Annotated in this window: 187 protein-coding genes, 1 tRNA gene and 4 pseudogenes (2 of these 192 only partly in view); 84 read left to right on the forward strand and 108 right to left on the reverse strand. The window is 34.4% G+C overall.

What is annotated here, in order from left to right; all coding sequences use genetic code 11:
• From OLM54_RS07575 to OLM54_RS07590, 4 genes are all read right to left on the reverse strand, one after another.
• Nucleotides 1–1,091, reverse strand: partial view of a SusC/RagA family TonB-linked outer membrane protein gene (locus OLM54_RS07575; RefSeq protein ID WP_264537986.1) — the start only. It extends 2,047 nt beyond the left edge of the window; only the first 1,091 of its 3,138 coding nucleotides appear in the window; the start codon lies at nucleotides 1,089–1,091; the stop codon falls past the left edge of the window.
• Between the two features lie 436 nt (nucleotides 1,092–1,527).
• A complete protein-coding gene (locus OLM54_RS07580) occupies nucleotides 1,528–3,378 on the reverse strand; it encodes a rhamnogalacturonan lyase (RefSeq protein ID WP_264537987.1) in 1,851 nt (616 codons plus the stop codon).
• A 136-nt stretch (nucleotides 3,379–3,514) separates the two neighbouring features.
• Nucleotides 3,515–5,632, reverse strand: coding sequence for a hypothetical protein (locus tag OLM54_RS07585; protein WP_264537988.1), 2,118 nt, complete (start codon nucleotides 5,630–5,632; stop codon nucleotides 3,515–3,517).
• Between the two features lie 246 nt (nucleotides 5,633–5,878).
• Nucleotides 5,879–9,511: a DUF4450 domain-containing protein gene (locus OLM54_RS07590; protein ID WP_264537989.1), complete on the reverse strand. Its 3,633-nt coding sequence runs from the start codon at nucleotides 9,509–9,511 to the stop codon at nucleotides 5,879–5,881.
• A gap of 389 nt (nucleotides 9,512–9,900) precedes the next feature.
• Here OLM54_RS07590 and OLM54_RS07595 point away from each other — a divergent pair, with 389 nt between their 5' ends.
• On the forward strand, nucleotides 9,901–11,379 hold the full coding sequence (locus OLM54_RS07595) for a rhamnogalacturonan acetylesterase (RefSeq protein WP_264537990.1): 1,479 nt from the start codon (nucleotides 9,901–9,903) through the stop codon (nucleotides 11,377–11,379).
• A gap of 170 nt (nucleotides 11,380–11,549) precedes the next feature.
• Here the strand turns inward: OLM54_RS07595 and OLM54_RS07600 are convergent, their stop codons facing one another.
• The 7 genes from OLM54_RS07600 to OLM54_RS07630 form a co-directional block, all read right to left on the reverse strand.
• Entirely contained in the window at nucleotides 11,550–11,726 is a 177-nt protein-coding gene (locus OLM54_RS07600) for a histone H1 (protein ID WP_042566514.1), read from the reverse strand.
• 287 nt (nucleotides 11,727–12,013) lie between these two features.
• On the reverse strand, nucleotides 12,014–13,342 hold the full coding sequence (locus OLM54_RS07605) for a glycoside hydrolase family 28 protein (RefSeq protein WP_264537991.1): 1,329 nt from the start codon (nucleotides 13,340–13,342) through the stop codon (nucleotides 12,014–12,016).
• A gap of 137 nt (nucleotides 13,343–13,479) precedes the next feature.
• Complete coding sequence (locus OLM54_RS07610; RefSeq protein ID WP_264537992.1) at nucleotides 13,480–14,763, reverse strand: DUF4861 domain-containing protein; 1,284 nt, start codon at nucleotides 14,761–14,763, stop codon at nucleotides 13,480–13,482.
• Between the two features lie 49 nt (nucleotides 14,764–14,812).
• Complete coding sequence (locus OLM54_RS07615) at nucleotides 14,813–15,883, reverse strand: glycoside hydrolase family protein (RefSeq protein ID WP_264537993.1); 1,071 nt, start codon at nucleotides 15,881–15,883, stop codon at nucleotides 14,813–14,815.
• 121 nt (nucleotides 15,884–16,004) lie between these two features.
• Nucleotides 16,005–17,537, reverse strand: coding sequence for a sialate O-acetylesterase (locus OLM54_RS07620; protein WP_264537994.1), 1,533 nt, complete (start codon nucleotides 17,535–17,537; stop codon nucleotides 16,005–16,007).
• 168 nt (nucleotides 17,538–17,705) lie between these two features.
• Nucleotides 17,706–19,241, reverse strand: coding sequence for a RagB/SusD family nutrient uptake outer membrane protein (locus OLM54_RS07625; protein WP_264537995.1), 1,536 nt, complete (start codon nucleotides 19,239–19,241; stop codon nucleotides 17,706–17,708).
• A 6-nt stretch (nucleotides 19,242–19,247) separates the two neighbouring features.
• Nucleotides 19,248–22,391, reverse strand: a complete 3,144-nt coding sequence (locus OLM54_RS07630) for a SusC/RagA family TonB-linked outer membrane protein (RefSeq protein WP_264537996.1) — start codon at nucleotides 22,389–22,391, stop codon at nucleotides 19,248–19,250.
• 358 nt (nucleotides 22,392–22,749) lie between these two features.
• Here OLM54_RS07630 and OLM54_RS07635 point away from each other — a divergent pair, with 358 nt between their 5' ends.
• Together OLM54_RS07635 and OLM54_RS07640 are read left to right on the forward strand one after the other, a co-directional pair.
• Nucleotides 22,750–25,551, forward strand: a complete 2,802-nt coding sequence (locus OLM54_RS07635) for a glycosyl hydrolase (RefSeq protein ID WP_264537997.1) — start codon at nucleotides 22,750–22,752, stop codon at nucleotides 25,549–25,551.
• Nucleotides 25,552–25,566: 15 nt separating this feature from the next.
• On the forward strand, nucleotides 25,567–26,691 hold the full coding sequence (locus OLM54_RS07640; RefSeq protein WP_264537998.1) for a glycoside hydrolase family 88 protein: 1,125 nt from the start codon (nucleotides 25,567–25,569) through the stop codon (nucleotides 26,689–26,691).
• A gap of 75 nt (nucleotides 26,692–26,766) precedes the next feature.
• Here the strand turns inward: OLM54_RS07640 and OLM54_RS07645 are convergent, their stop codons facing one another.
• Nucleotides 26,767–27,219, reverse strand: a complete 453-nt coding sequence (locus OLM54_RS07645) for a hypothetical protein (protein WP_264537999.1) — start codon at nucleotides 27,217–27,219, stop codon at nucleotides 26,767–26,769.
• A gap of 426 nt (nucleotides 27,220–27,645) precedes the next feature.
• Here OLM54_RS07645 and OLM54_RS07650 point away from each other — a divergent pair, with 426 nt between their 5' ends.
• Both OLM54_RS07650 and xth read left to right on the forward strand, forming a co-directional pair.
• A complete protein-coding gene (locus OLM54_RS07650) occupies nucleotides 27,646–27,864 on the forward strand; it encodes a hypothetical protein (RefSeq protein WP_264538000.1) in 219 nt (72 codons plus the stop codon).
• Nucleotides 27,865–27,900: 36 nt separating this feature from the next.
• Nucleotides 27,901–28,674, forward strand: a complete 774-nt coding sequence (gene xth / locus OLM54_RS07655; RefSeq protein ID WP_264538001.1) for an exodeoxyribonuclease III — start codon at nucleotides 27,901–27,903, stop codon at nucleotides 28,672–28,674.
• A gap of 10 nt (nucleotides 28,675–28,684) precedes the next feature.
• Here the strand turns inward: xth and OLM54_RS07660 are convergent, their stop codons facing one another.
• The 8 genes from OLM54_RS07660 to OLM54_RS07695 form a co-directional block, all read right to left on the reverse strand.
• Nucleotides 28,685–29,068, reverse strand: a complete 384-nt coding sequence (locus OLM54_RS07660; protein ID WP_264538002.1) for a response regulator — start codon at nucleotides 29,066–29,068, stop codon at nucleotides 28,685–28,687.
• A gap of 159 nt (nucleotides 29,069–29,227) precedes the next feature.
• The gene (locus tag OLM54_RS07665; RefSeq protein WP_264538003.1) at nucleotides 29,228–29,866 is read right to left on the reverse strand and encodes a ferritin-like domain-containing protein; all 639 of its coding nucleotides are present in this window, start codon (nucleotides 29,864–29,866) and stop codon (nucleotides 29,228–29,230) included.
• Between the two features lie 115 nt (nucleotides 29,867–29,981).
• Nucleotides 29,982–31,613 carry a sensor histidine kinase gene (locus OLM54_RS07670; protein WP_264538004.1) on the reverse strand — a complete coding sequence of 544 codons (1,632 nt, stop codon included), beginning with the start codon at nucleotides 31,611–31,613 and terminating at the stop codon, nucleotides 29,982–29,984.
• A 4-nt stretch (nucleotides 31,614–31,617) separates the two neighbouring features.
• Nucleotides 31,618–32,631, reverse strand: coding sequence for a SpoIIE family protein phosphatase (locus tag OLM54_RS07675; RefSeq protein WP_264538005.1), 1,014 nt, complete (start codon nucleotides 32,629–32,631; stop codon nucleotides 31,618–31,620).
• Nucleotides 32,624–33,037: an anti-sigma regulatory factor gene (locus tag OLM54_RS07680; RefSeq protein ID WP_264538006.1), complete on the reverse strand. Its 414-nt coding sequence runs from the start codon at nucleotides 33,035–33,037 to the stop codon at nucleotides 32,624–32,626. The genes OLM54_RS07675 and OLM54_RS07680 overlap by 8 nt, the downstream gene beginning before the upstream one ends.
• Nucleotides 33,018–33,413 (reverse strand): STAS domain-containing protein, encoded by a 396-nt coding sequence (locus OLM54_RS07685; protein ID WP_264538007.1) that lies wholly within the window; start codon nucleotides 33,411–33,413, stop codon nucleotides 33,018–33,020. Before OLM54_RS07685 ends, OLM54_RS07680 begins: the two co-directional genes overlap by 20 nt.
• 20 nt (nucleotides 33,414–33,433) lie before the next feature.
• On the reverse strand, nucleotides 33,434–34,258 hold the full coding sequence (locus OLM54_RS07690) for an STAS domain-containing protein (RefSeq protein ID WP_264538008.1): 825 nt from the start codon (nucleotides 34,256–34,258) through the stop codon (nucleotides 33,434–33,436).
• 278 nt (nucleotides 34,259–34,536) lie between these two features.
• Nucleotides 34,537–36,171, reverse strand: a complete 1,635-nt coding sequence (locus OLM54_RS07695; RefSeq protein WP_264538009.1) for an NADP-dependent glyceraldehyde-3-phosphate dehydrogenase — start codon at nucleotides 36,169–36,171, stop codon at nucleotides 34,537–34,539.
• 277 nt (nucleotides 36,172–36,448) lie between these two features.
• Here OLM54_RS07695 and OLM54_RS07700 point away from each other — a divergent pair, with 277 nt between their 5' ends.
• Nucleotides 36,449–36,829 (forward strand): hypothetical protein, encoded by a 381-nt coding sequence (locus OLM54_RS07700; protein WP_264538010.1) that lies wholly within the window; start codon nucleotides 36,449–36,451, stop codon nucleotides 36,827–36,829.
• Nucleotides 36,830–36,905: 76 nt separating this feature from the next.
• On the opposite strand, the gene OLM54_RS07705 is transcribed toward OLM54_RS07700, so the two are convergent.
• Nucleotides 36,906–40,271, reverse strand: coding sequence for a CheR family methyltransferase (locus OLM54_RS07705; RefSeq protein ID WP_264538011.1), 3,366 nt, complete (start codon nucleotides 40,269–40,271; stop codon nucleotides 36,906–36,908).
• A gap of 82 nt (nucleotides 40,272–40,353) precedes the next feature.
• On the reverse strand, nucleotides 40,354–40,806 hold the full coding sequence (locus tag OLM54_RS07710) for a response regulator (RefSeq protein ID WP_264538012.1): 453 nt from the start codon (nucleotides 40,804–40,806) through the stop codon (nucleotides 40,354–40,356).
• Between the two features lie 221 nt (nucleotides 40,807–41,027).
• On the opposite strand from OLM54_RS07710, the gene OLM54_RS07715 reads away from it, so the two are divergent.
• On the forward strand, nucleotides 41,028–41,543 hold the full coding sequence (locus OLM54_RS07715) for a GNAT family N-acetyltransferase (RefSeq protein WP_264538013.1): 516 nt from the start codon (nucleotides 41,028–41,030) through the stop codon (nucleotides 41,541–41,543).
• Nucleotides 41,544–41,612: 69 nt separating this feature from the next.
• On the opposite strand, the gene OLM54_RS07720 is transcribed toward OLM54_RS07715, so the two are convergent.
• From OLM54_RS07720 to OLM54_RS07765, 10 genes are all read right to left on the reverse strand, one after another.
• The gene (locus OLM54_RS07720) at nucleotides 41,613–42,215 is read right to left on the reverse strand and encodes a murein L,D-transpeptidase catalytic domain family protein (RefSeq protein ID WP_264538014.1); all 603 of its coding nucleotides are present in this window, start codon (nucleotides 42,213–42,215) and stop codon (nucleotides 41,613–41,615) included.
• 262 nt (nucleotides 42,216–42,477) lie between these two features.
• Nucleotides 42,478–43,224 (reverse strand): rhamnogalacturonan acetylesterase, encoded by a 747-nt coding sequence (locus OLM54_RS07725; RefSeq protein ID WP_264538015.1) that lies wholly within the window; start codon nucleotides 43,222–43,224, stop codon nucleotides 42,478–42,480.
• 245 nt (nucleotides 43,225–43,469) lie between these two features.
• On the reverse strand, nucleotides 43,470–44,819 hold the full coding sequence (locus OLM54_RS07730) for a glycoside hydrolase family 28 protein (protein WP_264538016.1): 1,350 nt from the start codon (nucleotides 44,817–44,819) through the stop codon (nucleotides 43,470–43,472).
• 23 nt (nucleotides 44,820–44,842) lie between these two features.
• Complete coding sequence (gene pelA / locus OLM54_RS07735; RefSeq protein WP_264538017.1) at nucleotides 44,843–46,852, reverse strand: pectate lyase; 2,010 nt, start codon at nucleotides 46,850–46,852, stop codon at nucleotides 44,843–44,845.
• 203 nt (nucleotides 46,853–47,055) lie between these two features.
• Nucleotides 47,056–48,654, reverse strand: a complete 1,599-nt coding sequence (locus OLM54_RS07740) for a glycoside hydrolase 43 family protein (protein ID WP_264538018.1) — start codon at nucleotides 48,652–48,654, stop codon at nucleotides 47,056–47,058.
• 69 nt (nucleotides 48,655–48,723) lie between these two features.
• Nucleotides 48,724–49,944: a glycoside hydrolase family 105 protein gene (locus OLM54_RS07745; RefSeq protein ID WP_264538019.1), complete on the reverse strand. Its 1,221-nt coding sequence runs from the start codon at nucleotides 49,942–49,944 to the stop codon at nucleotides 48,724–48,726.
• Nucleotides 49,945–49,966: 22 nt separating this feature from the next.
• Nucleotides 49,967–51,169, reverse strand: coding sequence for a glycoside hydrolase family 105 protein (locus tag OLM54_RS07750; RefSeq protein WP_264538020.1), 1,203 nt, complete (start codon nucleotides 51,167–51,169; stop codon nucleotides 49,967–49,969).
• 169 nt (nucleotides 51,170–51,338) lie between these two features.
• Nucleotides 51,339–52,304: a DUF4861 domain-containing protein gene (locus OLM54_RS07755; protein ID WP_264538021.1), complete on the reverse strand. Its 966-nt coding sequence runs from the start codon at nucleotides 52,302–52,304 to the stop codon at nucleotides 51,339–51,341.
• Between the two features lie 12 nt (nucleotides 52,305–52,316).
• Nucleotides 52,317–53,252, reverse strand: a complete 936-nt coding sequence (locus OLM54_RS07760; RefSeq protein WP_264538022.1) for an alpha/beta hydrolase — start codon at nucleotides 53,250–53,252, stop codon at nucleotides 52,317–52,319.
• Nucleotides 53,253–53,399: 147 nt separating this feature from the next.
• Nucleotides 53,400–54,788, reverse strand: a complete 1,389-nt coding sequence (locus OLM54_RS07765) for a glycoside hydrolase family 28 protein (protein ID WP_413614468.1) — start codon at nucleotides 54,786–54,788, stop codon at nucleotides 53,400–53,402.
• Nucleotides 54,789–55,127: 339 nt separating this feature from the next.
• Here OLM54_RS07765 and OLM54_RS07770 point away from each other — a divergent pair, with 339 nt between their 5' ends.
• A complete protein-coding gene (locus OLM54_RS07770; RefSeq protein ID WP_264538024.1) occupies nucleotides 55,128–56,156 on the forward strand; it encodes a LacI family DNA-binding transcriptional regulator in 1,029 nt (342 codons plus the stop codon).
• Between the two features lie 200 nt (nucleotides 56,157–56,356).
• On the opposite strand, the gene OLM54_RS07775 is transcribed toward OLM54_RS07770, so the two are convergent.
• The 9 genes from OLM54_RS07775 to OLM54_RS07815 all read right to left on the reverse strand — a co-directional run bounded on the left by OLM54_RS07775 (nucleotide 56,357) and on the right by OLM54_RS07815 (nucleotide 67,665).
• Nucleotides 56,357–57,973 carry a UxaA family hydrolase gene (locus OLM54_RS07775; protein WP_264538025.1) on the reverse strand — a complete coding sequence of 539 codons (1,617 nt, stop codon included), beginning with the start codon at nucleotides 57,971–57,973 and terminating at the stop codon, nucleotides 56,357–56,359.
• A 95-nt stretch (nucleotides 57,974–58,068) separates the two neighbouring features.
• On the reverse strand, nucleotides 58,069–59,511 hold the full coding sequence (locus tag OLM54_RS07780) for a tagaturonate reductase (protein ID WP_264538026.1): 1,443 nt from the start codon (nucleotides 59,509–59,511) through the stop codon (nucleotides 58,069–58,071).
• Nucleotides 59,512–59,730: 219 nt separating this feature from the next.
• A complete protein-coding gene (locus OLM54_RS07785) occupies nucleotides 59,731–60,402 on the reverse strand; it encodes a bifunctional 4-hydroxy-2-oxoglutarate aldolase/2-dehydro-3-deoxy-phosphogluconate aldolase (protein WP_264538027.1) in 672 nt (223 codons plus the stop codon).
• A 10-nt stretch (nucleotides 60,403–60,412) separates the two neighbouring features.
• A complete protein-coding gene (locus OLM54_RS07790) occupies nucleotides 60,413–61,435 on the reverse strand; it encodes a sugar kinase (protein WP_264538028.1) in 1,023 nt (340 codons plus the stop codon).
• 270 nt (nucleotides 61,436–61,705) lie between these two features.
• Nucleotides 61,706–63,109, reverse strand: a complete 1,404-nt coding sequence (gene uxaC, locus OLM54_RS07795) for a glucuronate isomerase (protein ID WP_264538029.1) — start codon at nucleotides 63,107–63,109, stop codon at nucleotides 61,706–61,708.
• Between the two features lie 23 nt (nucleotides 63,110–63,132).
• Nucleotides 63,133–63,924 (reverse strand): gluconate 5-dehydrogenase, encoded by a 792-nt coding sequence (locus OLM54_RS07800; RefSeq protein WP_264538030.1) that lies wholly within the window; start codon nucleotides 63,922–63,924, stop codon nucleotides 63,133–63,135.
• A 4-nt stretch (nucleotides 63,925–63,928) separates the two neighbouring features.
• Nucleotides 63,929–64,765 (reverse strand): 5-dehydro-4-deoxy-D-glucuronate isomerase, encoded by an 837-nt coding sequence (kduI, locus tag OLM54_RS07805; protein WP_264538031.1) that lies wholly within the window; start codon nucleotides 64,763–64,765, stop codon nucleotides 63,929–63,931.
• Between the two features lie 88 nt (nucleotides 64,766–64,853).
• Nucleotides 64,854–66,170, reverse strand: coding sequence for an MFS transporter (locus tag OLM54_RS07810; protein ID WP_264538032.1), 1,317 nt, complete (start codon nucleotides 66,168–66,170; stop codon nucleotides 64,854–64,856).
• A gap of 49 nt (nucleotides 66,171–66,219) precedes the next feature.
• Nucleotides 66,220–67,665 (reverse strand): MFS transporter, encoded by a 1,446-nt coding sequence (locus OLM54_RS07815; protein WP_264538033.1) that lies wholly within the window; start codon nucleotides 67,663–67,665, stop codon nucleotides 66,220–66,222.
• 454 nt (nucleotides 67,666–68,119) lie between these two features.
• Between OLM54_RS07815 and OLM54_RS07820 the strand changes: the two genes are divergently transcribed.
• From OLM54_RS07820 to OLM54_RS07860, 9 genes are all read left to right on the forward strand, one after another.
• A complete protein-coding gene (locus OLM54_RS07820; protein WP_264538034.1) occupies nucleotides 68,120–69,058 on the forward strand; it encodes an alpha/beta hydrolase in 939 nt (312 codons plus the stop codon).
• Nucleotides 69,059–69,868: 810 nt separating this feature from the next.
• Complete coding sequence (locus OLM54_RS07825) at nucleotides 69,869–70,183, forward strand: hypothetical protein (protein ID WP_264538035.1); 315 nt, start codon at nucleotides 69,869–69,871, stop codon at nucleotides 70,181–70,183.
• A gap of 228 nt (nucleotides 70,184–70,411) precedes the next feature.
• Nucleotides 70,412–71,101 (forward strand): isochorismatase family protein, encoded by a 690-nt coding sequence (locus OLM54_RS07830; protein WP_264538036.1) that lies wholly within the window; start codon nucleotides 70,412–70,414, stop codon nucleotides 71,099–71,101.
• Between the two features lie 230 nt (nucleotides 71,102–71,331).
• The gene (locus OLM54_RS07835) at nucleotides 71,332–73,116 is read left to right on the forward strand and encodes an amidohydrolase (protein WP_264538037.1); all 1,785 of its coding nucleotides are present in this window, start codon (nucleotides 71,332–71,334) and stop codon (nucleotides 73,114–73,116) included.
• Between the two features lie 4 nt (nucleotides 73,117–73,120).
• Complete coding sequence (locus tag OLM54_RS07840) at nucleotides 73,121–74,497, forward strand: alginate export family protein (protein ID WP_264538038.1); 1,377 nt, start codon at nucleotides 73,121–73,123, stop codon at nucleotides 74,495–74,497.
• Nucleotides 74,498–74,521: 24 nt separating this feature from the next.
• Entirely contained in the window at nucleotides 74,522–75,082 is a 561-nt protein-coding gene (locus OLM54_RS07845) for a 2'-5' RNA ligase family protein (protein ID WP_264538039.1), read from the forward strand.
• Between the two features lie 182 nt (nucleotides 75,083–75,264).
• Nucleotides 75,265–76,188 (forward strand): helix-turn-helix domain-containing protein, encoded by a 924-nt coding sequence (locus OLM54_RS07850; RefSeq protein ID WP_264538040.1) that lies wholly within the window; start codon nucleotides 75,265–75,267, stop codon nucleotides 76,186–76,188.
• Between the two features lie 321 nt (nucleotides 76,189–76,509).
• Complete coding sequence (locus tag OLM54_RS07855; RefSeq protein ID WP_264538041.1) at nucleotides 76,510–77,235, forward strand: SDR family oxidoreductase; 726 nt, start codon at nucleotides 76,510–76,512, stop codon at nucleotides 77,233–77,235.
• Nucleotides 77,236–77,578: 343 nt separating this feature from the next.
• Nucleotides 77,579–78,343: an SDR family oxidoreductase gene (locus tag OLM54_RS07860; protein ID WP_264538042.1), complete on the forward strand. Its 765-nt coding sequence runs from the start codon at nucleotides 77,579–77,581 to the stop codon at nucleotides 78,341–78,343.
• A 64-nt stretch (nucleotides 78,344–78,407) separates the two neighbouring features.
• On the opposite strand, the gene OLM54_RS07865 is transcribed toward OLM54_RS07860, so the two are convergent.
• From OLM54_RS07865 to OLM54_RS07880, 4 genes are all read right to left on the reverse strand, one after another.
• A complete protein-coding gene (locus OLM54_RS07865; RefSeq protein WP_264538043.1) occupies nucleotides 78,408–78,878 on the reverse strand; it encodes a hypothetical protein in 471 nt (156 codons plus the stop codon).
• A 193-nt stretch (nucleotides 78,879–79,071) separates the two neighbouring features.
• On the reverse strand, nucleotides 79,072–79,545 hold the full coding sequence (locus OLM54_RS07870; RefSeq protein WP_264538044.1) for a PepSY-like domain-containing protein: 474 nt from the start codon (nucleotides 79,543–79,545) through the stop codon (nucleotides 79,072–79,074).
• Nucleotides 79,546–79,682: 137 nt separating this feature from the next.
• The gene (locus tag OLM54_RS07875; protein WP_264538045.1) at nucleotides 79,683–80,381 is read right to left on the reverse strand and encodes a LytR/AlgR family response regulator transcription factor; all 699 of its coding nucleotides are present in this window, start codon (nucleotides 80,379–80,381) and stop codon (nucleotides 79,683–79,685) included.
• Nucleotides 80,381–81,418 (reverse strand): sensor histidine kinase, encoded by a 1,038-nt coding sequence (locus OLM54_RS07880; protein ID WP_264538046.1) that lies wholly within the window; start codon nucleotides 81,416–81,418, stop codon nucleotides 80,381–80,383. Before OLM54_RS07880 ends, OLM54_RS07875 begins: the two co-directional genes overlap by 1 nt.
• A gap of 165 nt (nucleotides 81,419–81,583) precedes the next feature.
• Here OLM54_RS07880 and OLM54_RS07885 point away from each other — a divergent pair, with 165 nt between their 5' ends.
• The 8 genes and pseudogenes from OLM54_RS07885 to OLM54_RS07920 all read left to right on the forward strand — a co-directional run bounded on the left by OLM54_RS07885 (nucleotide 81,584) and on the right by OLM54_RS07920 (nucleotide 92,015).
• The gene (locus OLM54_RS07885; protein ID WP_264538047.1) at nucleotides 81,584–82,969 is read left to right on the forward strand and encodes a TolC family protein; all 1,386 of its coding nucleotides are present in this window, start codon (nucleotides 81,584–81,586) and stop codon (nucleotides 82,967–82,969) included.
• 12 nt (nucleotides 82,970–82,981) lie between these two features.
• Nucleotides 82,982–86,265, forward strand: a pseudogene (locus OLM54_RS07890) (efflux RND transporter permease subunit).
• Nucleotides 86,255–87,340, forward strand: coding sequence for an efflux RND transporter periplasmic adaptor subunit (locus OLM54_RS07895; RefSeq protein WP_264538048.1), 1,086 nt, complete (start codon nucleotides 86,255–86,257; stop codon nucleotides 87,338–87,340). The pseudogene OLM54_RS07890 and the gene OLM54_RS07895 overlap by 11 nt, the downstream one beginning before the upstream one ends.
• A 333-nt stretch (nucleotides 87,341–87,673) precedes the next feature.
• The gene (locus tag OLM54_RS07900) at nucleotides 87,674–87,919 is read left to right on the forward strand and encodes a DUF4160 domain-containing protein (RefSeq protein WP_264538049.1); all 246 of its coding nucleotides are present in this window, start codon (nucleotides 87,674–87,676) and stop codon (nucleotides 87,917–87,919) included.
• Nucleotides 87,916–88,812: a helix-turn-helix domain-containing protein gene (locus tag OLM54_RS07905; RefSeq protein WP_264538050.1), complete on the forward strand. Its 897-nt coding sequence runs from the start codon at nucleotides 87,916–87,918 to the stop codon at nucleotides 88,810–88,812. Before OLM54_RS07900 ends, OLM54_RS07905 begins: the two co-directional genes overlap by 4 nt.
• Before the next feature lie 579 nt (nucleotides 88,813–89,391).
• The gene (locus OLM54_RS07910; RefSeq protein WP_264538051.1) at nucleotides 89,392–90,369 is read left to right on the forward strand and encodes a hypothetical protein; all 978 of its coding nucleotides are present in this window, start codon (nucleotides 89,392–89,394) and stop codon (nucleotides 90,367–90,369) included.
• Nucleotides 90,370–90,969 (forward strand): hypothetical protein, encoded by a 600-nt coding sequence (locus OLM54_RS07915; RefSeq protein WP_264538052.1) that lies wholly within the window; start codon nucleotides 90,370–90,372, stop codon nucleotides 90,967–90,969.
• Nucleotides 90,970–90,989: 20 nt separating this feature from the next.
• A complete protein-coding gene (locus OLM54_RS07920) occupies nucleotides 90,990–92,015 on the forward strand; it encodes a hypothetical protein (RefSeq protein ID WP_264538053.1) in 1,026 nt (341 codons plus the stop codon).
• Between the two features lie 133 nt (nucleotides 92,016–92,148).
• Here OLM54_RS07920 and OLM54_RS07925 read toward each other — a convergent pair whose 3' ends face one another.
• Nucleotides 92,149–92,382 (reverse strand): hypothetical protein, encoded by a 234-nt coding sequence (locus OLM54_RS07925; protein WP_264538054.1) that lies wholly within the window; start codon nucleotides 92,380–92,382, stop codon nucleotides 92,149–92,151.
• Nucleotides 92,383–92,996: 614 nt separating this feature from the next.
• Between OLM54_RS07925 and OLM54_RS07930 the strand changes: the two genes are divergently transcribed.
• The 5 genes and pseudogenes from OLM54_RS07930 to OLM54_RS07950 form a co-directional block, all read left to right on the forward strand.
• Nucleotides 92,997–93,674, forward strand: a complete 678-nt coding sequence (locus tag OLM54_RS07930; protein ID WP_264538055.1) for a response regulator transcription factor — start codon at nucleotides 92,997–92,999, stop codon at nucleotides 93,672–93,674.
• Nucleotides 93,671–95,029, forward strand: coding sequence for a sensor histidine kinase (locus OLM54_RS07935; RefSeq protein ID WP_264538056.1), 1,359 nt, complete (start codon nucleotides 93,671–93,673; stop codon nucleotides 95,027–95,029). Before OLM54_RS07930 ends, OLM54_RS07935 begins: the two co-directional genes overlap by 4 nt.
• Before the next feature lie 97 nt (nucleotides 95,030–95,126).
• Entirely contained in the window at nucleotides 95,127–96,410 is a 1,284-nt protein-coding gene (locus OLM54_RS07940) for a TolC family protein (protein ID WP_264538057.1), read from the forward strand.
• 38 nt (nucleotides 96,411–96,448) lie between these two features.
• A complete protein-coding gene (locus tag OLM54_RS07945; RefSeq protein WP_264538058.1) occupies nucleotides 96,449–97,537 on the forward strand; it encodes an efflux RND transporter periplasmic adaptor subunit in 1,089 nt (362 codons plus the stop codon).
• A gap of 34 nt (nucleotides 97,538–97,571) precedes the next feature.
• A pseudogene (locus tag OLM54_RS07950) lies at nucleotides 97,572–98,153 on the forward strand (efflux RND transporter permease subunit); the annotation flags it as partial.
• A 168-nt stretch (nucleotides 98,154–98,321) separates the two neighbouring features.
• On the opposite strand, the gene OLM54_RS07955 reads toward OLM54_RS07950, so the two are convergent.
• Nucleotides 98,322–98,555 carry a hypothetical protein gene (locus OLM54_RS07955; RefSeq protein WP_264538060.1) on the reverse strand — a complete coding sequence of 78 codons (234 nt, stop codon included), beginning with the start codon at nucleotides 98,553–98,555 and terminating at the stop codon, nucleotides 98,322–98,324.
• A 39-nt stretch (nucleotides 98,556–98,594) separates the two neighbouring features.
• Nucleotides 98,595–98,948, reverse strand: coding sequence for a hypothetical protein (locus tag OLM54_RS07960; protein ID WP_264538061.1), 354 nt, complete (start codon nucleotides 98,946–98,948; stop codon nucleotides 98,595–98,597).
• 216 nt (nucleotides 98,949–99,164) lie between these two features.
• On the opposite strand from OLM54_RS07960, the gene OLM54_RS07965 reads away from it, so the two are divergent.
• From OLM54_RS07965 to OLM54_RS07980, 4 genes are all read left to right on the forward strand, one after another.
• Nucleotides 99,165–100,403: an IS1595 family transposase gene (locus tag OLM54_RS07965; RefSeq protein ID WP_264538062.1), complete on the forward strand. Its 1,239-nt coding sequence runs from the start codon at nucleotides 99,165–99,167 to the stop codon at nucleotides 100,401–100,403.
• Nucleotides 100,404–100,423: 20 nt separating this feature from the next.
• Complete coding sequence (locus tag OLM54_RS07970; RefSeq protein WP_264538063.1) at nucleotides 100,424–100,594, forward strand: hypothetical protein; 171 nt, start codon at nucleotides 100,424–100,426, stop codon at nucleotides 100,592–100,594.
• 116 nt (nucleotides 100,595–100,710) lie between these two features.
• The gene (locus OLM54_RS07975) at nucleotides 100,711–101,877 is read left to right on the forward strand and encodes a hypothetical protein (RefSeq protein ID WP_264538064.1); all 1,167 of its coding nucleotides are present in this window, start codon (nucleotides 100,711–100,713) and stop codon (nucleotides 101,875–101,877) included.
• A gap of 2 nt (nucleotides 101,878–101,879) precedes the next feature.
• Complete coding sequence (locus OLM54_RS07980) at nucleotides 101,880–102,623, forward strand: DUF4145 domain-containing protein (protein WP_264538065.1); 744 nt, start codon at nucleotides 101,880–101,882, stop codon at nucleotides 102,621–102,623.
• 15 nt (nucleotides 102,624–102,638) lie between these two features.
• On the opposite strand, the gene OLM54_RS07985 is transcribed toward OLM54_RS07980, so the two are convergent.
• Together OLM54_RS07985 and OLM54_RS07990 are read right to left on the reverse strand one after the other, a co-directional pair.
• Nucleotides 102,639–102,989, reverse strand: a complete 351-nt coding sequence (locus tag OLM54_RS07985) for a hypothetical protein (RefSeq protein ID WP_264538066.1) — start codon at nucleotides 102,987–102,989, stop codon at nucleotides 102,639–102,641.
• A complete protein-coding gene (locus OLM54_RS07990; RefSeq protein ID WP_264538067.1) occupies nucleotides 102,989–103,561 on the reverse strand; it encodes a Panacea domain-containing protein in 573 nt (190 codons plus the stop codon). Before OLM54_RS07990 ends, OLM54_RS07985 begins: the two co-directional genes overlap by 1 nt.
• Before the next feature lie 395 nt (nucleotides 103,562–103,956).
• Here OLM54_RS07990 and OLM54_RS07995 point away from each other — a divergent pair, with 395 nt between their 5' ends.
• A complete protein-coding gene (locus tag OLM54_RS07995; protein ID WP_264538068.1) occupies nucleotides 103,957–104,742 on the forward strand; it encodes a hypothetical protein in 786 nt (261 codons plus the stop codon).
• 99 nt (nucleotides 104,743–104,841) lie between these two features.
• Complete coding sequence (locus OLM54_RS08000; RefSeq protein ID WP_264538069.1) at nucleotides 104,842–105,651, forward strand: hypothetical protein; 810 nt, start codon at nucleotides 104,842–104,844, stop codon at nucleotides 105,649–105,651.
• Between the two features lie 34 nt (nucleotides 105,652–105,685).
• On the opposite strand, the gene OLM54_RS08005 is transcribed toward OLM54_RS08000, so the two are convergent.
• A complete protein-coding gene (locus tag OLM54_RS08005; protein WP_264538070.1) occupies nucleotides 105,686–105,829 on the reverse strand; it encodes a hypothetical protein in 144 nt (47 codons plus the stop codon).
• A gap of 223 nt (nucleotides 105,830–106,052) precedes the next feature.
• On the opposite strand from OLM54_RS08005, the pseudogene OLM54_RS08010 reads away from it, so the two are divergent.
• A pseudogene (locus OLM54_RS08010) lies at nucleotides 106,053–108,578 on the forward strand (efflux RND transporter permease subunit); the annotation flags it as partial.
• Nucleotides 108,579–108,822: 244 nt separating this feature from the next.
• Nucleotides 108,823–109,407 (forward strand): SRPBCC domain-containing protein, encoded by a 585-nt coding sequence (locus OLM54_RS08015; RefSeq protein WP_319802319.1) that lies wholly within the window; start codon nucleotides 108,823–108,825, stop codon nucleotides 109,405–109,407.
• Between the two features lie 165 nt (nucleotides 109,408–109,572).
• Here OLM54_RS08015 and OLM54_RS08020 read toward each other — a convergent pair whose 3' ends face one another.
• From OLM54_RS08020 to OLM54_RS08035, 4 genes are all read right to left on the reverse strand, one after another.
• Nucleotides 109,573–110,013, reverse strand: a complete 441-nt coding sequence (locus OLM54_RS08020; protein ID WP_264538071.1) for a cupin domain-containing protein — start codon at nucleotides 110,011–110,013, stop codon at nucleotides 109,573–109,575.
• Nucleotides 110,014–110,065: 52 nt separating this feature from the next.
• The gene (locus OLM54_RS08025; protein ID WP_264538072.1) at nucleotides 110,066–110,461 is read right to left on the reverse strand and encodes a type II toxin-antitoxin system HicB family antitoxin; all 396 of its coding nucleotides are present in this window, start codon (nucleotides 110,459–110,461) and stop codon (nucleotides 110,066–110,068) included.
• Nucleotides 110,462–110,481: 20 nt separating this feature from the next.
• Complete coding sequence (locus tag OLM54_RS08030; RefSeq protein ID WP_264538073.1) at nucleotides 110,482–110,661, reverse strand: type II toxin-antitoxin system HicA family toxin; 180 nt, start codon at nucleotides 110,659–110,661, stop codon at nucleotides 110,482–110,484.
• A 237-nt stretch (nucleotides 110,662–110,898) separates the two neighbouring features.
• Nucleotides 110,899–111,912 carry a zinc-binding alcohol dehydrogenase family protein gene (locus OLM54_RS08035; RefSeq protein ID WP_264538074.1) on the reverse strand — a complete coding sequence of 338 codons (1,014 nt, stop codon included), beginning with the start codon at nucleotides 111,910–111,912 and terminating at the stop codon, nucleotides 110,899–110,901.
• Nucleotides 111,913–112,638: 726 nt separating this feature from the next.
• On the opposite strand from OLM54_RS08035, the gene OLM54_RS08040 reads away from it, so the two are divergent.
• The 9 genes from OLM54_RS08040 (at nucleotide 112,639) to OLM54_RS08080 (ending at nucleotide 122,192) form a co-directional block, all read left to right on the forward strand.
• Nucleotides 112,639–113,232: a TetR/AcrR family transcriptional regulator gene (locus OLM54_RS08040; RefSeq protein ID WP_264538075.1), complete on the forward strand. Its 594-nt coding sequence runs from the start codon at nucleotides 112,639–112,641 to the stop codon at nucleotides 113,230–113,232.
• A gap of 246 nt (nucleotides 113,233–113,478) precedes the next feature.
• Nucleotides 113,479–114,690, forward strand: coding sequence for an efflux RND transporter periplasmic adaptor subunit (locus OLM54_RS08045; protein ID WP_264538076.1), 1,212 nt, complete (start codon nucleotides 113,479–113,481; stop codon nucleotides 114,688–114,690).
• A gap of 11 nt (nucleotides 114,691–114,701) precedes the next feature.
• Nucleotides 114,702–117,872 carry an efflux RND transporter permease subunit gene (locus OLM54_RS08050; RefSeq protein ID WP_264538077.1) on the forward strand — a complete coding sequence of 1,057 codons (3,171 nt, stop codon included), beginning with the start codon at nucleotides 114,702–114,704 and terminating at the stop codon, nucleotides 117,870–117,872.
• A gap of 130 nt (nucleotides 117,873–118,002) precedes the next feature.
• Entirely contained in the window at nucleotides 118,003–119,421 is a 1,419-nt protein-coding gene (locus OLM54_RS08055; RefSeq protein ID WP_264538078.1) for a TolC family protein, read from the forward strand.
• 707 nt (nucleotides 119,422–120,128) lie between these two features.
• On the forward strand, nucleotides 120,129–120,509 hold the full coding sequence (locus tag OLM54_RS08060; RefSeq protein WP_264538079.1) for a DoxX family protein: 381 nt from the start codon (nucleotides 120,129–120,131) through the stop codon (nucleotides 120,507–120,509).
• Nucleotides 120,510–120,521: 12 nt separating this feature from the next.
• Entirely contained in the window at nucleotides 120,522–120,731 is a 210-nt protein-coding gene (locus OLM54_RS08065) for a hypothetical protein (RefSeq protein ID WP_264538080.1), read from the forward strand.
• An 80-nt stretch (nucleotides 120,732–120,811) separates the two neighbouring features.
• Nucleotides 120,812–121,198, forward strand: a complete 387-nt coding sequence (locus OLM54_RS08070; RefSeq protein ID WP_264538081.1) for a VOC family protein — start codon at nucleotides 120,812–120,814, stop codon at nucleotides 121,196–121,198.
• A gap of 10 nt (nucleotides 121,199–121,208) precedes the next feature.
• Nucleotides 121,209–121,718, forward strand: coding sequence for a DinB family protein (locus tag OLM54_RS08075; protein ID WP_264538082.1), 510 nt, complete (start codon nucleotides 121,209–121,211; stop codon nucleotides 121,716–121,718).
• 9 nt (nucleotides 121,719–121,727) lie between these two features.
• The gene (locus tag OLM54_RS08080) at nucleotides 121,728–122,192 is read left to right on the forward strand and encodes a DUF1440 domain-containing protein (protein ID WP_264538083.1); all 465 of its coding nucleotides are present in this window, start codon (nucleotides 121,728–121,730) and stop codon (nucleotides 122,190–122,192) included.
• Nucleotides 122,193–122,313: 121 nt separating this feature from the next.
• Here OLM54_RS08080 and OLM54_RS08085 read toward each other — a convergent pair whose 3' ends face one another.
• Nucleotides 122,314–122,475: a DUF1328 domain-containing protein gene (locus tag OLM54_RS08085; protein WP_042565425.1), complete on the reverse strand. Its 162-nt coding sequence runs from the start codon at nucleotides 122,473–122,475 to the stop codon at nucleotides 122,314–122,316.
• Between the two features lie 275 nt (nucleotides 122,476–122,750).
• Between OLM54_RS08085 and OLM54_RS08090 the strand changes: the two genes are divergently transcribed.
• The 10 genes from OLM54_RS08090 (at nucleotide 122,751) to OLM54_RS08135 (ending at nucleotide 135,257) form a co-directional block, all read left to right on the forward strand.
• Nucleotides 122,751–123,806 (forward strand): pesticidal protein Cry7Aa, encoded by a 1,056-nt coding sequence (locus OLM54_RS08090; RefSeq protein WP_264538084.1) that lies wholly within the window; start codon nucleotides 122,751–122,753, stop codon nucleotides 123,804–123,806.
• Nucleotides 123,790–126,060 carry a glycosyltransferase gene (locus tag OLM54_RS08095; RefSeq protein ID WP_264538085.1) on the forward strand — a complete coding sequence of 757 codons (2,271 nt, stop codon included), beginning with the start codon at nucleotides 123,790–123,792 and terminating at the stop codon, nucleotides 126,058–126,060. Before OLM54_RS08090 ends, OLM54_RS08095 begins: the two co-directional genes overlap by 17 nt.
• Nucleotides 126,061–126,258: 198 nt before the next feature.
• Entirely contained in the window at nucleotides 126,259–126,816 is a 558-nt protein-coding gene (locus tag OLM54_RS08100; RefSeq protein WP_264538086.1) for a TetR/AcrR family transcriptional regulator, read from the forward strand.
• Nucleotides 126,816–128,060, forward strand: coding sequence for a beta-ketoacyl-ACP synthase II (fabF, locus tag OLM54_RS08105; RefSeq protein ID WP_264538087.1), 1,245 nt, complete (start codon nucleotides 126,816–126,818; stop codon nucleotides 128,058–128,060). Before OLM54_RS08100 ends, fabF begins: the two co-directional genes overlap by 1 nt.
• Nucleotides 128,061–128,330: 270 nt before the next feature.
• Nucleotides 128,331–129,089: an MlaE family ABC transporter permease gene (locus OLM54_RS08110; protein WP_264538088.1), complete on the forward strand. Its 759-nt coding sequence runs from the start codon at nucleotides 128,331–128,333 to the stop codon at nucleotides 129,087–129,089.
• Nucleotides 129,090–129,091: 2 nt separating this feature from the next.
• Complete coding sequence (locus OLM54_RS08115) at nucleotides 129,092–129,871, forward strand: ABC transporter ATP-binding protein (RefSeq protein WP_264538089.1); 780 nt, start codon at nucleotides 129,092–129,094, stop codon at nucleotides 129,869–129,871.
• Between the two features lie 24 nt (nucleotides 129,872–129,895).
• Nucleotides 129,896–130,732 (forward strand): MlaD family protein, encoded by an 837-nt coding sequence (locus OLM54_RS08120; RefSeq protein WP_264538090.1) that lies wholly within the window; start codon nucleotides 129,896–129,898, stop codon nucleotides 130,730–130,732.
• Nucleotides 130,733–130,793: 61 nt separating this feature from the next.
• On the forward strand, nucleotides 130,794–133,571 hold the full coding sequence (locus tag OLM54_RS08125) for an AsmA-like C-terminal region-containing protein (protein ID WP_264538091.1): 2,778 nt from the start codon (nucleotides 130,794–130,796) through the stop codon (nucleotides 133,569–133,571).
• Between the two features lies 1 nt (nucleotide 133,572).
• Nucleotides 133,573–134,061: a low affinity iron permease family protein gene (locus OLM54_RS08130; RefSeq protein WP_264538092.1), complete on the forward strand. Its 489-nt coding sequence runs from the start codon at nucleotides 133,573–133,575 to the stop codon at nucleotides 134,059–134,061.
• Nucleotides 134,058–135,257, forward strand: coding sequence for an NAD(P)/FAD-dependent oxidoreductase (locus tag OLM54_RS08135; RefSeq protein WP_264538093.1), 1,200 nt, complete (start codon nucleotides 134,058–134,060; stop codon nucleotides 135,255–135,257). The genes OLM54_RS08130 and OLM54_RS08135 overlap by 4 nt, the downstream gene beginning before the upstream one ends.
• An 87-nt stretch (nucleotides 135,258–135,344) precedes the next feature.
• Here OLM54_RS08135 and OLM54_RS08140 read toward each other — a convergent pair whose 3' ends face one another.
• Nucleotides 135,345–136,301: a bifunctional helix-turn-helix transcriptional regulator/GNAT family N-acetyltransferase gene (locus OLM54_RS08140; RefSeq protein ID WP_264538094.1), complete on the reverse strand. Its 957-nt coding sequence runs from the start codon at nucleotides 136,299–136,301 to the stop codon at nucleotides 135,345–135,347.
• A 221-nt stretch (nucleotides 136,302–136,522) separates the two neighbouring features.
• Nucleotides 136,523–137,545, reverse strand: coding sequence for a helix-turn-helix domain-containing protein (locus OLM54_RS08145; RefSeq protein WP_264538095.1), 1,023 nt, complete (start codon nucleotides 137,543–137,545; stop codon nucleotides 136,523–136,525).
• Nucleotides 137,546–137,762: 217 nt separating this feature from the next.
• Between OLM54_RS08145 and OLM54_RS08150 the strand changes: the two genes are divergently transcribed.
• The 3 genes from OLM54_RS08150 (at nucleotide 137,763) to OLM54_RS08160 (ending at nucleotide 140,238) form a co-directional block, all read left to right on the forward strand.
• The gene (locus tag OLM54_RS08150) at nucleotides 137,763–138,248 is read left to right on the forward strand and encodes a DNA-deoxyinosine glycosylase (RefSeq protein ID WP_264538096.1); all 486 of its coding nucleotides are present in this window, start codon (nucleotides 137,763–137,765) and stop codon (nucleotides 138,246–138,248) included.
• 241 nt (nucleotides 138,249–138,489) lie between these two features.
• Complete coding sequence (locus tag OLM54_RS08155; RefSeq protein ID WP_264538097.1) at nucleotides 138,490–138,924, forward strand: DUF6526 family protein; 435 nt, start codon at nucleotides 138,490–138,492, stop codon at nucleotides 138,922–138,924.
• Nucleotides 138,925–139,308: 384 nt separating this feature from the next.
• Entirely contained in the window at nucleotides 139,309–140,238 is a 930-nt protein-coding gene (locus OLM54_RS08160; protein ID WP_264538098.1) for a hypothetical protein, read from the forward strand.
• A gap of 265 nt (nucleotides 140,239–140,503) precedes the next feature.
• Here OLM54_RS08160 and OLM54_RS08165 read toward each other — a convergent pair whose 3' ends face one another.
• The 6 genes from OLM54_RS08165 to OLM54_RS08190 all read right to left on the reverse strand — a co-directional run bounded on the left by OLM54_RS08165 (nucleotide 140,504) and on the right by OLM54_RS08190 (nucleotide 150,436).
• The gene (locus OLM54_RS08165) at nucleotides 140,504–142,528 is read right to left on the reverse strand and encodes a glycoside hydrolase family 97 protein (RefSeq protein ID WP_264538099.1); all 2,025 of its coding nucleotides are present in this window, start codon (nucleotides 142,526–142,528) and stop codon (nucleotides 140,504–140,506) included.
• Between the two features lie 26 nt (nucleotides 142,529–142,554).
• The gene (locus tag OLM54_RS08170; RefSeq protein WP_264538100.1) at nucleotides 142,555–143,799 is read right to left on the reverse strand and encodes a glycoside hydrolase family 71/99-like protein; all 1,245 of its coding nucleotides are present in this window, start codon (nucleotides 143,797–143,799) and stop codon (nucleotides 142,555–142,557) included.
• Nucleotides 143,800–144,236: 437 nt separating this feature from the next.
• Nucleotides 144,237–145,748, reverse strand: coding sequence for a RagB/SusD family nutrient uptake outer membrane protein (locus OLM54_RS08175; protein ID WP_264538101.1), 1,512 nt, complete (start codon nucleotides 145,746–145,748; stop codon nucleotides 144,237–144,239).
• 25 nt (nucleotides 145,749–145,773) lie between these two features.
• Nucleotides 145,774–148,794 carry a SusC/RagA family TonB-linked outer membrane protein gene (locus OLM54_RS08180; RefSeq protein ID WP_264538102.1) on the reverse strand — a complete coding sequence of 1,007 codons (3,021 nt, stop codon included), beginning with the start codon at nucleotides 148,792–148,794 and terminating at the stop codon, nucleotides 145,774–145,776.
• 27 nt (nucleotides 148,795–148,821) lie between these two features.
• On the reverse strand, nucleotides 148,822–149,904 hold the full coding sequence (locus tag OLM54_RS08185) for a hypothetical protein (protein ID WP_264538103.1): 1,083 nt from the start codon (nucleotides 149,902–149,904) through the stop codon (nucleotides 148,822–148,824).
• A gap of 7 nt (nucleotides 149,905–149,911) precedes the next feature.
• Nucleotides 149,912–150,436 (reverse strand): DUF5004 domain-containing protein, encoded by a 525-nt coding sequence (locus OLM54_RS08190; RefSeq protein ID WP_264538104.1) that lies wholly within the window; start codon nucleotides 150,434–150,436, stop codon nucleotides 149,912–149,914.
• Nucleotides 150,437–150,917: 481 nt separating this feature from the next.
• Between OLM54_RS08190 and OLM54_RS08195 the strand changes: the two genes are divergently transcribed.
• Nucleotides 150,918–152,516, forward strand: a complete 1,599-nt coding sequence (locus OLM54_RS08195) for a DUF6377 domain-containing protein (protein WP_264538105.1) — start codon at nucleotides 150,918–150,920, stop codon at nucleotides 152,514–152,516.
• A gap of 128 nt (nucleotides 152,517–152,644) precedes the next feature.
• Here OLM54_RS08195 and OLM54_RS08200 read toward each other — a convergent pair whose 3' ends face one another.
• The 10 genes from OLM54_RS08200 to OLM54_RS08245 all read right to left on the reverse strand — a co-directional run bounded on the left by OLM54_RS08200 (nucleotide 152,645) and on the right by OLM54_RS08245 (nucleotide 161,779).
• Nucleotides 152,645–153,868, reverse strand: a complete 1,224-nt coding sequence (locus OLM54_RS08200; RefSeq protein ID WP_264538106.1) for a sterol desaturase family protein — start codon at nucleotides 153,866–153,868, stop codon at nucleotides 152,645–152,647.
• Nucleotides 153,869–154,064: 196 nt separating this feature from the next.
• Nucleotides 154,065–155,351 carry a Glu/Leu/Phe/Val family dehydrogenase gene (locus OLM54_RS08205; protein WP_264538107.1) on the reverse strand — a complete coding sequence of 429 codons (1,287 nt, stop codon included), beginning with the start codon at nucleotides 155,349–155,351 and terminating at the stop codon, nucleotides 154,065–154,067.
• Nucleotides 155,352–155,805: 454 nt separating this feature from the next.
• On the reverse strand, nucleotides 155,806–156,660 hold the full coding sequence (locus tag OLM54_RS08210) for a DMT family transporter (RefSeq protein ID WP_264538108.1): 855 nt from the start codon (nucleotides 156,658–156,660) through the stop codon (nucleotides 155,806–155,808).
• A 61-nt stretch (nucleotides 156,661–156,721) separates the two neighbouring features.
• On the reverse strand, nucleotides 156,722–157,315 hold the full coding sequence (locus OLM54_RS08215) for a 2OG-Fe(II) oxygenase (protein WP_264538109.1): 594 nt from the start codon (nucleotides 157,313–157,315) through the stop codon (nucleotides 156,722–156,724).
• Between the two features lie 193 nt (nucleotides 157,316–157,508).
• The gene (locus OLM54_RS08220) at nucleotides 157,509–158,972 is read right to left on the reverse strand and encodes an AAA family ATPase (RefSeq protein WP_264538110.1); all 1,464 of its coding nucleotides are present in this window, start codon (nucleotides 158,970–158,972) and stop codon (nucleotides 157,509–157,511) included.
• Nucleotides 158,973–159,147: 175 nt separating this feature from the next.
• Complete coding sequence (locus OLM54_RS08225; protein WP_264538111.1) at nucleotides 159,148–160,266, reverse strand: vWA domain-containing protein; 1,119 nt, start codon at nucleotides 160,264–160,266, stop codon at nucleotides 159,148–159,150.
• A gap of 106 nt (nucleotides 160,267–160,372) precedes the next feature.
• Nucleotides 160,373–160,753 carry a YchJ family protein gene (locus OLM54_RS08230; protein ID WP_264538112.1) on the reverse strand — a complete coding sequence of 127 codons (381 nt, stop codon included), beginning with the start codon at nucleotides 160,751–160,753 and terminating at the stop codon, nucleotides 160,373–160,375.
• Nucleotides 160,743–160,970: a hypothetical protein gene (locus tag OLM54_RS08235; RefSeq protein WP_264538113.1), complete on the reverse strand. Its 228-nt coding sequence runs from the start codon at nucleotides 160,968–160,970 to the stop codon at nucleotides 160,743–160,745. The genes OLM54_RS08230 and OLM54_RS08235 overlap by 11 nt, the downstream gene beginning before the upstream one ends.
• A gap of 120 nt (nucleotides 160,971–161,090) precedes the next feature.
• Entirely contained in the window at nucleotides 161,091–161,237 is a 147-nt protein-coding gene (locus OLM54_RS08240) for a hypothetical protein (protein ID WP_089075917.1), read from the reverse strand.
• Nucleotides 161,237–161,779, reverse strand: coding sequence for a hypothetical protein (locus tag OLM54_RS08245; protein ID WP_264538114.1), 543 nt, complete (start codon nucleotides 161,777–161,779; stop codon nucleotides 161,237–161,239). The genes OLM54_RS08240 and OLM54_RS08245 overlap by 1 nt, the downstream gene beginning before the upstream one ends.
• Nucleotides 161,780–161,865: 86 nt before the next feature.
• Here OLM54_RS08245 and OLM54_RS08250 point away from each other — a divergent pair, with 86 nt between their 5' ends.
• The 7 genes and pseudogenes from OLM54_RS08250 to OLM54_RS08275 all read left to right on the forward strand — a co-directional run bounded on the left by OLM54_RS08250 (nucleotide 161,866) and on the right by OLM54_RS08275 (nucleotide 168,783).
• Nucleotides 161,866–162,117, forward strand: a complete 252-nt coding sequence (locus tag OLM54_RS08250; RefSeq protein ID WP_264538552.1) for a hypothetical protein — start codon at nucleotides 161,866–161,868, stop codon at nucleotides 162,115–162,117.
• A 335-nt stretch (nucleotides 162,118–162,452) separates the two neighbouring features.
• Nucleotides 162,453–162,893, forward strand: a complete 441-nt coding sequence (locus OLM54_RS08255) for a KTSC domain-containing protein (RefSeq protein ID WP_132036946.1) — start codon at nucleotides 162,453–162,455, stop codon at nucleotides 162,891–162,893.
• Between the two features lie 259 nt (nucleotides 162,894–163,152).
• On the forward strand, nucleotides 163,153–163,914 hold the full coding sequence (locus tag OLM54_RS08260; protein WP_264538115.1) for a DUF4369 domain-containing protein: 762 nt from the start codon (nucleotides 163,153–163,155) through the stop codon (nucleotides 163,912–163,914).
• A gap of 18 nt (nucleotides 163,915–163,932) precedes the next feature.
• Nucleotides 163,933–164,319, forward strand: a pseudogene (locus OLM54_RS21720) (peroxiredoxin family protein); the annotation flags it as partial.
• A 186-nt stretch (nucleotides 164,320–164,505) separates the two neighbouring features.
• Nucleotides 164,506–164,586, forward strand: a tRNA-Tyr gene (locus OLM54_RS08265).
• Nucleotides 164,587–164,927: 341 nt separating this feature from the next.
• Nucleotides 164,928–166,691: an Ig-like domain-containing protein gene (locus tag OLM54_RS08270; protein ID WP_264538116.1), complete on the forward strand. Its 1,764-nt coding sequence runs from the start codon at nucleotides 164,928–164,930 to the stop codon at nucleotides 166,689–166,691.
• A gap of 73 nt (nucleotides 166,692–166,764) precedes the next feature.
• A complete protein-coding gene (locus tag OLM54_RS08275; protein WP_264538117.1) occupies nucleotides 166,765–168,783 on the forward strand; it encodes an OmpA family protein in 2,019 nt (672 codons plus the stop codon).
• A 206-nt stretch (nucleotides 168,784–168,989) separates the two neighbouring features.
• On the opposite strand, the gene OLM54_RS08280 is transcribed toward OLM54_RS08275, so the two are convergent.
• Genes OLM54_RS08280 through OLM54_RS08290 form a run of 3 tightly spaced genes read right to left on the reverse strand, consistent with a single transcriptional unit; the run spans nucleotide 168,990 to nucleotide 176,138 of the window.
• Complete coding sequence (locus OLM54_RS08280) at nucleotides 168,990–169,397, reverse strand: hypothetical protein (RefSeq protein ID WP_264538118.1); 408 nt, start codon at nucleotides 169,395–169,397, stop codon at nucleotides 168,990–168,992.
• A gap of 22 nt (nucleotides 169,398–169,419) precedes the next feature.
• Complete coding sequence (locus OLM54_RS08285; protein ID WP_264538119.1) at nucleotides 169,420–175,635, reverse strand: FG-GAP-like repeat-containing protein; 6,216 nt, start codon at nucleotides 175,633–175,635, stop codon at nucleotides 169,420–169,422.
• Between the two features lie 5 nt (nucleotides 175,636–175,640).
• A complete protein-coding gene (locus tag OLM54_RS08290) occupies nucleotides 175,641–176,138 on the reverse strand; it encodes a T9SS type A sorting domain-containing protein (protein ID WP_264538120.1) in 498 nt (165 codons plus the stop codon).
• Nucleotides 176,139–176,493: 355 nt separating this feature from the next.
• Here OLM54_RS08290 and OLM54_RS08295 point away from each other — a divergent pair, with 355 nt between their 5' ends.
• Nucleotides 176,494–177,063 (forward strand): Crp/Fnr family transcriptional regulator, encoded by a 570-nt coding sequence (locus OLM54_RS08295; protein ID WP_264538121.1) that lies wholly within the window; start codon nucleotides 176,494–176,496, stop codon nucleotides 177,061–177,063.
• A gap of 77 nt (nucleotides 177,064–177,140) precedes the next feature.
• Entirely contained in the window at nucleotides 177,141–178,004 is an 864-nt protein-coding gene (locus OLM54_RS08300) for an SDR family oxidoreductase (protein WP_264538122.1), read from the forward strand.
• 136 nt (nucleotides 178,005–178,140) lie between these two features.
• On the opposite strand, the gene OLM54_RS08305 is transcribed toward OLM54_RS08300, so the two are convergent.
• From OLM54_RS08305 to OLM54_RS08350, 10 genes are all read right to left on the reverse strand, one after another.
• On the reverse strand, nucleotides 178,141–179,079 hold the full coding sequence (locus OLM54_RS08305) for a helix-turn-helix domain-containing protein (protein WP_264538123.1): 939 nt from the start codon (nucleotides 179,077–179,079) through the stop codon (nucleotides 178,141–178,143).
• A 125-nt stretch (nucleotides 179,080–179,204) separates the two neighbouring features.
• Nucleotides 179,205–180,191 (reverse strand): alpha/beta hydrolase, encoded by a 987-nt coding sequence (locus OLM54_RS08310; protein WP_264538124.1) that lies wholly within the window; start codon nucleotides 180,189–180,191, stop codon nucleotides 179,205–179,207.
• A gap of 99 nt (nucleotides 180,192–180,290) precedes the next feature.
• Nucleotides 180,291–182,324 carry a polyphosphate kinase 1 gene (gene ppk1, locus OLM54_RS08315; RefSeq protein WP_264538125.1) on the reverse strand — a complete coding sequence of 678 codons (2,034 nt, stop codon included), beginning with the start codon at nucleotides 182,322–182,324 and terminating at the stop codon, nucleotides 180,291–180,293.
• A 114-nt stretch (nucleotides 182,325–182,438) separates the two neighbouring features.
• The gene (locus OLM54_RS08320; protein ID WP_264538126.1) at nucleotides 182,439–182,999 is read right to left on the reverse strand and encodes a hypothetical protein; all 561 of its coding nucleotides are present in this window, start codon (nucleotides 182,997–182,999) and stop codon (nucleotides 182,439–182,441) included.
• Nucleotides 183,000–183,011: 12 nt separating this feature from the next.
• Nucleotides 183,012–185,288 carry a GH92 family glycosyl hydrolase gene (locus tag OLM54_RS08325; protein ID WP_264538127.1) on the reverse strand — a complete coding sequence of 759 codons (2,277 nt, stop codon included), beginning with the start codon at nucleotides 185,286–185,288 and terminating at the stop codon, nucleotides 183,012–183,014.
• A 33-nt stretch (nucleotides 185,289–185,321) separates the two neighbouring features.
• The gene (locus OLM54_RS08330) at nucleotides 185,322–187,112 is read right to left on the reverse strand and encodes an alkaline phosphatase (RefSeq protein ID WP_264538128.1); all 1,791 of its coding nucleotides are present in this window, start codon (nucleotides 187,110–187,112) and stop codon (nucleotides 185,322–185,324) included.
• Nucleotides 187,113–187,399: 287 nt separating this feature from the next.
• Entirely contained in the window at nucleotides 187,400–189,142 is a 1,743-nt protein-coding gene (locus OLM54_RS08335; RefSeq protein ID WP_264538129.1) for a RagB/SusD family nutrient uptake outer membrane protein, read from the reverse strand.
• A gap of 16 nt (nucleotides 189,143–189,158) precedes the next feature.
• On the reverse strand, nucleotides 189,159–192,128 hold the full coding sequence (locus OLM54_RS08340; protein ID WP_264538130.1) for a SusC/RagA family TonB-linked outer membrane protein: 2,970 nt from the start codon (nucleotides 192,126–192,128) through the stop codon (nucleotides 189,159–189,161).
• 175 nt (nucleotides 192,129–192,303) lie between these two features.
• Nucleotides 192,304–196,002 (reverse strand): two-component regulator propeller domain-containing protein, encoded by a 3,699-nt coding sequence (locus OLM54_RS08345; protein ID WP_264538131.1) that lies wholly within the window; start codon nucleotides 196,000–196,002, stop codon nucleotides 192,304–192,306.
• Nucleotides 196,003–196,090: 88 nt separating this feature from the next.
• On the reverse strand, nucleotides 196,091–196,720 hold the full coding sequence (locus OLM54_RS08350; protein WP_264538132.1) for an RNA polymerase sigma factor: 630 nt from the start codon (nucleotides 196,718–196,720) through the stop codon (nucleotides 196,091–196,093).
• Nucleotides 196,721–196,904: 184 nt separating this feature from the next.
• Here OLM54_RS08350 and OLM54_RS08355 point away from each other — a divergent pair, with 184 nt between their 5' ends.
• The 5 genes from OLM54_RS08355 to OLM54_RS08375 all read left to right on the forward strand — a co-directional run bounded on the left by OLM54_RS08355 (nucleotide 196,905) and on the right by OLM54_RS08375 (nucleotide 204,339).
• Nucleotides 196,905–197,933 (forward strand): FecR family protein, encoded by a 1,029-nt coding sequence (locus OLM54_RS08355; protein ID WP_264538133.1) that lies wholly within the window; start codon nucleotides 196,905–196,907, stop codon nucleotides 197,931–197,933.
• Between the two features lie 27 nt (nucleotides 197,934–197,960).
• Entirely contained in the window at nucleotides 197,961–201,251 is a 3,291-nt protein-coding gene (locus OLM54_RS08360; protein ID WP_264538134.1) for a TonB-dependent receptor, read from the forward strand.
• 34 nt (nucleotides 201,252–201,285) lie between these two features.
• Nucleotides 201,286–202,221, forward strand: a complete 936-nt coding sequence (locus OLM54_RS08365) for a T9SS-dependent choice-of-anchor J family protein (protein ID WP_264538135.1) — start codon at nucleotides 201,286–201,288, stop codon at nucleotides 202,219–202,221.
• Between the two features lie 66 nt (nucleotides 202,222–202,287).
• Nucleotides 202,288–203,052, forward strand: a complete 765-nt coding sequence (locus OLM54_RS08370) for a hypothetical protein (protein WP_264538136.1) — start codon at nucleotides 202,288–202,290, stop codon at nucleotides 203,050–203,052.
• Between the two features lie 192 nt (nucleotides 203,053–203,244).
• Nucleotides 203,245–204,339 carry a Fic family protein gene (locus OLM54_RS08375; protein WP_264538137.1) on the forward strand — a complete coding sequence of 365 codons (1,095 nt, stop codon included), beginning with the start codon at nucleotides 203,245–203,247 and terminating at the stop codon, nucleotides 204,337–204,339.
• Nucleotides 204,340–204,405: 66 nt separating this feature from the next.
• Here OLM54_RS08375 and OLM54_RS08380 read toward each other — a convergent pair whose 3' ends face one another.
• The 9 genes from OLM54_RS08380 to OLM54_RS08420 form a co-directional block, all read right to left on the reverse strand.
• Nucleotides 204,406–204,618, reverse strand: a complete 213-nt coding sequence (locus tag OLM54_RS08380; RefSeq protein ID WP_264538138.1) for a (4Fe-4S)-binding protein — start codon at nucleotides 204,616–204,618, stop codon at nucleotides 204,406–204,408.
• Nucleotides 204,619–204,628: 10 nt separating this feature from the next.
• Nucleotides 204,629–204,913 carry a GNAT family N-acetyltransferase gene (locus OLM54_RS08385; RefSeq protein ID WP_264538139.1) on the reverse strand — a complete coding sequence of 95 codons (285 nt, stop codon included), beginning with the start codon at nucleotides 204,911–204,913 and terminating at the stop codon, nucleotides 204,629–204,631.
• A gap of 76 nt (nucleotides 204,914–204,989) precedes the next feature.
• A complete protein-coding gene (locus OLM54_RS08390; RefSeq protein WP_264538140.1) occupies nucleotides 204,990–206,189 on the reverse strand; it encodes an amino acid ABC transporter substrate-binding protein in 1,200 nt (399 codons plus the stop codon).
• Nucleotides 206,190–206,236: 47 nt separating this feature from the next.
• Nucleotides 206,237–206,566 (reverse strand): MoaF-related domain-containing protein, encoded by a 330-nt coding sequence (locus OLM54_RS08395; protein WP_413614466.1) that lies wholly within the window; start codon nucleotides 206,564–206,566, stop codon nucleotides 206,237–206,239.
• Entirely contained in the window at nucleotides 206,567–206,935 is a 369-nt protein-coding gene (locus OLM54_RS08400) for a nuclear transport factor 2 family protein (RefSeq protein ID WP_264538142.1), read from the reverse strand.
• Nucleotides 206,936–206,955: 20 nt separating this feature from the next.
• Entirely contained in the window at nucleotides 206,956–207,834 is an 879-nt protein-coding gene (locus OLM54_RS08405; RefSeq protein ID WP_264538143.1) for a pirin family protein, read from the reverse strand.
• A gap of 13 nt (nucleotides 207,835–207,847) precedes the next feature.
• Nucleotides 207,848–208,204, reverse strand: coding sequence for a nuclear transport factor 2 family protein (locus OLM54_RS08410; RefSeq protein WP_264538144.1), 357 nt, complete (start codon nucleotides 208,202–208,204; stop codon nucleotides 207,848–207,850).
• Nucleotides 208,205–208,286: 82 nt separating this feature from the next.
• Nucleotides 208,287–208,943 carry a hydrolase gene (locus OLM54_RS08415; protein ID WP_264538145.1) on the reverse strand — a complete coding sequence of 219 codons (657 nt, stop codon included), beginning with the start codon at nucleotides 208,941–208,943 and terminating at the stop codon, nucleotides 208,287–208,289.
• A gap of 265 nt (nucleotides 208,944–209,208) precedes the next feature.
• Nucleotides 209,209–209,793, reverse strand: coding sequence for a Crp/Fnr family transcriptional regulator (locus OLM54_RS08420; protein ID WP_264538146.1), 585 nt, complete (start codon nucleotides 209,791–209,793; stop codon nucleotides 209,209–209,211).
• Nucleotides 209,794–210,025: 232 nt separating this feature from the next.
• Here OLM54_RS08420 and OLM54_RS08425 point away from each other — a divergent pair, with 232 nt between their 5' ends.
• Nucleotides 210,026–210,979: a retroviral-like aspartic protease family protein gene (locus OLM54_RS08425; RefSeq protein WP_264538147.1), complete on the forward strand. Its 954-nt coding sequence runs from the start codon at nucleotides 210,026–210,028 to the stop codon at nucleotides 210,977–210,979.
• A 136-nt stretch (nucleotides 210,980–211,115) separates the two neighbouring features.
• A complete protein-coding gene (locus tag OLM54_RS08430) occupies nucleotides 211,116–211,553 on the forward strand; it encodes a DoxX family protein (protein WP_264538148.1) in 438 nt (145 codons plus the stop codon).
• 66 nt (nucleotides 211,554–211,619) lie between these two features.
• Here OLM54_RS08430 and OLM54_RS08435 read toward each other — a convergent pair whose 3' ends face one another.
• The 3 genes from OLM54_RS08435 to OLM54_RS08445 all read right to left on the reverse strand — a co-directional run bounded on the left by OLM54_RS08435 (nucleotide 211,620) and on the right by OLM54_RS08445 (nucleotide 214,385).
• Nucleotides 211,620–212,261: an FMN-dependent NADH-azoreductase gene (locus OLM54_RS08435; protein WP_264538149.1), complete on the reverse strand. Its 642-nt coding sequence runs from the start codon at nucleotides 212,259–212,261 to the stop codon at nucleotides 211,620–211,622.
• Nucleotides 212,262–212,358: 97 nt separating this feature from the next.
• On the reverse strand, nucleotides 212,359–212,793 hold the full coding sequence (locus OLM54_RS08440; RefSeq protein ID WP_264538150.1) for a GNAT family N-acetyltransferase: 435 nt from the start codon (nucleotides 212,791–212,793) through the stop codon (nucleotides 212,359–212,361).
• A gap of 119 nt (nucleotides 212,794–212,912) precedes the next feature.
• A complete protein-coding gene (locus OLM54_RS08445) occupies nucleotides 212,913–214,385 on the reverse strand; it encodes a PLP-dependent aminotransferase family protein (protein WP_264538151.1) in 1,473 nt (490 codons plus the stop codon).
• A 193-nt stretch (nucleotides 214,386–214,578) separates the two neighbouring features.
• Here OLM54_RS08445 and OLM54_RS08450 point away from each other — a divergent pair, with 193 nt between their 5' ends.
• On the forward strand, nucleotides 214,579–215,046 hold the full coding sequence (locus OLM54_RS08450) for a carboxymuconolactone decarboxylase family protein (RefSeq protein WP_264538152.1): 468 nt from the start codon (nucleotides 214,579–214,581) through the stop codon (nucleotides 215,044–215,046).
• A gap of 130 nt (nucleotides 215,047–215,176) precedes the next feature.
• Here OLM54_RS08450 and OLM54_RS08455 read toward each other — a convergent pair whose 3' ends face one another.
• From OLM54_RS08455 to OLM54_RS08480, 6 genes are all read right to left on the reverse strand, one after another.
• Nucleotides 215,177–216,079, reverse strand: a complete 903-nt coding sequence (locus OLM54_RS08455) for a glycerophosphodiester phosphodiesterase family protein (RefSeq protein WP_264538153.1) — start codon at nucleotides 216,077–216,079, stop codon at nucleotides 215,177–215,179.
• A 6-nt stretch (nucleotides 216,080–216,085) separates the two neighbouring features.
• On the reverse strand, nucleotides 216,086–217,660 hold the full coding sequence (locus OLM54_RS08460) for a calcineurin-like phosphoesterase C-terminal domain-containing protein (protein WP_264538154.1): 1,575 nt from the start codon (nucleotides 217,658–217,660) through the stop codon (nucleotides 216,086–216,088).
• Nucleotides 217,661–217,669: 9 nt separating this feature from the next.
• The gene (locus OLM54_RS08465) at nucleotides 217,670–219,103 is read right to left on the reverse strand and encodes a SusD/RagB family nutrient-binding outer membrane lipoprotein (RefSeq protein ID WP_264538155.1); all 1,434 of its coding nucleotides are present in this window, start codon (nucleotides 219,101–219,103) and stop codon (nucleotides 217,670–217,672) included.
• A 7-nt stretch (nucleotides 219,104–219,110) separates the two neighbouring features.
• Nucleotides 219,111–222,509 (reverse strand): SusC/RagA family TonB-linked outer membrane protein, encoded by a 3,399-nt coding sequence (locus tag OLM54_RS08470; protein ID WP_264538156.1) that lies wholly within the window; start codon nucleotides 222,507–222,509, stop codon nucleotides 219,111–219,113.
• A gap of 129 nt (nucleotides 222,510–222,638) precedes the next feature.
• The gene (locus OLM54_RS08475) at nucleotides 222,639–223,574 is read right to left on the reverse strand and encodes a FecR family protein (protein ID WP_264538157.1); all 936 of its coding nucleotides are present in this window, start codon (nucleotides 223,572–223,574) and stop codon (nucleotides 222,639–222,641) included.
• 89 nt (nucleotides 223,575–223,663) lie between these two features.
• A complete protein-coding gene (locus OLM54_RS08480; RefSeq protein WP_264538158.1) occupies nucleotides 223,664–224,248 on the reverse strand; it encodes an RNA polymerase sigma factor in 585 nt (194 codons plus the stop codon).
• A 309-nt stretch (nucleotides 224,249–224,557) separates the two neighbouring features.
• Here OLM54_RS08480 and OLM54_RS08485 point away from each other — a divergent pair, with 309 nt between their 5' ends.
• Nucleotides 224,558–225,205 (forward strand): HD domain-containing protein, encoded by a 648-nt coding sequence (locus tag OLM54_RS08485; RefSeq protein ID WP_264538159.1) that lies wholly within the window; start codon nucleotides 224,558–224,560, stop codon nucleotides 225,203–225,205.
• Between the two features lie 121 nt (nucleotides 225,206–225,326).
• Here OLM54_RS08485 and OLM54_RS08490 read toward each other — a convergent pair whose 3' ends face one another.
• The gene (locus OLM54_RS08490) at nucleotides 225,327–225,779 is read right to left on the reverse strand and encodes a DoxX family protein (protein WP_264538160.1); all 453 of its coding nucleotides are present in this window, start codon (nucleotides 225,777–225,779) and stop codon (nucleotides 225,327–225,329) included.
• A gap of 212 nt (nucleotides 225,780–225,991) precedes the next feature.
• Here OLM54_RS08490 and OLM54_RS08495 point away from each other — a divergent pair, with 212 nt between their 5' ends.
• The 3 genes from OLM54_RS08495 (at nucleotide 225,992) to OLM54_RS08505 (ending at nucleotide 227,737) form a co-directional block, all read left to right on the forward strand.
• Nucleotides 225,992–226,291, forward strand: a complete 300-nt coding sequence (locus OLM54_RS08495; RefSeq protein ID WP_264538161.1) for an ester cyclase — start codon at nucleotides 225,992–225,994, stop codon at nucleotides 226,289–226,291.
• Nucleotides 226,292–226,391: 100 nt separating this feature from the next.
• Nucleotides 226,392–227,126 (forward strand): helix-turn-helix domain-containing protein, encoded by a 735-nt coding sequence (locus tag OLM54_RS08500; protein WP_264538162.1) that lies wholly within the window; start codon nucleotides 226,392–226,394, stop codon nucleotides 227,124–227,126.
• 65 nt (nucleotides 227,127–227,191) lie between these two features.
• A complete protein-coding gene (locus OLM54_RS08505; protein ID WP_264538163.1) occupies nucleotides 227,192–227,737 on the forward strand; it encodes a dihydrofolate reductase family protein in 546 nt (181 codons plus the stop codon).
• Between the two features lie 114 nt (nucleotides 227,738–227,851).
• On the opposite strand, the gene OLM54_RS08510 is transcribed toward OLM54_RS08505, so the two are convergent.
• Nucleotides 227,852–228,628, reverse strand: a complete 777-nt coding sequence (locus OLM54_RS08510; protein WP_264538164.1) for an SDR family oxidoreductase — start codon at nucleotides 228,626–228,628, stop codon at nucleotides 227,852–227,854.
• A gap of 236 nt (nucleotides 228,629–228,864) precedes the next feature.
• Between OLM54_RS08510 and OLM54_RS08515 the strand changes: the two genes are divergently transcribed.
• A complete protein-coding gene (locus tag OLM54_RS08515; RefSeq protein ID WP_264538165.1) occupies nucleotides 228,865–229,137 on the forward strand; it encodes a hypothetical protein in 273 nt (90 codons plus the stop codon).
• 81 nt (nucleotides 229,138–229,218) lie between these two features.
• On the opposite strand, the gene OLM54_RS08520 is transcribed toward OLM54_RS08515, so the two are convergent.
• The gene (locus tag OLM54_RS08520; protein WP_264538166.1) at nucleotides 229,219–229,410 is read right to left on the reverse strand and encodes a cold-shock protein; all 192 of its coding nucleotides are present in this window, start codon (nucleotides 229,408–229,410) and stop codon (nucleotides 229,219–229,221) included.
• 382 nt (nucleotides 229,411–229,792) lie between these two features.
• Between OLM54_RS08520 and OLM54_RS08525 the strand changes: the two genes are divergently transcribed.
• Nucleotides 229,793–230,686, forward strand: partial view of a SusC/RagA family TonB-linked outer membrane protein gene (locus OLM54_RS08525; protein ID WP_264538167.1) — the start only. The gene runs 2,502 nt beyond the window's last position; only the first 894 of its 3,396 coding nucleotides appear in the window; the start codon lies at nucleotides 229,793–229,795; its stop codon lies off the right edge, out of view.

The following is a 230,686-nucleotide window of genomic DNA, read 5'->3' on the forward strand; positions in this document are numbered from 1 at the left end:
CTTACGCCAATAGTATGCTGTTGCGTAATTCCGGTTCTGGTTACAAATTTTGTCCAGTCTGTGGTGGCTACTTTCGAGCCATCCCAGGTTGTGGTTAAATTTCCGCTTGCATCTTTCCATCCTTTTTCAATATTTGCCCACGCGGCAGGATCGGCAGAAGCCAGAAAAATTAAGCGGTCATTTTCGATTGTTGGTGCATCTCCTTTTGGAAAAGCACTTGGATTGGAATAATATCTTCCCCAACGACGAAATTCGATATACTCGGCAGAATTCATCATTGGCGCGTTTTCGTGTATGGTTTCAAACATGATCGAAGTATCATAATTTAAAGTGAATCTTCCGTTTTTACCCTTTTTTGTAGTAACGATAATAACTCCGTTTGCACCTCTGGAACCATAAATTGCTGTTGCCGATGCATCTTTTAAAACATCAATAGTTTCAATATCTGTAGGATTCAAAAAATCGATTCCGCCAGAATTCGCATCGACACTAATTTTTCCTGTTGTGGCATCGGTAATCAATCTTGAGTTTAACGGAATCCCGTCTACCACATAAAGCGGTGCATTGGATGCCGAAATAGAACGCGCACCACGAATGGTAACTGTTCCCACCGTTCCGGGGCGTTCATTTGTTGTAACGTCTACACCGGCAGCTTTACCCTGCATCGCCTGCACGGCATTTACAACTGGCCTTGATGCAATTTCATCTGCACCTACGCTTACAATCGAGCCCGTAAGGTCTTTTTTCTTTTTTACACCGTAACCTACAACGACTACCTCTTCGAGAGAATTATCGTCTTCTTTTAACACAACATCGTAAACGTTTGAATTTGTAACCGTGATTTCCTGTTTTTTAAAACCGATAAAACTGTAAACAAGAACAGTGCCTGTGGAAACACTAATAGAATAACTTCCATCCATATCCGTACTTACGCCGTTTTGGGTTCCTTTAATGAGGACATTAACGCCGGGAACTGGCAATCCGGTTCCGTCTGTAATTGTCCCTTTTACTACTTTGTTCTGTGCATAACCAGACGCATGAAGGAGTGCGATCATGGCTAAAGCAAGCAGAATACTCACTTTGTTTTTCATAAAAAGTTAATTTGGTTAATTAATAGTTAGCAACTCAAATTTATCCAGAAGTAAATTTCTTACCATCCTGTAGTATCCTGCTAATTTTCAGTATATTACAATAAACAATTAAGTTTTTTTTAACCAATAAAACCTTCAACTAATTGATTTTCAATAGTAAACAAATCACTCAGCCAGTAATTATGAATATAAAACAAAATCAATATTTTTTTTATACATATAATATTTTTATCAATAAATAATTATGAAATAAAAATAGTATTACACAATTTTATACAGATATTTAATTCGTAAAAAATTACATCGAAAACTGGTTTTATGATGCAGATTGCAAATCAAACACGGATAACGCAGATTCACTCCGTGAAAACGCAGATTAAAACGGATTTTATTATTTTAAAAAAAAGAGCCTGATTTTTAAGATCAGACTCTTTCTTTATTTCTTTACCGGCACTAAAACAATATTAGGTTTTGGCGCGGGTTTCATGTCTTTTCCCATATAAAAACTCGTGTGCGGCGGTTGATTATACCCTACATTTTGCCAGGCAACACTTAACCGGTATTGCGGATCGTGCATTAATGTATATTGCCTTACTTCTGTTGGAATTGTGGTCGAATAAATTCTCAATTCTTTATTATCTTCTGATCGAAGAATCAATTCTTCACGCCAATCGCCCAGAATATCTGCAGAAAGCGCCGGTGTTGATTTTGTACCGTTATTTGAAGTTGCGCCCGCTGCAGTAAATAATCGTCCAACATTATACTTATCGATATAATTCGCATTGAGAAGTTCTCTCGAAGTATCACCATCCCAATAAATTAAAAAGTTATTTGATGTTGGTGCTTTTCCAATCGCCTTGCCTTTTATGTCGTGCAAATCCGGCGAACCAGACCACCAGCATTGTGCGCCTTTTCTGGTTGGGTCAATATTATCTGCCACACCACGGCCTACATCTTCGTTAGGCGAATCGGTAAATAAAACTTTACCATCTGCCGCAGCAAATAAAGTTACGCCCGGACCTGTAGTTCCGTTTTCGATTTCATGAATTCCAAAAACTTCCAGACCCGGAATATCAGGATCAAGATCTGAAACGTGAATGGCGTCTCCGTGTCTAAAACCCGTTGTATATAATCCTTTACCGTTATCATCTACACACATTGAACCGTAGATAATTTCGTCTTTTCCGTCATTATCAACATCTGCAACCGTGAGATTATGATTTCCCATTCCTGAATACGGATTTTCGGCATCTTTGCTGTCAAAAACCCATCTCGAAGTCAGTTTATTATTTTTAAAATCCCAGGCTGCCAAAACCGTTCTTCCATAATAACCGCGACACATTACAACACTTGGATGAACGCCGTCTAAATACGCAACACAAGCCGTAAAACGATCAATTCTGTTTCCTTTTGTATCATTTCCTCCGCTGCCGCCTCTGCCGCCCCAAGCTGCAAGATCACCGCGTTCTGCAATATAATCTACAGTTGTAATGAGTTTTCCGTTTCTTCCGTTAAAAACCGAAAGATATTCTGGACCTTTTAAAATTTTTCCTAAAACAGGAGAATTTGGGTCACGATCAACCCAGTCTTTTGTGGCGTCGCCTACTACATTATTCTGACTGTCTGTTGTGCCGTCAGCCGTTTTACAGACAAATTCAGAAATTCCGTCGCCATCTAAATCATACACCAAAAACTGCGTATAATGTGCGCCTTCGCGAATGTTTTTGCCTAAATTAATTTGCCATAAAAATTTTCCTTCCAAAGTATACGCCTGAAATATAGGCGGATCCGTAATTCCGGTATGCGAATTATCATGCGCTTTTCCTGTCATGTGCACAATCAAATCGTATTTTCCGTCACCATCTAAATCACCCACTGAAAGATCATTCGGAATATATCCGTCAACAGGTTTTAATACAATCGCCATATAATCTTTATCCGGACTTTCAGCAGAAATTGTAAAGCTTCCTTTTGAATCGGTTTCTTTTCCTTTGAACACTGTTTTTACAAACCATGTATTTTCTTCTTTGGCATTTGCTTTTGTATCTACAAAATTTGTAGCACCCAAAATGGGTTTTTCATTTAATTTAACGGCGCTTTTTGTACCGCTTTTTCGGTATAAATTAAAAGCTAAATCTTCAGCGTCTGTTCCTAAAACACGCCATCCAATAAAAAACTGATTGTTGTTTTTTACTGCGATAATACCGCGATCAAGGTTTTCCATTTGTCGTTGTGCAAATATGGAATAAGAGAAAAATAATAGTATGAGTAGAATTGTATTTTTCATAATTTATATTTTTTATTCGCAATCTTGTCATCCTGACGGAGGAAGGATCTCCGTGTCGAGTTACTTACGGAGATCCTTCCTCCGTCAGGATGACAAACTATACTTGGTAAAAACCTAAAATTCAAAACCTTAAAAACTAAAACATCTTCGCAAACCCTTCACTTTTCACTTTCCATGTTCCGTCTTTTGGGAAACCCGGATTTTCTTCTGTCGATCCGTCCCAACCGGCGCACATCATGGCAACGGCGGTTAACAATCCACCGTTTCCGGGAAGATATAATGTTAGTCTTTCTGCCTGATAATTATGTCCGTTTTTTAAATATGTATTTGTGGTTACATTCATAAATAAGGCATCAATTGCTTTTTCCGGCATTTGCAAACGAGCTGCAGACATTGCCGTCATTGGGAAATCCCAACCCCAGGTTTTATCCCAGAACCATGTTTTCCAAACCAGATCAAAAGTGTTTTTCATGATTTTTTTATCCAAAAGAGACGTTTCAGGAAGCATCCCGAAAGTTCCTAAAACAGACGGATGATCTGTTTTAAACTCTGGATTTGTGTATGAATCCGTTGCACTTTCTGTAGCCAGATAAACCTGATCTGCAACCGGCAGCGGAGATAATTTTGCTAAAACTGTTTCCCATTTTTCAGGTACTTTTTGGTTGAGTTTTTTCTTCCAGCTAATGGCGATTTTCAAAGCCCAGTTCCAATAAGCTAATTCATACGTTGGGTTAAAAGTTTCCATCGCTTTAAAGCGTTCTTGTGCCGGAATCACGCCCGGACCTAAAACATAGCGATCGTTTTTTGCATCATAATTGGCAAACGAAGCCATAAAATTTGCTGTTTCAAAAACACGTTCGCTGTATAAATTCAAGGTTTTATTTGTTGGATTTGCGCGATACATTAATTCTGCGTACGTAATAAAATGCGGCTGCTGCCAAATTAAAAATGAACCTACCGATGACGGACTTTCATTACCATCCGGATCTGTCATTTTTTGCCATCTCGCACCTTCAAAACCTTGTCTTTTGGCTATGTTTTTTGCTTTGTCAAATACTTTTTGATACCACGGAAGACTTTTTTCTAATAATTCCGGTCTGTTCCAAAGTGCAAAATGAACACCGTGCCACCAATGCATTTCCAGATGCGGTTTTCCGTACCAGCTGTTATAAGTTAATCCTGTTTCTTGCGGCGGAACTTTTCCTGTACATTGCACTTTGGTTAAATATTGAGACAAAATAACTCTGCGTTCTAATTCAGGCGCACGTTTATCTGTACTTCCCGAAAAATCTACCGCTGCACCGCTTTTCCAGAATTGTTCCCAGCCTTTTATACTGCTGTTTTCAATTTCTGTAAACAATGAATTGGTTATTTTTTTATCTGCTAAAGCAAATAGACAGCTCAATTCTAAAGTATTGGTATTTGAGGCTTCAACTACAAAATAATGATCTGCTGTTTTTTTTATCTGCGCATTTCCTTTCCACATCAAATTGATATTATATGAAATACTGTCCATTACATGCGTGACAACCGCTTCCGTTTTTGACTTTTCGATCAATGTACTTTTGTAATCTTCTTTTCCCTCCCATTTTGTTCCCATATCTGCCCAATCGCCTGTTGGAAATGGAATTCTCAAACTAATTTTCAAACGTTTTTGCTGCAGTAAATCTGATTTTACTTTTACGCCAATCGCATCTTTTTCCTGATGAGAAGCCGTTAAAACCGTTACCGGAATTCCTTCTACTTCAAAATAACTTTCGATTTCTCCTGTCCATAAATTCAGTTTTTGAGAAATCGATTTAATGTCTTCCGGTTTTACGGCACTTCCGTCTTTTTTGGTGATTTCAAAACCTAAATTTCCCAACTGCAATAAATGCGGATTCTGACGAAACCAGTTTACCGCTTCGACTTTTCTCGCTGGTTCTTTTATTTGAACGGTGTAGGATATATCTCTGCCGTACTGTTTGTAATCGCGTAAAGTTTCTGAAAACTTATAGCCTTTTGTATTTTTATAACTGTCCCAACCCCACTCTGATTGCGTTCCTAACGGAATCCCGTTTTGATACTTTTTAGGAAATGTCTGCAATCCCGTGGCATCGACAGTAAAGGCAAAAGCGCCGTTACCAACCGTTAAAGAAGCTAAAGTATCTATTGCCGAAATTTGCACGTCGTGTCTTGTTACCAGTGCTTTTCGATCTATTTGCGCCGACAACGAAATTGAAAAGAGAAGTATAATTAATAAATGTTTTTTCATAATATAAGGTTAGTTTTGATAGTTTCAGGTTTTAGTTTTAGTATTCAGTCACAGTATTCTGTTTACAGTTGCTTTGCGGTTATATTTTAATTTATGTAGTCCCTACGGGACAATTATGCTGGGTAAATACTTTTTTCTACCAACATTTAGCTCCTAAAGGAGCATTTTTAAGCATTATTTAATTTTCTAATTGGCACATTTTCTAATTGACATATTTTCTCATTGACATATTTTCTCATTAACACATTATCTCATTAAAGTGACACTCATCAAACCAATAACAACATCATTTGCAATCGTCTTCAAAGTCAAACTCTTTAAATTTTTATTTTTATCCAAAGGCAAATCTAAAATCGTCGCAACGCCGCCATCAACTCCGTAATTTGAGAATCCTTTTATGGTTTTAAAAGCTGTAAAATCTCTTGAAATCTCTCCCGATTTTAGATACACTCTTGGTGGTTTTGGTGCATCGGTTGTAAAAGCTAAACCATCGATGAAATAATCCTGTTCTATTGGCCACCAGTTTTCGGGGTTTTTTAGAAGTAGAATTTCCGAAGTTCCGTCTGTATAATTTACTGTAATTTCTCCGTTTGTGATTCTGCTTTGCATTGGGTTTGTAGTTCCTGCCATCATAAAATAAGCGTGAGAAGCTTTCCCGTTAAGCGGAATATCTATACTTTGCGGAAAATTATCCCACATTGATGTGAAGATGATATTTTTCTGATTTTCATCTGAAGGTGTTGCAAACTCAATTCCTTCCGGCGTTGTAAAGTGGTTGTTTGTTTTGGCTTTTTCGCGTAATCCTTTGTCATCGATATTAACCGAAACATTTGGATAACACCAATTTCCAATTCCTTGTTTTGGGAGTTGTAACGTCGTGGTTTTAGGTCTTGGTGACAAATATTCGGTATTAAAAATATCGGTTACTTTTGAATTAAAAACCGACGAAAGCGAAATTGTTTCCAGTTTATTTTTACCATTTAATGGAATATCCCAATCTGTAATTGTTATTAATTCTGATTTTGAATCTGTTTTAAAAGTCAGTTTATTTGTTCCGGGAACTAAATCATGAAACGGAATCTGAATCGTTTTTTCTTCATTTATATCCAGATTTAGATTTTGCTGATTTCCTTTTTCTGAGCCTGAAATTAAAGTGCCATCGATTCTGTTTACCGTATTATTTTTAATAGAAATTTCTACATTATTATTTTTGGAAGACTTTATTTTGGTTTCAATTTTCGGTTTGAAATTAACTTCTACAGGTTCCCACCAAAAAAATTCTCCTTGTTTTAATTTTACAAAAAACACTTTATTTCCTTCTCCGTTTACTGTTGAATGAAGCATTTTTTCTTCTTTCGAAATCTCGCCTAAAATAGATTGCGGATCATAAACAGAAATAATCTTAGATTTAAAAATAAGCATATTAAGATTTTCTCCCGAAGTATAGAACGGTTTTGCATGCATTTGTTCGATAGTTCCTCCTCTCCAATTTACAACTATATCATATTTTTTATCATACGTTGTTTCTATGCTAATTTTTGGATTTCCAATGCTTTGAGAAATATTTCTATACTTTGCTATTTTACCATTTATCGTAATACTTTGTATGTTTTCGAAAGGTGCATTTAAAACCAAATTGAGGTTCATTTGGGTTGGAAAACGATTCTCGATATGATAAATCTCTTTTTTATTTTCTCTTTTGAACGAAAAAGAAATATCCGGAATCTCTAAGGAAGCGTTATCCCATTTTGCAGGAAAACCGGGTTCTATTTTTAAAACTTTTGCCAAAGCATCAGGCTGAATCCCAAAAAGACCTTCGACCAAAGTTCGTGACGCCATACCAATTGGATCGGCAAAATCGCGATACAATTCGCCACGTATCGCATCCTGATACAAAAGCTGCTCGAAACCTCCCGGTGAAGCGCCTAAATACATGCTTTCTATCAATACACTTTCCCACATTTTAAAGGCTTTTTCAGATTGTCCGCCTTGCCAAAAAGCCAGCGAAGTATGCAATTGTTCTGCCAGAGCCACATTATTTACAGACCATGTATAAGGCTGCCAGTTGGTTGTACTGATTACATACAAATCTTTTTTATCAAGTCCTTCTGCCGAAATCGGGATATGCGGAATTTGTTTGTCTACATAATTCAGCATTTGATAACTCTCAAAAGGGTTTGATAATTGGGAGTCAATCGTATGGTAAATACTCCAGATTCCGGGCGCATCGTGCAACAATCTATTTCCTAATGCATCTTTATATTCGGCAAAAATTCCTTTTTTTGAAAGCCAAAGCTGATCGTTTGAGGCTTTTAAGATTTTATCGGCTTCTTTAGAAAATGGCTGTACATCTTTGTTTATAATTTTTGCCACATCTGCAACCGTTTTATTGGCATAATAATTATACGCCGAAGAATGTATGACGCCGCCACCGCTGTATTGCAAAGCATCACTTGCCCAAATTGACGCGTAGGAATCGTAAAGTCCGTTATTATCTGCATCGAAGTTTCTTTTTTCCCAATTCAAATGTCTTTGAATTGTGGGCCACATTTCTTTCATAAAAGCAACATCGCCCGTCCATTTAAAATGGCGTAACATCTGGTCGAAAAACACCAAATTCATATCATAATGATGCGCTACAGTATTTTTATTTGGACTTCGGCTAATGTAACCGCTGCTAAACATCGAGGTTCCCATTTCTTCTTTTTGACGTGCAAGGTTTTTTTCTTCATCAAATACAACCGGACCACTTTCCGGCGTTGTAACCTGCGATTTGCTGTAACTTGTAAAATGTGTTTTTGCCCTGTCGTGCCATCCTAACGGATCTGCCGTATAAGCACCTCGCCACGCATTGAGGTACATTCTCCAGGCAATCGCTCCGTGAAGATAAGCGGGGCTTTCCCAAATACCATCGGCTGCAATTGCAAGCGCAGAACCCAGTGTATTTATGTATGGATCAGGAGTTTCGACCTTTACTCTGTTTGCCAGAGTTTGTGTTTCCTGAACGGATTTTTCGTAAAGTTCTGCTATTGATTTTTGAGTGTAATTTTCTTTAGAATCTTCTGCTAAAAACAACCAATATTTTGCTTTTTCATCGATTGCATTTGTTTTTCCCGAAATAACTGGCAAAGATTCTGTATTTGAATTAAATAATTCTAAAGGTGTTTTTTGATTATTGGCATTGGCTATATTTGTTTTGGACTCAGGAAAAAAGCCTGATACATTTTTATTATTTCCGGTTTTTTCTTTGTTGCTTTCTGAACCGTATTCTAATAAAAAAGAGTCGTTTTTTAAAGTGTATTTATTATTGGTACAATATTGCGGCTGTAAATAAAAAACCGATTCGGGATCTGCACCAATATCACCATCACGACTAAACTTTTTGCCTGTTGCACCGCCAAATACCCAAATTAAACTGGTATTTTTTGATGTATTATTACCGGAAACTTTTACAATAAAACCTTCTTTTTCTTTTAAGGCAACAACATCTATAAACCATTTTCCGTTTCCTAAAATCGGATCTTCAATGGTATATTTCATTATTCCTGAAACATATTTTGTGCTTATTTTTGAAGCTTCCGTAATCCATTTGCTCTCGGTTTCGTTCGCTAAACCTAATTTAAAATTTCCTCCCATTCCGGGCATGTACATGGCGAATTCCGGTAAATCTCCGGTTTCGACTCTAAAACCTGTATTTGAACCATAAAGTGCTCTGTTGAATTTTCGTGTACCGTTTTTTAGAATAAAACTATTTTCTTCAGGCGCGTAATGTATTTTGCGTATCGCTGGTTTTTCCTGACCAAATACAATCGCTGAACATAATAAAAATGTACAAACGTGAATTAGAAAATAATGTGTTTTTACTTGTATAAATTTCATGCACAAATGGGATTACTTTTTAGTATTAATCATCAAACAAATGGAAGATATTTGATAATTTAACTGCAATTTCTTTGTTTTTTTATGGTTTAGCATCCTGTACCTACCTGATTTTTGTAATTTAATAATTTATAATTCCATAATATTTTAACATCATAGTACAGGATAGTATATAAAAATGGAACTATTAGTTTTGAAAAGGTGTTTCAGGTTTCAGGTTTCAGGTTTCAGGTTTCAGGTTTCAGGTTTCAGGTTTCAGGTTTCAGGTTTCAGGTTTCAGGTTTCAGGTTTCGCCATTAGCTTTGTCAAAGTTTTACAACTTCGACAAAGCTTGATATGCATTATCTAATTTTCTAATTGACAAATTATCTAATTCTCTAATTCACTCTATGAATTCATTAAAACCACTTCTCACTTTCTGTTGGGCTTTCTTATTTTTCAACTTTTCGATTGCGCAAAACTCCAAACCAACTGTTTTTACGGTGGGAGATTCTACTGTAAAAAATGGTAAGGGCGACGGATCTGGCGGACTTTGGGGTTGGGGAGATTTTATTGGGCAGTTTTTGGATACTACAAAAGTTTCTGTCGAAAATCATGCGTTGGGCGGCACGAGCAGCAGAACTTTTCAGGATAAAGGTTTATGGACTGCTGTTTTGAACAAACTTAAAAAAGGAGATTATGTTTTAATTCAGTTTGGACATAATGATGACGGGCCAATAAACGATAGTCTTCGCGCTCGCGGAACGATAAAAGGTATTGGTAATGAAACGCAGGAAATCGATAATATCCTGACTAAAAAACATGAAATAGTTCATAGTTACGGCTGGTATATTGAGAAAATTGTCCGCGAAGCAAAATTAAAAGGAGCGATTCCGATTATTTGTTCTCCGATTCCGAGAAATGACTGGAAAAACGGAAAAGTGCCACGCAACGATACTTCATACGGATTATGGGCGAAGCAAATTGCAAATAAAGAGAAGGTCACTTTTATTGATTTGAATAATAAAATGGCTCTTGAAATGGAAAAATTGGGTGAAACGAATGTAACGGGAACGTATTTCTATAAAAAAGATCATACGCATACTTCTGCAAAAGGCGCTGTGCTTTCGGCTTCGGTGATTATTAGTGAAGTGAGAGAAAGCAAAAATTCGCTCAAAAAATATGTTTTAAAAGATCCGAAAATTGTGCTTCCGTCAAAGAAAAAAGTCTTTTTAGTGGGAGATTCTACAATGGCGAATAATAAAGATGAAAATGCTGTTGGCTGGGGTGTCACTTTTCCTATGTTTTGCGATACGACTAAAATTGAGGTAATTAACAAAGCCAGAGGCGGGAGAAGTACGAGAACTTTTGATCATGAAGGTCTTTGGGAGGAAGTTAAAAACCAATTACAACCCGGAAATTTTGTCCTGATTCAGTTTGGTCATAACGACGCCGGAGCTGTTGATAAGGAAAAATTCAGAGGTTCATTGAAAGGTAACGGAGATGAAATTCAAGAGGTTAAACTGTCCGACGGATCTAAAGAAACTGTTCATACTTTTGGCTGGTATATGAACAAATTTATCCGCGAAGCCAAAGAAAAAGGCGCGATTGTAATTGTGCTGAGTCAGACGCCAAGAAACGAATGGACAAACGACAAGGTTGAAAGAAGAACGGATACGTACGGAAAATGGTCTAAAGAAGCTGCTGAAAAAGAAGGCGTTTTTTATATTGATTTGAATGAAATTGTGGCATTAAAATATGAAGCTTTAGGAAAAGAAAAAGTAAAGGCGTTTTTCCCAAAAGATCATACGCATACGGGTTTTGAAGGTGCAAAACTAAACGCACAAACCGTAGCTGAAAGTATTAAAAAACTAGGAGTTCAATTGTGAATTGTGAATTGTGAGTTGTGAATTGTGAGTTATGGGTTAACTTCTAACTTCTAACATTTAACTTCTAACATTTAACATCTAACTTCTAACATTTAACATCTAACTTCTAACACAAAAAAAACCTCATCTAATTGCTTAAACGAGGTTTTATCTTTTTCATTCAAAAAAGATTATTTTTTTGATTCTTCGATAGAAACTTTTCTGAATTCTTTTAAAAGTTTTTCAATTTCTAAAGTCGCTTTACGAGCTCTAGGTCCAGCAGCTTTAACTCCTTTTTCAGTTAATGATTCAGCCTCTGCTTTGAATGTGTCGATTTCGGCGTTGATTTTTACTAATAGATCTTTCATGCTTATACTTGTTAAATTAAGGCGCAAAAATAAAAGTTTGCTTGATAGATAACGCAAGTTTAGTGTTAAAATTATCACTCTTTTTACCCCGAAAGTTAATATTTCATTAACCGATCTTCTTCATCATTCATTATCAAACCATTACAGAAATAACTTTTTTTATTTTTTTTTACGTTATCACTTAATAATCACGGGATAATAACAATTTTCAGACATTTTTTGTATTACAAAATCAACACTTAAAGACTTTACAACTGTAAACTCTTACAACTTTGTGGTTCTGCAACTTACTCTGTTAATTGTTTGTTTATATAGACATTTTTAAAGGTTACTCCGTTTATTAAGCTTTTATCTATATTGGTTTTGGTGGTTTCTATATTTAAATTTTCAAAAGTAAAATTTGACAAACGTACATTCGGGTCATTTTCAACTCCGTAAAAAGTATCACATTTCAACTCTATATTTTTCAAAGTGATATTGTCTCCGTAAGAAAGCGGAATATCAGGACGTCCTTTTAGATCAAAAAACTGTTTCCACGCAAATACAGCAAGTCCTGTTTTGGCTTCTCCTTTAATATCTTCGACTCTAATATATTCATATCGCTGTGGTGTATCGGGACGCATTTTAAGCCATAATAATCGTGATGCTCCATCTATTTTGCAGTTGCGCATAATGACATTTCTGTTATGGATGGATTCACTTCCGTTTGTTAAGGATGAATGACAAAAACCGAAATTACAGTCTTCTATGATAATATTGGCGTTTGGTCCGTTGTTTTTGTCCTGATCTGCATATGGGCCTTTTCCTCCTTTTAGGGCAATCGCATCATCGTTTACTGACATATAACAGCCTTTTACTAAAAAATTGGTGCAAATATCTATATCAATCGCATCTGTACTTGGTGCTTTTACGCCAATATGTGGGGAGAAAATGTACAAATCGAGCATTTTTACATTGTTGCATTTATAAAAATGGTTTGTCCAAAAACCTGAATTTATCAGTTTTACATCTTGTAATTGCACGTTGTTCGAATTCCACACAAAAATTAATCTTGGTCTAGAAACTTCGAGGTTGGTACATTTTGGGTTTTCTTTTCGTCTTTGCCAGAATGCTTCCCAATATTTTTTACCGTTTCCGTTGATGGTTCCTTTTCCGGAAATCGAAAAATGATCGACTCCGTAAGCATTTACCAAAGCCGGAAAATAATCCAGATTTTGTCCTTCCATTCGTGATGGCATAATTGGAAAATCGGCAATATTATCTGATCCTTTTAAAACTCCGCCTTCTGAAACGTATAAAGCTGTTTTTGGTTTAAAAAATAAGGCACCGCTTAAATAAACACCTTTGGGAATTACAATTACGCCGCCGCCATTTGCAGCAGCTTTATCGATTACTTTTTGGATGGCGACGGTTTGAATTTTAGTGCTGTCTTTGCTTACGCCAAAATCTGTAATGATATATTGTTTGCCTAAATCTTTTAATTGGAGTTTCGTATAATCTTTAAACCAGTCTGAAATTGGTGATCCGTCCGGGAAAGTGTCGTTTTTGTAGTTTTGAGATATTAGCACTTGCGTGAAAGCGAAAATGCATATTATCGAGGTTAGAATGTTTTTCATTTTTGGTTGGTGTTAGTGAGGTTGGTATTTGTCTTTGCGAGGAACGAAGCAATCACATTTGCTGAGTCACACTTTATGGTTTTGTTAGTGAGGTTGCTTCGTTCCTCGCAATGACGTGGTTTGTGGTTATTTTGTGCTTACTTTACCTCAACTTTAATTTTTGCTGAAAGCTGCTTCGCAATATTCGTCACGTAATTGGTAAAATAAGGGGAATCTTTAAAGTTTTTATCAGCGCTTAATTCCCATCCGGCAATTGGGTAATAACTAATTTGCTGTTTGTTTTTTACGTTTAATTTTATAAGATATGAATCTGTTAATTGTCCGGTTTTTGGTGCTTCGATATAGCCTTTATAGACATTTTTCGGAATTATTATAGCTGTTCCTAAAATCCATTGGCGTTCGTAGGTTAATTTATCGTGCTGAATAAAACATACAAAATCGCCTGAGTCAATTACTTGCAATGGGTTCTGGTTGTTTAGGTTAGAAAGTGCAATCAATAACATTTCGTTTCCTTTTAATCCGTTTAGAGATACGGTATTTTTATAACCGTACATTCCCGGCCAGATCGAAGCGGTTTCTTGTGCCTGATATTCGTTTCCGTCTATTTTCCAGTTATGGTAATTATAGCTTAAAACGGAGTTTACCGGACCTTCACTGACGATTTTGAACGTCGTTTTTTCGATATTATTTACGGTATCGCTGGCGATAATTCCGAGTCTGTTGATTTTATTGTCTTTCAATAAGGCAAAACCGCCTAATCCGGCAGAATTTCCAACAGGAAAAATATCTCTTCCCCAATCGTACATTACGTGATAATTATCTTCAACGGCGCCTTTGCTGTTTATACCCACATCTTCGGGCGTGATTCCGGGTATTTTTTTCCCGAAAACATCTTTAGAATTTCTTCCGTCTAAATAATGTCTAAAACCAACTTTATCATTTTCCCAGCTTGGTCCGTCGGTTTGATATTTTTGATAGCCTAATTTTTTATGTACCTGATTTGCCATTAAAACTTCTTGCGTGTCCGGATGAACCGGTTTGTCTTTGGCTTCTCTTTTTCCGAATCGAACGCTTGTTTTCATTGGAAATTTAGGATCTTTTTTTGACCATTTTAAGGCTAACGTTTTGGTTTCATTTGGAGAAAAATCGGCAACTAAAAATAATTCATCCCATTTTCCATCTCCGTCAAGGTCATTTACCTGCGCCGGAATTGTATCTGTTTTATAAATTAAAATTGGATATTGACTGGCTTCGTCTTTAATCGAAAGCTGATTTCTTTTTATTGAAATTGCTTTTTGAGACAGTTCTAATTTGGAAGAATTCTTTAAAACAATTTTGTTTCCGGTTGCTTTTTGCTGTGCATTTATATTTGCAAAAACCATTGCTGTTACTGCAATTGACAGATAGAATTTAGTTTTCATTTTTTTTGTTTTTTTTATGCTGTTTGTTTTTTGTAACAATTTAATCATTTTATACTATTCTAAAAATAAAAGCCGACGCAGTTTCGTATTTTCCTCCCTGAGATGCAGTAAATAAATAGGTGGCTTTTCCGTTTTGAAACAATAACTGCGGTCGTTCGGCACGTCCATATCTATTTAAATGTTTTGGTGCTTCGGGCTGTTTTATATATTTATCCAATGGCTGATATGCAATTGAAGGTTCGTTCCAATAAATACCGTCGTCAGAATCCATATAAAGCCCGTGATCGATTCCGAAAACGCCCATATCTCGGGCTAACATTTTAAATTTCTTGTTTTCGTACCACACAAAAGCGTCTTCGCATTGCTGGTTATTTCCCAGTTTAGAAAAATCAATTAATGGATTATTTTTATGTTTAATGTATGGTCCTTCAAGCGATTTTGAAATTGCCAATCCGTATTTTCTGTTTCCTTTTATGGGGAATTTTGGATGTACATAATTTTCTGTATCCAACGATTTATAATACAGCCAATATTCTCCGTTTGGATGTTTTAAAAAGGATGGATTTGTGGTTAAAAGATCATCCCATTCTCCTTTTTCTCCGGGTAATAATAAGGGTTTGTCGGGTCTTTTCCACGGACCGTAAAGTGAATCAGAAGTTGCTAAACCAATTCGTTTGGTGTCCATTTTTCCGTTGGAATTTCCCATAAAAAACAGGGCATATTTTCCATCCACAAAATGAATACTTGGATTATGACAGGTTGTTGCATCCCAAAATCCTTCGCCACGCGGTGCCAAAATAGTACTTATATATTCGTACGGTCCTTCGGGTTTATCGGCAACGGCGTGTGCAATTTCTGAAGAATTAATCCAGCCGCTCATTCCTTTTGATTTTTTCCATCTTGAAAAAAAAACATGAATTTTGCCATCAGGTCCTTCAATTGGACTGTTGCACCAAACATAATAATCTTCAAATTCAAGCGCACGACCAACGGGACGAAGTTTTTTTTCAAAATCTGAAAGCTTTGGTTCGTCTAAAAAATCTATGGCTTTCGCCGAAAACGGAAGACATAAAGCTAATAATGCAAGTGAATTTCCAACTATAAATTTTCTTCTGTTCATTTTTTAATTTCAGATTTTAGATTTTAGATTCATTATGTTGATTTTTTTCACGCAGATTTGGCAGATTAAGCAGATTTTTTTTATTTTTTAATCTTTTAATCTTTTTAATCTGTGGCTATATTTATTTTTTCTCTGTTTTATCAATCCAATCATCTGTTCTGAAAGGTGATGCGGGCAGGTTTTCAGTATTGAATAAATTGGGTTCCGGTACGGCTTTCCATGCAAAACGAACGGCTGCGGGATTTTTTACTTTTGAAGAGGAAACTACTATTGTTTTTCCTTCAATTTTGGCATTGGCAGGATAAAAAATCTGATCGTCTCCGGCAATTTCAAATTCTTTCAGCGTTTCTCCGTCTTTCTTCAAACCTGATTCGGCATAATCAAAAAACAATTGTGCTTTTTGATTTTTAATTTTCATGTGATTGTAAATGGGTCCTGAATACACTAATTTATTTTCGTTATACGTTTTGGCTCTTGCCAATAAAGCAAGGCGATGCCCAACGGTTTGTTTGTCTATTGGGTGAATATTGTTTGCGTCGCCAACATCTGTTGTAACAACCATTCCGCTATTGGTTATGGTTTTTAAGGACATTAATTGTGCTTCCCGAATGTCTGCATTTTGTCCTTTGTGAGGTGCAATTTGTACATAATAAAAAGGGAAATCACCTTGTTTCCAATCGTCTCTCCAATTTTTTACCATTGCCGGAAATAGTGTTCGGTACAAATTTGCTTGTCCGGAATTGCTTTCGCCCTGATACCAGATTACGCCTTTCATGGTGTAATTTATTAAAGGATAAAGCATCGCATTATACAAAACATAGGAGGTTTTATTGGCTTCTTTCTTTGGCTTTTTTATTTCTGATTTTGCTGCATTTGCCGCGCTTGCGATTCGTTCATTTATTAAGGCTAAATAATAGGCTTCTAGTTTTTCCTGATATATTTTTTCGTTTTTGGCATCTTGCTGCAATATTGGCAAAAAAGAAACATCGCTTTCTAAAACATTTTGAGATGTCCACGCTTCTGCTTTTGTACCGCCCCACGAACTCGAAATTAATCCGATTGGGACGTTTAATTTTTGATATAATTCTCTCCCGAAAAAATAAGCTACTGCCGAAAATGTATTGATACTTTCGGGCGAACATTTTTTCCATGAACCAATTACATCGTCAAGTGGCTTTGGTGATGCATTTGTTAAAACGGTAAACAATCTGATGTTTGGGTAGGAAGCATTTTTAACTTCTTCCTGATAGTTTTTAACTCCGGTTTTCCAGGTTCCTTCTTCTTTTCCTACAGGAAAATACATGTTTGATTGTCCGGAACAAATCCAGACTTCACCAATTAAAATATTATTGAGTATAATTTTATTGGTTGCGGTAATGGTTATTGTATATGTTTTTTCGCTTCCTGTTGGCGTATCAAGAGTTGTTTTCCATGTTCCGTCGGGATTTGCAACGGTTTCAATTGTGGTAGTTAACCATTCTGGATGAATGCTTATTTTTTCGTTTGGAGACGCCCATCCCCATACATTGACTTTTGCGTTTTGCTGTAAAACCATATTATCGCTTACCAATGCAGGCAATTTAACCTGAGCGGTAAGGGAAATTTTCACAAACAAAACAACTAAAAACAAGGGCAACTTTTTTAAGTAAATCATTGGCGTTGAAGTATTAAGTCCTGAACTTTAAATTTAAAATAGTTAAGTCCGAAAAGCATCCTGTGCTTTCCTGTTTCTTTTGAATTGGAAAATGCAAAAAAGCTGTCAAAAAAAGACAGCTTTTTCAAAAAAAACAAAATATAAAAAAAGATTGGGGGCAAAGTTTTTTTAGTCGTAACCAATATTTTGATCATAAAGTCCCGGAACTGCCAGTATTTCCTGTAACGGAATTGGATAAATCAAGGCGTTATTATCTATAGTTCTAATTTTTCCATCGGTATCTTCAACGGCTTTCCAGGCGTTCATTGTTTCAACTGCTTTTCCAGATCTGATTAGATCAAACCATCTTGTTCCTTCTGAGAAAAATTCTTTTCTTCTTTCGGCAAATAATTGATCTAAAGTAATATTTGCAGCATCTGGAGTTATTCCGGCTCTTGTTCTTACTTTATTTACAATGTCATCAACATCGGCCTGCGAGCCTCCGCCTCCGTGAAGTGTACATTCTGCCATCATCATTAATACATCTGTGTAGCGTATTACCATAAAATCTACGCCCCAGTCTTCACGACCGTTTCCGTATCTTGTTGGGTCTATATATTTTTTGAAAACCGGAAGTGTGTAACTTCCTTTATATGTTCCTGTTGCTACTGTATAACTTGTTGCAATACCAAAAGTTTTTCTAAGATCTGTTGCAGCAAACTTATTTACAAGGTCTGTCGATACGGGTTTTGCTTCTAAAGATCCTTGTGCCGATAAATTAACTGAGGCAAAATAAGGTTCGTAGCCTACTTCTACCATAAAATTGCCTCCAACAGAGCTTGGAAGACTTTGTGTATATGGAATCGTTAATACGTTTTCTTTATTTGTCAGTCCTTCAATTTTAAAAATATTCGCATAATCAGTACCAAAAGTATATAGTCCGCTTAGTTTGATATCGTTTAATTGCTGATAGGCTTTATCCCATTCGTTTAAGCCAAGTGTAGCGCCGTCAATTCCGTAAGTTGGGCTTGAGCGTGTCATATAAACAAGACCTAATAATGCTTTTGCTCCATATTTTGAAACTCTTCCGTAGTTTGCAGCATCGTATGCAGGAAGAAGATCCGGAATAGCTTGTTCAAGGTCGGAGATAATAAAATCGTAAACATCTTTAACGGGTGTTCTTTTAACATTTGCTACTTCTGCAGCTGTCATTGTTCTGTCGATTAACGGTACTCTTCCAAACCATCTGATTAAATCAAAGTAGCAAAATGCTCTAAGAAAACGAGCTTCGGCAACCATTGAAGTTTTATCGGCAGGATTTGTAAAAATAAGGTCTCCTTTTTCGGATAGTTTTTCGAGCAATTGATTTGCTTTATAAATCGCATTGTAATTACTTGTGTATGCTTCTTTTACATAGGTATTGGTGCTGATATTGGTATAAAAGCTGTTGATTCCCTCCCATTCTCTTGATGCTGTTGTGGTTGCATACAAATTATCTGATCTGGTTTCGCTTAAATTTAAAACTCTGTTGGCATAACCATACGTTCCCGCACCATGAAAGGCAACGGAATAGGTAGCATTTCTTGCCTGAACAAAATCAGACTGTGTAAGATAAAAATTCTCTATTGTTCGTTGTGAAAGTGGCAATTGAGTCAATTCATCTTCGCAGCATGTAAAGGCAAATAATGCCAAAACGCCTGCAGCTAAAGAGATATATTTTTTCATTTTATTTTAATTAAAATTAATGTTAAGACCTATAACAAGTGACTTTGCAAGTGGAGCGCCTCCGTAATCTACCGGCACAGAAAAATCACTATTAGAACTTGCCGAAGTATTTACAGCTTCGGGATTGTAACCTACCTTATATTTATTCCAGTAGAACCAGTTTTCTCCTGTAATGTAAAGTCTTGCATTGTCAATTCTTTTTACGCCTTTTAATGCCTGTCTCAAATTATAACCAATTGAAATACTTCTGATACTTACATAATCTGATTTATACAACCAATCTGAGTTTGCCTGATATCCAAAAGAAGTTCTCCAGTTTCCTCTTGTGGCAGGATCTACATCTAATGAATTTTCTACAGATCCCATTCCGGTACGGTCAATCGCTCTTCCTGTTAATCCGTAAACTGTTCCTCCGTTTTGACCCTGTACTAAAACGCTTAAATCAATATCTTTATATTTAAAATTATTGGTGATTCCCCACGTGTATTTTGGAGTAGGATTTCCTAAATCTACACGATCTTCTGAGTTTATTTTTTTGTCTCCGTTTTGATCAATATATCTTGGATCTCCTAAAACGAGTTTATTTCCCCCAATAGTAGTTCCGCCTTTATCAATATCAGCCTGACTTACAACGCCATTTTGCTGTAATCCGAAGATGGTATACATGGGTTTGCCAACTTCTAATTTTATAAACGGAACGCCTCCATCATAAGCATTACTAATTTCAATTTTAGACTGACCTGTTCCTAATGCCAAAACTTTATTTTCGTTATGACTGATATTTGCTGATGTTCTCCACTCGAAATTATTTGTTTTAACGTTTATGGAATTCAATTCAAATTCCCATCCTTTGTTTTCAACTTCTCCAATATTGGTTAAATAATTTTGAAATCCACTTGCGGCAAGAACCGGAACGCGCAATAATAATTCGCTGTTATTTTTTTTGTACACCTCAAATGTTCCTGTAATTCTGTTTTGAAGAAATCCGAAATCTACACCATAATCAATACTTTTTGATTCTTCCCAGTGCAAGTCAGGATTTGGTATTGTAGATGCTCCAAGTCCGCCGGCAGATGCACCGCCAATAGAATAATTAAATTGTCCCAAAAGTGCATACGGACCGTAAGAAGCAATGTTATTACTTCCGTTTGTACCTGCACTGGCTCTTAATTTTAAATCACTTAGCCAATTTACTTCTTTCAAAAATTCTTCTTGTTTTACTCTCCATCCTAACGAAAGTGAAGAGAATACGCCCCAACGTCTGTCAGTTCCAAATTTTGATGAACCGTCGCGTCTAACACTCGCTGCTAAAATGTATTTTTCTTTATAATTGTATTGCAATCTTGCAAAATAAGAAAGCAATGTATTTTTTTCGGCAGTTGTTGAACCTAATGATCCGGTTGGTAAAGTTTCGATACCGGTATCCTGATAAAGCGCTCCCGATGAAAGTGACGATTTTGTAATTTCATATTTATTAAAAGACTGTCCTAAAAGCACATTAAAATGATGATCTCCTAATGACAAATCGTAATTTAAAGTATTTTCATTTACTAAATTTTGTCTTCTGTACGTGTTATAAGCTCCTCTAATACTTGCAATAACATCGTTTGGCGTGTAACTTTCGTTAACGTTATCTGCGTTATCAAAATTAATTGTGCTTTTAAATGTTAATCCTTTAACAAATTCATAGCTCGCATAAGTAGAAATTAAAGTTCTGTTCATTGAATTTTTCCCTGTTCTGGCTAACGCATTCAACATATTGGTTGTACTGCTTCCCCATGCATACCTTGTGGTGTATTTTTCTCCGGCAGCATTTGATGTGCTTTCAAAAACAGGAGTTGCTGTTAAAGCTTTAAATAATGTATTATCTTTTCCTTCAACACCCGGATCATTTTTTACAGAATAAGAAGGCGCTAAATTGATTCCCATCTTGAATTTTTCTGATAATTTAACATCAACATTTGCTCTTGCAGAAAACAAAGTATAATCAGTTCCTACAATATATCCTGTATTTTTTTGATAATTGGCAGACACATAATAGTTAACCGTTTCTGTAGCTCCCGAAGCTGATAATTGATAATTGCTAAATTCTCCTGTACGGAAAACTTTATCCTGCCAATCGATATAATCCAGTCCCGGATGTCCCGGCATATCCCATCTGTCATCATACAAATAGGTAAAATATCTTGAATTTGCAGTTGTAAGCGGCGCTGTTGGATTTACTGCATTATAAGCCGCAATACGCTGCGCCGTATTTTGATTGGCAGATGCACCTGCAATTCCAGATCCAACCCATTGCGCATCAATCATGGTTTTAGCTCTTCCAATCCATTGTTCTGCCGATAACATATCAACTCTGTTGGCTTCTTTATTAACTCCTCCGTAAGTATTAAAAGTGAATGTTGGTTTCCCTAATTTTCCTTTTTTTGTTGTAATAAGAACTACTCCGTTTGATGCTCTTGATCCATAAATTGCAGCTGCTGCCGCATCTTTTAAAACTTCAATCGAAGCTACATCATTTGGGTTCATATTATCCAGCGGACTACCGTTTGAAAATCCTCCGTTTACATTTGATCCTTCGGTATTAATTGGAAATCCGTCTACTACATACAACGGTTCGTTTCCTGCCGTGATAGAACCTGCTCCACGAATTTCGATACTAAAAGGCTGTCCCGGTAAACCTGTAGTTTGTTTTACACGAACTCCGGCAACCTGCCCAATTAAACCCTGATCGATTCTTGAAATAGGTCTTTCAGTAAAATTTTCTGTTTTAATTCCCGAAATTGCTCCTGTGGTTAATTTTTTCTTTTGAGTTCCGTACCCAATAACTACAACTTCATTTAAGTTAGAACTTTCTGTTTCTAAAGTAACATTGTAGGTATTTGAAGCACCAACTTTTAGTTCTTTTGTCACAAATCCGATAAAAGAAAAAACAAGCGTTTCTCCTTCAGATACCTTGACACTGTACTTTCCATCAAAATCTGTACTGGAAGCTCTATTGGTTCCCTTAACAAATACATTTACTCCCGGTATCGATAGTTTCGCCGGATCAGTAACTGCTCCTGAAACTACTTTTTCTTGCGCATAACCCGTAGAATGGAATAATCCAAACAGAGCTATAATCAGCAAAAGTTTAATGTTATTTTTCATAAAAAGTTTGGTTTGGTTAATTAATTAGTTAAACCAAATTTATTTAGAACCAAACCCCACACCATCCTGTAGTATCCTGTTAAATATCAATATCTTATATTTTTACTTAACCTTTTTTTAACTAAAACCCAATATAAGTGACTGATTTACAATGCGAAAAATATAAATATCATATTAAAAATTTTATTGAATTATTTTTTCACTATACATATTTTTATAGTCTTTATAATAAGAAAATGTAAAAATATTAACCAATTTTAAGATTATTTAATATTTTAAAAACAGGACGCTACAGGATAGCAATTTCAGGAAGGACTTTTACTTTTACTATAACATACCAACCTTTTGACTATTTAAAATGAGACGAATCAAAACCGGTTTCTTTATTATATTTTGTGCTTTATATGCTTGCTGTGCTTTTGCGCAAAAAGAAGCCGTTTCTCCATGGCCAAAATCAATTAACATCAATCAGCCGTGGGCACGTTGGTGGTGGATGGGAAGTGCTGTAGACAAACCGAACTTAAAGAAAAGCCTTTTAGATTTTCATAATGCCGGAATTGGCGGTGTAGAAATTACGCCTATCTATGGCGTAAAAGGTGAAGAAAATAATTTTATTGATTATCTGTCTCCTAAATGGCTGGAAATGTTAGATTATACGATTCATGTTTCAGACAGTCTTAATATGCAGGTTGATATGGTTTTAGGAACGGGCTGGCCTTACGGCGGTTCTCATGTTACTTTGCCAAATGCAGCGACCAAGTTGATTGTAGAAAAATACCAGCTTAAAAAAAATGAAACAATCGACAAAAACATAGCGGTTGACAGTAATAAAGAAAAAATCCCTGCCGAACTTTTATATGTTGTGGCTTACGGAAATGACGGAACATTTGTAAACTTAACAGATCAGGTAAAAAATAAAAATATCAAATTAAATGATAAAGGAATTGAGGGAAATCATATCTCAATTCCAAATCAATTAGAGGCAAATAAATTAAAATGGAAGGCTCAAAAAGCAGATTATACTATTTATGCCGTTTTTAGCGGAAAAACCGGGCAACAGGTAAAAAGAGCCGCTCCGGGCGGAAGCGGATATACACTGGATCATTATTCTGAAAAAGCTTTAAATGCTTATGTCGTTCCTTTTAATACTGCTTTTAAAGGCAGGGAAGGTAAAATTAGAGCTATTTTTAATGATAGTTATGAGGTTTACGGAACTGATTTTACGCCTGACTTTTTTGAAGAATTTAAAAACCTGAGAGGTTACGATCTGAAAAAAGAAATGCCGCTTTTGCTGAATGAAACCGATAATGAAATTGGAAATCGAATAAGAAGTGATTACAAACAAACGATTGCCGATTTATTGCTGAATAAATTTGACAAACCCTGGACGGCGTGGGCAAATTCTAAAAACTTTAAAACTAAACTTCAGGCGCATGGTTCTCCCGGAAACCTGATTGATTTGTACGCTTCTGCGGATATTCCGGAATGCGAAACTTTTGGTTCTATGCCTTTTGATATTCCGGGTTTACGACGTGAGAAAGAAGATATTCGTGAAGGCGATGCTGATCCTGTTATGCTGAAATTTTCATCATCGGCAGCACATATTTCCGGAAAGAATCTGGTTTCATCAGAAACTTTTACCTGGTTACGCGAGCATTTTAAAACAGCTTTATCGCAATGCAAACCAGAAGTTGAAGATTTGATGCTAAATGGCGTAAATCATGTTTTTCTTCATGGTTCAACTTATTCGCCAACAAGAGCAGTTTGGCCGGGCTGGCAATTTTATGCTTCGGTAAATTTTAATGCCAATAATAGTATTTGGGAAGATGCTCCTGCCCTTTTCTCTTATATTGCAAACTGTCAATCGTTATTGCAACAAGGAAAACCAGACAATGAAATTTTGCTTTACTGGCCTATTTTTGATACTTGGGGTGAATACCAAAAAGGTAATTTATTCTTTCAGTTTAAAATACATTCTTTATCAGAATGGCTATATGGAACTTCATTTTATGATACCACCAAAAACCTGATGAAGAAAGGATATGGAGTTGATTTTATATCGGATAATTTTCTTGCTCAGGCAAAAGTAATCGACGGAAAAATTAGTTTAGGCAATGTAACTTTCAAATCCTTAATTATTCCTTCGTGCAAAAAAATGCCGCTTGCTACTTTACAAAAAATCATATCGTTACAAAAAAACGGTGCCACTATTATTTTTGAAGGATTGCCGGAATCTGTTCCGGGTTTTAATAATTATAAACAACAGGAAGAAGAACTTAAATCTATTTTAAATGCAAATAGTGAGTTGGTAAAACCGGTATCGGATATTTTTAAAGCCTTAGAAAACAAACAAATATATCCGGAAACACTTGTAAATACAGGTTTAAAATATATTAGAAGAAATATTGACGGAGAAAAAACTTATTATTTGGTAAACCACACTCCAAAAACCATTGATGAATTTATTCCGATAGAAATTGGCAATAAAGAAGTTATTATACTTGATCCTTTAACCAGAGAATCAGGAAATGCAATTGTAAAAAAATCAGCTAATAAAACTCTTGTAAAAATCAAAATAGAACCGGGACAATCTTATTTTTTAAAAACAGAAAATACGGCTTCACAAAAAAAATGGGTTTATTATGAATCAGGTTCTGAATCAATTCTGTTAAAAGGAAACTGGCAACTTACTTTTGATAAAGGCGGACCAAAATTACCGTCCAATGCGACGATTTCTACTTTAGAATCATGGACAAAACTAAGCCCGGAAGCAGTAGCTTTTTCAGGTTCTGCAACGTATACTTTGCAATTTGAAAATCCAAACAGTAAAATAATAAATTGGAGTTTAAATCTGGGAGATGTTCGCGAAAGTGCCAAAGTATGGGTTAATGATGAATTTGTTGGAACCGCATGGTCTGTTCCGTATAAACTGAATATCAAAAACTTAAAAAATGGCAAAAACACTTTAAAAATTCAGGTTACTAATCTTTCTGCAAACAGAATTCGGGATAAAGAATTAAAAGGTGAAGAATGGAAAATCTTTTACGAAATAAATATGGTGGACAAAGATTATAAAAAATTTGATGCCACAAAATGGAATCCGATGCCTTCAGGATTATTAGGACCAATTAGTATTACACCATTAAAACAACAAAATTAATTTAACCAAATTAAAATGAGAAAATTACTTTTATGCTTCATGATATACTTTTTGTATGCAAGTACAACAAGCGCACAACAGCCATTTGATAAAAAATTAGTGCTAAAACAAATGATATTGGCCAATGATTATTTCATGCAAAAATGGCCGGAAACAGGCAAAACGATCATTACTAATAAAGAACGCCCAAGCAATATATGGACACGCGGTGTTTATTATGAAGGATTAATGGCTTTGCATGAAATTTTCCCGAAAGAGGCCTATTATGATTATGCTTTTTCATGGTCTGAATTTCATAAATGGGGATTTAATGGCGGAAATACGACTCGTAATGCCGACAATTATTGCGCAGCTCAAACCTATATTGACTTATACAATTTAGAACCGGACGCCAAAAAATTAAAAAATACAATTGCGAATACGAATATGCTTTTAAACACGCCGCAACTGGATGACTGGTCGTGGATTGACGCTATACAAATGGGAATGCCGGTTTTTGCTAAAATGGGGGTTTTAGAAAAAGACAATCGTTATTTTGAAAAAATGTATGAAATGTATATGTACACCAGAAACAAACATGGCGATCATGGTTTATTTAACACAAAAGATGGTTTATGGTGGCGTGATGCCGATTTTGATCCTCCATATAAAGAACCAAATGGAGAAGATTGTTACTGGAGCCGAGGTAATGGCTGGGTAATTGCTGCACTTGCAAAAGTGCTTACTATAATTCCTGAAAATGCACCGCACAGGGAACAATATATAAAAGATTTAAAATTAATGGCTGCTGCTCTGGTTCCTATTCAAAGAGCGGACGGATTTTGGAATGCAAGTTTGCACGATCCAACTAATTATGGCGGAAAAGAACTTTCAGGAACAGCATTGTTTGTTTATGGAATGGCTTACGGCATTAACAGCGGAATTTTAAAAAAAGAGACTTATTTGCCTGTTATTCAAAAAGCATGGAATGCCATGACAACTGAAAGTTTACAATCTAACGGGTTTTTAGGGTATCTGCAATCAACAGGAAAAGAACCTAAAGACGGACAACCGGTAACAATAGATAAGATTCCGGATTTTGAAGATTATGGATTAGGCTGTTTTTTACTGGCTGGTTCAGAAATTTATAAAATGAAATAAATAAAAAACCAGGATATTCAGATAATATCCTGGTTTTTATTTTGAATCAATAAATAACTTAAAAAAAAAACATCGTCAAACGGCTGATATTATTAGCCTTTTTAATGATGTATACGATTGATTTTTCTGTGTGTGAAAATCAGAAAAAACAGTTTCAGAGACTTGCTGTCTAAATCCCAGCGTACTTTTAAAACCAGATCTCAAATCGGTCATGATTTCCTTTCTGGTTTTAGAACCATCTAGTAAAATCAAATCATTAAAATCTTCTAAAAAGGTTAAACCTGTGTATAAATTTTTATTAAATATGCACACTAAAATATTGGTTCCTTTTTTATATAGTTTTAAAAATTCTATCAATTCAAACTTATTGTATACCACAAAAACCACCTTGTCAAAACTTTCTATTTTATCTTCACTTTCATCCAAAGTTCCATTATCAGTAAATTCAAATTCATGACTGAACTTTCTTTTAAACATTTTTATGAAAACTTTTTTATTATCACATACTAAAATATTTTTCTTTCCCATTTGTATATTTTTTTACTATTTTTCAATAAAAAAACTGAATTAAATAAGGCTTATGGTTTGGTAGTTTTAGATTTTTGAAATGAAGCAATCGCAGGTATTACATCTTGATAACTTTAATTACATTTCTCTCTACGAATGCGATTAATTCGTTTATATTTCTATTCTCATCAAATTTATTCGATATAGATATAATATGCTGATCATCATCTTTAATATATAAAAAGAAAAAATCTTTTGTTAAAACTGCTTTTTCAATTTGACTCCATTTATGAGCAAATGCTCCCTGGACTGGTCTATTTATTGATTCTGAATTTAAATCTTAATTTTTATTTGTGTAAATTACATAACAAATCCCGATTTTTTTATAAGAGATTTTATTTGCAACGATCGTAATTTTAGACTTCTAATTAATTAAAAATTAATATCATGGAAAATATTATTACTTATAACGAATTACAAAAATGTCCGTATCACAGTCAGCACAAACATGCCAACCAATACAACAGTGATCGTGAAGATGCCAATACCGGAGATTGGGATGACGAACGTGATGATGCGCGCACAGATAAAGAAGGTTATAACACAGACAAAAACGACAATACAGGAGGTTCCGGAAGTTCTGGAAGCGCCGCTACAAACAGCTAAATTGGTGAAGAAAAAATTACTTTTATCTGATGCCAAATGAAAATAGCTACTTATAACGTAAACGGTGTTAACGGGCGTTTGCCTGTTTTGTTGCGATGGCTTGAAGAAGCTGCTCCTGACATTGTTTGCCTGCAGGAATTAAAGGCGCCTCAGGATAAATTTCCTGAAAAGGCAATTAACGATGCGGGCTACAAAGCTATTTGGCATGGGCAGAAACAATGGAATGGCGTAGCTATTTTGTCCCGCAATATGAACATAGAGGAAATTACTCATATTTTGCCCGGAGACGAATCTGATATGCATAGCCGTTATATTGAAGCGTTGATTGACGGAATTGTGATTGCATGCCTGTACCTGCCAAACGGAAATCCCGCTCCGGGACCTAAACTGGAGTATAAACTCAAGTGGTTTCAAAGATTAGCAGAACGTTCTGCAATACTTCTTACCTTAAAAACACCTGTAATTCTTGTTGGCGATTTTAATGTAATGCCTACTGAACTTGATGTTTATAAACCGGAACGCTGGATTGATGATGCTCTTTTCAGACCTGAGGTTCGAGAGGCTTTCTTCAATATTATTTCTCAGGGATGGACGGATGCCATTCGTACTTTGTATCCTAATAAGGTAATTTACACTTTTTGGGATTATTTTAGAAATGCCTACAGCCGTAACGCCGGACTTCGTATTGACCATTTTTTACTGAGTCCGCAAATAGCAAAAAAACTACATTCGGGTGCAGTTGATACTCACGTTCGCGGATGGGAAAAATCAAGCGATCATGCACCGGTATGGATCAAAATTGATAAATAAGCTGTTGCTGTTATTTGCTGAAAATTTCTGTAAGCAACGTTATTAAATCCTGATAATTTGTGGGTTTGGTAACATAATGCTCTATTTTAAAGGGTTTGGTTAATTCCTGCATAATTTCTTTTGTATGTGAAGAATATAAAACAATAGGAACCTGCTGCATAATTTCTGAACTTTTAATCTGCTCTAATAATTCAAAATGATTTACGCCAGGCATATTAAGATCCATAAAAATTAAATCGGGTACAATTTTACTATTCTCCAGCGCTTCAATTACTTTCGCGCGCTTGGTTGCGGCATAACATACTTTTTTTTCAAGTATAGACTCTATCGCTTCGGTAAGTATTTCAACATCTTCAAGATCATCATCAATTAATAAAATATTCTGGTACAACATAATGGGTTTGTATGATATAATTACTTGTTATATCTATTATATACGAATCATGGATTGGTGTGGTTTTAGAAAACAGGTCTTATATTATAAAAAAACCTGTATCATAAATAATACAGGTTTTTTTCAATATTAAAACTAATTTTTAATATAAAAATTCAATTATTCCTGATCCTGATCTTCTTCGTTAGCATCAAAATTAATTGTGTTGTAAGCAGCTTCTGTAAGCAAGATATCTGCTTCTTTTTCTTCTGCTAAAGTTTTCTCTAAAAGCAATACTGCGTCATCTTCTCCTAAAGTTGTTGCAAATGCGACTAATGTACCATAAGTAGCAATTTCATAATGCTCAATTTTTTGAGAGGCTGCAATGATTCCGGCATCACGTACGGCACCAACTTCGGTTTCTTCCATAATACCTTCTCCTTCTTTAATCAGTCCTTCCATAGCGTCGCATTTTTTGGCTACGGCTTTTTCACCCACAAGCGAAAACACTTTTTCAAGTCGTGCAACTTGTTCTTGTGTTACAGCTAAATGGTCGTTGATTGCAGAAATTAAATTTTCTGATGTTGCATTTTTTGCCATTTTTGGCAATGCTTTAGTCAAAGCTTTTTCTGCCCAATAGATATCTTTAAGAGAATCTACAAATAAATCTCTAAGACCTTCTGCCGCAGATGGTTTTGCTTTTACTGTTCCGTTAGAAGTGCTTTTAGATGCACTTGTTTTTGATGCAGTTGTTTTCGTTTTAGTATCAGCTGCGCTTTTACTTTTTGCAGTAGTTGTGTTTTTTGTCGCTGTTTTCATGATTTATATTTTTTAAAGTATAATTCAAATCTACAACTCTTGGTAATGAATGTTTTACAGGATATTTTTAATTAATTATAGTATTTCAATATAAAAGTATTGATATGTCTAAATTTTAATGCTTGGGAAGAAATATCCAAAATGTTGTTCCCTGATCTGGCTGGCTTGTAAAATTAATAAAGCCATTATGGTTCTCCACAATTCGTCTGCATAAAGCAAGTCCAATACCGTTTCCTCCAAATTGATCGCGCTCGTGAAGTCGTTGGAACATATCAAAGATTCGTCCTGAATATTGACTGTCCATACCAATACCATTATCTGTAATAGATATAATATGAAATTTTTCCGGAGAAAGGGTTTTATCAGTAAAACCAATAGTGTCCGGATATTTATCTGTTAAAGAAATAATTACAGAGGGTTCTGTTGTAGTAAATTTTAAGGCATTGCTTATCAAATTATAAAATAACTGGCGAAGCTGAGTATCGAGTCCCAAAACCTGAGGTAATGAATTTACCTGTATTTGGGCATTCTTCTCCTCGATTACCATGCTTAAATCGCCTAATGCTTCTTCGATAATATCGTTTAGATTGACTTCTGTAAATTGCGAAACCCTGTTATCAATTCTGGAATAATTCAAAACATCTGATATTAAATTAGACAATCTGCCCGCTGCAAGGGTTATTTTATCAAAATAATATTCTTTTTTTTGTTCTTCGGATAAGTGATTTCCTGCTCGTGAAAGCATTATCATGATTTTGCGAAGTGGTTCCTGCAAATCATGACTGGCAACAAAGGCAAATTGTTGAAGCTCTTTGTTTTTAAAAACTAATTTTGAGTTGGCTGTTTCCAGTTCACGCTGAATTTCTTTTAGTTCAGAATTGTCTTTTAGCGCTTCTACAACCTTTTTTTGTGCATTTATATCAACAAAATAAACAAGCCAGCTATTAAATGTATCATCTTCTGATTTATTTGGAATAATCGAAATAAGATGCCAAACATATTCTGTTCCTTTTTTAATTCGGGTTTCGCCTATAAAATCCGAACGGCTTTTTTTAGCTTTATTCCATCCTTCTGAAATAGTATCTAAATCATCGGGGTGAACAAAGGCGCTCATGTTTTTTTTATCAAATACGGTTAATGTTGTCTGCAAATAATCATTTAATGATTCATTGGCAAGCAATACATTATTACGCTCATTTACAATACAAATTAAAACCGGAATTGTATTGGCCAATTGCCTGTACCTGTTTTCACTTTCGCCAAGTTTTTCAGATAATGCTATTAGCTCTATATTTTTCTTTCTGATCTCATCATAAGGAGATAAAGGCGGTTCGTATTTGAAGTAATCAACAAGACTTTTTATTTTTACATCTGATAAAAGTCCTGGTGCTAATACGGGCTGACTTAGTTTTGTAATAAACTGATTACCTGAATAGCTATATTCAATGTTTCCGGAAATTTTTGCTGCATATTTAAAAGCCTCAGGGCTGCATTTTTGCAAATCGACAGCATCTGTAAGTATGGCCAATATTTCTTTCTGGTTGGCTCTGATAATGTTAATTCCTAAAACCAGTACAGAGTTTTTACCATTTGCAATAGAACATCTTGCAACTTCTGATACAGCTGTAGAGAATCTTGTTTGCGCAGAAGATGGCATGCCGCACATTTCGGCAATTTTCATAGAGCGCTTATGAGCCAATATCAGGTCCATTTCATTATCAAGATTAATCTTTACAATTTCCTTCATAGCGCTAAATTATTTTTCCAACAAACACAGTAGCGTCATCGGTTCCTCTAATATTATCTTTATACAATGCGGCTGCTATTACTCCTGAATTCTGCTTAATAATAGAAACTAAATCATTAAGATTCCATCTGGTTCGTAATCCGTCGCTGTGCATAACAATAATCTGATGTTTTTCATACGGAACAATAGTGCTATTTAAAGTACGTGGTATATTATGACCGATAATTCCGTTATAAGGCGTGTAGGTTTTATTCTCTAAACCCCGATATATGCGTGTGTTTATGTTTCCAATACCACAAATATTCCAGCTTTCGGTTTTATAGTTTACCGTCGCTATAGTCGCAACCAGTCCCCTGCTCTTTTTTACCTCATCATGAATATCTCTAAGTATAGCGGCAGGTTCTGTCTGTCGGGTTTGTTTAAAAGCTTTTATTGCCTGCTGCACAGCCTCATTTGCATTTGCCCCGTGTCCTAATCCGTCGCCAACAAAAATTTGAAAACCATCTTTTAAATATTTAATGTGATAACCATCGCCACAAATTCTTTCTCCTGGATAATTCACTCTGATTGTTGCGTAATTAAAACCATTAATTAATGCGGGTATAGGAATTTCTGCCTTATCAAAAATTTTTATGTATTGAATTGTACCCCAATTTTTCATGGAGTAAATTTGAAAATCGTTGCTTAATCTTTTGATTGCACCCAACCCCTGACCTAAGGTATTTGAGGAAGAATAACCATCGTTCATTATCTTTACGACATTATCAATTCCTACACCTTGATCTATACAATAAATTTCTATTTGATTTTGTCCTTCACTATGGTGGGCCCTGTATAAAAGTTCACCCTCCTTTGCATATTTAATAAGATTTGAAGTCAATTCAGCAATAATAATATCTGTTTCTGCTGCTCTGTGTGGAGTAAATCCTAATTGAAGTGCCAGATTATGTATTTCTCTTTTAATAAAAGGTATTAAACTTCGATCATCAATTTTATAACAGGAAAAAGTATTATCCATTTTTCCATTTTATTATAGTTACGGTTGTTCCGTTTCCTAATTCTGTTTGTATGTTAAATTCATTCACCAGTCTTTTTGTACCAGGTAAACCAAGTCCCAGGCTTTTTCCTGTGCTATATCCGTCTTTCATCGCCAAATCTATATCTATTATACCAGGACCATTATCTATAAAAGTCACTCTTACTCCATTTTCACGTCCGTTATTCACGGCTTCTATTATCACTTTTCCTCCGCCGCCATATTTTAAAAGGTTACGAACAAGCTCGCTGGTAGCTGTAATTAACTTGGTTTGATTTAGTATGCTCATTCCAATTTTTACACCATAATCCTTGACACGATTGCGCAAAGGAACTACGTCCTGTTCTTTTACAATTGCGATTTCTTCTTTATTCGTCGTCGTTATCATAAATCTGCTCATTATCGCCATTATACATCTTTGCGCGAAGCAGATCCATCCCTTTTTCAACATTAAGGGCACTTATAACCCCATTTAAGGATAATCCAAGTTCAACAAGAGTGATAGCAACAGCAGGCTGCATACCTACTACCACGGTTTGTGCATCCATAATTTTAGACATCACAGCAATATTGCCCAGAATTCTTCCCATAAAGGAGTCAATAATAGAAACGGCTGATATATCAATTAACACGCCTTTTGAGCTGTGTTTATTGATTGTATTTATTAAGTCAGATTCAAGATTTTCTGCTAATTGGTCGTACAAATCCACTTGTATCGTAACCAGCAGAAAATCTCCCATCTTTAGTATAGGAATTCTTTCCATATTGTTTAAATCTTATTCGATTATTTTCTCTTAACAACAGTTAGCTGCAGCATGTCAAAAGCTGTCTGCAAAGCACTTGCAAGTGACGCTTTTGTGATAATACCGGTAAGATCTATCCCTAAATGCACTACAGTTTGGGCGATTTCAGGTCGAATTCCGCTGATGATACATTCCGCTCCCATTAATCTGGTTGCACTTACTGTTTTAATAAGATGTTGTGCTACAAGAGAATCTACTGCCGGCACTCCTGATATATCAAGTATGGCAATAGAGCTTCCTGTGTCTACTATTTGCTGTAAAAGGTTTTCCATTACAACTTGTGTTCTTGAACTGTCTAAAGTTCCAATAATAGGCAGTGCTACAACGCCATCCCAAACCCTGATAACCGGTGTTGAAATTTCGCTTATTTCATCTACTTGTCTCGAAATAACATCTTCACGACCTTTCATATAAGACTCGAAAGTCATAATAGTCATGTTATCTAAAACAGCGTTTAATTGTAAATTTGCATTGTATAATTTGTCCTTATCAGTTTCTATTTCTGAAAGAATTTTTGAAGCAGCTTCTTTAAATGAAATAAGATACTGGGCATTTTCTCTTGGTGAAAAACCTCTTTTTGCTCTTGAGCTTGAAATCCCCATAAGCAAATCGTAAACTCGTTCGAATTCTTGCGAATCTTTATCATTTGTAAGAGCCAAAGCATTCAATAAAAGTGATGAGAATTCTTTTGATTCTTCTTCTTCTGTAGCCCCGTCAGTTGATCCGCTTTCTATAAGTAGTTGTGACCAGATTGTAAGTAATTTATTTTCGTGGTCTTTCAAGCCACCAAGAAGATTGTTTTGCATTTGTGGTAAATTTAAATTTTCGTAAACAAATATAACAAATTAATCGTTTTTATTATGTAAAAACGCATTAAAAGGTATGTCAAATTAAAAGCATTTTATTGTCATTATGTATAATAATTTCATTGATTTATTATAGAATTTCCACTTTAATTTTTTAAATTTTCTTAATAAATATTTCTCTGCTCAAAAGTGCTTATCCTGTTCTCTTCAAAATAAATCAAACAAAAAAACCTGCTTCTTTACAGAGCAGGTTTTTTATTAGCCTTACATTCAACTTATCAGAAGATATAATCCGTGCTTAAAAAATTAGAATCATGATCTCTTACGATTGAATTAAATAATTTTTTGTTTGCATCTGTAGATTTAGTCGCAACCAGTGAACGGATCGAAAAAGAACGAAGGGCATCTGATATGGATAAAGTTCCCTCGGCGCTGTCTTTTCTTCCTGTAAAAGGAAACACATCAGGTCCGCGCTGCGATTGACAATTAATATTGACACGGCTTACCAAATTAACAAACGGATCAATAAGGCTTGCTACTTCTTTTGCATCTTCACTAAATATACTTACCTGCATACCATGCGAAGCATTTATCTGATAATCAATTGGTTCATCTATAGAATCAAACGGAACAACCGGAATAATAGGTCCAAACTGCTCTTCGTGATACAATTTCATTTTGTCATTTACAGGATAAACCACAGCCGGAAAAACAAGTGAATTATTGGTATAACCTCCATTTTCATTTATTATTTTTGCACCGTTAGCCACTGCATCATCAAGACAGGTTTTAAGATATGCCGGTTTATCAAATTCAGGAAGAGGCGTAATTTTTACATCTTTATCCCAGGGAAGTCCGGGTTTTAGAGCAGCCACAGCATCGCTTAGTTTTTTCACAAATTCATCAGCTACTTCTTTCTGCACAAAAATTAATTTTAACGCCGTACAGCGTTGTCCATTAAAAGATAATGCCCCTAATAAACATTCATTTACAGCAACATTTAGGTCTGCATGTTTGGTTACAATAGCAGCATTTTTTGCATCAAGACTTAATATAGATCGTAGTCTGTTGGCTTTTGGATGCAGTTTTTTTAACCCATTAGCTACTTTACTTGAACCGATAAAAGCCAGCACATTCACTTTTCCGCTTTCCATAAGCGGCGAAATAATTTCTGCTCCCCTGCCGTAAAGTGTATTTACTGTTCCGGGAGGAAAAGCTTCTTTAAAAGCATTCAATAAAGGATAATGTGCTAAAACACCATGTTTAGGCAATTTAAATAAAATGGTATTTCCCATTATAAGTGCCGGAATCAAGGTCGTGAAAATTTCATTTAAAGGATAATTAAAAGGTCCCATACTAAGAACCACACCCAAAGAAGATCGTCTTATCTGTGCCAAAACTCCTTCAGCTTCTTCAAATCTTGAAGATTGTCTGTCTAAATCTTTTAAAGCGTCAATTGTTGCATTAATATATTCTACAGTTCTGTCAAACTCTTTGGTTGAATCCGGAAGACTTTTTCCGATTTCCCACATAAGAAGTTTTATAACCAGTTCGCGCTGCTGAATCATCAGGTAAACAAATTTCTGCATGCATTTTATTCTGCCCTCCACGCTCATTGTTGGCCATTCGCCCTGCCCGTCATTATATGCTGCAACGGCGGCATCCAGAGATTCCAGTGCTTCCTTTGATGATGTATGCGGTATTGTACCAACCAGTTTGCGTACAGGACCTTGAGCGCCCTGAACAAAAACCGGAGAAAAAACCTCTGTAATATCTCCATTCCAGGGAACGAGCTGACCGTTTAAAAGATATTCGCGTTGATGAATTTCTGCTATTTTGTACTCCTCCGGAATACTGTTTTCCTCCACAAACAGACTATCAATAGCCTTTAAGGATGCTTGTAAATTTTCCATATGTATGTTTTTAATTATAAAATAGAATTCAAAATTCTAACTTTATTCTTTGTAATTAATTGTAACAACAAATTACAACAATCCGTTTAATTGGCAATGAACATACCATAAATATAAGTTTTCCCGGTATTGTAATTATCTATTAATTATGCAACTACAATATGTTTTTCTATAATATAGAAACTACCAATCTAATATAAATTTGTAAAAACACTTTTGAAAGTAATTTCTGAAAAGTTAATTTCAATAATTAATCTAAAAATTTAAAAACAGCGTTATGGAAAATCAAAACCAAGAATACGGTAAAACAGACCCGGATTTTATTGATCAAAATACTCTTGTTGATGGTAATTACATTCAAGATAAAGATCAGTACAAGAAACAAGCTTCTGCTGAAGAAAAAAAAGAATTTGGAGAAAGCGATCCTGATTACATAGAACAAAATACTCTTGTCGATAATGATAATTACGCAAGAGACGAAGATCCTTACCAATATCAGGAAGAGTTCGTTGAAGATTTAAAACATCCAGAAAATGATTTTGAAATCAATAAAAACAACAACTCCGATAAAAATTTACAGACGGACAACATCATTAATAAGGAAGATATCCTAACGAATGATGAACAGAAAAGTAATCTAAACAAAGATCAGGATTAGATAAACTATCAAGATCAGAATAGAAAAAGGCATACTTAAACGTATGCCTTTTGTTTTTTAGACAATAAAATAAATTCTAAACTGCCAGTATGATATGAAATTCAGCACCGATATTTTCTTCTGCTTTCGAAAAAATAAGTCCTTTATGATTTTCTACAATTTTTTTTCCAATTGAAAGCCCTATACCCGTACCACTATAAACTTCGTTATTGTGGAGTCTCTGAAAAATAGTAAAAATTTTATCTTTATATTGTTTATTAAAACCAATACCATTGTCTTTAATCACTATTTTATAATACTCAATTTTTGGATCTAAGCTGGGATATTTTTTAATTTGCGGAATAGTAAGTTTGCGGGAACTAATATCTATTTTACAAATTGAATCGTCATTTTTGCAAAACTTGAGAGCATTACTAATCAGATTGTAAAAAAGCTGATTCATTTGCAAAGCAACAGCGGTAACAATTGGTAATTTCCCTAGTTTTATTTCAACCTTATTATCTTCTATAAGCAATTCAAAATCAATAAGAATATCAGCAACAATTACATTTAAATCTGTTTTTACAAAATGGTTGTCCGGATTATTGAGATAGGAATAAGTTAATAAATCTTTTATAAGCGTATTCATTCTTGTTGATGATTTACTGATTTTATCCAATAAAATAAGTGCTTCATCAGAAATTTTTTCGTCCATTCCCAAAAGCCTGCTGATAAACATTAATATCTTACGCAACGGTTCCTGCAAATCATGACTCGCCACATACGCATACTCCTGTAATTGAACATTGGCTCCATGCAAATTTTTAACAGAAAGTTCAAGCTCCGTATTAGCACTTAGTAAATCAGCAGTGCGTTCCTGAACATTGGCTTCAAAACCGTCTGAAAGAACCTGCAGTCTTTTTTCTGTAATTCTGCGTTCTGTTATATCTTCAATAGCCAGCAAAATTAATTGCTCTTTGCTGGTTTCATTAGTCACCTGTCGGGCATTAAGCAGCATAATACTTTCCCCATAAGGCAAAAGATTAACCGATATTTGATAATCGTCAAGCTGTATTTTTTCCGGAAGTACTTTTTCAAGCATGGAACGCATGGGTACATTATCAAAAAGATGATTCTGAATTTCATAAATCAATTTACCGGTAGCTTCATCCTTGTCAATATTGTATTTTTTAGAAAATGCCCTGTTAATATTTCTTATTCTTAAATTAGTATCCAGCACCACAATAGGTTCTCTAAGAGTCGCTACAATGGCTTCTGTATAATTTTTAGAAATATTAATCTCTTGTTGCTTATTTAAAAGTTCCTGATTAATTTGTAAAAGCTCTTCATTACTCGATTGCAATTCTTCTTTAGAAGTTTCCAGTTCCTCATTAAGACTTTGCAGTTCTTCACTCCCGCTCAATAATTCTTCATTGGCACTCTGCAATTCTTCGTTAGATGCCTCCTGTTCTTCACTAATCGAATTTACGTCATCATGTATTTTAGCCAGTTCTTTCTCAAGTTGCGCTATTCTTTTTAAATAAAGATTATCCTGTAATTCTTCAGAAGTAAATTTGCTTATCGACAAATTATCTCTGTCAATAATACTTTTATAAAACAATACCAAAAAGTAAGGTTCTGATGTATCCTCTAATCGCTGTAATTCTATAGTAATATCTTCTGTACTGCCTTTGCTTTTAACCTGAATTCCTTCTTTTTTTATGGGTAAATCTGTTTCCTTAACTTTATGCCATGCATTGCGAAGTTCAAAAGCCAATCCTTCTTTAGCCATTTTCAATAAGTTGAAAGTAGGTTTACCGGGAGACAGTTCAATAAATTCAGCTATTGATCCGTTAATGTGCACAATATCCATTTGTTCATTTACAATAACACTCGCCGGAGTATATTTGGAAAGCAATAAAGAGTCAGCGCTCTTTCTGAAATCTTCTTTGATCGTTTCTTTTCTTTGACTATCCGGTTTAAAACTTTTTAATTTATCATGCACTCCCAAACCCGAATGTACAAATCTTCCCGAAACCTGCTTGCGGATATAAATTTTACCTGTTTTATCAAATGACTGAAAAAGTTCAGCAGCCGGAACAGCCGTTTCTGATTTTCCCAAAAGCAAAAATCCGCTTTCTTTTAAGGCATAATGAAAAGTTGCAAGTGATTTTTTTTGTAAAAACGAATCCATATAAATAAAGACATTTCTACACGTAATTAAATCCATTTTGGCAAAAGGAGGATCACTCAAAAAGTTATGAACTGCAAAAATACACAGATCCCTGATTTGTCTTTTAATAGTATAACCATTGCTGCTTGCCGTGAAATATTTAGATAGAATATTTTCAGAAACATTCCGCATTTGAGATTTCCTGTAAAATCCAATTCTGGCTTTGGCAATAGCCACTTCTGAAATATCCGAAGCAAAAATCTGAATCTCTTTTCCCTGAATATTTTCACCTAAAAATTCATGAAGTGCAATAGCCAGCGTGTATGCTTCTTCTCCGGTAGAGCAGCCCGCAATCCAAATTCGAATTGCATTTTCCTCCGGTACTCTGCTGGTTAATATCGGGAAAACTTTTTCTTTTATAGTTTGAAATATTTTACTATCCCTAAAAAATTCAGTCACAGGTATAAGCATATCGTTAAACAAATCTTCTGATGCCAATTTATCGCCCCGTAAAACTTTAAGATAATCCTTTAGGGTAACAATTTTGTTTAATGCCATCCTTCTGGCAATACGACGGCGGATGGTGGTTTGTTTGTAATAGGTAAAATCAACACCGCTTTTTTGATGTAAAATTTTTATAATTTCCTGAAATACAGTTTCATCATTTGAATCATTATCTTGACTAATACTATCTTTCGATTTTACAATCTGTATTAATTTCTCGACTATTTTTGCCGGCGTCAGCACATAATCAACCACTCCGGCATTAATTGCATTTTGCGGCATTTCATTGTACAGCGCACCAATATCCTGAGCAAAAGTAGGGCCTCCGTGTTTTTTTATGGCTTTTAATCCTATTGTTCCATCAGATCCGTTTCCGGAAAGCAATACACCGTACGCCAAATCAAGATGCACTTCCGCCAATGAATTAAAAAAAATGTCTATCGCCTGATTTTTAGTGTCTTTTAAACGGGGACTCAACTTTAGGACTCCATCAAAAGAAGTAAGCATTTTATTTTCAGGAATTACATAAATATGATTGGGCGCTAAATGAATATCATCTGTTATTTCATTAATAGGAATTTTTGCCACACGGGAAAGAAGTTCCGTAAGCATACTGTCATGCATAGGATGCAAATGCTGTACAATCACATACGCCATTTCAGAATTATCCGGAATAGCATCAATAAACTGCGTAAAAGCCTCAAGACCTCCTGCAGAAGCCCCAATACCTACAATAGGAAAATCCTGGCGTGTAGCTTTGGGTAAATTATTTGTACGGACATCCATGATTTATAGTATTTAATTTCTACAGTGAACATTATGAATTATAAATCGAGCCCAAACAGCAGGTTTATATTTTTATAAAAACCTAAACAGTAATAATGAAAGAATCTATTTCTAAATGCTCTAATCTTTGCTTCCAATCCATTTCGATTACTTTTTTTAATAATTGCTTTAAAACATTAAAATCAGTTGGCTTTACAATATAAGCGTTGGCACCCAGCCCAAAAGTATTTTTAATACCATCTTCTGTTGCCGATGTTGAATAAATGGCTATTATGGGGATATCCTTAAATTTAGCATCATCTCGAATTTGTTTTAAACTCTCAAATCCTGACATGACTGGCATATTGAGATCCAGAAATATGATATCGGGTATACTAAGACTTTTATCATAAAGACGATCTAAAAGTTCCACCCCATTCTTGCAAAATTCAATCGGAAAATTAAGATGGACATCAATTATTGCATCCGAAAAAAAATCTCTGTCATCTGCATCATCATCAGTCAACAAGATTCTTAAATTCTTTTTGTCATCCATTAGTAGCTTATTTTTACTCAAATGTAAGCTTTAATAAACACTAAGGAATCAATTACAAGAATTACTTGCCAATTTTTAAAGAATTAAACGCATATTACAGCAAATGCTAAGATGATATACAATTTCTTTCCGGTTCAATGTATAATGCATAATGTTTTTTTACTGACAATTAATAATGTTATAAATTTGCAGCCTCAACCAATTCAATATACATACTCCAATTGATTACAATTAAAGAATGCCAAAAAAACCAGCTTGATTTATTATTTGAAGTTGCAATAGAAAGTTATAATGACACATATCAATATTTATGGTCAGATAATGGAAAAGCATATCTGGCCGAATTCTATAAAAAAGAAGATTTTAAAAAGGAACTTTCAGTGTCGGATATTTTTTATTTTTTAATCTATGATGCAGATAAAGCAATAGGATTTTTTAAATTAAAAAATAATGAGATTAAACCCTATTTAAAGGAACAATGTACAGAAATTGACAAATTGTACCTGCTTAAAGAAGCCTCTAACAAAGGAATTGGAAAGATTGTAATGAAATTTATAATCTCATTTTGTATAAAAAATAAACGTCCTGTTCTCTGGCTGAAAACCATGGAACGCAGCGATGCAAAATATTATTATGAAAAACAGGGATTTATAGAAAAGGAGAAAAATTATTTAGATTACCCAACAATGAAAGAAGAATACCGATGGATTCTCACAATGGTAAAAGAGATTGAATAATCTAAAGTCTATTTTTGATGAATTAAATCTGATATTGTCTAAAAGAAATTTATGCAACTAATCGATTGATTAGTAATACATATAAAGCATTATTTTAGAATCTGAACTGTCTATAATTTTTTCCAGTCTTTTAAAAAATACTTCACTAACCATTGGGCAGCCGTGGCTGTTGATAATATAGTATTCTTTTTCTTCATCAGGAACTTCCTTATACTTGTGCAATACAATAGCTCTTTTCCAGGCATTGTTATTCGTCTCATCAAGACCGTTTAACCTGAAAGCTTTTCCAAAAACACCATTATAAGATTTCTCAATAGTATAACGTCCAAGAGAAGTGCAGTTAGAATTTGGTGTATTGCTAAACTGTAAGATATCACCTTTTATTCCTGTTTCTGATCCTGAACCATGTGCAACAAGACCCTGATCAAGTATTTTTTCATTTTGAAGATCGTAAACGAAAAAACGGTTCTTTCCTGATTTGATTTTCATATCCACAAGAAAAGCGATTTTCTTACTGTAGCCAATATTTGACGAAGTAAAAGATTTAATCTCACTTACATGATCTGTTAGTCTTGCGAATTCAATTTCAGATAAAATTTCTTTTTTCTCAGTTACGTTGTAGGTAGTAAAAGAACTCAAAGAAAGAAGCAGTGCCATAAAAAATACTCTCATATGCAAACAGTAAAATTAAGTTAACAGCAGATTGGGATTGCCTTATCAAAAATCAATTTTCTTTACTTGTTTTTTGATGTTGTAAAATTATGCACAAATCTTACACAATTCCCATGTTTCAAGTGTTAAATATATTATAAATATTTGAAAACAAGAAATTTATGTAACTTTTTTTTCTCTGTCTGGTATTTTTTTTACTTACACTTTACGTACAGCCTTTGTATTGATGATATCAAGGTAAAAACGGGAACCTCAATATTTTTTACTTAATGCCTTTTTTAAGTTTTTCAAGCGAAGAATCTTCTAAAATTTTGATTTGATTAACAACAATTTGTGCAATTGCAGTTGCGCCTTTTAATGAAAGATGCGTATCATCAGCTTTATCTTTCTCATAATAAGCATTTTCACCGGCTTTAAAATGCAAATGCAATTGCTTCGATTTTTCCGGTCCGTAAGATTGTTCCAATAGTTCCGTGTAATATTCCAGATCAATAAAAGAAACTTTATATTCCTCAGCAACCAATCTCGTTTCTAACGGATAATCACCATGAGTTGGCACCAAAACCCCTTTTTCATTAAAATTACGTCTGGCAATAGAAGTCAATAAAATAGGCGTTGCCCCTTTTTCTCTGGTTTCTTTTACAAACCGAATTAAATTATGACGATACGCCGTATGCGGATTTGTATATCGGGTTGAATCTTCGATTTTTTCATCGTTATGTCCGAATTCAATAAAAACATAATCCCCTTTTTTAAGCTTTTTATAAATTGAATCCCAACGTTTTTCATTGATAAAACTTTTGGTACTTCTGCCATTTAACGCTTTATTTTCGACCACAATATTATCCTTAAAAAAAGACTGAAGAACCTGTGCCCAGCCGTGTTCAGGATTGCGGTCAGAATCTTTTTTGTTTGCCATTGTCGAATCGCCTATTGTATATAATGTCGTTTTTTGAGCGAAACAAGTCGAAGTTATTAGACAAATAATGATGATGATAAAATGTTTCATTTTTTTAGACTTACTTAGATTGTTAGACTTCTTAGATTATTGAATTTAAGCGTATAGTTTGTCTTTTCGACGAAGGAGAAATCACATCCAATAATCGACAAAGATTGGCTATACACTTTACAGAGTTACTTGAGAAGATTCTTCGTTCCTCAGAATGACAAGATTGCAGTAAAAGACTGCATTGCATCTCTACAAAAAACCTCTGAACCTCTGCCACTTTGAACCTTTGAACCTTCAAAAAAAACTTATTTCGCTGCAGAAGGTACCATTGCTCTCTTCCCAATAAAAACATCCGTCATTAAAACATTCTCTGCATTTTCGTTTGAAATTGCATTTTGCGCCGATTTAATTTCGATGTTGTTTAAAGAAATATTCCTGATTTTTTTCTCCGGAAATCCCTGAATTACAATTCCTGATTCTGTTGCTTTATTACACGTTATATTAGAAAAATGTACATTTGATATATCAGATTGATATCCTTTGCCCTCACCGTGATAATTCGCCGTGATGTAGATACAATCTTCAACTTCATCTAATTGAATGTTTCTAACGAAGATATTTTTTATAAAACCACCACGATCAGCATTCGTTTTAAGATAAATGCCTCTTTTTAAATACCCGACTGTTTTACAATTTTCTACAAAAACATTTTGAACTCCTGCCGACATTTCACTTCCTATAACTACACCGTGCAGTCCTTTAAAATTACAATTTCTGATAATAATATTCTCACTTGGCGTTGCTGTATTCGATCTTCCTTCGTGATCTCTACCTGCTTTTATCGCAACATTATCATCGCCGTTATCAAAAGTTACATTTTCAATTAAAACATCCTTCGCATATTCAGGATCAATACCGTCATTATTATAATTCAGCGATTTATAGCTTATTCCGCGAACGGTTATACTTTGTGATTTCAGCAAATGCAGACACCAAAAAGGCGAATTTTCGATACGTATGTTTTCGACCAAAATATTCCTGCAATTAAAAAACTGGATCATTTGCGGACGTAAAAAATAACCTTCTCCAAATTTTCTGTCCTGCAAAGGCGTATTGTTATGATTCATGTCACGGCTTCTGTTTTTACCGTCATTTTCTTTTGTTTTAAAACTTTTCCAGATTTTTCCTCCCTCTCCATCAATCGTTCCTTCTCCGGTTATCACAATATTCGAACATTCGTACCCATAAATAAGCGGACTGTAATTGTACAATATTGTACCTTCCCAACTTGTAAGAACCATTGGTAAATAATCTTGCGGATTATCACTAAACTTAATTTTTGAGCCTTTCTCGATTTTAAGATTCACATTGCTGACAAAATGAATTGGACCATTTATTTTATAAATCCCTTTAGGAACGATAATAGTTCCTCCGTTGTTCTTTTTGCACAATGCCATCGCTTTGTCAAATGCAGCTTTATTATTGAAAACAGAATCTCCTTTGGCTCCTAATTTCAAAACATTGATCTGATAAGAAGGAATTACCGGAAGCTGAATACTGCTCACAATTGAATCTACTTTTGCCGATGGAAATTCATTATTCTGGGCAAAAGAGAAACAGGAAATAAATAAAAAAATGAGAGACTTAAAATTCATAATTATTATTTTTTGAATCTAATTTATTTCGAAAACCAATTAGGAACCGAATCTTTCAGAATATTTTCTGTGGTATATTTTTCAGCTTCTTTTTTTGTAAGCTGATGTGACCACGCAACTCTTTTTGCAGGCTGAAATCCTTCGCCTTTGCAGTTATATTCAGCATAAAAAGCATTCTTTTCCGCATCCGGTTTCGACCAGTTTTCCCAGCCTTCCGGTTTAATATGTCTTCCCATTTCGCAATTGATATAAACCGTTTTAGCATAAATGCGCCACGGTCTTCCCAAATAAACCGCTGTTGCAGATGGTTCAGCCGTAAGCTTACAATTTTTAAAAACAAAACCAAAAGCTGTTCCCTCAGGAGTTGAAGCCGCTGTTACATACGAACTTTTAATACTATGAATGGTACAGTTTTCGAATAAAGCAGTAGCGCCTCCAAAAATAAAATCAGTTGTGCCTTCAATATAACAATCTGTAAAATATTGTTTCGCATTTTTTCCGGACAAATACAAAGTATCCTGATTTCCGAGAATATTACAATTTGAAATTTTAACACGATTCGCCACAACAGACAACGCAATCGCCTGACCTTTTTCTCCCGATGTATTTTTAATTGTTAAATTCGATGCTGAAAAATCATCGCCTTCAACCATAAGCGTATACGTATAAAAAGTGCTGTTTCTTCCTAAATTTATTTTCGAAAAATTATCATCAAAAGTAATAATGGTATTTTCTTTACTTTCTCCAACCAGAGCCAAATTCGTATTGCACTCCGGAATTCGCACTTTTTCATTGTAAATTCCATTCTTCACAAACACCGTAACTTTCTCATACGGAAACGCAGGACTTGCATATATCGCATCCTGAATTTTTGTAAAGTCGCCGGAACCGTCTTGTGCAACCGTTATAAAGTTAGTTTTTTTTTTATCCGAAGCTTCCGCTGATGAAACTTTTACTCCGTTTTTAACTGCCCATGCAGGATATTTTTTTAGCACTTCTTTTGGCGCATCAGAATACCAGGAATATCCATTTCGTCTTTCAGAACCTATTTGGTCCAAAGATTTTTTTCGGATTCCGTCACGATCACAAAAGAACGGTTCGTTGGTTTCAAGATCCATAAATCTTGCCCAAATTGGTGCGGCATTTGCGGTAGGAATCATTTTTTTATCGATGATTTTTCCGGCGTCATTCAGCACTCTTTTTTCTTCAAGATTCGTGATTTTTGTTTTCTCAAACCAAATGTTGACACTTTTTATTGAAGTTATAATTTCCGGTGAAGGTTTTTCGATCGACATTAAAAGCAATACAATTTTTGCCGATTCAAAGCCGCTTAAAGAAGCCAGTTCAAAAGCTCTTGCATTGGCGGGAGCCAAAGTAAATTCGTCGTGCTGAGCGCACCAGCCCGTTAAAACGCCATTTTGTTTGTATTGTGTTTTTAAAATGCAGTCGATTCCTTTATCAAAAGCTTTCTTCGCTTTTTCGACAATTTCTTTCGATGGTTTAATGCTGTAAAAATCAGTTTCTTCACCAATTTCTTTTAAAATCACCAAAATGTTTACCATCGAATTATCATTGTAGGTAATATGTGTATAATAGCCTTTTTTCAACGGAAAAAATTGCGGCCAGCCACCATTATCATATTGTGCTTCCAGCAAATAATTCAAACCTTTTAAGAAAGATTCTTTATATCGTTCATCCTTAACCTGAGCATACATTCTGGACATAAAAAGCATTTCCTGACACGTTGCTCCATTATCTGTAGTAATATCATGTAAGTCACTTTTTAAATCAACAAGCTTTTGTTTTTCTGTTTCAGAAAGCGCATTTTGCATCTGAATATTCTTTGGCCAGCCGCCAATGTTTCTTTGGTAAAGCAATACATTTTCGGCTATCTTTTTAGCTTCCTCCGTACCAAACCAGCTTGCATCGTTTTTACGAATAACATCCGGCCAGTTTTTATACGTATTTTGTGCATTTATACTAAAACAAATGCTAAAGAAAACTAACGCTATATATTTTTTAAACTGAATCATTGGTATATTTTTATTTTAGTTGGCATTTTTTAAACACATAGAAACATAGCTTTTGTAAACTTAAAATAAGTCGTTTCACTCGAAATAAAACTCATAGTCTTTATGTTTATTTTTTCTCGCAGATTTAGCAGATTTAGCAGATTTAGCAGATTTGGTAGATTTTTATAAACCTTTGCATCTTTGCACCTCTGAACCTTTGAACCTTATTTTGTCACTCTAAACCAATCTACAGCAACATTTCCCGAATCATTGGTTACTTTTTGGCTCAGCGCAAAAAGACCTACTTTCGCACCAATCCATTTTCCTTCTTTAGCGGTAAAATCAGATCCAATTGGCTGGTATTTTTTATCGTCTACACTATAAAAGAAACTGCAAATACCGCCTTTTTTAATTTTTACCCTCAGGTAAATGGTATTATTTGCAATTAAAAGAGGCGCTGATTCTGTTTCTGAAACTTTTTTGTCAAAAGTTCCTGTTTTCTGATTTAGATATAATTTTCCGTTATCATTTTTTAAATTCAAATAACTATAATCCAATCCCATTATGATAAGTCCTGTCGATTCGCCATTTAACCTTGTATTAAAAGTCAATTTAGCTGACACTGTAAATTCTTCGGCAGGAAACTTTTGCAGCAATAAATTTGGAGCATCTAAAATTTTATTGTTTTCTTTGATTGTTGGCAAACAAAATAAATTCAGATAGCCTAAACTCGTCGGAAAACCCCAATTGATTTGAGCATTTGCCTGCCATTGCCATTGCAAACCTAATTTAGGTTCATTAAATTCATCCGATTCTGCAGGAGTTTCTATTGGATATTTCTTGCCTGTATTTGGTTTTTTGAATGTTGTAACCGGTTCGCCAATGCCGTTTTTATCAAAATCCTGTCCCATAACCGGCCAGTCATTTTCCCATTTCATAGGTTCAAGATGAACGATTCTGCCGTAAGCACCTTTATCCTGAAAATGAATAAACCAGTCTTCACCCGTTTGTGTTTGTACCCACGCACCCTGATGTGGACCATTTATAGCTGTTTTTCCCTGTTCGAGAACTTTCTTTTTTTCATAAGGACCGTATACATTTTTAGATCTTAAAACCGTTTGCCAGCCTGTTGAAACTCCGCCGGCAGGAGCAAAAATGTAATAGTAATTATTGCGTTTATAGAATTTTGGTCCTTCAATTGTACCTTCACTTTCGTGACCGTCAATAACCATAACTTCATCATTATTGGCAATTGTTCCTTCGGCATTCATGCTGCAAACCACCAATAAACTTTTAATTTGAGCGCGGCTTCCCGCAAAGGCATGAACAAGATATACTTTACCATCATCATCCCATAACGGACTTGGGTCAATAAGTCCGGTTCCGGCTTTTACCAAAAGCGGTTCAGACCACGGACCTTCTGCTTTTTTGGCTTTTATCATATAAATCCCAAAATCAGGATCCGGATAATAAATATAGAATTCATTATCATGAAAATTAATACTCGGAGCCCAAACGCCATTACCGTGCTGCACTTTATTAAAAGTTTCAAACGGAGGCTGTTTTTGCAAAGCATAACTTAAAATCTTCCAGTTTACCAAATCTTTCGAATGCAAAATTGGTAATCCCGGAATGCAATTAAAAGACGATGCAGTCATATAAAAATCATCTCCTACGCGAACAACATCAGGATCTGAATAATCTGCGTGAATAATAGGATTTGTATAAGTCCCGTCTCCATTGTCCGGCACCCAAACCTGAGCAAAGTTATTTTGCAGAGAGAATACTGATAGTAAAATAAAAATGACTTTTATATTTTTCATTTTTTGGTGGTAATTGCTTTTCAATTAAACCCGACAGGTTTTAAAACCTGTTGGGTTTCTAAACGCGTATTATCTATTCAATTCTAAAGCTGCCAAAATAAATGGTCCGGTTGCTTTAGGATCGTTGTCTTTCTTTTTTTCGTTTACATAATATTCGTAAGTTCCGTCACGATATGGTGTTCCGCCTAAACCGGCAACCTGACAACAGTTTGTCAATGTAATACCTCCATCAGCATCCACTTTTATTAATTGTTTAGTCAAACCATCGAAAGCTTTGTTTGCCAATTTTTTATAGCTTGCAGGTAAATATCCTCTGTTAGCTCCTTTTGCAAAAGCATAAGCAAACATAGATGATCCTGAAGCTTCAAGGTAATTTCCTTCCTTGCCGCCTTTATCAGTTACCTGATACCATAATCCTGATTTATCCTGAACTTTGGCTAAAGCAGCCGAAACATTATTTAAATATTTCACTAATTCTTTATGTTTTGGATGATCTTTTGGCATATAATCCAAAACATCAACAAGTGCCATAACATACCAGCCTAAAGCTCTTGACCAGAAATTTGGTGAATTACCTGTTTCCTTATTTGCCCACGGCATTTGTTTACTTTCATCCCAGGCATGGTATAATAATCCTGTTTTTGGATCTGTTGCATGCAATTGAATCAATTCGAATTGTTTGGCTATATCGTCAAAACTTTTTCCACCTTCAAAAGTCGCTGTATATTGCGCATAAAATGGTTCACCCATATACAAACCGTCTAACCACATTTGGTTTGGATAAATTTGTTTGTGCCAAAATCCACCGCTTGCCGTTCTTGGCTGTTCTGCTAATTGTTTGCGTACTAATTGCATTGCTTTCAAATACTTATCTTGTTTTGATTCAGCATAAATAGCAAAAAGCAAACGTCCCGGAACAACCAAATCAATATTGAATTTGTCGAATTCGTACGTATTAACAGTCCCATCTTCCTGAACCAAATTATCTACATAACTTCTCACATAAGCTTTGTATCTCGGATCAGGATTTTTTTTATATAATTCTTCAATTGAATGCAAAACCAAAGCATGAACATAATCCCATTTTGGCTTTTTAGAATCGTCGATCATGTAACTTTCAGGATGACGTTTCATCAATGTTAAAGCCATTTTATCAGACCATTTTAAATCTTTAGAAATAACTATTTCTTTTTTTGAAGGTTCCTGCGAAATCACTTTACAGCTCGTAAAAGCCATCGCGCAAACGAATAAAACCGACATAAAATAACCTTGCTTTCTATTATTTTTCATTTCAAAATATATTTAAATTCTACTATTTCTTTAATTCTAATGCAGCCAATAAAAATGCAGCCAAAGCCGGCGAACTATTGTCTTTTGTTTTGCTTTTTATATAATATTCATTGGTGCCATCGCGAAAAGGTTTTCCTCCTAAACCTACATTTGATGATACATTTGAAATACTAATTTCTCCGTTTTCACTCTTTTTTACAAATTCTTTTAAAAATGCATCAAATGATTTTTGAGCGGTTTTTTTATAATTTGCACCTATATATCCTTTATCTGCGCCTTTTGCCAAAGCATAAATAATCATTGCCGAAGACGACGATTCTGTAAAATTATCTTTCATTTCAGGTTTATCAGCAACCTGATACCATAATCCCGAAGCACTTTTATGTTCAACGGCACTTTTTACAATTTGACTAAAATAACCTTGTAATTCTTTATATTTTGGATGCGTTTTAGGATAATAATCCAGCGTTTCAACCAAAGCCATCATATACCAGCCAATACCGCGACCCCAAATTGTTGGCGAAGTTCCCGTTTCAGGATTTGCCCAGCCAATTTCTTTGCTTTCATCCCACGCCTGATATACCAAACCCGTTTTTTTGTCAACCAAATGATTTTGTACCAACTCAAATTGTTTCGCGATATCATCTAAACTTTTGCCATTTTCATATCGCACCGTGTATTCCGTATAAAAAGGCTCAGCCATATACAAACCATCAATCCACATTTGATTGGGATAAATTTGTTTGTGCCAAAATCCGCCGCTTGCCGTTCTGGGCTGATTTTCAAGCTGATTTCTTAATTGCTGAATTACTTTCAAATAACGCTCGTCTTTTGTAATATCATATAAATTAAAAAGTAATTTTCCCGGATTTGCACAATCAATATTGAATTCCTTCATATCGTATTTCGCAATATTTCCATCCGCGTCAATTAGCTTATCAGCATATTCTTTAATGTAATTCAGATACTTTTTATCGTTTGTTTTTTGATATAATTTTTCAAATCCAGACAATACCAATCCCATTTTATAATCCCACTTTGGTTTTTCAGTTCCGTCTATTTGCCAGACTTCAGGATATTTATTCAAAATAGTAATTGCGGTTCTTTCTGACCATTTTAAATTATCAGCAAGAGTTTTATTTTCAGCAGTCTGTGCGATTGTTTTTGTACCAAAAATGAACAGCAAAACAACTAAATTGATCGTTATAAAAGTCGATTTAAACATATATTGTATTTTAAACTTTTGTCTTTATTTTTTTACCACAGATTAAATCACTTTGTGTGTGTTTTTCACGCAGATTTGGCAGATTGAGCAGATTTTTCTTTTCTAATTCAACGGATTAAATCCGTCCATTTTTTCAATCTTTCAATCTTTTAATCTTTCAATCTGCCTATTACATTTTACCTTTTTTGTTCAGTATTTCTAATTGCTGATCTAAATATTTTACAAATTCTTCTTTCGATTTAATTCCGTCTATTTGTTGTTCCCACGCGCCTAAAAGATAAAATGAATTTTCTTTTGTGGAAGGTTTAAACACCAAAAGATAATCTAAATCAGTTTCAGCAAGATTTTCGATCGTATTCGTTTGATAAAAAATAGCCAGTCCTAATTTGTCCGGAACTAGAGATTGCGTTCCGTAAGTAGCCAAATAAGCCCATTTTTTATTTTTGCTTTCTTTTTTTAGTGTTTCAGCATTCTTTTGTTTTACAATTCCCGTGCAAATTCCCTTAATTTCTTTAGATGCTTTAATGGTATGCTGCGTGTATAACTGGTCTGGTTTAATCGTTAATTCTGAAATAAAATCAATTTTATCCGAAGCCGTTTTCCATCCATAATAATTTACTTTTACAACAGATTCGTTTGTTTTGTTAGCCACAGTTGCGATCGTAGAATCTACTTCACGGAAGTGTAATTTTTCATTGTTCAAATAACGATCTATAGAACCAATTCCAATTCCTTTTCCTGCGTTCAGGATATCTGCTCCCCAATCGCTCATTTTATGATAAGAATCAAAATTATCCTGACCAACTAACGGCAAAATCATTGCAGAAGTCTTTTTTCCGAAGATGTCAATCGCATTTCTCCAGTCTAAATACAAACGATACCCTACTTTATTACTTTCCCAACCCGGACCTTCATAACGAATATCAAAAGAATGATCAGTATGTTCAGGAGCTTGTTTTAAGCGGTCTACATTCTTAAAAACTGTTCCGCCAATATATTTTCTTCCCTCCCATTTTCCGTCTGTTTTTGCAGAAATTTCGGCGTAGGTTTTTGCTGTTTTTATATCATATTTTTGAGCATTAACCGCTGTAACACCAAATAAAAATAAGGCTGCAATTTTGATTGTTGTTTTCATTTGTATTATAAATTATTTGAATATTGTATCTAAAAATTGTGTTGTATATTTCACCGTTTCAGTAAACCAGGGTTCAAAAAACCAAAATGAATGCGGTGAATCCGGAATTGTTTTTATTTCATTATAAATTTTATTCTCACTTAAAATGGTTATCATATCATCCCTGCCCGCATGAAACCTGTCAATACTGCTGTTTATAAAAAGTACTGGCGGCGTATTTTTATCTGTATGGCTTAAAGCCGATGCATTTTTCCAGTTTTCGGGTTTCTCAGTATAAGAACCTCCCAGCCAAAACGATGCCATTTCTCCTTCTGAAGATTCCGGATGTTTAAAAGCTAAAACTCCGTCTATATCAATAATTGCATTTACTTTTGAAGTTGATTTACTTTTGAAAGAAGCTTCTTCAAAACCCTGATTTTCATTTGTTGTACCAATCAAAGTTGCCATTTGTCCTCCTGAGGAACAACCTAAAACAACAATTTTGTTTGTATCAACATTGAATTTTCGTGCATTATCTTTTACAAATTTAATAGCATTTTTTACATCATAAACGCCTTCCGGATATTTTGCTTCTAAAGATAATCTGTATTCAATTGCAAAACAAGAATAACCTTTTGCAGCAAATTCTTTCGCCAAAGCATGCATTTGACTTTTATTTCCTGATCTCCAGCCACCGCCATGAATCATGATTATTGCCGGGTTTAATTTCTTTTTCTTATAATAAAAAGCATCTAAATGTAAGGCTCTGTCTTTTCGCTGTTGGTAAATAAGGTCTTTTATTTCAGCTACATCTCCATTATGTTTTTCCTGCGGAATGGTAATAAAAGGATACTTTTTAATTAATTTATTATACGTGCTTTTTATGGTATACGAAGTATCAATATGTAAATTGCTTTGTGCAAATACAATATTGGAAATCAACACTATACTAAAAAAAACTTTTCTCATATAAACCAAATTATAGTTAAGGATGGAGTTTGAAAAATATCAAACCCCAGCTTAACTACTTCAAAAAACAATCCTTCAAAAATTATCAAATTACTAATAACCAGGATTTGTAAAAATATTTATTCGTGTGTTGGCACAATAGCAGGTTTAGTTTTTAACTGACTCCACTTTTTTGCCATTGATATATGTGTTTATAAAATTGATGTTTTTTACATTTTTCAAAGAGTAAACGGAGTCTACTTTTTGAATTACAACATTTTTTAATGTGATATTTTCTACCGGAGATTCTGCATAACCATCTGCCAAAACCCCAAATTTTCCTCCGTTTTTTACTTTAATATTTTCAAGGCTGATATTTCGAACCACCGGAATAAAATTTCCTGTCTGACTGCCATAAACATTATATGTCATCGTTGCTCTTAAAACACATTCCTTTACAGTTCCCACTTCAAGATTTCGAACAAAAATATCTTCGATAACGCCGCCTCTTTTAGAATTTGTTTTAATACGAATTGCTCTGTCCAAATTTGGACTGTCCATGACGCAATTCTCTACAAAAACATTGTTTACACCCGCAGAAATCTCACTGCCAATTACCACTCCGCCATGACCGTCAATCATTTTACAATTCTGAACGATTATATTTTTACTTGGTATAGCAACCCTTCTTCCATCAGCATCTCTGCCGGCTTTTATGGCAATACAATCATCACCGGTATTAAAGGTGCAGTTTTTAATAATTATGTTTTGAGAATATTCAGGATCGCAGCCATCGTTATTAGGTCCGTGACTGTTTACGGTAACGCCGTCGATAATAATATTGTTGGATTTTAAAGGATGTAAAATCCAAAAAGGAGCATTTATTACGGTAACATCTTTTATTAAAACCGTATTACATTCAAAAAATTCAATAAAACTTGGTCGTAAATAACGTCCGTCACCAAAAATTCTTTCTGAAACCGGAATTCCTTTTTCAGCCATATCTACTAAAACCTCGCGATTTGACGGATCATTTTGCGATGGAATTCCCTTTTGCCAGCCATAGCTTTTACCTCCGGACCAAACCCACCAGTTAGCACTGCTCGCCTGACCGTTTAGCGTTCCTTTTCCGGTTATGGCAACATTGGTTTTGTTTTTAGCATAAACAAGTGGAGAATAATTCATCAATTCTGTGCCTTCCCACGATGTATGAACAATTGGATAATCTTTTGGATCTATACTAAAAAGAATTTCAGCCTGATCTTCTAAATGTAAATTGACATTACTTTCTAAATGTATGGCACCTGTGAAGTATTTACCGTTTGGAACAAGTACTTTTCCTCCGCCATTTTCAGCGCAGGCTTTAATCGCTTTTGCAAAAGCAGCTGTGTTTAAGGTCTTTCCGTCAGCGACAGCGCCAAAATCGTTTATGTTATAAGTCTTATCAGAGAAGTGTGTTTCCGGAATACTTTTTATGATTAAATCCATTTTTTTCCACGGATTGGATTCTGAAACAGCAGAAACTTGTTTGCCACATGATAAAATCATTGTAATCATGATACTAAAAATTGCAAGTGATCGAAACGTTATAAGCTTATTTGTAGTCATTTATGCAGTATTTATTATTCACGCCGATTAACATTGCAAAAGCCATGTAATCGATTACACGAAAATATAAAATTACATCGGATGCACCAAATTTATTTAGAAAAAAATTATATATTTAATTTTTATTATTAATTTTATTTGCACATTGCACAAAAAAACACATAATTTATTATCATTGTACAACTGAAAACGTTTTAGTTATAAATTATGGTAATCGATAACAATTTGTATTAGATTATCTAAAAAAAATGTATTTTTGTCTGTAAATAAATCAAAAACTATTTTTGAATGAGCGAAAAAATAACCATCTATGATATTGCAAAAAAGCTAAATATCACTGCAGCTACGGTTTCAAGAGCGTTAAACAATAATCCTAAGATAAAAGAAAGTACGCGCGAATTGGTTATAAAAACCGCAGCTTCAATGAACTATAAGCAGAACAAACTTGCTTTAGCGTTAAAAAGCGGCCGCAGCAATAACATTGGTGTAATTGTTCCTCGTATCGATAGTAACTTTTTCGCTTCTGTCATCAGAGGAATCGAAGAAGAACTTCATCCTCATGGTTATCAGGTAATTATTTGCCAGACTCATGAAGATTCCAAAAGAGAAAACGAAAATCTTTATACGTTGATTGATGCTCAGGTCGACGGTATTTTAATGTCTGTAACTGCGGTTACAAACGAAAATGATGGTGCTTTTCATAATGTATTGCAAAAAAATGTTCCTCTGATCTTTTTTGACCGTAACAAACATATTGACGGCGTTAGTTCTGTTACCATTAATGACTTTAAAGGTGGTTATATGGCAACCAAACATCTTATTAATGAAGGCTGCAGATGTATTGCACATTTATCAGGAGATCAGTCGCTTGAGATTTTTAAAAACAGGTTTTTAGGTTATAAACAAGCCTTGTTAGACAACGGAATGACTTTTAAGGAAGAATATGTTATTTCTGTAAAAAGTAGTGTCGAAGCCGGAAAAGAAGCAGTTGATGCATTATTACAGCTTGAAACCAGACCAGATGCTATATTTTCGTCGAGTGATTTTGCTGCTTTGGGAGCTATTCAGGAATTAAAAGAAAGAAATATCAGTATTCCAAAAGAGTTTTGTGTAGCGGGTTTTAGTAACGAACCTTTTACCAAATTCATGGAATTATCAATAACTTCTGTAGACCAGTCTCCGCTTGAAATGGGAAAAATGTCTGCACGCGTTTTCCTTGAACAGGTAGACAAAACAGAGACTATCAAAATCGAAAAAAAGGTAGTTCTCGCACCGGAATTACACATTCGTAAATCATCGTCAAGAAGTACCTTTTAATATATTATAGTTCCTGCAAGGTTTTCAAAACCTTGTAGGTATCTGGGTCCTTACAGATATCAGGATCCTTGAAAACATACCTACAAGGTTTTGAAAACCTTGCAGGAAAGAGTTCAAAGCTTTATTATCTTAATATTTTAATGGTAAAAAAACAAAAAAGCTCACTGTTTAAGTGAGCTTTTTTTATAGTTAACTTTTAATTAAAGCGAAACTCCTCTTTTCCAAGGAATAAAGTCGTTTTGATTTAAAATTGCAGCTTTAGTTTTGATAGTTCCACTTGCAACATCAATAATAAATTCAAGCATTTCATCAGCCATTTCATCGATAGATTTTTCACCTGTGATAATTCCTCCGGTGTCAATATCAATAATATCAGACATTTTTTTAGCCAATTCTGTATTAGATGAAATTTTTACAACCGGTGCAATCGGGTTTCCTGTTGGAGTTCCTAAACCTGTTGTAAACAATACCATATTTGCTCCTGAACCTACCATTGCAGTTGTACATTCAACATCGTTTCCTGGTGTACAAAGTAATGTTAATCCCGGTGTCGTAATATATTCACCATAATCAAAAACACCTGTAATTGGCGATGTTCCACCTTTTTTAGCGGCTCCTGCAGATTTCATTGCATCTGTAATCAAACCGTCTTTGATGTTACCCGGAGACGGATTCATATCAAATCCTGAACCTGCATCAACAACAGTTTTTTCATACCATTGCATTAAATCTAAGAAACGTTTTCCGCTTTCGTCTTCTACACAACGGTTTACTAATTCCTGCTCAACTCCACATAATTCTGGGAATTCAGATAGAATTGTAGTTCCGCCTAAAGCAGCCAGTAAATCTGAAGTTACACCTAAAGTCGGGTTAGCCGAAATTCCTGAGAATCCGTCAGAACCACCGCACTCTAAACCAATTCTTAGTTTAGATAATGGAGCTGGCTCTCTTTTTATGTCGTTTGCTACTTTGATTGCTTCAAAAGTATCTTTTACAACGCTGCTTAACATTGTTTCGATAGTACCAATTTGCTGCTGATCGTAGATTAAAACAGGTTTTTTACTGTTTGGATTAATAGCATCCAAAGCATCTTTGAAGATTTGAATTTGAAGATTCTGACATCCTAAACTCAAAACTGTAGCTCCGGCAACGTTTGGATTATTTACATATCCTGCCAATAATTTCGCAAGACTGTGCGAATCCTGACGAATTCCGCCACAACCACCTTGGTGCGTGATGAATTTTACTTCGATATTATTGAATAAATTAGCATCGTTTGAAGCCGCTTCATTACCTGCACCGCCTGTTTCTGTTTTTACCAAAGAACGAAGCAACAATTGATAATCGTTTTCTTTTGGCTTCATTAATTCTTTTTCGAAGATATCTTTTAAGATTTCGATATTTCTGTTTTCACAAAAAACCAACGGAAAAAATAACCATACATTCTCAGTTCCAACTTGTCCGTCTTCCCTGTGATAGCCCTGCCACGTTCTGTCTTTCCATTTGTCAATATTTGGAGAAGCCCAGCCAATAGTTTCGGTTTTACCCGTTACTTTATCACTTTCGTGTTTTACATTTTCTGTAGAAAGTAAACCTCCTTTTTCAATTCTGGCACTTGCTTTTCCAACCAAAACACCATACATAATAATGCGCTCACCTACTTCAAAAGTATGCATGGCGATTTTATGTTTCATTTTCACATCAGATACGATTGTAATATCTTGTCCTTCAAAGTTGATTACCTCACCAGCAACCAGATTTACTAATGCCACTGCGACATTATCTGAAGGGTTTACTTTTATTAATTTCTTTTGCATGATTTTTATTTTTAAGTTGCTAAGATTCTAAGTTACTAAGTTACTAAGATGCGTCCCAAAAACTTAGGAACTTAGAATCTTAGAAACTATTCCAATTAATATTGTTTGCTGAAATTAGCAAATCCTTTTTCTATTCCGTTTTCTTCAATTTCATTTAAGGCCAATACTAAAGCTTCTGATAAACCTTTGATTTTAGTCAAATCTTCACCCCAAAACTCAGTGTTAGCTAATACTTTAGCTACAACTAAATCTGCAGATCCTAATTGCCACGCGTTTTTAAATGCTTCAACTATCTCTGGAGAATCTTTTACAGGTAATGCTTCGTTATTCCAGGTTCCTTTGTAGAATTGAATTAAACTCGCTAATGAAAAAGTTAAATTAACTGGCAATTTTTTGTTAGTATTATAATATCCTAATAAACTAGGTAAAACTCTTACTTTAAATTTTGAGATAGAATTTAATGCAATATCAGCAAGTGCATGTTTGATAAATGGATTTTTAAATCGATCCATTACCTCTTCAGTATAGGCTGTAATTTCATTTTTATCCATATCCAGTGTTTCACTAATTTCACCAATAACGCTGTTTACGAATTTTCCGGTAAAATCTCCGTTAACAGTTTCCATTACCAATTTGTTACCGTACAAAAGTGAAAAAGGAACCATTGCCGTGTGTGCACCGTTTAGAATACGAACTTTAATCATTTTAAAAGGACGAATATCATCAACGATTTTTACATTCAAATCTGTTTTATCAAAAGGTAATTTTGCTTTTAAAGCATCCCCGCCTTCAATAGCCCAAAGAAAGAAAGGTTCTGCAGCAACAATTAAATTGTCCTGATAATCTAATTTATTATTGTATTCTTCAATTTCAGCTCTTGGATATCCGGGAACAATTCTGTCAACTAAAGTACTGTGATACGTACAAGCATCTGATACCCAAGTTTTAAATGCATCCTCTAACTTCCATGTATCGCAATATTGCAAAATATATTTTTTCAGGGTCTCTGAGTTATAATCAATCAATTCACAAGGAATAATTGTTACTGCTTTAGAGGCATCTCCATTAAAATGTTTGAATCTTTCATATAATAAAACAGTCAGCTTTGCAGGAAATGAAACTGGCGGCTGCATATCAGGAGTATCACTTTCAATGAATTCAATTCCGGCTTCGGTAGTATTTGAAACAATAAATTGAAGTTCTTCTTCTTTGGCTAAAGCTAAATAATCTGCAAACTCAGTGTACGGATTTATAGCTTTTACAATGTTAGTAATTAACTCAATATCTTGTATTTTTTCGCCTTTTTTAATTCCGTTCATAAACAAAGTATAAAGACCATCCTGATCATTTATCATATTTACCATACCGTCTTTCAAAGGCTGAACTATTGCAATACCGGCATTAAAATCAACTTCTTTATTTAGTTTGTGAAAAGCGTAATCAACAAAAGCTCTCAGGAAATTTCCTTCACCAAACTGAACTACTTTAATTGGCTGTAATTTCTCTAATCCTGTATTTTTTCTATTTAATTGTTTCATTTTAAATCCATTAAAGTGTTATAAATAACCACATTAAATACCTTATTACTTTATAAGAAGTTTTTTTTAATTGTAAAAGAAACATTACACTTGTAAGAGTAAAATACAATTTGCTGTGAGGAGTGACAAGCTGTATTTAGCAAGCGTAATGCTCAATTACAAAACGTTAAAAATCTAAAAAAAACTGCAATTCAAATAAGGAATCGGTATGATTACTCCTTATTTATTTTTAATATTTTTGATGATTTCAAGAACGTTGCTGACTTTTGTTTTTAAGCCTTCAAAATCATTGTTATCGAGTATATCTTTCGAAATTAATTGTGACCCTAATCCAACACAAGTTGCGCCTGCATTTAACCATGACGACAAACTTTCAACCGTTGGATAAACGCCACCTGTTGGCATAATGTTCGTCCATGGGCAAGGTCCTTTTATGGCTTTTATAAACTCTGGTCCGTAAATATCCGCAGGGAATAATTTTACAATTTCACAGCCTAATTCTTCGGCTCTTGCAATTTCCGTCAGCGTTCCGCAACCTGGCGACCATAATACTTTACGACGATTACAGGCAATTGCAATATCTTCTCTAAAAACCGGAGTTACAATAAAATTCGCGCCTAAACTCATATATAACGATGCCGAAGCAGCATCTGTAATTGAACCAACTCCCAGAATCATTCCCGGTAATTCAGCCAAAGCATATTTGTTTAAAGCGCCAAAAACTTCATGTGCAAAATCGCCTCTGCTGGTAAATTCCATTAATCTGGAACCACCGTCATAACAAGCTTTTAATACTTTTTTACTGATTTCAATATCTGAATGAAAAAATAGCGGAACCATTCCGTTATCTTTCATTTGCTGCGCTACTTCTATTCTTGAATATTTTGCCATTTTATATAAATTATCTTGATACTAATCCGGCAGAATCACCGTCAAGCATATTTTCAACTTCTTTTAATGTAACCAGATTGTAATCGCCCGCAATAGTGTGTTTCAAACAACAAGCCGCAACTGCAAAATCTAATGCTTTTTGATTATTGTTTTGATATTGTAACAAACCGTAAATCAATCCGCCCATGAAAGCGTCTCCGCTTCCTACTCGGTCTACAACCGGCGTAACTTCTTTTACAGCAGCATGATAAATTGCTTTTCCGTCAAACAAAACACCGCCAATTCGTTGGTGAGAAGCACTTACAGAATAACGTAATGTTGTGGCAACCGTTTTTAAATTCGGAATCAAATCAAATAATTGCGTGTATAAAGCAGGAAGTGATTTTTCGTCCTGATAATTCGGGTTTGCCTTAGGAATTCCCAACATAAAATACGCTGTATCAATATCTCCTAAAATAACATTACTGTATTGCAGCATTTCCGGCATAACTTCGCTTGGCGTTTTGCCATATTGCCATAATTTTGATCTGTAATTTAAGTCGCACGAAATTGTAATTCCCATTTTATGAGCCACTTTAATGGCTTCTAAACAAGCTTCGGCTGCACTTTGAGAAATCGCTGGCGTAATACCGCTCCAATGAAACCAGTCTGCACCTTCCAATACTTTTTCCCAGTCAATAAGTCCTTTTTCAATAGTTGCCATCGAGCTGTGTGCGCGGTCGTAAACAACGTTACTTCCTCTGGTTCCGGCGCCTGTTTCCAGAAAATAGATTCCTAAACGTTCTCCTCCATAAACAATGTTTTTAGACTCGACATTCATTTTTCTGATTTCTTTTAATGCCGAAGCACCAATTTCGTTTTCTGGTAATCTGGTTACAAACTCGGCATCTAAACCATAATTTGCCAAAGAAACCGAAACGTTAAATTCTCCACCTCCGTAAGAAGCTCCAAATGTTTTTGCCTGAGAAAAACGCAAGTGCCTTTCCGTCGAAAGACGCAACATAATTTCACCGAATGCAACTATTTTACTCATATATTTTTATTATTTTACCAATAAAATGTTTTTCTTTTTACCATTAAGAGATTAAGAAAAATTAAGTTTTGTCTTAATGAAACTTAACGTCTTATGGTTTATTTTTTCGCCACAGATTAAAAGATTAAAATGATTAATTTTTTTCCTTAAAAATAAAATCTGCTTAATCTGCAAAATCTGCGTGATTATTTTTTTAAACTTTAATCTTAATTTTTATTCAGCTTCCAACTTAATTTTCCTTAATCTCTTAATGGTAAAATTATTTTTATTTTAGAATTTGAAATATTCCTTAGCGTTGTTGTATGAAATATCAGCAACCAGTTTTCCAATCCATTCCATATCAGCAGGAAGTTCACCTCTTTGAATTTCGTCTCCTAAAAGATTACATAAAATACGTCTGAAATATTCATGTCTTGGAAAAGACAAAAAGCTTCTTGAATCTGTCAGCATTCCAACAAAACAGCTAATTAATCCCATGTTTGAAAGAGCGTTTAATTGTTTCGTCATTCCGTCTTTCTGATCTAAAAACCACCATCCTGAACCAAACTGAACTTTTCCTCTAACGCTTCCGTCATTGAAATTTCCAATCATCGTAGCCATAACTTCGTTATCAGCCGGATTTAGGTTATAAATAATCGTTTTTGTCAATTTATCTTTGCTGTCTAATGCATTTAAAAATGAAGACAGTTTTTGTGCCTGTGGATAATCTCCAATAGAATCCCAACCTGTATCAGGACCTAAAATTCTGTGCATACGTGCATTATTGTTTCTTAGCGCCCCTAAGTGAAATTGCTGAACCCAGCCAAATTCATGATACGTTTCAGATAAGAACAATAAAATTGCACTTTGAAATTTCAAGCCTTCTTCCGGCGTTATTGTTTGATTTTCTCTTTTCTTTTTGAAAATTGAATTCACTTCACTTTCTGTAAAGTTTTCAAAATAAATCTGGTCTAAACCGTGATCGCTTAGTTTACAGCCATTTTGATTAAAAAATTCAATTCTTTTTCTCAATGCCGAACATAAATCAGCATACGTGTTAATCGCAACTCCGGACACATCCCCCAACGTGTCCAGATATGCGTTATAGCCATCGTTTGAAATAAGAATAGCTTTATCGGGTCTGAAAGCCGTACTCATTTTTGTTCCAATTGGATTTTGAGACAGTTTTTTGTGAAACTCTAAACTATCAATTGGATCTTCTGTTGTACAAACTAATTCAGCATTTACTTTTTTAAGCAGGTTTTGTGTGCTGTATGCAGGAGAATTTATTTTTTCTGAAGTTTCGATATAAATTTTCTCTGCCGATTTTTCATTCAGTAAATCATAAATATCAAAATAACGTGCCAATTCTAAATGTGTCCAGTGATATAATGGATTACGCATTGTATACGGAACCGTTTTTCCCCAGTTTAAGAATTTATCTTTGTCAGAACCATTTCCGGTTACAAATTGTTCGTTAATACCTAACGTACGCATTGCACGCCATTTGTAATGATCTCCGTTAATCCAAACCTGAGTAATATTGTCAAATATTTTATCTTCGGCGATAAACTGCGGATTAAGGTGATTATGGTAATCTATAATAGGCTGATTTTTAGAGTAATTGTGGTACAACTCTTCAGCATATTTATTTTCAAGTAAAAAATTATCGTTTATGAATGTCTTTGAACTCATGTCTTTTTAATTATAATTGAGAATTATTCTTCGTTTGATGGTTTACCAATTGTTGCCAGGATTCCGCCATCAACATATAAAATATGACCATTTACAAAATCACTTGCTTTAGAAGATAAAAATATTGCAGCTCCTGCTAAATCGCCAGGATCTCCCCATTTTGCAGCCGGAGTTCTGCTAATGATAAAATCATTAAACGGATGTCCGTCAACTCTGATAGGTTTTGTTTGTTCTGTAGCAAAATATCCCGGACCAATTCCGTTAATCTGAACATTGTATTTTGCCCATTCTGTAGCCATATTTTTAGTCAGCATTTTTAAACCCCCTTTTGCAGCAGCATAAGCACCAACAGTATTACGACCTAATTCGCTCATCATCGAGCAAATATTAATGATTTTTCCCTGTCTTCTTTCGATCATTCCTTTTGCCACATGCTTAGAAACGATAAAAGGCGAAACCAGATCAATATCTATAACTTCTTTAAAATCGGCAACTTCCATTTCGATAAGCGGAATTCTTTTGATGATTCCTGCATTATTAATCAAAATAGCAATTGGTCCAACTTCACTTTCAATTTTTGCAACAGCAGTTTTCACTTCCTGTTCATCCGTTACATTAAATTTATAACCAACTGCATTTATTCCTTCACTTTGAAGTTCTTTAACAGCATCGTCAATTTTTTGCTGAGACGAATTTCCGTTCACTACAATTGTAGCTCCCGCTTGTCCTAAACCTTTTGCCATTGCCATTCCCAGTCCGTGCGTACTTCCTGTAATAAGGGCAACTTTTCCTTTTATATCAAATAATGAACTCATCTTCTTATCTTAAATCAGTTATTTTACAAACATCCATATCTCCGTAATCTAAATTCTCACCCGCCATTCCCCAAATAAAAGTATAATTTGAAGTTCCTGAACCTGAGTGAATTGACCAAGGCGGAGAAATTACTGCCTGATGATTGTTCATCCAGATATGTCTAGTTTCCTGTGGTTGTCCCATAAAATGGCAAACTGCCTGATTTTCCGGAATATCCAAATAGAAATAAACTTCCATTCTGCGATCGTGAACGTGAGCCGGCATCGTATTCCAAACACTTCCTGTTTTCAATTCCGTCATTCCCATTTGCAATTGGCACGTTGTAACCACGCTGCCAATAATCATTTGATTTACCGTACGGTGATTTGCCGTTTCCATTGTTCCTAATTGTAATTTATTAGCTTGTTCTAAACTTACTTTTACAGTAGGATATGTTGTATGCGCCGGAGCTGAATTGATGTAAAATTTAGCCGGATTTTTACTGTCGTCACTTTTAAAGATTACTTCTTTATTTCCACTTCCAATGTATAAAGCATCTTTAAAACCTAATGGATACGATGTTCCTTCAACTACAACAGAACCGCTTCCGCCAACATTTATAATTCCCATTTCTCTTCTTTCAAGAAAATAACCTGCTTTAAGAGGATCAATGGTTTGAAGCGTTAAATCTTTTACAGGAACTGCAGAACCTGCTATATATCGATCATAATGAGAATACGTCAAAACAATTTCATTCTCCTGCATTAAATCATCAATTAAGAATTCATTTCTTAACTGCTGCGTATCATATTGTTTTACAGCTTCTGGGCTTGACGCGTATCTTGAACTATATTTTGTCATAATTTTTATTTTTATGTAATCGATTGCACAAAATTATATTTTTATCTTCAAAAATCATAATACAAATAGAAATTTATTTGTGTTGATTTTACACTTCTACTTTTTTCATCCTCGGAACTAAAATATGCATAATCAGCCACGCCAGTAAATAAGAGGCTCCGCAAATGCAAAACATAATAAAATAACCCGTTTCGATTTTGCCTATTTTAGTATAATAAACAAACATGTTTTTTTGAACTACTAAAGTTAGTAAAATTCCGCCAAGTGCGCCGAACATACCTCCTATTCCTGTAACAGAAGCTGTTGCCTTTTTAGGAAACATATCTGAAACTGTTGTAAAAATATTAGCACTCCACGCCTGATGTGCAGAAACTGCCAAACCAATTACTAAAATGGCCCACCAAATATTTATTGCGCCTAAATATTGAGAAAATAAAACCGGTAAAACGGCAAAAGCATAAATTAACATACTTGTTTTACGGGCTTTATAAGCCGGCCAGTTTTTGTTTATTAATTTTAGCGGAAGCCATCCGCCGCCAATACTTCCGATACTTCCAATAACATAAACCAATGCACAAGGCCAGATAATTTCTGTTGCTGAAAGTTTATATTCTTTCATCAGGAAATCAGGCAACCAGAATAAATAAAACCACCAAACAGGATCTGTTAGTAATTTACCAATTGCAAATGCCCATGTTTGGCGAAAACTAAGCAGTTTTAACCATGAAACTTTTTCTGTATGTTCAACTTCTGTTACTTCTATTTTATCAGAATTAATATATTCAAATTCTGCCTGCGATAATCTTTTTTGTTTTTCAGGAACTTCATAAAAAATGAACCATAAAACAAGCCAGATAAAACCAACAATTCCCGTAAGGATAAATGCCCATTGCCATCCATAATTTTCTGCTATAAATGGTACAGACAAAGGCACAATTATGGCTCCGATATTACTTCCTGAATTAAAAATTCCGGTTGCCAAAGCTCTTTCTTTTTGCGGAAACCATTCAGCAGTTGCTTTAATGGCTGCGGGAAAATTTCCGGCTTCTGTAATTCCTAAAAAAACACGTGCTATTAAAAAACCCGGAGTTCCTGTTGCCAGTGCATGACCAATTGCTGCTAAACTCCATAAACCTGTTGCAATTGCATAACCAATTTTAGTCCCTAATTTATCAATAATTCCGCCTGCAACCAGCATTCCCATTGCATAAGCAATTTTAAAAGCCAGTTCAATATTAGAATAATCTATAACCTCTTGTTCAGGTGTCCAATGAAAAGCTTCTGCCAGAAAAGGACGCAGGTAACTAATTACATTTCTATCCAGATAATTTACCGTTGTGGCAAAAAATACAAGACCACAAATTGTCCAGCGATATTTTCCAATTGCTGCATTAGCTTGATTCATAATTTTAAGGTTTGGTTGGTTGGTTAGCTAGTTTATTTCATAAAATCTATTAAAGATTTGTAATTGGGCTGTATTTTGGAACTAAACTTTTCATCACGATCCAGCCTGTTAAATAACAAACGGCACAAATGGAGAAAATGATAAAATATCCGGCTTCAATACCTTTAAAACCCATAAAAACCATATTCGTATCTTTTGCATGATCAAACAGCATTCCTGAACCTTTGTTGATTAATGTTGACCCAATTCCTCCTGCCAAACCTCCAATTCCGGTAATGGTTGCAATAGCTTTTTTAGGAAACATATCTCCTACTGTTGTAAAAATATTTGCCGACCATGATTGATGTGCAGCTCCTGCAATACCAATAATGATAACCGGAATCCAGTAACTGATATATCCTAAAGGCTGTGCGATTAATGCCAATAACGGAAAAAATGCAAAAATTAACATCGCTCTCATTCTTCCTTCGTACGGATTCATTCCTTTTTTCTCCACAAAATAAGTTGGCAGCCAGCCTCCAATAATCGAAAGCAGTGTAATCATATAAAGTACAAATAATGGCAAAGCAGCTTGTGTAGAATCCATATTATAAACAGAGCTTAAATACGCCGGAGTCCAAAATAAAAAGAACCACCAAACACCGTCTGTCATAAATTTACCAAAAGCAAAAGCCCATGTTTGTTTGTATTTAAAACAATCTACAAAAGATACTTTAGTCGAATGATCAGGAATATAACCTACTAATTTACTATCTGCAATATCATCTTGCTGAATATATTCTAATTCTTCAGGGCTAACTCTTGGGTGTCTTTCCGGTTTATCATACATAAAAACCCAGAATCCCATCCATACAAAACCTAAAGCACCAATGATTATAAATGACATTTCCCAGCCAAAAGATTTCGCTATAAACGGAATCGATATTGGTGCTGCCAACGCACCAACTGTTGCGCCTGCATTAAAAATACTGGTAGAAAATGCTCTGTCTTTTTTAGGAAAATATTCAGCCGTTGTTTTGATCGCCGCAGGAAAATTTCCGGCTTCACCAATTGCCAGGATAAAACGGGCAAAAATGAATAAACTCACACTTACGTTAATTACCATTCCCGTATCATTTACGGTATGAATAATATCTTTTGCACCTTCAAAACCTACAAACCAGTTTCCTGTAATAATTCCCGAAGTTGCAATTCCGCAAAATGCATGCAGACAAGCACCAACAGACCATATTCCGATCGCCCACAGAAAGCCTTTTTTAGTATCTAACCAATCCACAAATCTTCCGGCGAACAATAAAGAAATGGCATAAAAAATAGAAAATAGCGCCGTGATATTTCCGTAATCATTGTTTGTCCAGTGAAATTCAGGAGCTATAAAATCACTCCATGTTAAAGAAAGTACTTGTCTGTCAAGATAATTAATAGTTGTGGCAAAAAATAATAATGCACAAATACTCCAACGATACTTTCCACTGTGTTTTTTGATTTGACTCATAATAGGGTAATGGTTTAGGCTAGTAAAATATTAATAATTGAAAAATTCTAATCTCACAAATGCAGTTTAAGTTAAGTGTTCATACTTAACCATATAACGTAATTTGTGCAACAAAATTTCAAATAATGTAATCGATTGCACAAATATAGTTTTTAATCTTAATATTCCAAATAATTATATTAAAAATTATTTTGATACTCAAAATAAACATTTAACACAAAAAAGTAAACTCAAAATTACACATTAAATAATATATATGTTAAATGTATACATGCGAAATTCGTCCGTTTTAGGTGTCAAAATAGTACTAAAATCAATACTTTAAAATCAATTTATAACAACAATTCTTATGTAAAAAGAAATATGTTTTATAACAGCATTACGTCTTTAAATCAATAAAAAAATATAAATTTGAATAATACGAATCACCAGCTATTAATAAAATTCTTTTAAATTGAAAAAATCACAGAACTTCATAGTAAAAAAAACATTTTTAAACCTGATTTTCCTTTTAGGAATTACAACTTATATTCAGGCCCAAAATCAGGTTATTCCTCTTTGGAAAACCATTCCGCAAGAAATTAAAGCTCCTGACTATCAAGAAAAAGAAGTCATAAAAGATGGGAAAGTGCAAAGTACAAGTCAGGTTTCGATACCTACTTTGAGTATTTTTTTACCAAAAGAAATTAAACAAAACCAAACCGCTGTAGTTATTCTTCCCGGTGGCGGATATTCGCATTTAGCCATTGATAAAGAAGGAACTAAAGTTGCCGAATGGTTGAATACTTTAGGTATTGCGGCTTTTGTTTTAAAATACAGATTACCAAATGATTTGATCATGACAAACAAAACTGTTGGTCCTTTACAGGATGCGCAGGAAGCAATTCGTATTGTGAGATTAAATGCCGCAAAATGGAATATCGATCCGAATAAAATTGGCATAATGGGATTTTCCGCAGGCGGACATTTGGCGTCGACTTTATCGACTCATTATGATGACAGGGTATATGAAACGGCTTCAAAAATAAGTGCAAGACCTGATTTTTCCCTTTTAATTTATCCGGTTATTTCCATGCAAAATGATATAACACACAAGGGATCTCAAACTAGTTTATTGGGGGCAAATCCTTCTCAGCAAGACATTGATTCTTTTTCGAATGAAAAAAAGGTTACGGCTCAAACGCCTCCGGCATTTTTAGTTCATGCAACAGACGATGGTGCAGTTTTGGCTGAAAATAGTGTTAATTATTATTTGGCACTCAAGAAAAACGGAGTTACAGCGGAGTTACATTTATATGAAAAAGGCGGTCACGGATTTGGTCTTGGCGTGAATGACACAAGTAAGTTCTGGACAAAAGCCTGCGAGGAATGGCTTAAAAGCAATGGATATTAGAATTCAAGTTTTTTAAAACTGGGGTTATTTTTTTCTCGCAGATTTGGCAGATTAAGCAGATTTTTTTTTAAAATTTTAATCTTATTAATCCTTTAATCTGTGGCAAATATTTTTTCTCGCTGATTTGACAGATTTAGCAGATTTTTTTGTTTTTTATGGGTTTTAATCTCACTAATCCTTTAATCTGTGGTAAATATTATTATAAATAAAAAAGGTTTTTAGATTTAGTTTAATATAACTAAATCTAAAAACCATACTAAATTAGACACGATTGTATTTATTTGCAAATTTATACAACGACCACGATCAATGATTATGTCAAACTTTTGTTTTAACTAAAATTGTTTTTTCCAAAAAACTATTAGCAGAGACAAATGATACTAAAAAGGCAAAAAATTATATATCCTCATTTCTACAAAGCAAAACTACAAGCAACTTTTTAGAATTGCTTACGGGTTTCCACATTGTAACAAAATTTTTCTTTAAAGTTAGTTACTAAGGTTCTAAGTTGCTAAGGTTTTTTAGCTTAGAATCTTTTCTTGTCCTAGATTAAGTTACCAGAATCTTGTTAATGAATACATTTGTCATGTAAATTAAATGTTCTGTCCAAAAACTGAAAAAAAAACTTAGTCCCGAAGCCTCGGGATAGAGTCTCAGAGACTTAGAAACTCAGAACCTTTTCTTATCCTAGATTAAGTTGAAATTACTTTCTAAGAAATACATTTGTAAAGTAAATTAGAAGTTCTATCAAAACAGAAAATTTAAAAATAAAAAAACTCAGAGACTTAGTAACTTAGAAACTTAGAAAAAATGAAATTATTAGAATTTTTAATACTCGGAAAAAACGAAGCAATCTTACCGATTTTACTTCGACTTGTAAACGCCAACGAGAATTGGAATGGAGTTAGTTTCAGCGATGAAAAAATAGCTCAGGAATATTTTCTAAACAACAAAATCGATATTGTTCTGCTGAGTTCCGGAATTGAAGATCATATCGAAAAAGAGTTTACTTCTTTTTGTTTAAAACATCATCCGGATGTAGAAGTAATTGAACATTTTGGTGGCGGAAGCGGATTATTACAATCTGAAATACTACACCGATTACATTTAAAAGGAAAAATTTAGGTACCAGAAAATCTCCTTTTAAAATTCATTAAAGCTTTAAAACATTTCATTCACGAATATCCAATGTTACATTGACGATATATCGTTAAAATTACTATTACCTTTTTCGAAAAACCGTTTAAAATCAACGCCTTACAAACAAGGCACTGCTTTTGAACGCCATAAACCGAAAAAAACTAAAAACAAATTTAAAAATCCATTTTATTAACAAACAAAAAATTTATTATCATGAAAAAATTAATCTTAACAGCAGCTTTATTATTTATAACTTTTATTGGATTCGCTCAAAAACCAAGTCCGGCATTACTAAATCCAACAAACCACACATTAGTACTTATCGATTATGAAAGCCAAATGGCATTTGCTGTTGGAAGTACACCTATTGATCAATTACGTAATAATACTGCGTTAGTTGCCGGAGCTTCAAAAATATTCAACGTTCCGACAATTGTAACAACTGTTGCCGAAAAATCATTCAGCGGGCCGGTTTTCCGTGAAATCGAAGAATTTTATCCTAAAGCAACTTCAAATTATATTGATCGTACATCGATGAATACCTGGGAAGATGCTCCTGCATATAAAGCAATTATTGGAAAAGGTAAAAAGAAAATTGTTTTTGGCGGTTTATGGACAAGCGTTTGTATCGTAGGACCAACATTATCAGCAATTAACGATGGTTATGATGTTTACGTAATTACAGATGCAAGTGCAGACGTTTCTAAAGAAGCGCACGAAATGGCCATTACACGTATGGTTCAGGCAGGTGCGCATCCAATAACTTCATTACAATATTTATTAGAATTACAACGCGACTGGGCACGTCAGGAAACTTATGTTGCCGTAACTGATTTGGCTAAAAAATATGGCGGAGCTTACGGTGTTGGTATTCAATACGCTCACGAAATGTTGAAACACTAAATTTAATTGAACGCAGATAAAACGGATTCGCTATCGCGAAAACACGGATAAAAACGGATTTTAAAATTTAAACTATTTCATAGAAAAAATCTGCGTAAATCCGCGTCTTTGCAAAGCAAATCAGTAAAATCAGCGGACTATGTTCCTTTAAAACATTCAGAAAAACCCAAAAAGGCTGTGTTAAGTCACAGTCTTTTTTCTCCCAAAACCAACTAAAAAATACCGCTATTATGAAACTCTCTTTCAAAATATTAACATTTTTACTCATCATTTCTTTACCCATTTTTTCTCAAAGCAAAAAAGCCACACTTATTGTTCATCATGCCGTTATTCATACTTTAGATGACAAAAATACAATTGTAGAAGCTATGGCTGTAGCCGATGGAAAAATCCTGAAAATTGGAAAAAACAGTGAAATCTTAAAATTAAAAAACAAAAATACAACCGTAATCGACGCCAAAGGAAAAGTAATAATTCCCGGAATATTCGATTCACATATGCACATTATTCGCGGCGGAAGATTCTTTAATACCGAATTACGCTGGGATGGCGTTCGTTCTCTTAAAAAAGCTTTGGCAATGCTGAAAGAACAAGCGCAAAGAACACCAAAAGGACAATGGGTTCGTGTTGTAGGCGGCTGGAATGCGTATCAATTTGAAGAAAAAAGATTACCAACACTTGCAGAAATTAACGAAGCGACAGGCGATGTTCCAACTTTTGTATTGCATTTATACGGTCACGCTTATTTGAATAAAGCCGGAATTGCAGCCTTAAAAATTGATGCCAATACACCAAATCCAAATGGCGGACTTGTAGAAAAAGATGCCAACGGAAACCCAACCGGATTATTAGTTGCAGAGCCAAATGCATTCATCTTATACTCTACCCTTTCCAAACTTCCTGAATTATCTCCCGAAGAAAAAATAAACTCAACAAAACAATTCATGACCGAAATGAATCGTCTTGGCGTAACTGCAATTATCGATGCAGGCGGCGGATTTCAAAACTTTCCGGACGATTATGGCACAACAAACGGTTTATGCAAAGACAGCGGTTTAACGATTAGAATGCCCTATTATTTGTTTGCCCAAAAAGCAGGAAGCGAACTTAACGATTACTCGAAATGGGTTAGCACCGTAGAAATTGGCGAAGGCTGCGACGATCACGATACAGATAAAGTAGAATATCATGCACAAGGCGCCGGAGAAAATTTGGTAATGAGCGGCGGAGATTTTGAAAATTTCGACAAACCAAGACCGGAATTAAGCCCGGCAATGGAAGGACAACTAAAAGAAGTTTTATCATTATTAATAAAAAACAGATGGCCGTTTAGAATTCACGCTACTTATAATGAAAGCATTACAAGATTCTTAAATGTAATTGAAGATATTAATAAAGAAACGCCACTAAACGGACTTTTATGGTTTTTCGATCACGGAGAAACCGTTTCCCTGGAAAATTTAAAACGTATTAAAGCTTTAAACGGCGGATTAGCAATTCAACACAGAATGGCGTATCAGGGAGAAAGTTTTATAAAAAGATATGGAAAAACGGCTGCTGCAAACACGGTTCCGCTTAAAAAGATACTCGAAATGGGCATCAAAGTTGGAATGGGGACCGACGGAACTCGTGTTGCCAGCTATAATCCGTGGGTTGGTTTGTATTGGTTAACAACCGGAAAAACACTTGGCGGCTTGAAATATATGGCAGACGAAAATATTCAGGACAGAACAGCGGCCTTAAAATTATTTACTTACGGAAGTGCCCAATTGATTAATTTAGAAAAAGATCGCGGAATGCTTACTGCAGATAAATTAGCAGATTTTGCGATTCTTTCTGATGATTATTTCAACACTCCCGAAGAAAAAATTCTAAACATAGAATCGGAACTTACAGTTGTAAACGGAAAAGTTGTTTATGCCGATAATGACTTTAGAACATTTGCACAGCCAACTCCAAAAGCCATTCCGGATTGGAGTCCTGTAAACTATTTTGGAGGTTATCAAAAAAACTAAAATCATGAAATCGCCCCTAAATATATTCCGATTATTGTTGCTTTTGGGATTCATTTATTCCGCAAACGCGCAACAAAACCCCGTATTCCAAAAGCTGCGATATGACGATGATGTAACTTATTTAAAAGATTCAGCTAAAAACTGGTACGAGAAAATCAAATACATTCCGTTAAGTCAAAATAGTAAATATTACGCAAGCATTGGCGGCGAAGCAAGATGGCAATATACGTATACCGTAAATGACAAATGGGGCGATGAATCTGATGAAGGCGACGGTTATTTACTTTCCCGTTATTTGCTTCATGCCGATGCTCATTTGGGTGCTTTCAGAACCTTTGTAGAGTTGCAAAGCAGTTTGGCAAACAGCAAAATTGATCCAAGTCCCGTTGATGAAAATCAGCTGGATTTTCATCAGGCATTTTTAGATATTGATTTTATTAAAAATGAAAACGAACGGCTTACATTACGATCCGGAAGACAGGAGATGTCGTACGGATCACAGCGCTTAATTGCCGTTCGTGAAGGTCCGAATAGTAGATTAGCGTTTGATGCCGTAAAACTATTTTATAAAAAAAACAATTGGCAAACAGATGCCTTTTTCACACATCCAATTGCCAATAAACCTGGGACTTTTAATGATCGTTTTAATGAAAATGCCCAATTTTGGGGAAGTTACACCGTTATTCATAAAGTGCCTTTTATACAAAATATTGATTTGTATTATTTAGGATTATGGAAAAGCCGCGCCGTTTTTGATGACGCTATCGGAGAAGAAAACCGTCAGTCTATAGGAACCCGAATCTGGAAAAATAAAGGAAACTGGAAATATGATTTTGAAGGATTATATCAATTTGGAAACATAAATCAGAAAACAATTTCTGCATGGACACTTTCATCTTTTGCCTGTTATACTTTCGAAAACATAAAATTTAGTCCTGAAATTGGTTTAAAAACAGAGATCATTTCGGGAGATAAAAATGCAGATGATAATCATTTACAAACCTTTAATCCTTTATATCCAAGAGGCGCTTATTTTGGATTAGTGGCTTTAATTGGTCCGTCAAATTTAATCGATATTCACCCTTCTATTAGTTTAAATTTAAACGAAAAACTGGCTCTCGGATTTGATTATGATATTTTCTGGAGACAAACTTTAAGTGACGGAATATATGCGCCAAATATGCAATTATTATATTCCGGAAAGGATACAACAGAACGTTTTATAGGTTCTCAATTGATTTCAAATTTAGATTATACGGCAAATAATTTTTTGTCGTTTACCTTAGAAACCGGCTGGTTTAATGCAGGTTCGTTTTTAAAAGAAGTGGGGACAGGAAAAGATTATTATTACGCCGCTTTGACCGCTCAATTTAAATTCTAAATTTGTATCAAACCAAATTACAAAATGGAGAAAAAATATTCCGTTGCCATTTATCCTTCACAAGATGTAATTGATGCTGTGAAAACGATGAAGGATTATTTAAAAAGTAAAATAGAATGGTATAACAGCTGTAATTCTGTGGCACATATTACAATTTGTGAATTTACAATTGATGATTCGCAAATTGATAAATACAAACAGAAACTTTTTAAAATTTGTGATACGTTTATTCCTTTTCAGGTAAGTTTAGATCATTTCGGATCTTATGTAAACGGTGCTTTTTTTATTGCTCCAAACGAAGATTCTGGAAATCGTTTAAAGTCTATCATGAAAAAAACTCAGGAAACTTTAAAACCTTTAAAACTCAAAAAGAGTGACGATCCTCATATGTCAATTGGTCGGAAATTAATTCCTGAAAATCTTAAAATTGCATCACAGCTTTTTACAACTATAGAAATTGATTTTTCGTGTTGCGAAATTGTATTGCGTGAACTGGATCCGGTTAAGAAACAGTTTTTTGTTATTGATACTTTTTCTTTTGGCAGTAATCCACAACCGGAATTGATTCAGGGAAGTTTGTTTTAACCGCATTTTTTTGTCATTTCGACAAAGGAGAAATCGCACACGTAACTCGACAAAGATTGGCAACTAATTATGCGGAGTTTCGTGTGTGATCCTTCCTCCGTCAGGATGATAAAACAAAGAAAACCTAAACTAAAAAAACTCTTTATTATTTTTCGTATATTTGAATTTTACAATTCACTCTTATGAAATCACTAGATTCATTTTATCAGGATATTACCGAAGGTTCATTAATTGAACCAAATTCTTTATTACCAAACGACATTAAAAAAGAAATTGGTCATTTTAATGTTTTTGACATTAAAGAACTTTATGAAAGGCTTAAAGAAAAACCCGGAATGCCTTATGACAGAAGAGCTTATTATAAAATAAGTTTAATTCGCGGTAAAAATAAAGCGGAGTATGCCGATAAAATAATCGAAATCGAAAAACAGGGACTTTTATTTGCAACACCAAAAATTCCGTACAATTATCTTCCGCAGGACACCAATCAATCCGGGCAGTTTTGTGTTTTTACAAGTGAATTTTTATCGAAAAACAAAAGCGGAATTGATCTTGACGAACTTCCAATTTTCGCTTCAGACGGTTATCCTATTTTTCAGCTTACCGATGATGAAGTTTCAGAAGTTGAATTGATTTTCAATAAAATACAAAAAGAAATCAATTCCGATTATGTCTATAAATACGATTTAATTCGAAATTATGTCGCTGAATTAATTCACTTTGGACAAAAATTACAACCTATAACGGCGTTATATTCCAAACATAATTCTGCTGCCAGAGTTTCCTCTCTATTTGCTGAATTATTAGAAAGGCAATTCCCAATAGAATCTCCGCATCAGCGATTAGAACTGAGAACTGCTAAAGATTTTGCCGAAAGATTATCCGTTCACGTAAACCATCTCAATAAAGTTTTAAAAGAAAATACAGGAAAAACAACAACCGAATTGATCAGCAGCCGATTGACAAATGAAGCCAAAATCCTTTTAAAACAAACGGATTGGAACATTTCTGAAATTGCCTATTCTCTAGGTTTTGAAGAATTGGCGCATTTTTCTAACTTCTTCAAAAAACAAACTACGTTTACGCCTTTAGCTTTTAGATTGTAAATTAATAATTTTAGAGTTTAGATTTTAGAGTTTAGATTTTAGATTTTAGAGTTTAGATTGTTGATTTTAGATTGTTGATTTTAGATTACTGTAACACAATTCATTACCACAAAGTTGGTGTCATTGCGAGGAACGAAGCAACCACACTAATAAAAGACACTTTGTGGATTCAGCAAAAGAATTTGAATTTTTAAATTTGAAATTTATATTTTGAATTTATAAAATCCTGATTTGAATTTTGCAAACATCGATTTGATATTTACAATTCCCCAAACCTACTTCGCTCCTACCTTTGTCTTATCAATTTAAAAAATGAAAAAGATGAAATTATCAAACAACAAAATTCTGATTACCGGTGGTGCAACTGGTATCGGACTTGGACTTACGCAACGATTTATTGAAGAAAATAATACTGTAATCATTTGTGGCCGACGTGAATCTGTTTTAAATGAAGTGAAAGCAAAATTTCCCTCAGTAATTACAAAAGTCTGCGATTTATCTGATGAAAAAGATCGTGTTGCTCTTTATAATTGGATTGCAGAAAATCACAGCGATTTGAATGTTTTAGTGAACAATGCAGGAATTCAAAAATGGATTTCTGTAGATGATAACAATTTTTACGAAAGCATGAAAAGTGAAATTGCTACAAATATTGAAGCTCCTTTACATTTAACTTCTCTGTTTATAAACTTAAAATCGCTTACAACGGTAATGAACGTAACTTCAGGATTGGCATTCTCGCCATTTGCAAAAGTTCCTGTTTATTCAGCTACAAAAGCATTTTTCCGTTCGTTTACGTTATCGCTTCGCCATTTATTAAAATCAAAAAATATTGAAGTAATCGAGATTATTCCGCCTGCATTAAATACAGATCTTGGCGGTGTTGGTTTACACGACGCGCATCCAAGTGTAAGTGATTTTATTATTTCAATTTTCGATCAATTAGAACAAGGCAGAAACGAACTTACTTTCGGAACCAGCGAAACGAGATTAAATGCAAGCGCAGAAGATTTGAGAAATCATTTTAATGCAATGCATTCTAATTAAGAAATTTAAACACATATAAAGATATTTCACACAGATTTAGCAGATAAAGCAGATTTTTAATCATGTTAATCCTTTAATCTGTGACTATATTTTTAAACACATAGAAACATAGCTTTTCAGTAACTTTATAAAAGGCATTTCATTTATTTAAATACACATAGAACGATGCGTTAGAAACTAGTTTCTTTTTACATTCTTTTTAATTCAAAATAAAATCTATGTTTCTATGTGTTTAATTTTTTCACGCAGATTTAGCAGATAAGGCAGATTTTTTAATCATGTTAAACCTTTAATCTGTGACTATATTTTCAACACAAATAATCAAATTTAAAAACATTAAAAAATGGCAGTAAATACAAAAATCGCTTTGGTAACAGGCGGAAGCAGAGGTTTAGGAAAAAATATGGCAATCGCCATTGCTAAAAAAGGAATTGATGTTGTTTTAACGTACAACAGTAAAAAAGACGAAGCAGATGCTGTCGTAAAAGAAATAGAAAATTTAGGTCAAAAAGCTGCTGCAATTCAGTTAAATGTGGCTGATTCAAGAACTTTTGACGGCTTTTTTGAAGAAGTAAAAACCGCTTTAAAAAACACTTTTAAAACTGATAAATTTGATTTCTTAGTAAACAATGCCGGAATTGGTATTCATAATTCTTTTATTGGAACTACAGAAGCTGAATTTGACCAATTAACTAATATTCAGTTTAAAGGACCTTTCTTTTTAACGCAAAAAGCTTTAAATGTAATGAATGACGGCGGCGGAATTGTAAATATTTCTACTGGTTTGGCACGATTTTCATTCCCGGGTTATGCAGCGTATGCTTCTATGAAAGGCGCAATCGAAACCTTAACAAAATATCAGGCGAAAGAATTAGGAGAAAGAAAAATCAGAGCAAATGTTGTGGCTCCAGGTGCCATAGAAACTGATTTTGGCGGCGGAGTTGTTCGCGATAATGAACAATTAAACAAAAACTTAGCTTCAATAACCGCTTTAGGCAGAGTTGGTTTGCCAGACGATATTGGCGGCGTTGTTGCTTTTTTATGTACCGAAGAAGCCCGTTGGGTAAATGCGCAGCGCATCGAGGTTTCCGGCGGAATGAATTTGTAATAGTATAAAGTCCACGATCATTAAACCCGACAAGTTTTTAAAACCTGTCGGGTTTGTTATTTTATTATAGGAAACTAATTTCAATTCTTTTAATAAATTCACCGTCTTTATCGAAGACTACATTATAAAGTTTTTTATCTTTTTTTATTTCAGCAATATAAGTTTCTGAGTTAGTATCGTCAATCTTGTTTAAAATTTTACCAACTGGCTGCACTTTGCCTTTAGCCGGATAATTTTTTTTCAGGTACGTTTGGGCTTTTAAAGGCAGTTTCGCAATTAGAATTTGTGTTTTTAAAGACTTAAAAACACCATTGCTGTCATAAAGTGCAAATGCTTTGTTTTTTGCCGTTGTATTAAATGTCGCTTCAAAATAAACATCATCACTTTTGCCATACTCTATAGACCAAGAAGCAATTTTTTTAGGATTTTGTTTTTCAAAAGCTATAGTAACAGCATCTGGCGGTACCAGTACACCTTTTTGTGCTATTAAGAAACTGCTGCATAAAAAAGCTATAAGTAATAAAATGTTTTTCATTTTTAAATTTTAATTTATATAGCCGCAAATAACGGAATTAAATTCCTTATTCATATAATAAAAATAGATAAAATTCTTACATTTTTAAATAATGATTCAACCGATTAATATTTTTTTATAAAACAAAACCCGACAAGTATTGAACTTGTCGGGTTTGTCATTTTAAATATAGTTTGAATTAGTAAGCTTGTTTTTAATCTTTTTGAATGATGACATCAAAACCTCCATTTTTATCAAATACAACATCATAAAATTTTGATTCTTTTTCTATTATAACTTCATAAGTTGTTTTGTTTTTATAATCAACCACAGCTGCAATTTCGCGAACTGCTTTGGCCGGATAATTTTTCTTTAGATAAGCCTGCGCTTTCTGCGGAAGCTGGCTCAACGGAATTTGCAATTCATAAGCCTTTAAAATCCCCAAATTATCATAAACCGCCAATGCCTCAGCATTTGTATCTGTCTTAAATTTTGCTTCGTATCTAATTTCATCATTATCATCACCAACATAATCAATTGCCCAGATCGGCTTTTTATTTGGGTATTCTTTTTCAAAAGTAAATCGAACTTTTTCCGGTGGTGTGATTTCTCCTGTAGGCATAATTCCATTTTGCGCCATCAAATAATTGGCACATAAAAGAACAAGAGTAAAAATTACGTTTTTCATGGTTTCAATATTTAAATTAAAAACTTAAAGACGTAATAAAAGTATTACTATTTAATGAAATATAAAAATTTATAATTTTTAAAGTCACCGTTTTTAGTCTCAGTCTTCAGTTTCTGTTTCAGACGCAAAACTTATAACTACTTTTTAAGTCTGTCAGAAAGTTCTCTTTTATAAGTAATCCCAATTGGTAATTTTTCTTTTTTGATGACAACGAAATCTTTCTCGGTTTCATCAATTTTATCGAGCGCTACAATATATGATTTATGGATTCGCATAAAGTTTTTCTCCGGAAGGCATTTTTCAAATTCACTGGTTGTAATCGATGCCAGATACGTTCGCTTTGTCGTGTGCAATTTCACATAATTTCCAAAACTTTGAGCATACAAAAGCTGATCCAGTTCAATATCAACAAAATAGCCATCTATTTTTACGCTTACCGAATTCACTATTACTTCGTCTTCCTTGGCTTTTACATTTTCAGTTCCAAAAAAACGATCAACCGCTTTTAAAAATCTCGGAAAATAAATAGGCTTCAAAAGATAATCAATAACGCCGTAATCATAGCTTTCTAAAGCAAATTCAGAATAAGCAGTTGTTAAAATAGTTTTGGGATGTGTTGGAATAATTTTTAATAATTCCATTCCTGAAATCTCCGGCATATTAATATCCAAAAACATCAAATCGACTTTATTATCCCGAAGATAATCCATTGCTTCAATACCATTATAGCCTTGAAAAACCAACTCTAATTGCGGATTTTGTTTGATATAATTCGCCAAAACATAATGCGCAGCCGGCTCATCATCAACAATAATGCATTTTTTTGGTTCTTTCATTATACAAGCTTTTTCAGTTGTAATTTCAAATCTACGATGTAGGTATTTTTATCATTCTGAATATTTAATTTATAGTCTTTTCCATAAATCAAATTCAAACGTTCAATCGTATTTTTTAATCCGATTTTAGTCGAAACAACATCCGTTTTTTTCGTCGGAATTGAGTTTACAATATGCAAATGCAGCAAACCGTTTTCGACTGTTACAATAATACGAACAAAACATTTTTCGATAGCGCAGGTTCCGTGTTTAAATGCGTTTTCTATAAACGCAATCAACAGCATTGGCGATACTTTATAGGTATTTTCATTGTCAATTTTACAATCGTATGTAATATCGCAGCGATATCCCACACGTTCTTTTTCAAGCTGCACATAACTGTTTATAAACTCCAGTTCATCTTCTAAAGATACACATTGTTTATTATTACTTTCTAACTGATAACGCATTAATTGCGATACTTTCATAATCAAATCCGGCGTTCTGTCCGGAAATTCAAGACTGATTCCGTACAGCGTATTAAAAGTATTGAATAAAAAATGCGGATTTAATTGTCCTTTTAAAGAATTCAGCTGCATTTGGTTGAACAGCAACGTTTCATCGGTTTGTTTTCTGTGAATTCTGTAGAATTTAAAAACTATAATCGGACTCAAGATACAAACCAAAGTTCCTAAAACACTTGCCAGTTGATACACATAACTTCTTTGATGTGAATTTTGATATAAACGACAATTGCTAAACATGTCAAGCATTGTAATTTCATACAAAATGACCGAAAAAACAAAAACCCCAAATAGCGTTAATAGTATATAAGTTATGGGGCGACGGGTTTTAAATAATATCGGAAGCAGAAAAAAACGATTAAACTGGGCGTGCATATACAATATACAGTAAAAGAAAACGCCCATTGAAATGGAAGTAAAAGAACTAAATAACATCCAGTCATTTTTTAACGTATAAATTGTAAATGAAAAGGCAACAACGGCAATTTCCTGCCACCATTTGTTATCCAATATGTTATCAAATTTTTTATTCATTTTTAAAACTTAAATAGTTTACAAATTAACCACAATTATTTAATTAATATTTCCAAAAAATGACCAATTCAATTTGTCATTTTTTATTGCAGTACATCATTTAAGATGGCATTTATCAGCGTAAGAGAAATAATTTTGCTCCATAATTTGATACCACGAACTTTTATGTATTTCAAAAAAATTACCTTATTATTTTTCTTGATTTTTGCATCAATCGGTTACTCACAAACCTTATCTTTAAAAGAAGCTATTAAAACAGGTCTTGAAAACTACGGTTCGATAAAAGCAAAAACCAACTACACAAGCGCCTCGCGAGAATCGCTTAAACAATCCCGCCGTGATTATTTGCCAAATTTAAACTTGTCTGCCCAACAAGATTACGGAACTATTAACGGGCAAAATGGGGCTTTGTACGGATTTAATGGTTTAGGAACGGCTTCTTCCGGACCAACTTTACCAGATCAAAACTGGAATTCGGCTTTTGGAGCCTTGTATTTAGTGAACATGAATTGGGATTTTTTCACTTTCGGAAAAACGAAGGAAAGAATCAATTTGGCAAAAGTTGATGTTCAGGCGAGAGAAAATGATCTGAAGCAGGAAATGTTTCAACAAGAAATCAAAATTTCTGCCGCTTATCTAAATTTATTGGCAAGTCAGCGCTTATTGATTTCTCAGCAAAAGAATTTAGACCGCGCCGAAGTTTTCAAAAAAACAGCCGTAGCCCGCGTTAAAAACGGATTATTGGCCGGAGTGGATTCTACTTTGGCTACAGCCGAAGTTTCTAAAGCTAAAATTGCTTTAAATCTGGCGAGAAACTTTGTTAAGGAACAAAACAACAAACTGGTCGATTTAATGGGTGTTGCTCCGCAGGATTTTGCTACAGATACACTTTTTGTAAATGATATCCCGAAAGCACTTTTACTGGCAGAAAAAACTACTGATAGTCTTCATCCGTTGCTTCAATATTATAAAACGAAAATTGATTACAGCAATCAGCAGGTAAAATTATACAAGCGTTTTTATTATCCAACAATGACTGCTTTTGGTGTTTTACAAACAAGAGCTTCAGGTTTTGAGTCAACATATGCAACGGATCAAACCGCATTTTCAAGAAATTATTGGGATGGTGTAAATCCGGATCGTTCTAACTATTTGGTTGGAATTGGAATTAGCTGGAATCTTACTACTCCTTTCAGAATGAGCAAACAAGTAAGTGCTCAAAAGTTTGTTTCGCAGGGTTTACAGGAAGAATACAATCAGGCTGACAGGGAATTAAAGTCGCAACTGAGTTTTGCTGATGATAAAATAAAAATCACGCTTGAAAATTTTGCCGAAGCGCCAATTCAGGTTAATGCGGCACAAAAAGCGTATTTGCAAAAATCGACTTTATACAAAAACGGTTTGACAGATTTGACTGATTTAACGCAAACACTGTTTACTTTAAATCGTGCCGAAATCGATCGTGATATCGTCAACAACAATGTGTGGCAATCGTATTTGCTAAAAGTGGCCGCAACGGGCAATTTTGACTTATTTATAAATGAATTTTAATTATAGAGCCTAATGAATTTAATACGTTTCGCACTCCGCAAACCCATCTCCATATTAGTATTGGTTGCGGGTCTATTTTTCTTCGGAATTGGTGCCATCCAGGACATTAAGGTAGATATTCTGCCTAAAATGAACTTGCCGGTAATCTATATTGCGCATCCTTTTGGAGGTTATACACCAGACCAGATGGAGGCTTATTTTGCTAAAACTTATGTCAACATTTTACCCTTTGCAAATGGTGTAAAATCGATTGAAACCAAAAATATTCAGGGGTTAATGATCATGAAATTAACCTATTATGAAAACACAAATATGGCACAGGCTGCGGCCGAATTAAGTTCTCTTTCGAACAGGATTCAGGCAGCGTTTCCTCCGGGAACCCAGCCACCGTTTATTATTCGTTTTGATGCTTCGTCATTACCAATTGGTCAATTGGTTTTGAGCAGTAAAATTAGATCGAATAATGAATTACAGGATTTAGCCAACGTTTATGTTCGTGCTTCGTTTACGTCGATTCCCGGTTTATTATCGCCTTCGCCTTTCGGCGGAAGCCCAAGAACTATTGAGGTTAACGTAGATCCTGATTTATTGCGTTCGCACAATATGACGCCGGATCAGGTTGTAGAAGCCATTCGTATCAACAACCAAACGGCTCCTTCCGGAAATGTCAGAATGGGCGATATCAATTATATATCACCAACAAATAATACGATTAAAGAAGTTAAGGATTTTGAAAATATTCCGTTGTTTAAAGGAAGTGTTCAAAACTTAAAATTAGGCGATGTTGCCACAGTAAAAGATGGTGCAGATATTACGGCAGGTTATGCTTTGGTAAACGGAAAACGTTCGGTTTATGTTAGTATTGCAAAAGCAGGAGATGCTTCGACCTGGGATGTGGTTCAGAAATTAAAAGCGGAATTGCCTAAAATTCAAAGTACATTACCGGAAGACGTAAAATTATCTTATGAATTTGACCAGTCGGTTTATGTAATTAATTCTGTAAAAAGTTTAATTACTGAGGGAATTATTGGTGCGGTTTTAACCGGATTAATGGTTTTACTTTTCCTTGGCGACAGACGTGCTGCATTGATTGTAATCTTAACGATTCCTATTTCGATTATATCCGGGTTTTATTCCTGAAATTATTCGGGCAAACCATCAACTTAATGTCTTTAAGCGGATTGGCATTGGCGATTGGAATTTTGGTGGATGAAAGTACGGTTACAATCGAAAATATTCACCAGCATCTTGATATGGGTAAACCCAAGGCGCTCGCCATTTGGGATGCGTGTCAGGAAATTGCTTTGCCTAAATTATTGATTCTGCTTTGTATTCTGGCGGTTTTTGCACCGGCGTTTACAATGGTTGGTATTCCGGGAGCGTTGTTCTTGCCGTTGGCTTTAGCAATTGGATTCTCGATGGTAATTTCATTTTTACTTTCGCAGACTTTTGTGCCTGTAATGGCAAACTGGCTAATGAAAGGTCACGCAAAACACGAACATGGTCCGGATATTACTGATGATGAAGCTGAATTTAATGATTGCGGTTTAACTCCTGAATCTGAAAAAGATCTGATTACTCAGAAAAAAGGCTACGTTGAAAGAGTCGATACGAACAATAACGGAAAAATTGGTGCTTTCGAGCGTTTCAGAATCCGTTTTATGAGAACGCTTGATCGATTATTTCCTTATAAAAAAGCTACTGCCTTAATTTATCTTATTGGAATTACGGTTCTGGCGGTTGTCTTTATTTCTTTTATTGGAAAAGATGTTTTCCCGAAAGTAAATTCAAGTCAGTTTCAGCTAAGAATGCGCGCTCCCGATGGAACTCGTTTAGAACGAACTGAAGAAAAAGCAATTGTTGTTTTGAAAGAATTGCAAAAAATGGTGGGCAAAGAACATATCGGAATTTCATCTGTTTATGTTGGTCAGCACCCGTCGCTATTCTCAATTAACCCGATTTATTTGTTCATGGCAGGTTCGCATGAAGCAGTTTTCCAAGTGAGTTTGAAAGAATATCACGTGGATATGGATGATTTTAAGGACGACTTTAGAGCCCGAATCAAAAAAGTACTTCCGGATGTAAAACTTTCTTTTGAGCCAATCGAATTGACTGATAAAGTTTTAAGCCAGGGATCTCCTACTCCAATCGAAGTTCGTATTGCAGGAAAAGATAAAAAGCGAAATGAGTTATATGCGAATCAAATTGTAGAGAAACTGAAAAAAATCTCTTATTTCAGAGACGTTCAAATTGGTCAGCCAATTCATTATCCTGCAATGAATATTGATATTGACAGAACTCGTGCTGCTGAATTGGGCGTTGATATGAATGATATTTCAAGATCTCTTGTAGCGTCGACTTCATCCTCAAGATATACCGAGAAAAATACCTGGGTCGATGAAAGAGCCGGATTATCATACAATGTTCAGGTTCAGGTGCCACTGAATCAAATGAAAAGTAAAACAGATATTGGAGAAATTCCGGTATTAAAAAACTCGCTTCGTCCTGTATTAAGTGACGTTGCCAAAATTACACCGGGTTATGTAAGCGGTGAGAATGACAATTTAGGGGCTATGCCGTACATTACAGTTACAGCCAATATTGCTCAGACCGATTTAGGTACGGCAGTAAAAGATGTGGATGCAACAATTAATTCATTAGGAGAATTGCCGCGTGGTTTGTTCATAACTCCGATTGGATTAAGTAAAGTATTGAGCGAAACATTAAGTAGTTTACAAGTCGGATTATTGGTTGCCATTTTTGTAATCTTCTTAATGTTAGCCGCTAATTTTCAATCGTTCAAGGTTTCGCTGGTAATTTTAACAACGGTTCCGGCGGTAGTTTTAGGATCATTATTAATGCTGACAATTACAGGTTCAACGTTAAACTTACAATCGTATATGGGAATCATCATGTCTGTTGGGGTTTCAATTGCAAATGCCGTTTTATTGGTTACGAATGCTGAACAGCTTCGAAAACTAAACGGAAATGCCTTAGAATCTGCTCGTGAAGCTGCTGCATTGCGTCTTCGTCCAATTATCATGACATCTGTTGCGATGATTGCGGGAATGTTACCAATGGCAATTGGTCACGGCGAAGGTGGCGATCAGGTTTCTCCGTTAGGAAGAGCCGTAATTGGCGGGTTATTATTTTCGACCTTTGCCGTATTATTAATCCTGCCGCTTATCTTTGCATGGGCGCAAGAACATACAACAACACAATCTGTTTCTTTAGATCCTGAAGACGAAGAAAGCATCCATTATATCTCATCATTAAATCCTAAAAATGAAAAATAAAATACAATTTAGCGCGCTGTTTTTTGCAGCACTATTTTTCCTTAACAGTTGTAATTCTAAAAAAGAAGAAACTGTTACTGCTGAATTAGAACCTAAAACTGAAACGTTTCTTTTAAACAAAGAAAAACTAACAACTGAGCTGCGTTTACCAGCCGAATTAACCGGTTTTCAACAAGTTGATTTATATGCGAAAGTAAGCAGTTTTGTAAAATTACTAAAAGTTGATATTGGAACTAAAGTAAAAAAAGGACAGCTTTTAATCGTTCTTGAAGCGCCTGAAATCAGCTCTCAACTGGCTGCAGCCGAATCAAGATTAAAATCGATGGAAGCGATTTATACAACAAGCAAAAGCACGTACAACCGTTTGTATGAAACCAGCAAAGTGGAAGGAACGATTTCTAAAAACGATCTGGAAATGGCAAGTGGAAAGAAAAATTCTGATTATGCACAATATCAGGCGGCAATTGCGGCTCATAAAGAAGTTTCGATTATGAGAGGTTATCTTGAAATTCGCGCTCCTTTTGACGGCGTTGTAGCGGCAAGAAACGTGAATTTAGGAACATTTGTTGGTCCGGCAGGAAAAGGTTCAGATTTGCCTTTATTGACTATTCAGCAACAAGACAAATTGCGTTTGGCGGTTTCAGTTCCTGAGCTTTACACAGGATATTTACACACGGGCGACGAAATGAGTTTTAATGTGAAATCGTTACCGGAAACCTTTAAAGCAACAATTACCAGAATGTCTGGCGCATTAGATTTAAAATTACGTTCTGAGCGTGTAGAAATGGACGTGCACAACACAAAAAAGGATTTATTACCAGGAATGGTTGCCGAAGTTTTATTACCGCTTAACGCGAAAGACAGCACTTTTGTAGTGCCAAAATCAGCATTGGTAAATTCTGCCGAAGGAATGTTTGTTATTAAAGTAATCAATCATAAAGCAACGCGAGTTACTGTGAAAAAAGGTAGAGAAATCGACGATAAAATTGAAATATTCGGTGATTTAAATCTGAAAGATAAACTGGTGAAAATTGCCAGCGAAGAAACTAAAGAAGGCGATATCATAAACGAATAACCTGCGTTTAGCTTTCTATAGTAGTTTACCAAAAACTGTACGCAATTATTAAATGCGGCATTTAAATCAGAAATGGTTTAGAATGTAAATCAAAATTTGCCTTAGGACGGTGCTTGATATAGCATCGTCCTTTTTTTTTGATTTTTTTGTTTCAAGTTTCAGGTTTTAGTTTTCCTGCAAGGTTTTTTTCAACCTTGTAGGTATTTTAATTTCTTATATTTGTAAGAAAAAATACATAAATTTGAAATGAAATAATAATGTAAAACAGATTTTAAAAAATTATCTAATTTATGAATTATTATAAAGTTGCTTAATTAAATAACATTTTGTAAATTGCCTACGTTTATTATAGTTGAAGGAATAAAAATTGAATATTTTTCAGGCGATCATTTGCCACCACATATTCACGCAAGTTACGCTGAGTTTGAAGTTTTGATAATTATTCAAACTCAGGTTGTCTATCAGGGAAGTATGCCTGCAAAAAAGCTGAAAGTAGCTAAAGAAATTGTAAAAGAAAATAAAGAAGATTTAAGTTTTTTATTTGATACAAGTAATCCAAATCTTAGAAAAAAGAAATGAGAACCAATAATAGAATTATAAAAATCATTGACGTCAAATTTCCTGAAATTTCATTTATTTCAAGAAATGGAGAACATCGCATTTTAAATCTAAAAAAATATTTTAAAAAAATTAATTTAGATAAAAATGATTTTGGTTACAAACTCATAGAAGATAAAAATTTATTCTCTTCGGTTGTTTTGGAAGATAATGCACTAGCATGGAAAAATTTAATTCAAAAATTAACGCTTCCAAGTGGAAAAGCATTTGAATCTTTTTTTCATTTAGATCCCATAAATACAATCAAATATTCTGATTTAATCGAAATAAAACCATACCTAACTATTGGTTCAAAAGTAAAATACCTTAGACTACAACAAAAACTTTCACAGGAAGATTTAGGAAAAAGAATTGGTTCTAATAAACACTATATTTCTAAAGTCGAAAATTCAAAAACTGATTTAGAATTAAAAACACTTCAAAAAATTGCAGAAGTTGGGTTAAATAAAAATATTTATATCGGACTTTACGATAGTACTGATAAACTTACTTCTCTATCTAATTCTTTTTTAAAACCACAATTTATAAATTGGATTAATTCTAAGAAAGATGATTTGACACTAATTGAAGGTATTGATCGAAAAGTTTGTCGTTATTTTTTGGCAGAAAATATAATTTCTCCTACTCAGCTCTCTACAATAAATCTTGCAAGACTTATTGACATTCTAACTAAAAATAAAGAATCAATATCTCTTTATGATAATGCAGATTCCTGGAGAATTCAAGCTAAATATATTGCAAATTCTGAATGGGCAAATTTAATCATGCTACAAAAAACTGTTGGAAGTAATCATTCTAAAATTGAAGATTTAGCCAAAAAAGAATTGAAAGAAGATATTTTTGCAATTCAATAAAAATTATTTAGGAGTTATTGCTTCGTTTGTTCGCTTCACTTTAGTCCTGTTTTTTTGCCACTAAGGCGCTAAGACGTAAAGTTTTTTCTCATTTTATGTCATTCCGAGGCACGAGGAATCTCCACAAGAAGCTCCACATAGAAAATCGCCAATCTTTGTAGAGTTACTCGTGAAGATTCCTCGTGCCTCGGAATGACAAACTTTGTGTTATATTTTTTGAAAGTTTAAATTAAATGAAAGCTTTTTGGAATTTTCAGGAGCTGTTTCCTGCTATCATTCCAATCTTTTTTATTGTGAAAAACAATAAAAAAGGATTTCCCTTCTATCAGGGCTAGGGATTTAGGTTTCATGAGTATAAATCAGGTAAAAGTACGTGGTTGTTTAGATTGGTAAATTTATATTTTTGATGTAAGTATTCGTTCTACGGAAAATAAAAAAAACGACCTTACGGTTTTCCATAATTTCGTTCATTAAATAATTTATAAATTTATCACATTAGAGTAATGAACTAATCATTTTGATTGATTTAAAATTTGCTTTATAATTACCTTTAATATAACAATCATTTTATAAAAAAACATGGCAACTATTAATTTAGAACTATCAATTTACACTTTCACATTAAATGAAAAATTTAAACACGAAGATTTTCTAGATTTTAACGAATTCTACAGAAAAAACTTTTCTAAAAGCGGAGAGAATCCACATACAATTAAACCTGAAGAGTTATACAAAAGATTTGTCGGAATGATTTTAGATGAATTTCACAATAAATTTTGGCTAAACAAGGATGAAAACAAAGGAATAAGTACAAAAAATATTGATTATAGACCTGGAAAAAGTATAATTGAAGGTATTATTAATGGCGGTAATACAGGCTACGGGCATCAAATTTATGATATCTTAAATAATGCAAAAACTGTGGGCGAAATCTCTGAAAAACAGTTAGCATCTTTACCTTATTATTTTAAAATGTGGACTCCGCCAAATAGTCAAGTGGGAATTTTAATGATTCAAAGTTATAGCATTGGAAGTATTGGTTCGATTTTGATTGAATTTTTGACAAAAATTTTTGCTAAATATGGCGCTTCTTTTAGGAGGATCATTCATGTTCCCACCGAACTTAGAGAAAGCTATTTAAAAAGAAGTTCAGTTAAAAAAATAACATTTACAAGCACAATTGAAAATAAAGATTCTAGGAAGAAATTTAATCGTGCCTTTGAAGATTCCACAGGCTTAAAAGTTACTATTACTGTAGAAGGTTTGAAGAAAAAAAATATTTTTAGTTTTTTTAAAGATTTTAACGCTAAAAAACCTATAGGGCTAGATTTGGCAGAGTTAGGAATGGAAAATGCAGAAGATTACGAAACAAAAATTTTTTATGAAGATGAACATGGTAGAAAAGCTCATGCAAAAATCAGAGATAAATTTGAGGTTAGACCAACCATAGTTCTACCTTTAGAAATATCAAACGATAATAAAACGCCAAATCTACAAAAGATAGTTGATTTTACCGATAAATTACTAGAAAAGGTTAAAGAGGAAATAAATTACTAAATGAAAATTTTAAAACTTAAAAATATTAGAAAAGAAGCAATTCATTCTCTCTACTATGATAATAGAGAGAAATTAATCTCGTCTAAACTTAAACTGAATCTCTTTTATTACGGAATTCCCTTTATATTATCTTCCATATTAATTTGTCTAAATCAACTTTTAAACGAAAACTCGATTACATACTTTATAACAGGTATTTCAATTTTTGCTGGTTTATTCTTCAATCTATTAATAGTAGTTTCAGATAAAATGGAAAAGAGAAAAAAACTTTTTTACTCAAATTATGAAGCAACTAGTAAATATGCAAAAGATTATAAAATCTTTTCTGAAAGATTAATTGCGTCAATAAGTTATGCTATAATATTATCAATAGTTGTTATTGGTTTAATGTTTTTTACCCAATTGAATTATGTTAGTTTAGAAAAACATTTTACGAAAGAGCATGTGGAATATATAAATAAAATTTCTGATTATTTTTTTAATTTTTTATCATACTTTATCGGTTTTCAGTTCATAATACTATTATTACATATATTAACTGATATTTATGATATGTTAATTCACGACATGAATACTAGCGAATATCAAAATGAAGAATAATATTAAAATCTTTAAATCATATGAAATGCAAACTGTGTCTTCTTGAAAAAAAACCTAAAAGCAACACACATTATTTAAGTGATTTTATTATCAAGACGGCACTCAATGAAGATGGTGTAAATACTCGTAGCAAAGGAATTTACTGGGGAATCGATAGCCGAAAGATAGTTGTAGACTTCAAATTTCAACAAGAAGCTTCCCCAAAAAAATTAGAAGATCTTTTGCAACGTAAAACAACACAAATAGAAAATAAAAATGCTGAAAATAATATTGATTTTACAGTTAGTGACGCTTTTTGTAAGGAATGTGAAGATATCTTTTCTAAAATTGAAACTGAATTTGTTAATAATGTTATAGCGAAATTTAGGAATTCTAATCTACAAAATTTAGTAGAGAAAGTATTGACTGAAAAAGATAGTCGTATTACAAGACTTTTTTTTCTTTTACAATTTTGGAGAACATCTGAATGCGATTCTACTTTAAAATTATCACCACCACTTAAGGAAAAACTTAGAAAAAAAATTCTTGTTGCAAATAATACTGAATTAGAAGATATCCCCCTTTCAATTACTTACTTGGAAACCGTAAGAGATCTGGATGACCCAAATCTCGGTAATAATTATAAAACGCTAAATGTTGTCTCCATAAAAGAAGGTTCTAATCCATATGCAATAATAATGAACGATTTTGTTATTCAATTATATGATGATTTACAATTCCCTTTTCTTGATTTTTATGGAATAAACGATTTAACAAATTATAAAGATTACATAAACTATAATCAAATACTACTTAAAGTAAGAATTATATCTAATAATCGAAGAAAAGCTATTTTAAGGACTTATTTTTCTGTAGCTGCAAAATCTTTTATAGGCAATCATGCATGGTTTTTTTTAGAAACTTTCACTCAACAATTTAAAAAATTACCATCTAATTATCAGATTCAACATTATTTGACAGAAATGTCGAAAGATAAAAATATTATGAAATTTAGCAAAGGTAACTTATCATCAAATATTCTAAAATATTTCAAAACATTTTATTGATAATAGCTTCGATCTTTTAAGTGCATAGGAAATGAAAATTACATTAAAGTTATGCACTGTGCATTCTAGAAAAAAAACCTCGATTTTAGAAAAATCAAGGTTTTTTCAGTTTATTTCTATTTCCAAATAAATCCTATTCCATTTCCAAATAAGGATTCAAAACCTCAGCTAATTCATTTAGCCAATAAAAACTGTTTTCTAAGTTCATTAATTGAAATTGCAGCGTTTTATCTTCTCGCATAACTCCTAAAGCAAGTATGTAATTTAACTGCCTTATTGCTTTCGCCATTTCTTGTGGTTCGATTGTGTTGTTGAAAAAATTCATAAGCCTGTTTTCGGCTTCTTTTGAAATTGTTTTTGTACTCATAATGTCGTAAAAATTAGGAATAATAAAACCCTTGTATATTAGTGTTCCTAATGCTTACGACAGCATTTACGGTCGTTTCCGATACCGCACACATAATACAAGGGCAAATTCGTTTAGCCTTAAAAGTCGTAATAATAGGAACTACGAATATAAGAAAAAACATTCTTTTTAAATATTATTTTTCTTACAATTTATTATTATTTTTATTCAACCTTATTTTGAGAATAAGAAATTTTGATAATCAAATTTAATTTAGACAAAAGTATATATAAAGATGCTGAATCTGTTTACACTGATTTAAAAAAGAAATATAATCTATAAAATAAATGAACAAATCCTTCCTATAAAACCAATTGCCCTAGCCCTGATGGGAGGGAAAATCCTTTTTCTTGCTTCTTTAGCAAGGAAAAGATTTGGAAGGACAGCAGGAATAGCTCCTGAAAATTCTAACAAACAACTTCATGAAGCATCTTCTTTTCTTACAAAATCCAATTTTAACAGCGATTGCGATAATTAATTGCTATTTTTGATTCTCTCTTTAAAAACGATTCATCAGGCAATTTCACTTTCAATTATTATCACTTCCTGATCAATACAAAAATCAACATTAGCTTATGAATGTTCTACTCATTGAGGATGATAAACGCATTAGCGAATTTATTATAAAAGGTTTAGAAGAAAACAATTTTACGGTGCATCTGGCTGAAACCGGCGAGATTGCGAGAGAATTAATTCAGGACAATACCTGGGATATTATCCTGATGGATATTATGCTTCCGGGAATTGACGGCATTCAGCTGACTAAATTAATGCGTTTCAAAAAAATTCATACTCCAATATTAATGCTTAGTGCTCTCAGCGATACTGATGATAAGGTAAATGCTCTGGATTCTGGCGCCGATGATTATTTGGTTAAGCCGTTTCATTTTAAGGAATTGATTTCGAGAGTAAATGCCTTGACGCGCAGAACTAAATTTAATTACGATAAAGTAGAGACTTTGCATAAATTGGGAAGTTTGACCATAAATCCCGAAGAACACAAAGTTGCTGAAAATGATGCCTTGATCGATTTGTCTCCAAGAGAATATAAATTGCTGCTTTTTTTATTAGAAAACAGAAATAAGGTAATGTCCAGAACGCAGATTTTAAACGCTGTTTGGGGCATTAATTATGATAATAATACAAATGTTGTCGATGTTTATATTTCTTATCTCAGAAACAAAATCGAGCAAAATCATAAATTTATCCATACCATAAAAGGAACAGGATATATGCTTAAAGAAGAGTTATGAAAATACGCAATAAGTTTACTTTAATATCGTCTTTTACGTTTAGCGTGGTCTTTGTCATTGCTTCTATTATCACGTATTTTTCTTTTTATAGTTATTCGGAAAAAATCATTTATAACGAACTTCAAAAAACGTGTTTGCTAACAGGGATTTTCTATCTTGAAAAAGACGAATTACCCGAAAATCAGCATTTGATAATTGGTCAGCAATTCAGGGAAAATTCGCTTGAAATTATAACGCGCGTTTACAATGCAAAAAATCAGATTGTATATGGTGACAAAATGATCGATGGCAATATAAATGCTGAAAGATTGGATTACATCAGAAAGAACAGAAAACTAAATTTTAAATCGAATCATCATTTTTATTTTGGGAGTTTTTACCATGATAATCAGGGAGATTTTGTGGTTTTTGTGAAGAAAAATGATCAGGAATTTAAAACCATTACCAACCGATTAATGATTATTATGATTCTGGTTTTAGTTAGCGGATTAGTCATTATATATATAGTAAGTCGCGTGCTTTCGAATCTGGCGTATAGTCCGATAAAAAATATTATAAATCAGGTTAACGAAATCGAAGCTTCGTCGCTGGATCGCCATATTGTTTCGCCAAATACAAAAGACGACATTCAGGAATTAATTGAAACGTACAATAATTTATTCAAACGGCTTTCGGATACTTTTATCATTCAGAAGAATTTTATCAATTATGTTTCGCATGAATTTAAAACACCTTTAACAGCAATTTCCGGAAATCTTGAAGTATTTGCCCAAAAAGACAGAACAAGTGCCGAATACAAAGAAATGTCTGAAAAAGTATTAGAAAATGTCTATCAAATTGAAGATACGATGAATACGCTGATGATGCTTTCGGGTTTGAGAGGCAATACAGAATTGAATGAAATTTTCAGGGTCGATGAACTCGTTTGGGATATTAACGATCAATTACCGGACATTTACCCATTAAAAGGTTCTCAGATACAAATTGCGATTGAAATTGTGAATGACAAACTGCTTTCTATAAAAGGAAACAGCAACGAAATTAAAATCGCTTTATACAATATTATAGAAAATGCTGTGAAATACTCCAACGGAAATCCTATAAAGATAAGTCTGCTGCAACAAGAGAATCAGCTTAAAATTGTAATCGAAGATCACGGAACGGGCATTAGCGAAGACGACTTAAAATTTATCAAACAAACCTTTTACAGAGGTAAAAATGTGAACGATATAAAAGGCAGCGGCGTTGGACTTTCTTTGGCTAATATTATCTTTAAACAGAATAATATCCATTTTACGATTACTTCTCAAAAAGACGAAGGAACAACAGTTACACTTTTATTTCCGCCACTCTAATCGAATTCTAATGTAACTCTAACCGCTTTATAACACACATCAAATTAGGGTTTAATATGCCGCAGATAGCTTTGCAACATATTAAAAACAACTTAATTTGAAACGTATAATCTTAACCCTTCTCGTTATTGTATCACAAAAAATTGTGGCACAAACTGCAATAAACGATACAATTGTTCTTTCAAGAACACAGGCCGAGGCTTTGTTTCTGGAAAAGAATATTTCTCTTATTTCCGAAAAACTGAATATCGACATTGCCGATGCACAGGTTATTCAGGCAAAGTTATGGCCAAATCCTACGCTTACTATTGGCGAAATCAACCTTTGGCATAATGCCACGGCCTCAGAAGTTCCTGTTTTATGGGGCAATTTTGGAAAAACATCTCAAGTTACCGCAGAATTAGAACAACTTATTCAGACAGCCGGAAAACGTAAAAAGATGATCGCCATGGAAAAAGTGGGCGTTGATATCGCCAAAGAATACTTTAAAACTTTTTTGCGCAATCTAAAAATCGAATTTAGAGGTAATCTTACTGAACTGCAATATACTCAGGAACAAGAAGACATTTACAAAAAACAACTTTCGTCGATGCAAACCATGCTAAAAGGATATAGCAATCAGGTAACACAGGGAAATATTGGCAAAGGCGAATATATTCGATTAAAAGCTTCTGAACTTCAATTCTTAAAAGAAATTGCCGATTTACGAAAAGAGAACAATTCATTACAAAAAGAACTTAAAGTTTTAATGAATCTTCCTGCTGCAAGTTTCATCAAACTTACAGATGAAGGTTTTGTTCCCGATAATAAGAATATCTACAATATTAATTTAGGTAATCTTATGGCTTCGGCTATAGAAAACCGCCCCGATATGAAAGTCATCAAACTCGGAAATGACTATAACGACAGCAAATACAAATACGAAAAAGCAATGCGTACACCAGATGTAACCCTTGGCGTTAGCTATGATCGTGGCGCCAGTACGATGAACGATTTTGTTGGTCTCGGCTTCTCACTGGATCTTCCTTTTTTTAGCAGAAATCAAGGAAATATAAAAGCTGCAAAAATCGCTATCGACCAAGGGAAATTGCTTACCGAAGAAAAAACAATAAGTATACAATCTGAAGTTTTACAAGCTTATGAAGATTTGATTGTAACCAAAAAATTGTATGAAAGTGTTGATGCAAATTATGAAGCAGATTTGGATAAACTTCTGGAAAGCTATCGCAAAAACTTCATGCAGCGAAACACGAGTATGTTGGAATATCTTGATTTTGTCGATGCATATTTAGACAACAAATCTATCCTGCTGAATTCTAAAAAAGATCTTAATAAAAATCTTGAAGAACTGCGCTATATCGCCGGCGAGGAAATTAATTAAAACCTAATCTGATTATCTAGAAAATAATATAAAACATAATGAAAAAACTTATTTTACTCCCAATCCTTGGGTTAATGCTCGTTTACGGATGTGGCAAAAAGGAAGAAATCAAAGATACGAAAGACGAAAAATTTTGTATTGATAAAGACTTAAAAGAAAAAATCACACTAGAAGCGGTACAAAAGCGTGCTGTTAGCGAATCTATAAATCTTACCGGAAACATTACTTATAACGCTGATCATGTAGTTCAGTTTAATAGTCTTGTTGAAGGAATTATTACCAAAACTACTTTCTCTTTGGGAGATTATGTAAAAAAAGGACAAGTTCTGGCAGAGATAAAAAGTACGGAACTAAACAGCATGCAATCTGAAAGTAAATCATTTCAATCTCAAATAGCTGTAGCGCAACGTAATTTACAGGCAACAAAATCAATGTTTGATGACGGAATTTCGTCGCAAAAAGATTTAATGCAGGCACAAAGCGAATTGGATGTTTTAAAATCTTCTTTGGAGAATGTAAGAGCAAATCTTGCCATGTTTAGCGCCAGCAGCGAAAGATCAGTTTTTCAGATAAAAGCTCCGACTGAAGGTTATATCGTAGCAAAAAATATTAGTCCGGGAATGCAGATAACTGATGGCAGCGAACCTCTTTTTACCATTTCGGATTTAAAAGAAATCTGGGTTTTGGTAAATGTTTATACCAGTAATCTTAAAAACGTTACCGAAAATATGTTGGTAGATGTAACAACTCCGGCTTATCCGGGAGAAATTTTTAAAGGAAAAATCGCAACGCTTGCCAAAGTTTTTGATGCCGACGAGCATGTTTTGAAAGCCAGAATCGTAATGGAAAACAAAAACTTAAAATTAAAACCCGGAATGACGGCAGATATCGTAATCGATAAAAGCAAAGGTGGCGAAATGTTAGCTTCTGTTCCTGCAAAAGCTGCCATTTTTGATAACAATCGTGATTACATCTTAATCTACAAAGACGACTGTACGATTGAAACCAGAGAAATTAATCCAATTATAAAAAATAACAACTGGATTTATTTTGATAAAGGAGTGAAAGAAGGTGAAATGGTCATTACTAAAAATCACCTGTTAATTCATGAACGATTAAAAAACTAATTATCCCTAAAAAAGGATAAACACCATACAAGACATGAAAAAATTTGTACAAGGTCTGGTGGCTTTCTCGCTAAAAAACTCCCTTATAGTTTTTTTCCTGACAGCCGTATTACTAGTCGCGGGTATAGTAAGTTATATACATACACCCATAGAAGCTTTTCCCGATGTAACGAATACAAGGGCAAGAATCATTACACAATGGCCCGGAAGAAGTGCCGAAGAAGTAGAGAAGTTCATCACACTTCCTATTTCAAAACAAATGAATACGATTCCTAAAAAAGCCGAAGTACGTTCTATTTCGCTTTTCGGATTATCGGTTGTAACCGTATTATTTGATGATGATGTTGATGATTTTTACGCACAGCAATATGCCTCAAATCGCCTTAACGGATTAGATCTTCCGGAAGGTGCAGATGTCGATATCGAGCCGCCATCCGGAGCAACAGGTGAGATATTCAGATATGTGATCAAAAGTGATTTGCCTATTAAGGAAATCAAAGCCATTCAGGATTGGGTAATCGAAAGAGAACTTATCTCAGTTCCCGGTGTTGCCGATGTGGTGAGTTTTGGTGGAGAAGAAAAAATCTTCGAAATCAAAATCAATCCTACGCAATTAGAAAAGATAATAATATACCCAGGTTACCACTTTAAATTTTGGTAAATGTATTTTGATACAATATAACAATAATTCAGGGTCTTGTACGCAAGTATAATTAGTTAAGATAATAATATATCCTTTGTATCAAACAGAAAATCTACTTGAAAAAGTAGATTTTTTTATGACCTAATATTTTTCGTTTATTCGCTGAATAAGTTTTTCAATACTAGTTTTATTACTGTCACTTGGAGAATCTAAATAAGCATTTACATTATTCATAATATTTGCGATTTCTCCAATTGTTCGCGGATGAGCTAAGAAAGCAGTATTTTCCATTATTGAAACTTTGATGCCAATTTGATCGACTTTATCTGTTTCTATAAGTAGTTCTTCTAGTAAATTTATTATTTTATTTTTCATAGCTAGTTAATTTTGGTTAGACAAAATTATTCAATAAGATTAATTATGAGTATATCCAAAATTTATATCATCTGCATAAATTTTGTTATTTCCATATAAAGTGTGTTGAAAAGGATTTATACCAGAAGTTAATGTGATATAGTGTCTATTCAAGTTTACATTTTTATAAATATCCGTGTCAAGTATGAATTTAATTTCTAACAAGATTTCTTTTTCCTTGACTTTAAAAATTTCGTGAAATTGTTCTATAGTTACAAGCTCGTCATCCTTACAATAGTATTTTATTTCTAAAACACTTCCGTTTTTATCTATTCTTTCATGCATTTCTTTGACATTACTTATATAGTCAACAACACATTTTCTTTTATCAACGACTGTTTCATATCTTTCCATAATCAGTTAGTTTTATAAGTTATTTCAAAGATACAAATTGTTACAATTGCTAACAGATTTTCTTATAAACATGTTCCAGTTGATAACTCTCCTAATTTATAGAAGAGAAAAACACGTCACCTATGATTTTAGTGTATTTGAAATAAACTTTTTCAAAACAAAATTCATTTCATTTTGAAATGTTGTTGAATTCGCCATAATTCAAACTTAAAAATTATGGCTTCTATTAAATATGACTTCACAACTCGATACAATGAATACGATTTCTCACAAACTGATTATGAAGAAATATATCCAGATTTCGAACCAAATTCATTTCAAGAGGCCTGCGAAGATATTCTAAGATATTTACTTATTAAATGGGGTTTAGAAGAAGCACCTGAACCTGCACCAATTGTGTTCCCTGACCCAGTGAAATTGTTAACAACTTGTCTAAAAAAGATAAGAAAAACCTTACCAATTACACCAAAAAGTATTATTTTTAATAAAACAAAGATGAGCAAACATCCTGATATTGAACTTGATACTGCACAGATTTTTAAATCTGTATACGACATGGGTAAGACTTTAAACAACGATAAAGCATGTCGAGAACACCTAGAAAAATTACGTTGGAATGGAGAACCTATTTGTCCTCATTGTGGAAGCCAACGTGACAATCATTATCGAATTAAGAAAAGAGGTGAAGATAAAGGTTACTATAAATGCAAAGATTGTCGATTGCCATTTAGCGTTACAATAGGTACAATCTTTGAAAAATCAACTATTCCCTTAGATAAATGGTTCATAGCTATTTTTAAATTTACAACAAATAGGAAAGGTATTAGTAGCTATGAATTAATGCGAGAATTAGGTGTTACACAAAAAACAGCATGGTTTATGTTAAGCAGAATTCGAAATTCAGTTCGAATGAGAGACGATTTCGAATTTGATGGTATCACACAAGTTGATGAGACCTATGTTGGAGGAAAAAACAAAAATCGTAGCAAGGGAAAAAAGGTTGATAATACACAAGGGAGAAGTTTAAAAACCAAAACACCTGTATTTGGAATGTTAAACAATGGGATTGTTTATACGCAAGTTATCAAAAATGCAAGAGGAAAAACATTAAAAGGTATAATCGATGGAAAAGTTAAAAAAGGTTCAACTATTGTAAGTGACGGATGGAGAGGATATCGTGGATTAGAAAAACACTATAGCCACGAAGTTATTAAACATAACTTAGGATTATTTAAAAAAGGATCATATCACACTAATGGAATTGAAGGATTTTGGGGGATTTTGAAAAGAGGTATAGTTGGAATCTATCATTTCACAAGCGACAAGCATTTACATCGGTACTGTGATGAATTTGCTTATCGATATAACATCCGAACAATGAGTCTGGGGGAACAGTTTAATCTAACCTTGATTAATTGTGATGAAAGATTAAGGTATAAAGAGTTAATTGCATAATTATACATATCTAAAAAACTATGAAAACATTAACTCAACACATTGAAGAATCCTTAAATAATAAATCAATAAAAGAAACTTCCAAAGAGAAACCTATTGAAGAAGATTTGTCGGATTTAATGAGAGTAAGTCCAGCAAAAGAAGGAGGAATTATGAAAGGGACTTTGAGAGATGAGAATAAAAAAAAATGATTGATTAATATGTATATTTAGCTTAAGTATTTGTAATTAATGTGTTAATAAAATAGTGAATAATTATATGAGTATTCTCTTATAACATTTGTTTTTCTTATTAATTTAGTAGCACTATGGAAACAAATATTTCAAATACGTGCTTTAACTGTGATAAACCATATCCTGCTGTCGGTTTTTTTTGTGGAGGGTGTCTAACTCAATTAAAATGTAAATCATGTAGTTTTCCTTTAGAAAAGGATAATTTAGGATGTACAAATTGTGGAACACCTAAAGATGCAGAGAGTGGAAACGCGACTAATCTTTCTCAAAATGTAAATACTTTTAAATTACATGAAACAGCTACTGATCGAATAATAGAAGCGACATTTAGTGATGCTGTAGGTAAAGATTTTGCTGGTATTTTAAAAGACACTTATAATGCAAAAATTAGTAATTTGTCTAATCAACAATACATTAGTAATTCTTCTACTGAGATTTTTGATGATAAAACAATTGATGCTGAATTAGTTGAGGATAATTTGAACTCATCTATAGTTAGAGAAGAGCGGATTATACCAAATAACAAAGGCTCGCAAAGTGTCACAGATTATCCTACTTTAATGCTGATTTCGATTAATAATTTACCTAGTAATGACGTTGAGTGGATCTTAGTTTACTCATTATATGCTTCAAACTTTGGAGAGATTACCTATGAAAGAAAAGATCTACAAGAAAAACATGTCGAATCACAGAGAAAATCTCCGTCATTTTTAAAAAACCTTTCGACCAATTTGAAATCAGCAATAAGAAGTGGTTATATTAATCCACTTACTAATGGTTACTTTTTGATTGAAAAGGGAAAATTAAAAGCTCTTGAGATAATAAGCCGAACAACAGGTACAATTCCTAAAAGTAAATCTAAAAAATCAAATGAAACTTTAGAGGTCAAAAAATCCAAAAACAGAGGCAGTAAAAATTCTTTAAAAAGAGTAGTTGATCTTAACCTGTACCCAGATAAGGCAGATAGCTTAAAAGTTTTTTATGAAAAATTTCAATGTAAAAATGATCATGAAAAAATTCTAGTATTTGTCCATTACTTAGAAGAAATTTTAAAAGTTGTTCCAATTACTGCTAATCATATTTATACCTGTTATGATGATCTTAACTTAAGAACACCAGAAGATTTACAGCAAACTGTACGAAGCGCTAAAAGTATAACAGGTTGGCTTGATGGAAATAATTCAGCTTTATCTGTTTCTATTAAGGGCAAAAATTATATTAAAAGCTGGAATAAAAAATAACAATGAAATTAGAAAAATTCGTTTCCAACATTAAAGATTTTAATGATATTTCTGCAAGTGGAAAAATTGATTTTTTTCTTTATTTTTTAACAGTAGTGGAAAATAAAGAAGGTGTGAATAGTAAAGAAATTGAATCCTGTTTTGATGCGTTAAAGGTTTCGAAATACTCGAATATATCAGCATATCTAAAAAGCAACTCCAAGAAAATTAAGAATAAATCGGCTAAGTTTATTTTGCAAAATGGATTGTATCATTTAGAAAGAACAAGAAAAGTGGAAATAGATACGATATTAAATGTTCCTCAAGATATTAATCCTACAAACGATTATTTTCCACTAGAATTATTTACTGGTACAAGAGGTTATTTAGAAGGGATTGCTAAACAAACTGCTGCTTGTTATGATTTTGGTCTGTATGATGCATGCGCAGTGATGACTAGAAAATTATTAGAAACTCTAATTATTGAGGCTTTCGAAAGTCATAATATAGTATCTAAAATACAAGATAATACAGGTAATTTTTTTGCTTTAAGCGCTTTAATTGATTCATTTAAAAATGAAACAACATGGAACATTGGTCGAAACGCAAAGGATAGCATTCCTAAAATTAAGACTATGGGGGATTTAAGTGCACACAACAGACGTTATTTTTCAAAAAAATCCGATGTAGATAAATTGAAAGATAACCTCAGAATTGTTTTTGAAGAATTAATACACATTATAGATTTCCCTAATAAAAGTAATTGATACCCTCAATAATAATTAACTATGTGGATCTTCTTTATTAAAAAGATACTCTGTAACTAGTTTAAAGAAAATGAATACATTTAGTGTTGTAGAACCAATAAATGCAGTTATAACAGTATCAGATAATTTTAGATTACCTAATCCACAGCCAAAAATAATTATAAACAATCCAAAGCACCAAACAACAGTAAATCTAAAAATTTGTCCAGCATATGCTTTTCTTTCATACATATTTTGCTTAGAATGCTCTATATCGTGTCTATGTTTTTCATAAGAAATACATTCTGCAACATACTCCTGAATGGACATTGAACTAATGGAAGCACTTTGAGCAGCCTTTATTAAAACATCAGAATCAAATACCATTAGTCCTCTTTTTTCTTAATGAATTGTTTAAAATACCCTTGCATTACTTCATTTGATATAATATTTTGACCAGCTTCTTTTGCATTTGACCAAGGAGAATCTGGTAAATGAGTCCAATTTGATAATTGGATAGCATCTAGTTTGCTAGCTACTTCTAAAACAAATTCCAAAGCCTCTTCAGCAGTAGCATCAAGGTTTTTATCTTCACCTAATCTATTTGATGATGGAATATGTTTTATATCTGTACTCCCATAGTTTTTAAATTCATGATATACACTCTTAACAACAGGACCAAATTGCCAAACTTCAATAGGTTCATCAATTAATGGATTTCCTGTTTTTGCTAGATATGCACCATTTGCTATAAATAATAGCTTTTGTAGAGACATGTTTGAAATAGATAAACCTTGCTCTTTAGCTCTTTTCAGAATTTCACCTGATATAAACAAAGGGGATTTCGACATGCTTTTTGTTTTAGTTTGACAAATATATAGGTATAAAACAAATATTAGACCAACTAACATTAAAATATATACAAAATTAATCATTTTTAAATTATGTATCTCTTTCATTTCCCTACGTTATCCTTTTTATCTATTTTTGTATTGTAAAAATATTCGTGCTTAATTACGTTATTGCTAAATCCGAATTACCACCCTGAAGCTCAACAGCTTCTCGATTTAACAAGCCAATAATGTATGTGAGGTACGCCGCTATGGCGTGGCTTTACATCATTGCTTGTTTAAGGGTGTGGTAACCCTGGATTTAGTTTGGTGTAATTGTCCACGCTTCTTTTTTCACTAAACATTTATAAATCCAAATTACCACATCAATGAAAAAGCACTACCAAAAGTACTGTATGCATTTCGCGTACGCGATTATTTCCATTTTCACATTCTTATTTTCTACACGGACAGTCGGTCAACAAAACACTACTTTATCAATCACAGAGGACATCTGTAAACTTATGAAAGAGAAAGATTTGAAATTACAACAGATAGTTCATGACACCATTGTCGAAACTAAAAGACCTGTTTTATTTATGAGCAACGAACCCCTAAATGATGATGAAATCATCGGTTCATATTCATCAACTCCAATTACATATCGTTATGCAAGAAGAGATGACCGTCGTGGGAAATATATCGAAAGCGAGCTAGTGGATAGTTCGTTAGAATACAACAATGACGGTAGTTTAAGTGAAACAATTTATAGCATTTACAAAAATGATTCTTCTGGTAAATTGTACGCAGTAAAAGATGAAAGCCTGAAATCCATTACTGATTATGCAAAAACGAAAGAACTTATAAAAATCGTTGAGAAACAGGGGTACAAAGTTTGTCAAACCAACGAAGCATATTATGAGAACTATTATTACATCAAATCAAAAACTTGCGAAATCAAACTTGACAATTGGACATACAATGAACTGAAAAAGAATCCATCCTACATAAGCTTACTGGATAATTATCAGATTAAGCTAAGATCATTAGTTCAGCAAACCGTTCCGCATTCAAAAAATCTTGACAAGTATTTAGGTCTTTATCGTATTCAAAGAAACAAAATGTCTACTGCCAATATAAATGCTTGGAAAAATGCAACGTCGCAAGCACAAAAGCTTAACGATCAAATTTCAAAACTTGGAGAGCAATATGCAGGAAATTATTCTTTTAAACCATTTGATCAAATGACAAGTTTAAGACGACAGTTTACAGATAATTTAGGTGCTTCAAAAGGAGTATTGGGAATGTAGAAAAATACTAATTAAAAATGTTAAAATTGTTCCATTAAATTCTTTAAATTTGATTTATAAATCTGTTAATTAAAAGATTAGTTAAAAACATCATTAAATATGCCTGATAAAGATTTTTTAGAGAATTATTCGCTTTTTAGAAAAATACATTTAACTATCCCAGCTACTTTAGACAAATTAGTTAAACCTCCAATAAATATGGAATGTTTAAGGTGTAAATCAATACAAACTTTCAGTGTAATTAATAATTACAGTGGTATTAATGGATTCAGTATAGCAAATCCTCCAATTTCAGATATTAATTTAAGATTGCAATATAGATGTCAATCGTGTCAAATTTTCAAAAGAGATTTTATAATATATATTAGCCCGGAACTAGATTATGTTTACAAGACTGGTCAATATCCTGAATGGGAAATTAAGATGGACAAAAATCTAGAAGTGACTCTTGGTAAGCATGCTAAAACGTTTAGAAAGGGTCTTGTTTGTGAATCACAAGGTTATGGGATTGGTGCTTTTTCTTATTACCGAAGAATAACTGAAGAAATAATTGATGAATTATTAGATTCGATTGCAGATTTGATTGACAAAAATAACTTAGAGGAATATAAAACGGCTTTAGAAGCTACTAAGAAAACAAGAGTTACTCAAGAAAAAATAGATTTGATTAAGGATTTATTACCTGAAATTTTAAAACCAAATGGAGTTAATCCATTAGGAATTTTACATAGTGAATTGAGTGAAGGATTACATGCTAATACTGACGAAGCTTGTTTGGAAAATGCGACACATGTAAAGGACATTCTAACTTTTCTTATTAATCAAATTATACAAAGTAAGGAAGCGTCAAAATTGTTTACTAGCAGTATGAAATCATTATTAGAGAAAAAATCTGGAAAACTTCAGTAGTATCATCTAACAAATGTAAAAAAGAAAAACCGTCTTATTCAGACGGTTTTTCTTTTTCTAAAGATTCATCCTCGTTAACAACTTCTTCTGTGTTGTCAATTTTATTTTCTACAATTGTTTCCTGATTTTCTTTTACAGAAGCAAAACTTTCCAGAATGTGATTAGAAAGTGTTTTCATGATATCTTTGTTTAGAATTATAGTTTATATATAATTAAACAATAATCAACAGTAATCAACAGTAATCAACAGTTTAAATTATTTCTCAGGCAAATATAGATCCTAAGGTGAAGAAGAAACGAATTTTAATTATTGTGTTTTCAGTTGTTTCAGTAATTCATTTTTAGTGAAACAAGATTTATGATCTTAAAAATTAAAGTGGTAACCTGGGTATATTATTATCTTAGAAAATTATAATCTGTCAGCACTTGATGTTTACGAAGCTGTTTCTAAAAGTAATGTCAATGTTGGCGGAGACGTTATCCAGCGTGGCGATCAGGCTTATGTGGTTAGAGGTGTTGGTTTGATTAATAAAGTTGAAGATATTGGTAATATTTTGATCGAAACCAAAGGTTCGTCGCCAATATTAGTTAAACACGTTGCAGAAGTTACAATATCTGCTAAACCCAGACTAGGACAAGTTGGTTTAGATGGAGATGATGATGTTGTTGAAGGTATTGTAGTGATGCTTCGTGGAGAAAATCCCGGTGAAGTTATTAAAAGACTTAAAGATCGTTTAGTAGAACTGAACGAAAGAGTGCTACCCGATAATGTAAAAATAGTTCCGTTTATCGATCGTACCAAATTGGTCGATACAACCGTTAAAACCGTTACCAAAAACCTTGTTGAAGGGATTTTATTGGTCTCGTTAATCGTGTTTATTTTCCTTTACAACTGGAGAACATCCTTGATTGTAGCATCAGTGATTCCGCTTTCGTTTTTGTTTGCAATTATCATGTTGAGAATTCAGGGATTACCTGCGAATTTAATATCTATGGGAGCGCTGGATTTTGGATTGCTGCTCGAAGGAACATTAGTTATTGTCGAACAGGTCTTTGTGTCGCTCGAAAAGAAAGCCCATAAAGTAGGAATGGAACGCTTTAACAGCATGAGCAAAATGGGACTTATCAAGAAAAGTGTGGGTAGTGTAGCTACTTATATTTTCTTTGCATTAATTATTTTAATTGTAGCGTTGATGCCAATTTTCTCTTTCACTAAAGTGGAAGGAAAAATGTTCTCTCCCCTAGCCTTTACTTTAAGTTATGCGCTATTAGGATCTTTGATTTTATCGCTTACTTATGTTCCTGCAATGTGTAAAGTCATGTTGACGAAAAATATTGTTGAGAAAGAAAATATGATTTCGCGTTTCTTTAGAGTAAACCTTTTTAAATTATTTCAATGGAGTACCAGACATCGTAAAACAACAATATATGCGTTCCTTGCTTTATTAGCATTATGTTGCGCCAAGTTTGCTTTTTATGGTTCAGAATTTATTCCGAAGTTGAATGAAGGAGCGATTTACGTAAGAGCCACTTTACCAAACAGTATCAATCTGGATGAAGCAGTAAGGCTTACGAAAGAAATGAAAGGCAAAATAAGGAAATTTGAAGAAGTAAAATTCGTCCTGACACAAACGGGACGACCAAATGACGGAACAGATCCAACGGGATTTTTTAATATCGAATTGCATATCGAATTAAAACATCAGGACGAATGGAAACGCGATATCAGTAAAGAGCAATTAATTGCCGAGATCAAAAAAGAACTCGATGTATATCCCGGAATCGGGTTTGGATTTAGCCAGCCAATTCAGGATAATGTTGAGGAATATGTTGCCGGAGTAAAAAGTCCGCTTGTAATTAAGATATTTGGAAATGACCTTTTTGAACTTGAAAAAATGGCTGCAAAAGTTGCCAAATCGATTAAAGATGTAAAAGGAATTGAAGATATTAATGTCTATAAAAACATTGGTTTACCGGAATTAAGAATTCAGCTTGACGACGAAAAAATGGCGCGATATGCAATTACAACTGCAGATGCGCAAGCCGTGATCCGAATGACAATTGGAGGACAAGCCGCAACCAAGTTTTATGACGATGAAAAAATCTTTGATATCAGCTTACGTTTCGAAAAAGAATATCGTGACTCAAAAGAAAAAATTGAAGATATTTTGATTCCAACCATGAATGGCAAAAAAGTTCCGTTGAAAGAAATTGCGACCGTAGAATACAAAACGGGTCCAACATTTATTTATCGCGAAGGAAACAGTCGATATATTGCCATAGGATTTAGTATTGAAGGACGAGATTTAGGAAGTACAATCGATGAAGCACAGAAAAAAGTTGCCGCAGAAGTAAAACTGCCTAAAGAAAACGTTATGAAATGGGCAGGAGAATTTGAAAGTAAGGAAAGAGCTTCTAAACAATTGGCAATGATTGTTCCTGTCGTATTGATTTTGATTTTATGTCTTTTATATTTCAATTTCGGAAACTTTAAAGATACATTAGTTGCCATTAGTGCAATGCCTTACGCTTTTATTGGAGGATTCTTGTCACTTTGGATAACCGGAACCGTATTTGGGATATCAGCGGGAATTGGTTTTATTATTCTGTTTGGAGTTAGTGCAATTGATAGTATTGTCCTCATTGGGATGATTAGAGAAAATATGCAAGCCGGAATGCATTTAAAAGATGCCATTTCAAACGGAATTTACAGCAGAATCCGTCCTATTGTGATGATTGCGCTTATGGGATCTTTAGGATTATTGCCCGCAGCATTGTCTACAGGAATGGGTTCTGAAGTTCAAAAACCATTAGCCATTATGATTGTTGGCGGATTGATAACTTGTATGTTTTTATCCTTAACGGTTTTGCCACAAGTATTTTATCTCGTGTATCGCAAAAAAGATACCAGTACAACAGAATCATAATTGCCTCAATATATATATTTTAAAACACCTTTGAACGTAATGTTTGAAGGTGTTTTTTTTTAGGAGATTCCTCGTTCCTTGGAATGACAGACTTTGTGTTATATTTTTTTTGTTTCAAGATGATGAAATTGCCTTCTGCTTTTAATTATTTTAAAAATAATCATAAAAAAATTTGCGAAACCAAATAGTTGCACATATATTTGCAACCGATTGGCTTCATAATAAAAATAAGAAAGATTGATAAATGCATAAAAAAAATAAAGAAATTTGGGAAACCGCATTGAATCAGCCTGACGAAATATTATTAACTATTAAAAAATCAGAAAAAATGAAAAACGATTTGCTATTTGATTTTACTGTTGACAAACCATCAAAAACAGTATCGATAAAAAGAGAATTTGCAGCAGAATTGCCTTTGGTCTGGGATGCTTTTACCAAAGCTGAAATTCTAGATCAATGGGTTGCGCCAAAACCCTGGTCATCTAAAACAAAATACATGAATTTTGAAGTTGGCGGACGACGATTCTATGCAATGGTAAGTCCCGAAGGACTAGAACGCTGGGCGGTTCAGGAATATACTTCTATTACGCCAAAAACTAATTTTAAAATGCATAATGCATTTGCAGACGAAAATGAAAACCGCGAACTGCCGGGTTCTGACTGGGATTATGTTTTTAGTGAACAAAACGGCATAACAGAAGTGAATATTACGATTTTTAATGAATCTCTTGAACGAATGGAAAAAATGATTGAAATGGGCTTTGTTCAAGGCTTTAAAATGACGATTGATAATTTAGAAAAAATATTGGAAACTTTATCGCAACAATAATTAATCTCGCAAAACCGCAAGGTTTTAACACAAAGTATATCATTTCGACGAAAGGAGAAATCACACTCGTATATCGACAAAGATTATCGATTTTCTTTGAAGAGTTTCAAGGGTGATTTCTCCTTTCGTCGAAATAACAAAATTGATTATAGAAACAAAAATTCTTTACTTCAAATCTTTCTTAATAACCAAATATTTCAAATCGGTATTTCCTGCATTACTAATGCCGTGTTCAACATTTGACGGACAGTAAAAACTGGTATTTGGTCCCGCTATAGCGGTTTTTCCATCTAAATAAAATTGTGCTGTTCCTTCGAGAATATAAAAGAATTCTTCTTCGACGTGATGATGTGGCGCGTGTGTTGATTTTCCGGGTTCAACGATACTCATTTTGAGTGTATTTTCCTGAGTAAAGTTTTTATCGGCAAACCAATATTGATAACCTGCTTTGGTTTTTGTGGCTTTGTCTAATTCAAAGTGGTTGACGCAGTTTTCAATAGTGTATTTTGTCTCGGTTGAATTTGTTTCTTTTTTTACTTCCTGAGATTGTGCGGTTTGGGTTATTAAAATCACTATTGCAATTTTAATGGCGGTTGACAGTTTCATGATTTTTTATTGTAATAATACAAAAAAATGAAATGGAGAAAAAAATAAAAGTTTATAATTCTACGGCTAAAAGTTCTTTTCCTAAATTATGCAGTGCCGTTTCTATTTTTAGGCGTTGCTCTAATCTTGGATTTCGGTGACCAGACGCATAATGCTGTATTTGTTTTTGATTTATACCCGTAATTCGTTCTAAAGCTGAGTTGGTAAAAACTCCTTTGTAATAATTCAATAAACTGGCGGTATCAAACTTATATGCTAATTCATAATCTTTTTCAAGAAAAGATGGTTTATTGTTAGCATCTAAATCTTTTAAAGTTTCTATACAATCTAATACATCTTGTTTACATTCCTGAACAGTATTACCACCACCAACAATTGCTTTTTCGTTTTCTGCATAACCCCAAAAACCATCTTCGTTTCTTTCAATAATAATTTTAATTGTCTTCATAGTTTTATATTTAACAGAAGTTAAAACCCCATTTCTTTCCTTAATTTTTGTTCTAATCCTTTTCCAATTTCTTTTGATCCGTGATTAGGAATTACAACTTGTTTTCCTTCTTTCTCATAAATCTCATGACTCCCTTTACCTTGTCTCAAGAATACCCAGCCATTTCTCATGGCTTCTCTAATAAATTCTCTTGACTTCATTTATAAATGACCTTACAAAGATAGTGAAATTACTATCAATTTTAATTAAAAAAATAAATTTAGTGATTAACTTTTCTCTGTTAAAAAACAATTCAAAAGTAAGAATATATTTATATTTTAAATTAAAAATTTTGAGCAAATTATAATGATTCAATTTTATTAGTATTAAAAAACTATTGACTATAAAAAAAGCAAACTTTATTAAGCTTGCTTTTCTTTCTATTCTTTTTTGGCTTTTTAAAATTTAATAGCAATTTTACCAATTGTTGTTCCGGATTCTAATAGCTGATGTGCTTTTTTTAAATTAGAAACTGTTAAACCGTTTAAAGTAGTTTTTAAGGTAGATTGAATCGTACCGCTGTCCAATAAATCAGCTAATTGGTTTAGAATATGATGTTGCGCTATCATATCTTCTGTTTGAAACATGGAACGTGTAAACATCAATTCCCAATGAAAACTGGCACTTTTTCCTTTTAGTTGACGAAGATTTACATTTTCGACAGGATCACTAATAGAACCAATATGTCCCTGAGGTTTTATCAACTCTGCAAAGGCATTCCAATACTGATTAACATCTACAAAATCTAAAATAAAATCAACGTGCTGAAAACCTGCGCTGCGAACTTCTTCAATCAAATTTTTATGATTTACTACAAAATCGGCGCCTTGTTGTTTACACCATTCTATTGATTCAGAACGGGAAGCTGTAGCAATTACGGTTAATCCTGCTACTTTTTTTGCCAATTGAATCGCAATCGAACCTACTCCGCCTGCTCCGCCAATTATTAAAATGGTTTTGCCTTTATCTTTTTCAGGATCGATACGAATTCTGTCAAACAATATTTCCCAGGCCGTTAAACCTGTTAGCGGCATTACGGCAGCTTGTTCTATACTTAACGATTTCGGTTTTTTACCTGTAATGCGTTCGTCAACAACTTGATGTTCTGCGTTACTGCCTTGTTTGTTAAGATCTCCGGCATAATAAACTTCGTCACCAACTTTGAATAAACTAACCTGATCACCAATAGCTTCTACAATTCCTACGGCATCCCAGCCTATAATTTTTGGGGTTTCTAAAATGGTTTCTTTGGCGCTATTCTGGCGTATTTTAAAATCTACGGGATTAACCGAAACAGCCTGAATTTTCACTAATAAATTATGTCCGTCCGGAATTGGTTTTGGAGTTTCAAATTCTATAAAACTATCTTCCGTTTCTATTGATAATGAGGTTTTAAATCCTATTGCTTTCATTTTTTTATGTTTTGATTTAAACTAATATTACAAAGGTACATACAATGAAAAAGCAAATAATTGTACAAATCGATTATGGTTTTGTACATATTTGTCGCTGGTAATTTTGAATTGTACTACTATATAACAAATCTATTTTAAACTGGACTAAAGTCCAGCTCTACAAAATAGACCGAGCCTATTGCTTTTTTTAACTTTTATAATCATTTTAATGATGACACAAATAGATTTAAAATTCCGGAGGAATGATACATATTGCAGAGCCGGACTTTAGTCCGGTTAAAGATGAATTATATATATCATTTTTTGATGATTTACATCATTTACAATGAAAATCTTATGAAAAGATGTTTTCTCGCCTAGCCCCGATGGAAACGGCATCCTTTTTCTGGCTTCTTTAGACAGAAAAAGATATAGTGAACAGCGGGACAAATGTTTCTTGATAACAAACTGGTTTGCTCCTGAAAATTCTGGAAGTTGTGATCAACTTTTTTATCCTTTTTAATTTCGGCGACGTTTCTGCCAATAAATAAATCTTAAAAAATTCTTAAAAAGAATTCAAATTTCAATAAAAACAAAATTTTTTATAATTTAAAACCTTTGGAAAAGCCTTGTTTTTCAACATCTATGCAGTGATAAGAAAAAATTATAACTAATTTATATTATAATTAGAAAAACCGTCATACATTTGCCTAACGGTGTTAAACAATTTAATACTTATATAAAATGGCAAGTAAAGATCGTATTTTAAGACAAAAAGAAGAGACAAGAAACAATATTCTTGAAGCTGCTTATGCTATCGTAAAAGAAGAAGGATGGCAAGGTCTGAGTATGCGAAAGATTGCTGACAAAATTGAATATACTGCTCCTATCATTTATGAATATTTCTCAAATAAGGATGCAATTTTAAATGAATTGACCGGTAAAGGTTTTATCAAATTGGCTAAAGAACTTCAAATTGCTAAAGCTAAATTTGAAAAACCCGAAGATCAAATCGAAGCAATGTGGATGGCATATTGGGATTTTGCTTTTACAGATACTGAAATGTATCAGGTTATGTTTGGCGTACAAATGAACTGTTGTTCTCAACAATGTTCTGCTGCCGAAGCTCCATATAAATTATTTACTGCGGTGATTGCTGAAATTATGAAAAACAGTAATCCAAGTCCGGAAGTAATCAAACAAAAATATTTTACTTTCTTTTCTGTTATTCACGGTTTAATCGCGATTAATATTATTAACAGAAGTGAGGTCATGGAAACCATCAACAATCAAATTCTGAAAGATGCGATTGGTGGAATCATAAAATCAATACAATAAAAAAAATTTCATTTTAACTTAACAGTGATAAATGATTTAATGGGTAAATTTGCAAATCCTTTTTTTTTACAATTTTACTTAACAACGTTAGAAAATTTAATAGAGTAATAAAAGCTTTTTTTAGCCCTTTACTTAACAGCGATAAATAATTTAATACCGATTTATGAAACATAATTCGAATGCATTATTATATGAATTTTTGCATCAATTTACTTAACAACGTTAGAAAATTTAATAGACTTAAATATGAATTCAGATAATACCACAAATAAATATAAAAACGAGAATGTCCAACAAATTAAAACTAAAATTAAAATGAAAAATGTAATTATAACCAGCTTTATTCTTGCGCTTGTACTAAGCAGTTGTGCAGATAAACAACAGGCCCCTGTAGCTGCGGCTCCACTATTGCCTGTTTTAGCTATCCAGAATTCAAGTGCTGTTACTGATGCTGAATATCCTGCTTCTATACAAGGAACTGTTGATGTTGAAATTCGTCCGCAAGTAAGCGGAAACCTTGATCGCGTTTTGGTAGATGAAGGTGCATATGTAAATAAAGGTCAGACTTTATTCAAAATAAACGAACGTCCGTTTCGTGAGCAACTAAACAATGCTTTGGCAAGTCTTCACGCTTATGAAGCTGCTTTGATAAACGCTCAGTTAGAAGTTGATAAATTAACGCCTTTGGTACAAAACAAAGTAGTTTCTGATTATCAGTTAAAAACGGCTAAAGCTTCTCAAAAAATTGCTGCTGCAAATATCGAACAAGCAAGAGCAATGGTAGAATCTGCCAAAATTAATTTAGGATATACCAATGTGACAGCTCCGGTAAGTGGCTATATTGGAAGATTGCCTAAAAAACAAGGAAGTTTAGTTTCAGCATCTGATATTGAGCCATTAACAAAATTATCTGATGTACATGAAGTTTTTGTTTATTTTTCTTTAGGAGAAACTGATTTCATCAAATTTAAATCACAATACGCAGGAAATACAATTGGAGATAAAATCAAAAATTTACCTCCGGTAACTTTAGTTCTTGCTGATAACAGTGCTTATGGCAAATCAGGAAAAATTGATATGGTCGACGGTCAGTTTGATAAAAACACAGGAGCAATTACGTTAAGAGCAACTTTTCCTAATGCAAACGGAACTTTACGTTCTGGAAATACAGGAAAAATTCGTTTAGGAATTGAACACGGCGATGCAATTCTTGTTCCACAATCGGCTACGATAGAAATGCAGGATAAAGTGTTTGTTTTCACTCTGGGCAAAGACAATAAAGTAAACAAAATGCCTATCACAATTATTGGTAAAAGCGGAACTAACTATCTTATTGGCGATGGTGTAAAATCTGGTGATCAAATTGTTTTAAGCGGTATCGACAAATTACAGGAAGGACAAGTAATCCAGCCTCAAAAAGCAACTGGTGAGGTTGCGCAAATCATTAATAAAAAATAATTTTTACGAAAATGTTCAAAATATTTATACAAAGACCTGTACTGGCAACCGTTATCTCCATTTTATTGGTGATATTAGGTGTACTTGGACTCACAAAATTGCCCTTACAACAGTTTCCTGATATTGCACCGCCATCGGTTTTGGTAACAGCAGTTTATCCGGGAGCGAATGCAGAAACGGTTTTACGTTCTGTTGCACCATCTCTGGAAGAATCTATAAATGGTGTTGAAAACATGACGTACATGAGTTCTACTGCCAGTAACGATGGTACTTTAGCTATTACTGTTTTCTTTAAATTAGGTACAGATGCCGATCAGGCTGCGGTTAACGTACAAAACAGAGTTGCTCAGGCGACAAGTCAGTTGCCTGCAGAAGTTGTTCAGCAAGGTGTAATTACCGCAAAACAACAAAACAGCTTTATCATGGCGATTGGTATGTATACAGAAGATGAATCGAAATACGATCAGACTTTTGTTGCCAATTATGCTCAAATTAATATTATTCCTGAAATTAAACGTATTCCGGGTGTAGGTTCTGCCAGTATTTTTGGTGGAGTTAAAGATTATTCGATGAGAGTTTGGTTAAATCCAACTCAAATGTCAACTTATAATGTTACGCCAAACGAAGTTATGGCAGCCATTCAGGACAAAAGTTTAGAAGCTGCTCCGGGTAAATTTGGAGAAAGAAGTAAAGAAGTTTTTGAATACGTAATTAAATACAAAGGAAAATTAACCAAACCGGAAGATTACCAAAATATTGCGATTCGTTCTAATTCTGATGGTTCGATTCTACGTTTAAAAGATGTTGCCAGAGTTGAGCTTGGTGCTTATTCTTACAACAGTTTAACACGTTTAAATGGTAAAAAAGGAATTGTAATTGGAGTAATTCAGTTAGCGGGTTCAAACTCAAATGATATTCAGGTTGCGATTAACAAACTGATGATTAAAGCATCAAAAGATTTTCCATCCGGTATTAAACACAATATTTTCTATAGCACAAAAGTATCTTTAGATCAATCTATTGATCAGGTAAAACACACTTTATTAGAAGCTTTTATCCTGGTATTTATTGTGGTATTTATCTTCTTGCAAGATTTTAGATCAACATTAATTCCGGCTATTGCTGTACCTGTAGCAATTTTAGGAACGTTCTTCTTCATGCAATTATTCGGATTTTCGATCAACCTTTTAACGCTTTTCGCTTTAATTCTGGCGATTGGTATTGTGGTAGATGATGCAATTGTGGTTGTCGAAGCCGTGCACGCAAAAATGGAGCATAAACATTTGTCTCCAAAAATAGCGACACATGAAGCAATGCACGAAATTACGGGTGCTATTATCTCGATTACGCTGGTAATGGCTGCTGTATTCCTGCCGGTTGGTTTTATGGAAGGCTCAACAGGAGTTTTCTATCGTCAGTTTGCCTTTACGATGGCAATTGCAATTGTAATTTCAGCTGTAAACGCTTTAACATTGAGCCCTGCCCTTGCCGCTTTATTCTTAAAAGATAATCACGCAGCAAATGCAGATGGAAGTGCTCCTTATGTAAAACAAGGATTTAAACAAAGATTCTTTAACGGATTCAACAAAAGTTTTGATTCATTAACAAACCGTTATGTAGGCGGATTAAAATTCTTAATTCGTAACAAATGGGTTAGTTTGGGAGGTTTGGCTTTAATTACTTTCGCAACAGTGGTAATGGTTAAAACAACACCTACAGGATTTATTCCAACAGAAGATCAGGGATTTATCGCAATTGCTATGAACACACCTTCCGGAACATCTCTTGACGGAACTCAAAAAGTAATGACTCAGGCAGAAAACACTTTAAGAGGTTTAGATGCATCACGATTTGTAACCGCGATTTCAGGTTTCAACTTATTGACCAATTCTACAAGCCCGTCTTCTGCAGTAGTTTTCGTATTGCTTAAACCAAATGAAGAACGTGGAAAAGTTAAAAATATTGACGAAATCATGAATGAAGTCCGTGGCAAATTAGGCGCGATTTCAGGCGGAAGTTTCTTCGTATTTAGTTTTCCAACCGTTCCTGGATTTAGTAATGTTGAAGCTTTAGATTTAGTACTTCAGGATAAAACCGGAGGAAAACTGGATAAATTTAGTGGAATCTCTCAAAACTTTATTGGAGAATTGATGAAACGTCCGGAAATTGCTGTAGCCTTTACCAGTTTCAAAGCCGATTATCCACAATTACAATTGGATATTGATGATGCAAAAGCAGATCAATTGGGTGTAAAAGTAAAAGACATTCTGCAAACCATGCAGGCTTATTTTGGTAGCGCACAAGCATCTGATTTTAACCGATTTGGTAAATATTACAGAGTGGTTGTTCAGGCAGATATTGCAGACAGAGCAGATCCATCAGCAATTGACCGCGTATTTGTAAAAAATAAAAATGGCGAAATGGTTCCGTTAAATACCTTAGTAAAACTAAGCCGTATTTATGGTTCAGAAACCGCTTCGAGATATAATTTATTTAACTCAATTGGTATAAATGCCATTCCGAAACCTGGATTTAGTTCCGGAGATGCCATTAAAGCCATTGAAGAAGTTGCAGCACAACAATTACCTGCAGGTTATGGTTTTGAATTCTCAGGACAAACCCGTGAAGAAATTTCTTCAGGAGGTCAATCGGCAACAATTTTCTTACTGTGTTTGATATTCATCTATTTCTTACTTGCTGCACAGTATGAGAGTTACATTTTGCCTTTAGCAGTAATCTTATCGATACCTGCAGGTATATTTGGAGTATTCGTAGCTATTGGTTTAACAGGAATCGAAAACAACATTTATGTACAGGTTGCATTAGTTATGCTTATTGGACTGCTCGCTAAAAATGCCATTTTGATTGTCGAATTTGCCGTGCAGAAACGAAAATCAGGTCAGGCATTAGTAAAAGCTTCCATCGACGCTGCAAAATTACGTTTGCGTCCAATTATCATGACATCACTGGCTTTCGTAGTAGGATTAATTCCGATGATGAGCGCCACAGGACCATCGGCTCAGGGTAACCACTCCATTAGTATTGGTGCCGCCGGAGGTATGGTTTCGGGAGTAATTCTTGGGTTGTTAATCATTCCGGTTTTATTTATCGTATTCCAACATTTACAAGAAAGAGTTTCCGGAAAACCGGTAGCCGTAATTCATAATGAAGAACACCACTAAATATGGAAAATTATATAACGACAATTCTGGTGACCATCATTTTTGGCATCGCCTATATATCGTACAAAATCGCTAAAGATCTGGATAACAGAAACGATACTTGTACAGAAATTTAATGACAACATATAAAATGAAAAAGTATATAACCAAAATCGTGATGGTCGCTATTTTGATCACCACAATAATATCCTGTAAAGTTTCTAAGGATATTGAAACTCCAAAAGATGCATTTCCTGAAAATTTCAGGAATGCATCAACTTCAACAGACACAACAAGTATTGGAGATGTGGAGTGGAAAAATTTCTTTACAGAAAAAGATATTATTCAATTGATTGATAGTGCTGTAGCCAGAAATAACGATTTGCAGATTGCAACTAAAAACATCGAAATTGCACAATACAGATTCACACAATCAAAATGGGGAAATGTTCCTCAGGTAAATTTATCTGTAACAGCAAGTACAAGCAATCCGTCTGACAATAGTTTTACAGGAAAAAACCTTAGCCAGGCTTTAGGTCAAAAACATATTGACGATTATTCTGCCGGAGCAACACTTTCCTGGGAAGCTGATATCTGGGGAAAAATCCGCAGTCAGAAAAAAGGCGCTTATGCAGGTTATCTTCAATCAGAAGAAGTTAAAAAAGCCTTGCAGACTAATATCGTAGCCAATGTTTCAAAAGGATATTACAATCTTTTAATGTTGGATGCACAATTAGAAATCGCCAGACAAAATCTGAAATTAAATGATAGTACAACAAGCATTATCAAATTAAAATATGATGCAGGTCAGGTAACATCGTTGGCAATTCAGCAATCAGAAGCACAGAAATTAAACGCTGCGCAATTGATACCGTTATTAGAACAAAATATTGCCATTCAGGAAAATGCTTTGAGCGTATTGACAGGATCATTTCCAAACTCAAAACAAAGAAGCATTAAATTAAGTGCAATTGAAGTTAAAAACAACGCAGCAATCGGAATTCCGTCTACTTTGGTAAGCAGAAGACCAGATGTAAAAAGTGCCGAATTAGCTTTGAAAGTGGCCAACGCAAATGTTGGAATCACAAAAGCAGATTTATATCCTTCGCTTAAAATTACAGCGCAAGGTGGCGTAAACTCTTTCGAAACCAGTAATTGGTTCAACATTCCGGCATCATTATTCGGAACCGTTGCCGGAGGTTTAACACAACCTTTACTGAACAATAAAAGAGTAAGAACACAATATAATATCGCTGTTGCAGAAAGAGAAAAAGCAGTTTTAAATTTCAGACAATCGGTTTTAGTTGCCGTAAGCGAAGTATCTGATGCTTTGGTTAAAGTCGAAAAATTAGAACTACAGGAATCTTTTTTACAGGAACGCGTAAAAACGTTGCAGCAAGCGATTAAAAATTCGAATTTGTTATTCAAAAACGGAATGGCTGAATATCTTGAAGTACTTTCTGCGCAAGCGAATTTACTGCAAAGCGAATTAGAATTAGCAAACATAAAAAGAGAACAACTTTCTGCCAATACCGAGTTATATCGTGCCTTAGGCGGCGGTTGGAGATAATACCCGTTTTAATTATTTATTTGAGATTACGCTGTGAGACTTCGGTTTTGCAGCGTTTTTTTTGTTTTTAACTCAGTTTGTCATTGCGAGGAAAGAAGCAACCGCACTTGCTCAATCAACTAAAGTTTATAACATGTAAATTCTAACGCGGATGACACGGATTCGCAAACGAAAACACGGATTATCGCGGATTTTTTTATTCTCTTTTTATGTAAATACACAATCTTTGTCATTGCGAGGAACGAAGCAACCTCACTTGCTCAATCAACTAAAGTTTATAACACGTAATTTCGAACGCGGATGACACGGATTCGCAAGCGAAAACATGGATTATCACGGATTTTTTTTACTCTCTTATTAATTATGTAAACAACTCCAATCTTAGTCATTGCGAGGAACGAAGTAACCGTACTTGCTCAATCAACTAAAGTTTATAACATGTATTTATGAACGCGGATGACACGGATTCGCAAGCGAAAACACGGATTATCGCGGATTTTTTTTTACTCTCTTATTAATTATGTAAACAACTCCAATCTAAAATTTAAAATCTAAAATCTAAAGTCTAAAATCTAAAGTCTAAAATCCAAAATCAAACATCTGTCGCAAATGACCCTAAAATAGTCGCAAATACCTATTTGATAAAAAGAAAACAATAGTAGATTTGTATGAAGTAATTAACTAATAACCATTTAAAATACAAACTAATGAAAAAAGCAAAAATTATTTTCTGGATTACAACTATTATTATTTTTCTATTTGAAGGCGTTATGCCCGCACTGACTTCTCAGACAGAACTGGCAAAAGAAGGAATCAAACATCTTGGATATCCTGAATATTTTGGGAATGCATTAGTTGTTTTTAAAATTCTGGGCGTATTGATATTAGTGATTCCGCAAGTATCAAATCGTGTTAAGGAATGGGCTTATGCAGGTTTTGCTTTCGATTTTATATTTGCTTCAATAAGTCATTTTGCTGTTGACGGCGTTGATTTTCAATCCTTCTTTCCTTTAATTTTTCTGGTGATTTTGGTAATTTCTTATATCTATCATCATAAAATTGAGCGTTACAAAAATATTGCTTTGTAAATTCGGAAAACGATGATAGAAGTTTTTAAAACAAATGTTCAGGAAATGGAGCAATCAAAAATGATTGTGGGGAAACTTCTTGAACATTTCCCAAACAGTATCATCAATTTTGATCTCGAAGATTGCGACAAGATTTTACGCATTCATGCCGTTTCTATTCCAAATAATAAAATCATCGAACTTTTAAATTCCTATGGTTTTCATTGTGAAGCGCTTCCATAAATAAATATAAAATATTGATTTTTAGAAGTTTAAATTAAAATCGTAAATTTGGAATACCTCTAATATTAAATCAATCAAAAATGAATATTCCAAAAAACCATCAGGTTGTAATGCCCTATTTAATTGTAAACGGAGCATTAAAATTTATAGATTTCACCAAAAACGTTTTCAATGCTACCACATTGCAAGCGCCTATTTTGCGTGAAGACGGAACTGTACAACATGCAGAAATCACGATTCACACCAGTACAATTATGGTGACAGACGAAACAAAAGACTGGAAAGTACAAAATGCCAACTTGTTTGTGTATGTTCCTGATGCCGATGAAAGTTTTAAAAAAGCAGTTCAGGAAGGTGCCAGCGTTTTAATGGAATTAAGCGATCAGGATTATGGCAGAACTTGTGGCGTAACAGATCCGTTTGGAAATATTTGGTGGATAACATCCGTCAATAAACTGACAATTTAAAGGAAGAAAAATGAAAGAAGAACTTCAAAAAAATATCGTTGAAACATTTAAAAAATTAAACGCAATCCTTTCTGAGTTTTCTGAAAGTGAACTAAATACCGTGCCATACAAAGGAAGCTGGACCGGCGGACAAACAGCGCAGCATATTATTCTTGCCTGTTCCGGTTATCCCGATTTATTTGCCGGAAAAACAGAAAAAACAACCAGAAAACCTGATGAAAAAGTCAAAGAAATTGAAGCTCTTTTTTTAAACTTCAATACAAAAATGGATTCACCGGATTTCATAAAACCGGAGATTAAAGACTACAATAAAAATTCGCTGACTTTATCTCTGCTTACTATAGAATCTGAGTTACTAACGGCATCTGAAAATTTTGATTTAACATTGACATGTCTTGATTTTGAAGTTCCGGGTTTTGGAAAATTCACAATTCTGGAGTGGGTTAATTTCGGACTTGTTCATGCTCAAAGACATACAAAGCAATTACATGATATTTTTAATTATGTTACAAAACTATAAACACATTATATGAAATCAAAAGCGGGTACTATTTTTTTATCAGGATTAATTGCCGGAACGCTCGATATTTTGGCTGCGATTATTATCTATGCGATACTATTAGAAAAAACAACTCCAATAAAAATTCTGCAATCTATTGCCAGCAGTATTTTTAAAAAAGAAGCCTATAGCGGCGGTTCACAAATGGCGTGGTATGGTTTGGGTTTACACTTTATAATTGCCCTTATTTTTGCCTGGTTCTATTTTACTGTTTATCCCTATTTGCCATTTTTAAAAAAGAGCGCTTTATTTTCCGGAATTCTATACGGAATTTTTGTCTGGATAATCATGAATCTTATTGTTTTACCCATTGTATTTCCGGTTTTACCGGCTAAACATTTCGATTTTCCATTACTGCTTTCAATCTTGATTTTAATATTTTGTATCGGATTTCCAATTGCATTTATAGTGAGAAAATTTTATTCTTTTAAATAGATCTAACGAGAAACCCGACAGGTTTTAAAAACCTGTCGGGTTTACGTATGAATAAAAACAAAAAAAGCGACACTCCCCAAAGTGTCGCTTTTTTTTGTCTATATAATTAATCAATTTATTACTAAACTTTTCTTCTTCCGCTTATTAATGAAAGTATAAATAATACGATAAATATGAAGAATAAAACTTTAGCAATACTAGCGGCTCCAGCGGCAATTCCGCCAAAACCAAATATTCCTGCTACTATAGCTAGAATAATAAAAATGACTGTCCAACGTAACATATGATTTCTTTTTTAATTTATAAATATGACCTTTTAGGTCTGTTTGTTATTCAAATTTCTTTCTTAATATAAATCTATCTTAACTCTATCCATTATTTTATTATCCCAATCAATTACAAAACACAATAAATCAGTAAATTAGCAATAAGTATTATAATTTTATTTTGAGGTTTATAGAATTCCCATGAAAATGCTTTTGAGTTAATTTTTTAAGCGATTGGATTAATCCTGCCGTTGCCTTAGTTCTAATTTTAGATAAAAATTACGAACAACGTATGGATTTAGCTACAAAACATGGTGTCATATTAGAAAAAACCGAAAGGCCTTTTGAAGAATTAGGCGTTTTAAATCCAGCCATTTTTCAGGAAGGAAATTCAGTACACATGTTTTACAGAGCTGCAAAAAAAGGTAACTTTTCTACTGTAGGTTATTGTCGATTCGAAGGACCATTGACCCTGGCAGAAAGAAATACAGAACCCATATTTGTGCCTGAATATATTTATGAGATTCACGGTGTTGAAGATCCGCGAATTTCAAAAATAGACGATTTGTATTACCTTACTTATGTAACGTACGACGGTATTAATGCTTGTGGAGCGCTGGCGGTTTCAAAAGATTTAAAAAAATTTAAAAAGAAAGGAATTATCACACCAAGATTCATCTTGCATGATTTTACAAACCTCATAAGAAAGCATTTGCAAAATCCAAGTATAGCCAAAATACTTGCTTTTAATGTCGAAAGAAATTATCCTTTGACAGAAACTATTAAAGAGAACCTATTTGTATGGGACAAAAACGTGGTTTTATTTCCAAAAAAAATAAACGGAAAATTTGTTGGATTGCACCGCTTATTTCCGTCCATACAAATATTTAGTTTTGAAAACAAAAAGGAACTAACAGAAGATTTTTGGAAAGATTATTTAAAAAACCTTCCTGATTATCTTGTAATGGAACCAAAATATGACCACGAAACAAGTCATATTGGGCCAGGCGCCCCTCCTATCGAAACTCCTGACGGATGGCTCCTTATTTATCACGCTGCCGAAAAGAGAGAAAAAGGATTAGTATATCACGCCTGTGCCGCATTGCTGGATCTTAACAATCCGCAAATTGTATTGTCAAGACTAAAAATACCTTTAATAACACCATCAGAATATTACGAACGCCATGGCTATGTAAACTATGTTGTTTTCCCCACGGGAACCGCAATTTTTGATGACCTATTATATATATATTATGGCGCTGCCGATGATAAAATTGCAGTTGCCTCTACGAACCTAAATGACTTATTAAACGAACTAAAAAGTAATCCCCATGAAAGCAATATCTAATAAATCAAAAATAGTTTTTTTATCAACATTTCCACCAACACAATGTGGAATTGCTACTTACACGCAGGATACAATAAAAGGTATTACCGATGTTTTTGGTAAATCAATCTCATGCGAAATTTGCGAACTGGTTGACAAACCAAACGCAAAATCAACGCAGGCTTTTACTTTAAATACTAAAAACAGAGAAGAATACGCCAAAGTTGCCGAAGAAATAAATAATGACGAAAGCGTTAAACTTGTTCATATTCAACATGAATTTGGATTGTTTGGCGGAAATTACGGCGACCATTTATTAGATTTCTTAAATGTGATTAAAAAACCCGTGACTTTTACATTTCACACCGTACTTCCTAACCCGAATAACGAACTAAAAACGTTTGTAAAATTACTTTTGAGTTACAGCAATTCAGTATTTGTAATGACAAAAAGATCTGAAGAAATATTGATCAATGATTACAATATTCAGGAGCAAACTATTACAACTATATCACACGGAACTCACGTTGTAGTATACGAAGCACCGGAAACTGCAAAAGTAAAATTTGGAATGGAAGACAGAAAAGTGCTGTCAACTTTTGGACTTTTGGGTGAAGGAAAAAATATCGAAACAGGTTTAAGAGCCTTACGAAAAATTGTTGAAAACACGCCAAATGCACTTTATCTGATTATTGGCAGAACACATCCAAATTTAATTATTGACGGCGTTGATACGTATCGTGAAAAACTGGAAGGCATTGTAAACGAATTAGATCTTCATGATAATGTGCGTTTCATTAACCAATATCTTGAAACAGAAGAGCTTTTAGATTACTTAAAAGCAACAGACATTTATCTGTTTACATCAAAAGATCCAAACCAGGCAGTGAGCGGAACATTCTCGTATGCAATGAGTTGCGCTTGTCCGATAGTGGCATCAAAAATTCCGCATACCAAAGAAGTTCTTACCGAAGATTCAGGGATTTTGGTTGATATTGGAGATGAAGAACAATTTGCAGCTGCAGCAATAAAATTACTTTCAGATGAAAATCTGAGAGAAGAAATGGGTAAAAATGCCTTTAGAAAAACCCGCGCTTCATCTTGGGAAAACATCGCCATTGTACACATCAATACCTATAAAAAACTGATCGAAGATTCTACTGAAATTAAATTCAGTTATCCTTCAATTGAATTGGCACATGTCAAAAAAATGACTACAGAACTTGGAATTATCCAATTCAGTAATATTTCTATTCCAGATCTTGAGTCAGGATATACCTTAGATGATAATGCCAGAGCGCTCGTTGCCTTTTGTATGCACTATAAACTTACAGAAGATAAAGACGATTTACCATATATTTTAATTTATTTGGATTTTATCGAGCGCTGTCAAAAACCAAAAGGTAATTTTATGAATTATGTTGACAAAAACAACCGTGAACATATCGAACAAAATGCCGAAGTTAATCTGGAAGATTCAAACGCACGCGGAATCTGGGCTTTGGGAACTGTAGTTTCTATTGGAAAAATCCTGCCGGAAGCCATTGCTAAAAAAGCATCAAAATGTTTATTAAATGCCTTGAAATGGGCAGAAACCATACAATCGCCACGTTCAATAGGTTTTGCAACAAAAGGATTATATTTATATCATTCTGCCGTTCCTAACTTATATGTAGCCGCAATTATCAATAAATTGAATGCAAAATTGCTATCTAATTATGAAATTCATGCAACAAAAGACTGGAGATGGTTTGAAGATTATTTAACTTACGGAAACGGAATTTTGCCAGAATCTATGCTTTGTGCTTATTTGGTGACCAATAAACCTATTTACAAAAAAGTAGCTTTAGAATCACTTGAATTCCTGATTTCGAAAACATACAATGGCGATAACTTCAAAGTAATTTCTAATAACGGTTGGTATCATAAAGACTCTGAACCACAGGAATATGGAGAACAGCCAATTGATGTTTCATACATGATTCAAACCTTAAATTCATTCTACAACGCTTTTAAAACACCGGAATACAAACGCCAGATGAAAATTGCGTTTAACTGGTTTTTAGGAAAAAATCATTTAAATCAAATCATGTACAATCCCGTAAGCGGCGGCGGATATGATGGTTTAGAAAAAGAAAATGTAAACCTGAATCAGGGTGCAGAATCAACAGTTTGTTTTTTAACAGCACGTTTGATTATGGAAAACCTTAAATCGACAGAAAGTAAAGTTATTCCGTTGATGAAAACAAAAACCGGAATTGCGATTAACTCTTAAAAATATTTTAACTACATTAACTAAATTTAAGTAACACGTTGTTACCGTAAAATCCCTTCTAAACAGAAGGGATTTTTTGTTTTACACGTTTTTAAAACTTCCGGATTATTCTATCGTTTTTAATTCCTTCAAAAAAATAAGCCTTAATAATTTTGCCTATCTACTAATAGGTAGTATCTTTGCTCGAAAATATTTGCAATGACTACAAAAGAATCAATTATAGAAAAAGCAGATCAATATATTAGAAACAAAGGCTATAATGCCTTTAGTTTTAAAGATATTTCGAATGATATTGGCATCAAAACAGCGTCAATTCATTATCATTTTCCAACAAAATCAGATCTTGGCGTTGCTACAATCAAAGAACATATCGAACGCGTTGAAACTTTAAAAATAGAAGTTGCCAATAAATCTCCGCTAATTAAACTTGAAGCTTTTTTAGCCGTTCAGGAACAAATTAAAAAGGAAGGAAAAGTTTGCCTTGTTGGTTCATTAGCAACAGATTTAAATACATTGGACGATACCATAAAAACAGAATTACAATTATTTGCCAACATTGTCCTTACTTGGGTAACCGAAATTTTGACAGAAGGAAAAGAACTCAAAATATTTGATTTTCAAATGCCTTCAAGAACAAAAGCGTTGATGATAATAACGAATATGATTGCAATTGTACAATTATCCAGACTTACAAATCAAAATGATTTTGACGTTGTAAAACAAACAATCCTGGAAGAATTAAAACCTAAAAAATAATGAAAAGAGTTGTAATAACCGGATTGGGAGCCTTAACTCCTATCGGAAATAATGTTTCAGAATATTGGAATTCCCTAATTAACGGAGTAAGCGGTGCAGCCGAAATAACAAAATTCGACACAACACAATTTAAAACCAAATTTGCCTGCGAAGTTAAAAATTTTGATGCACAGCATATATTTGAAAAAAATGAAATTAGAAAATATGACCTCTTTACACAATACGCTTTATACGTTACGGATGAAGCCATAAAGAATGCCAATATTGATTTTGATACTTTAAATAAAAACAGAATTGGTGTTATTTGGGGTTCCGGCGATGGCGGTGTTTCTACTTTTGAAGAACAAATTGGAGAATATAAATTAGGAAACGGAACGCCAAGATTCAGTCCGTTTTTTATTCCAAAAAGAATTATTAACATTGCTTCGGGCGCTATTTCTATAAAATACGGACTTCGCGGCATCAATTATACGACGGCTTCCGCCTGTTCGGCAAGTAATACCGCAATTATTGATGCTTTCAATTACATTCGTTGGGGAAAAGCCGATATGATTATTAGCGGTGGTTCTGAAGCTTCGATTTCAGAATCTTCAATTGGCGGTTTCAACGCTTCAAAAGCATTGTCTACATTAAACGATGATTTTACAAAAGCCTCACGCCCATTTGATGCAACCAGAGACGGATTTGTTTTGGGCGAAGGTGCCGGCGCAATCATATTAGAAAGCTACGAACACGCCATAAAAAGAAATGCCGTAATTCTTGCCGAAATTGTTGGCGGTGGTTTAGCCGGAGATGCGTACCACTTAACAGGAACACATCCTGATGGTGAAGGCGCAATTCTGGGAATGGAACTTGCCCTTGAAGAAGCTGAAATTACGCCGGACAAAATCGATTATATTAATGCACACGCGACCTCTACGCCAACCGGAGATTTGAGTGAACTTAAAGCGATGGAAAAAGTTTTTGGCATTAATCCCAATGCTAATATTAGTGCCACAAAATCAATGACGGGACATTTATTGGGCGGTGCCGGAGCAATTGAAGCTATTGCGTGTATTAAAGCCGTTCAGGAAAACATCGTTCCGCCAACCATAAATACGCAAAATGTAGAACCTGATTTTGCAGACAAGTTTAATTTAACATTAGGAAAATCACAACACAGAATAGTCAATTATGCCATGAGCAATACCTTTGGTTTTGGAGGTCATATTGCGAGTTCTATCTTTAAAAAGTTTACAGAATAATGAATGCTGCTTTTTAAAGCTCAATTATAATAAATCACACTTCAAAAAAATCCCTTTAAACAAAGGGATTTTTTTTTGTTTTAGCCCGGTTTGGCAACGTAATTCTTTTTGAGTTATTGTGTGGCGATGTAAATTATATAAACTTGAAAAAAAGTTCTGTAATATTTTTCGTTAACAATTAAGATAACTTTAATATTAAATAATAAAGGAAAATTAGATATGTTAAAATATTGATTTTCAAAACATAAACTCACCAATAAAACAACTATTTTGATACTCACTTTAAAAAATACATTCGAAGAAGTAGGAAATGCAACGTTGTTTGCAAAGCAGTTTTTTAAGGAAGTATTTATACCACCTTATGAGGCAAAACAGTTCTTGAAACAATGTTATCTGATTGGATATAAATCATTACCGCTCGTAGCCATTACAGGTTTTATTATGGGACTTGTACTTACGCTGCAATCACGACCTACGCTGGTAAAATTTGGTGCCGAATCCTGGTTACCCGGAATGGTCGCGCTTTCGCTAATACGAGAAATTGCTCCGGTAATTACAGCGTTAATATGTGCCGGAAAAATCTCTTCCGGAATAGGTGCAGAATTAGGCTCAATGAAGGTTACAGAACAAATTGATGCAATGGAAGTTTCAGCTATAAACCCGTATAATTATTTGGTTGTAACGCGCATTTTGGCGTGTACTTTAATGGTACCCATTTTAGTGTTTTTTGCAGATGCGATAGGTATAGTTGGTGGTTATGTGGGAATTAATATTCACGGCGATGTAAACTTTTACAGATATCTGACACAAATTGTTCAGTCGTTAGAATTTCTGGATGTAATTCCGGCTACGATAAAGACTTTTTTCTTCGGATTTTTTATTGGAATGATTGGATGTTATAAAGGATTCAACGCCTCAAACGGAACCGAAAGTGTTGGTAGAGCTGCAAACTCTGCCGTTGTTACAGCGTCCTTAACCATCTTTATTATCGATATGGTAGCCGTACAAATAACCGACTTATTTTTTTAAAGATGATCAAGGAAGAAAAACATATAGAAAAAGAATCTAAGGCAAAAACTAAAGCTCCGATAATCGAGATTAAAAACCTGCACAAAACGTTTGGCAAAAACAACAAAGTTTTGCAGGGTGTAAACCTAACGGTAAATCAAGGCGAAGATTTAGTGATTTTAGGACGTTCCGGTTCCGGAAAATCGGTAACTATAAAATGCATTGTAGGTTTAATCGAACCGGATAAAGGCGAAATCAAGGTTTTTGACGAAAATGTTTTAAATCTTAAAAAAAGCGAACTGAATGAAATCAGAGTCAGAATAGGATTTTTATTTCAAAGCGGCGCTTTATACGATTCAATGTCCGTAAGAGAAAATTTAGCTTTTACCTTAAAAAAACACAAACGCGATATAACTCCGGAAGAAGTCGAAAGTGAAGTAATCGAAGCACTTGATAATGTAGGTTTAAGCGATGCCATAGACAAAATGCCATCTGAATTATCAGGCGGAATGCAAAAGAGAATTGGTCTTGCCAGAACTTTAATCTTAAAGCCTGAAATTATTTTATACGATGAACCAACAACAGGTTTAGATACGATAACATCGAGAGAAATCAGCGAGTTAATACTCGATATAAAACATAAACGCAAAACAACTTCGATTATTATTACACACGATATGGCTTGTGCCAAACTTACTGCAGACCGCATTATGGTTTTAAAAGATGGTGTAATACATGCCGAAGGAACTTACGAAGAACTGGAGAAAAGCGAAGACGAATGGGTACGCTCTTTTTTTGAATAAAACTAAAAAATAAAAATAGAAATCATGGATAAGCAATCTGGATATACTTGGAAATTAGGAATGTTTGTAACAATTGGGTTATTGCTTTTTATATTGGCAATTTACTTCATCGGGAAACAAAAAAACCTGTTTGGTTCGACATTTAACATCACATCAACATTTAAAACCGTAAGCGGTTTAGAAGTTGGTAACAATGTTCGTTTTTCAGGAATAAATATCGGAACGATCGAAGAAATCAGGCTGGTAAACGATTCATCTGTAGTCGTAAGTATGGTTATTAAAGATGACGTTCGCGAATTTATCAAAACAGATGCCCGCGCCAGCATTGGTTCAGATGGTTTAATGGGCGATAAAGTATTGACAATTTCTCCGGGAGTAAAATCGACAAAACCGGTTGAAAACAACGGTGCAATTGCTTCTGTACACGGAATCGAGATGAACGACATCATGAAAAGCGTAAAAAAAAGTGTTGATAATGCAGGTGTAATTACGGAAGAACTGGCCATTTTTAGCCACAGCATGAACAACGGAAACGGAGCTTTGGCAAGATTGGTTCGTGATGATAAAATGGCAAACAGCGTTTCGAATACACTTAACAACTTAGAAAGCGGTACAAAAGGTTTCAGCGAAAATATGGAAGCTGCAAAAAGCAACTTCTTATTTAAAGGTTATTTCAAGAAAAAAGAAAAAGAGAAAGAGAAAAAACAGGAAGAAGCTCAAAAAGCTAAAGAAGAAAAAGAAAAAGCCAAAGAAGAAAAAAAAGAAGAAAAAAAAGAAGCTAAAGAAGAAAAACAAAAAGAAGAAGACGCCAAAAAAGCAGAAGCTCAAAAAACTGCCGAAGCCGAGAAAGCCAAAAAGTAATTTAAATACAAGCAAGCCCATGAATTCGTCTTTCAAAAATATTGCCGTTAAAACACTCAAAGTGTTAGGGATAACAATAGCATCTATTTTGCTGTTGTTATTTCTCATTCCACTATTATTTCCCGGAAAAGTTGCCTCAGAAGTAAAAAAAGTAGCCAACGAAAGATTAGATACAAAAATGGATTTTTCTAAATCGAGACTTTCATTTTTTACTCATTTTCCGTCGCTAACCGTTTCGCTTGACAATTTATCGCTTACAGGTTCTGCGCCTTTTAGAAACGATACTTTGCTAAAAGCAGAACAGGTTGCGTTTGGTATCAACCTAAAAAGACTGATTTTTGACAACGAAGTAAAAATTAATAAATTATATGTTTCAAAAGCATTAATAAATGTAATGGTAAACCAAAAAGGAGAAGCCAATTACAACATTTATAAAGCTCCCGAAAAAGATAAAAACAAAACCGATGATCCTGAAGAAGGAACTGCGATTAGGTTAGAACGTATTGATCTTGAAGATTGTCATGTAAAATATAACGACAGATCTGCCAAAATTCTCGTTGATGCAAAAGGTTTTAATTATGTTGGAAAAGGAAATCTAAGCGAAGATATTTTTGACTTAAATACCGATGCCAAAATTGACAACATCGATTTTTATTACAACCGAACTGCGTATTTGAGAAGGAAAGAATTACGTGCCGATTTAATTACCAGAATCAATACACACGCACTTTCGTTTATTCTGCAAAAAAATGAATTAAAAATCAACAAATTGCCTTTAACATTTACAGGTTTATTTACGATTTTAAGAGACGGATATAAAATCAATATCAAAGCTGCATCACAAAATACAACCGTAAAAGATTTGTTTTCTGTTATGCCTCCGGAATATTTAACGTGGCTGGAAGAAACCGAAATTTCAGGAAAAAGTGATTTGCTTTTATCTTTTAGAGGGAATTATAATGTAGCTAAAAATCAAAAACCAGATTTGGCTTTTAACTTAAAAATCAAGGAGGGCGCCATAAATTATCAAAATGCGCCCGCGCCGTTAACTGATTTTGAGATGGATTTAAATACCGTTTTACCTTCACTTGATGTCGAAAAACTATTAATAAATCTTCGAACATTAAAATTTAAAGTAGGCGAAAAAGATTATTTCACCGCTTATCTGCACAGTAAAGGATTTAACGAAATGACGGTTAATGCAAGCGTAAAAGGCGCTTTGGATCTTGCCACTGTTGATGCCGCTTTGGGTTTGAATACTGTTGATTTAAAAGGAATTTTAAAAACAAATATACAGGCAAGAGGTGTTTTTAGTACATCAAAAAAACTGTTTCCGAAAACTATTGGCGGAATTTCATTGCGAAATGGTTCTCTAAAAACAGACGCCTATCCCAACCCAATTACCGATATTACTTTTATTGCCAATGTGCTTAATAAAGCCGGAACATTTCAGGATTTGATTGTCGCTGTTGCGCCCGCATCTTTTGTTTTTGAAGGAAATCCGATGTATGTAAACGCAACACTTTCAGATTTTACGGATCTGGCTTACAATGCAAAAATTAAAGGCGAATTGAATGTTGGACGCATCTATAAAGTTTTTTCCCGAAAAGGGGTTGACCTTACCGGCTGGGCAAAAGCTGATCTTTCATTAAAAGGAAAACAAAGTTATGCCACAACCGGACAATACAATAAACTGGATAATCGCGGCACTATTATTCTGAAAAATATAAAAGCAACTTCAGAACTTTTTCCGAAAGCATTTTATATCAAACAGGGAAATTTCCGTTTTCAGAATGAGAAAATGTGGTTTGAAAAATTCGATGCTTTCTACGGAAAATCAGATTTTGCCATTAACGGATATTTGCTGAATACGATTAATTACTTTCTGGAATCGCACGGAACTTTGAGCGGAGATTTCAACTTAAAATCAAAACTCATTAATGTTGATGAATTTATGGCGCTCAAAAAAGGCGAAAATACAGATCGAAACCTTGAAGTAGAATACGCCAAAGAAGATCATCCAAAAATGAGCGGCGTTGTTATTGTGCCAAAAAACCTAAATGTTGGTTTAAACGCAAATGTTGACAAAGTAGAATATAACGGACTTGTTTTAAATAAACTAACCGGAAAAGTGGGAATTACAAAAGCTGGTTTTTATCTCGAAAATGCCAATTTTAATATCATCGACTGTATTTTAGGAATCAATGCTACGTATAAAGACGAATCGCCAACATCTGCCCATTTTGATGCGCATTTTACAGCCAAAGATTTTAGCGTACAAAGAGCATACAAAGAAATTCCGATGTTTCATGAAATGGTTACAGCTGCCGAAAAAGCACAGGGAATTGTAAGCGTTGATTATACCGTAAAAGGTGATTTAAACGGAAATATGGGTCCAATTTATGAATCGCTTGAAGGTGGCGGAACTTTAAACCTGCGCGATGTACAAGTAAAAGGATTGAAATTGTTTGATGGCATTAGTTCTCAAACCGGACAAGAAGGCTTGAATAATCCCGATATGAAAGGTATTGAAATTACGTCAACCATTGATAATAACTTAATTCATATTGACCCTTTTACGTTTAGTGTCGCCAGTTTTAAACCTACTATAAAAGGGACAACAAGTTTTGATGGTTTATTGGATTTACGAATGCGATTAGGGCTTCCGCCTTTTGGTCTCGTAGGATTTCCAATTGTAATTACAGGAACACATGAAGATCCAAAAATTAAAATTTTCAGTAAAACCGGTCAAAAAATAAATGATGCGGTTTATGATGAGAAAAACAACAAAGTAATTCGGGAAGAAAAAGTCAGCAAAAAAACAAAAAAGCAAAAATAAAATGAAAACTAAAAAAAAGAATAGTACCAGTACATTCGAAAAATTTGCCTCGAAAGTTTCAAAAGCCGCCGGAAGCACAACAGCTTTTATAAGCGCCTTTTTAATTGTGGTGGTTTGGGCAGTTTGTGGTCCAATTTTTAACTATTCAGAAACCTGGCAATTGGTAATCAATACCGGAACGACGATTATTACCTTTTTGATGGTTTTTTTAATTCAGAAAGCTCAAAATAAAGACTCACTTGCCATACAATTGAAATTAAATGAATTAGTTGCTTCAAACGAATATTCGAGCAATAGTCTGGTTGATATTGAAAGCATGACGGAAGAAGAAATGATTATTGTTCAAAAATATTACCACAGACTAAGCGAACTGTCTAAAAAAGATGAAAGCATCAGAACCTCGCATTCTATTGGCGAAGCTCAGGATCAACACGAACGCAAGGATAAAAACAGAAGTCAAATGCGCACTAAAAACAGTACCAAAAAATGAAGTTACGCTCAACAGAAACTTTCTGGCCACTAAAACATGCAATGGATGTAAGTTATCCATCACTGGATTCAGATTTAACAACCGAAATTTTAATTATTGGCGGCGGAATCACCGGAGCACTAATGGCGTACAAGCTTATTAACGACGGAAGAAAAGTTATAATTGTAGACCGCCGTGATATGTGTAACGGAAGCACCGCCGCAAGTACCGCTTTACTTCAATATGAAATTGATGTATCGCTTCACGATCTAATAAAACTAAGAGGTATAAATTGCGCTGTAGACAGTTATAGAAATGGCAAAAAAGCCATTTTTGACTTACGCGCCATAGTCGATAATATTAAAAGCGATTGCGGATTTGAGTTTAAAAAGAGCATTTATTTTTGCTCTTTAAAAAGAGATCTTCCTTTTTTAAAAACAGAATTTAAATGCCGAAAAGAGCATGGTTTTGATGTAAGCTGGCTCGAAAAATGGGATTTAGAAAAAATGGGATTAAATGCCGTTGCAGCCATAGAATCTAAAACCGCTGCCGTTATGGATCCGTTTAAACTCGCCAATGATTTACTGGATTATTGTCAGGAAAAAGGAATGCAGATTTTTGATCGCACCAATATTACTTCAATCCAAAATCAGAAAGGAAAAATCATCGCGCATACCGAAGATAAATTTACCATCACCGCCGATCATGTTATAAACTGTACCGGTTATGAAAGTACCGAAACACTGACAGAGAAAGTGGTCGATCTAAAAAGTACGTATGTAATTGTATCCGAAAGTATTCCTGAATTGCCAAAAGCGTTCAAGAATGCTATTTTTTGGGATACTTCAAATCCGTACATCTATTTTAGATCTACTCCGGATAACAGAATTATTATGGGCGGTGGCGACGAAGAGTTTAAAGACCCGAAAAAAAGAGATAAACTATTGCCTAAAAAAGAGCAATATCTACTAAAGAAATTCCAAAGAAAATTTCAAAAAATAAAATTCAAAATCGACTATTCCTGGGCGGGAACTTTTGGAGAAACAAAAGACGGACTTCCCTATTTTGGTAAACCCGATCCCGAAAAAAATGAACACTACGTTTTAGGTTTTGGAGGCAACGGAATTACCTTTAGCGTTATTGCCATGAATTCAATTCTGGATTCTATCAATAATAAAAAGAATCAGGATTTGGAGTATTATAAGTTTGGTCGATAAGGTACAAAGAGGCAAAGGTTCAAAGGGACAAAGGCTAAAAACATTGACAAAAACCTTTGAACCTTTGTTCCTCTGAACCTTTGAACCTTACTTAATAACTAACTCCATCTGAATATTACAACGTTTATAAGGTGTTGGCAAACCAGAAACTTTCTCGAAACCTAATTTATGATACAAATTAATTGCGGGTTTAAGGATTGTATTGCTTTCCAGATATAACTTTGAAGCGCCCAGTTCTTTCGCTTTTTTTACGATTGCCTCGCCAAGAAGCCAGCCAATACTTTTTCCCTGCGCTTTTGGAGAAACCGCCATTTTTGCCATTTCAAAATCATACGTTTCATGATTCATTTTAATGAGAGCGCAAACACCAACGGGTTCATTTTGATATAAAGCAACCAGAATTTTTCCGCCTTTATCCAAAATATATTCCTTCGGATTATCCAAAGCTTTATAATCTGCTTCTTCCATTTCAAAATAGGTTGATATCCATTCTACATTTAAAGCCTTAAAAGCTTCCTGATATTCAGGTGTATAATCTACAATTTGAACATCTTGGCTTTCACGTATTTTTTTCTGTTCATTCACCCTTTTAAATAGTGATTTTTGCTCCAGTAAAAATTCCCATTCTTCAAGAGCAGCCCATAAATTATGATTTGATTCAGAAATTAGAGATTCTACAGCTGCTTCAACATCAATACATTGCAATTTAATTTTCTGAGACAGAATTAATCCCTGATCCGTCAAAGCTACGATGTTTCTGCGTTTATCGGTAGTTTTCAGGTTATTATCCTGCACAAGTCCGGCAGCAATCATTTCCTGAACAATTTTACTTACTGAAGGCTGCGAATGTCCAATTTCATTTGCGATTTCAGTAATCGTAATTTCTCGTTCCTCTGTAAGCGTGTAAAAAACCGGAAACCATTTCGGCAAAAAATCTACACCGTACAATTCGTACACTTTTGCAGCATCATCTGTTATTATTGCTGTCATCAAACGCAACCGACTTCCTAAAGCCACTTTGCCAACTTTATTAAAAAAATCCATATTATAAGTGATTATATAATTAGTTATGCAAATGTAGTGTAAAAAAAGATACTAAGATTCTGAGTTGCTAAGATTCTAAGTTTTTTTTCTTAGTGCCTTAGTGTCTTAGAATCTTAGCAATTTAGTAACTTTCTCTAAACTCCTAAAGATTCTAAGTTGCTAAGTTTTTAAGTTTTTTTTTCTTAGCAACTTAGAATCTTAGCAACTCAGTAACTTTTTTTCTACGCTGTAATCGCTAAAGGATTCAAATTAAACTTATATTCTTTTGGACTGCAATTGAATTTTTGTTTGAAGATTTTAGAGAAGTAACTTCTGCTTGTAAAGCCAATGCAGTACACAATTTCAGAAATATTTAAGTCAGAAGTTCTAATAAGGATTTCGGCTTTTAAAACTCGCATGTGCGTGATATAATCATTCACCGTACGATTGTGAATCATTTTAAAACCTTCCTGTAATTTGTTTGGTGACAAACCTGATTTTTTGCTTAACGATTTAATGGTAAAAGGTTCTTCAGGATTGGCTTTTATAGCTTCAGAAAGTTCTTTGATTTCTTCCATTTCTCTTAAAGTCAAACAATTTGTATCTTTTGTAGCAGCAATTAAATCATCTGTATGCTGTTGAATTTCCATTGCAAGAATAATTCTCAAAATACCTTCTTTCAATAAATTACGAACGATTCCGTTTTGAGTAACGGCATTTAATTGTTCAATTTTTTCGGCAATTCTTAAATTATACGAACCTAAATAAAAGAAATCCTCCACCGTATTTTCTCCAAAAAACGTTTCTCTTACCTTTTCGTTTAGCGAATGCGTTTGGTTTATGGTAATTTGAGTTCCCACAATAATCAAAGTGAATTTCGTTTTTTTATCTTTTTCAAAAAACAAAACATGTTCCTGATCTTGTTTTGATGAAAGAATGGCAGTTTGAAATGTTTTTAATTTTCTTTCCTCGCCCGTAATTCCAAAACTATGTGATAAATTACCTTTTGAACAATAAGCAAAATAAACTGGAGACGATTTTAAGTTTAAGATATTCATTCGAACATCTGCAGAAAAAGTCATATCAAATTGTACATACGAAATATCATCGTTGAATGAAGAACCAATAATCGATCCTTTTGCAAAACTATTATTGACTTCTAATGTATACTCGTCTAAATCAAAAGTCACCTTTCCGCCTACGTTTAAAGTTAACTCTTCAAAAATATTTTCGATTTTCTCTGTATTAATAGTAACTATTTTCATTTTGCATGGATTTTAAAATTTCTATATTCTATTTTTATAGATCTTTGAGAAACGAAAAAGTTTCCTGTAAGGGCGTTGGATTCCTTAAAAAATCTATCCTTCAAAGTTCGTTTAATCACATTTCGAAATTGTTATATAATTTTTACAAATTGTTTTATAATTCCCTGTAAATGATTATTTTAACATTTAAGATTTTACCCTAAACTAAGCCTCGTAAATGAAAAGTTTTTCTTTTGCCCCAATAACGTCCAACAACGCTAACATTTTGATTCTAGGCACAATGCCCGGCACAAAATCATTAGAACTCAATCAATATTATGGACACAAACAAAACAATTTCTGGAAATTTATGTTTGCCATTTTAAATGAAAATTTCTCTGAAGATTATGAAACCAAAAAAGCGCTTTTGCAAAAAAATAAAATTGCCCTTTGGGATGTTTTGCAATTTTGCGATCGCATAGGAAGTTTAGACAGCGCTATAAAAAATGAAATTGCAAATGATTTTGAAACCTATCTCGAAAATCATCCAAACATTAAAACCATACTTTTTAACGGACAAAAAGCTGCAGCATTTTTTAAAAAATATGTTCATTTAAAAAAAGAATATCAATTAATCACATTACCATCGTCAAGTCCGGCAAATGCAAGCCAAACATTTCAAACAAAATTAGAAGAATGGAAAATTATCGAAACCCTGATTTGAATTGTATAATAAAATCATTTTAAAATGTAACAAAACAAAACCGCTTATAAGATAATTTTACCAAAGGTTTTAAGATATTTAAATAATTGAAACTCTTGTAATTTATATGGACTCACTACTTATAAATTACGTTAAAAAGATTAGATTATAAAAATATTGGTTGTTAGTTTATTTTATATAAAAGCTATTCTTTTTGAATAGCTTTTATTAATTTAACACTATTATTTAATGCACCAAAATCATGAAAATTCAAACATATTCAAACCATATTAGGTTTTATCCTTGGCATCATTTTGTCTATTACCCTGTTCTCATAGCATTTTTGGCAGGAAGTATTTATTTTGCCTGCACCACAAACGATCAATTAATCTGGATATTTATTAGCGTATGTTTCATCTTTTTGTTTTGCCTTGCCTTTATGTTACGCCAGCATTACGCCCTTATTTTACAAAACAGAATCGTTAGGCTCGAACTTCGCTACCGTTATTTTACACTCACCGGAAAACGTTTGGAAGAATTTGAATATAAATTAAACGACGATCAAATATTTGCCCTGCGTTTTGCTCCGGACGACGAAATTCTTGATTTAATCGACGATACCATAAAAAATAACCTTAGCGGAAACGCCATAAAAAAAGCAATCGTACACTGGAAAGCCGATTACAATCGAGTCTAAAAAATTAAAAACCTCATCAACTCAGAACCTTAGAATCTTAGTAACTTAGAATAAAAATACGGACGTGCCACCATATAAAAAAAGACCCAATAAACATTGCGTTCATTGGGTCTTTTTTTATATGCTGTCGGGCTATCCGTGCTACTTCGGTAGCTTACTTCTATCCCTCACGCGACAGCAGCATTCAAACATATTTCTGTTTTTATGGATTCTTACAAATTTAGCAGTCAATAAAATCGCTCCTCTTTTCATAACAAAAACATATATAACTGATAATCAAATTATTTCATAAAATAATAAAAGCAAAAAAAAGTAAAACCGATACTTTTTTTCGCTAACTTTAATTGTTAAAATTTTGTCAATAAAACCTAAAAAATAAATCCTATGAAAAAACTATTTTCTTTGTTGATTATTTCTCTTTTTTGGTTTTCAGCTCAGTCACAAACCACAGCCGAAATTCAGGTAGAAAGCCCTTTACCTACTGCACAAAATAACACTAATAATACTAATTTCGAAGATCTTCAGGATTATGATGCCAACGAATTACCCTGGCATGCCAGACGTTTTAAACTTACAGCCGGAGCATTTTTTCCTTCAAATAATACGCAGGTAGAAGTGGGCAGCAATAATGGTGATTTTGGAAATATGATTGATTTTGAAAAAGATCTTGGATTTAATAAAAACACCACCTCTTTTACAGCAGCTTTTGAATGGAGAATTTCAAGAAGATCAAGACTTGGCGCAGAATATTTTTATTTAAGAAGAACAGCTACTAAAACGCTTCAAAAAGAAATTGAATTTGGAGATCATACTTACCCGGTTAATGCCACAGTTTCTGCTTTTATGGACAATGCAATCTATAGAATTACTTATGGTTATGCTTTTATATCAAAACCCAAATACGAAATCGGGGCACTTATTGGAGCGCACATTTTATTAGGCGATGTTGGTTTAAGGCTTGAAGCTGAAACTGCAGCAGCTGAATACAGAGACGATTTTGATTTTACAGCGCCACTTCCTGATATTGGACTTTGGGGAGAATTTGTATTAGGAAAAAGATTAGGACTTTATGCAAACGCCAATTATTTTGCCATAAAAATCAACGATGTCGACGGACGTTTATGGAGTTATAACTTGTCTATTTTGTATAATGTTTACAAAAACTTTAGTTTAACAGCCGGATATACCGGTCTTAATATAAGAGTCGATGTCGAGAAAGCAAGACTAAACGGTTTCTTTAAATGGGGATATAATGGCCCAAGCATCACCGCAACATACGCTTTTGGAAAACACGTTAAGCTTTATAAACATTAATTTAATGTCATTGCGAGGAACGAAGCAATCTCACTTGCTACTACATATAGTATCCACAATCTTGTCATCCTGACGGAGGAAGGATCTCCGTAAGCAGCTCGACAAAGATTGGCGATTTTCTTTGCAGAATTTCTTGCGGAGATCCTTCCTCCGTCAGGATGACAAAAAAAAGAATACTGCACTACAAAAAAAACAAACCCGACATCTTCTTTAAAAGATATCGGGTTCATTGCTCAAACTTAACTCAAAATAAACTTAAACTAACTTATTTCTGTACCGGAGAAAATTTTATAGCTGTTCCTCCGCCAGCTGCGAGTTTAATATCCAATACTGTTTTGCTATTTACTTTTTGTTTTGAAATCACAACCGGATACGGATTTGTTTTATAGTTTGCTCCTGCTCCATCGGCATACATTTCGGCTTCGTATTCTTTTCCGGCATCCAAAAAAGATAAAGCTACTTTAAGATCTCTGGCATCTTTGTTTGTAATAGAACCTAAATACCAGTTTTTCTCGTCCCAGTCTTGGCGGGCAATTGTGGTGTATTCTCCAATTTTAGAATCCAGAACTTTTGTTTGAGACCAATTGCACGGAACTTCTTTTACAAACTGAAACTCCGGTTTTCCTTCATAGTTTTCAGGCAAGTCTGAGGCCATTTGCAACGGACTAAAAATAATGACATACAACGCCAATTGATTTGCCAAAGTCGTTTGCACTTTTGCATTTGAAGGCGTTTTATAATCAAAATTGAAATTACCCGGCGTATAATCAAACGGTCCCGAAAGCATTCTTGTAAAAGGCAAGGTCGTTAAATGTTCCGGCGTATTTCCGCCATCAACAGACCATGCGTTGTATTCCTGACCTCTGCCGCCTTCCTGCGACATAAAATTAGGATATGTACGCTGCAAGCCCGTTCCTTTTATAGGTTCATGATTGTCGATCATAATGTGATACTTTGCTGCCGTTTCCATTACTTTTCTGTAATGACGCGCTCCGTATTGGCTGTCGTGCCACTCTTTTTTGTCCAGATATTTGTTTACGTAACCTGTTTTTACAGTATTTACGCCCATTTTTTGATACAGTTTAAAAGCATCTTCAAGCTGACTTTCGTAGTTTTTTGTTGCTCCGGCTGTTTCATGATGACCAATTAAACGAACATTTTTAATGGCTGCATATTTTGTAATTTCTTCCAGATTAAAATCAGGATATGGTTTTACAAAACTAAATGCAGATCCGTCAGCTGTCCAGTCGCCATCCCAACCTTCGTTCCAGCCTTCGACAAGAACACCGTCAAAACCATTTTTTGCTGCAAAATCAATATATTCTTTCGTGTTTTTTGTTGTTGCACCGTGTTTTTCTCCTTGTCCCCAAGTGTACTTTTCAAGATGCATTCCCCACCAGATTCCAATATATTTTGAAGGCGTTATCCACGAAAGATCTTCAATTTTTGACGGATCGTTTAAATTCAGCATAATTGTAGAAGTTGCCAAATCTCCCGGATTTGTACCTACAATAATGGTTCTCCAAGGCGTTGCAAAAGGTGTTTCGGCATATACTTTTACGCCATCAGCCCACGGCACTAATTCGCTTTTGTATTGTTTATTATTTGTTTTTAATAATGTCATCGAAGCAAAATCGGTTAAATTGGCTTCGTGAATCGCTACAAATAATTTCTCTTTAGTTTCAAAAGTCGCAGGTGTATTTATGGTATCTGTTTTACTAACAGGCGTTTTGCGATACGTACTTTCATAATAACTGTTTTCGCGATGTACGGGAATCCACCAAACATCATTTTCTGATTTAAAAGTAAACTGAGTTGCTTCATCAGCGATTTTTACTTTGTTTAAATGGGGCTGTTTTGGAAAGAAATAGCGAAATCCTACTCCATCATCAAAAACCCTGAAAATAATATCAACCAAACGTTCTTCTCCTTTTGATTCTTTCAGATGAACAATTAATTCGCTGTGATGATCACGAACTTTTTTGAATTCTCCCCAAGGCTGTTCCCAGATTTCATCGGCCGTTTTTTCTTCGGTGGAAACCACTTCAAAACCTTCTGTCATTTTCTGGATTCCCTTAAATTCAAACCCCATTAAAGAAGGTTCTATTACCGATTTTCCATTAGATGAAAAGCTGTATTGCGGCTGCCCCGAAGTTGTTAATTCAAAAACCAGTTTGGTGATTTTTCCAGGCGAATTTATTGTGTATGTTTTTTTAGTACCAGCACTGCAAGCGTAAATTAATATCGACGCAAAAACAATCAGACAGTATCTATATTTTATGTTTTTCATTATTTAATTGTATTAATTACAACTCTTTATTTAATTTCATTTATTAATTGTTTTGCCTTTGCGGGCTGCATCGAAACAAAATAATTAAACGCCTGATCTAATTTTTTCTGGGCATCGGCATTGCCTTTCTTTTCGATTCTTAAATTGTACATTTTACTGATTTCAGGAAAAACAGATTCGGTATTTTTTACACCTGCAAAAGTTTTTATTTTTTCGATGTATGTGTAACCAAATTCTACCGTTGGTTCAAACATAGTTCCTTCACCAAAGTCATTCCATGTAATTAATTGTAAATAGTTTAGGTTTGCATTTTTAGCCAGCAAAAGTGTTTCATCAAGCGTAACCCCGTTGTTGTGCTCTATGGTCCAGCCAATGGCTGCTCCGCCTCCGCCTTCTGCATAAAAATCTTTAAAACCGGGATAAGCGCTTCCTATTGCAATAGCAAGTTTTGGTTTTGTATTGGTATAAAAATTCGTTAAAAAACTATTGTCTTTATACACCCACGCATATTCTCCCGAAGCATTTGCGCCCGCTTCTACAGATTGATCCCAAAGGGTAATAAAAGTAGGTTTTGTAGTTATGGTGTTAAAAACATTCGTCCATTCAGCGGGTGTTTGCAGGATAATTGGCCCGAAGTTTAGCAACAATGGTTTTCCGTTTACTTTGATATAATTTGCATCATCAAAATAATTTTTCTCCATATAAGCTAAATCGGTTTTTGCAGCAGCGGTTACAGAGATGGCTTTTCCGGCGTCGACAGCACTTTTAGTGACTCTGTCTTCGTAAACTATGGCATATTCCAAACCAACTTTATCCAGCATTGCGATCAATTGTTCTGTGTTTTCTTTTACCATTCTATAATCATAAACGTCATAAGTGCCGTACCAATCGATTAAAACACCATCGATTCCTGAATATTTCATTAGTAATAAATGGTTTTCTATCACATTTTTATCGCCTGAATGGTAAGGTCCAATTAGGGGATAATAATACGATGCAATTTCTCTGCGATTGTTTGCGCCCACATTGTTCGGATTTTTGTTTGCCATTGTCCAGTGATATCCCCATTTTTTGTCGGCACTGCTTTCATTGGTTTCAAACCAAGGCATGTAGTGCACGTAAATTTTGGTGCTATTTGTTTTTTCAATCGCAACAGGCGCAACTGTTTCTGGTTCTGTAGGTTTATCTGAACCTTTGTCATCGCTGCTGCAACTGGCGGCGACTAAAACATTCATAATCCCAAAAAACAATAATGTGATATATCTTTTCATATTTGTTTATTTTTTGCTTCTTATTTTTTTGCCCGTAAATGCTCTAATCTTTGGCGTAAATTTTCTCTCGCAGATTTAGCAGATTTTTTTTTTGCCACTGATTAAAATGATTTATTTAAAAGCTTAATTTAAAACTTACTCATAATCATTATTTCACGCAGATTAAATTGATTTATGCAGATCTTACAGATAAAAATAATCTGCTAAATCTGCCAAATCTGCGGGAAAAATATTTTTAATCATTTTAATCTGAAAATCTGTGGCAAAAAATTATTTCACGCAGAATTAAATTGATTTATGCAGATCTTACAGATAAAAATAATCTGCCAAATCTGCGTGAAAAAAATCCTTTTAATCTTTTAATCTGTGGCAGAAATAAACATAAAATATGTCAGCCTTCCACGACTAACCAACATGGAAGACTGACATTCAAGAATCTAGTTTACAGGATATCCAGGATTCTGTATCAGGTTTTTATTTGTTGTCATAACGGTGCTCGGAATTGGAAAAATTGCTCTGTATTGTTCTGTTGGTCCTTTTTCCCACCATGAATCGAAGAATGTTCCAAAACGGATGTTATCTGTTCTTCTTCTTCCTTCAAAAGTAAATTCTCTAAGCAATTCCTGATCGATAAAATGAAGATCGATTGTTGCCGGTAATTCGGTTCCGGCACGCGTTGCAATTTGCTGTAGAAATGGTTTTGCCAAATCTGCAGACCCTAAACGAACGTAACATTCGGCTTGCATCATTAAAATTTCGGCATAACGAATTACTACTAAATCGTGATCGCGTTCCCACATTTCTCCGGCTTTCATTTCGTATTTTCCTAAACGAACACCTTCATTTTCTTTGGCATCGGCAACACTTGTAACGGCTTCTGTATAGGTTAAAGGTTCTCCGTTATCCATCATAATAACCTGTCCGGTTGCCAAATTGATCTGATCTCCCGCCACCATACATTTTTTTCTTTTATCTGTATCTGCAAATGCGGAGTAAACACCTGGTTGAGCACACATTCCGTTCGCGCTCCACGGATAATCGCCAATTGGAGAAATCGTTAATTTGTGCAGATAATGGCAAGACATTGAACTCATATAATTTCCTACTGTTCCTGCTTTTGAATCGTACGGAATTGCAAAAATAATCTCGGGTGATTTTTCATTTTGTGTGGCAAAATTGGCGAAGAAATCGGGCGCTAATGTATAACCCGTAACTTTTTGGCACATGTTAATACAATCCTGCCAACGCGGCGTTCCAATAAATGCATCTGAATTTAAATACAATCTTGCCAATAAGGAATAGGCAACATTTTTTGTGAATTTAGAATACACCACATTTGAAGTTAAATACGGAAGCGCATCTGTTAATTCTTTTTCCACAAAATCATACACTTGTTTTCTGGTAGAATTTGATGGCAGCGAAGTATCTTCAAAGTTTACTACGATTGGCACATTGCCGAATAAATCCAAAAGATTGTAATAGTAATACGCTCTCAACGCTTTTAATTCGGCATAAATTGGTGCTTTTGCCTGATCTGTCAATGACGATTTATCGATTTGATAAATGATCGAATTAATCTTGGCGATTCCGGTATAATTGTAACGCCATGCCGAAAGTATCATACGATTGTCTGCTTTCCAGGTATGTTTTTGCGCATCCTGATATTGTCCGCCATCGTACCAGTTTGTTCCTCTTGTTGGAATTGTGGCTTCATCTGAAACGGTTTCATTTAAAAAGAAAACATATTCGCACGTTGGGTAATTATTCGATATTCCGTCTGCAAATCCTCTTAACGAAGAATAAGCGCCACCAACTAATGCATCAATTTCTTTTGGAGTATTTCCGAAGTTTCCGTCTTCTACTCTATCGTACAAATCTTCGTTTAAATTTGTACATGATATGGCAAAAAACATGCTCATCAATATTGCTGCTGTTATTTTGATTTTCATTTTTTATATTTTTGAGTTAATTCGCTTAATTATTAAACGTGAAATTTAATCCAACAGAAATCGTTGTTGGTCTGGGATAATTGTTATATCTGTCAATTCCAGGCGCTGCAAGTCCGGTTTGATCCATTACTCCCGTTTGATTGATTCCGTCCTGAGCATTTAAACCAATTTCAGGATCTACGCCTTTATATTTTGTAAATACAGCAAGATTTTCTCCCATTAAATACATTCTTAATTTTGAACCTTTTAATTTCAATGGCAATGTATATCCAACAGAAACAGTTTGAAGTCTGAAGAAAGAAGCGTCTTCGATCCAATAACTTGAGTATTTTGGTGCCGATGTAATGCCGCTTCCCAAGAAATCATCCGGAACATTAAAAGCCGGTAATCTGTTTGGATCGTTTAACATCATGTTTGTTGCATTCAACGCTTTTTGACCAAACATTCCGTAACCTGAAATTCCTAAATCAAAATTTCCGTACGTAAAATTCATTCCAATACCCAAAGTCAAATCAGGCTGAATGTTTCCTAAATCTCTTTTATCAGCATCTACCAAAACATTGTCCAGCACTTTATCTCCGGCCGCGTTGTAGTATAACATTTTTCCATCGTCGCCAAGTCCTGCACTTTCAAAACCCCAGAAAGTTCCAACCGGATATCCTTCGGCAATAATTTGAGAATATTGTCCTGACATACCCGCTAATCCGTGTAATGATCCGCTGTAAATTACATCTGTTTTATAAGTGGGATTTGACAGTTTTTCGATTTTTTGAACGTTGTGCCCCAAAGTCAAATTCGCATCCCAGGTAAATTTATCTCCTTTTACAATGTCTGCATTCAGCGTAAGCTCTACTCCTTTGTTTGACATTTCGCCTACGTTTGCCAGCATTGTTCCCACTAAATAGGGCGGTTGCGGCACTTCATACGTATATAATAAATCTCTTGTCGTTTTAGAATACCATTCGAATGAACCTGTTATTCTATTAAATAAACTAAAGTCTATACCAATGTTTACCTGTTCTGTCGATTCCCATTTTAAATCAGGATTTGGGTTTTGTTTTGGCGAATAAGCCAAACTCCACGTTTGCGTAACCGGATCGTAGTAACTATCGTTTCCAACTCCTAAAATCGAAAGCGATTTGTATTCACCAATTCCGTCCTGATTACCTGTAATTCCCCAACCCACTCTTAGTTTTAAATTGCCAAGCCAGTCTTTGCTAGAAGACATAAAATCTTCGTTAGAAATTCTCCACGCCGCCGATGCAGACGGGAAAGTTCCCCATTTATTATTTTCTCCAAAACGGCTTGAACCGTCACGTCTCACTGTTCCTGTCAATAAATATTTTCCGTCGTAACCATAATTCGCACGCGCATAAAACGAAACTAAATTCGATTTTCCTTTGTATGAATATACGTCGCCCAAACGATAATTGTAACCTGCGCCTAAATTGTTGTAGCTAAAAGCATCGGTTACAAAACCGCTTCTTTGTGCACCAAAACCTTCATAAATATTCTCCAGATATGAATATCCTGCAAGCGCGCTAATATTATGTTTATCAATAACTTTAGTATAATTTACATACAATTCGCCTTGTGCATTTGTGTATTCTGCATACGTTTTTTGTGCATAACCGCCCTCAGTTCTTCCTTCCAAAACTGCGTATGAAGGTTTATAAGTACTTCCCTGCATTGCATTATGTTCTAATGAAATATTGGCAACTGCCAGGAAATCATTCAAAAATTTAACCTCAGTTTTAAAATATCCCAAAAGTCTGTGTCTTTCATTATCTACCGTTCTGTTGGTTAAAATTTCAACCGGATTTTCGTAGATATTTCCTCCTACCGAAGAAAAATTTCCGTTTGCATCATACACCGGAATTGTTGGATTGAGGTTATAAGTACGCTCAAAAATTCTGTAATCAATTGGATGCCATTTATCGATATTGGCAAATAAACCCATATCAAATTTTACCGCTTTATTATCGCCAAGATATTGATACGCACTTACGTTACCGCTAATTCTTTCCAAACCGCTTGTTTTAATAACGCCTTCATTGTTTAAGTACGAAAGTGACGCTCTGAAACCGCTGTCTGTTTTTCCTGAATTGATGCTTAAAGTATGTGATTGCGAAATAGCAACTTGTTCTGTTTCTTTTTGCCAGTTTGTATTTCCGCCGTAATCAACTGCGTCCATATTTCCGGTTTGGCGCACATAACTTCTCCATTGATTTGCCGATAAAAGATCTAAATTATCAGCCACATAACCTACACTTGATAAACCGCTGTAGGTAACAGAAACTCCTTTTGTTCCAGATTTTGTGGTAATAATAATAACTCCGTTTGCACCTCTTGAACCATATATGGCTGTCGCCGAAGCATCTTTAAGAATGTCTACAGATTTAATATCCGAAGGCTGAACCACATTGATATCTACACCCGCAATTCCGTCAACTACAATAAGCGGACTGTTGCTTGCTGTTAATGATGTTCCTCCGCGCAAGCGTAAGGTAGAACCTGCCGCAGGATCTCCAGAAGGGCGAATAACATTTAATCCCGCCACTTTTCCCTGCAAAACCTGTTCTGTAGAAGAAATTGTTCCTTTTACCAAATCGTCTGCATTAACGGTCGAAATGGCTCCGGTTAAATCTGATTTTTTTTGCGTTCCGTATCCCACAGAAACGACCTGAACTTCTGCAAGCTGATAGCCGTCATTTTGCAAACGAACATCAATATTTGAAGATGCCGATGTGATTTGAACTTTCTGAGTTGTTGCTCCTATAAAAGATACTTCGATGGCACCTCCTACGGCTACATCCAGCGAAAATTTTCCGTCAAAATCTGTAGTGGTTGCGTTTTTTGTGCCCACTTCAATTACCGAAGCGCCCGGCAAAACACTTCCTGTATTGTCATAAACGGTACCTGATACTTTCTTTTTTCCCTGCGCAAATATTCCTGCCGAAAGGAAAAGCATGAAAATCATGAATACCACCGATTTAGTAGTCCACATTTGATGCAGGACTATTTTTTTATTTTTACTACTATTCATTAGAATTGGTGTTTGGTTTGATAGTGATTATTTGTCTAAAGTTTTAAGCGGAATCGTTGTATCCGAAATTGTTTTGTCTTTATTGTCTTTTACCAAAACATGAATTTCATTTAAATTCGGAATTCCCTGAAGCTCTGAAACCAAATTGACAAATCCTTTTATTTCAGCAACTCCGCCTGTAAACTCGCCCGCAATTACTTTGCTTCCTGCGGTAATCGTGTAGATTAATTTGTTTACGCCCGGTTCGTTATTTTTTCTGTAAATACCCAGAAAATCTTTTTGGCTAATTTGTAAAGGAAAAAACCCAAATACCGGCGGTGGTGGCGGCTCATAAGCTCCTGCGTATAAAACCTGATCCGGAATTGTTCCTGCCCAGTTGTCTTTTACCATCAAAAAAACTAAGTTTTCCATCACATAACCGTCTGGTGCATTGTAGTAGGTTTTTGGAACTAAATCCATTTTATAAAAACCGTTTCCTAAATCTTTAAGTTTTGTTTTTTCTGCAATATCCGGTTTCGCCGCTTCATACATTTGCTGGATATCCCAATTGTTCAATCCGCTATGCATGTGCACGCTTGTTGCGCCTGCAAACCCCGGAGCAAGATTGGCATTAAATAAAATGCTTACCGGTTTATCTAAAGTTGGTTTTGTTGGATAGGCTCTGATTAACTCATTTGCCGTATAAAATGAAGAAAAATCGGTGTACGCAATACTTGCAACATCACTTTGTTTCGATCCGTTTTTGTTTTTTAAACGAAACCAAAATCCTGCGCTTGCTGCAATTTCTGCCGGAGTTTTGGAGAAATAAACGGTTGGTGTTAAAGTAAAACTCCAGATTTTGTCGCCTTCGTAATGTAATTTTGCAAAATCAGAAGAGTTTTCCCAATTGCCCGCATCCGGTTCTGATGGCGACCAAATCCAGATATAAAGGTCTTCATTTTCGGCAAATGTGGATCCTGACATATCAAAATACCACGTTACCTGCTCATCATATTTGTATACTACCGGAAATGATGATATTGGCCCAACAGCTCCTGCGGCTTCTTGCGCCTGCATAAAATTAGGAGCCATCAAAAGGGCTAGTAAAATTGTATATATAAATTTTTTCATGTTGCTTTTAGTTAATAGCAGTTAATTTGAATACATAAGACACAAATGCAATTCCGCCAGAAGAATGCACCAATTGAAGTTCCATTTCGTCATTGTTTCCAGGAACTGAAGTAAGTCTGAGTTCGTCTGTTTTTTGCGTTTTCTGAGCGTCGCTGTACAAATAAATTCGTACCGGACCGCTTGCGTTAGTTGGCTGAAAATCGGAGCTTAATCTCCAAAATCCTGTTGGAGCAAATAATGGAGGTACATTTCCCAGAACTTCATAACTTGTTGGATTCATTTTTTCATCTACGTTGAATTTGATTTTAAAATCTTCGTAGTTAAAATACGTACTCAAGTTTTGTTCACTCGGTTCGATGGCATTTGCTTTAGCAGATTCATCAACCATTTTCAAATTTGTTAATCCCCAATTTCCGTTTACTTTCTCATAAAGGGTAATCGGATCAACGTAGCTTCCGTCTTCTGTATTATCACAACTAAGGGTCATGAAACACATAATAACAGCTAACCAATAAATACTTTTACATCTCATAAATTTGTGGTTTGTTTTGTTAGTTTTTTGTCTCCGTAAAGACAGAACGAAACTAGATGTTAAATAAATCTAAAAAAAAATATCTGATGAAAATCAAGATAAATATCCAAACAATTATTAATCAATTAATTGATAATCAATGTTTTAAATTATTTTTATATTTGTAAAAATCAAGACGTTGTTTAGATCAAAATAAGCAAATAAATAATGGTAATAATGACAATATGAAAATTTTAGTCGATATTTTTTTCACTATACATATATATCAATGCTTTTTATTGTATAATTGCAAATTATTAGACTACTTTTAACATTTAGAAGTGATTTGACTACCTAAATCACACTTTTTTAAATGTATTTACAAATGAAAATGCTAAATTTAAAGTTGCCCAATCAGCAGCGTTTCAAAGTATTTTTCTAACTAATAATGAATTAACTCACAAATCAAAAAACTAACTTTTACCCTAACCAAAACAAAACCATGCGAAGAATATTGATTCTGTATTTTTTTATTGCAGGTTTTTCTCTGGCTGCGAAAGAGACAAATCCTGTTCTGGAAGAATTAGATAAAGTGCTTCTTAAAAAAGAAGTTTACTTAAAAAAGAAATATCATAAAATTGCAGCTTTAAAAAAAGACGTTTCAAAATTTACTTTAAGCCAGAATAATGAACAATTGTATAATTCTTATATGTCGTTGTTTGATGAATATAAATCTTTCAAATACGACTCAGCTTATTATTATCTTGAAGAAGCAAAAATCAAGGCCATTGTTTTAAAAGACCCAAAGTTTTTGGCTAAAAGCCGAATCAAGGAAGGTTTCGTTTTGCTCTCCTCCGGATTGTTTAAAGAAGCGATTGATACGCTAAATGTTATTGACGACCAGAAACTCGACCAGAAAAATAAATTCGAATATTACTCCATAAAGGCGCGCGCTTATTATGATCTTGCCGATTATAATAAAGATCAGCGTTTTAATATTCATTATGTGCAGCAGGGAAATCATTTCCTGAAAAAAGCTTTGGAATTAATTGGCACGAACAGCAATGAATATTGGGCTGCCGAAAGTTTAAAACGTCTGAAACAGCAAGATTGGCGCGGTGCCGAATTTGCGTTTAGTTACTGGATTAACAACTATAATTTACCGCCGGATTATTACGGAATCGCTACTTCGAGTCTGGGTTATATTTATTCGGAAAGAGGATATACCAAAAAAGCCATTTATTATCTCGCTCTCGCGGCTATTGCCGATGTGAAAAATGCAACGAAAGAAACGGTTGCTTTGCGAAATCTCGCCAACGAACTCTTTAAAATGGGGTATCTCGACAAGGCAAATGAGTATATAAATATTGCGATGGACGACGCTACTTTTTATAATGCAAGACATCGAAAAATTGAAATTTCGTCGATTTTGCCTATTATCGAAAAAGCACAATTGAATAATGTAAAAGATAAAAATGACAAACTCGAAAGAATTATTATTCTGTTAACGATTCTGACTTTTATTATTATTTTGTTTCTGATTATCATTTTCAAACAATTAAAAGAAAAGAATAAAGCCCGAAAAATAATGGCTTCGTCGTATGCACAATTGCAGGAAATGAATGTGAGTTTAAGCGAAGCAAATGCAATTAAGGAAGAATATATTACGTATTTTATTAAAGCAACTTCGGCGTTTATTAATAAGATAGATCATATTCAAAAAAGTACGCTTCATAAAATTATTACGAAGAAAACCGATGAAGTTATTGCGAGTTTAAAACGCTATAATGTAAAGGAAGAACGCGAAAATCTATTTCACCAATTTGATGAAATCTTTCTGAAATTATTCCCCACTTTTGTGACGGATTTTAATCATTTGTTTCCCAATGATCATAAATGTCTTGTAAAAAAAGGAGAACTTTTAAATACTGAACTCCGCATTTTTGCCTTGTATAGATTAGGGATTCAGGACAGCAGCCAAATGGCGGAATTTCTGGAACTTTCTGTGGCTACAATCTACACGTACAAAACCAGAATTAAAAGCAAATCAGATTTTAAAGATACTTTTGAGGAGAAGATTATGGCGATTAAAACGATTTAAATTTCTGTCCGTCATCCTTCCTGCAAGGTTTTCAAAACCTTGTAGGTATTATATTTTAGGTTCTAAACTTTGAGAACACATACCTACAAGGTTTTGAAAACCTTGCAGGAAAGAAAAACGAAAGATTTTTATTCTGAAGTTTCCAATTGAAGTATTACGTTTTGATATCGTTTGCTGAGGGAGAATAATTGCTCTGCAAAAATCATAATTGCCAGCGGAATAAACAGGAATGAAGTTAAATCTTCTTCATATAAAAAGTACGTTGTTACAATAAAAATGCGTCCATATTCGAGATAATACATCCATTTTCGCTGTTCTAATAAAGCGCCGCAATTAATTAATGTTATGAGAATAAATAACAAAACAAAAACCTTATCAAAAAGATCTAAAAGATCAAAATAATAGGTGAAAACAGTTAGAAATAAAGTACAGATTCCTAATTGAATATAAAGGTAATTTCGAAATCGAAGTCTTTGATGCGGATTACTTTTATCCTGCAAAAATCGTTTTTCTAATACGGGACGAATATCCTGATCCATATGCGCCGGACTTCCAAAAATGGCTTTCCATTTGGCTTTAAATCCTGAGGAACGTTTCCATAATTCGAAAATTTCAAAGTAATAATGAAAGTGCTGCCAAAGGAAACTATAACTTTTTAGCGGATGCGTTAATCCGTATTTTGGTTTTTCTTCTTCTTCCTGAAAAGTTCCAAAAATACGATCCCAAAAAGTAAACATATCGCCGTAATTTTTATCGAGATATTTCTCGTCAGATGCGTGATGAACGCCGTGAATTGATGGCGTTACAAAAACATATTCGAGCCATTTTATTTTGCCAATAAGCTGTGTATGCGTGAAAAAGGAATATGCGCCATGCACAATCAGCATTGTGATTACCATTGTGGGATGAAAACCAATAAAGGGTAAAACGCACCAAAATCCGGTTCTGACAATGGCCTGAAAAGTGGTGATTCTGGCGGCAGCTGTAAAATTAAATTCTTCGCTGTGATGATGTACTATATGCGCTGCCCAAAAAAAGTTGACTTCGTGACCTAATCTGTGATACCAATACCAGACAAAATCTGTGGCGAGAATTAAGGCAAACCAAACAAATACATTACTGGGAATATCCAAAATTCGGTAATTATCATATATCAAATAATACAACTGATAAAAACTTGCGGCAATAAACAGGTTAATTAATCTTTCTGCAATGCCAATACTAATGTTCGAAACAGAGCTTTCGTAATTGAAAATTTCCGGTCTTTTTTTGTGCTGTGCCAGTTTATATTCTAAAAATAAAAAAAGGAAAAACGCCGGCATCGCAAACGCAAGAAAATTAATATGTTCCATTTTTAAAAATTACTTTTTTGATTTATAATACAAGTATCAAAATCGATTTAACCTGTTGTATGTAATTTATTTTTTAACACATAGAATCATAGATTTATGAACTCAAAAAAGGCGTTTCACTTGCATTAACAAACATAGCTATGTGTGAGAGTTTCTATGTTTCTATGTGTTTAATATTTATTCAGCTTAACAAATTTTAATTCTGTTTGAATTTAGGCGTATCTAGTGCCACTTCTTTTACAGATTGTGTATCGGCTACTTTTTGCAAAGCAATAATATAGGCAGCAATACGTGGCGTTACATTGTGTTTTGCCGCAATTCTGAAAACAGTTTCAAAACCTTTTTCTAAAATATCTTCTAATCTTGTATTGATTTGGTGAATTCTCCACGATTCTAAAAGCGAATTCTGAAGCCATTCGAAATACGAAACCGTAACTCCGCCCGCATTTGCCAAAATATCAGGAACAACCAAAACATTATTGTCATGCAATATTTTATCAGCATCAGAAGAAACCGGGCCGTTTGCTGCTTCTATAATTATTTTAGCTCTAATATCATTTGCATTTTTTTGCGTAATAACATCTTCTTTTGCAGCCGGAATCAATACATCAACTTCTAAAAGCAATAAATCTTCGTGTTTTATAGCGACAGAATTTGGATAGCCTTTAATGCTTTTATTATTCAGATTATAATACAAAATCAGCTCCGGAATATTCAATCCTTCAGGGTTATAAAAGGCTTCAGAAACATCACTGACTGCGACTATCTTTAATCCTTTTTCATATAAAAATAGAGCCGAATGCAATCCTACATTTCCAAATCCCTGAATAGCAGCTGTGGATCTTGCAGGTCTAAGTTTTAATTTTTGAAGTGCCAAAAGTGTAATAATGCTTACGCCTCTTCCAGTTGCTTCTACTCTGCCTAAAGAACCTCCAGAATGCAAATGTTTTCCGGTTACTACGGCATGAATTGGTTTACCGTGAACTAATGAAAATTCATCCATTAACCAGCCCATTTCGTCTGGTCCGGTTCCCATATCCGGCGCAGGAACGTCTTTTTCAGGTCCAAAAATATCTGATAAAGCTTTTGTATACGCTCTTGTTATTTTCTCTAATTCTGTTTTAGAAAGTGTTTTCGGATCACAAATAATACCGCCTTTTGCTCCTCCAAACGGAATTCCGGTTACAGCAGATTTCCAGGTCATCCAGGCTGCCAATGCTTTTACCTCGTCAAGATTTACGGCATTATCATAACGTATTCCACCTTTTGACGGGCCTAAAGCTGTATTGTGAATGACACGATATCCTTCGAAGTTTTGTACGTTTCCATTATCCAAAACAATAGAAAAATTAACGACTATTTGTTTTTCCGGCCTTTGCAATTTCTGCCTGATTGATTCATCAAGATTTAAAATATCGGCGGCGATATTAAAGCGATCAATCATGGATTGAAAGGGATTCTGTTTAATTATTTCTGCACTCATTTTTATATTTTTTAATTGGGGTTATTTTTTTAATTTAGAATTTTACCTGAGTCTCTTTAAACAAGAGAATTGTTATTGTAAACAATTAATTTGTCTACAACACGGAATTTTAATCCGACAGCATTGCATCATTATATTGGTATTTCTATTTGATCTCATTTTATTGATTTTTTAATAGTTCTAAAAAAAGCCTTTCATGGTGCATGAAAGGCTAAAAAAAAAATAACTAACAAGTCCATTTTCTATTAACGCCATTTCATTGCAGAATCTATCATGCAACACATCGTGATGCTGCACATGACCTGAATGATATTTCGACTATAGTTTCTCATTGTTATGGCAAATTTATAAATATAATTTATAAATTCTATAGAATTAGTCGAGTTTATTTTTATTATTATAAAACTTAACTCAAAATCGCCTGTAAATTAACGAATTAAGCTACGAAAAAAATTTACCTAAATTGAGAAATCACAATCAAAACAATGGCAATTAAGGCTAAAAAGATGCCGATGAAGTTAATTTTGGATAGTTTTTCCTTGAAAAAAAGCAGACCAACAAGGCTTCCTAAAATGATAACGCCCATATTCATTCCAGCAAAAACGGTCGACGGATTTTCTGAAAATGCTTTGTGTGCTTTTAGGTAAAACAAGATATTTCCGAAATTAAAAAGTCCGACCAAACCTCCGAAAAAGATGTTTTTAAGTTCTAATTTTACTTTTTTCAAAGCAACTTCGTAAACCACAATAAGCAGGGAAATTGCAAGCGAAATATCAAAGACAATAAATAAAGAAGTTGTGTACGGCAAATTGGTGTAAAGTGCAATTTGCTTAAAAAGGATATCGATTAATCCGAAACCTACTAAAACCACAGCCGGATAAATCCATTTGTTTTCTTTATTTTCTGATTGTTTTTTTAAGATGAATAACAAGGCTAAAAAGCCAATTATGATTCCCAGAACTTTATAAGTATTGAATTCTTCTTTAAAGATAAACCAAGCGGCAAGTATGGGAATAAAAAGTGATAATCGTTGTGCAGCATCTGTTTTTACGATTCCCATATGTTTTATGGAAGCAATCAAAAACAGAAAAATGACAGGTAATAAAACACCTACCGCAAGATAAATATTCCACGGAGCTTTTGAGTCTATTGCAGAAATATCGGGACTAAACGTAAAATAGCAAAGCAGCAAGGCAAATACATAATTAAAAGCTACAATTTGAATTGGACTGCTATTATACTTTCGGGTTATTTTAAAAATTACACCAACAGTTACGCTACAAAGAATACTTAAAACAAGAAATAACATATTATTACATTTTGATTGCAAAAATAAGGTTTATCTGTTTTATACTTTCAAAAAAAACGTATTAATCGCTCTTTAACCAGCCTGTAATACTCATTCTGGTATTTTGTGTAACTAAAACCTCATGAACTAATTCGTTACTTTTAAAGAAAACAGTTTTGCCTTGGGTGGGCGCAATTTTCTGGTTGTTATTTTCCTGATGAATCATTAATTCTCCTCCGTCAGATTCTTGCCAATTACTGTTTAAATAACTGATCATCGAGTATTTTCTGCTTGGATTATTTTTGAATTGGTCTAAATGTTTTAGATAAAAATCACCTTTTTCGTAAAGTGCATAATGAAATTCATAACCTGTAATTCCGGTATAACAGCTTTCATTTAAGTATAATATGAAGGCGTCTATTTTATCAAAAAAATCATTTTCGAAAACATTATTATGCTTTTTATCAAGCCAATATATAGAATCGCTTCTAATTGCGCCATCATAAGAGGGTTTCTCAGAATTGCCAATTCCGGCTGCGAGCAATAAACTTTTCTCGTTTAAATCAAGCAAATTTTGCTTTAAGTGATTTGCCAGTTCAGGACTTAAAAAATGTTCTGATATTCCAACTTTATTCTCCAAATAACTTGCAATCAAATCTTCGAAACTATCTTCCATTTTTGTTTTGGGAAAACTACAATTGCAGTCAACGTAGCAAGGTAGTTTAATTAAAAATGGGAATGGGTTTATTATTGTCATTTCGACCGAAGGGAGAAATCACACACGTAACTCGACAAAGATTGACGATTTTGATTGCGGAGTTTCTGGTGTGATTTCTCCCTTCGGTCGAAATGACAACTACTATGAGAACTTACAATTTACTAATATAACTTCCGTACATATCTTTAAACTGGTGTCCTTGCGCGAAGCGGTCTTTGCTTAATTTTTTGTATTCTACCAATCCCCATAAAATAAATTCTTTGAAAAAATATTTATCTTCTTTGTCTAATTCAGGCTGGTATTTTTTCACCAGAATATCTAATGGTGTTATTTCATTCAGAATTTCCTGATATTCTGAATCACTGGCATCGTCTAATAATTCGAAACCGCTTTCGGCAAAAAACCATTCGATCAAATCAGAATATGGTGTTTTTTCTCCCGGTTTTTCCAGTTTTTCTATTTTTGGCAAAAGCGTAGGGAATAAAGTTCTAATTGCAGATCCTATTAAATTTTGTGCAACGGCAGCTGCTCCCTCCTGCTCTCCTTCATAAACTAACTCTACTTTTCCTGTAATGGCCGGAATAATTCCGATAAAATCAGATAAACGCAAAGTCGTCTGATCAATTCCTGCTTTTAAAGCGCGGCGTTCTGCTGTACTAATTAGGTTTTCGAAAGCTGTAATGCTCATTCTGGCACTTACACCACTTTTATTGTCGATATATTCGCTGTCGCGTGCCTCAAAACTAATTTGTTCTAAAATGTCACGAGCCAGACTTGGTACGTAAACAATATCACTTTGATTTTTATCTAATTTCGCTTCCTGTTCTGTAATTGTTCTCGCAATTGCTACACTTTCAGGATAATGTGTTAGAATTTGAGAACCAATTCTGTCTTTTAAAGGCGTAACTATACTTCCTCTGTTTGTATAATCTTCCGGGTTTGCAGTAAAAATAAATTGCATATCCAGCGGCATTCTCAATTTGAAACCTCTAATTTGAATATCGCCTTCCTGCAATATATTAAACAATGCAACCTGAATTCTGGCTTGCAAATCAGGTAATTCGTTGATCACAAAAATAGATCGGTTCGCTCTGGGAATCATTCCGAAGTGAATTACGCGATCATCTGCATAAGATAATTTTAAATTCGCCGCTTTTATTGGGTCAACATCTCCAATTAAATCAGCAACGGTAACATCTGGTGTTGCCAGTTTTTCGAAGAAACGTTCGTTTCTGTGTAACCAAGAAATTGGTGTTTCGTCTCCTTTTTCTGCAATAAGATCTTTTGCAAAACGTGAAATCGGATTTAACGGATCGTCATTAATTTCTGAACCTGAAACAAACGGAATATATTCATCCAGCAATTCGACCATTTTGCGCGCCAAACGTGTTTTTGCCTGACCGCGAAGTCCTAACAAATTAATATTATGGCGTGATAAAATAGCGCGCTCTAACTCCGGAATTACGGTATTTTCGAAACCATGAACGCCTTCAAAAACCGGTGCTCCCGATTTTATTTTTTCACGCAAATTATTTCGCAATTCATCTTTAATACTTGTAGTTTTATATCCTGCGGCTTTTAATTGACCAAGTGTATTTATGTTTTCTATTTTCATATTATTTGTTTAAAAATTGAAAGATTTAATAGTTTAAAAATTCAATTATTTTTTATTGTGTTGTTAAAAACCTTCATTAAACGAGCACTTCTCCCGTCCCGAAGCTTCGGGATCTGGACGCTCAGCGTGACAGCTGAAACTTTTGTTCCTCTGAACCTTTGCAACTTTGAATTTATTAACGAACTCTCTTCTTCCTATTCGTTTCATAATCTTCAAAAATCATTTCGCCCAAACCTTTAAGTCCGGTGTAAAATGCTTTTCCCTGATTGGCTTCTGTAAAATGATTTACAAAACGCTGCAAATACGGATCGTTTGCAATCATAAAAGTCGTAATGGGTATGTGCAATTTTCTGGCTTGCTGTGCCTGCGTATAACATTTGTCTACAATATATTCGTCGAGACCATTACTATTCATATAATAAGAACCATCGCGTTCACGTACGCAGCTTGGTTTTCCGTCGGTAATCATAAAAATCTGTTTGTTGGTATTTCGCTTTCTGCGTAAAATATCCATCGCCAATTGTAAACCTGCAACTGTATTGGTGTGGTATGGACCAACTTGCAGATACGGTAAATCTTTAATTGGAATTGTCCATGCATCGTTTCCAAAAACCAAAATATCAAGTGTGTCTTTTGGATAACGGGTTGTGATTAATTCGGCTAAAGCCATCGCTACTTTTTTGGCAGGCGTAATTCGGTCTTCGCCATACAAAATCATACTGTGGCTGATGTCGATCATCAAAACGGTACTCATTTGGGCTTTGTATTGCGTTTCTTCTACAACCAAATCATTTTCGGTAAGCATGAAACTTTCTACGCCGTTATTAACTTGTGCATTTCGCAAACTTTCGGTTAAGGAAATACGCTCTAAACCATCGCCAAAATTAAACTCACGAAATTCTCCGGTATGTTCATCTCCATTTCCGGCATGTTTTGTTTTGTGATTTCCGTTTCCGGAACGCTTTAAATTTCCGAAAATTTGATCTAAGGCTTGTTGTCTAATGGCACGTTCTGTTTTAGCTGTGATACCAAAACCATCAGTTCCATCTTCTTTAACCTCGTCTTTTATGTAACCTTTCTTTTTTAAATCTTCGATAAAATCATCGATTGTGTAGTTTTCGTCGGTAAGTTTATATTCTTTATCCAACTCCCGAAGCCAGTCTATAGCCTCATCGAAATCGCCCGAAGTATGGGTGATGAGCTCTTTAAAAATACCAAAAAGCTTTTCAAACGGAGACTGAAACGGGGCTTCGTATGTCTTAAAATAAAAACCTTTTTTAAATTCGTTTTTCATAATTCTAAAATTACGTTATTTTAGAATTACGAAAAAAGAAACGTTTATTAATTTTTAGTTAAAAAATTTGCATAAAAAGAACCAAAATTAGGCAGAAGTATACTAATTATTCAAACTTTCCGTCCAGGTAAAACCATTGATTATTTTCGGATTTAAAAGTCGAAAATTCATAATGTATCTGTGATTTATTATTTGCATCTAAAAAATGGGCTTTAAATTCAACTGTATTTTTAGTAAAACTTAAAATTTTCAATTTTTGCCATTTATTACTTGTTGCCCAGTTTAAAATTTCTTCTTTTGAATAATATTGTCTTTCTGAAACATAAGTGGTTTCTAAAAGATAATCGGCATTATGCATTACATAAGCTGAATATCTCGAACGCATTAAAGCTAAAGCTGTTGGCGCTTTTTGATTGTTTTCAAGGTATAATCCGCAGCAATCCTGAAATAATAAACCTGTATCGCAAAAACACTTTTTATTCTCCATCAACTTGTTCTTCGCCGTTGATTTTTACATGCAGCTGATTTAACAAAACCTGATATCTGCTAATTTCTCTTAATTCTTCATCTTCTTCGGCATGATCCAGCATTTCGTCTAAAGTATCACTTACTTCAAGCAGTTTATTATTGGCTTCTCTATCTTCTTTTGCAGCTATCAAATCGATAATTTCCTGCACTTTTATTTTTAAATCTTCAAATTTCATATTTATATGTATTGTTGTTTTTTGTTTCAGGGTTCAAGTTTCAGGTTTCAGGTTTCAGGTTTCAGGTTACGTACGTTGCGCACAACTTGAAACCTGAAACTAATAAAACCTGAAACTTTTTTATTCTTCTTTTTTGTCTTCGTTGAATTTTTTAATGATTTCCTTTAGTTTTTCTTTACGTGCAATTTCGGCCTGTTTTACTTTATTCTGGGCTTTGTGCAATTTATCATTATGCTTTTTGATATTTCGTTCGTTGTTGCGTCCCATTATATTTCTCTTTTAATTTCTTCTAAAGTTTTCTCGGTAAAAATCAATTCGTTGATAATTTGTTTTCTCAAATCATCAATATTATCATAATCAAAATGTTTTGCCCATGAAGTTAATTGCTGTAAATTCCTGATTTGTTTGATTCGTTTTGTGGTTTCAAAACTGGTTCTCAAAACGGCTTTTCCATCATAATCAGGATTCTTTTTATGCTGATATGTTGCGGTATTATTATCAAAATCAGCTTCGATATAATATAGTTTTTCTTCGGCATTATCGGAATAAAATTCATTCCAGGCTGCAAAACCAATTTTTGTTTTCAGCGGCGTTTCCGGTTCCATCGCAATTAAACGCCATTTGCTGTTTGCTAATCTTCCCCAATGATTGGAAACGCGGTACATTCCGGCTTCGGTATAATAATAGGTACTTCCTGCTTTGCTTTCAAACTGTTTTTTTAAGCCTTCAATTTCATTTGCCAACACTTCATAAAAAACACAAAATGTATTTTTGAATGAATTAGGATGTGGCTTAAAGTTTTTTTGCATGTGCAAATATACTCAGATTGTTGCCAACTCCCCAAACCAAACAATAAATGATTAACTTTGCTGCTTCAATTTTAAATAAAAAAGTCATGTCTAAAGGTTCACACGAAAAAATGCTGCAAAAAGGAGTTTATACGGGCATTATAGAAAAAGATGAAAACAATAATTATTTTTGTGGTGAATATCTTTTAGATTATAAATTAGTGACTGCTAATCATACTATAGGTGATTTGATTACCATTAAATCTGTGATTGAAAATCCGAGCGATATTAGTTACGATAAATATCCAAAGAAGTCTAAAAACTTTCATAAAGCGAATAATAAGCCTGAGGATAAGTAAAATTTCGTTTCAGGTTTTTTTGTTTCTGGTTTCAGGTTTTGAAATGAGATTTTTTAACACAAAGAACGCAAAAGGTTTTTCACAAAGCTGGTTCAATATATAGCTTTGCGAACTTTGCGTTTTTATAAGATTCCGTATGTATAAAAAACTTTGTGTGCTTTGTGGTTAAAGTTTTTCGCTTTTACCATCTAGCTTCTAACATTTTACATATTTTGATAATATTTTTTCCTTCAAAAGTAAAAAGTTAAAAAAAAGTGTACCTTTGCAAAAAATTTGTCGTTTTGAAGTAAAAAACACTCATTTCAAACTAATAGACAATAAGTTACCTTTTATTTATGAAAAAAATAGTTGAATACCGCAAGTTACTAAACGTTGAGAAAACTGCAGAGTTAAAAGATTTAAAAACCATTTACCGTAATGCGATGAAAGAATCTCATCCTGATAAATTTCAAGGTGACGATGCTGGTTTAAAAGCTGCAGAAGAAAAAAGTAAGGCTATCATTGAGGCTTATCACTTTTTGGTTAGTATTAACCCTGAGACAATTAAAGCAAATTTACCTGAATATACAGAAACGATTTCAACTTGTTCAATTACTGATTATAAATTTGTTGACGGTCGTTTAATTATCGATTTCTCTAACGGAAGTGTTTACGAATACATTAGTGTTCCTAAAGCAACTTATGTGAAAATGGTCAATGCAGATTCTCCTGGAAGATTCGCAAAAAGACACATTTTAAACTCTTTTACCTGGAGAAAGAAAACAAATCAGGAATAGATTTACACCAAAATATTTATAAAAGCATTCTGACAACAGGATGCTTTTTTTATGCTTTAAAATCAGAAAATTATATGTTTTAAGTATAAATAATAATATAATTAAAAGTTTTAAGTCAAATTTACCCAACAAACATGCTGAAAACATGAGAATTAAGCATAAAAAAACTATAACAAAATTTTAGGTTACAAAATTCTTTATGTTTTATATTTTTAGATACTTTTGTTGCACAAATCAATTAACTAATTAATTTTTTATAATGAAAAAAATACTTTTTTTACTTACCGCTTCTGTAGCGATAATTTCTTGCAGCAAAGTTAAAGATGGAGAGTACCTTATTACAGGAACTGCTACAGGAATTGAAAACGGAAAAACGATCATTCTTCAAGGTCAGGATCCAACTACTAAAATGCCATTAGCTCTTGATACAGTAAAAGTAGAAAATGGAAAATTTGAAATTAAAGGAAAAGTAACTGAACCAGCATTTCATACTTTAATTCTTCAAGGTGCAAACGGACCAATTCCTTTTATCTTAGAAACGGGAGAGATCAAAATTGCAATCGATAAAGACAGTATCCACAAATCTAAAATTTCTGGAACTTACAATAATGATGAGTACGTAAAATTCAATGACGAACTTACAAAAACTCAAAAAGCATTAGTTGATTTTCAAAAAAACAACACTCAAAAAATGCAAGCTGCTCAACAAGCTCAAGATACAGCAACTATCAATGGTTTGATGAAACAATACATGAAAATTCAAACTGAAGTTCAGGCAGATTCTAAAAAGAAATATGTTGCTTACGCTGAAAATCACCCAAAATCTTATATTTCTGCGTTGATTATTCAAGGTATGTTAGGAGATCCTTCTACTGATATTAAAAAAGCAGAAGCTTTATACAACTCATTAGATGAGTCTTTAAAAAATACTGCTCCGGGAAAAGAAATTAAAACAAAATTAGGTCAAGCAAAAATGCCTGCGGTTGGTGCAACAGCTCCTCCTGTTGGCAGCGCTAAATGAAGAGCAGATTTTTCAGCGCCTAATCCGGAAGGAAAAGTAATTTCTCTAAAGGAAAGTTTAGGAAAAGTAACTATTGTTGACTTTTGGGCTTCTTGGTGCGGACCATGCCGAAAAGAAAATCCAAATGTTGTTGCTATTTATAAAGAATTACATTCTAAAGGACTAAACATTGTTGGTGTATCTTTAGATAAGGAAGCCGGTAAATGGAAAGAAGCTATCGCAAAAGATGGCTTAACATGGACACAGGTTTCAAACTTAAAATTTTGGGATGAACCAATTGCAGCTCAATACGGAGTTCAATCAATTCCGGCAACTTTTATACTTGATGCATCAGGAAAAGTGGTAGCTCAGGATTTAAGAGGTCCTGAATTAAGAGCAAAAATATTAGAACTTTTGGCTAAATAATACCAGGATTCAGCATAAAACAAAAAAATCTCCCTAGTGGAGATTTTTTTATTTTATTCAATACCAATGAATTAAAAATTAATTAAAAAATAACTTAAAATTAATTGCAATTTTAGTTTGTAAAGCCCGAAAACGTTTATATATTTGCAACCGCTTAGCAAAACAAAGCGCATTAATACAAGCTTCGGGGAGATACTCAAGCGGCCAACGAGGGCAGACTGTAAATCTGCTGTGTGAACTTCGCAGGTTCGAATCCTGCTCTCCCCACTAAAAAAGTCCTAATGAAAATTAGGACTTTTTTTATGTTTTAAAAACTCACAATAAAATATAGTAAAACCTGCAAATCTTTCGATTTGCAGGTTTTTTATTTAAGGCAGTTTTCAATTTTTATAAAAACACTCAAAAGTTTTGTGACACAATCGGGAACCTGACTTTACAATATTAAAATTCAGAAAGACAATAATCCCATAACCACCGTATTTATCTTAATAAAAAAAATTAATAAAATAATTGTGTTAATTATACAACACTTAGACTGGATTGTATAATGTTTCTGGAGAATCCGACATCACCTTTACCACTTGAAATAATCCAATTAAAACAAAAAAATGAAAACTAAAAATTTACTATTAACCTTTACTATATTATGTATTGCATTTATTACAGGATGTGAAAACGATGATTTTAAAGAAGCCGTTGGAGTTTGTCCTGTGGTAGAATCGACAACACCTTTGAGTAATGCAATAAATGTGCCTTTGGGGCAGATTATTACGGTAACATTCAACGAAGAAATGGATCCGGGTTCAATCACCTCAACTTCGTTTATCGTGGCCGGAACTACTCCTATTGCCGGAACTATTACGTACTCGGGAAAAACAGCATCATTCAAACCAGCAGCTTTGCTTGCAGAAAACACCACCTATACGGCCAGGGTTACAACAAAAGCAAAAGACGCAATGGGTAATTTTTTACAAGTTGAATATGTATGGGTATTTTCAACAGGTGCTATTTTAAGACCTGTAGTAATTGCAACTGATCCTATAAATAATGCCATTGAAGTGCCGTTAAATAAAACAATTTCGGCAACATTCAATATGGATATGAATGCAGCAACATTAAACAATACGACGTTTAAGGTAAATCAGGGAGTTAATGCTGTAACAGGAACTATTTCCTATACAGGACAAACAGTATCTTTTGCTCCTGCAAGTCCTTTATTGGCTAATAAAATCTATACTGTAACGATTACTACTGGTGCAAAAAATTCACTGGATACTGCAATGACAGCAGATTATACCTGGAGTTTTACAACAGATATAACACCAACTGTAACAGCAACAGATCCTATGAATAATGCCGTTAATGTGGCTTTAAATCAAACTGTGACTGCCAATTTTAATACTATTATGGATGCTGCTACAATCAATACAGCAACATTTATCCTGACACAAGGCGCTACAACAATTCCGGGTACGGTTTCTTACTCTGGTACGACAGCTTCGTTTAAACCAACAAATTTACTTGTATTAGGAAAAGTTTACACAGCAACAATTACAAACGGTGCAAAAAGTAAAGCCGGAACTGCATTGGCAAGTGATTTTGTATGGAACTTTACAACTTCCCTATTACCTCCTGCACCTTTAGTCGTAGATCTTGGTACTGCTGCTATGTTTGGAACTTTTGGCGGAAATGCCGGAGTAACAAATCAGGGACTAAATACAGTTATAAACAACGGAAGTATAGGTACAACTGCAGCTTCTACCCTGATTACAGGTTTTCATGATGGTCTGGTAGTTTATACCGAGACTCCTCTAAATGTTGGAAATGTTACCGGTGATATCTTTACCGGACCTCCGGCTCCCGGAACTGCAACATCATTAGCAATTGCACAAAAAGCATTATTGGATGCAAATGCGGCCTATTTAAGCATTTCACCTGCTGCAAAACCGGGTGGTTCAGATCCAAACGCTGGAGAATTAGGCGGATTAACATTAGCTCCGGGAGTTTATAAATCAGCAAGCGGTACTTTTAAAATTAGTAATGGCAACCTGACGCTTGATGCACAAGGTGATCCAAATGCTACATGGATTTTTCAAACGGCTTCAGGCCTTACTGTTGGAATTGCCGGACCTACAGGTGCTAAAAGTGTTATAATGACAAACGGCGGATTACCTAAAAACGTTTTCTGGTACGTAGGAAGCGCAGCCACTATTAACAGTGCCGGCGGAGGAACTATGGTTGGAACTATTATTGCCAATTCTGGTGTTACTTTTTCTACTGCCGGAAATGCAAATCAAACAGTTCTCAACGGAAGAGCAATATCTTTAGTTGCATCTGTGACAATGGTAAATACAACCATAAATGTCCCTTAAATAATACAATCACTAAATATATCCCGTTTTCGAACGGGATTTTTTTCATAAAAAAACACCTAAATAAAAACAAATGAAAACTAAAATTAGTTTTAAATCAAAATTATATATAACGCGACTTTCAGATAAAGTTCTTCTAAACAGATTTTTATTAATGACTTTGTTATATATAGGTTCTCAAACAACTCTCCAGGCACAAGAAGTCTATTATACAAAACCTTCCTGGTTCTTTGGTGTTGCAGGTGCAACCAATTATAATTTTTATCGCGGCTCAACCCATCAGCTTAATTCAAGTCTGACTCCGCCGGTTACTTTTCATAACGGTGAGGGCGCAGGACTTTACTTAGCACCGCTTGTTGAATTTCATAAGCCGGATACAAGATTGGGTTTTATGTTTCAGGCAGGCTACGATAGCAGAAAAGGTTCATTCGATCAAAAAACTACGGCTTGTAACTGCCCCGCAGATTTATCTACAGGTTTGAGTTATATTACTGTAGAACCAAGCATTCGTTTTGCGCCTTTTAAATCTAACTTTTATGTATACGGGGGACCACGTTTGGCTTTTAATATCGATAAGTCATTCAAATACAAATTAGGAACTAATCCGGCTCTTCCTAACCAGGAACCATCTGATGCGGTAAGAGGAGATTTTGATGCCGTTAAAGAAACACTTATCTCCATGCAAATTGGAGCAGGTTTTGATATTCCGTTATCATCACAAAATCATAAAACACAATTTATTTTATCTCCTTTTGTAAATTTTCAGCCTTATTTTGGACAACATCCCCGTTCTGTCGAAACCTGGAATATAAGTACTTTTAGAGTTGGTATGGCTCTTAAATTTGGACAAGGAAGTGCAATCGAAACACCTCAGGCTCCAGCGTCTAAAGTACAGTTTTCTGTAAATGCGCCCAGAAATATTCCGGGAGTTCGTAACGTTCGCGAAGTATTTCCTTTAAGAAACTATGTTTTTTATGATCTTGAATCCAATAAAATACCAAGCCGTTACAAATTATTAAGAAAAGAAGATGTAAAAGATTTTAATGAAGACCAAATCGGGATTGCACCCAGTGTAAATCCATCCGGACGTTCTGCAAGACAAATGACCGTTTACTATAACGTCATTAATATTCTTGGAAACCGAATGGTGAAAAATCCGTCAGCAAATGTTACGCTTGTTGGTTCTTCTGAAAAAGGAACCGATGATGGTGTGGCAATGTCCGAATCGATCAAGACTTATTTAGTTACTGTATTTGAAATAAATACCAATAGAATAACGACCAAAGGACAGTTAAAACCAACTATTCCGTCAGAACAGCCCGGAGCTACAAAAGAATTGGTACTGCTTCGTGAAGGAGATCGCAGGGTATCTATCGAAAGTAATTCGCCAGAATTATTGATGGAGTTTCAAGCTGGTCCGGATGCTCCCTTAAAACCTTTAGAACTTGTTACGGTGCAGGACGCGCCAATTGACAGTTATATTACGATTGATGCAACCGGTGCAGGACAAGTCTATTCATCATGGTCTTTAGAAACTACAGATCCGGATGGAAAAGTAAAAGTTTTTGGTCCTTATACTCAGGAAAAAGTAAGTATTCCGGGCAAAAGCATTATGGGAACCCGTTCTGAAGGTGATTATAAAGTAAAAATGATCGGTAAAACCAAAAGCGGCACTATTGAAGAAAAAACAACCACTACACATATGGTATTATGGACACCTTCTAAAACAGATGAAGGTCTTAGATACAGCATTCTTTTTGAATTTAATAAATCAAAAGCAATCGCCATGTATGAGAAATATTTAACAGATGTTGTTACGCCCAGAATACCTAAAAATGCGGTAGTCATTATTCATGGCCACACTGATATTATTGGTGAAGAGTCGTATAACCTGACTTTATCTTTAGACAGAGCCAATGAAGTGAAAAGTATTATAGAAAGTGCATTATCAAATTCAGGCAGAAAAGATGTAAAATTCGAAGTACATGGTTTTGGAGAGGACGAAAGTATGGCGGCTTTTGAAAACAAACTTCCGGAAGAACGTTTTTACAACCGTACGGTTATAATTGATATTATTCCCTTGTTAAAATAAAAATTCTAAAGTTCAATTATATAACAGATATTGTAATTAAGCTTTGCACATAACAAGTGTCAGGAAGATTAAATAGACTTATTAAAAAAGTCCTAATGAAAATTAGGACTTTTTTTATGGATAAAATTGAAAAATCTAAATACAATCATCTACTGTGGTAGATGATTGTTACAGTTTTAATTAACTTTAATTAATTTGAAAAAATTTTAATTACCGTCATATGTAATTTCATAATTCATGGATTTTAATTCATCCAATGTTAATTCATATCGTTTATCGTACAGACCCTTTTCTTTTATTTCTTCCCATGTATGACTATCAATCGTAGATTTTTTATAAATTAATATCCATAATTTAATATCTCCTTTAAACGAATCAAGATAAATATCGATTTTAGCTTTATCATTGCTGTTAATCTGTCGATACGATGGAAAATTTGAAAAAAAAGCAGGAAGTACTTCTACATTATTATGACTAAAAGGATAATAAATAAGTTGATCACTTGTATTTTTAATTGTTAGATACGTATCCGGAGACTCATCTCCGGTTTCTCCCGGACAACCCTGAAAAATAAAACCAAGTACAACGAATAAAAATAATTTAAAATACTTCATACCAATATTTTTAATGATAAAATTAAATTCCCAAACCTAATGATGGAATAATAACATCCCACCAGGTAAATTTTCCTCCAGAGGTTGGATGTTTAGATTGCCAACGAGGATCTCTACCATTGAAGAAAGAATTCCTTGGGTTTTCATAAGGGGAATATCCTCCTTCCTGAAAAGTTTTAAGATCAAAATAATCAGGAGAATTTGGAGTGTATCCTTCTTTACCACTACCATAATGTTTATCAATATACTTTGCTCCCAGTTTACTGGCATTAACCTCAAACCATCTGGCTTCGTGATCATCGCCACCCAATTTAAGTGTACTGGTTAAACTGGTTACAGCGATTACAGGGATATATAAAGGTCCGAAATAACTGCTTTGAATTGTGTGACCATATTCATGAACAAAAAGGTGATCATGCCAATCTGCTTTAAAACCTTGAGGCCCATTAATATATGACCCTAAAGTAAATGCTTTCGACCCGCTTCTTTTGGTTTCTATTGCAGTTGCTCCGGCAAGATAGGTTACGCCTTCAACATTTCCTGTTAAATTATATCCATGCGCTGCTATATTTCCAATTATACTGTTTGTTGATCCCCAGGTAAATCTCGATAAAATCTGTCCAAAATTTCTTTTAAACATTCCCATATCAATTCTAAAAGCATTTTTTATTTCTTTATAGTCATAATGATCTGTATTAACACCGTGTTTAAGTATATTTTTTCCTATTGTAAATAGTGTTCCAAAAATTTCTCCACTAGGATCTGTATACTTCAAAGGACTATTTAATACATAGCCATAACGGTTGTAATTTTGTATATTAAAAGGTTCCTGAATATTATCATCCGGCTGCAGGAATCGATGTATTTTCGGATCATAAATACGCCCGTTCATATTGATAATTCCAACACTTTGTATATGTTCGTGTCCTGTATATCCTCTTTCTAATAATGTTAATCCGGTCAAGGCAGTACCGGCTCCGTTTTGAACTTTAACAATATTTCCCCAGGCATCAAAAAGACGCTTTTCTACTACTGCACCGCTGGCATCTGAAATTGCTATTACAGAACCCTGATAATCTCGCTGCAAAAACAAATAATTTTGTGTTGTGCCGTCGCTTTTTAAAACGATACCTGCGTTGTATGCATTACCTCCAATGTATGTTATAAATTCGACTGCTCCGGTCGTTTTATTCTCTTTTGCTTCAATTGTACCATCGCTGGAATAATGCTTGCGATATGGTCTTAAAGTTTTATCATCTTGTAATCCTCCATAAAACATTGTGCTTCTGCTATTAGAATCATTATAGAGAAAACTGACTTTATCAATACCTGCTTCTTCGATTTGAACAGGACTATTAAATGTATTATACGTAACATTAAGAACTGGTTTACTGGTATAATATGTTAATGCATCTGCTGTAACATTAATAGAGGTATTCTGGTACGGTTTACTTGTGTTAGAATAAATATAGGTACCCAGATTGTTTTGAGTGATACGGCCTTTAGCGTCGTAAGCCTGTGTTTCTTGTGCTCCGGATGGATTCGTAAATTCTGTTAAACGGTCTAATGTATCATATTTAAAACTTTCATTCCAGCTCAGCAGGTTGTTTGATTTACTGTTTGTATTTCCTTTTATTGGATCAAAAACGGCACCTAATGTCAAAATATTAGTTACGGGCACAGTTGTTTTATCGTATTTTATTTGAGAAGGATATCCAAAATAATCAAAAGTATTGGTCATCGTAATTGGCCCGTATAATCCACCTGTTAATTGTCCTTTTGGATTGACTGTATTAGTCTGCCATAATACGGCATTGTTTGCATTATCCAAAATTTGCCATGAATAGCCGTTTTTATATGTGTTTTTAAAGGCTTTAGTACTTGTTTTAGATGAAATTACAGCTGTACTCGTTTCTATTTCAGCTCTTCCAAAAGCATCATATGAAAAGTTTTTAGTAAAAGAACCATATGGCGTTGTTTCTGTCATCTGGTTAATTCTTTTTGAAGTGTCATACGTATAGGCATTTGTGATTGTACTTGTTCCTTCACTTAAATTTTCAAATTTACTATTGAGCAATAAATTGCTGGTTCCGTCGTACGTATAAGTTGTTTTAGAGTTTGTGTATAATCCTGAAACCAATTTTTGACTTATTCTCCCGTCTGGAGTTAAGGTATATGTTGTTGTTCCATTTGGTGCTATTTCCTTAGTAACTTCACCAAAATTATTGTATTCGTACGTAAAAATTCCGGCAGAGGGATCTGTTATTTTTGTTCTTCTTCCCCAGCCATCCTGTTCTATTGAAGTGACGGCACCATCAAAATTGGAAGATTTTAAATTACCGTTTGCAAAATAGGTGTAGTTAATAGATCCTCCCGGAGTTTCTGATAATGAAACAATATTTCCAAGGGCATTTTTAGTAATTATTTTTGTTTTAGTGTTTTCACTAATTGTAGTGGTTAAACCTGAATAAGTATAATTAACAATATTGCCTGTAAAATACATGCTTTTGCTTACCCGACCATAATTATCAAATACTGTTGTATTATAATCCTGAGGTTCATCTCCGTATGGTTCACTTATTTGCACATTTCTTTCATAAAGATCATACAGATAAGAAACCATGGAGTAAACTCCATTTATGTTTTTTACACCAGTCATAATTTTCAGTCCTAAATCATTAAATATATCCTTACTTGCACTACCGTCATCTCCTGTAGTGGTAATAATAATTTCAGACCCACTATTGGCATAAGTATAGTTCTTTGATTTTCCTAAATAATCGGTCACTTTTATCTTTTTAAACCACGTGTCATAAGCGTAGGTAGTTTTTAAACCAAATGGATTTGTTTCAGAATTTAATGCTCCGCTATAAAAATTGTAATCGAAAATTGTAGAGAGATTTTGATAATCTGTGCTCTTTGTTAAAAATCTTCCTGAGGTATCATATTCAAATTTAAGCACTCGAGGTGAATCAAGTCCGCTTGTTATCGTTTTTGTCTTTAAATTTCCAAAGCTGTCATATACGTTCGCTTCATTTATAGATTCTGCACCATCAGATCCTGGACCATATACATATTTTTCAGTATAAGATAAAAGCTGGTTAGAATCAAACTCATAAATTTCTGAATATCCCGTTGAACTACCTGAAACCGTTGTTGTTTTATACTTTTGCTGAACCCTGTCTACGATATAAGGACTGGTAAGATTATCATATTGACTTACTCCCTCAACAACAGTCTCTACTACACTTGCCCCTTCTTTTCTTAATATAGTTGCAGTAAGAGGATTATTGTTATCGTTATATACAATTGCCGTCTCTGTACTGGTACCAAGTAATCCGTTGTATTGCTTAATACTTGTATTTTGTAATTTTAAAACTTTGTTTGCAAGTAACTGGCTGTTATAACCTAATAAATCTTTCGTGATATAAGTATCTGATGTGGCTTCTGAAGGACTTAAAAAGCCAATTGATGTATAATTTTCAACATTTATTCCCCTAAGGCTAATATCATTCTTTGACACATTTGATATTATGGAAATTGGGCTTGAATCACTAAACCAATTTGTTCTTAAAGTCGCCCTAAAGCCTAAAAAGCCTAAACCTTCCATATTCGACACCGCATCATAATACGTAAACAATTGTTTTTTATACGATGTACTACTGGCTCTTTCAAGTTTAGTTACCAGTTGAAAAGTAGGAGCTTCTAATACATTTATATTAGGATAATTTTCAATAATCCCACTAAAATAATAACTTCCGCCTTCTTCAAAGGAGTCAGGACCCAAAGGCTGATACGTTATAGATTCTGTAACTCCATTTCCTGCTGTAATTGTTCTCAACAGTTGTTCTTTATTAAAATCTTTAGTTGAATTAAAAGTAAATATCCTGTTATTGTTTATAAATGAAAGCTCCAATTTACCATTAGGCTCATTTGCTGAAAGAAAAACAGGTAAGGCATTATTATATATATCTGCCTGATTGATAATACTGCCGCTGAAATAGTTTCCTGCAGCATTAGAAAAACTGCCATTTTTATTTAGATAACAGGTAACATTTAAACTCCCCACTGAACTGCCTGAACCACGACTGGAAGAAGTTAAAAGTAAATCTGTCTTACCGTCATTATTATAATCGGTAGGAATTACGTAATAAGTTGTCGTAGCACTGCTAGTTGGGTAAGTAAAACCCGTATACGTCTGAATTTCCTTTACAAGACCTGAACCTGTAGCAGAATATTTATACCATTCTGAATAGCCTGATCCTTTTGGTATGATAAAATCATTTTTACCGTCTCCATTATAATCACCCATTAAAATTGGCTTGTCCAGTGCAATGCTGGCATCTGCCGTTATGGTTTGATAGAGCAGTACAAATTGGTTATTATTATCCAGCGTATAAACCTTTACTTTACCAGTGTCAAATACATACAGATCTGATTTACCATCCCCGTTAAAATCAGCTGTCATAAATTTACTCGTACTTGTGATGGTAATATATCCTGCTGTTGTAACAAAGCCGGAAGTAATCCTGCTGTCTAAATTTACAAAATACGTTTTACCTCCTGCATAGGTAGAAGTACCGGTAGTACAGCCGTATGTATAAGGATAGGTAAAAGGTTTTTCGACTGCAATAATATCCGTCAAACCATCACCATTAAAATCCCCATTGACAAAAGCTCTTGCAATATCTGTTTCGTAATGAACTGCAATAGGACCTGTAGGGGGCGGTGGTAATTGAAGCTGATTTGTTTTTGTCTTAAAAGATTCGCCGCCATCACACTCATAATAGTAATCTAAGACAAATCTGGGAAAAACATAATTTTTTTGATTTTGTAAAGCTTTCATACCTGAATTCAATGCATAAGTGGTAAAAGATCCTCCCTGAACAATGGTCCATCCCTGCATTGGATCTAACTTATTTGAAGCGTTAATAAAACTTACAGGGAAAATTTCATCAAAAAGTCCAATATCATCCCTGAAACCAATATTAACAGCAGAAGTTGTATTTATATCAGAAAATAACCAATATTTCTTTTTGGTATCAGTTCCGGTTGTGAGGTAAAGAATAAAATCCATACTGCCGTCCCCGTTAAAATCTCCTGAAACTGCTGTTGAATTTGAAGCCGTAAGATTACCTACACTTAAACTTGCAGTAACAGTTGATCCTGTAATGGTTTGTGAGGTTGTATTATAGGTAAAAACCGTTGGATTATACGCTTTTGTCGAATCGCCGTTTTTTTCGGTAATGGAAGTAATCTGGTCTGCTGAATTTGAAATTAATTCATACCTCCTTACGCCTGCAGAAAAGGAATTTACCCAAATTTTATCCAGCATTTTACTGTTTGTAAAACTGGTATTACCAATATAATACTGAATAGGAATCTGCCTGTCTTTATAAGTAAATTGGATAGTATTCAAATCATCATCGCCAGTATCGCCTACACCACCATAAGATATCTCCGTTATACGTAATACATTGTTAGTAAGCGCATAAAGATAATTAATTCTAATATTTTGAGCATTCTGCCAATTTGTTATTGACCAGTCTGATAAAGATCGTGATTCATGTGAACTGCCATATTGATAAGAGGTATTACCATATTGAGCCGTTGAACCGTCTGGATATTCGACAACAAAATAAGACGGACCATAAGCAGCTCCGGCTGGGTGTACACCATATGAAGTGACCTTAATATTAGAGAAAAATTCTGTTTCGTAAACTGTACCGTTTGCACCATACACTCCGCTGGTACCATTTTTTACAATCAATCGCTGACCATCCAGAGCAAAGCGGTCTAAAGCATTAAAATCGACCGGATCGATAGTTCCATCATGAAATTTAGAAGCAGGAATTCTGGTTATAGAAGATACTCCTGTTATATTCCACCCAAATGCAGCAGATCCGTTGCCTCCCTGACTATTATAGGCTAAACTAACTTTTGGAGCTACTTTATTTATTCCTGTTGGTGTAAAAAGAGGAATTTCATAATTTGCACTCCCGGTTGAAGATACAGACAACTCTCCTTCTGTATTCCCTACTTCTGCCGAACTGCCTGTTGGAGCACTTGCTGTTGCTACGGCATTATTTTGACTTTTATTTGATAAATTGATTCTATTTCCCTCGTCAGATTCCAATTTTGTCATCAGTGTTATTCCACCGTTTGATTTATTGACAATCTGAGCATTTATAAAAAAAGAAAAACTGAAAAATATAAAGGATATGTAAAGTTTTGTCATAGTAGTTATTGCTTAATGATTTTTATTGTTTTCTCATCTCCGTTTTTATAAACAAGATTTATCATATAAATTCCAATTGGGTAATTGCTGAAAGATATATTTTGATTATCGTCACCACTTTTGCCTTTCTTGAATGAAGTCAGCACCTGACCACTAATATTATAAACCTGTATGTTTTGTATGTTATTCTCATCACTAATCTTCCATTTGAGGTACAATTCTTCTTTTACAGGATTAGGATAATAGGAGAATGTGTCTTCACTTGCAAATTTTAAAAGATCACCCTGCACCAGAGATTCAATATCTTTGACAGAATCATTTACTTTTTTTGAAGTTACACAGCCAGAAATGCATAACTCCCTTTTAATCTGATTACCAGCGGTATCATAAGAAAATAGAATTTTACTTTGAGCTGTAGAGATAGCAAAAGTGCTTAGAAAAAGGATAACAAAATAGTTTTTCATAGTTGGATGATAATAATTTGGATTAATAAAAAAAATCATACACATGTAGGTGTAAAACTGTATAACAGATTTGTAAATATTATTTTTTTTAACAAGATTTATTCACGAAAAAACTTATTTCGCTTTAATTTAACAGAAGAATAATATTTTAGAAGTCATTACTTAATATTCGATTAAATATTAATAGTATGCTTAACATTTCCTACGATTTACAAATAGCAATTATCTTTTTTGTAAATCATGTTATAAAAGCACAGTACTTTAAATTGGGAATGATACTTTTTTTGAAGTAAAAGTTAATGAATACAGAGCATCATGCTATATTTTTTATGACCGCCTAAACTTTTTACCAAATGGTAAATGAACTGCTTGTATTAAACCTTATATTTCGCCTATGAAAGTGTTTATTGATTACATATTACAGTTTGGCAATCTGAACAAGCAACAGACAGACCTGATTATCAGCAAGACAAAAATACTGGAACTTCATAAGGATGACTATTTTTCGGAAGCAGGAAAGATCCCCAAACAAGTTGGATTTATTATTGAAGGTGTCGTTCGTTTCTGCTATTACAATAACAAAGGACAAGAAATTACCCATCACTTCATTGACGAGAACAATTTTGTTTCAGACCAGCAAAAGTTTGAAGCACAAGTAGTAGCTTCGGAGTACATACAAGCAGTAACCGATTGCAAATTACTTGTTTTTTCAAAGAAAGACTGGGATGAAATCGGGAATACCATTGTTGGCTGGGATGCTATTACAGGGCTGATCGTAAAAAATTGTTTGATAAAAACGATTGAAAGAAGGAGTCCTCTGGTTTCTGAAGATGCAACCACCCGTTATTTATCATTTATTGATAATTTTCCCAATCTTGTCAATCGTATCCCTCTTTCTCATGTCGCTTCTTACTTGGGAATCACCCAACAATCATTAAGCAGGATACGAAAAAATATCCGCTGATATTGCTTTTTACCATATGTTAAATGATTTCTATTTTTATATACCAACCTTTGTATCATTATTTAAATAACAAAAAAATGAGCAAAAAAGTTGTATTAATTACAGGAACAAATAGCGGTTTTGGGTGGCTTACAGCCAATAGTGTTGCAGCATTGGGGCATAAAGTTTATGCTACCATGAGAGATACCAAAGGAAAAAATGCTGATAAAGCAACGGCATTAGAACAGATAGAGAATATAACTGTCCTGGATGTTTCGCTAACCAACGAGACAAGTGTAAAAAATGCATTCGACACTATTATCGCTACAGAAGGCAGAATTGATGTGTTAGTCAATAATGCAGGTATTTCGATGTTTGGTGTGGCTGAAAGTTCAACTACAGAAGATGTACAGAACATGTTTGATGTGAATTTTATCGCCCCTTGGAGATTGATGAAATTGGCGTTACCTTTTATGCGTAAGCAATCAGAAGGTTTAATCATTAATGTTTCGAGCGGATGGGGCAGATTCTCGGCTCCTTTTACAGTGGTGTACGGAGCATCAAAATTTGCTCTCGAAGGTTTAAGCGAAGGTTTACATTATGAAGTGCGACCTTTAGGAGTTGATGTAGCCATTATTCAACCGGGTGCATTCCCTACTGAAATGTCCCAAAAGATCCAGACTGGTTCAGATACATCAGTTGTTGAGGATTATAAAGCCATAGCAGATGTTCCAAATAAATTGTTTGCTGCCATTGGTCAAATATTTGAAACAGAAAAGCCAAATCCGCAGGATGTTGCAGATGCCGTAGTGAAACTGATTAATCTGCCAAAGGGACAAAGACCATTAAGAACCGTTGTTGACCCAAGTACAGGAGAAATTATTGAAACGGCTAACGAAGCTGTAAAAGTTGAATACGAAAAAGTTTTAACAGCTTATGGAATGAAAGAACTTTTAGCGTAAAATAGAATGGTCAGTTTATTTATTAAACAGATTCAATTTTGATTAGAGTCATAAAAAATTGAAGGTACCTTACATCATGAGACATTGCTTTTGATGTGAAGTACCTTCTATTATTTCATCACCTTTACTATTTTGGTCAATTCTTACGACTAAGTGAAACAGACCTTTTAGTACAAAGGCTATTTTTAAATGCTGTAGGTGTAAACCCAGTTTTATTTTTAAAAACCTTACTAAATGATTGCGGGTACTCAAAACCTAAAACATATGCTACCTCGCTTATAGTTAAACCGGAAATGCTTATTAATTCTTTAGCTTTTTCGACCATATTGAAATGAATGTGCTGCAGTGCACTGCTTCCCGTGAGCTCCTTTAATTTTTCACTTAAATGATGAGGCGTTAAATTGAGCTGATCCGCAAGATATTTTACTGTTAGCAACGGACGAAGGTCTTTTGCGTCGTGATTAAAATACTTTTGAATTTCATTCTCAACAGCCGTTAGCAAATCAGAACCCGAAGATTGTTCAGGACTGGACTGATTGTGATAAAATCGATTGATCATTCTAAGAAGCAGTTCAAGCTGCGCCACAATAATAGGTTCGCCAAAGCTATTTTTTCCTAATTGAGTTTCTTTGCCTATATCCGAAACCAGCAAATTAACAGATTCCTCATTCTCCGGCGTAAGTTGCAGAGCCCTATAAACTTCATAAGAGAAAAAATCGAAATCTTTAATTGATTGCACTAAAGAATATTGACGAAACAAATCCGGATGAAATGCCAATGCCCAACCAGCCGAGAAATAATGATCTTCGACCGTTATTAACTGTCCCGGTGCCTGAAATGTTAAAGAACCCGTATTAAAATCAAACGCACGCTGACCGTAACCTAAAGTACCGCCGGCATTTTCTTTATACCAAATGGAGTAGAAATCAAAAACAAGACTACTGGATGAAGCGTGTGCCAAACACTGTCTGTTGGTCAGATCAAACACCGTAATTAAGTCGTGTTTGGGAGCCGGTAAGAAAAATAGGCGATGCAGATCTGCAATTGACCTGGCAACGTAAGGCGCGTTAGTCATCAGAGAATATTTAAATTAAAACAAAATTAATGAAAACTTTGTAAAGTCAATTGACAGGCTTACTTAAAGATTAGGTGTATGCCAGTCTTTAAGTAAGCCTGTCAAATTTACTGATTTAATTAAACTTAAATTGATCTGATTGCTCTTACGTGATCGGCAATAGCACGTGCAGATAATGGCGCATCAGGCGTAAAAATCTCAAAACCATGAGGAGCGCCCGGATGTAAATGAAATTCAATTGGTACTGCCGCTCCGGCTAATTTACGTGCATAATCTAAATTTTCATTTCTAAAATAGTCAAGATCACCTACTGAAATATAGGTTGACGCCAATCCTTCAAAATTATCCAGCACAGCCGGTGAGGTAATTGCAAGGTCATAATCGCTTAACGGATCCGGACCTGTGATTGCCTGCCACAAAGCGCCCAACTCCTGATAGCCAAAAAAAGCGAAAGGTTCTATGTTTTCATCAAGAATAGTAGTACGGTAATCAAGCATCGGATAAATTAGAATCTGTTTTGCGAGTGCTATTTTTCGATCACGTGCAAGTATAGCAGCTCCGGCAGCTAATCCGCCTCCGCCGCTGTCACCCATTATTGCGATTCTGTTAACATCCACATTTAGTTCGCTTGCATTATTTTTGAGCCACAAAATAGAATCATATATCTGCTCTACCTGTGCTTTTCCATAAACTTCCGGCGCAAGACCATATTCAACAGATAAAAAAGGAACTCCTGACCTGTGTACATAATCTGCCACTACGCGATCATAAAGTTCTACCGAGCCAAACATTCGACCGCCGCCATGAACAAATATGACGGCTGAACTTTCTACTGTATCTTTTCCCGCAGAATACCATCTCAGGCGGATATCAGAATCATCAGCAGCTTTCATCTCAAAATCCTGCCTGTGAATATGCGTATGCAAAGGCAAATGAGCGTTCATATTTATATACAACTGGTTTCCTGCCTTTTTTATTTGCTGCAAGTCGCCTTTGGGTTTTTCTACGGGCGCATGGCTGTCCATAAAATTGGTAAATGATTTGCTGATCCCCGGATCAAACTGGTATTTATGCGCATTTGCGAATAAATCTCCTTTTTTTTCGTGTTCCATTTTGATAATAAATTAATGAGATGCAAAGTTGTATCATCAGCATTGTATTTATCGAACTAAAAAGTGGTTTCACGTATCCAAAAGGTGGTTTATCGTTTTTTATATCTCAAGTAAAATTTCTTTATTATTCTCAGCAATCCAATTGTAAATTTCTGTTTGTGCGCGTCTTGGTTTATCTATATTTAAAATCTCCAATTCATTCTTTCCCTCGCTATTTACAATTCTTCTTTTTGTATTGTCTTCTAGTTGTAACTGAATAATGGTATTAATCGCTGCAATATGTTTTTCATCATATAACGGAAAAGCAACTTCTATTCTTCTGTTTAAATTTCGGCTCAGCATATCTGCAGATGAAAGATATATTTTTTGATCGCCATTATTTGCAAATTTGTAAATTCTCGAATGTTCTAAAAACATATCGACAATGCGATAAATTTCGATATTTTCTGATACATTTTTAATGCCCGGCAATAAAGTGCAAATTCCCCGTACAATCATAATCACATCAACACCTGCACTGCTTGCTTCAATTAGTTTATCAATAATATCCTTTTCATCAACCCCGTTTACTTTCAAAAAGATATAAGCTTCATTGCCCTCTTTTTTATTTTCTATTTCGTTATTTATTAATTCTAATAATTTGTCTTTCATATTAAAGCCTGCTGCCAGAATATGTTCCGGTGCTGCTTCTTTTTTCTTGGTTTTTAAAAAATCAAAAACCTTTTTTAAATCATCCGTATACTTTTTTTCTGAAGTAAAAAATCCAAAATCAGAATAAATATTTGCTGTAGTTTCATTAAAATTTCCGGTTGATATATAATTGTAATACTTTTTATTTCCATATTTATCTTTCATGGTTACCATCGCAACTTTAGCATGAACTTTTAAATTTGGCATGCTTTGAATGATTTTTATTCCGGCATTTTTCATTTCCCGCGACCAGAATAAATTATTGTATTCATCAAAGCGCGCTTTAACCTCTACAAAAACCGTTACTTTTTTACCATTTTTTGCGGCGCTAATCAATGCATTTGCAATTAGGGATTGCGATGAAATACGGTACAAAGTAATTTTTATTTCGAGAACATTTCTGTTAATTGCCGCCTGATTAAAAAATTGAAGCACATAATAATACGATTGATACGGAAAATGAAGCAATTGGTTTTGTTTGTCAATAACATCAAAAATGGACTTGCAGTTTTCAAAAGGCAAATGTTTGAGACCCGGATAATTTACTCCCTGAAGATTTGGTTTATGAGGATTTGGAAACTTGAATAAATCATATAAATTATGATGGCTTCCTCCTTTTATCATCTCATCTTTTTTAAGACGGAAAGCTTTTTTACATATCGCAATTGTGTCGGCATCCATACAAGAATCATACAGAAATCGTGTCGATGAACCTCGTTTTCGTTCTTCAATTTTTGCTTCAATTTTCGCTATTAAATCTCCTGAGTTTTCATCTTCTATCAGATAATTTTCATCTCGGTTTAATTTTATGGCATAACAGGAAACCACTTTTCCCGTAGGAAAAATAAAGGATAAACAATTCTTTATTATAGTATCAATCGAAATAATATAATGTGTATCTCCGTGACTTTGCAATTGCTTAAACCTATCCAGTTTATCCGAAGGAATATTGAGATATGCATAATTATAGTTACCCGCAGTATCTTTTAACTTTACTAAAAAGTATAAACTGCGATTGTTTAAGAAATAGGTTTTTGGCTGGTTTATTGAAATATAAATTACCTGAATATAAGACAAAATAATACTTTTAAAATAATATTCGATCTCATGCAAATGCTCTTGTAAAAGCTCTTGCTTTTCATAATAAACTATATTATTAGCTTCTAATTCAGGCAGTATTGAAGTGTTCCAAATTGAGCCGAATCTATTTTGCTGAAGATTTATTTCGGTTAGAATTTTATCCAGCAAATCTGTATTTTTTTTTGATTTTTTGATCAGTAGTTTTCTGATTTTAACCCTGAAAAATTCATCTAAATTAGAAGAATGAATGGCTAGAAATTTAATTCTTTCATAAAGTGAATTATTGGCGTCATCTGCTTCATCCAAAATACAGTTGTTGAAAGAAAGCCAGGAGATTTCTGAAGGTAAAAGATGGTTTTGCACGTAATAAATTGGTTTATGCTTTAATTAATACGCTTGTAAATTTGAGAATTAATTATCTTAAAACATAATACAGACAGGCAGTTAACTATAATTTAATTTATTAATAACATAACTTTAATTGTACACTATTTTCATCAATGTAAAATCTATCCCTAACGGATTTTTACTGATTTTACAGATTAAAGGAAAATCAGGATTTTTAATAATCCACATTTCAGTTTGGTCTATTTGTGCTTTTACATGCAAAGTCTCTATTCGTTTTCCTTCTATTTGAATATGATTTTCTGTACTGTCTAAAACGTATGTATTATTGTTATACGTAAACTTATTATTTAACAGCAAATCCTGATATGCAGACCGTGAAATCATAAAAAAAGTCTCCGTTGGTTTTAAGTACAAAACATTAGAATATTCTCCCTGATTAAAACTCAATGCATTACCATTTTTTAATGCTTTCTGTGCTATTACAATACTGCTTTTTACGCCTTTTGTCTTTAAATCGAATACCAGTGTATCATTAGTCATTTTAGTGGTTAACTTTAAACCTCTCGTCTGCCCGTGAAGTTTGCAGACATACTGTAATTCTGTATTATTTTTAAGGGATGGAATTGTATTTTGCGATATTCCGGTTTGATAAACGACACAAAAAAGAAGTGATAAAATTAAATTCTTCATCTGATTATGTTTTTATTTTGTTGGCGGTAAAATTGTTGTTCCCCAAGCAGATGGTTTCGAATCCATTTCAAAAATCAATTCACCTCCATTCATAATATCATCATGCAAAATCCACGCTTTGTTGTATGGTTTTCCGTTTAAAAAAGCAGCTTTTATGTATTTATTGGTATCGCTTCTTTTTTTAGCTGTGATTTTAAAACTTTTACCGTTTTCTAATTTTACGGTTGTTTCTTTAATCAAAGGCATGTTTAATAAATAATAAGGCTGTCCGGCATTTGGGTACAATCCTATCATATGAAAAGCGAGCCAGGAAGACATCGCGCCAGAGTCATCATTACCCGGCAAACCTTCGTGCGAAGTGTTGAAACTGTTTTTGATAATAGTACTGATTCTGTCACTGCTTAAATATGGTTTTCCAACCCAATGATACAAACAGGGCGTTAAAAAGGAAGGTTCGTTGGCAACATTATATAAATTAGAATTAAAAAAAGTATTCAATCTGTTTTCAAAAGCCAATTCTCCGCCTGATTTACGAATAAGTTCCGGAACATCATGCGGAATACTGAATGAATATTCCCAGGAAGTACCTTCGTAAAAGTAAACACACCAATGGCAAACATACCATGGAGATTCGATAATAACTGGTGTATATTTAAAAGTTGGTTTTTGAATTTTTGATTCTCCAAAAACAATATCGTCTAACCAGTTTCCGGCTGCATCTTTGGGCATAATAAAACCTGTGGCTCCTTTATTTTCATAATCAGAGCGCCATAAATTCTGCCAGTTATCTGCCTGTTTTATATATTGATTATAAACATCCGTTTTATTGAGTCCTTTGGCAACAATGGCAATATTATAATCGTTGTAGGAGTAATCAATTGTTCTGTTTCCTGCGCGGTCAATTCCGTAAGGTACATATCCTAAACGCAGGTAATCTGTAAGTCCGCCTCTGCCTTCTTTTTCTTCATTTCCTCCCGGCGGCACGGTTGCGTCTTTAATCATGGCTTGTAATGCCAATTCGTAATCTATTCCTTTTACATTTTTTACAAAAGCATCGGCGAGAACAACCTCAGCATTAGAACCGCCCTGAGTACGACCGTTATCATTACCGCTTCTTCCCTCCGGTAAATACCCTTCGCGTTTGTAAATATTAAGCATTGCCTTGATAATTTCAACTTCTCTTTTAGAATCAATTAAGGTAATTAAAGGGCTTGATGTTCGAAATGTATCCCAAATCGTATAAAAATCATCGTAATACGGTTCATCATTTGTCCATAACGGATTTTCTCCTGTTCGGTCTACTGGCATAATCATGGTATGATACAAACCGGTATAAAACATTTTTTTATATTCGTTTGAAGTATCTTCAGAAAGTTTGATTCGGCTTAATAAATCCTCCCATTTATTTTCTAATGCAGCCAGAACAGTATTAAAATCCCAATGTGGAATTTCTTGCTGAATATTATTTTTTGCTTTTAATTCACTTAAAAATGAAATTCCAATTTTTACATTCAGTTCTTGTTTTCCTTCATTTCCGAAAGAAAGCAATGCTGCGGTTTTTTTTCCTGAATCGAATTGTGATGTTTCATTGGCGTAAAATTTTCCGTCTTTCCATGTCACATATTTTGCAATTGGCTGATCAAAAACTGCCCAGAAATAAACCGTATAAGCACGTCCGTTATTCCAGCCGCCTCTAATTCTTGAATATCCCCTAACTTCTGTATCTGAAACAATTTCTATTTGAGAACCAACAAATTGCTGTGCTTCTCTCCCATCAGGTTCAGGCTGTTCGCCCAGAAAAAAACCCGGATCAATTTTTAAGGCTTTCGTTTCGTTTTTACGATATGTAATACGATAAAACGAAACTTTTTCGGCAGTTGTTATTTCTGTTCTGATTCCGTTTTCTTTAAAAACAGATTCATAATAACCCAGTTTTACATTTTCTTCGGCTCTAAATGAGGTTTGATCAAGTTTATCCAAAGTACCTGAAAATGGCATAATTTGAATGTTTCCGTATTTTGGACCTCCGCCTGTACCGCTTACATGAACCTGACTAAATCCTGTTACTTCTTTTGGCAATGGAAGCCAGCCGCTATTGGGACTTGCGGTACAATCCGGACTTGGTTTTACCATTCCGTACGGACAGGAAGGACCAATAAAAACCCTTCCAATTCCTTCAGATCCAATCATGGGATCTACATAAGTATGGGCATTATACTGCGCATTAATTGTAATGCTAAAGAAGAATGACATGCTTAAAAAAAATATAATTTTACTGTTTATCTTCATTTTTTATTTCTTTAGCATTGTTTTAATTCAGTATTATTTTAACAGAGAAAGTATTTTAGTGAACACTTCATTATTTTCATATACTCCTTGAAAATCTTGGGAATGAGGTCCATAAGAAAATATAGGAACCATCGTTGCCGTATGATCATTGGTTATAAAATCGCCTTCTATTTTGTGCTTTTTCACATTTCCCTGCGGAATTGCAAATCCCGATGTTTCATGATCTGCTGTAATTATGACTAACGTACCTTCGTTTTTATCAGCAAAAATAAGCGCCTGGGTTATTGCTGTATCAAAATCGATTGTTTCTGCAACTATTCCGGCGGCATTGTTAACATGTCCGAAACTGTCAATTTGCGCGCCTTCAACCATTAGAAAAAAGGGCTTATTTTTTTTGTTTAAAAATTCAAGACTGTATTTTGTAGCTTCTGCTAATAATTCTCCTCGTCCTTCTAAAACTGACGGCACTCTGTTTTGTGAAATAAATACGCCAACAGTATCTTCAATTGTGGTTTGCATTTCCTGAACGGAAGACAATAATTTAAATTTAGTTTTTAATGCAGTATCTTTAAAAGTAGCAGCGCCGCCGCCAACAAATAAATTCAGTTTACTTTCTAATAAATCTCTCGAAATTCCTTCTGTATCAGATCTTTCTTCTCTGTGTGCATAAAAAGCAGCCGGTGTTGCTCCGGTAATTTCATCGGTAGTTATAATACCTGTAGAAAATTTTCTTTTTTGTAAAATTTCCAAAATATTCACGATTGGTTTTCTCAAACTATCGGTTCCAATTGCTCTGTTGTTTGTTTTTTGACCTGTTGCCAATGCTGTTCCTGCTGCTGCAGAATCTGTTGTAAAATCATCGGCAGATTGTGTTTTAATAAAGCCTACGCTTTTTAATTGTGTCAATGACAAGGCGCCGTTATTGGCTAGAACTGCTGAGGATATTTGAGATAAACCATTTCCGTCTCCAATTAAAAGAATGACATTTTTAACGGGAATGTTTTTTTGATCTGTTTTATAAGCAGGAATATAAACTTTTGACGAATTACTGGCTGTTATGAACCTTTTTGGCAGCGATTCAAGGTATTGTACACAATTATACGGTTTGTCTGTATTAATAATATCTACGCCTAATTCTAAAAATGCTTTCCAGGCACTTTTTGTATCCGGAGCGCCCCAAAATCGAAAGGGTTTATTGGTGAATTTTGCTTTGGAAATAATGGAACTTATACGATTATAATCTTCTTTTGTTAATCTTCCTAAGCCGTTCCATTTAGAATATTTTTGAAAATCTAAACTTACCATTGCTACTTTTTCCCAATTTTCTTTAGAAATAGATTGTCCTAATTCCTGAAAATCAAAGAAAATAAAAGCCGGATATTTTATATAAGTATCTGCGGTAGGTCTGTTTCCTGATATAATGATTTTAATATTTTTATCATTCGTGATCGTTTTATACTTATTTAAAACAGTAATAAGTTTGTTTAGTGTTGGTTCGGCACCCGTTTTAATGTCTATTAACAAAAATAATTGCTGCTCTTTTCTGTACTTCATTTTTAAAGCGGTTTCCAAAGGCTTTAAATACAAATCTTCTAATGTTCTTGAAGCAGAAATATCTTCCTGATTGTGGGAAACATACAGATTATTATCTTTTAAAAAAATGTCGGCTTCTATAGATGTCGCTCCGTTTGAGTAAGCATCCCAAAAAGGAATTGTTTGATTATAGTCGTTATGAGAATGTATTTTAACAAGATCCTGAGAATATAAGTTTCCTGTTCCAAAAAACAGCAGGAACAAGTTAAGGACTAAAAATGATGTTTTCATTTGAAATAAATTAATGAATGTTGGGTAACAAAAAGAGATTTGCGATTTGGGAATCGGGCAAAAAGGGCTATTTGTAATAAAAAAAGAGTATTCTAACAGTTAGAATGAAACTATAAAATCAACTATTCTTTTGAAGGTTAAAAAGAAAAATTAAAAAAAACAGGGAGTTTTAAAGCGCTAAAAACCTCCCTGTTTTTTACTAACTAAAACATAAGAAGACTGCTTATTTTACTGAGACACATAAAACAAACAGCAGTCTTCAAAATTAAAACAAAAACCAACTATTTTTAATATCCTTCATTTTGTACCAAATATCCGGGAACGTTTGAAGCTCCGTCAATTGCTACCTGAGGAATTGGGAATAATCTGTGGTGTACATCTGTATCTGTTTTTTCAGTCCATTTATCTTCAAAATGACCAAAACGAATCTGATTGGTTCTTCTTAAACCTTCCCAGTAAAATTCGAAACCGTATTCTCTGTACAAAATATCTAAATTGATTGCTGTAAGTGCAGCAGGAATTGGAGCACGAGCAGTTCTTGAAGTTCTTACTATGTTCATATCAGATAATGCTTCACCGGTAAGTCCTTTTCTTAATTTAGCTTCGGCACGCATCATATAAATTTCAGCATATCTAAGTAATACCATATCTACACTACTGTAAAAATTTCCGTCTGGAGAAGTATGGCTAAACTGGTATTTAGATACTCTGTATCCTGCCGCGTGCGCACTTCCTTCTTTGGTAAAATCAACTTTTAAAGTAAGGTTAACATAACCTACGTTTTTGTCAGGTCCGTTTCCTTTAATTTGCTTAACAGGGTAAATTCTGTATCCGCCATCGCATTTAAAGAATGCTCCGTTGGCATCTTTTCTGGCAGCCCACGGAATACCTCTCATAATTCCTCTGTCAATTTCAAAATCTTCTGCTTTTACACAATAGTAATGATCCTGATCGTTTAATGGTGAAAATCCGGTAAGATCCTTTAAGTTTGCAGGTACTTTTGCGTTGTTTTTATAAAATCTTGAATCGGCATCGGCAGGATCTACGCTTCCGTAAGCATCAACCCATGTTTGATAAAAATCTGATGTAATAGCAGGACCGTCAGTTCCGTCTGCATTAATAGATTCCGGTCTTGGAAACATTGATCCCGGAATTGACCAGTATGCCCAACGGTTATGTTCGTCAGCTAAAACGCCACGCTGATCTAATGCAAAAATTAATTCTTTATTCGAGTTATTTTTATCATCAAACAAGTCAAAATATTCCGGAGATAAACTGAATTTACCTGAGTTTATAATGTTGTCTGTGTATTTGATAACCTTATCCATATCTGCAGCAGGAAATGTAGGTTTACCATAAGGATCACGGTAAACAGATGCATTTAGGTTCAATCTCGCAAGAAGTCCCCAAACTGCAGCCTGAGTCATTCTTCCCGGTCCTTTACTTGTATTAATAACATCAACCACAGACAATAACTCACTTTCTATATAAGTAACCGCTTCCTGCCCTCTAAGTATTTCTGAGATACTGGCAGATGATTCTTTTTTAAACACAAGTCCCCAGCTGTCTAATGTCATCATATTTAAATAAGCCCTTAGCGCTTTCATTTCATAAAGTGCTCCTTGTGCTTCTGTATTTCCGCCTTGTGCAAGAGGAGTCAATACTTCAATGGCAGTTAATGTTCTTGAAATATTTTTAGTAACATCATTCCAAGTACTTGTCACCAAATCATTAGTAGGCGTAGTCGTATGTGCATGTACTGCTAAATATTTACCTCCGTCATACCAGTCAGTTCCACCTCTGTAAGGCAAAATACCTTCGTCGCTGGCAATTAACTGCAAACCAAAATTGTTAGTATGAATCCAGGTCGATTTTAATTGTCCGTATGCCGGAGCAATTGCACCGCTGATTGCTTCTGCCTGTCCCGCACCGGTTAAGGATTCATCCAGTACTTTTTCTTCTAAGTCAGTACAGCTCCAGCTAAACAATAAACTGAATGTAAGAGCTCCTGCTATTATTTTATTTTTCATGTTTTTTTATTTTTGATTAAAATGTCACGTTTAAGCCAAATACAATCGTTCTGCTTCTTGGGTAACTGAAGTAATCGATTCCAAAAGACTGAATTTCTCCTACTGAAGTTCCCGTGTTTATTTCAGGATCATAACCAGTATATTTTGTAATTACAAATAGGTTTTGTCCTGTTATAGAAAGACGCAGGTTATCCATTACATTATCAAGTCCAATTAATTTTGGGCTTAAATTATAACCAAGAGTTGCATTATTTAATCTCAGGAAACTACCGTCTTCTAAATATCTTGTAGAAACTGTATTTGAATTTGTAGTTGCTTCATTTAAAAATTCTGAAGCTCTGTCTGTAGTATTAAAAGAATTTGCCAAACTTCCTCTGTTGAATGAAGACATTGCAACGTGGTTGTAGATTTTATTTCCTCCGGCACCATTAAAATTAGCTGACAAATCAAAGTTTTTATATTTAAAGTTCAGATAAAAAGCATAAATATAATCCGGTAAGGCGCTTCCGGCAACGATACGGTCATCATCCTTAATTACACCATCATTGTTTGTATCTCTAAATTGATTTAAACCATCAGGTCCAATTCCAATAAAATCAAGCATATAAAAAGAACCAATAGATTGTCCGTTAAGAACACCGTTTATGGTTGCTCCCGTTTGTCCGCCTCCTTGCGCTCCACCTGTAGTTAATATTTTATAAGGTGAGTCTTGTACTTTATTATCTGTAAAAGAAACGTTTCCACCAATACTGTATGAGAAGTCTTTGCTTTTATCACTGCTGTAATCTAAAGCAACCTCAATACCATTGTTTTTAATCTGCATATTTGGGATATTCGTCCAATATTTTGGTGCAGGCTGAATAGGATCTACCGGCGCTACTTCTAACAAAATATTTTCTGAAACTTTGTTGAAATAATCAACAGTACCTGATAATCTGTTATTGAATAAACTAAAGTCTACACCAATATTGGTTTGTGTAGAAACTTCCCATTGAATATTAGGATTGGCTAAACGAGTATAGATTGAACCATAAGGATATCCGCCTAAATCTATCGCTGATGGATCTAATGGATATGTATTGTTTCCTGTGTTACTTTCTGTATAACTTGCTTTGGTAATTTTAGAAGGAATTTCCTGAACACCGGTTTTTCCCCAGCTTGCTCTTAGTTTAAGATTGTTAAGCGTTTCAGATTCTTTTAAGAAATCTTCTTTCGTTATATTCCAACCCAAAGCCACAGATGGAAAATATCCGTATCTGTTATTTTTACCAAATTTAGAAGAACCATCGGCACGAATAGTTGCTGTAAGCAGGTATTTGTTATCATACCCATAATTTAATCTTCCAAAGAAAGACTGAAGCTCATTTTCTACTGCAGACGAAGACTTAGTTCTAAGCTCAGTTGCTGCTTCGATTTGATTTTTTGGCTCTACGCCATTGTCCGGAAACCCTTTAAAATCATAATTTTTTTGATTTACTTGTATTTTCTGATACGATTGACCAGCTAAAACTGTAAAACTATGAACATCTTTATTGAAATTATACGTCAGCGTATTTTCATATAAAATATTATTGTTAGTCGTAATAATATTGTTTAAAGTACTTTCAGTTGTATTAGTAGCCGATCTGTATGGCAAAACCTGTACATCTCTTTCAGACATAGAATAATCAACTCCAAGATTAAATTTATACGTTAAGCCTTTTATAAATTCATATGATGGGGCAATGTTCGCCAAAATACGATTGTTGTTTGTTTCATCAGAATAAATTCTCTGACTGATTAAAGGATTTACAGCATCATTACTTAAATTAGTATTAGGCTGTCCGTTAGCATAAATTGCATCAGTAGGATTCATTGTTAACATGCTGCCCACTACCGATCTGGCATCTGGTCTTGAATTTTCAAGTTTAGTTGCTGTCAGGTTAAATCCAACATTAAACTTATCGTTAAATGCTTTTTGGTTTAAATTCAAACGTCCTGAATAACGTTTTAAATCACTATTTTGAAAAATACCTTCCTGATTGTCTACACCCACAGATGCTGCATAAGTAGATTGATCTGTACCGCCGCTCATAGAGAAATTAACGTTTTGAGAAACTCCGGTTCTCGTTAATTCATCCTGCCAGTCTGTATTTGCTCCTCCGTCTTTTAAAGTTCCGCCTACAGCAACAACTTGTTTTCTAAATTCATCAGCACCAAAAACATCCACTTTATTTGTCAATGTTGAAAGTCCTGTAGTCATAGAAAGGTTTATTTTAGTCTGCCCTTTCGATCCTTTTTTAGTTGTAATTACAATTACACCATTTGCAGCTCTTGAACCGTAAATTGCAGATGCAGATGCATCTTTAAGTACCTCGATACTTTCTATATCCTGCGGATTAATAAAGTTTAAAGGATTTGAAGCAAGTCCATTATTAGCATTATCCAGCGCAAATCCATCTACTACATAAAGCGGCGTTGTTCCGGAGCGTAAACTACCAACCCCACGAATAATAATATCCTGTGTTGCTCCCGGTTCACCACTTGCTGCGACAACGTTAACCCCCGAGACTTTTCCCTGAATCAATTGTCCGGCATTTGCCACCACTCCTTTATTAAAATTTTCGCTTTTTACAGATGCAATTGCTCCGGTTACATCAGATCTTTTTTGGGAACCGTAACCTACAACTACTACTTCATTTAAAGTACTCACTTCTTCTGCAAGAGAAACAGCCAATTTTTGACTGCCGGAGAAAGCAACTTCTTTTGTTTGAAATCCTACATAAGAAAAAACTAAAACACCTTCATTTTGTCGTGCTTTAATTTCAAATTTTCCATCAAAATCTGTTGTTACAGCTCCTTTTGCCTCTCCTTTAATATAAACAGAGACTCCTGGTACGGGTATTTTCTCAACATCAGAAACCACAGCTCCTGATACTGATACCTGCGAATAGGAATGTGACATACATCCTAAGGCAAGAATTAAGAATGCGTAAATTTTTTTCATTTAAATACTTTTTTAGTTTTGCCAAAAGTATTTTATGGATCCCGGCAATAGGGGGACTTTTGTATTTGAAAAGTGGACTTTTAGTTCAATTTAGGATAACATTAACAGCAAAAAAGGGTAATTTTTGTTCATTAACATTGACCTAACTTTCTGTAAATGCAGTGCTAACAAAAAACTAAGCCGAATGTTCTTTATATTCCTTCGGACTCTTTCCAAAATACTTTTTAAAAGTACGACCAAAGTATTTTGGATCATTATAACCGCACTCAAAACTGATCTCAGATATATTTAATCTTTTCGTTTTTAGTAAAACTTCTGCTTTTTGCAAGCGTAGCGACATTAGTATATCTGAAGGCGACTGATGTAAAGTTTCCTTAAATAAACGATAACATTTTACTCTCGAAATTCCCAATTGTTCTACAAGCATTTCGACATTAAAGGACGGATTCTGCAATTCTTCCTTAATTATTTCTAAAGCTCTTTTTAAAAGTTTTTCGTTGGGCGTAATATGTTCGTTGTTTTCTGTTAGAATCTCAAATATTTTTTGCTGAATTTTATGCTCTTTTAGCGGCTCTATATTTTGATTCACCAAACGATCAATTTTTTTCTTGATAAACGATGTACTGGCAGGTAATTTAATATGAGTATCGATACCAATTTCCAGTAACTGTTCATCAAGTTCATAATTAATATCCTCCGAGATATAAATCATTGGTATTTTTATCTTCGTATTTTCTTTATTTAATTTTAAAAAATTAATCAGGTCTTTTGAGAATTCTGCCTGATAAAAAACCAGAGCCGCTATATCGATCTGCTTCATTATTGCGTTTAGGTTAAAAACAGAACTTTCGAAGATTAAGTTATAATTTTCGCTTTCTAAAACCTGATTTGCGACAGGATTATTGAACTGATCACCAAAAACCAAAAGATACTTTTTATCAGAAGAAAATTGATCTTCATAATTAAAATTTTTCCATGAAATTGTTTCCTTGAAGTTTGTCTCCGGATCGATAACTTCTATCGGAATTCGTAATATAGTTTGAAATTGTTCTTCTGATGATGTGATAAATTCTCCTTCAAGGTCTTGCATTAAAACTTGTAAAGCTCTAAAATAAGGGCTGTAATGCGTTATATTGTGCCAGTTGTTTTTTAAGATAATACTATCAGAAGTAACTTTAATTTTTAAGTAATTATTTTCGTAAGTAATAGCAATATTCAGCGTACTGTCTTTGTCTGAATATTTGCTGAAATCATTAAAAAAGTATTGCAAGGACAGTTTTAAACGCAAAACATCGACAACGGCAACACAATTGCTGCTGTCTATTTCACAATTAAAATTTACCTGATTACGCTGTAAGTTGTTTTTTAGTTTTTCGACATTATTTTTTAAGACAGGAAACAAATCCGCAGCTGCTTTTTTTATTGGACCAAGATCTTTAACATGTTCCAGATAATTCCATTCAGAGATAAGATTTACCAATTTACCGGATTCAGATATTAGAGCCCTTTGCGTTTCTGTATCTTTTTTAAACGAACCCGAAATATCAATTATTTTGGCTATCGGATCTTGAAACTCTGCCAGCATAAAGGTTTTAAACTTTTCGATTTCAAAATTTTCATTTTTAGAATTGCTGTGAAGAATGAGTAGTTTTTCTTTTTGTTCTTCTATTTTTTTGTTCTTTTCATCAAGTTCTATATTGATTTCTTCCAGATATTTTTTCTGGTTTTCAATCACAGCAGTACGGGCTATGACAAGTTCTTCCAGATATTTTTGTTGGGCAAGAGACGCTTTATTTTTAAAATAAACCACTATAATGCAAAACAGCAGTATAAAACCTGATAAAAGAATGTAAAACAAGATCGATTGATAAAATGCTTTGCCAATGTGAAGTGTAAAAAACACCGGTTCCACAATTCCATATTTGCCCTGTTTTATCCTGAAAGTATAATCTCCTGATGATAAATCAGAATATTCTATTTTATTGTTGGCACTTAAAAGAACCCAGTTTTCATCCTCTCCCTCCAGTTTATAATAAATATCTGTTTTTTTGCTTTTAGGAAACAAAATTGGTAGTACTTCAATGTCTAATTCATTATTACTAAAGCTTTTTTTAATCTCCGTCAGATAATTTTCGCTGCCATCTATTTTCAATTTTATTTTTGCCTTCGAATTGCAAAAGTAAACGGTAGCCGGATTAAAATAATTAAGCCCGTTTATACCTCCAAAAAACAAATTTCCTTTAGAATCCTGATAATAGGCTCCTTCAGAAAACTCAGGTGCCTGCCAGCCATGATCAGGATTATAAGATGTAACCGTGTATGTTTTTTTATCAATCGAAGCAAGTCCTTTTGTAGTGCTTATCCAGACCTTGTTTCCATTATCTATAAGCCCGTAAACCATATGGCTTGGCAATCCTTCAGACTCTGAAATATTTTTTATTATGCCTGTTTTTTTATTAAAAACCGTGATTCCTCCCAACGAAGCAATCCAATAATTATCTGATGCATTGTCTACAAAAACGGAATAAATACTATTGCCTAAAATTCCTTCTTTGGTCGTAATTTTCCTTAACCTGTTTGTCGTTAAATTAAATAGGATAACGCCATCATTTTCAGTCGCCAATATTAAATCCTGATTGTTTTTTTTAACACATCTAATATTGTATTTATTCAATAATTCCTGCCCGCTAAATTTTTCGAATTTTTCGGTTTTCAAATTAAATTTAGCCAAACCTCCCCAGCAACCCATCCAAAGCTGTTTGTTTTGATCTTCAAAAATAGAATAACATCTGTTAACCGGCATTCCCTGTATATTGCTGGTTTCATAAGTTGTGCATTTATTATTAGAAATACGCAAAATTCCTTTATAAGTTCCTGCCCAAACCGTTCCGTCGCTTGAAGTAAACAACGTTCGTATTCGTTCCCAATCCGGATTTGAAGCGGCTTTATCTATTTTAAATTTTTCAAAAAAATGACTTCCTTCGTTGTAATAATAAAGCCCTTTTGTGTAATAACCCAGCCAAATTTTTCCTTTGCTGTCTTTTGTAACAGCCCGAATAGTTTCATCCGGTAAATACGGTTCTTTTACAGGATGCGGCATGATAGAATGTATTTTTTCTGAACCAATGTAAGCCATACTCAAACCGCCATCTTTTTGCCCTAACCAAACGTTTCCAAAATCATCTTCATGAAGAGATTCTATTTCATTATTTCTAAAAGAATATGGCGCATATAAATCAGAAGTAAAATGTTGTATATTATTTTCATTAGAATCATTTGTAATAATATATAATCCATTCTCACGAGTTGCAAACCATATATTTCCTGACTTATCTTTTAAAATATCGTTGATGATAAGCTTAGGATATTTTCTCAGTAAAATACTTTTTACATTTTCAAAACCTGTTTGTTTTATGTTGTTTTGAGGTATTTCTACAAACGATTTATTTTTAAATTCATAGAAGCCCGTGCTTGTTTCAACTACGATATTTCCTTTTTGAGATAAATGAATATCTTTTGGAGTTCCTTTAAATTTAAATTCCTTAAACTCATCATTTCCAAGATAGCAGTTTATATTTGCTTCTTTTGTAATAAGCCAGATTTGCCCTGCGGCATCTTTTTCTAACTTAATAATATAGTTACTCGAAATTGTTTTATTGTCTTGAAAATTGTTCTTAAAAATTTTAAAATTATAACCATCAAAATAATTTAAACCGTCCCAGGTTGCAACCCAAAGTCCGCCATCTCTGTCGCTTTCTATATCAAGTACTGAATTATTAGATAAGCCCTGGTTTGTTGTATAGTTTTCAAATTTTATCTGTTGTCCAAATGAAAACATTGTAAAAAGATAAAATAATATAAATACTCTGGTCATTGTTTACTTTTTAACTCGCAAGTATACAATCGCAACGTAATTCAAATATGAATTGTATGTTAAAAAATGGGGGAAGTTTTTTTTCTACTTATTTTAACAGGCTGCACCATATCACCAGTGCATTAATAGTTTTTATTTTATTAATGTTATCGCCTTCGTTAAGCATTGATGCTACTTTTTCTCTTATCAGATTAATGGCCACATACATACGGTTATACACTGCTTTTTCATCAATATTTAATAATTGTGCAGTTTCTTCAGTCGACAAATCATCTTTCCATCTGTGATTGAAAACTTTTTGGGTCAAATCCGGAAGTGTCGATATGATTTCATCAATAAGTGCGTAGATTTCCTTTTCTTCTATTTCTTCGGAAATATGGGTATAGATTAAAGTTTTTGAAAGCAGGTCAAAATCGTCTCCAATATTTGAAACTGTTTTTTTACTCAAATTCGAACGGATATAATCGAGCACTCTGTAGGTAAAAAAGTGCAAAAGATAATTCTTTGCATTTCCTGCTGCATCTGTTTTTATCTGACTTGGATTTAGCCAAAATTTAGCCCAGAATTCCTGAGTAATTTCCTCGGCAATTTCTTCATTGCCTACACGATTATACGCCCATCTGTAAAGCAAAGCGGCATAACGATTATAAAACTCATGAAATGCAACATTGTCTTTATTCGCGATCCTTTCAAGAAGGACTTGGTCTGGAATTTTCATTTGGTTCAAATTTCTACATGTTTTGTAGATGCTGAATAAGAAGAACGGCACAAATGTATTATAAAAAGACTGTCGTGAATTTCATAAAAAAAAGGCTTAACACATTCTTAATGTTTTCATAATGGGTTTCGTCAAGAAATCAGAAGTCCTCGTAACGATTATCTGTATAGAAGAACAAAACATTATGAATAAGAAGCTGAATCAAGAAGAACAAGACAAGAAAAACCTGCTTTGGTTTTTGTGGCTGCATGATTATTTCCACAGATATTATAACAAACAGGCATCTGAAAAAGAAATTCAAATTATTAAACACTGGAATCCTGAAAAGGTAATCGGTGCTTCGTTTGAAGCATCTGAAAGTCAGGTAAAAAAAGGAATCGAAAAGGTATGGGACGCTTTATCTGTTCAATATGGATTTACTAAACCGGACAATAAGCCTGTAAAAGTTTTTACGCTACAGAAGCTATTATCGTATGCGGCGGCAATTTTGGTATTAATGATGGCATCTGTCACGGCATATCAATACCAGACTTATGATACGTTTCAAAGTTTGAGTTCTTTATTTTCTGATAAAATGGAATACGGGACAGGCAAAGGTGATGTAAAAAAGTTCATACTTCCGGACGGTTCTTTAATTACCCTAAACGGAAGCACGACCCTGACTTTTGCAAAAAATGAATTTAACGGCAAAAAAAGAGAAATCTGGCTCAAAGACGGCGAGGTATTTTTTGAAGTTGCTAAAAATCCGCACAAACCTTTTATAATACATACTCATGATGCCGATGTTGTCGTAAAAGGAACTTCATTTAGTGTAACGGCCTACGACAAGCTGCATAAAAGTACTGTAGCGGTGAGAACCGGAAGAGTCGAAGTAAGAAAAGACCATAATATTCTTGCGCTTTTTCCTTCACAAAAAGCAATTATAGATAAAAAGAAAAAGAGCATCAGCCTCTCAGAAGTAAAAACTTCGAATATTGCGACGTGGAGAGAAGGAAACTTAACACTGAGCCATTCAGATGCTGATGAACTGATGCTTCGAATGGAGCAGCATTTTGATGTTGAAATCAAACTACAGCCGGGACTTTTAGAAGACATCAATTTTAGCGCTTCTTTTGATAAGGAAACTTCTCTGAAAAATATGCTCGATGTTATCTCAGACATCTATGGTGTGCGCTATACTATTACAAACCATACAGTAACCCTATACAAATAAATAAAGCAGACAACTCACACTAACATTATGAAAAATTGGTTTTTATTTAAAACAGTATTATTTATACTTTTTACGTTTTTTACACACTCTATTTATGCCCAGCAGGATATTTCTTTTCCTGAAGAAACTTTAGAATCACGTATCATCCGAATTGAAAAATTAAGCGGTATCAGCATTGCGTTTGACCACAAACAAACCGGAACCGTAAAAGTTGCTGCTTATTCGGCAAAAAAACAAACTTGGGAAAAAGCCCTTGAAACTTCTCTTTCCGGCACTTCATTTATGCTTAAAAAAAGTGGAAACGCATACGCTGTTGTTCCAAAACTAACCGCTGCTCCTAAAAAAAATGGAACTATAAAAGGAAAAGTGGTCGATGATTATGGTCTTGCGCTTCCCGGAGCCAATGTGGCGGTTGCAGCAACAGGAATAACGACTATGACTGACAGTAACGGAGATTTTTCATTGTCTTTAGAAGAAGGTTCTTATAATCTCGAAATAAGCTACGTTTCGTACCAAACACAGCGTATTACAGGCATCAAAGTAAAAGCCGGTGCCGTTACAGATCTTAACCTTGCCTTAAAACCGGATGCTTTAGGATTAAATGAAGTAATAATTACTATAGATTATAATGATGCTTCTACAAAAGGATTATTGGTACAGCAAAAAAAAGCCGCGCAAATGAGCGATGGAATTTCTGCCGAACAAATTGCAAAAACTCCGGACAGCGATGTTGGTGCAACCTTAAAAAGAATTACCGGAATTACAACCGTTGATAATAAATATGTAGTGGTTCGTTCGATGGGAGAACGCTGGAATACTGCCGCAATGGATGGTATAAATTTACCAAGTACAGAGGCTTACAATCAAAATTTTTCTTTTGATATAATCCCAACCGCTATGGTTGAAAGTGTTGTGGTAAGCAAAACAGCAACTCCTGATATGAATGCCAGTTTTGCCGGCGGATATGTCGAAGTAAGAACGAAGGATATTCCTGAAAAAGATTTTTTCTCTTTTAGCTGGGGAACTTCGTATAATACTCTGGCTACATTTAAAGATTTTTTGTCCCGACAAAGGGGCGCAAACGATTATTTTGGCTATGATGATGGTACACGCGATTTTCCTAAAGGGTTGATTTCTACCAACTGGAATAATCCGGTATTTTTCGAACAGTCTAAACGTTTTACTAATGATAATTTCACCACTTATAGTACAAAAGCAGATCCGGGATCTAGTTTTCAGCTTGCTATGGGACGAAATTTTCAAATGGAAAACAACAATAAATGGGGTTTTGCCGCAGCAGTTACCTTAAAAAACGAGCAGACAATGCTTGACATCGAGCACACGGGACGCGGAAACTGGCTCGATACTACGGGTCTTGTAGAGAAGTGGGAAGAAAACGGTGTTGCGCCTGTAGAATTCTTCGATTTTAAAAATCAGGGTGCATCTTATACCTATAATTCTACATTGGCAGGAATGTTTAATGCGGGATTGCAGTTGGGCACTAACCGTATATCATTCCGAAATTCTTATACACATCTTTACAACAATACACTTACAAGAGTTACAGGCTGGAATGAATATACGGGAGGCAGCGGACAACCCGGAGCTGCAGAAGCTTCTTATAATTATTTTTATCACGGCATTGTCCCAAACAATGATCCGGCTAATATTGCCAATTTAGACAGGCCTTATACCGATAATGTAGATTATCCGGTTTACCAGACCTTACTGCAAAATAAGCTTGAAGGAAGCCATAAAATTGGCGGTGCAGAACTTAACTGGTTTGCTGCCAGAACCAATGTAGCTTCTGATACTAAAGATATGACGCAGCATCAGACGTACTATAGTTTTATTGGGCGTGAAATTCTGGAATTTCATCAGATATACAATTCAGGAAATAATTTTACCAGAGCTTACATCGAGAACAGGGAAACGGATTATAATTTTGGTGCCTCTCTAAAGTGGAATGCCGATTTTGGCGATTTTAAAAATAGCATAAAAACTGGTTATGCAGGAACTCTAAAAAGCAATACCAACCAGCAGGAAAAGTTTTTTTTAAGAGTAGACGAAAACAGACCGGAAGTGCAGCCAAGCGAAAGAAACTCGTTGACTATTGTTGGTCCGCTTAGTGATTGGTTCGACGGTTCTAAATATGTACCGGGCGGTATTGGCTGGCTGACTATGCCTTTGTACAAGGATTCTAAATATGAAGGAGAAGTACAACAGCATGCCCCTTTTATAATGTTTGATAACCGCTGGAAAAGTAAGCTGCGATTAGTTTGGGGTTTAAGAGCCGAATATTTTGAGTATAAACTGATTTCACAACAAATGGATCCTTCTGACTCAAGAAATTTACTAAAAGAACCTATTAATGATAAACCCTGGCAATTTATGCCATCTGTTAATTTTACTTATAATCCTGTTAACAGCATGAATTTAAGGCTGGCTTATAACAAAGCAGTAATACGTCCGCAGTTTAATGAAAGAACAGGTTTGCCTTATATTGATCCTGTCGCCAACGCGCTGATCTACAATACCGAAATGACTTCTTCTGTAATTAATAATTATGATTTCAAATTTGAGTGGTTTCCTAATTTGGGCGAAATTCTCTCGGCAGGTATTTATTATAAAGATATCGATCGCCCTATCGAACGTGAAGGATTTATTTCTAACGAAGGAAACTTATATCTCTATAACGGGAACTCAAAAAATGCAAAGCTAAAAGGAGTTGAATTAGAAATTAGAAAAAGTTTGGGTTTCATCTATAATACTGCATTCCTTAAAGATCTTTTTATAAGCGGAAATTTCACTTATAACGACACAAAAGTTATTGCTTTTAAAGACAGAAATAAAACATCAGAAACAAGCAATACTTATAAGGTTGACAGACCTCTTTACGGACAAACGCCGTATGCTTATAACCTTGGTATGGTGTACGAAGGAGAACGTTTGGGAGCCAGTTTTTTGTACAATGCCAAAGGCGATCAATACATAACGGTTGGTTATGCCTATAACTCTGAAGAAATACAGCGCCCTTATGCCGTAGCCGATGCACAGATTTCGTATAAGTTTTTAAAGAATAAAAATCTGGAGATAAAATTCAATGTCAAAAACCTATTTGACCGCGTAAAGGAATACTATAACAATTTCAATTCGTATTCAATTTCAAATGGTGTCGGAAGCGATTATGAAACAATAAGAGAAACCCTGAGCCTTTTGCCCGGTTCAACCAGCAAATACGATAAAGATATTGACAAGATTATATTTCGTGCACGCACAGGAAGGACTTTTGGATTGAACATGACTTTAACTTTTTAAATAGATACACAACATAACTCTTAAAATTAAAAAAATGAAAAAACTATTACTATTAACGGCTTTATTGCTTTCACATGCATTTTATGCACAATTTCCGGTATGGGTCAACTCTTTTGAATCTGCCGATGATATGGTTGGATGGACCTTTCATGACCTCAACTCAAATGGAAACAAATGGATGCAGGGACCGAATATTTATACGAACGGAACGGCTTTAACATATGGCGCCTCAGGCTCACTTCGCTATTCTATTAGTTTGGTACCATCCGGAAATGCAACCGGTTTTGCTACAGAAAATGACTGGGTAATTTCTCCTGAAATTGATTTAACATCGGCTTCAGGTACTATTACGCTTGCTGCTTATATAGGCAGACAAAGAACAACGCATGTAACGCTGGGCAGATTTATATATATCTACGTGAGTACAGCACAAAAACCAGTACCTGATTTATCAGATTTTCAGGCAATCGCAGTAGATGCACAAGGAAATCAAGTTGCTTCTCCGTATCTGATAACTGCCGGACAGGCTGGTAATCCGTTTCCAACTGACCTGACTCAATTTGTAGAAAGCCTTGTAGATATTACTGCATTTGCAGGAAAAAAGATTTATATCGGTTTGTGGTCCAATAGAATAAGCAGCGGTCCTACAGGTGGAACAAACGTGCAGAATATTAATATTGACGAAATGGCTATTTATGCTACGACATTATTAGGTACAAATGATATAGAAAAAGGCAGCATTGCTACAAAAATCCTGCAAAATCCTGTTGCATCAGAATTGTTGCTGGATCTTAGCCCGTCTTTTTTACCGGAAGTGACAAAAGTTAAAATTTACAATATGGCGGGACAAGAAATAATGACCGCGCCTTACACTACCAGAACTAATGTTGCTTCTTTATCAAGTGGTGCATATCTCGTTACTATCACTGATGGTCAAATTGTTGAAAGACTAAAATTTATCAAGAAATAACGTGCTGCTATCCTAAAATAAGGCATCTGAAATGGATAAATGCAAAAAAACAGAATATAATTAATCATGAAAAAGACGAAAACATTTATAATTGGAATACTTATTTTAATAATGGGATTGCTTGCTTTGGCTTCTTGCGAAAGCGAACTTACCAATACTATTGATGCGGCGCAAAAACCGGTACAGATAAAGATAAAAGGGTATTCAAATCCTCACGAGGTTCAATTTAAATTTAACGATGAACCTGTTTTGATAAACCAGAAAAGTACGTATACCGGAAACATTGAAACTTCATTGCAATTTGTTTCAGACAGAGGTGAAAATGACCGATTGAGTCTTTATGATATTGCTACCGGTAAGGAACTTGCCAAGTATAATATTACTTATGATACCGCAGATGATTATAAAGAACTGTTTTTCTTTAACCTTCCGGATATTTTCCTTGAGACTTATGCCGTAAAACCAACAGTAAATGTAGGGAGAGTTGGTTTTGTATTTCTCTTTTCAAATCTTGGAGAATTTTCCGGCTCCGGACTTAAAAGCGTGAAAGGCGTTTTAAAAAGAGAAAATGGAACAATCCTGGCAGAATTTGCAAACATAGGGAAAGAAGGTTTTTCGGAACTGAAAATATATAGTTTTTTTAGCGCCACAGCGCCTGTATTTCTTGAAATCTATAAACCCGGAACAACTGAACCTTATGCAGGTTCTTCTCCAATAAAAGTACAAATTATTCAGAACATTGGAGCCAATATGATTGTGCTGCAGGAAAAATTAGAAAACGGCAATCTGGTTGTTAAAGGAGATATAGATATCGCCGATTATTTGAATTAAAAACAAAAATAGTGTTTTATTTGTTGTTGTTTTTTTAAACCCCAATAGTTATTATTGGGGTTTTGTTGTTTTAATATGCGGTGATTATCTTTATTAATCACCGCATATTTGCGGTTAAAAACCAATATAATCACCGCATAAATTGTAAATGCGGTAAATAAGGCATATATTTACCGCAAAAATGCGGTGATTATGTATGCACATCAATTAAAAGAATGGCCCAATTTCAATTGGGATTCATCAAGAATTTTAGCAAAGCTAGCCGAAGTAAGATATCGTCAAGGTAAGATATTGGGACAAATGCAAGCTCTTGGTTTTAAGCTTCAGGAGGAAACTATGTTGCAAACATTAACTCTTGATGTTATAAAATCGAGTGAAATTGAAGGTGAGATATTAAACCATGATCAGGTACGTTCTTCAATAGCAAGGCGATTAGGTATTGATATTGCAGGAACTGTTACCTCTGACAGAAATGTAGACGGAGTCGTTGAAATGATGCTCGATGCAACACAAAACTACCAAAATGAGCTTAATAAAGATCGAATATTTGGATGGCATGCTGCACTTTTTCCAACGGGAAGAAGTGGAATGTACAAGATTATAGCAGGAAACTGGCGTGAAGATATTATGCAGGTTACATCAGGTCCTATAGGTAAAGAGACAGTACATTTTGAAGCACCTGAGCCAAATATAGTAGCCAGTGAAATGCAGACTTTTTTAATTTGGTTAGACAGTCAAAATGAAATAGATCCCGTAATAAAAGCTGCAATTGCACATTTATGGTTTATTACTATACATCCATTTGATGATGGTAATGGAAGAATTGCCAGAGCAATTACCGATATGATGCTTGCGCGCGCTGATCAAAGTAAACAACGATTTTATTCCATGTCGGCGCAGATACAAAAAGAAAGAAATGACTATTATAATATCTTAGAATCAACACAAAAAGGAGATCTTACGATAACGAATTGGCTGGAATGGTTTCTTGACTGTTTGTACAGATCTATGGAAAACACCGATCTGACTATTGAAAAAACAATAAAAAGAGGTGCATTTTGGGAAGTTAACCTTGACAAAAATTTTAATGTACGCCAGACAAAAATGCTGCAGGTACTCTTGGATAATTTTTTTGGTAATCTCAACGTTTCCAAATGGGCAAAAATGACTAAAACATCTACAGATACTGCTCTTAGAGATATCAAAGATTTATTGGAAAAAGAAATATTAGTACAAGAAGGTGCAGGAAGAAATACCAGTTATAAATTAAAAATACATAATGAATAAAATCTATGAATTACATTTAATTACCAATTATCTGGCTGTGATTGATTTTACAGCCAGATTATAGGTTTAAGATTCTCTATAGGTCAATGCTCCTGACGGGCAGGCATCAATCTGACTCTTTAAGGCTTCCAATGATGCATTTTCACAATTAATCCACGGTGTTGCTTTTGGTTTATAGACTTTCGGCAGCGTTTTTACGCATACACCGGCATGAATACACTTTTTGGGCTGCCATATCACTGTCAGATTTTCCTTTTGATATTCTTTTGTTATTTCCATTGTTGTGTATTTAAAATTTTAATACATCCTGAATATCTTCTGTCTTTTTGAACATGGCTGCTGCAAATGGACACAGGGGTATAATCTTTATATTTTTCTCTCTCGCCATTTCCACGATTTTGTAAAGCATTTGTTTACCTACGCTTTTACCACTATACGCTGGCTCAACTTCAGTGTGATCTATAATAATCAATTCTTCCCCAGCGATAGAATAGGTCATTGCGCCTGCTCGTTTTTCATTCACCTGTGCAATTGCAAAGCCTTTGGCGTCATATTCTTTTAATAAGATTTCCATTTTTTATTTAAAATTTTTGTTTTTATCTATGTTTTATCCTAAGATAAATGAATAAATTGCTGAGCTATACGTCTTTTCAATTACCTGGCGTATAAGGATAAATAAGCGAACCCGATGCATATTTTGCGGGAGCTACCACTACCTGAGCGTGACTGTCCTTAAATGTTTCCAACTCTGAATTATCAACATTTTGGAATTGTACCTGTATAACACGAGGTTCAGCCCATTCTCCGCCCTCTCCAAAACGAATAGTACCCATTACTGTTTCAAAAGAGTTTGTGCGGCAATATTCAGCAAGTATTTCATCATCAAAACTGCCCGTTGCTGTGACAGCCTGCTCCAATACCTGCAATTGCGAGTACGCAAGCGGCACGACGTAAAATCCGAGTTCGTCTACATTTTCAATTTTGGCACGTGCCTGATACCTTGACAGTACATCGGCAACGCCCGGAAAATCCATTTTTGGAACAGGCATCCAATATTCATAATTAACAAAGCCATTTAAAAGCGGTCCAAGCTCTTTCTTTACTGAGGCGCTTTGAGGTCCAATCATTGCCCCGCCAACCATTTTAGGACGGTAATCGCCAGCATTGACGGCGCGCACTAAACCTACAGAATCCTTTAAGTACGAGCAAAGAAAAAGTACATCGGCATCAATAGTTTTTAACTCCGACAGGATTGGGCTAAAATCTTCAGTATCCAGTGAATAGGTCTGTTCATAGATGATTTCCAAACCATATTTGGCAGCATTTTCTCTTGCACCCAATACCGGATTACGCGAAAATTCAGCATCGGCAGTAAGTATTGCAACAGTTTTGGGCTTCGGTTCCTGAGAAGCTGCCAGTTCAAAAAAACTCTCCGTTAGTGACGAATTGGGTGTAAGGCCGGTAGGTATCATAGCAAAGTAACGGGAATACTTTAAAGTACTGTTAACTCCTAAACCCATCAGCCCGATCAGAAATTTTTTGCGTTCCATTATTAGAGGCAATGAAGCGCCAATAGTATTTGTACCATAACCTCCAATGACCAAATCTACTTTTTCTTTATCAAGCAAGTCGCGGTAAATTCCGGATACCTGTTGCGCATCGCCATGATCATCTACACAGATCAATTGCACCTTGCGCCCCAGCAGACCGCCTCGTGCGTTAATGTCTTCCTCCCATATCTGGTGAGCCAGTCTTGCCGATTTTGTGTTTTCGGCTACCGGACCGGAAAGTGAAAGGCTGTAACCAATACGGATTTGCTCCGATTTAGGCGTATTTGATGATACATTCATGTCTTCCTGCTTTTATTTGTTTCTTTATTATTGAGTAAGGTTTACTTTTAATCCTGCAGAAGCTTTATCGTACCTTTCATGGTATAAAAGCTGCCGTCCGGCAAGGTGGCATTACTATAAACAATCTCATTTTCATGATCTTCAACATGTGTTACCGTGGCACCGGAAATTTCTTTCCACGTAACCATATAGACATTCGGGCGAATTTCGGCAATTGTAGTTTCGACTTTTTCGGTATGTCCTATTGCTGTTAATTCACCGTCTAAAATTGTAAATATCAGCGAATTGTCTGATTCAAAGAACAGCTTGACTTTTAAAAAGTCCGTCTCCATCTTGTAGGTATTGCCTGTTAGACTGTTTTTCATTTCCTGATACATTTAAAATGATGTCATTGCGTTGCCACTCGCCGACTTTGAAGCAGGAACTTCCTCTTGTACCACATCCCAGTGTTCTGCTATTTTTCCGTCTTCGAACCTAAAAATATCTACAACAATCACCGGAACCGGTCCCCAGCCATGCACCTGACTATGGGTAATAACAATATCGTCCTGCTCCACAATTATTCCCGGGTGCCACTTAAAGTTTGCATCTAAAACAGGCAGTAAATCTTTAAGCCCCTGATGACCATCTGTCATTGCCGGATTATGCTGTTTGTAGGTTTCATGCCAATAAAGGGCTATGGCTTTACTATCTTTTTCGTGAAACAATTCATTCATTGCTTTTAGTACGATTTCTTTATTTGTCATTTTGTTAGATGTTTTAGGTTTTAGACTCGCCCTATTTTATTATCAATTTTGCCATATTTTCCGGCATAAAAGTCACGGTAAGCATCTGCTATTTCCGATTCGCTGTTCATTACAAATGGACCTTCAGCTACAATTGGCTCTGTGTACGGTTCACCTCCAAATAAAATTATATCTGTGGCTTCCGGCAGATTATTTTCAAAAGTTATTTCCCCAGCAATTCTGTCAAATTCTACAAATTCTCCTGCTTGAAATTCAATACCATTAAGGATTGCATTCTTAGTGGGCAAAAATGCTGCAACCTCAACTTTTTCTTCAATGGCAATGGTAAAATTTTTACCTGCCTCAAGTTGAATGTGATATAAAAACTGTTCTGAATAATTGGGTATTACAGACTTCAAATCCTGATAATTACCCACTATAATTTTTATCCAGCCACTATTATTTGGTAAAGTTTTATTTGGCACTTCATTACTTTGAATGGCTAAATATGCTGGCTTTTCAGCTTTATTTTTTGAAGGAAGGTTAATCCAAAATTGAAAAGCATGAGTCCGGTTACTTTTTGTTTGAGAATCTACATTTAAAGTTTCATCATGAATAATTCCATTTCCGGCTTTCATCCATTGAATACCTCCTGAATACACTTTTGCATAATTTCCGGCACTGTCAAAATGTTCATCTTCGCCTTCAATAATGTAACTTAGTGTAGCTATGCCTCTATGCGGGTGTGCTCCGGTACCGCTGTTTGCAGAAGATGATGAATGGGCTTTTGGAATAATATGATCTAAAAATACAAATGGACCAACGGCATCAGTATATCGGTTCGCCAATATCCTGTAAATTGTTAAGTCCCCAATATCAGCTCTTTGCCCCTTTGTTGAAAAACTTGTTTTCTTTTTCATATTTTAAATTTACTTAGTCAAGAAATACATACAACGATTTGATTTTTCCATTCTCAAAATGGGCTATATCCATACCTGTAGCAACAGGTTGCTGACCTTTAGGACCTGCTCCCCAAATGAGCCTGCCTATACTGTTGTTGATGATAACGGGTTTAAGTTTGGTAAAGACAAAATCTGGAGGCAATTGTTTAAGAGTGCCTGTTACGCTATTATTTATCGCATCCAGTCCTGTCACCTGATCGCCCACGTGATAGAGATTTGCCTCTGTACTGTATATTTTTTCGATTGCTTTTAACCTCACGCCCGGATCTCTTTCATTCCAAACCTCGTTAAGATTATATTCCATCATGATGGCTGCTTCGTTTGTCATGTTATAATTTTAGCGGTTACTATTTTTAATCGGATTAAAATAACAACACCCTGAATTGATCAGGATGTTGCTTTATTTAGCATTACTTGTTTTCTTGTACAGGTGTAGCCAATAGCTGCAATTCCCAGGCAAGAGCAACTCCGCTTCCTCCGGCATGGTCTATCATAAGACTGCCCAGTGCGCCTGCTGTCTCAATACGAGCCCAGTCGCGTTGCCATTCAGAGACTACAGCCACCCAATTGATTGGTGTAATACCATGTTGTACCATACGGCGTACTGCCATATCGTGCCCTTCTTTTGAAACTGAACCACAGGCATCAGTAACAACAAATACATCATAACCTTCGGCAGCAGCCTGAATTGCCGGCATAGCCACGCAAACCTCTGTCCATAAACCGGCAATAATCAATTGTTTACGACCGCTTTTTGCAACGATGTCCGTAACATTAGGATCTTGCCATGTATTAATGAACGTACGGTTAATTGGCTTTTGTTCAGGAAACACCTCTTGAATTTGTTTGATAAGCAAACCGCCGCGTTCTTCAATAACTGTAGTCAGGATAGTTGGAACGTTAAAGATTTTCGCCGCCTTAGAAAGTCCTGCCACGGCATTAATGATCATAGTAGGCTCGTGACTATGCAGATTAGCGAACTGAAATGGCTGATGGTCGATCAATACTACGATACTGTCCTCTGGACGCAACAGGGCTTCAAGTCCTGTTTTGATACTTGTTTGCATGTGATAAAATATTTAAAGATTACTAATTATTCGAATGAATACTCAAGTTAAAATTATACGCAGGAAGGCATCTGAAAAGTCAGATTTTGCATTGTTTATATGTAATGAAGCAGTAAAATCATCGCAGATAAATCCTTCGCTGGAGGCATAATACTTTGTTTTAATTATATAAGCAAAGTTCTATTTTACAGCACGAATTAAAGATGACATATAACGAAAAAAAAAGTAGACATATGTCTACTAAATTAAAATGAACGATAACAACCTATTCCTTTTGCAGGAGCTGGCGTTTTATACGGCTTAGTGTATCTTTAGTGATACCAAGGTAAGATGCTATGATATGTTGAGGAAAACGTTCGAGTAAATTGGGATAACAGTTGATAAAATCAGTATAGCGCTTGTCTGCGCTGGCACTTATTGATGACGTTATTCGCCTTTGATTGGCAATATTATTTCGATCGTCCATCATTTTTACTGTTTCGATAAAAGCAGGACAGCGCTGGAATAGTTCTAAAACATCTTGTCTTGAAATCATTAGAAGTTCGGTATCTTCCCAAGCTTCAATATTATAAACTGACGGTGTAGACATTGTATAGCTTTCCCTGTCTCCAACCCACCAATTTTCGATGGCTAGCTGTATAACATGTTCTGCACCTTTATCATCTACAGTATATTGACGCATCGAACCTTTCAGAATAAATCCAAAATGCCTGCAAATGTCTCCTTCTTGTAAAAAGTATTGTTTTTTCCGTAGTTTTTTATGGGTAAAATAGCTTTTTACCGTCTCAAAATCCTTTTCTGAGATACCACTGGACGAGTGTTGATTAATATAATCTAATAATTGTTCCATTATTTCTTCCTTGGCGTAAAATTAAGTATTTTTTTTGATAGTTGTTCGTTCAAACAGCGAGGCATTACATTAACCTCTTGATAGTTTTTAATTACTGTGATCTCTAACTATTTATTTAAACAACTATTCTAATAATACATAGACATTTGTCTTCTTTTTTTGTCGACATTTATCATCTTTGCATTACTTCAGTTTCATGAACTTTGCTTTTATAAATAAGAAAATAAAATATATGTCACGTTTCAATTTACCTTTTTTGTTGATTAGTATAGTATTATGTTGTTCTGTAAACCAAGTAAAAGCTCAGGTTTTCGAAAAAACACCGGAACTTCATGGCGACATTGTCGTGTTTCCAATTACCCTTGTCAATGCTTTCCCTTTTATTTCAGGGACAGTTAATGGTGTCGAAGGCAAATTCATGTTCGATACAGGAAGTGCGGCTACCATTGCGCTCAATGATAATTTTATCAAACTGCCCAATAAAAAAATAAAAGGCAACGGTGTTGTTGCCAGTGGACAAACCTTTAATACCAGTATAAATGATACTATCCGCGAAATCAAGTTTACAAATGGTATTACGTATCAGAATCTGGAAAATATCACCAGTGCAAATTATGATTTTCTACAAAAGTACATCACACCAGACTGCAGCGGCTATATTGGTCATAATTTCTTTAACGGTTATCTTTTTAAGCTGGACTACCTCAGCAGGAAAATTACATTTTATAAAAATTCTGCCGAACGCAGCAATTCCAAAGATTTTTTAGCAAATGAAAAGGTTCTGGCTGTTATTGATTTCGAGATTCGAAAATTACCAAATCATCCTATCATTAAAGTAAAAATAGATGGTGTCAGTGTTTTAGGTGCATTTGATACAGGACAATATGGATTATTACAATTAGATTCTGCTTCTGATAAATTGCTTAAAAGCAAAGGATCGGTTATTAATCTTGGTACAGACGGCAGTGGCGATACGCTGCTAAACGTTAAGAATATTGTTTTGGACGGAAAATTTAAATGTGTTTTAAAAGGATTAGAATTATCTGATTTAGAAGGCACTCAGATCACCAGAAAAGCATTGGGTATTACCGAGCCGAATCTGCTGGACATCGGTTACCGCTTCTTTTCGCAATATAAAACGGTTTGGGATTATACTAATAAGAAAATTTATATTCTTGAATATTGATGGTCGTTAGAATTTAAATTCTTCTGGACTACTCAATAAAGCAAAGCTGGTCTAAAAGGTGCTTTCTGCCTCTTCTTATTTTTGAACAAGAGAAATAATCAATACTAACAACTCAACTGTTTAAAAATAAAAAGAAATGAAAAATTCAAATGAAATCCCTCAATTATTCTTACGAATTGCCCTTTCATTGGGCTTTATTCTTCCGGTAATGGACAGAATTGGATATCTGGGTGCGCCCGGATCAGGTAAGGTTGCATGGGGTGACTGGCAGCACTTTGTAGATTATACCAATACGCTTCTTCCTTTTCTAAATCGAACAGCTGCAAATATAATGGGGTTTGCCGCCTCTATTGCCGAATTAGTGATAGGAATTTGCCTGTTTATTGGCTTTAAAATAAAATTAGCTTCGATAGGTGCAGCGCTTATAACTTTCACTTTTGCAATTTGTATGATGGCTACATCAGGAATTGGTGCCCCATTTCAATATCCTGTTTTTGTTTTTACAGGTGCAGCACTTGTACTGTCAGGACTGGATAATTTTAAATGGAGTTTCGATAATTACTTAAAGAAATAAAATAAATAGCATGAAAAAAAGATTGTCATTACAGGATGAAGCCTCCATTCATCCTGTAAAATATACCTATGACAAATGTGTCTGGATTAGCTCCTTTACTTTGGCATTTGATTTTTTTACTGCAGCTTCAAATGCTTCCGTGCCAAATGCTTCACCGTCAACGCTTACTTCCTGAATATCAGTTACACCAATGATATTGAAAACAGTTCTTAAATAAGGAGACTGAAAATTCATGTGTTCATTATATTCTCCTTTTTCATATCCCTGTGCTCCTCTTGAGAGCAGAAGAACCAAAGATTTATTTTTTAAAAGACCAATATAGGGATTCTTCATATCTTCTCTATTTACGATCCAGGTTTCATTTACCCTTAAAACCTGATCTATATAGGCTTTTAGCGAGCTTGGAACTGACCAGTTATACATGGGAGTGCCCAGAACAATAACATCAGCATCTTTAAGTTCTGCTATAAGTTCTGTGCTAAATCGTAATGCTTCTATTTCCTCTGGGGTTCTGTCTTCTTGAGGTTTGAAGGCACCGGCTATCCATTTTTCATCTACGTGCGGAATATTACTTTTGCCCAGATCCCTGAATTTTATAGACGCCTCAGGTTTGCACTCTTTGTAATATTCAACAAAAACATCCGTAAGCCTTCTGCTATGGGATCTCTCCTGACGCGGGCTTGCGTTAAGTACTAATATTTTTTTCATTTTGATAATTTTGAGATAAATTTAGCCTGACGGCTGAATAAAAAAGTTAATGTAGTTGAAGAAATACAGCTGTATTTCTTTGAATGTTATAAGCTGTTTATGCTTTTACAATCTTTGCAAAATGATGGCAGGCCAGAAAATATCCGCTGTTTAAATAAAGTCGATGTGCAGGATGCAGCGCAAAACCGCTGTCCAGATGTACAGAATTTATACCTCTCGCCAAAGCAAGCTTGTCAACATATTCTAAAAGTTTTCCTGCATAGCCTCGCCCGCGATACTCAGGCAGGGTAAAAAGATCATCGATGTAGATCATCTTTCCGGTCCTTAACATATCCATCGCCCTAAATCCTATAAAAGCTGCCGCTTTGCTTCCATCGTCAGATGGTATGCATGCCAATTCAAAGCCACCGCTCTTTATCATTTCAAAAACTTGTTCTATCAGTCCTGACGGCTCGAGATTTGTTCTGAATTGTAAAATCGCTTCTTTTGCAAATTCTATATCTGCCGGTGTCTGAACATTTAATATCTCCATAATTTTATTTTATTTATTACGGATCAAAATTAAAAGTCAAAAGAATGCCGCCCGGAGACCAGATTATAATAATAAGCTAGTCCACAATATAAATAAGTAATCTAAAATGGAGATGTGACTTATAGGCTTTGAGCCGTTTTTTTAATTATACTGACAGCTTCTGCGAGTTCCAGCTCATTTAAAGAAGCAAAACCAAACCTAAAGGCATTAAAATGCGCATCTTTTCCGTTGCAATAAGCACTGCCTTTTATAGAAAGACCTTTCAAATTTGCCTTTTTAATAATTTTAGATAAATCATACTCGGGTTTGAATTTAAGCCATAAAGCCATTCCGCCTGTCGGTTTTGTAAAATCAACCATATCACCAAGTTCTGTCCTTACCTGATCAGATAGAAAGTCACACCTTTGCGAATAGAGTTTATTGGTTTTTTGAATGTGTCTGGCGAGATCTCCATTGGCGATCATACCGGAAATAGTTTCTTCCATTATAAAATCACCTCTCAAATCAATCAGCGTTCTCATTCTGGCAGCAGCCTGCAAAAAATCAGAAGCAGCAATCATATAACCTAAACGAAAAGGAGATCCAAGAACTTTAGTAAGCGAGCCTATATAAATTATATTGCCCCGATGATTACCGCTCGCCAATGGCAGATAAGGATCATATTTGAACTGAAAATCATAATCATAATCATCTTCGATAACGGCAAAGTTATAAGCATCAATAAGCTGCATTAAATGATTTCTTCTCTCCATACTCATTGTAACTGTCGTAGGATGATGGTGATGCGGAATAATATACAGCAGTTTTATAACATTCTTTTTTAGAATATTTTCCAGTTCCTCTGTGCGCATACCATCGGCGTCCATTGGTATACGGATAAGTTCTGCGCCCAGTTTTTCAAAAAGGGTTTCGGCGATGAAGTACGTTGGCTCACTGACCACAACTTTATCGCCGGGTTTTATAATAAGCGATGCCGCAATATATATTGCCATTTGAGCGCCGCGAGTTGTAAATAAGTTCTCAACTCCCATATCGATTCCACGAGTCTTATTAAGAAATGAACACAGCGATATTTTAAAATTAGCGGAACCTCCGTCTAAATTTACTGCTGAACGCTTGCTTGAGGCAGAAGATTCCAATGCCTTCTTAAACTCCTTTGCTATGGTTTGAACAGGGAGCAGTGAAATATCGGGAAAACCGTCATTGATCTCTATACGGCAGTTATTTAATGACAGCGATAAAGGCATAACAGGTTCATAGTGCTCAAAATCAAAATTTCCACTTTCTGAAAACGGACTGATTCTCTTACTGTTATAGGATCTTGGTCTTACCATAGGCAAATTTGGCGATACGGTATAGCTTTTACGTGGCAGGTTATCTATCCAGTTTTCGGATACGAGAGTTTCATATGCTGCCACTATTGTTTTTCTGTGAAGCTGCAGGTCAAAGGCAAGGTTACGGGTACTTGGAAGTGCAGCGCCCGGAGGAAGCTTTCCTTCCTGAATTAATGAAATAAACTGTAGTGAAATCTGCCTGTAAATAGAAAGACTGTCTTTTTTATCAATTATTATAAGGTTTTTATAAGGTAGCATATCCGGTTACTGTTCATTTTCTAGTAGTAACAAATATACCAAAACTGGACTACTAATGAAATATTTTCTGGTCCGTAATTCAGGTTTTTATGTATAATAGTTTTGCATCACCACAAAGAGTCTATGATAAATGCATCAGGAAGATTGAATAAATATTCCAAATTTTAATATAAATAATTTTAATTGAGGTACTATGGGAAGCAGATTACATTTTGAAAGTTTTATTAAAGAATCCTATAAAATACTAAGCCAGCTTGATCTTCTTATTTCAAATTCAGGAATGAACAAACTCCAGCAGGGGTTAATAAAAATCAGGACTTCGCAGATTAATAATTGCGATTTCTGTACAGCGCTGCATACCTATGATGCCATTAAACATGGTGAAGATCCCCAGAGAATTTCTCTGCTCAGTTCCTGGAGAGATGGCAAAAAATGGTTCAGCAGAGAGGAACAGCTTATTCTGGCTTTATTAGAAGAAGTGACCACAATATCAGGTCATGGATTAAGCAGCGAAATCTACAATACTGCTCTGGATACTTTTGGCAAAGAGAAAACCGGCAAACTAATTATTGCAGTCGCAAACATAAATGGATGGAACAGGATTGCCGTTTCGGCAAAAAAAAGTCTTTTTGAGTTTTCCGGTATAATAGCAATGAGATGATAAATAATAGTTCTGGTTAAATATTAATTTAATTGAAAAAACCTTCAAAATCATTGATTTTGAAGGTTTTATAGTATAATAACAAAGAAACAGTTTCAATAAAAAATGATACTATTTTTGTTTTAAAGTTTTATAATTTACGCAATACCTTTTCAGGATAATCTGTTATAATTCCGTCTACTTTCAGGTTGAGCATATGATCGATATCTTTATCTTCATTTACTGTCCATGGAATTATTCTTATTTTCAAAGATCTTATAGATGCCACTTCGTCATTGTTAAGCAATTTGTAATGAGGACTGTAAATTTCGGGTATAAAATCAAGCATCGAGAGATTTTTAACAAAAGTGCCTTCTCCAACAAGAAAAGCAATTTTTGTTTTGGGATACATTTTATGCATCACATTTAAAACTGCGGGATCAAAAGACTGAATGTTTATTTTTTCCTCAATTCCTTTATTCTTAATGATCTTCATCACCATTGCCGAAAACAAAGCAGGCTGTGGCTGTCTCTTATCGTAATCTTCTTTTTCAGACTTGATTTCGATATTGTATTTCACAGGTTTTAGCTTATTTCTGGTGATATAATTCTCGACACTGTCTATCACTTCAGATAACAAAGGTTTATAGGTTTTGATTTTTTGCTGCGCCGGAAAAGCTGCATTGCCTCTCGAACCGCTGTCAAACCTTTTAATGCTGTCATAAGTCATTTCATAAAGATTATAGCTCTTTTCTTTGTCCTTTTTAATTGGTTTTCCCACAAGATCGCTCATGTACTGCGCAGCCATAAACGGCTCGTGCGAAACTACCACTTTTTGGTCTTTAGAAATTACTACATCAAGTTCTATAACAGCAGCGCCTTTTTTTACTGCACTTAGAAAAGCCGGAATTGTGTTTTCAGGAAAATTACCGCGATCACCGCGATGTCCCTGAACTTCAACGCTCTGTGTCAGCTGTTTGTTTACAGTACCGGCACAATTATATGCAGTTATCAGCACGGTAAAAATGCATATAAACTTTATTGTTCTGATCATTATCTCTTATTTTACTTTGTCTATTCTGTAATTGCTGGTGGCTGTATGAATTTTGCCAAACATATCTGTCGCCTTAATTTCGATAGTATGTGTGCCTAAATCAAGATTTGACGGAATATCTCCTCTCCATACGTGTGTGCTTTTTTCAGGATCCGAAGAACGTTTTCCCGGCATCAATACTTCTGAAAGTTCCCATTCGTAAACCAGTTCTACATAAGATGGATCTTCTGCCTGTACATAATCCATGTCTTTCCATTCTCCCTGATCTACACGGTATACTACTTTGTCTTTTTTGCTTCCCATGAAAAAGTTCGCAAACACGCCAGATTTGGTGCGCTTTCCTTTTGCAACCACTTTTGGAGTAAAAACTTTCATTTGATAATCCTGTGGTTTTCCGGCTGTTTTATAATCTACCGTATATTGGTTTCCTGCAAAATGAATAAAAGCATATCCTTTTGGTGTTCCGTCTCTCATAACCGAAATAGGAATTCCTTTCTCGTCCAATTTTCCGGAATACCAGTCGCCTGAAGTTGTCCCGATATTATAATGATGATGCGGTTTCTCTTGCAGCCAGCCATCTTTTTGATCGAAAAAATCCTGACGCTGCATATGCGTATGAGCTGAAAGTGACAATGTATTTGGAAAATCTTTCAGCAATTCAAATAATTTTTGGCGATCACTGTCTCTGAAAGAATCGTCTTTAGCATCCGGTTCGCTAAGCGGAATATGAAAAGCCATCACAATTAGATTGTCTTTAGGAACTACTTTCAAATCATTTTCAATGAATTGCATTTGCTCCTCTGTAAAACCTCCCCAATATCCTTCATTATCTCTTGGGTCCGGATATAGTACATCATCCAAAATAATAAAATGCACTTTACCATAATTAAAAGCATAATTCGCAGGTCCAAAATGGGCTTCGTAAGTTTCATCAGCCATATTATCTGCCTTGGCATCAAAATTCAAGTCATGGTTTCCTAAAAGATTGTACCACGGAATCCCAATTTTTTTTACTGCCTGAATGTAAGGGTTAAATAAGTTCAGGTCATTTCCTACCAAATCTCCCATACTTAAACCAAACGGAATATTTTTTATTCCTTCAACTTCTGAAACTATTCCTCTGGTAAAAAAATCAACTTCTTCAAGATTATAAGGCTGTGGATCTCCAAAAACAAGTGCTGTAAAATCAGCCGTTTCTTTTTGTGTTATTAATCCAAAATCAACAGATTCGGGAATTTTTCCTGTTGGCGCTACACCTTCAAACTTACTTTTAGGTGATCCTTCCGGTTTATAATTGTAAAAAAACTGTGGAAGATTATCTTTGTTAACCAATATCTTATATCCCGATGGTTTAATTACAGCAATAATAGCGTTGTTTTCCAGAGGAAGTTCATAGTTTCCTTTTTTATCGGTTAACGCTACCTCGCGCCCATTGGTTACTGCAACATTGGCGATACCTTTTTCTTTTTTATCCTTTTTTCCGTTTTGATTTAAATCTTCAAATACGTTTCCTTTTACAGTAGTTTGCGCTGTTAAAATTCCGCAAAACAGTAAAGCACTAAATATAATTGTCTTTTTCATTTTAATTTTTTATTTGTCCCACCAAACTTTAGAATTGATGTTATCGCCTCCAATCATCTGAATGGCTTCCTGATAGTTTTCTGTATTTTTAATCTGCTGATTGTCCGGATAAGTGAATCTTGAAGGCATAATTCCTCCGTTCAGCATTGCGGTTGTAGTAGGCAATACAGGCAATCCTGTTCTTCTGTATTCAAACCATTGTTGATAATCGGTAAAATAAAGTGCATAATATTTTTGAAGCATTATTCTTTCCAGTGTTCCATTGTACTGCGCCTGCACATTGTCAAAATAAGTTGCCGGAGCTACTGCTTTAACCTGTTCTATAGCCGACTTAACCGCTTTTACATAGTGTCCGGCAGCATCAGCAACGTAGCCGCGTTGCGCCATTTCTGCCTTGATAAATTCTACTTCGGCATAAGTCATAATAAAAATCTGCATTGGGTTTGTTGCCTGCGTATTCAAAAGTGTTGAGGCATTGTATTTAAACTGTGAATCTGAACCTGCATAAGCACTTGTAATTCCTTTAAATCCAAGTGGCGCATTCGTAACCAAAGCCGTTGCACCTGTTGCAATTATTGCTCGTCTTGGATCTTCGAGAGCATTCAGATTATCAATAAAAAATGACGCCATTTTTATATTAAGATTAAAATCCTGAGGTCTTCCCCATGGAGACATGTTTGGAGAAACGCCCGTTACTTTCAAAATTGCTCCTTCTGCGGTAGTGGTAAAAACAGGATAAATTTCAGGATGCTCTATCATATACGTCAGCTTTTCAAAAGCCTGAGTTTCGCTGCGGTTTGAAATTCTTAATAACAATCTCATTTTTAAAGAATTGGTAAACTTTTTCCAGCTGGCTACTTTATTCTGAAATAAAATATCTTCTGCATAAATCATTGGTTTACTCACATCGTAAAGTGTGTTTGCTCTTTCAAGATCTGCTAACAATGTTTCATAGATGAATTCCTGTTTATCATATCTCGGATACAAAATACCATCTTCTCCACGTGTCGCTTCGGTCATAGGAACCGGCCCGAAAAGATCTGTTAAATTGGCATATACCAAGGCATTAAGCGTAAGGGCAATCGCTTCATAATTACCGTCTTTTGCCTTTTCAGACGCCATGCGCATTTCTCTGATGTTATTAAGCCATTTGTAATAATTATTCCATGCGGAATTACCAATATTATTGCTGACATCATAACGATGAAGTCCGCCTGTAATGCTTGGAAAAGGCAGTGATACCTGCATCAGGTTGAAAGTAACATCAACACTCTGCAAAGCATTCTGAGAAGCAATTCCGTAAATTATTGGGTTTAATAATGTACCCGGACTTACCTCGGTAATAAGGTTAGGATTTTCATTAAGTTCTTCAAAACCTTGTGTACAGGAAATACTCATTCCGGTTAGCAATACTAATATTGCCGCAATTTTTATCTTTTTCATTGTTTTATTATAAAGTCAAACTTAAATTAAAACCATAGGTTGTTGGCGAAGGCATTTGTCCGGTCTCTACGCCCGGAAGAATCGTGTCTCCGTTTAATGCGGCAGTTTCAGGGTCATAAATTGGGAAATCTGAAATAACCGCTAAATCTCTTGCAAAAACAGAGAACTGAACCGACTGCAATCCGGTGTCTTTAAGCCATCTTTTTGGCATAGCATATTGAAGACTGATTTCACGTAGTTTCGCATATGAAGCATCAAACGAATTTGACTCAATATTAGCCCTGCGGTAATAACGTACATACCAATCTGCTGTGGCAACTTTCTTTGTGTTTGGCGAATAAGTTCCATCTGCATTTTGGATTACACCGTCTCCAATGATATAACCTTCTGCCCTGCCCATCTCATTAGAATTTAATTTACCCTGCTCTGCAAGTTTGTGATGTGTCATTGAATACAGAACACCGCCATATTGCCCGTCGATTGTGACGTTCATGGTGAAATTTCCAACCGTAAAAGTATTGGTTAAACCTGCTTTCCAATCCGGGCTTGCATCGCCAATGTATTGAATTTCTTCAGGATAAGCCGGAAGACCTGCGCTGTCGTATACAATTTTTCCGTCTGGTGATCTTACAAAACCAAAGCCATAAATGGCACTCGTAGTTCCGCCAACTTTTGCAATGATAGAAGCAGTTCCGCCTGTTCCAATAACTTGTTGTCCGTCGATTCCTTCCGCAAGTTCCATTACTTTATTCCAATTGCGGGACCAGTTCAGGTTTGCATTCCATTTGAAATTTTTATTATCTATAAATTTTCCGCCAAGGCTAAGCTCAATGCCTCGGTTTCGTACTTCTCCTCCGTTTAATACAGCGCCACTGTAACCTGTTGAAAAATCCATCGGAATATCAATAATTTGATTTTTTGTGCTGCTTTCATAAACGGTTGCATCAGCTGTAAGGCGATTATGAAGCATTCTGATTTCAAAACCAGTTTCAAAACTCGTCGTAATCTCCGGTTTAAAATGATCATTATATAAAACCGTTAACGTCTGGGCTGAACTTGGAAATGCACTTTGTCCATAATATTTTTGCGTTTTATAAGGTTCGGTATCATTACCAACCTGTGCATACGAAAATCTGTATTTTAAATAATCAATCGCTTTTGGCAAAGCTGCCATTTCTGAAACGATTAAACTTGTGTTTACAGACGGATAAAAGAATGAATTATTTTTTACCGGCAATGTACTCGTCCAGTCATTTCGTCCTGTAACATCTACAAAAAGCATTTCGCCATACGACAGAGAAACCAATCCATAAAGACTATTCATCTTTTTATAGGCATCTCCCAAAGTTAAAATTGGAGCACTTGAACCATTCGAAAGTTTGTAAACTCCGGGAACTACCAAGCCTGTTACTTCTGCCTCAGTTCTTCTGTATTTGTAACTCATGGCATTTCCTCCGGCTGAAGCAGCAAGAGAAAATTTGTTTCCGAAATCTTTTTTATAAGAAAGTAAAAAATCAGAATTAATTTCCTGTTTGTAAACATCCTGTCTTTCATAGAAACCTTTTGCATATCTATTGATACTATAAGGTCTTTTTTGTTCTCTGGTTTGATTGTACGTATTAAGAGCCGAACGAACCATTAAATCCAGATTTGGTGATAATTTGATATTGGCAAAAATATTACCAACAATCTGATCACTGTTTAGCGTATTCGTTGCCTCATATGCAATCAGGTAAGGATTATCAATAAAAGAACTAAACGGATGCAATTGCTGAATTTGTTCTTTTCCCTTTTCCCAAATTGGGCGATACCAGTCCAAATCTATATTGGGCTGCTGGAAAATCATAAAATAAGCAATAGAACCATTATTGTAACCCGTTGAAGGTAGATTATCGCTGTTTCTGGTATTGTAGTTTACCGTAGTACCTAATTTTATTTTATCTGATACCTGATAATTAGCATTGATTGCCGCTGTTACCCTGTCAAAACCAGTGTTTGGCATAATCCATTCGTTTTTTTGATGACCTAATGAAAGACGCATAGATCCCTTATCGTCACCGCCCTGAATAGAGATATTATTATTTAAAGTTATCCCCGTATTCCAGAAATCTTTGCGGTTATCTCTGTATGAAGTCCACGGAACTCTGGTTGCTGATTGCCCCTGAAGTGTTGGATCATATTGATAAAAATTCTGTCCGGTAAAAGCTGGTCCCCAGGCGCTGCTGGTTCCGCTAGTACTTGTTCCGTCGGCAGAATTGCCATAAGAATAATACTGATTGCCCAATGCATCCGGTGAATTACCCGTTCCTTGTCCATATTTGTATTGATAATCCGGCCATCTCTGGATTTTATCGAATGACGCACCTGTGCTGTAAGAAATACCAAGTCCTTTGTTTTTCTTTCCTGATTTTGTGGTAAGAATCAAAGCTCCGTTTGCGGCGCGGCTTCCGTAAAGTGCCGTAGCTCCCGCGCCTTTTAATACCGTAACACTTTCGATATCATCAAGATTAAGGTCTGAAATTCCGTTACCGTAATCAATTGGAGAATCCTCGCCCATATAAGCGCTTGTTGAACCTGAAGTTGTCATCTCTGCATTTACCGGAACTCCGTCGACTACAATAAGTGCATAATTTCCTTTAGGGCTTAATGATCTGTTTCCACGAAGTGTAATCTGCTGCGAATTTATAGGTCCTGAACCTGCTGAAGTAATGCTTAATCCGGCAACTTTTCCTTTTAAAGCAGACGACCAGTTATTTGATCTTGCCTGAGATAAACTTTCTGATTTTATGGTTTGTTGTGAAAAACCAAGTCGTTTTTCTTCTCTCTTAATCCCTAAGGCAGTTACCACAACTTCATTTAACTCACTTGTACTTACTTTCATGGTAATTGTCAGCGGCGAATTGCTAATGGCAACATCCTGTGAAAGATAACCAAGATAAGAAACCGTAAGAACTGCTGAGGAGTTTGAAACTGCAAAACTGAAATTTCCTTCCATGTCTGTTAAAGTACTGGTTTGCGTTCCTTTTTCAAGAACTGTAGCACCCGGAATAGGAAAACCACTTTCATCCAGCACTTTCCCGCGTACCGTCATTTGTACACGCAAATTCTTTGTTACTATAATTGTGTTATTAATTTTTTTGAAAGAGAGTCCGGTTCTTTCTGAGATTTTTAAAAGAATTGCATCAAGGCTTTCTTTTTCAGCAAAAATCGTGATACGCTGAGAGGTTCCTGATATTTTTTCGTCAAAAACAAAAGTGAATGCCGTTTTTTGTTCAATTACTTTAAAAAATTCTGTAATTGTTGCGTCCTTTAAATTTAGGCTGATTTGATTTTCCTTTGTTGGATTTGCCATTGCAAATCCCTGCAAAGTCAAAAAGAATGTTATCAGTATATAAAGATTTTTCATCTTAATATACTTATTGAAAAAAAATTGTAGTTTCGTATTCATTACTATTGGGCTATAAATTTTTATTTGTAGTCTTTTTTTTAACGCCCGTTTCCGTTGCACCGGAAGCGGGTTTTTAGTTTTTTAATGTTAAGGCATCTTTCTTCTTATAAGGATATGATTTTGGGTTACGTAAATTATTTTTAATTGTTTCAAAAAGGCAATACTTTCCAGTACATTCTCTAATTTTTCATCTTTAAACTTTCCTGAAATAGTGAGCTTTTTTATTTCCTGATCTTCAAATGTAATATCGACATTATACCAGTTTTCAATGATTTTTGCAGTTTCAGAAAGTGATGTGTTTTTAAGGACAATAGTGTTGCTGGTCCAGGCAATTCCTTCAGAGCTGTCATCTGTAGATATGTGAAAATCAGCATTGCGTTTCAGATCAGCCTGTTCATTTTTTACAATAACTACTTTCTTTCCTGAGGCAGAGCTAACTTCGACTCTACCCGTAAGAACACTTACTTTGGTAGATCTGTGTTTATAGGAATTGACATCAAATGAAGTACCTAAAACTCTGACTTTTACATCGTGAGTTTGTACAATAAATGGTCTTTTTACATCGCGAAAAACTTTAAAATAAGCTTCTCCGCTCAATTTGATATTTCGGGTTTCACCAAATTCTTCCGGATACGTAATACTGCTGTTGGAGTTTAGCACAACGACACTTCCGTCTTGAAGCAAGACTTCTTTTTTCTCTCCTTTAAGTGCAATCTGAATGATTTCTTTTGGCGTCAGGGCAAATTTTAAAACTGAAAAAGAAATTCCAAGTGCAACAATTAAAATCGCTGCAATTTTAAGGGCTTTTTTAAATTTGAAATTTCGAGGCTGTTTTTTGGTCTGTAATTCCTGAAATATTTTCCCAAGAATGATATCGCCTTTTGCATCGGGAAATTGATACAGATTAATTGTTGAATTATCCTGCATCTTTTCGAAAAAGGCTTCAACTGCCGTTTTTTCTTCGGGTGTACAAGTACCTTCTGTGTATTTTTTTGCCAGTAGCAAAAGGGTTTCTTTTTTCAAAATAAGTGCTTTTATAGATAAGTCACCAATTTTGATGTGTACAAGTAGTCGAAAAAGCAGTCTTAACGTTTTCTTAAAATAACTATTATTTAGTTAACATAAAGAAAGGCTGCCCAGTAAAAAATCAAAGAATTATAATGTCCGTTAAGGCGGAGTTGTTTTAAAGCATTGCTAATGTGCTTTTCGACAGTATGAATGGAAAGGCTTAATTTTTCTGCTATTTCAGCATTCGAAAAGTGTTCGATACGGCTTAATAAAAAAACCTCGCGGCACTTGGGCGTTAATTGACTTATCTGGTTCATAATGCCTTTTTCGAATTCAATGTATTCGATATTATCAACGGTATTGTTTGGCTCCGGAATAGTCTCCAGAACTTCAAGATGTTCACGGTCAAATTTTAAGCTTCGGATATGATTGGCAATTTTATATTTAACTGCCCTGAAAAGATAAGCTTCTAAATTGAGAATGACTGTATTGGCTGTATTTTTCCAAAGACTGATAAAAATTTCCTGAACGATATCTTCACAGATTTGTTCTTCTTTATAAATCTTAAAAGCATAGGTGTACAATTTCTTCCAATACCTGTCGAAAATAATTGCAAACGCATCATGATTCTCCTGAAAAATCAATTTCTGGAGTTCTTCATCAGACATTTGCAAAAGATGGTTTTTCATAATAGATTTAAAAGAACAAATGAAAACCAACAAACAAAAAATACCTAAAAAGTTGATTTATCTTTATGTTAAATTAAAGCTTTGCGTCTAATATTTGGTACACGCTTATTTTAACTTAAAGAGAATTACCAATTAAGTATAAATGATAAAATTGTAATTTTGTTGGTACTTCTTTTTTAGGCTTTACACCGGAGTATTTAAGTGAAAAAAGGAAAAAATATTTTTCTTAAACTAGTTCAAGAATATTCATATTCATGTTTTTTAGCTTTGTGAAAACAAATAAACTCATGGAAAAAATTATTGATAATTATGGCAATTTCAGGTAAAATTATAGCAGGAATAAAATTGCCCGATAGTGTAATCGCTACGCAGGCAACAGCATTATTACGCGAACATGGCAGTGATCTTTTATACAATCATTCTTTGCGCACTTTTCTCTTTGCGTCTCTAAACGGTCAGCAAAATAACATTCGATACGATGCAGAATTATTATATGTCAGCGCCCTGTTTCACGATTTGGGATTAACTCCTCATTATCGCAGCAATGATAAGAGATTTGAGGTCGACGGTGCTAATGCTGCCCGCAATTTTCTTCTTGGTCACGGTGTTTCGCCACAATCATTGCAATTAGTTTGGGATGCCATCGCGCTTCATACATCACCGGGTATAGCGGAATACAAAGAACCTGAAGTTGCGTTACTGAATTTTGGAGTCGCCCTCGACGTAGTAGGAAAAGGATACAATCAGTTATCGAATGCTGATCGCGATGAAATTGTAAAAGAGTTTCCTCGAAGTGAGTTAAAGAAAAATATAATACCCACCTTTTTTGACGGCTTTAAACATAAACCGCATACAACCTTCGGGAGTATGAATGCAGATATTTGTTCCTGCATGATGCCTGATTATAAACAATTAAATTTTTGTGATGCTATTTTGCATTCGCCTTGGTCAGAATAAAAGAATTTGGAGCAGAACTGAAAGTTATAAAATAATAGGAATTACAAATTTGATTTTTTTAAAAGAAATTTTAAAAGTAAAATAGCATTATATTTAAATCCCATTACTGAGCTAATGGGATTTAATCTGATTTTAAAAGTAAATAATCAATCGAAATAGCACCGCTGCCATTGATTATAACAAAAAGCAACAGAGCGAGAAGCATTACAAAATATTCTATTCCCTCGCCTTTTTTGGTGCCCGTCCAATTCATCACCCATCCGTCTGAAGTATGTTTGAGCATTGCTCCTGTGAAAATTATAAAGTTAAAGAATGCTCCAATTCTGCCAAAAAAACCAATTATCAGCATCACACTTCCAAATGACTGCCCAATTATAACCATCCAGGCAATTGCTTTTGGTATTTTTTTATCAGCAAATGAAGCGAGTGATTCATGAATTCCAACTCCACCGCCAAAATCATCAAACCAGCCCAAAAGTTTTTGCATTCCGTAAGGAAATATGATTATGCCCGCAACAACTCTAATTAGAGTGAAAGTATAATTATAATCTGTTTGTAGTAGATTGTAAAGCATTATTTTAAATTTAATGGTTGGTTTAATTGATTAAAATCTCTTATAAAAATTCGCCTTTTTCCAATTATCTGATTATACATCAACTTAGTTTAAAGATACTTAAACATAGCAATAAAATCAAAAACACTATCTTTTTATTTATTGTTCAAATAATAAATAAATCAAGGACGATGTGAATTCTCATATAAAAATTCTTATTTCAAATAATTTATATGAATGATACGGCACCACCAAATGCACCAAAAGATGCAAGTGTAATGATTGGTTTTGTAACGGGTTTTCATAAGGGTTTTTCTAATATCGCAGTGCGAATTGACGAAGTGCTGGCAGAAGGCAATAAAGTATCCCTGAGAAAAACAATAACGGCAACGCACACCGGAGAATTTATGGGAAAGACCGCTACGGGAAAAAAAGTAGAAATGAATGTAATTGAAATAGATATTCTTAAAGACGGTAAAATAACTGACCACTGGAGCAGAAACGATTTTATGCAGGTTGTACAAGGTTTGTAAATCGTTGATTAGGAATCACTTCTTAAAAAAAGTTAAAGCGAAAGTTTTAGCTTTTTTTTTATAGTTTTGTTATACTGCTATTTTGTGATGACTCTGATAAATGGAATATAAAGAAACAAAAACCTGTATTGAGCTTGCGCCGTATATTCATTCTTTTTGGGAGCTGAAAGGTGACAATAGCGACAATCAATGGGAACGAATTTTTCCTGACGGATGCGCCGGATTGATTATAAATTTGGGGGAATCGTGCAAAACTGATAATGGCAACGTTTCTATGGATTATGGAAAAACCTATGTTGTTGGCGCAATGACGTCGTTTAAAGATACTTTCATTGATGCTGAAACACATTTATTGGGCGTGTGCTTAAAACCTGCAACTTTTTCCAATTTTTATAAATATGCCCCACAAAATGAATTGACAAACAGCACAATCGAGTTTGATCGTCGACATTCATTTAACATCGAAAAAATCGTCAAAGATCCCTCCTATTACCTCAACAATTTTTTTTATGATAGATTTCGGAATAAAAACAGACCGCTTCAATCTGTTATAGAAGAAATTCATAACGCAAATGGCCAGCTCAGCATTTATGAGATTGCTAAAAGAAACTGCATTACAGTAAGACAATTAGAGCGAAATTTTAAAATGCACATAGGAATTACGCCTAAAGAGTATTCGAATATTGTTCGTTTTCAAAACGCGCTGTCTATAATTAAAAAATCTGCCAATGAGCAAAGTTTACTTGATATTGCTTTTGAATGTGGTTTTTATGATCATTCGCATCTTACGAATGAAATAAAAAGAAACACAGGACTTGCTCCTTCTCAACTTTAATTTTGTCGCATTTTTCCAAAGTATAATTACGAAACGGTTTCTAATTTTGCTAAAAAACACGTTATATGAAAAAAGTAATTTTAAATTTAGCAGTTAGCTTAGACGGATTTATCGAAGGACCAAATGGAGAAATCGATTGGTGCATCATGGACGACGATATGAACTTTGATGCTTTTATTGCAAGTATCGACACTATGTTTTATGGCAGGGTGAGTTATGATGCGTGGGGAAATTTTGAGCCTGATGAAAATACATCTCCGGCAGAAAAAACGATGTGGCAAGCGATACATTCTAAAAACAAATTTGTCTTTTCAAGCCAGGAAAGAGATGATAAAAAGGCAACATTCATCACTTCAAATATTGAAGAAAAAGTAGCTGAAATAAAACAACAAAAAGGTAAAGACATTTGGCTTTATGGCGGAGCAAAACTCATAAAAACATTCCTTGATTTAGGGCTTATTGACATTTATAAAATATCCGTTCATCCGATAGTTTTGGGAAGCGGAAAGCCGCTATTTGAAGATTTAAAAGAACGGATTGGCTTAGAACTTATTGATACGAGAGTTTTCAGATCGGGAGTTGTAGAACTAACTTACGAACCTAAACTATAAATCCTGCTTTAAAAAACTGCTGAAATAAAAGCCGGTAAATCTTTAAATTTACCGGCTTTTGAATAAATAACATTTTGTGTTTAAAATTACAAATGGTAATAAGTATAAATTGATTTAACCCGCCATTCGTTTTGCACCGGCTTTACTAAGTTGGTTAAAAATAAATCCGGGTGCAAGCCTGCTCAATATATAAAGCAAACGTGCTATTCCAAAAAACATTTCCAGTTTATCATTTTCGAGACGTTTTATTGCAGCATCTACAACCTTTTCCGGTTCCATTTGTCCGCTGTCACTAAAACCATCCAAACCAGCAAATTTATCACCAAGAGGTGTTTTTGATGCGGGTGCTAAAAGTTCGAATACCTTAATTTTAGTGTGTTTTAATTGTACACGCAACGCTCTGGTGTAGGCATGCAGTCCTGATTTGGATGCGCCGTAAATGGGTGAAATTGGAAAAGGAACTACAGCAAGTCCGGAGCTTACGTTTAATATAGCGGCTGATGGCTGTTTTTTAAGTAGTGGCAAAAACTGCTGCACCATGCGAATTGGTCCCATCAGGTTAATTTCTACTTCGCGTGTAATATCATGAAGATCAATAGCGGTGTCATGTAAACTGATGATACGCATCTCGCCTGCATTATTAATCAATAAATTCAATTTAGAAAAGCGGTTTGCTACCTCGTTATATAATTCCCTGATTGCATTCACATCGCTAACATCACTTTGAATGGTGTGAATTTCAGGATGTTTTATTTTAATGGCATCCAGCTTTGCCTGGTCTCTGCCTGTAATAATAACGGTATTACCCAAAGCAAGGAATTTTGTTGCAAATGCCAATCCGAAACCGCTTGTTCCGCCGGTTATCAATACGGTGTTATTTTTAAGGTTCATCTTTGTTATGTTTTTTATTTATACAAAGGTAAACGCGTGTTTATTTTATGATTTACTCGATTCAATCCATTATTTATCAAATTCAATCATAAAAAACACTGAGAATATTGAAAAGTTTGTTCTTAAACTACTGACAATTATATAATTTGAGTTTCCAATTCTATAAGTGAGAGTGGTATTTTCACTGTAATTTTAAAATTACAATAAATAATAAAAATCACTAAAAAAATAAACTTATGGAAAACTTAATTAATCAGGAAAATCTGGAGGACATCAGGGTATTGATCGAAAATAAAATTGCGGATATTCCGGGAGAATTGATACTCTTTGGAGCAATTGGCAGTTTACTTTTATCTTCTTATCTTAATAAAACGGGCAATAAAAAAACTGCCTCTATGATTGGACAATTGTCTTTACCTATTATTGGAATAGGCATTGCAAAATACAAAGATGTTTTAAAATCGCAGATAGAAAGTTTTCAGGAACCTGAAAATGAAGTTGCCCAATAATTTCATCTATCAAAAATTTAAGTACAAAAAAAGCACCTGCCACATGGACAGGTGCTTTTTTTGTATGTTTATTGCAGATTATTAAGCTACAACAACATTTACTGCGTTAGGACCTTTTTTTCCTTCTGCAATATCATAACGTACCTCATCATTCTCACGAATATTTTCTGATAGACCTGAAGCGTGAACAAAGATTTCACTTCCGCCATTCTTTGGTGTTATAAACCCAAAACCTTTTTCTTCATTAAAGAACTTTACTGTACCTTCTTGCATTTTTTTTTAATTATTTGTTGAGGGACAAATGTAGTTTAATTATTAACACAATCCTGAAAAAGAACAACTTATAGAAAAAAAGACAAATTACTCTATTTTTTTCTTTCTGAAATAACCAAAAAAATGTGAAATAAGTTGATAGTCAGGTTATTTACATATTCTTTATTTTTTTATGCTTTTTTCTTACAATAATAAATTTTTACCGCTAAAAAAAAACTATAAATTCATTCTCAAGACTTTTGAGCCCCCAAAATCGTATTTTATTACTCCTTATTAAACCCATTATTAATCATTTTTGCAAGGCAAATCATGAATCGATTTAACGAACGATAAAAGTGATTTTCACAAACTAACTATTAATAACCAAAAATGAAAACCAAAAATGACAAATTTAATTAGGATTGAAAACCGTCCTGATTGCAAATCTGGATTTGATTTAAAAAAGAAAATGATGATGCTCTGTGTATTATTTTCTCTGTCTCAGGTTCATGGCTACGCAATTAGTTCAAACAGTACTATATACTCAAAAAATGTACTGGAACAAAAAACCATTAATGGACAAGTTAATGATGAAAACGGCATGCCGCTGCCGGGAGTAACAATTTTAGAAAAAGGAACCAGAAATAGCGGTTTAACAGATTTTGACGGAAAATTTACTTTAAAAGTAGATAACGAAAACGCAGTATTAATTTTTACCTATTTGGGATATGTAACGAAAGAAGTTACTTTAAAAGGCGAGACTATCGTTAATGTAAAACTACTAAAGGCTACCACTTCATTAGAAGAAGTTGTTGTGGTAGGATATGGTAAAATGAAGAAAAAGGATTTAACGGGAGCAATCGTTCAGATAACACCGGACAGGCTCGCGAACCAAAATCCGCAGACCGTTCAGGATATATTGAGAGGTACTCCCGGTATAAACGTAGGTTACGACCCTTCTGCAAAAGGTGGAGGAAGAATGCAAATTCGTGGACAAAGTTCTGTTTATAATCCTAATAATGATGGTGTGCATAATTCACCGCTTATTATTTTAGACGGAATGCAATTTTATGGTGAGCTTTCAGAAATCAATCCTGATGATATCGGCTCGATCGATATTTTAAAAGATGCATCGGCAGCCTCTGTTTATGGAGCAAAAGCGGCTGCGGGGGTTATTATTATCTCAACCAAAAAAGGTAAGGCTGGTAAACCTGTCATTAGTTTTACGACCAACACAACAATTACCAATAAAAGTGCCTATCGTACTGTCTATTCTCCGGAAGGATACTTAAAATAC

Source organism: Flavobacterium sp. N1736, from assembly GCF_025947065.1.
In the GTDB taxonomy this organism is placed as follows: Bacteria; Bacteroidota; Bacteroidia; order Flavobacteriales; family Flavobacteriaceae; genus Flavobacterium.

What these genes read in the sequence shown, in the direction of transcription:
- OLM54_RS07580 (WP_264537987.1), bottom strand. Translation starts at nt 3,378, where the DNA reads ATGAAAAATACAATTCTACTCATACTATTATTTTTCTCTTATTCCATA.
- OLM54_RS07585 (WP_264537988.1), bottom strand. Translation starts at nt 5,632, where the DNA reads ATGAAAAAACATTTATTAATTATACTTCTCTTTTCAATTTCGTTGTCG.
- OLM54_RS07590 (WP_264537989.1), bottom strand. Translation starts at nt 9,511, where the DNA reads ATGAAATTTATACAAGTAAAAACACATTATTTTCTAATTCACGTTTGT.
- OLM54_RS07595 (WP_264537990.1), top strand. Translation starts at nt 9,901, where the DNA reads ATGAATTCATTAAAACCACTTCTCACTTTCTGTTGGGCTTTCTTATTT.
- OLM54_RS07600 (WP_042566514.1), bottom strand. Translation starts at nt 11,726, where the DNA reads ATGAAAGATCTATTAGTAAAAATCAACGCCGAAATCGACACATTCAAA.
- OLM54_RS07605 (WP_264537991.1), bottom strand. Translation starts at nt 13,342, where the DNA reads ATGAAAAACATTCTAACCTCGATAATATGCATTTTCGCTTTCACGCAA.
- OLM54_RS07610 (WP_264537992.1), bottom strand. Translation starts at nt 14,763, where the DNA reads ATGAAAACTAAATTCTATCTGTCAATTGCAGTAACAGCAATGGTTTTT.
- OLM54_RS07615 (WP_264537993.1), bottom strand. Translation starts at nt 15,883, where the DNA reads ATGAACAGAAGAAAATTTATAGTTGGAAATTCACTTGCATTATTAGCT.
- OLM54_RS07620 (WP_264537994.1), bottom strand. Translation starts at nt 17,537, where the DNA reads ATGATTTACTTAAAAAAGTTGCCCTTGTTTTTAGTTGTTTTGTTTGTG.
- OLM54_RS07625 (WP_264537995.1), bottom strand. Translation starts at nt 19,241, where the DNA reads ATGAAAAAATATATCTCTTTAGCTGCAGGCGTTTTGGCATTATTTGCC.
- OLM54_RS07630 (WP_264537996.1), bottom strand. Translation starts at nt 22,391, where the DNA reads ATGAAAAATAACATTAAACTTTTGCTGATTATAGCTCTGTTTGGATTA.
- OLM54_RS07635 (WP_264537997.1), top strand. Translation starts at nt 22,750, where the DNA reads ATGAGACGAATCAAAACCGGTTTCTTTATTATATTTTGTGCTTTATAT.
- OLM54_RS07640 (WP_264537998.1), top strand. Translation starts at nt 25,567, where the DNA reads ATGAGAAAATTACTTTTATGCTTCATGATATACTTTTTGTATGCAAGT.
- OLM54_RS07645 (WP_264537999.1), bottom strand. Translation starts at nt 27,219, where the DNA reads ATGGGAAAGAAAAATATTTTAGTATGTGATAATAAAAAAGTTTTCATA.
- OLM54_RS07650 (WP_264538000.1), top strand. Translation starts at nt 27,646, where the DNA reads ATGGAAAATATTATTACTTATAACGAATTACAAAAATGTCCGTATCAC.
- xth (WP_264538001.1), top strand. Translation starts at nt 27,901, where the DNA reads ATGAAAATAGCTACTTATAACGTAAACGGTGTTAACGGGCGTTTGCCT.
- OLM54_RS07660 (WP_264538002.1), bottom strand. Translation starts at nt 29,068, where the DNA reads ATGTTGTACCAGAATATTTTATTAATTGATGATGATCTTGAAGATGTT.
- OLM54_RS07665 (WP_264538003.1), bottom strand. Translation starts at nt 29,866, where the DNA reads ATGAAAACAGCGACAAAAAACACAACTACTGCAAAAAGTAAAAGCGCA.
- OLM54_RS07670 (WP_264538004.1), bottom strand. Translation starts at nt 31,613, where the DNA reads ATGAAGGAAATTGTAAAGATTAATCTTGATAATGAAATGGACCTGATA.
- OLM54_RS07675 (WP_264538005.1), bottom strand. Translation starts at nt 32,631, where the DNA reads ATGGATAATACTTTTTCCTGTTATAAAATTGATGATCGAAGTTTAATA.
- OLM54_RS07680 (WP_264538006.1), bottom strand. Translation starts at nt 33,037, where the DNA reads ATGATAACGACGACGAATAAAGAAGAAATCGCAATTGTAAAAGAACAG.
- OLM54_RS07685 (WP_264538007.1), bottom strand. Translation starts at nt 33,413, where the DNA reads ATGGAAAGAATTCCTATACTAAAGATGGGAGATTTTCTGCTGGTTACG.
- OLM54_RS07690 (WP_264538008.1), bottom strand. Translation starts at nt 34,258, where the DNA reads ATGCAAAACAATCTTCTTGGTGGCTTGAAAGACCACGAAAATAAATTA.
- OLM54_RS07695 (WP_264538009.1), bottom strand. Translation starts at nt 36,171, where the DNA reads ATGGAAAATTTACAAGCATCCTTAAAGGCTATTGATAGTCTGTTTGTG.
- OLM54_RS07700 (WP_264538010.1), top strand. Translation starts at nt 36,449, where the DNA reads ATGGAAAATCAAAACCAAGAATACGGTAAAACAGACCCGGATTTTATT.
- OLM54_RS07705 (WP_264538011.1), bottom strand. Translation starts at nt 40,271, where the DNA reads ATGGATGTCCGTACAAATAATTTACCCAAAGCTACACGCCAGGATTTT.
- OLM54_RS07710 (WP_264538012.1), bottom strand. Translation starts at nt 40,806, where the DNA reads ATGGATGACAAAAAGAATTTAAGAATCTTGTTGACTGATGATGATGCA.
- OLM54_RS07720 (WP_264538014.1), bottom strand. Translation starts at nt 42,215, where the DNA reads ATGAGAGTATTTTTTATGGCACTGCTTCTTTCTTTGAGTTCTTTTACT.
- OLM54_RS07725 (WP_264538015.1), bottom strand. Translation starts at nt 43,224, where the DNA reads ATGAAACATTTTATCATCATCATTATTTGTCTAATAACTTCGACTTGT.
- OLM54_RS07730 (WP_264538016.1), bottom strand. Translation starts at nt 44,819, where the DNA reads ATGAATTTTAAGTCTCTCATTTTTTTATTTATTTCCTGTTTCTCTTTT.
- pelA (WP_264538017.1), bottom strand. Translation starts at nt 46,852, where the DNA reads ATGATTCAGTTTAAAAAATATATAGCGTTAGTTTTCTTTAGCATTTGT.
- OLM54_RS07740 (WP_264538018.1), bottom strand. Translation starts at nt 48,654, where the DNA reads ATGAAAAATATAAAAGTCATTTTTATTTTACTATCAGTATTCTCTCTG.
- OLM54_RS07745 (WP_264538019.1), bottom strand. Translation starts at nt 49,944, where the DNA reads ATGAAAAATAATAGAAAGCAAGGTTATTTTATGTCGGTTTTATTCGTT.
- OLM54_RS07750 (WP_264538020.1), bottom strand. Translation starts at nt 51,169, where the DNA reads ATGTTTAAATCGACTTTTATAACGATCAATTTAGTTGTTTTGCTGTTC.
- OLM54_RS07755 (WP_264538021.1), bottom strand. Translation starts at nt 52,304, where the DNA reads ATGAAAACAACAATCAAAATTGCAGCCTTATTTTTATTTGGTGTTACA.
- OLM54_RS07760 (WP_264538022.1), bottom strand. Translation starts at nt 53,252, where the DNA reads ATGAGAAAAGTTTTTTTTAGTATAGTGTTGATTTCCAATATTGTATTT.
- OLM54_RS07765 (WP_413614468.1), bottom strand. Translation starts at nt 54,788, where the DNA reads ATGATTACAATGATTTTATCATGTGGCAAACAAGTTTCTGCTGTTTCA.
- OLM54_RS07770 (WP_264538024.1), top strand. Translation starts at nt 55,128, where the DNA reads ATGAGCGAAAAAATAACCATCTATGATATTGCAAAAAAGCTAAATATC.
- OLM54_RS07775 (WP_264538025.1), bottom strand. Translation starts at nt 57,973, where the DNA reads ATGCAAAAGAAATTAATAAAAGTAAACCCTTCAGATAATGTCGCAGTG.
- OLM54_RS07780 (WP_264538026.1), bottom strand. Translation starts at nt 59,511, where the DNA reads ATGAAACAATTAAATAGAAAAAATACAGGATTAGAGAAATTACAGCCA.
- OLM54_RS07785 (WP_264538027.1), bottom strand. Translation starts at nt 60,402, where the DNA reads ATGGCAAAATATTCAAGAATAGAAGTAGCGCAGCAAATGAAAGATAAC.
- OLM54_RS07790 (WP_264538028.1), bottom strand. Translation starts at nt 61,435, where the DNA reads ATGAGTAAAATAGTTGCATTCGGTGAAATTATGTTGCGTCTTTCGACG.
- uxaC (WP_264538029.1), bottom strand. Translation starts at nt 63,109, where the DNA reads ATGAGTTCAAAGACATTCATAAACGATAATTTTTTACTTGAAAATAAA.
- OLM54_RS07800 (WP_264538030.1), bottom strand. Translation starts at nt 63,924, where the DNA reads ATGAGTTCATTATTTGATATAAAAGGAAAAGTTGCCCTTATTACAGGA.
- kduI (WP_264538031.1), bottom strand. Translation starts at nt 64,765, where the DNA reads ATGACAAAATATAGTTCAAGATACGCGTCAAGCCCAGAAGCTGTAAAA.
- OLM54_RS07810 (WP_264538032.1), bottom strand. Translation starts at nt 66,170, where the DNA reads ATGAATCAAGCTAATGCAGCAATTGGAAAATATCGCTGGACAATTTGT.
- OLM54_RS07815 (WP_264538033.1), bottom strand. Translation starts at nt 67,665, where the DNA reads ATGAGTCAAATCAAAAAACACAGTGGAAAGTATCGTTGGAGTATTTGT.
- OLM54_RS07825 (WP_264538035.1), top strand. Translation starts at nt 69,869, where the DNA reads ATGAAATTATTAGAATTTTTAATACTCGGAAAAAACGAAGCAATCTTA.
- OLM54_RS07830 (WP_264538036.1), top strand. Translation starts at nt 70,412, where the DNA reads ATGAAAAAATTAATCTTAACAGCAGCTTTATTATTTATAACTTTTATT.
- OLM54_RS07835 (WP_264538037.1), top strand. Translation starts at nt 71,332, where the DNA reads ATGAAACTCTCTTTCAAAATATTAACATTTTTACTCATCATTTCTTTA.
- OLM54_RS07840 (WP_264538038.1), top strand. Translation starts at nt 73,121, where the DNA reads ATGAAATCGCCCCTAAATATATTCCGATTATTGTTGCTTTTGGGATTC.
- OLM54_RS07845 (WP_264538039.1), top strand. Translation starts at nt 74,522, where the DNA reads ATGGAGAAAAAATATTCCGTTGCCATTTATCCTTCACAAGATGTAATT.
- OLM54_RS07850 (WP_264538040.1), top strand. Translation starts at nt 75,265, where the DNA reads ATGAAATCACTAGATTCATTTTATCAGGATATTACCGAAGGTTCATTA.
- OLM54_RS07855 (WP_264538041.1), top strand. Translation starts at nt 76,510, where the DNA reads ATGAAATTATCAAACAACAAAATTCTGATTACCGGTGGTGCAACTGGT.
- OLM54_RS07860 (WP_264538042.1), top strand. Translation starts at nt 77,579, where the DNA reads ATGGCAGTAAATACAAAAATCGCTTTGGTAACAGGCGGAAGCAGAGGT.
- OLM54_RS07865 (WP_264538043.1), bottom strand. Translation starts at nt 78,878, where the DNA reads ATGAAAAACATTTTATTACTTATAGCTTTTTTATGCAGCAGTTTCTTA.
- OLM54_RS07870 (WP_264538044.1), bottom strand. Translation starts at nt 79,545, where the DNA reads ATGAAAAACGTAATTTTTACTCTTGTTCTTTTATGTGCCAATTATTTG.
- OLM54_RS07875 (WP_264538045.1), bottom strand. Translation starts at nt 80,381, where the DNA reads ATGAAAGAACCAAAAAAATGCATTATTGTTGATGATGAGCCGGCTGCG.
- OLM54_RS07880 (WP_264538046.1), bottom strand. Translation starts at nt 81,418, where the DNA reads ATGAATAAAAAATTTGATAACATATTGGATAACAAATGGTGGCAGGAA.
- OLM54_RS07885 (WP_264538047.1), top strand. Translation starts at nt 81,584, where the DNA reads ATGTATTTCAAAAAAATTACCTTATTATTTTTCTTGATTTTTGCATCA.
- OLM54_RS07895 (WP_264538048.1), top strand. Translation starts at nt 86,255, where the DNA reads ATGAAAAATAAAATACAATTTAGCGCGCTGTTTTTTGCAGCACTATTT.
- OLM54_RS07905 (WP_264538050.1), top strand. Translation starts at nt 87,916, where the DNA reads ATGAGAACCAATAATAGAATTATAAAAATCATTGACGTCAAATTTCCT.
- OLM54_RS07910 (WP_264538051.1), top strand. Translation starts at nt 89,392, where the DNA reads ATGGCAACTATTAATTTAGAACTATCAATTTACACTTTCACATTAAAT.
- OLM54_RS07915 (WP_264538052.1), top strand. Translation starts at nt 90,370, where the DNA reads ATGAAAATTTTAAAACTTAAAAATATTAGAAAAGAAGCAATTCATTCT.
- OLM54_RS07920 (WP_264538053.1), top strand. Translation starts at nt 90,990, where the DNA reads ATGAAATGCAAACTGTGTCTTCTTGAAAAAAAACCTAAAAGCAACACA.
- OLM54_RS07925 (WP_264538054.1), bottom strand. Translation starts at nt 92,382, where the DNA reads ATGAGTACAAAAACAATTTCAAAAGAAGCCGAAAACAGGCTTATGAAT.
- OLM54_RS07930 (WP_264538055.1), top strand. Translation starts at nt 92,997, where the DNA reads ATGAATGTTCTACTCATTGAGGATGATAAACGCATTAGCGAATTTATT.
- OLM54_RS07935 (WP_264538056.1), top strand. Translation starts at nt 93,671, where the DNA reads ATGAAAATACGCAATAAGTTTACTTTAATATCGTCTTTTACGTTTAGC.
- OLM54_RS07945 (WP_264538058.1), top strand. Translation starts at nt 96,449, where the DNA reads ATGAAAAAACTTATTTTACTCCCAATCCTTGGGTTAATGCTCGTTTAC.
- OLM54_RS07955 (WP_264538060.1), bottom strand. Translation starts at nt 98,555, where the DNA reads ATGAAAAATAAAATAATAAATTTACTAGAAGAACTACTTATAGAAACA.
- OLM54_RS07960 (WP_264538061.1), bottom strand. Translation starts at nt 98,948, where the DNA reads ATGGAAAGATATGAAACAGTCGTTGATAAAAGAAAATGTGTTGTTGAC.
- OLM54_RS07965 (WP_264538062.1), top strand. Translation starts at nt 99,165, where the DNA reads ATGGCTTCTATTAAATATGACTTCACAACTCGATACAATGAATACGAT.
- OLM54_RS07970 (WP_264538063.1), top strand. Translation starts at nt 100,424, where the DNA reads ATGAAAACATTAACTCAACACATTGAAGAATCCTTAAATAATAAATCA.
- OLM54_RS07975 (WP_264538064.1), top strand. Translation starts at nt 100,711, where the DNA reads ATGGAAACAAATATTTCAAATACGTGCTTTAACTGTGATAAACCATAT.
- OLM54_RS07980 (WP_264538065.1), top strand. Translation starts at nt 101,880, where the DNA reads ATGAAATTAGAAAAATTCGTTTCCAACATTAAAGATTTTAATGATATT.
- OLM54_RS07985 (WP_264538066.1), bottom strand. Translation starts at nt 102,989, where the DNA reads ATGGTATTTGATTCTGATGTTTTAATAAAGGCTGCTCAAAGTGCTTCC.
- OLM54_RS07990 (WP_264538067.1), bottom strand. Translation starts at nt 103,561, where the DNA reads ATGAAAGAGATACATAATTTAAAAATGATTAATTTTGTATATATTTTA.
- OLM54_RS07995 (WP_264538068.1), top strand. Translation starts at nt 103,957, where the DNA reads ATGAAAGAGAAAGATTTGAAATTACAACAGATAGTTCATGACACCATT.
- OLM54_RS08000 (WP_264538069.1), top strand. Translation starts at nt 104,842, where the DNA reads ATGCCTGATAAAGATTTTTTAGAGAATTATTCGCTTTTTAGAAAAATA.
- OLM54_RS08005 (WP_264538070.1), bottom strand. Translation starts at nt 105,829, where the DNA reads ATGAAAACACTTTCTAATCACATTCTGGAAAGTTTTGCTTCTGTAAAA.
- OLM54_RS08015 (WP_319802319.1), top strand. Translation starts at nt 108,823, where the DNA reads ATGCATAAAAAAAATAAAGAAATTTGGGAAACCGCATTGAATCAGCCT.
- OLM54_RS08020 (WP_264538071.1), bottom strand. Translation starts at nt 110,013, where the DNA reads ATGAAACTGTCAACCGCCATTAAAATTGCAATAGTGATTTTAATAACC.
- OLM54_RS08025 (WP_264538072.1), bottom strand. Translation starts at nt 110,461, where the DNA reads ATGAAGACAATTAAAATTATTATTGAAAGAAACGAAGATGGTTTTTGG.
- OLM54_RS08030 (WP_264538073.1), bottom strand. Translation starts at nt 110,661, where the DNA reads ATGAAGTCAAGAGAATTTATTAGAGAAGCCATGAGAAATGGCTGGGTA.
- OLM54_RS08035 (WP_264538074.1), bottom strand. Translation starts at nt 111,912, where the DNA reads ATGAAAGCAATAGGATTTAAAACCTCATTATCAATAGAAACGGAAGAT.
- OLM54_RS08040 (WP_264538075.1), top strand. Translation starts at nt 112,639, where the DNA reads ATGGCAAGTAAAGATCGTATTTTAAGACAAAAAGAAGAGACAAGAAAC.
- OLM54_RS08045 (WP_264538076.1), top strand. Translation starts at nt 113,479, where the DNA reads ATGAATTCAGATAATACCACAAATAAATATAAAAACGAGAATGTCCAA.
- OLM54_RS08050 (WP_264538077.1), top strand. Translation starts at nt 114,702, where the DNA reads ATGTTCAAAATATTTATACAAAGACCTGTACTGGCAACCGTTATCTCC.
- OLM54_RS08055 (WP_264538078.1), top strand. Translation starts at nt 118,003, where the DNA reads ATGAAAAAGTATATAACCAAAATCGTGATGGTCGCTATTTTGATCACC.
- OLM54_RS08060 (WP_264538079.1), top strand. Translation starts at nt 120,129, where the DNA reads ATGAAAAAAGCAAAAATTATTTTCTGGATTACAACTATTATTATTTTT.
- OLM54_RS08065 (WP_264538080.1), top strand. Translation starts at nt 120,522, where the DNA reads ATGATAGAAGTTTTTAAAACAAATGTTCAGGAAATGGAGCAATCAAAA.
- OLM54_RS08070 (WP_264538081.1), top strand. Translation starts at nt 120,812, where the DNA reads ATGAATATTCCAAAAAACCATCAGGTTGTAATGCCCTATTTAATTGTA.
- OLM54_RS08075 (WP_264538082.1), top strand. Translation starts at nt 121,209, where the DNA reads ATGAAAGAAGAACTTCAAAAAAATATCGTTGAAACATTTAAAAAATTA.
- OLM54_RS08080 (WP_264538083.1), top strand. Translation starts at nt 121,728, where the DNA reads ATGAAATCAAAAGCGGGTACTATTTTTTTATCAGGATTAATTGCCGGA.
- OLM54_RS08085 (WP_042565425.1), bottom strand. Translation starts at nt 122,475, where the DNA reads ATGTTACGTTGGACAGTCATTTTTATTATTCTAGCTATAGTAGCAGGA.
- OLM54_RS08090 (WP_264538084.1), top strand. Translation starts at nt 122,751, where the DNA reads ATGGATTTAGCTACAAAACATGGTGTCATATTAGAAAAAACCGAAAGG.
- OLM54_RS08095 (WP_264538085.1), top strand. Translation starts at nt 123,790, where the DNA reads ATGAAAGCAATATCTAATAAATCAAAAATAGTTTTTTTATCAACATTT.
- OLM54_RS08100 (WP_264538086.1), top strand. Translation starts at nt 126,259, where the DNA reads ATGACTACAAAAGAATCAATTATAGAAAAAGCAGATCAATATATTAGA.
- fabF (WP_264538087.1), top strand. Translation starts at nt 126,816, where the DNA reads ATGAAAAGAGTTGTAATAACCGGATTGGGAGCCTTAACTCCTATCGGA.
- OLM54_RS08115 (WP_264538089.1), top strand. Translation starts at nt 129,092, where the DNA reads ATGATCAAGGAAGAAAAACATATAGAAAAAGAATCTAAGGCAAAAACT.
- OLM54_RS08120 (WP_264538090.1), top strand. Translation starts at nt 129,896, where the DNA reads ATGGATAAGCAATCTGGATATACTTGGAAATTAGGAATGTTTGTAACA.
- OLM54_RS08130 (WP_264538092.1), top strand. Translation starts at nt 133,573, where the DNA reads ATGAAAACTAAAAAAAAGAATAGTACCAGTACATTCGAAAAATTTGCC.
- OLM54_RS08135 (WP_264538093.1), top strand. Translation starts at nt 134,058, where the DNA reads ATGAAGTTACGCTCAACAGAAACTTTCTGGCCACTAAAACATGCAATG.
- OLM54_RS08140 (WP_264538094.1), bottom strand. Translation starts at nt 136,301, where the DNA reads ATGGATTTTTTTAATAAAGTTGGCAAAGTGGCTTTAGGAAGTCGGTTG.
- OLM54_RS08145 (WP_264538095.1), bottom strand. Translation starts at nt 137,545, where the DNA reads ATGAAAATAGTTACTATTAATACAGAGAAAATCGAAAATATTTTTGAA.
- OLM54_RS08150 (WP_264538096.1), top strand. Translation starts at nt 137,763, where the DNA reads ATGAAAAGTTTTTCTTTTGCCCCAATAACGTCCAACAACGCTAACATT.
- OLM54_RS08155 (WP_264538097.1), top strand. Translation starts at nt 138,490, where the DNA reads ATGAAAATTCAAACATATTCAAACCATATTAGGTTTTATCCTTGGCAT.
- OLM54_RS08160 (WP_264538098.1), top strand. Translation starts at nt 139,309, where the DNA reads ATGAAAAAACTATTTTCTTTGTTGATTATTTCTCTTTTTTGGTTTTCA.
- OLM54_RS08165 (WP_264538099.1), bottom strand. Translation starts at nt 142,528, where the DNA reads ATGAAAAACATAAAATATAGATACTGTCTGATTGTTTTTGCGTCGATA.
- OLM54_RS08170 (WP_264538100.1), bottom strand. Translation starts at nt 143,799, where the DNA reads ATGAAAAGATATATCACATTATTGTTTTTTGGGATTATGAATGTTTTA.
- OLM54_RS08175 (WP_264538101.1), bottom strand. Translation starts at nt 145,748, where the DNA reads ATGAAAATCAAAATAACAGCAGCAATATTGATGAGCATGTTTTTTGCC.
- OLM54_RS08180 (WP_264538102.1), bottom strand. Translation starts at nt 148,794, where the DNA reads ATGAATAGTAGTAAAAATAAAAAAATAGTCCTGCATCAAATGTGGACT.
- OLM54_RS08185 (WP_264538103.1), bottom strand. Translation starts at nt 149,904, where the DNA reads ATGAAAAAATTTATATATACAATTTTACTAGCCCTTTTGATGGCTCCT.
- OLM54_RS08190 (WP_264538104.1), bottom strand. Translation starts at nt 150,436, where the DNA reads ATGAGATGTAAAAGTATTTATTGGTTAGCTGTTATTATGTGTTTCATG.
- OLM54_RS08195 (WP_264538105.1), top strand. Translation starts at nt 150,918, where the DNA reads ATGCGAAGAATATTGATTCTGTATTTTTTTATTGCAGGTTTTTCTCTG.
- OLM54_RS08200 (WP_264538106.1), bottom strand. Translation starts at nt 153,868, where the DNA reads ATGGAACATATTAATTTTCTTGCGTTTGCGATGCCGGCGTTTTTCCTT.
- OLM54_RS08205 (WP_264538107.1), bottom strand. Translation starts at nt 155,351, where the DNA reads ATGAGTGCAGAAATAATTAAACAGAATCCCTTTCAATCCATGATTGAT.
- OLM54_RS08210 (WP_264538108.1), bottom strand. Translation starts at nt 156,660, where the DNA reads ATGTTATTTCTTGTTTTAAGTATTCTTTGTAGCGTAACTGTTGGTGTA.
- OLM54_RS08215 (WP_264538109.1), bottom strand. Translation starts at nt 157,315, where the DNA reads ATGGAAGATAGTTTCGAAGATTTGATTGCAAGTTATTTGGAGAATAAA.
- OLM54_RS08220 (WP_264538110.1), bottom strand. Translation starts at nt 158,972, where the DNA reads ATGAAAATAGAAAACATAAATACACTTGGTCAATTAAAAGCCGCAGGA.
- OLM54_RS08225 (WP_264538111.1), bottom strand. Translation starts at nt 160,266, where the DNA reads ATGAAAAACGAATTTAAAAAAGGTTTTTATTTTAAGACATACGAAGCC.
- OLM54_RS08230 (WP_264538112.1), bottom strand. Translation starts at nt 160,753, where the DNA reads ATGGAGAATAAAAAGTGTTTTTGCGATACAGGTTTATTATTTCAGGAT.
- OLM54_RS08235 (WP_264538113.1), bottom strand. Translation starts at nt 160,970, where the DNA reads ATGAAATTTGAAGATTTAAAAATAAAAGTGCAGGAAATTATCGATTTG.
- OLM54_RS08240 (WP_089075917.1), bottom strand. Translation starts at nt 161,237, where the DNA reads ATGGGACGCAACAACGAACGAAATATCAAAAAGCATAATGATAAATTG.
- OLM54_RS08245 (WP_264538114.1), bottom strand. Translation starts at nt 161,779, where the DNA reads ATGCAAAAAAACTTTAAGCCACATCCTAATTCATTCAAAAATACATTT.
- OLM54_RS08250 (WP_264538552.1), top strand. Translation starts at nt 161,866, where the DNA reads ATGTCTAAAGGTTCACACGAAAAAATGCTGCAAAAAGGAGTTTATACG.
- OLM54_RS08255 (WP_132036946.1), top strand. Translation starts at nt 162,453, where the DNA reads ATGAAAAAAATAGTTGAATACCGCAAGTTACTAAACGTTGAGAAAACT.
- OLM54_RS08260 (WP_264538115.1), top strand. Translation starts at nt 163,153, where the DNA reads ATGAAAAAAATACTTTTTTTACTTACCGCTTCTGTAGCGATAATTTCT.
- OLM54_RS08270 (WP_264538116.1), top strand. Translation starts at nt 164,928, where the DNA reads ATGAAAACTAAAAATTTACTATTAACCTTTACTATATTATGTATTGCA.
- OLM54_RS08275 (WP_264538117.1), top strand. Translation starts at nt 166,765, where the DNA reads ATGAAAACTAAAATTAGTTTTAAATCAAAATTATATATAACGCGACTT.
- OLM54_RS08280 (WP_264538118.1), bottom strand. Translation starts at nt 169,397, where the DNA reads ATGAAGTATTTTAAATTATTTTTATTCGTTGTACTTGGTTTTATTTTT.
- OLM54_RS08285 (WP_264538119.1), bottom strand. Translation starts at nt 175,635, where the DNA reads ATGACAAAACTTTACATATCCTTTATATTTTTCAGTTTTTCTTTTTTT.
- OLM54_RS08290 (WP_264538120.1), bottom strand. Translation starts at nt 176,138, where the DNA reads ATGATTTTTTTTATTAATCCAAATTATTATCATCCAACTATGAAAAAC.
- OLM54_RS08295 (WP_264538121.1), top strand. Translation starts at nt 176,494, where the DNA reads ATGAAAGTGTTTATTGATTACATATTACAGTTTGGCAATCTGAACAAG.
- OLM54_RS08300 (WP_264538122.1), top strand. Translation starts at nt 177,141, where the DNA reads ATGAGCAAAAAAGTTGTATTAATTACAGGAACAAATAGCGGTTTTGGG.
- OLM54_RS08305 (WP_264538123.1), bottom strand. Translation starts at nt 179,079, where the DNA reads ATGACTAACGCGCCTTACGTTGCCAGGTCAATTGCAGATCTGCATCGC.
- OLM54_RS08310 (WP_264538124.1), bottom strand. Translation starts at nt 180,191, where the DNA reads ATGGAACACGAAAAAAAAGGAGATTTATTCGCAAATGCGCATAAATAC.
- OLM54_RS08320 (WP_264538126.1), bottom strand. Translation starts at nt 182,999, where the DNA reads ATGAAGAATTTAATTTTATCACTTCTTTTTTGTGTCGTTTATCAAACC.
- OLM54_RS08325 (WP_264538127.1), bottom strand. Translation starts at nt 185,288, where the DNA reads ATGAAGATAAACAGTAAAATTATATTTTTTTTAAGCATGTCATTCTTC.
- OLM54_RS08330 (WP_264538128.1), bottom strand. Translation starts at nt 187,112, where the DNA reads ATGAAAACATCATTTTTAGTCCTTAACTTGTTCCTGCTGTTTTTTGGA.
- OLM54_RS08335 (WP_264538129.1), bottom strand. Translation starts at nt 189,142, where the DNA reads ATGAAAAATAAAATAATAGCAGGAGCTCTTACATTCAGTTTATTGTTT.
- OLM54_RS08340 (WP_264538130.1), bottom strand. Translation starts at nt 192,128, where the DNA reads ATGAAAAAAATTTACGCATTCTTAATTCTTGCCTTAGGATGTATGTCA.
- OLM54_RS08345 (WP_264538131.1), bottom strand. Translation starts at nt 196,002, where the DNA reads ATGACCAGAGTATTTATATTATTTTATCTTTTTACAATGTTTTCATTT.
- OLM54_RS08350 (WP_264538132.1), bottom strand. Translation starts at nt 196,720, where the DNA reads ATGAAAATTCCAGACCAAGTCCTTCTTGAAAGGATCGCGAATAAAGAC.
- OLM54_RS08355 (WP_264538133.1), top strand. Translation starts at nt 196,905, where the DNA reads ATGAATAAGAAGCTGAATCAAGAAGAACAAGACAAGAAAAACCTGCTT.
- OLM54_RS08360 (WP_264538134.1), top strand. Translation starts at nt 197,961, where the DNA reads ATGAAAAATTGGTTTTTATTTAAAACAGTATTATTTATACTTTTTACG.
- OLM54_RS08365 (WP_264538135.1), top strand. Translation starts at nt 201,286, where the DNA reads ATGAAAAAACTATTACTATTAACGGCTTTATTGCTTTCACATGCATTT.
- OLM54_RS08370 (WP_264538136.1), top strand. Translation starts at nt 202,288, where the DNA reads ATGAAAAAGACGAAAACATTTATAATTGGAATACTTATTTTAATAATG.
- OLM54_RS08375 (WP_264538137.1), top strand. Translation starts at nt 203,245, where the DNA reads ATGTATGCACATCAATTAAAAGAATGGCCCAATTTCAATTGGGATTCA.
- OLM54_RS08380 (WP_264538138.1), bottom strand. Translation starts at nt 204,618, where the DNA reads ATGGAAATAACAAAAGAATATCAAAAGGAAAATCTGACAGTGATATGG.
- OLM54_RS08385 (WP_264538139.1), bottom strand. Translation starts at nt 204,913, where the DNA reads ATGGAAATCTTATTAAAAGAATATGACGCCAAAGGCTTTGCAATTGCA.
- OLM54_RS08390 (WP_264538140.1), bottom strand. Translation starts at nt 206,189, where the DNA reads ATGAATGTATCATCAAATACGCCTAAATCGGAGCAAATCCGTATTGGT.
- OLM54_RS08395 (WP_413614466.1), bottom strand. Translation starts at nt 206,566, where the DNA reads ATGTATCAGGAAATGAAAAACAGTCTAACAGGCAATACCTACAAGATG.
- OLM54_RS08400 (WP_264538142.1), bottom strand. Translation starts at nt 206,935, where the DNA reads ATGACAAATAAAGAAATCGTACTAAAAGCAATGAATGAATTGTTTCAC.
- OLM54_RS08405 (WP_264538143.1), bottom strand. Translation starts at nt 207,834, where the DNA reads ATGAAAAAGAAAACAAGTTTTTCAACAAAGGGGCAAAGAGCTGATATT.
- OLM54_RS08410 (WP_264538144.1), bottom strand. Translation starts at nt 208,204, where the DNA reads ATGACAAACGAAGCAGCCATCATGATGGAATATAATCTTAACGAGGTT.
- OLM54_RS08415 (WP_264538145.1), bottom strand. Translation starts at nt 208,943, where the DNA reads ATGCAAACAAGTATCAAAACAGGACTTGAAGCCCTGTTGCGTCCAGAG.
- OLM54_RS08420 (WP_264538146.1), bottom strand. Translation starts at nt 209,793, where the DNA reads ATGGAACAATTATTAGATTATATTAATCAACACTCGTCCAGTGGTATC.
- OLM54_RS08425 (WP_264538147.1), top strand. Translation starts at nt 210,026, where the DNA reads ATGTCACGTTTCAATTTACCTTTTTTGTTGATTAGTATAGTATTATGT.
- OLM54_RS08430 (WP_264538148.1), top strand. Translation starts at nt 211,116, where the DNA reads ATGAAAAATTCAAATGAAATCCCTCAATTATTCTTACGAATTGCCCTT.
- OLM54_RS08435 (WP_264538149.1), bottom strand. Translation starts at nt 212,261, where the DNA reads ATGAAAAAAATATTAGTACTTAACGCAAGCCCGCGTCAGGAGAGATCC.
- OLM54_RS08440 (WP_264538150.1), bottom strand. Translation starts at nt 212,793, where the DNA reads ATGGAGATATTAAATGTTCAGACACCGGCAGATATAGAATTTGCAAAA.
- OLM54_RS08445 (WP_264538151.1), bottom strand. Translation starts at nt 214,385, where the DNA reads ATGCTACCTTATAAAAACCTTATAATAATTGATAAAAAAGACAGTCTT.
- OLM54_RS08450 (WP_264538152.1), top strand. Translation starts at nt 214,579, where the DNA reads ATGGGAAGCAGATTACATTTTGAAAGTTTTATTAAAGAATCCTATAAA.
- OLM54_RS08455 (WP_264538153.1), bottom strand. Translation starts at nt 216,079, where the DNA reads ATGATCAGAACAATAAAGTTTATATGCATTTTTACCGTGCTGATAACT.
- OLM54_RS08460 (WP_264538154.1), bottom strand. Translation starts at nt 217,660, where the DNA reads ATGAAAAAGACAATTATATTTAGTGCTTTACTGTTTTGCGGAATTTTA.
- OLM54_RS08465 (WP_264538155.1), bottom strand. Translation starts at nt 219,103, where the DNA reads ATGAAAAAGATAAAAATTGCGGCAATATTAGTATTGCTAACCGGAATG.
- OLM54_RS08470 (WP_264538156.1), bottom strand. Translation starts at nt 222,509, where the DNA reads ATGAAAAATCTTTATATACTGATAACATTCTTTTTGACTTTGCAGGGA.
- OLM54_RS08480 (WP_264538158.1), bottom strand. Translation starts at nt 224,248, where the DNA reads ATGAAAAACCATCTTTTGCAAATGTCTGATGAAGAACTCCAGAAATTG.
- OLM54_RS08485 (WP_264538159.1), top strand. Translation starts at nt 224,558, where the DNA reads ATGGCAATTTCAGGTAAAATTATAGCAGGAATAAAATTGCCCGATAGT.
- OLM54_RS08490 (WP_264538160.1), bottom strand. Translation starts at nt 225,779, where the DNA reads ATGCTTTACAATCTACTACAAACAGATTATAATTATACTTTCACTCTA.
- OLM54_RS08495 (WP_264538161.1), top strand. Translation starts at nt 225,992, where the DNA reads ATGAATGATACGGCACCACCAAATGCACCAAAAGATGCAAGTGTAATG.
- OLM54_RS08500 (WP_264538162.1), top strand. Translation starts at nt 226,392, where the DNA reads ATGGAATATAAAGAAACAAAAACCTGTATTGAGCTTGCGCCGTATATT.
- OLM54_RS08505 (WP_264538163.1), top strand. Translation starts at nt 227,192, where the DNA reads ATGAAAAAAGTAATTTTAAATTTAGCAGTTAGCTTAGACGGATTTATC.
- OLM54_RS08510 (WP_264538164.1), bottom strand. Translation starts at nt 228,628, where the DNA reads ATGAACCTTAAAAATAACACCGTATTGATAACCGGCGGAACAAGCGGT.
- OLM54_RS08515 (WP_264538165.1), top strand. Translation starts at nt 228,865, where the DNA reads ATGGAAAACTTAATTAATCAGGAAAATCTGGAGGACATCAGGGTATTG.
- OLM54_RS08520 (WP_264538166.1), bottom strand. Translation starts at nt 229,410, where the DNA reads ATGCAAGAAGGTACAGTAAAGTTCTTTAATGAAGAAAAAGGTTTTGGG.